The sequence below is a fragment of the Streptomyces sp. NPDC030143 genome, from assembly GCF_055573695.1.
On the sequence record NZ_JBVIAY010000001.1, the window covers coordinates 113,888 to 341,773 of the forward strand.

The window sequence follows — 227,886 nt, forward strand, 5'->3', positions numbered from 1 at the left end:
CGTCGGTGTCGCTCACGGCGTCCGTCAGCGACTTGACGAGTCCGTCGCCGGCGGCGCCGGACGGCACCAGCACGAGCCCGGGCTTCACGCAGAACTGGCCGACGCCCATCGTCATGGAGCCCGCGAGCCCCGTGCCGATGGTCTCGGCACGCTCGGCGGCGGCCGCCTCGGTCACCACGACCGGGTTGAGGGAGCCCAGCTCGCCGTGGAAGGGGATCGGCACGGGCCGGGCCGCCGCCGCGTCGAACAGGGCGCGCCCGCCCCGGATGGACCCGGTGAAGCCAGCGGCGGCGACCAGCGGGTGCTTGATCAGCTCGACGCCCGCCTCGAAGCCGTGCACCAGACCGACGACGGCCTTGTCGATGCCGTGCTCGGCGGCGGCGTCCCGCAGCACCTTGGCGACCAGCTCGGACAGCCCCGGGTGGTCGGGGTGCGACTTGACGACGACCGGGCAGCCCGCGGCCAGCGCGCTCGCGGTGTCGCCGCCCGCGACGGAGAAGGCGAAGGGGAAGTTGGAGGCCGAGTAGACGGCGACGACGCCCAGCGGCACCTTGTAGCGGCGCAGGTCCGGCACGGGCGGGGTCGCGGTGTCGTCGGGGTGGTTGACGACGACGTCGAGGAAGGCGCCCTCGTCGACGATGCCGGCGAACGCGCGCAGCTGGTAGCAGGTGCGGGCGAGCTCGCCGGTCAACCGGACCGGGCCGAGCGCGGTCTCCGCGTCGGCGACCTCGACGAGGTGGTCCCTGGCCTCCTGCAGCCGGTCGGCGGCGGTGCGCAGGAAGGCCGCGCGGACGGTCCGGTCGACGAGGGCCTCGCGCGTGGCGTGCGCGGCGCGGACGACGGAGTCCACCTCCTGGGCCGTGGCCTCCACCGCAACCTGTTCACGCTGCTTCCCGGTACGGGGGTCGACACTCCAGACTGGTGCTGCTGCCACCGCGGGTCCCTCCACGTGCTCTGGATCAGAGTCGTTCGATATACTGAACGCTGTCTCTCATGGTGAATACGCTGAGACTATAACCTCAGCTTCTCGTCGAACGAAGGGGTGGTCACAGCGATGTCGGCTGGTGAGACGGGGGGCGGGGCGCAGGTCAAGTCCGCCGTGCGGACGGTTGAACTGCTCGAGTACTTCGCCGGCCGCCCCGGCATGCACTCCCTGGCGTCGGTCCAGGAGGCCGTCGGTTATCCGAAGTCCAGCCTCTACATGCTGCTGCGCACCCTCGTGGAGCTGGGCTGGGTGGAGACCGACGCCACCGGCACGCGGTACGGCATCGGCGTGCGGGCCCTGCTGGTGGGCACCTCCTACATCGACGGGGACGAGGTGGTCGCGGCCGCCCGTCCGACGCTGGACCGGCTCTCCGACGACACCACCGAGACCATCCACCTGGCGCGGCTCGACGGCACGAACGTCGTCTACCTCGCCACCCGGCAGTCCCAGCACTACCTGCGGCCCTTCACCCGGGTCGGCCGCCGGCTCCCGGCGCACTCCACCTCCCTCGGCAAGGCGCTGCTGAGCACGTACTCCGACGAGCAGGTCCGCAAGATGCTGCCGGAGACCCTGCCCGCCCTGACCGAGCACACCATCATCGACCGCGAGAAGCTCATCGAGGAGCTGCACCAGGTGCGCGAGCAGGGCTTCGCCGTGGACCGCGAGGAGAACACCCTGGGCCTGCGCTGCTTCGGGGTGGCGATCCCGTACCGCACCCCCGCGCGGGACGCGATCAGCTGCTCGGTGCCGGTGGCCAGACTGACGCCGGCACACGAGCAGCTGGTGAAGGACGCGCTGTTCGACGCGCGTGACCGGCTGACCCTGGCGACCCGGAGGCTGTGAACGGTGCAGGTGGTACTCCGTGAGGTGCACGACAGCGACCTGCCGGTCTTCTACCGGCAGCTGAACGATCCCGAGGCGCTTTGGATGGCCGCGTTCACCCCGGAGGACCCGGATGACCGGGACGCCTTCGAGGCGCACTGGGCAAAGGTCCGCGCCTCCTCCGCCGTCGTGCGGACCATCCTGGCCGACGGCGACGTCGTCGGGAACGCCGCGGTCTACGGCGAGCCCGGCGAACGGGAGGTCACCTACTGGGTGGACCGCGCGTACTGGGGGCGGGGAATCGCCACGGCCGCGCTGCTGGCACTGCTGGCCGAGGTGCCCGAACGCCCGCTGTACGCGCGGGCGGCGGCGGACAACACCGGCTCGCTGCGCGTCCTTCACAAGTGCGGGTTCCGGGCGAGCGCGCGGGCCACGGGGTACGCGCACGCGCGCGGCCGGGAGATCGACGAGGTCGTGCTGCACCTGGAGGCTTGAAAGGGCCGTAGATGAACGAACGATGAGAAATCCGGGCGGAGGGAACGATACGCCCGGGCCGGCTCGTCTTCCGGACGTCATGAACAAGACGATCAGGCGCGCCTCGGTCTTCGCGCTGCTGCTGGTGTTCGCCCTGCTGGTCAGGGCGACCTGGGTGCAGTTCTACGAAGGCCGGGCACTCGCGGACGACAAGGACAACCGGCGCAACGCGATCCGGACGTACGCGCAGCCGCTCGGGAACATCATCGTGGCCGGTCGGGCGGTCACCGGCTCGGCCCGGACCCGGGGCAGCGACCTCGAGTACCGGCGCACGTACACCGACGGCCCGCTCTACGCGGCGGTGACGGGTTACGCCTCGCAGTCCTACGCCCCCACCCAGCTGGAGGGCATCTACCAGGACCTGCTCAACGGCACGGACAGCAGGCTCACGACGGTGATGGACACGGTCACCGGCGAGCGGGCGACCCCGGGCGACGTGATCACGACGATCGACCCGGACGTGCAGCGGGCGGCGTACGACGCGCTCGGCGACAAGAAGGGCGCGGCGGTCGCGATCGATCCGGCCACCGGCAGGATCCTCGCGATGGTGTCGACCCCGTCGTACGACCCGTCCTCGCTGACCGACGCCGACACCGCGGGTGCGGCCTGGGCGAAGCTGACCGCGGACCCCGACAAGCCGCTCACCAACCGCGCGCTGCGCCAGCCGCTGCCGCCGGGCTCGACGTTCAAGCTGGTCGTGGCGGCGGCCGCGCTGGAGGACGGGCTGTACTCCTCGGTGGACGAGGCGACCGACAGCCCCAACCCGTACACCCTGCCCGGCACCAGGACCGTGCTGCGCAACGAGAGCGCGTCCGCGCCCTGCGAGAACGCCACGATCCGGGTGGCGTTGCAGTACTCCTGCAACAACGTCTTCGCTCACATGGCCGTGCAGCTCGGACAGGACAGGGTGCGGGCGACGGCCGACAGGTTCGGCTTCGACGACGCGTCGCAGGACGTGCCGGTGCGGGCCTACACCAGCGTGTACCCGTCGGACATGGACCAGTCGCAGACCGCCCTCACCGGCATCGGCCAGTTCGACGTGACCGCGACCCCGCTCCAGATGGCCATGGTCTCGGCCGCCCTGGCCAACGGCGGCAGGCTCGTCTCGCCGCACATGGTCTCGCAGATCACCGACGGCGGCGGCGACGTCCTGGCGGACTACGACGACGGGGCGTCCACCTCACAGGTCGTCAGCTCCCGCACCGCCGAACAGTTGCGGTCGGCGATGCGGACGGTGGTCGAGGAGGGCACGGGGACGAACGCGCGAATCGCCGGGGTCACCGTGGGCGGCAAGACCGGTACCGCGCAGCACGGTGAGAACAACAGCGAGACGCCGTATGCCTGGTTCACCTCCTACGGCGAGGCCGACGGGAAGAAGGTCGCCGTGGCGGTGGTGGTGGAACAGTCCGACGCGGAGCGTTCGGAGGTCAGCGGCAACGGGCTGGCCGCGCCGGTCGCCCGGGCGATGACGGAGGCTGCGCTGAAGCGCTGAGACGACGGGGCGGCTCCGGTGCGGAGCCGCCCCCCCAGGTCACTTGACGCCGAGGACCTGCTCGATCGGGTCGATCGCGAAGTACACCACGAACAGTGCCGAGGCCCCCCACAGCAGCCAGTGGACGTCCTTCGCCCGGCCCAGGACCGTCTTGATGACGACGTAGGCGAGGAAGCCGGCGCCGATGCCGTTGGTGATGGAGTAGGTGAACGGCATCACGGCGATCGTCAGGAACGCGGGAACGGCGATCTCGTAGCGGTCCCAGTCGATGTTCTTGACCTGGGTCATCATCAGGAAGCCCACGGCGACCAGCGCGGGCGCCGCCGCCTGGAGCGGGACGATGGTCAGCAGCGGGGTGAGGAACAGGGCGAGGGCGAACAGGCCGCCGGTGACCAGGTTGGAGAAGCCGGTGCGCGCGCCCTCGCCGACGCCGGCCGCCGACTCGATGTAGGAGGTCGCGGAGGACGACGAGGCCGCGCCGCCCGCGACCGCCGCCGCGCCGTCGATGAGCAGCACGCGGCCGAGGTCGGGCACCTTGCCCTCGTCGTCGAGCAGGTTCGCCTCGGCGCTGATGCCGACGACCGTGCCCATGGTGTCGAAGAAGTCGGACAGGACCAGGGTGAAGACGAGCAGGACGACGGTGACGGCGGTGGTCTCGCCGAACGCGCCGAACAGGCTGAAGTGGCCGAGGAGTCCGAAGTCGGGGCTGTCGACGACCTTGTCGGGCCACGCGGGGGTGGTCAGGCCCCAGGAGGTGATGTCCGCGGCCGAGTCGATGACGATCGCGAGCAGTGTCATCGTCACGATGCTGATGAGGATGGCGCCCTTGACCTTGCGGGCGAGCAGCCCGACGGTCAGCAGCACGCCCAGGCAGAAGACGAGCACGGGCCAGCCCGTGAGGGTGCCGGTGCCGCCGAGCTGAACGGGCACGGTGGTGTGCGCGGCGTCGGGGATGCGGCTGACGAATCCCGCGTCGACGAAGCCGATGAAGGCGATGAACAGGCCGATGCCGACGCTGATCGCCTGCTTCAGCTGCTGCGGGATGGCGTGCATGACGGCCTCGCGCAGACCGGTCACCACGAGGACGCAGATGAGCAGGCCCTCCAGCACGACGAGGCCCATCGCGTCGTCCCAGCTCATCAGCGGGGCTATCTGGAAGGCGACGACGGCGTTGAGGCCGAGGCCCGCGGCGAGCGCGAGGGGCAGGTTGCCGCCCACGCCCATGATGATCGTCATGACGGCGGCCACCAGCGCGGTGGCGGTGGTGAGTTGGACCGGGTCGAGGGACTCGCCGAACTTGTCCTTGGCGCTGCCCAGGATGAGGGGATTCAGGACAAGGATGTAGGCCATGGTGAAGAACGTGGCGAAGCCGCCGCGTATCTCCCGGCCGAAGGTGGACCCCCGTTCGGAGATCCGGAAGAACCGGTCGACGCTGTTCACCCCTGTGGGCGCGGCGGTGGGGCGGTCGGCCGCCTTCTGTGGTTCGAACATGGCGGACACTCCTCGTGACCTGGGCGATCAAGGTGCGGATGCTGGCTGGATTGTTCCCCTGTCGAACCCGCTTCAGGTTTTCACCGTGTTACGGAATCGGGGGTCGCTCCGCCGTACGGCGATCGAACCCCCGTACCAGACCGGGCTGTCGATCACTGCTACGCTTCCCGATCTCGTCCCGACCACCTCCTCGGGACATTCCCATGTCATTCACGTGACACGCACAGGCACCCCGGCCGGGTGCCCGGAGTCGCACCGAGAAGAGGTCACCCGTGGGCACAGTCGTCGACGACGCCGCCTCCGTGGAGTTCCATGCCTTCTTCGAGCGCCACTACGCCGAACTGTCCCGTCTGGCCCACCTGTTGACGGGTGAGGCGGACGCCGCCGACGATCTGGCGGCGGACGCGCTGCTGGCGCTGTGGCACCGCTGGGACCGCGTGCGCGCGGCCGACCACCCGGTGGCCTACGCGCGGGGCGTCGTCGCCAACCTGGCCCGCACCCGCATCCGCAGCGCCGTCCGTGAACGCCGCCGGATCTCCCTGTTCTGGTCGCAGCGCGAGGAGAAGACGGAGAACCCCGACGTGGCGGGCGTGGTGGACGTCCAGTCGGCGCTGCGTAGACTCCCCTTCCGCAAACGGGCCTGTGTGGTGCTCCGGCACGCCTTCGACCTCTCGGAGAAGGACACCGCGCTGGCCCTGGGAATCTCGGTGGGTACGGTGAAGAGCCAGACCTCCAAGGGAATGGCCGAGTTGCAGAGGCTGCTCGGCGCCAAAGGAGCCCCGCAGAAGGTGCACGCCGTGATGGCGGCGCGCACCGGTCACGCCGGAGGAAGGGACCGATGACGATGCAGCGGGACGTGCACGACGAGCTGCGCGCCCGGCTGCACGAGGCGGCCGGGGCGCACCAGCCCGACCGCGCGCGCATCCTGGCCCGGGTCGAGCGGGGCATGGCGGGCGGGAACCGCCGCGACCACCGGGCGACCCGCGCGCCCCTGTGGGGCTGGGCGCGGGTCGTGAGCGCGACGGCCGCGGTCGCGGGCATGCTCGCGGTCGGCGGTTACGCGGTGGCGTCCGCGGTGAAGGACGACCCCCCGCAGAAGCAGACGGTCGGCGTGTCGCCGTCGCCGGTCGAGTCCCCGCGGGCCACGAGCCGTCCCCCGGCCCCGCCGACGACGGCCGCGTCGGGCGGCGGTGACGCGGAGTCGGTCGAGCCGGACCCGACCCCGACGAGGACCGTCGAGTCGTCGCCGTCGCAGCCCGCCGGGCAGCTGCCCGCCGCGGACGGCCCGCTGTGGTCGGACGGTTCGGTGGACCCGCACAGCAACGACTTCTGGGCGCAGAGCAACATCACGCTCAAGACGTCCGCTCAACTGTCCGCACTGACCGTGCAGTTGCGGGTCGCGCAGACCGGCGGGGTGTCCTCGACGGGCGCCTGGCGCTCACTGCCGGAGGACGACTTCACGTTCACGGTCGCCGAGGAGGACGGCTTCCTGGTCTACACCTGGGTGCTCAAGGAGGGCCGCGCGGTCCCCGCGGGCGAGTGGGTGTTCGCCGGGCAGTACGACCACGACCGCGGCGGCCGGGACGCCAAGGACGACCGCTACGCGGTCGCCGGCGGGGCGGACGGCGAGGAGCACGCCGTGGGCGGCGACTTCGCGGCCCGCGGCGAGGAGCGCGGCTCGTAGAGCCGTGAGGTTCCGGACGGTCCAGTGGGAGACCACGATCGACCGGCTGGGGTTCGCCGCGGACGGCACGATCGAGCCGGTGGTGCCGACACTGGAGGGGCATCCGGCCGGTCGCGCGCCAGCAGTCCTACCAGGGGGTGTTTCGAAAGTCCTGTGGGTGCTGGGCGGGACTTTCGCAACACCCCCTGGAGCGCCTGGTCAGGCGGTGCGTCCCAGGCGGGCACAGTGCAAGGGCCCCTCAGTCCATCGTCGCGCCGATGGACGTGCTGCCCGTGGTCAGGAACGTGGTCACGGGCAGCGCGCCGCCCGAACGGCGGGCGCCGTACGTGCTGGAGGCGTCCGTGGAGCGGAAGGCGGGCGTGGAGATGCCGGAGTCCCAGTTGTTGCCGGACGACACCACCGACGCTCCCCTGCTCGCCAGGCCGCTGCCGTTGCTCACGGCGAGGTTCTTGCCGAGCCGGGCCGCGCCGGTGGCGAAGTAGTAGCCCCACTTGGCGTTCTTGTAGGCGGTGGTGCGGTTGATGACGATCGCGCCCCTGTTGGAGTTCTCGGTGAAGCCGTTGCCCGCGTTGTCCCAGGCGGCCGAGTTGTTGACGACGTGCGCGACGACCTCGCCGTCGCCTCCCAGCTTGTAGCCGTTGCCGTCGCCCGCGAACGCGGAGTCGCCCCAGCGGTTCCTGCCGTTGCCCATGGCCCAGGTGTGGTCGATGGTCACGGGTGAGGAGAAGGACCAGAAGTCGAGACCGTCGTCGGAGTTGTTGTAGAGGCGGGCCCCGGTGACCAGGTTGCCCGTACCCGAACCGAACTTGATGGCCAGGCCGTCGGCGTTCTCGCCGTGGTTGGCCCGGTCGTAGTGCCCGTAGGAGTCGAGGTTGCGGACGGTGTTGCCGACCGTCCCGTCCCCGGTGAGGGTGAAGCCCGAGTCGCCGCCGTTGATGGTCTTGACGTTGTTCCAGTTCGTGCCCCTGCAGGACTGGCAGACGACCGCGCTGTCCGGGGAGTTCTGGAAGGTGAGACCCGAGACGTTCCAGTAGTCGGCGCTGAGCTTGAGGATCCAGGCGCCGTCGGGGAGGTTCGACCCGTCGATCCTGACGGTCTCCGAACCGTACGCGGTGAGCGTGACCGGAGCGGACGAGGTGCCGTCGGCGGTCGACTGGAGGGTGGCCGTCGGGTAGTAGGTGCCGCCGCGCACCTGGATCACGGTGCCGGGGGTGGCGTTCCTCAGGGCGTTGGACAGGTCGGTGGAGGTGCTGACGACCACGGTCGCCGCCTGGGCCTGGGTGGGGAGGACGGCCAGGCCGGCGCCGAGGGCGAGGGTCGCGCCCAGGGTCAGAGCGGTACGACGAGACATGGGGTGCGGGTCCTTTGCGTCGTGGGGGTGGGGAGGGGGATCACAGGACGCGGTCCAGCCAGGTGAAGACCTCGTCCTGCATGCGGTCGGTGAAGACGTGGCCGAGGTCGGGCCACACCTTCGTCACCAGCCGCTCCTCGGCGTGGCGGGAGCGCCAGACGGCGCGCAGTCTCTCGTGGGCCGCGCGGACGCCGTCGGCGGGGAACAGCGGATCGAGGCCGCCGTTGAAGAAGAGCATCGGCCTGGGGGCGGCGATGCTCGCCACGTCGGGGAAGTCCAGGAACCGGGGAAGGCCCGGGTGGAGCATGTGGTACGACGACTGCCCGCGCAGCGTGTTGTTGCCGGGCACCATCATCTCCTTCAGGCCGGTCATCCAGCAGACGGCGGCCGCGGCGGCGAGGTCGTCGCTGAGCGCGGCGGTCTGCCAGGCGCGGAAGGCGCCCATGGAGAACCCGAGGGCCGCGACCCGCCGCCGGTCGACCCGGTCGAGCCGGGCGAGGAAGCCGGCGGCCCGTGCGTCCTCGCGGGCCATGAGTCCGGCCAGGGAGGAGCCCAGGTTGAAGAAGTTGCCGGCCAGCGCCTGCTGCTGCTCGTAGGTGAGCGGTCCACGGTCGCCCCAGCCCAGGGCGTCCACGGCGAGCACGGCATACCCCCGCCGGGCCAGTTCGTCGCCGACGAACCGTCCGCTGAAGTACGTCTCCGTCCAGCCCTGGGCGGAGTCCAGGCGGGCGGCGTCGTACCAGGGCCGGACCAGCTTCTCCTTGCCGATGTCGAACCTGGCCCCGTGGTCGTGCAGCAGGAGCACCGCCGGGAACGGGCCGCTGCCGTGCGGGGTGAGCAGTGCGGCTGGCGCAGGGCCAGGAAGCCGTGCGGGTTGGCACGGGCCGTGGCGGGGGCGAAGACCATGCCCTTGGGTGTGAAGGTCACGTCCCGTCGGAGCGTGTGGAAGTGGCAGGCGTCGAAGACGGCCGTGGCCCGCCCGAAGACGAAGTCGACGTCGCCCTCGAGGTAGCAGTGGCGGTAGTACTGCCGGTCGAAGGCCTCCAGCGCGGTCGTGTCCGCGAACAGGGTGTCCTGGTGGGCCAGCAGGCGCACGTTCTCGAATCGCGACCGGTCTCCCGTCACGTACGCGGCGACCGCCTGCGTCCCCGTGATGTCGGGGTGGTCGGCGCGCAGCCAGTCGTTGGCCAGTGTCAGGTCGCGGACGGTCAGGCCGGGGGCCGCCGAGGTGAAGGTGGCGGAGCCGGCCGTGCCGTAGGTGCCCGAGCCGTCGGGCTTCGGCGTGCCGTTGGCGTTGTCGAAGACGATGACGGCGGCGCGGGGGTCGCGGACGGCTCCCCGCAGCGTCAACTCGGCTTTGTCGGCGTGGACCTTGACGACCTCGCGGTACGTCCCCGGATGCACGACGATCGTCCAGCCCGGACCGGTCACCGCGTCGACGGCCGCCTGGAGACAGTCACCGGGGCGGACGTGCAGGACGCGGCGGCCGTGGGCGAGAGCGGGCGAGGCGCCGAGGGCTGCCGGACCGCCGGCGGCGAGGCCGGCGAGGAGGGTGCGCCTGCGCAGCATGGTCAGCACTCCTTCCAGGGGGCCCAGTCGCCGAGGTAGGTGACCCGGCCGGCCGAACCGGCCTGCTCGTCGGTCAGCTGCGGCCGGTTCTCCACGACGGTGATCCCGGCGCCCGGCCCGGTGTTGCGGTACTCGGCGAACCGCATCGACTGCCAGGGGAAGGAGTCGGACATGTCGGTGTAGGGCGCGACCGCGTCGATGCCGGGCCCGAGGTGGGTGTCGCGGACGGTGAGCGACGGGCGGGCGGTGGTGTCGGAGCTGGGCACCCAGGGTCGGGCCAGCTTGTAGAACGCGTCGGGAGCTTCGCTGGACACCCGGCTCCTGGTCACCAGGTACCCCAGCGGGTTGGCGCCCGCCGTGGAGGGCGCGAAGACGAAGCCGTAGGGGGCGGACGTGAGGTCGGTGCGGTTCAGGGTGCGGAAGTGGCAGTGCTCGAAGACCGCGGTGGCCCGGCCGAAGACGAAGTCGACGTCGCCCTCGACGTAGCAGCGGGAGAAGTACTGGCGGGCGAAGACGGCCAGGGCCGTGGAGTCGGCGTACAGGGTGTCCTGGTGGCCGAGGAAGCGGCAGCGGTGGAAGGCGGACCGGTCGCCCTGGACCTTGATGGCGACGGCCTGGGTGCCGTTGATGTCGGGGTGGTCGGCGCGCAGCCAGTCGTTGGCGAAGGTGATCCAGCGGGCGGTGAAGCCGGCCGCCTGCACGGTCGTGGTGGCCGATCCGGTGGTGCCGTAGGTTCCGCCGCCGGGCTTGGGGGTGCCGGCCGCGTTGTCGTACACGATCACGACGTCACGGGGGTTCTCCGAGGCACCGATCCAGGTCGCCTCGGTGCGGGTGGCGTCGACGGCGACGGTCTCCCGGTAGGTGCCCGGTGCGATGACCAGGGTCCAGCCGCTGCCGCCGGCGGCGGCGACGGCTGCCCGGACGGAGTGGTGGTCGCCGCGGCCGAGCGGGTCGACGTACAGCGTCTTCGCGTTCAGGCGGGCGGCCGGTGAACCGTACCGGCCGAACGGGCGCTGTCGGCCCCCGGCCCGCGCGGGGGCGGTTGCGAGGGCGAGTGCGGCGCCCGCCCCGGCGCTCGCTGCGAGGAATCCCCTGCGGGAGAGGGGACGGTGGGGCTGCGAGAGCATGCGGCTGCTCCTTCGCGGTGCGGCTCGTGCGGGGTGATGGGGGCCGGGCCGGGCGCACCTCGTGGCGTGCGCCGGGCCCGGCCGGTTCTCGGGGCGTCAGCAGATGCGGCCGGCGCCCGCGCGGTGGTCGACGATCCCGGGGACGGCCCTGGCCGGGTCGATCTTGGTCCGCAGGGTCGGCGTCCAGCCGGCGCCCGACCGGAGGGTCTCCTCGGGGATCTCCGCGTTGTGCACGGCGATCAGGTCGGTCCTCTTGCCGTTGACGTAGTTGTCCGCGGCGGTGACCGGGGCCTCCATCCACTTCTTCAGGATCTTCGCCGGGCTGACCCCCTGCGCCAGCGTGAAGGAGTTGTGCTCGGCGACGAGCTGGGACTCCTTGCCGATGCCGAAGCTGTAGACGTAGCCCTGGCCGGCCACGAAGTGGTTGTTGTACGCGTCGACCTGTCCGAAGCGGACACGCGGGGCGCGCTCGATGACGTTCCGGAACAGGTTGTGGTGGAGCGTCACCTTGAGCTTGCCCCGGTCACCGGCGGCCGTCGACTCGCTGTCACTGTTGCCGATCATGAGCGTCTTGTCGTGGTCGGCGAAGACGTTCCAGGAGGCGGTGACGTAGTCGGATCCCCGGACGATGTCCAGTTCACCGTCGTGCTGCTGGTACAGGGCGCCGAAGTACGTCGGTGCCTCGCTGTCGGGATGGCTTCCGTCGGTGAAGGTGTTGTGGTCCATCCAGACATGGGTGGAGCCGTAGACGACGGCGGTGTCGTACTCGGAGTTCCAGGCGCCCGTGGAGGTGTCGGTCGGGTCCCACTGCGGGAAGCAGTCGACGGGGCTCTCGAAGGCGAGGTTGCGGACGATGACGTTGTCGACGCCCCTGATCTGGAGGCTGGCGCCCTTGAAGCCAGCGTTCTTCCCGACGCCGATGATGGTGGTGTTGGCGGGCACGCTTGCCTTGATGGCCTTGTCCTGGTTGTCGGCGGAAGCGCGGCGCAGCCCCTCGGGGCTGTCGGCGGGCTCACCGCTGAGGTCCTTGTCCAGCCCCCACGTCTCGGGCGCGTACTTCTTCAGGTAGGCCTCGAAGTCGTACCCGGGTGCGGCGAAGGCGTCACACCCCTCGGCGACCGCGTCGACGGTCCCCTTCACTTTGATGATCTTCGGCGCGCTGCCGCCCGCGGCGAGGGCGGCCTTGAACTGGGCCCAGGTGGTCACGGTGTACACGTGCTCGGCGTCGGCGGCGGCACCGCCGGTGGTCCCGGTGCCGTACGACCCCCATCCGTCGTTCGCCCCGAGTGTCTGCCGGGCGAGATCGCGGGAGTCGGCCGCCTGGGCGGCGGTACCGGTGAGGGACAGCACCAGCGCGGTGCAGCCGGCGAGAGCGGCGACCCTCATAGTCATGTCATGCCCATGCCATCTATGTGCCTGCATGGTGCGGATCTCCTTTCTCCAGGGACGGGAGTGTTACGCGGTGGCCTTCGGCCAGGTGATCCAGGACTCGGGAATCGTGTCGTCCAGCCGGCGCACCTCGCTCGGCGCGAGCACCCGCGTACGCAGCAGCTCCCGCGCGACGAGCCGTGCCACGGCGATCGCGCCGGGCGGGTTGAAGTGCGTGTTGTCCTGCTCGGTCGCGGTCCAGTTGAAGTACTTCTTCGTCTCCTCGACCCCCAGCCTCTGCCACAGCGCGATCGACAGCGCCTGGATGTCGAGCAGCGCCACCCGCTCCTCCTCGGCGAGCGCCCGCATCGCCGCCGGGTAGTCGCCGTGGGTCGGCCGAGCCTTGCCGGTAGCGTCGAACTTGCGCCGCTCGACGGAGGTGGCGAGCACGGGCCGCGCCCCGCGCGCCCGGGCCCCGGCTATGTATCTGCGCAGGTGGCTCTGGTACGTCGTCCACGGCTCGGTGTAACGGGACGGGTCCTCGACCTTCTCGTCGTTGTGCCCGAACTGGATGAGAAGGACGTCTCCGGACCTGATCACGGAGAGGATCGCGTCGAGGCGGCCCTCGTCGATGAAGCTCTTGGAGCTGCGCCCGTTCACGGCACGGTTCGCGACCAGCTGGTCCCGCTGGAGGAAGAACGGGAGCGCCATGCCCCACCCCGTCTCCGGGGCCGCGTCGGCGTACTTCTGGGCGGCGGTGGAATCACCGGCGATGTAGAGGGTCCGGGTGCGGCGAGCGGCGGCCTGACCGGTACCGGTGGCGGTGAACGTGAGAGGAACGGCCGCGAGGGCGGCAGCGGTGACTTGCCTTCGGCTCATGGGCACAACGGTTGCCTTTCGACGTGGGCATGGGGGAACGGCCGTGCGGCCCCGGACGGCCCGCGGCCTGCGGATCACGGACCGTCACGGGGCGGAACCAGCGAACGGAACTAGCCCTTCTGCTGCTTCCACTCCTCCTGAGCCTCGTTCAACTGGTCGGCGAGCGTGTCCAGGAAGTCCTTCGGGCTCATCTTTCCGAGCAGCACCTTCTGGAAGTTCGGCTCGTTGTCGGCCTTGGAGATCGAGTTCCAGTCGGGCAGGTAGTACGGCAGCTGCACGATCGTGGTCGACCCGTCGCTCAGAGCCTGGGCAGCCAGCTTGGTGGGCTCGGCCTTCGAGATCCACGCGTCCTTCGCGGCCTCCGTGTTGGAGGGCACCGCCCCGGCCGACTCGTTCCACTTGGAGTTGGACTCGTGCGAGGCGGCGAACTCGATGAACTTCCAGGCGGCGTCCTTGTTCTTGGAGCTCTTGAACAGGCCCAGACCGTCGACCGGGTTGGAGACCTGCACGCGCTTGCCGTCCGGACCGGTGGGCTGCGGGATACCGCGGAACTTGTCGGTACCGAACGCCTTCACGTGGTCCTGGTAGGAGCCCAGGTTGTGGTTGAGCATCCCGATCGTGCCGGAGTCCCACTGCGCGACCATCTTGGTGAAGTCGTTGTTGAGGTCGGCGGCCGGCGTGTACTTCTTGTACAGAGCGACGTACTTCTTCAGCGCCTCGACGTTCTTCGGGTCGTTGACCGTGGTCTTCTTGCCGTCGGAGTCCCAGAAGGACGTGATGCCGGACTGCCCGTACATCGCGTCCAGCGCCTGTGCGATGGAGCCCGCGCCGCCGCGGATGGTGTAGCCGAACTCGTTCTTCTCGGCGTTGGTGAGCTTCTCGGCGGCGGCGTAGAACTTCTCCCACGTGGTGGGCGCGTCCAGGTTCGCCTTCTTGAACAGGTCGGTGCGGTAGTAGAGGGTGCCGTTGTTCGCCGAGGTCGGGATCGAGTACAGCGCGTCGCCGCCCCCGGCGGACTTCAGCGACTCGATCATGGACTCGTTGAGCTTGCCCTTCAGCGAGGACTTGCCGAGGCGGTCGTCCAGGGGCTCCAGCACGTTCTGGGCGGCGAACCCGGCGGCCATCGCCGCACCGACACCGCCGACATCGGGCAGACCGCCGCCCTGGATGGCGGTGTCGACCTTGGACTGGTACTCGGTGGAGGCGATCCCGACGTACTCGACCTTGACGTCCGGGTTCGCCTTCTGGAAGTCGGCGATGATCTGCTTCCAGATGTCCGTGCGGACACCGCCGTTGTTGTCCCAGAAGACGATCTTGCCCTTGCCGCTGCCCTCGGATCCCTTGTCCCCGCCGGCGCCGCTGCCGTCGTCACCGCAGGCGGTGGCGGTCAGGGCGAGGACGGAGCCCAGGGCGACGGCGGTGGCCGCGCGCCTGCTTCTGCGGATGCTGCTCTTCATTGGTCGGCTCTCTCTTGTGTGCAGACGGAACATGAAGTTCGTGGGGGTCAGTGGCGGGTGTGGGGGGCCCAGTTGTCGTTGCCCTTGAGGTAGTCGGCGACGGTGTGCGTCCTCGCGTCCTCGTCGCTCATCTGCGGCCGGTCCTGGGTGACAGCGGCCCCCGGCCCGTAGTTCTGGTACTCCGTCAGGCGCGCGTCCTTCCACGAGAAGCCACTCATGTCGGTCCAGGGAGAGGCCTTGATCGCGGCGGGCAGCTCGGTGTCCCGGATCAGCACCTGGGCGATCGCGTCCGGCTGTCCGCCGGGGTGCCAGGGCCGTCCCAGGTGGAAGGACCCGGCCGGTGCGTCACTCACGATCCTCGAGCACGTGATCAGGAACCCGTACGGGTTGTCCTTCCAGGTCGAAGCGGCCGTCACCCAGCCGTTGTTGGTGTCCGAACCCCGGCTCAGCGCCCGGATCACCGAATGCTCGATCACCGTGGTCGCGCGCCCGTAGATGAAGTCGACATCGCCCTCGATGTACGAGTCGCGGATGTAGACACGGCTGGGGACGGTGAGCTTGGGGCTGTCGGTCATCAGGGTGTCCTGGTTGCCCAGGAAGGCGGTGTTCTCGAAGACGATCCGGTCACCCGTCGTCTTCATCGCCAGCGCCTGCTCGCCCTTCAGCTCGTACGCGGCCTCGTCGAAGTCGTTGCTGAAGGTGAGGTTGCGGGCCGTGACGTCGTTCGCGGCGATCCGTACGGTCGCGCTCCCGGTGGAGCCGCCGTACTCAGCGGGCGTGTCGTAGACGATGACGGTGTCGGAGCGATCGTGTCCAGTGCCCTGCAGCACGATATTCGGCTTGCTCGCGGGGACGAACACCTTCGCGCGGTAGGTCCCGGGCGCGACCGCGATCGTCACGGGAACGTCGTTGCCGTCGGGCACGGCGTCCACCGCGGCCTGCACGGTCGCGTAGTCACCCGGAACGCGCAGCGTGACCGCATCACCGATCCGTTGTTGCGGGCCGGAGAAGCGCTTCACCAGCGCGGGCACCGCGGCAGCCGGGTCGAGCCGGTAGTCGTAGAACTCCCGCGGGTCGAAGGCGGCACCCCACTCGTCGTGCCGTCCGCTCGTGTGCCTCAGGATCGACCCGCGCTGCACCAGCTCCGCTGTGGCGTCGGCCTGGTAGGGGTGCTGGACACGGTCGTAGTAACTGTTCTCGATGACCATCTTCGTGCGGCCCCGCGACCAGTTCCCGTACGTCCACACCGGGTCCCTGTCGGCCACCTGGGCCGACAGGTAGTTGTTGTAGAGGTGGGCGTACGCGCAGTTGTCGGCCGACGGATTGCGCTGCTTCGTCCCGGAGAACCAGTTGTGGTCGATGGTGATCTGCGTCTTGACGTTGCTCGTCCAGCCGATCCCGAGCGCCTTGTTGTGGTTGCTGAACCGGTTGTAGGAGACCGTGACGTACTCGCTGTCCTTGCGGATGTCGAGCAGCCCGTCGCCCATGTGCGTGAAGCGGTTGTGGTCGATCCAGACATGGTCGACGGAGTCCATCTGGATGGCGTCGAAGTCGGTCGTCTTGCCGTCCCAGTCGCCCTCGACGTAGGAGTCGCGGATCGTCAGGTTGCGGATGATGACGTTGTGCGTGCCGGGGTTGAGGTGCAGCTCGCCGTGGACGATCTCGCCGGTGTCGCCGACACCGATGACGGTCTTGTTCGAGGCCACGACGATGTCCGAGCCGAAGGGTTCCACGGCGATCGAGCCCTTGACCCGGATGACGTACGGCTCCTCGGCGGCCGCGTACTCGGCCAGCGAGGCCTGGTCGGTGACCGTGACGACCTTGCCGCCGGCCCCGCCCGTGGTGCCCCCGGCCAGTGAGGCGAAGCCGTGGGCCCGGTCGGTCCAGCGGGCGGCCGCCGGTGCGGCCACCCCGGCGGGGGCGGGTTCGGCGGCCCCCGCCTCCCCGATCGCGCCCAGTCCCAGGGCGGCGACCAGGCCCGCTACCGCGGCGAGGGCGACACCCGGTACGGGCAAGCGCTTGCTATGGAAGTGCGTCATTGCGGCTCCCGACAGGCGTAAAGGCCGTGAAGGCTCTACAGGTCGATGATTCGGAATCGAGTGAACGATGCGGCGCCCGCGTGTCCCGGCCCGACGGGCGCGAGGGCGAAGAGGCCGAGCAGGGCGCCGACCCAGCGCCAGGGGGTGGCGGCGAACACGGGACCGGACGGGCCGGCGCCCTCGCCGAGGTCGTAGGAGAAGCGGCAGCGGGCTCCGGCGCCGATCTCGATGCGCAGCTTCGCCCGTCCCTCGGGCGCGAGGCGGGGATGGGCGGCGTCGCGCTCCCTCTCGGCGACCGACTCGGCGAACCGGTGCACGAGGTGGACCGTGCCGTCGGCCCCGCGTTGCAGTCCGATCCAGCTGAACGCGTCCCCGAGGATCGCGAGCCCTGCCCGCGCCCCCGGCTCCTCGCTGTGCAGGCGCAGGTCCACCTCGACGGCGGACGGCGTGCCGGGCAGCCGCTGGGTCAGGACGTTCGGCAGGGTGCGCAGGTCGTGCGCGTCGGGTGTGCGGACGCAGGTCAGGCGCAGGCCGTCGCCGGAGTGCCGGGTGGCCCAGCCGTCCTGCGGGTTGGCCGTCCAGCTCCACTGCCGGCCGAAGCGTCCGCCGGGGAAGTCGTCGTCGGTGGCGGGCGCGGCCTGCGGCTGCGGCGGCAGGTCGGGCCGGCGGTGTTCCAGGACGGGGGCGCCGTCGTCGCCGAGCACCGGCCAGCCGTCCGCGCCCCATCGCATCGGCTGGAGGTGGACCACCCGGCCGTAGGCGCCGCGCTGCTGGAAGTGCAGGAACCAGTCCTCGCCGGACGGGGTGCGCACCCAGCCGCCCTGGTGGGGGCCGTTGACGTCGGTGCCCTTCTGCTCCAGGACGATCCGTTCCTCGTAGGGGCCGAAGAAGTCCCGGGCGCGGAAGGCGCCCTGCCAGCCGGTCTCCACTCCCCCGGCGGGCGCGAGGATCCAGAACCAGCCGTCGTGCCGGTAGAGCTTGGGCCCTTCGAGGGTGAACCAGCCGGGGATGCGGTCGCCGTCGACGATCAGCTTGCCCTCGTCGAGCAGGGAGGTCGCGTCGGGGTGCATCCGGTGGCCGGTGAGGCGGTTCTTGACACCGGAACGGGACTTGGCCCAGGCGTGCACCAGGTAGGCCTCGCCGCTCTCCTCGTCCCACAGCGGGCAGGGGTCGATCAGCCCCTGGCCCTCCTTCAGCAGGTGCGGCCGGGTCCAGGGGCCCCGGACGCCGGGGGCGTTGATCTGGAAGATGCCCTGGTCGGGGTCGCCCCAGAAGATCCAGAAGCGGTCGTCGTGGTGGCGCAGGGACGGGGCCCAGACGCCGCAGTCGTGCCGCGGCCGGGCGAACTCGCCCGCCGGTTCCAGGCGTTCCAGGGCGTGGCCGACCAGGGTCCAGTTGACCAGGTCGCGCGAGTGCAGCAGCGGCAGGCCGGGGGCGCGGCCGAAGCTGGAGGCGGTGAGGTAGAAGTCGTCGCCGACGCGCACGACGTCCGGATCGGACCAGTCGGCGTCCAGGACCGGGTTGCGGTACGTCGTCACTGGCTGACCGCCTTCCGCACCAGGGCCGACGCCTCGCCGCCGGTCAGCCGGCCGTCGGCGACGACGGTGACGATCCGGCGGACGGCGGTGCCGCCGGGGGCGATCGGCAGGCGTTCCTCGGACGCCAGCGAGGATCCGACGCCGGGGTACTCGGCGGTGCGGACGAACCACGGGTCGCGGCGGGTGGTGTCGGTGGCGCCCGCGAGGACGAGCGTCCAGTCGGCGCCCCGCAGGGCGAGCCAGTCGGCGCGCCGGCCGTGGACCTCGGCCTCGCCCTCGGCGGTGGCCGTGAACGCCTCGGGCGGCGTGTCCTCCTTGCGGGCGCGCCAGAAGAACCCGCCGTAGGCGGCGCCGGGGCGTCCGTTGGTGGCGGGGCTGCCGATGGTCAGCCCGCCGGCGGTGACGTTGGTGAGGGAGAAGGTGAAGTCCAACGCCCAGGCGGTGTCGGTCAGTGCGGTGGCCGCGACGGTGCGCCGCTCGCGCAGCAGCTCGGCTCCTGCGGCCACCCAGCGCAGCTCCTCCACGAACCCGTCGGGGTCGCACAGCTGGAAGCCGGTGTGCCGCTGGGCGCCGTGGTTGTCGAGATCGGTCGGCCCCCGGTCGCGGACGAAGGTGCGCCCGCCCCAGAAGTTGTGCCCCTCGACGTCGGGAACGGCGACACCGACGCCGAGGTGGTGGAGGTGGTCGGCGGGGCGCAGTTCGGTGACCGCCGTGCCGGCCAGGGTGGTGACGGGATGCAGGTAGGGGCGCGGGGAGAGCCGGGCGGGCAGCTCGGGCCGGGTGACGTAACGGCCGACCGGGCGGCCCGCGACGCGCAGGACGACCGGTGCGTCGGATGCCGTCATCAGGTGCTCACCTCTTTCGGATGCGCGGTCGGGGACGCCCAGGGGACGCCCAGTTCGGAGAAGAGGACCAGGGAGTCGGCGGCGGCCGCGACCAGTCCGTCGACGCCGGGCACCACCCGGCGGTCCTCGTCGGGCAGCAGCCGCCAGGCCTCCTCCGGGAGCCGCACCGGGTCGGGGGCGACGCGGATCGCCTCGACGACCCGCATGAACGCCTCGGTCACGGCCGGCGGCACCAGCAGGTCGGCGCCGTCGGTGAGGTGGTCGACGAGGTTCTCCAGCAGGTCGGTGCGGCCGTACTCGAACTCCTCGGGGCCGTGGTCGGCGCGCTGGAGCAGGACGCGGTCCTGCTTGTACCAGAAGGTGATCCGGCCCCGGCTGCCGTGGACGAGGACGTACGGCTCGTCGGGGTCCTCGGCGCACAGGGTCGCGGCGACCACGACCGGGCGGTCGTCGACGGTGGTGACGCGGACGCAGGAGGTGTCGTCGGACTCGATGGCGTTGGCGCGGGCCAGTTCGGTCTCGATGCCGGCGACGTCCTCCGCGCGGGTGACGCCGGCCAGCGCGAGGGCGGTGGCGACGGCGTGGGCGAGGGGGTTGGTGAGCGCGCCGTCGACCACGTCGACGCCGTTCAGCCGCCGTTTGCCCGCCCAGGGCGCGCGCCGGTAGTACGCCTGGGCGCGCGCCCAGGCCCCGGCCCCGCCGACCCCGATGACCTCGCCGATCGCCCGGTCGGCGATCAGCCGGCGGATCGCGGGCACGGCGTGCGAGCCCAGCGACTGGAAGCCGATCTGGCAGGCCACGCCCGCCTGGGCCACCCCGTCCGCCATCCGGCGGAACTCCGCGTACGAGGGCGCCGGCGGCTTCTCCAGCAGCAGGTGCACGCCCCTGCGGGCCGCGGTCAGCGCCAGGTCGGTGTGGGTGGGGATGGGGGTGCAGACGACGGCGATCCGGGCGCCGGTGGCGTCCAGCAGCGCCCCGAAGTCGGCGGACTGCAAGGGCGCGCCGAGGCCGTCGGGGATCTCGTCCGGGGTGAGCGGGGTCAGCTCGCAGATGCCCGCGAGCCGGACGATGCCCTTGTCCTGGAGCCGTCGGATGTTGTCCAGGTGCCAGCGGCCGTGGCCGCGTGCGCCCGCGAGGACGACGGGTACGGTCATGGGAGCCTCCCTGCGCCCGCGCCGCGGGCCACCGCACGGTCGGCCGTCTCGGCGCTGTCGATCTTTGTGTGCAGGGTAGGGGTCCAGCCGACGTCCGCCGTGAGATCGCGCTCGCTGCCCGAGTTGTAGGCGTTGTGGATGGCGAGGAGATCGACCGGATAGCCGTTGAAGAGGGTGCCGCTCTGGTGCAGGGCGGTGCCGTTCCAGCTCTTGACCAGGTCGGCGGCCTCGACGTGGCCGGGGGTGTGGAAGGCGTTGTTCTCGGCGTACAGGGCGGACTCGGTCGACACGCCGAGCGAGTAGCGGTAGTCGTGGGCGTCCTCGGGGACGACGTACCGGTTGTTGTAGAGGTGCACCTGTCCGAAGCGGACCCGGGGTGCGCGCTGGACGACCGACTCGAACAGGTTGTGGTGCAGGGTGACCCGCAGTCTGCCGCGGTCGCCGGTGGCGGTGTCGCCGTTGCCGATGAGCATCGCCTTGTCGTGGTCGGCGAAGCGGCTCCAGGAGACGGTGACGAGGTCCGAGCCGTTGGTGATGTCCAGCAGGCCGTCGTGGCGCAGGTGGTTGCGGCCGAAGAGGGTGGGTTCGGCGGCGTCCGGGTGGCCCTTGTCGCTCGCGGTGACATGGTCGATCCAGACGTGCGTCGCGCCCGTCAGCCAGATGGCGTCGTACGCCGTCTTCCAGTCGCCGAGGCCGCCGGTGTTGGGCTGCCAGACGGGGAAGCAGTCGTAGGCGTCGCGCAGGTCGAGGTTGCGCAGGATGACGTTGTCCGCGTTCCTGACCTGGAGGGCGGCGCCCTTGAGGACGGCTCCCTTGCCGAGCCCGACGACGGTGGTGTTGGAGCCCACGGTCAGCACGACCCGTTCGGCCTGGCGGGCGGCGGAGGCCCGGCGGGCCTCCTCCTGCGGGCCGCCGGGTCCGGCGGAGCCCCAGGTGCGGGGGTCGTAGGCGGCGAGGTACTTCTTCAGGTCGTAGCCGTCGGTGGCGTAGTCGGCGCAGTCCAGGTGGTCGCCGTCGTCGTCGGTGTTGGCGTCGATCGTCCCGGCGATCCGGATGATCTTCGGGGTGTCGCTGCCGCCGTCGAGGGCCCGGACCAGTCCGGCGCGGTCGGTGACCGTGTACACGTGGGCGTCGTCGGCGGAGGCGCCGCCCGTGGTGCCGGCGCCGTACGACGCCCAGCCGTCGTTCGGGGCGAGGGTCTCCCGGCCGATGTCGCGGGCCTCGGCGTGGGCGGGGACGCACAACAGCCCCAGCAGCGCGCCGACGACGGTGACCTGACGGAGTCTCATCCCTTCACCGCCCCCGCGCTGAAGCCCGTGATCAGCCACTTCTGGATGAAGGCGAAGACGATCACCACGGGGACGGCCGCGATGATGCCGCCGGCCGCGAGCGCGCCGAGGTCGACGCTGTCCGCGCTCATCAGGGTGTTGAGGCCGACCGGGATCGTCTGCTTGTCCTGGTTGTTCAGGAACATCAGGGCGAACAGGAAGTGGTTCCAGGAGTGGACGAAGGCGAAGGAGCCGACGGCGATCAGACCGGGCCGCAGCAGCGGAAGGACGACGATCCGGAAGGCCGTCATGCGGTTGCAGCCGTCGACCCAGGCGGCCTCCTCCAGGGAGTACGGCACGTTCTTGATGAAGTTGCTGATCAGAATGATCGACAGGGGCAGCTGGAAGACGGTCTCCGCGAGGATGACGCTGCCCAGCGAGTTGATCATCTGGAGCTCGGCGAAGATCTCGAACAGCGGGACCAGGAGCAGCGCGCCCGGCACGAACTGGGAGCACAGCAGGGCCAGCATGAAGCCCTGCTTGATCTTGAAGTCGAAGCGGGCGAGGGCGTAGCCACCGGCCAGCGCGACCAGCGTCGTCATCACCAGGGTGACGACGCCGACGAGCAGGCTGTTCTGGAAGTAGGTGCCGAAGCTCCGCTCCGTCCACACCTTCTCGAAGTGGTCGAAGGTGACCGGCCAGGGCACGAGCGAGGTCGAGCCGGCCGGGCGCAGCGCGAAGAGCAGGATCCAGTAGAAGGGGATCAGCGTGAAGACGAGGTAGATCGACAGGGGCAGGTAGATCTGCCAGCGCGGGACCTCGTCCCAGGAGCGCTGCTTGCCGTGCGGGCGCCGCTCGGGCGCGGCGGGGGCGCTCACGGGCGTGGGCGCCACCTCGGTGGCCTCCTTGGTGATCACTTGGCCTCACTTCCGAACTTGCTCAGCCGCAGGTAGACCATCGAGCAGAAGAGCAGGATCACGAACGCGACCGTGGTGAGGGCCGACGCGTAACCGAAGTTGTGGGACTCGACGGAGGTGTTGGCGATGTAGAGCGGGAGGGTCGTGGTCTCTCCCGCCGGACCGCCGCCGGTCAGGGTGTAGAGCAGGTCGACGTTGTTGAACTCCCACACCGCGCGCAGCAGCGTGGACAGGATGATCGCGTCCTTCAGGTGGGGCAGGGTGATGTGCCAGAACTGCTTGACGCGGCTGGCCCCGTCGACCTCGGCGGCCTCGTACAGGTCCTTCGAGACGGACTGGAGGTCGGCGAGGATGAGGATCGCGAAGAAGGGGACGCCGCGCCACAGGTCGGCGACGATCGCCGCCGGGAACACGGTGGAGGTGTCCGACAGCCAGCTGGTGCCGTAGGAGCCGATGCCCACGTCGGCGAGGTAACGGGTGATGCCCGTCTGGGAGTTGTAGAGCAGCACCCAGATCGCGGAGGTCAGCACGCCGGAGACGGCCCACGGGGAGAAGACCAGGGCGCGTCCCAGCGCCCGGCCCACGAAGGTCTGGTTGACGATCAGCGCGAGCGCGAGGCCGAAGAGCAGTTGCAGCCCGACCTCGACGAAGACCCACTTGGCGCTGAAGGTCAGGGTGTCCCAGAACACCGGGTCGTCGGTGAAGGCGTGGACGAAGTTGTCGAAGCCCGCGTAGCCGTTGCGCCACGGCTTGGTGGGGTTGTAGTTCTGCAGGCTGTAGTAGAAGACGCTGATCACCGGGTAGGCGATGAAGCCCAGCATGAGCAGGGCCGCCGGGGCGATCAGCAGGTACGGCAGTCTGCGCGGCGTGGCGGAGGCACGGCGCCGCCGGGGTGGCGCGGGCGGTTTCGCCACGGCTGCGGCTTGGGCCATGACTGTTCTCCGTTTCTGGTACGTCGTCGTACGTCGTGCTTGCGGCGTCGTGCTTGCGTCGTACTCGCGTCGTGCTTGCGTCTGCTTGCCGACGTCGTGTGGGAAGCGCTTTCTCCCTGTGCAGGGGTGTGCCAGGTCGTGCGGGGGCGGTGCGCGGTCGTGCCGGTGCGGTGCGGTCGTGCCGGTGCGCGGTCGTGCCGGTGCGGTGCGGTCGTGCCGGTGCGGTTCAGCCCGCGTACGGGTCCTGCACCGTGCCCGGGCGGGCCAGGAACTCGAAGTCGCAGCCGGTGTCGGCCTGGGTGATCTGTTCGTTGTAGAGCGCGCCGTATCCGCGGTCGTAGCGCACCGTCGGCGGCGTCCAGGCGGCCCGGCGGCGCTCCAGCTCCTCGTCGTCCACGTCGAGGTGCAGCGTGCGGGCGTCGACGTCGAGGGTGATGGTGTCGCCGGTCCTGACCAGGGCCAGCGGTCCGCCGACGTACGACTCGGGCGCCACGTGCAGCACGCACGCGCCGTAGCTCGTGCCGCTCATGCGGGCGTCGGAGATCCGGACCATGTCCCGCACGCCCTGCTTGAGCAGGTGGTCGGGGATCGGCAGCATGCCGTACTCGGGCATGCCGGGGCCGCCCTTCGGTCCGGCGTTGCGCAGCACCAGCACGCTGTCGGCGGTGATGCCCAGCTCCGGGTCGTTGATGGTCCGCTGCATCGTCCGGTAGTCGTCGAAGACGACCGCGGGCCCGGTGTGCTTGAGCAGGTGCTGCTCGGCGGCGATGTGCTTGATGACGGCGCCGTCCGGGCAGAGGTTGCCGCGCAGGACGGCGACCCCGCCCTCGCCCGCGACCGGGTTGTCGCGCGGGCGGATGACGTCGTCGTGGTGCACCCGGGCGTCGGCGATCTGCTCGCGCAGGGTGTCGTGGGCGATCGTCGGGCGGTCCAGGTGGAGCAGGTCCGGGATCCGGGAGAGGAAGCCGGGCAGGCCGCCCGCGAAGTGGAAGTCCTCCATCAGGTACCGCTCGCCGCCGGGGCGGACGTTGGCGAGGACGGGGACCGTGCGGGCGATGCGGTCGAAGTCGTCGAGGGTGAGGCGGACGCCGGCGCGGCCGGCCATGGCGATCAGGTGGATGACGGCGTTGGTGGAGCCGCCGAGGCCGAGGACGGTGGTGACGGCGTCCTCGAAGGCCTCGGGGGTGAGGATGTCCGACAGCGTCCGGCCCTTGTGGACCTGTTCGACGATCCTCATGCCGGCTGCGGCAGCCATCCGGTCGTGTCCGGAGTCCACGGCGGGGATGCTCGACGCCCCCGGGACCGTCACCCCGAGCACCTCGGCCGCCGCCGTCAGCGTGGACGCCGTGCCCATCGTCATGCAGTGGCCGGGCGAGCGGGCGAGACCGTTCTCGAGCTCGGCCATCTCGCAGTCGCCGATGAGGCCGGCCCGCTTGTCGTCCCAGTACTTCCACATGTCGGTGCCGGAGCCGAGGACCTCGTTGCGCCAGTGACCGGGCAGCATGGGGCCGGCGGGCACGAACACGGTCGGCAGGTCGACGCTCGCGGCGCCCATCAGCAGGGCGGGCGTGGTCTTGTCGCAGCCGCCCATCAGGACGGCGCCGTCGACGGGGTAGGAGCGCAGCAGCTCCTCCGTCTCCATCGACAGCATGTTGCGGTAGAGCATCGGGGTCGGCTTCTGGAAGGTCTCGCTGAGCGTGGAGACCGGGAACTCCAGCGGGAAGCCGCCCGCCTGCCACACCCCGCGCTTGACCGCCTGGGCGCGGTCGCGCAGGTGGACGTGGCAGGGGTTGATGTCCGACCAGGTGTTGAGGATCGCGATGACGGGCTTGCCGAGGTGCTCCTCGGGCAGATAGCCGAGCTGGCGGGTGCGGGCGCGGTGGCTGAAGGTGCGCAGCCCCTCGGTGCCGTACCACTGGTGGCTGCGGAGTTCCTCGGGGCGCTTCCTGACGGGCTCGGTCATATGGACCACCCGGCGGCGATGGCGGCGACCTCGGCGCGTTCGGCCTCGGGCAGGTGCCGGCTCGGGGGACGGACCTCGCGGCGGCACAGGCCGAGGGAGGCGAGGGCCTCCTTGACGACGGTGACGTTGTCGGCGGAGCCGTGGGCGGCCCGCAGTTCCTCGAAACGGCGGATCTGCTCCCAGACCTTCATCGCGGCCGGGTAGTCGCCGGAACGCAGCGCCTCGATCATGTTCAGCGAGACGGCCGGGGCGACGTTCACCAGTCCCGAGGTGAAGCCGGTGGCGCCCGCGGAGAAATAGGAGGGGGCGTAGGGCTCGGCGAGGCCGGCGACCCAGACGAACCGCTCCAGCCCGGCATCGCGGGCGAAGGCGGCGAAGCGGGAGGCGTCCGGGACGGCGTACTTCACGCCGATCACGTTGGGGCAGTCGTCGGCGAGTTCGGCGAGGCGGACGCCGGACAGCTGTGCGTTGCGGATGTAGGGCACCACGCCCAGTTCGGGCACGGACTCGGCGATGGCCCGGTGGTAGTCGACCCAGCCGCTCTGCGAGACGTAGGGGTGGACGGGCTGGTGGACCATCACCATCTGGGCGCCGGCGTCGCGGGCGTGGCGGGCCGAGGCGACGGCGGTGGGGACGTCGTGACCGACCCCCACGAGGATCGCTGAACGATCCCCCGCCTCGTCGATCGTCAGCTCCGTCACGAGTCTGCGCTCCTCGGGGGTGAGGGCGTAGAACTCCCCCGTGTTGCCGTTCGGCGTGAGCGTGGTGATCCCACCGTCGAGCAGACGGCGCAGCAGGGCCCGGTGGGCTTCCCGGTCGACGGAGCCGTCCTCGGCGAAGGGGGTCACCGGGATGGCCACGACATCGGCCAGGGCCGCACGTTGGGTCTCGAACGCCACGCTGCTCATTCCTGACCTTCCTGTCCCGGCGCCGTGTCCCCGGCCTCGGGGAAGGCGCGCTGCACGAACGACGCGATGTGGGCGTGGAGGGCGCGTGCCGCGCCGTCGGCGTCCCCGGCCAGGGCGAGCCGCAGGATGTCGCGGTGCTCGCCGGCCTCCCGCTCCCAGGAGGGCGAGGCGGCCCAGGCGACGGCGGAGACCAGGGCGGCCTGGTCGCGGACCTCGTCGAGCATCCGGCCGAGCAGCGGGTTGCCGCACGGCAGGTACAGGGCACGGTGGAACTCACGGTTGGCCAGGGAGCGTTCCGCGGTGTCGGTGGCCTCGTCCGCCCTGGTGAGCGCGGCGCGGGCGGCGTCGAGGGAAGCTCCTCGGCGGACGGCCCGCTTCAGCGCCTCGGGTTCCAGCAGCAGTCGGACGTCGTAGACCTCGCGTGCCATGTCCGCGTCCACCATGCGCACCGTGACGCCCTTGTACTGGCTCATGACGACCAGCCCGGTGCCGGCCAGGGTCTTGAGCGCCTCGCGCACCGGAGTCTTGGAGACCCCGAACTGCGCGGCCAGCTCGGTCTCGACCAGGGCCTGACCGGGCGTCAACCGCCCGGTGAGGATCCGGCGTTTGATCTCCTCCAGCACGTACTGCGTGCGGGACGGGATCGGCGTGGGCACAGAGGTCATGCGCGCCTCTCGGTGTCGCGTATCTGATCTCGCGTATCGCGTCTCATATATGACGTACGAAGTACGACGCGTCGAACGTAGGAGTGGCCCCGTGTTTCGTCAATGCTTCTGGCAAAGGAAGTTGAGGTTGCGCCGGAAGTGGGCTCAGAGCTCCGTGGTGCTGCCCTCGACCGCCGCGGCGGCCCGTTCCACCGCCGCCTCCCTGGTCAGCGTGGGTCCCACCCGGGTGACGGCCGGCTCGCGCACCCGGGCCGCCCGGGCGGTCCTCCCGGCGTCCTGGGGCGCCAGGTGCACCTGTTCGCCTTCGCGATGCCGGTCGATGTCCGCCTCGCACAGGAACGGGTCGTCGCCGAGGGCGAGTTCGGTGAGCGCGGCGCACGGGCCGTTGTCCCCGGCGTGCGCGAGCACACCCCCCTGGCACTCGGCACGCAGCCCGTGGGCCTCGGTGTCGTGCACCACCGCGCGGGAGGTGAGCCGCAGGTTCCAGTGCCGGACGGCGGGGCCGTCGTACAGGGGGCGGAACTCCAGGACGTCGCTGCGGAACCGTACGTCCGCACGGCCGAGGAAGCCGGCCGGACGGCGAACGCAGTCGGCCGGCGCGTACACCGGGACGGGCACCGGCGGGATGAGGCCGCCGACGGCGAACGCGTAGGCGGCGGCGAGCAGACCGGCGCCGTGGTCGGCGTGCAGTGGGGAGAGCCGGATCGCCGTCGGCCGCCGTGGGTCCGTGTGCCGCTGCAACTCGGCGAACGTCCCCGTGCCCGCGTCCACCCACACCGCGGCGTCGCCGCCGCGCAGCGGGTAGCCGGAACAGGGGCGGCCCGGACCCGGGTGCGGGGAGGCGGTACCGGGGACGGTCCGGCCGAGGGGCTAGGTGGGGAGCGCACGGTCCGCACTCCCCCGCGCGCCGTGATCGGGTCCGTCCACGTCGTGCTCGTCGGGTCGGCTACGGCGTCCAGCCCGGGTCGCGCCCGGTCAGCCCTGCCACGCGGTCGAGCAGCGGGGCGTCCTGCGGGACGGGGACGAAGGGACCGAAGATCCCGTCCGCGCTGTCGGGTTCCTCGGCGGCCGCCCTCAGGAACGCGTGGGACGCCTCCAGTGCCGCCGGGTCGGGCACGTACTCCTGCCCGGTGGCCCGCGCCAGGTCCCATCCGTGGACGACCAGCTCGTCGACGGCCACGGCGCCCGCGACCGCACCGGGCAGATCGATGCCACCCGCTCGGGTCATGCCGGTCCAGGCGGCGGGGTCCCGCCACGCTTCGGCGAGTTCGCCGAGCACCTCGGGCAGCTCCTCGCGCCAGCCCGGGCCGATGTCCGGCACGGCGGCGTCCGGGGCGGTGTCGGTGGTGGGGCCGAGGTGCTTGCGCCCGGCGTCACGGAAGGCGACGGCGAGGCCCGCCAGATGCCCGAGCAGGTTGCGCACGGCGTACTCCGGGCAGGGGGTGCGGTCCGCGAGCTGCTCGTCGCGCACCCCTGCGGCGAGGCGCGCCACGATCCGGGTCTGCGGGCCGAGGTCGATCGTGGTGCTCATGTCGGTCATGCGGGGTTGACCGGCCGCGGGCCGCGAACTCATCGGTCCGTAGGGCAAGTGCCCGATGTCCGGCCGGGTGCCTCAGGACCACGATGACCGGACATGACGACGAAGACGACGACAACGGCGACGTCGCGGACGACGCGATGGTCCGCGGTCCGTGTCCTGCGCGACCGCGACGCGGCGCTGTACCTCGCGGCCCTGCTGCTCTCCGGGTTCGGGACCTCCGCGCTGTGGCTGGCCTGCGGGGTGTGGGTCAAGGACCTCACCGGCTCGGACGGGCTGGCCGCGCTGTGCGCGTTCGCCCTGTGGGCGCCGACGGCGGCCGGCCCCGCGCTGGGCGCGCTCGCCGACCGCGTGCGCCGCAAGCCTCTGCTCATCGGGCTCGACCTGTTCCTGGCGGCCCTGCTGCCCGCCCTCCTCGCCGTCCGCTCCCCGGACGGCCTGTGGCTGCTGTTCACGGTGCTGCTGGTCTACGGCGCGGTGTCCGTCGTCCACGAGGCGGCCACGTCGGCGCTGGTGGCCGGTGCCGTCGCCCTCGATCTGCTGGGCGACTTCAACGGCCTGCGCACCACGGCCGTCGAGGGCATGAAACTGCTGGCCCCGCTGGCGGGTGCCGGTGTCTACGCGGCGTACGGCGGGCCGGGCGTGGCCGTGCTGGACGCGGTGACCTTCCTGGGCGCGGCACTGCTGTACGCGTGCGTGCGGGTGCGTGAGGACCGCCCCGAGGCGCCGACGACCGGCTGGCGGGAGCGGACGGCGCAGGGCGCCCGGCACCTGTGGCGAAACCCGCGGCTGCGGCCCCTGGTCCTGGCCGGCGGTACGACGATGCTGTTCGCGGGCGTCAACGGCGCGCTGATCCACGCCGTCGTCGAGGGCCTCGGCCACTCCCCCGCGTACACCGGCGTGCTCTACGCCGTGCAGGGCGCCGGCTCGGTCGCGGTCGGGCTGCTGGGCGGTGCCGGTCTGCGCCGACTGGGCGAGCGGCGGTTCGCGGCGGCCGGCATCGCGCTGACCGGGGCGGCGGTGGCGCTGCGGGCGGTGCCGTCCGACGCGGTGGCCCTGGTGTGCAGCGCGGCGATCGGCGCCGGGCTGCCCTGTGTGCTGATCGCCGCGCTCACCGCCGTCCAGCGGGAGACACCCGACCGGCTGCTCGGCCGGGCCGCCGCCACCGCCCACACCGTGATGTTCGCGCCGAACGCGGTGGGGCTGGCCGTGGGGGCGGCCCTGGTCGAACCGGTCGGCCACCGGCTGCTGCTGGCCGTGCTGGGAGCGGCGCAGCTCGCGACGCTGGCTCAGAGCGCGCTGAGCCCCTTGCGCACGGCCTCCAGGTCTGCGTCCGACGCCAACCCGGCGTGATACAGCCGGATCTCCGTGGCCCCGAGCTCCCGGGCGCGGGCCGCGTCGGCCGCGAGCGTGCCGGGGCTGCCTCCCATGCCGGAGACGACGGTGAGGTTGGCGGCGATCACGGCCTGCGGGCGGCGCTGTTCGGCGAAGGGGGTGAGCAGGCCGGGGCCGCCCGCGCAGGGGACGACGACGCCGTCCGCGACGCTCAGGATGTGGGCGGGGTCGACGCCGGGGTTGGCTCCGACGCGGTGGGTCACCGGGTCGGCGTGCAGCAGGATGCGGAAGCCGTCCGGCGCCGCCCCCCGGACGGCGGTGACGGCGGCCTCCTGGAGCGTGCGGGCGGTCGCGTCGCGCCACGCGCGCGTGATCGCCGCCGTCTCCTGCCCGAGCAGCTTCTCGACGCCCGCCCAGCCCTCGTCGTCGGGCGCGCCCTGCCACAGCGGCTCCAGCGCGCTCCGGACGGCGGCCGCCAGCTCGTCGGCGTCCAGGCCGTGGGCGCCGTAGCCCTCCCGGCAGGCCGGGCAGAAGCAGAGGGCCATCAGGTACTGCCCGGCCTCGCCCAGGCCGACCCCCGCGGTCTTGTCGTGGGCGTGCAGGTGCTGCAGGCCGTACCAGCCGAGGGACTCCAGTTCGGTGCCGCGCGCCCCGGGCCGTACGGCGGCCTCGACGGCGAGGTCGACGAGGTACGCGCGCGTGGCGGGCTGGGCGATGCACGGCGCCCACGGGTAGCGGTCGCCGTAGGCGTTGACGACGGAGGTGCCGGGGTGTTCGGCGCCCAGGCGGGAGTTGTGCGCGAGGACCACCCAGGTGTGCACCTCCAGGCCGGCCCGCGCCAGCGCGGCGGCGGCCTCGCCCCAGGCGTCGCCCGGGGCCCAGTCGCCGGCCGGGTGCGGGCGCAGGGTGCGGCCCTCCCAGCGCCGGCCGGTGGGGTAGAGCACGGCGGCGTACTCGGCGGTGACGATCCGGTGGCGGGGGTGGCGCGGGGTGAGGGCGCGGGTGGAGTGGTAGGCGGAGGCGAGGGTCGCCTGGTTCACCCCGAGCGCGGCGATGCGGGCCGGGGCCTCCGGATCCCCGTTGACGTCCCAGGGGTAGACGAATGTCGACGCCTTCACTTGTCCTCCGTCGTGTCCTCTTCGAGCAGCGCGTATCCGCGCTCGACGATCTGAGCGAGCTGCTTGACATGGTCCTCGCTCGGCTCGTGCAGCGGGGGCCGGACCTCCCCCACGTCCAGCCCGCGCAGCCGGACTCCGGCCTTCACCAGGGAGACGGCGTAGCCGCGGCCCTGGGCGCGCAGCTCGACGAACGGGTGGTAGAAGCCGTCCAGCAGGCGGTGGGCGGTGGCGGTGTCGCCGGTGGTGAGCGCGCGGTGGAAGGCGAGGGCGATCTCGGGGGCGAAGCAGAAGACGGCCGAGGAGTAGAGCGTGACGCCGATGCCGTGATAGGCGAGCTGGGTCTGTTCGGCGGTGGGCAGGCCGTTGAAGTAGAGGAAGTCGCCCGGCACCTCGGTGCGCACGGCGCTGACGATCCGCTGCACGAGGCCGAGGTCGCCGAGGCCGTCCTTGAGCCCGACGACGCCCTCGGTGCGGGCCAGCGCGACGGCGGTGTCCGGGGTCAGGACGACGTTGTCACGCTGGTAGACGATGACCGGGAGCGGCGTCGCGGCGGCCACCTCCCGGTAGTGGCGCAGCAGTCCCTCCTGGCCGGCGACGACGAGGTAGGGCGGCAGCGCGAGCAGTCCGTCCGCGCCGGCCGCGTGCGCGAGGCGCGCGTAGCGCACGGCGAGCGCGGTGCCGTAGCCGGCGCCCGCGACGACCGGCACGCGGCCGGCCGTCTCCTCGACGGCGGCCCGTACGCACCGCTCGAACTCCTCCGGGGTGAGCGCGTGGAACTCCCCGGTGCCGCAGCAGGCGAAGACGGCGGCCGCGCCCGCGTCGACACCCCGGCGGACGTGCGCGCGGTAGGTGTCGAGGTCGAGGTCGCCGTCCGGGCCGAAGGCGGTGACCGGGAAGAACAGCGGTCCGCTGGGGACGCGGAGGCGTGCGGCGAGCGGGGCGGACGTCACGGACTCTCCCTGGGGCGACGGCGCGTGCATTATTCTGATCACTGTCCACATTTCTGAACGAATCTCACCCTAGGGAGCCGATCAGGCCCGGTCAAGCACCCCAACGGCCGATCAGGAGGGGACTTATCGACTCCGCGCGCCCCTTGACGGAGCACACGAGAGATCCCTAGCGTGTCCACGCATGTGAATGACGTCCACACATACGGCCGTGAGATCCAAGGAGACCCCGGGATGCCCGCACCGCGCACCGTCCTGCTCACCGGCGCCGCCGGAGGGCTCGGCACCCTGATGCGGGACCTGCTCCCGGGCTACGGCTACACGCTGCGCCTGCTCGACCTGCGTCCCGTCGAGGGCGAACCGGACGCGATCGTCGCCGACCTCGCGGACCGGGACGCCGTACGGGAGGCCGTGCGGGGCGTCGACGCGATCATCCACCTCGCGGGCATCTCCCTGGAAGCCCCCTTCGAGAAGATCCTCCGGGCGAACATCGAGGGCACCTACCACCTGTACGAGGCGGCCCGCGAGGAGGGCGTCGGGCGCGTCGTCTTCGCCTCCTCCAACCACGCGGTGGGCTTCACCCCCCGCCCCGGGGGCGACGACCCGCTGATCCCCGTCGACACCCCGCGCCGCCCCGACACCTTCTACGGCCTGTCGAAGTCCTTCGGCGAGGACCTCGCCCAGTTCTACTGGGACAAGCACGGCCTGGAGACGGTCTCGGTGCGCATCGGCTCCTGCTTCCCCGAGCCGACCAGCGTGCGGATGCTGTCGCTGTGGATGAGCCCCGCCGACGGAGCCCGCCTGTTCCACGCGGCCCTGACCGCCGAGGAGGTCGGCCACACCGTCGTCTACGGCTCCTCCGCCAACACCCGCCTGTGGTGGGACCTGACCAGCGCACGGGCCCTCGGCTACGAACCGCGGGACGACTCCGAGCCGTACGCCGAGAAGCTCGTCGCCGAGCAGGGCGAGCTGGACCCGGAGAACATCGCGCACGCCCACCTCGGCGGCCATTTCGTCAGCGACCCGCCGATCTGGCCGTACTGATCCCCGGACGCCCGCGGAGACGCCCGCCGTCGCGCCGGCCGCCGTCGCGTCCGCCGCACCGCCACCGCCCTTCCCGTCACCGGCCGCAGGGCGGTCCCGCACCGCTTCGAGCGTGCGGCGGAGCCGTTCGCGGTGCAGCACCGCGAGGGGGCGACGCTCAGCCGAAGCGGCCCGAGAGCGGGGTCCCGGCCCCGTGCGTCCTCATCGGCGACCGCGTCCCGCCGGAGCGCTGCCCGGGCGTCCGGGCAGTTCCGTGCGGGGCCGGCCGGAGGATCGCCGTGCTGCCGCGAGGGACGTGCCGTGGAGCGTTCGGGCGATCGGACCGCAGGTAAGGGAACGGCAAAACGCCGCCGCTCGTTCACCCGGCATGACAGCTATGACCCCCGGCTCGAACATCCCCCTCCCCGTCACCCGCGTGGCGGTGGACGTCGCCGCCCCCGTGCGGCTCGACGTTTCGGGCCTGCTGCTCACCGCCGACGGCAAGGTGCGCTCCGACGACGACTTCATCTTCTACAACCAGCCGAGCGGCCCGGGTGTGACGTACCGCTCCGGCGGCGGCGCGTCCCCCGACGCGATCACGGTCGACACCTCCGCGCTCCCCCCGGGCATCGAGAAGATCGTGGTCACCGCGAGCCCGGACGCCGCGGGCCAGACCTTCCGGGGCGTCGAACCGACGGCCACGATCCGCAACGCGGACGACAACACCGTCCTGGCGACCTTCACGCCTCCGCAGCTCGGCGACGAGACGGCGCTGGTCGTCGTGGAGATCTACCTGCGCAACGGCGCGTGGAAGGCCCGCGCCGTGGGTCAGGGCTACGCCGACGGCCTGGCCGGCATCGCCACCGACTTCGGCGTCACGGTCGAGGAGCCCGCCGCGGCCGCCCCCGCCGCCCCACCGCAGCCGGCCGCCCCGCCCGCGCCGCCCGCCGCGCCGGTCGCCGTGCAGCCGCCGGCCCCGGCCGCTCCCCCGGCCCCGCCGGCGCCCGCCCCCGGCACTGGGAAGATCAACCTCGACAAGGGGCGCGTCAGCCTCCAGAAGAACCAGACCGTGTCCCTCATGAAGGGCGGCCGCCCGCTGCTCTCGCAGGTCAAGATGGGCCTGGGCTGGGAGCCGGCGTACCGCGGCAAGGACATCGACCTGGACGCCTCGGTCATCGCCTACGGCCCGCAGCGCAACCACATCGACAGCTGCTACTTCGGCAAGCTGACCATCGTCAACGGCGCGATCCGGCACTCCGGTGACAACCTCACCGGCGAGGGCGGCGGCGACGACGAGGTGATCACCGTCGACCTGGGCCGTCTCCCGCAGGACGTGTCCGGTCTGGTCTTCACGGTCAACTCCTTCTCCGGCCAGAAGTTCACGGAGGTCGCCAAGGCCTACTGCCGCCTGCTGGACGCCTCGACCGGCGAGGAGCTGGTCCGCTTCGACCTGACCGGCGCCGAGCCGCAGACCGGCGTGATGATGGCGAAGCTGATCCGGCAGTTCTCCGGCGAGTGGGAGATGACGGCCATGGGCCAGTTCGTGAAGGCCCGCACGGTCCGCAACATGGTGAAGCCCGCGGCCCAGGCGCTCTGACCCGACCGGTACGCGCCCAGGGTGCCCCCACGACGGGGGCACCCGGCGTCCGACCCGTCCGCCGACAGTCCGACGGCGAGCTGCGCGCCGTCTGCGCGCCGCGAGGCCGAAGCAGGCAGCACGCGGTCTGCGGGCCGCAGGGTCGAGACCCGCCGGGTCCGGCCTGCGCTCCGCGAGGCCGGGGCGAGCAGCGCGCGGTCTCCGTGCCACGAGGTCGGGGCGACCGGCGTTCGGTCCGCGCGCCGCAGGATCGGGGCGAGCTGCGTCCCGTTGCGCCCGCGAGGCCGGGGCGAGCTGCGCGCGGTCTGTGCCCGCGGGCCGGGTGACCGGCGCTGTGGCTGGGCGCCGCGAGACAGGGCCGAGCTGTCGTCAGTCCGTGGCCCTCGGGCGCAGGCCCTCCGTCAGCAGCGCCAGGTAGCGGCGGATGTGCGTGCCCTCTCCGTCGGCCAGCTCCGACGCCGTGGCGATGCCGTGCGCCAGCCGCAGCACCTCGACCGGCTCGACGTCCCGCCGCAGCGACCCCTCCCGCTGTGCCGCCTCCACCAGGGCGGCCGACGCCTGTTTGAGGACGGTGCCGCACTCCGTGACCGCCATCGGACCGGTGTCCATGACGGCCGAGCCCATCAGCGCCTTCAGACCCCGCACCTGGATCGTCGTCACGCAGACCTCGTCGAGCCACGCCCCCAGCGCCTCGCCCGGCGGCAGTTCCCCGGCGAGCTCACCGGCCCGCGCCGCGAGCGCCTCGATCCGGCCGACGTGCACGGCCTCCAGCAGCGCGTGCCGGTTCGGGAAGTGCCGGTAGAGCGTGCCGGAGCCGACCCCCGCCCGTTTGGCGATGTCGTCGAGGGAGGCGTTCTCCCCATGCTCCGCGAAGGCGTCCGCCGCCGCGCTCAGCAGCCGCTCGTAGTTGCGCCGAGCGTCCGCACGCATGGGCCTGACCTGCGCCATCCAGATACTCCTCGCGAGCCGGGGACACCCTCCGTATGGTACCGAGCGCGCACCGGGTGGCCGCGGGCTAGAACAGCGCGCTGTAGGCGTTCAGCGCCGGCTGCCCGCCGAGGTGGGCGTAGAGCACGGTGGAGTCGCGTGCGATCTCGCCGCGTGCGACCAGGTCGACGAGCCCGGCCATCGACTTGCCCTCGTAGACCGGGTCGGTGATCATGCCCTCGGTCCGCGCGGCGAGCCGCATCGCCTCCAGGGTGGCCTCGTCGGGGACGCCGTAGACACCGGCGTGGTAGCGCTCGTCCAGTTCGACGTCCGCCTCGGTCAGCTCCCGCCCCACCCCGATGAGCCGGCCGGTGCGGTCGGCGATGCGGGCGATCTGCGCCCGGGTCTCGGCGGGCCTGGCCGAGGCGTCGATCCCGATCACCCGCCGGGGCCGCCCGCCCGCCTCCTCGAGCGCCGCGAACCCCGCGACCATGCCGGCCTGGGTCGACCCGGTGACCGAGCAGACGATCACGGTGTCGAAGAAGACGCCCGCCTGCCGTTCCTGCTCGGCGACCTCGTACGCCCACCCGGCGAAGCCGAGGCCGCCCAGCGGATGGTCGGAGGCGCCGGCCGGAATGGCGTACGGCTTGCCGCCCGCCTCCTCGACCTCCCTGAGCGCCTGCTCCCAGCTCTCCTTGAAGCCGATCCCGAAGCCCGCGCGCACCAGCCGTACGTCGGCCCCGGCGAGCCGGCTGAGCAGGATGTTGCCGACCTTGTCGTACACGGGGTCGGGCCACTGCACCCAGCTCTCCTGCACCAGGACGCAACGGAGCCCGGCCCGGGCGGCGACGGCGGCGACCTGCCGGGTGTGGTTGGACTGCACTCCGCCGATCGACACGAGCGTGTCGCAGCCCTGGGCGAGCGCGTCGGCGACCAGGTACTCCAGCTTGCGCGTCTTGTTCCCGCCGTAGGCGACACCGGAGTTGCAGTCCTCGCGCTTGGCCCACAGCGAGGCGCCGCCGAGGTGTTCCGTCAGGCGGTGCAGCGGGTGCACGGGCGAGGGACCGAAGAGGAGGGGGTAACGCTCGTGGGAGGAGAGGGCCATGGAGCCTCCTTGGCTCAGTCGGTGTCGGCCAGGTCGGCGAGGGTGCGCCAGATCTCGGCGGTGACCCGGACCGCCTCGTCCGCGTCGCCGTCGGCGCACGCCCGGATCAGCCGGTCGTGCAGCCCGGCCGAGCGGCAGGTGCCGCCCTCGCCGAAGCGCCGCCGTTCCAGCCGCCGGATGAGGGGGGTGTAGCGGGCGACGGTCGCGGCGGCGGCGCGGTTGCCGCTGACCCGGACCAGGACGTCGTGCAGTGCGTCGTCGGCACGCAGGGCGGCGTCCACGTCCCCGCTGCTCACGGCGGCGGCGAACCGTTCGTTGGCCGCGCGCATCGCCTCGACGTCCGCGGCGAAGAGCCGGGGCACGGCGACCCGGGTGACCAGCTCGTGCATGGCCCCGACGACGGCCGCCGCGTCGCGCACGTCGGCGGCGACGACCGGGGTGACCCGGGTGTAGCTCTGCGGTTTGCTCTCCAGCAGCCCTTCGTCCACCAGTCGCGAGAAGGCCTCCCGCACCGGCGCCCGGGACAGCCCGAGCCGCTCGGCAAGATCGGCGTCGCGCACCACCGTGCCGGGCGCGATGTCCCCGACGACGATGGCGTCCCGGATGGCCGCGTAGGCGCGGTCCCTGAGGAGGGTGCGGGGCACCGGTCGAAGAGGTTCCATAACTGACATGTTAGATGTCAATGACAGGCCGAACAAGGGCCCGCACGCGCACCGCGTGCGGGCCCCACGGTGGTTCAGCGGCGCTTCTGCCGCTTCCACGGCCCGGTGACGGCGAGCATGATGCCCGGGGTCTGGATGCTGGCGTACAGGGTCCGCCCGTCGGGTGAGAAGGTGACGCCGGCGAACTCGCTGTACTCCGGCTCCTCCTCGGTGCCGATGTTGAGTTCGTTGCGGGCTATGGGGTAGGTGCGGCCGCTGTCGGTGGCGCCGAACAGATGCTGGACGCCCTCGCCGTCCTCGGCGATGACCAGACCGCCGTAAGGGGAGACGGTGATGTTGTCGGGGCCGTCGAAGGCACCGTCGGCGGACGGGTCGGGGTTGACCCCGAGGAGGACCTTCAGCGTCAGCGTCCGCCGCTTCGGGTCGTAGAACCAGACCTGGCCGTCGTGCTGTTCGGGGCTCTCGTCACGGGCGTACGAGGAGACGACGTAGGCGCCGCCGTCGGCCCACCACATGCCCTCGAGCTTGCGGGCGCGGGTGATCTCGCCGGCGCCGAACTGCTTGCGCACATCGACCGTCCTGCCGTCGCGGTCGGGGACGTCGATCCAGTCGACGCCGTACACCGTGCCGGTCTTCGTGGCGCGGGAGAGGTCGTCGACGAACTGGCCGCCGGAGTCGAAGCACTTGGGCGCCTGCAGGACGCCGGCGTCGTCGGCGAGGGTGCGCAGCCTGCCGCGGCCGTGTTCGAAGCCCTGCGGCGGGACCCAGCGGTAGAGGAGGCCGTTGGGGCCCGCGGCGTCCTCGGTGAGGTAGGCGTGGCCGCGCTTGGGGTCGATGACGACGGCCTCGTGGTCGTAGCGGCCGAAGAACTTCAGCGGCTTGGGGTCGCGGTTGGCGCGCCGGTCGCAGGGGTCGACCTCGAAGACGTAGCCGTGGTCCTTGGTCATGCCGTTCCTGCCGGCCCGGTCGGAGTTCTCCTCGCAGGTCAGCCAGGTGCCCCAGGAGGTGCGGCCGCCGGCGCAGTTGGTGGAGGTGCCGGCGATGCCGACCCACTCGGCGACCCGTCCGTCGGGGCGGACCTCGACGACGGTGCAGCCGCCGGCGGCGGCCGGGTCGTAGACGAGGCCCTCGATGAGCGGCACCGGGTGCGCCCACTTGGCGCGCGGGCCCTTCAGTTCGTGGTTGTTGACGAGGAGGGTGGTGCCGCGCGGGCCGTCGAAGGCGGCCGTGCCGTCGTGGTTGGAAGGGGTGAACTCGCCGGACTCCAGCCGGGTCTTCCCGCTGTAGGTGATGATCTCGTAGCTGAAGCCGGCGGGGAGGGCGAGGATGCCCCGGGGGTCGGGAAGCAGCGGGCCGTAGCCGACTCCGGTGTGCGCGGCCGTCGACTCCCGCTGCTCGCTCCCGGCGTCGTCGATGTCCGTGGAGGCGAGGGCGTTCGGTGCGGTGGCGAGGGCGCCGACGCTGCCCGCCAGCGCGACACCGGCACCGGTGATCGCGGAGGTTCTGGCGAAGTCCCTGCGGGTGAGCGACATGGTGTCTCCTGAGACGGTGGGTATGCCGTGGAGGGTGGCGGACCTCGGTCGGCGACACCGTCCCGCCCATGTCTGAACGGGACCTGAACGCTGGGCTGCTGCCGGGGCCCCGCTTGCGTGAACCCGTGCCCCGCCCGCGGGCGCCCTCAGAGCTCCGAACAGAAGGGGAGCCCGGCGCGCGACGCCCGGCACGCACGCTCGCCGCGTCGCCGAAAGCCCCTGGTGGCGGAGCTACCAGGGGCAACGCGGCGAGCTGCGGTACCAGGCCGCGCGGCCCGGGCGGGCACGGTACAAGGCCCCCTCAGCCGCCCTGTTGCGAGCGCGCCTTGAACGCGGCCTTGCGGGCCTCCTTGGCGACCTTCTTGTCGGGGTGCAGGCGGCCCATCGCCTCCAGGACGTCGGCGGTGGCCGGGTGTTCCACGCGCCAGGCCGCCGCGAAGAAGCCGCCGTGCTGCCGGGCGAGTCCCTCGACGAGGGCCTGGAGCTCCTCCGAGTTGCCCTCGGCGGCGAGCTGCGCGGCCACCGTGTCGATCGTGAGCCAGAAGACCATGTCCTCGGAGGGGGCGGGGACGTCGGGGGCGCCCAGCTCGGTCAGCCAGACGCGGGCCAGGCCGCCGAGTTCGGGGTCGTCGAGGACCTCCCGCACCGCCGGTTCGGCCTGCGCGCCCACGAGGGAGAGGGCCTGCTGGCAGCGCAGCCGGCGCAGGGGCGCGCCCGGGTCGGAGCCACGGGCGGCGGAGAGCAACTCCCGTGCCGCGGCGACGGGTTCGCGGCGGTCCAGCCACTGCTCGGTCTCGGCGCGGGCGGCGCGCGGACCGTAGGAGGCGCTGCCGTCGAGGAGGACGTCGGCGCCCTTGTCGGAGAGGTCGCCGACGGCGGGGGCCTCGAAGCCGGCCTCCAGCAGCCGGGCCCGGAGACCGTACCGGCCGAGCGGGGTGAGGTGGACCATGCCGTAGCGGGAGACGTCGGTCTCGTCGACGGACGCGGCGGGTTCCTCGTCGGGGTCGGTCATGAGGGCCTCGTCGACGGGCCGGTAGTCGACCAGTCCGATCGGCTCCAGGATGCGGAACTGGTCGTCGAGGCGCATCATCGCGTCGGAGACCTGCTCCAGGACGTCGTTGCTGGGCTCGCCCATGCCGCCGGGGACGATCATGGAGGCGGCGAGCGCGGGCAGCGGCACGGGGCCGTCGCCGGGGCCGTCCTCGCCGGCGGTGAGCAGGTACAGGTTGCCGAGGACGCCGTCGAGGAAGGCCGCCTCGCCCTCGGGGTCCCAGTCGAGCCGGGAGAAGTCGACCTCGCCGCCCTCGTCGAGGGCGTCGACCAGGTCGTCGAGGTCGGGCACGCTCGCGTCGGCGAGGACCGCCTCCAGGGCGGAGAGCCACACACCGAGGACGTCGTGCGGGGAGCCGCCGGTGAGCAGGGACAGTTCCTCGCCGGCGGTGACGGTGCCGGCCTCCTCGTCGAGGATCTCGACCAGTCCGGCGTCCAGGGCGACCCGCCAGGCCTCGCTCGCGTGGGCGGCGGCCTCGTCACCGGTGAGCTCCAGCAGCTCGGCGGCGGCGGGCAGTTGCTCCTCGACCAGCCCGCCCCCGGCGTCCACACGGGTGTCGGGCCCGGCCCAGCGGGCGAGCCGCACGGCGCGGGAGAGCAACGGCGTGGACAGCGCGTCGCGCGCCAGCTCCGCTTCGGGGTGCAGCCGTACGGGCGGCAGGGGGGAGCTGTCTGACATCGGCTGGTTCTCCTAGGACGCGTCGTGCCACTCAGTCGCTCAGCCTAGACGGATTTCCACCCATGCCGCCCGGTTCATCTCCCGGTCAGGATCCGTACATGGCCGAAACCTTGACAACTGGGCGGAGCAGGCTGGAGATTGACGCGCGTAGAAGTTGGGCGGACAGGTGTTCACCGTTCCTGCCGCGCACGCCGTCCGTCCCACGCCTCACCCTCGTCCCGGCGCTCACGCACGTCCCCGGAGGGAATCCGTTGCCCAGCAGGTCTTCCGCGCGCCTCGCCGCGCTCACCGTCGCCGCCGTCTGCTCCGCCGCGTCCACCGTCGTCATCGCCTCGCCCGCGCACGCCGACTCGGTGCGCATCCACGACATCCAGGGCACGACCCGGATCTCGCCGTACGCCGGCCGGCAGGTCACGGACGTGACCGGAATCGTCACCGGCGTGCGCGCCTACGGCTCCTCCAGAGGTTTCTGGATGCAGGATCCGAACCCGGACGCGAACCCGGCCACCAGCGAGGGCGTCTTCGTCTTCACCAGCTCCGTCCCGAAGGTCGCCGTCGGTGACGCCGTCACCGTCACCGGCACGGTCTCGGAGTTCGTCCCGGGCGGCACCTCGTCCGGCAACCAGGCGCTGACCGAGATCGTGCGCCCGACGGTGGCCGTCGTCTCCGGCGGCAACCCGGTCCCGGCGGCGACGGTCGTCGACGCGCGGTCGGTCCCGGCGGCGTACGCTCCGGCGGGCGACGCGGCCGCGAACAACTCGATCAACGGCCTCACCCTTGAGCCCCGCACCTACGCCCTGGACTTCTACGAGTCCCTGGAGGGCATGAACGTCCAGGTCTCCGACGCCCGCGTGGTCGGCGCCACCGACCCGTTCACCGAGTTGTGGGTCACGGTGAAGCCGTGGGAGAACCGCACCCCGCGCGGCGGCACGCTGTACGGCTCGTACGCCTCCCAGAACACCGGCCGGCTCCAGATCCAGTCGCTCGGCGCGGCCGCGGACTTCCCGAAGGCGAACGTCGGCGACCGGCTCACCGGCACCACCGCGGGCCCGCTGGACTACAACCAGTTCGGCGGCTACACCCTCGTCGCCCACCGGATCGGCACCCTGGAGAGCGCCGGTCTGGAGCGGGAGACCACCCGGAAGCAGACGAACGGCGAGCTGGCGGTCGCGACCTACAACGTCGAGAACCTCGACCCGTCCGACGCCACGTTCGACGCGCACGCCGCCGCGATCGTGCAGCACCTGCAGTCGCCCGACATCGTGTCCCTGGAGGAGATCCAGGACGACAACGGCGCGACGAACGACGGCACGGTCACCGCCGGCCGGACCGTCACCCGGCTGATCGACGCGATCGTCGCGGCGGGCGGCCCGAGGTACGACTGGCGCTCGATCGACCCGGCGAACAACGCCGACGGCGGTGAGCCGGGCGGCAACATCCGCCAGGTGTTCCTCTTCAACCCGGAGCGCGTCTCCTTCACCGACCGCTCGGGCGGCGACGCCACGACCGCAGCCGGTGTCACCCAGGAGCGAGGCAAGGCGGCCCTGACGGTCTCCCCCGGCCGGATCGCCCCGGCCGACGCGGCCTGGAAGTCCAGCCGCAAGCCACTGGTCGGCGAGTTCGTCTTCCGCGGCCGCACGGTCTTCGTGATCGCCAACCACTTCAACTCCAAGGGCGGCGACCAGGGACTGACCGCGCAGTACCAGCCGGTGGCGCGCAGCTCGGAGGCACAGCGCCACCAGCAGGCCGCGCTGGTGAACGCCTTCGTCAAGGACGTCCTCGACGTCCAGAAGAACGCGGACGTCGTCGCGCTCGGCGATATCAACGACTTCGAGTTCTCCGACACCGCGAAGATCCTCGAGGGCGACGGCGCGCTGTGGTCGGCGATCAAGTCACTGCCCCGGAGCGAGCGTTACTCCTACGTCTACCAGGGCAACAGCCAGGTCCTGGACCAGATCCTGGTCAGCCCGTCGATCCGGCGCGGCTGCGGCCTCGAGTACGACAGCGTGCACATCAACGCGGAGTTCAACGACCAGATCAGCGACCACGACCCGCAGGTGCTGCGCTTCCGCCCGTAGCCCACACCCGGGAGCCCGTAGCCCGGAGCCCGTACCCGGGAGCCCGGAGCCCGGGTCCGGGAGCCGTGGCCCGGAGTCCGGAGCCGTGGCCCGGGCACGGACGAGGGCCCGGCCCCCATGTGGTGGGGTGCCGGGCCCTGCCGCGCTCCCGCCGCCTAGCGGCGCGAGCGGTGCCGGCCGAGGATGCCCGCCGCGACCAGGGCCGTGCCGGCCACCGCGACGAGCAGCACCGGGCCGGGGTGCTGGCGGACGAACCGCACCGGGCCGCGCAGGGGCGCGGGAGCCTCCTGCTCGGCGGTACGGCCGACGCGGGACGCGGTGTCCTGCACCCCGTGGCCGACCTCGGCGGCCTTGTCCTGGAGCGCGTGGCCCGCTCCCGTGGCCCGGCCCTGGACGGTGTGGCCGACACGGCTCGCCTTCTCCTGGACCGTGTGGCCCGCCTGGGCGGCGGTGCTGCGCAGCTGGACGGTCATCGCGCCGGCCCGATCCCTGAGGTCCGCCGCACGGGCCCGGGCCCGTCCGGCGATGTCGGTCTTCATCGCCAGCTCCTCGACGGTGCTGCCGAGTTGGTTCCTGGTCTCGGCTATCTGCCGACGCAGCTCCGCGCTGCCGTCCGCCCCTGTCCTGTCGGTCATCGGTGCGCCCTTTCCCTGATCTCCTCGACGTCGGCCCTGACGCTGCCGAGCGTCTCCTCGGGGGTGGGGGGTGCGGCCCGGCGCAACTGGCCGCGGCCGGTCACGGCGAGCACGGCGGCGATCGCGAACAGCACCCCCGTCACGATGAGCGCCGCGGCCCACACGGGCAGCGCCAGCGAGAGTGCGGCGACGCCCGTGCCGGCGAGGGCGAGCAGACCGGCGTACGCGAACGCGCCCGCCGCTCCGAGCATCCCGCCTCCGCGTCCCGCGCGCCGTCCCTTCTCCGCCAGCTCCACCTTGGCGAGGGCCATCTCCTGCCGTACGAGCCGGGAGAGCTGTTCGGTCGCCTGGCCGACGAGCTCGCCGACCGTGTGGTGCCCGTCGTGGACGGGCCGGGTGTCCATGGTCCCGGTCACGGTGTTCCGCCTCCTCTCGGTTCCGGAGACACCCGGGTACCCCTGCGGGCCGCCGCTACCCCGCCCACCTCGCCGACGGGTCCGGGCCCGCGCCCCCCTCCCCCGCCTCGCAGCATCACTTAGCGATATCGCGTAGCAAATTTAAGTGGAGCTTCACGGTGGTCCTGCCGAGACTGCTCCCATGACGACACCAGGCCCTGCCACGCCGCCCTTCGGCCGCGCGCTCTGCGCGATGATCACGCCCTTCACCGCGTCGGGGGCCCTCGACCTCGACGGCGCGCAGCGGCTCGCCGAACGGCTGGTGGCGCGGGGCTGCGACGGCCTCGTGCTGTCCGGCACGACGGGCGAGTCGCCGACCACGACGGACGCGGAGAAGGCCGCGCTGGTCACGGCGGTCCGCGAGGCGGTGGGCGAACGGGCGTCGGTGGTGGCGGGCGTGGGCACCTTCGACACACGGCACACCGTCGAGCTGTCCCTGGCGGCCGAGAAGGCGGGCGCGGACGGGCTGCTGCTGGTCAGCCCCTACTACAGCAGGCCGCCGCAGGACGCCCTGGAGGCGCACTTCCGGGAGATCGCGGACGCGTCCGGACTGCCCGTGATGCTGTACGACATCCCGGGCCGCACCGGGACCCGCATCGAGCCGGACACGCTCGTCCGGCTCGCCGGGCATCCCCGGATCGTCGCGGTCAAGGACTGCTCGTACGACTTCCTCGGCGCCCAGAAGGTGCTCTCCCGCACGGGCCTCGCGTACTACGCGGGCTGTGACGAGCACAATCTCGCCCTGCGCGCGGTGGGCGGCGCCGGGTACGTCAGCACGGTCGCCAACGTCGTCCCGGACCGGATGCGGGCGGTCCTGGACGCCTTCGACGCGGGCGACACCGGTGAGGCCGCCCGCCTCCAGCAGCGCGCGACGCCGCTCATCGAGGCGATGATGTCGGCGGGCCTGCCCGGCACGGTCACCGCCAAGTCCCTCCTCGCCGGGCTCGGTCTGCCCGCCGGCCCGGTCCGTGCTCCGCTGCGTCCCGCCGGCCCCGGGGCCGCCGGGGCGCTGCGAGCGGTGTACGACGACCTGGTGGCCGCCTGAGACGACCCCGCCGGGCGGCGGGAAACGGTTCGGGGCCCCTGCCGCGGGTGTGCGGCAGGGGCCCCGAACCGTGCTCGGCACGGTCAGCTCCAGGTGTACCCGTCGCCCAGGAGCAGCACGTGCTCCAGCACGTCCTCCATCGGGTCGTCCACCTGTCCGACGTTGACCAGCCCGATCCGTGGGCCGTTGTGCGACGAGGTGTTGGTCTCGTCGGCGTGCGCGGTGCCTGCCGACAGCCCTCCCAGCGCCGCCAGGGTCAGCGCCCCGGCAGCCCACCGCGCCACGGACTGCGTCCGTTCGTTCCTCATCGCTCGGCACCTCGTTCGTCGTTTCGGCTTCTTTTCGGACACTGCGTCCACCGGTTCATCTGCCGAAACCGGGCGAAGGTCACGCCGAGCAACTCGTACGAGGTCAGTTGTGGCTGTGCAGGATCTCGTTGAGGCCGCCCCACACCGCGTTGTTTGGGCGGGCTTCGACCGTGCCGGTGACCGAGTTGCGGCGGAAGAGGATGTTCGAGGCGCCGGAGAGCTCGCGGGCCTTGACGATCTGACCGTCGGGCATCGTCACGCGGGTGCCCGCGGTGACGTAGAGACCGGCCTCGACCACGCACTCGTCGCCGAGGGCGATGCCGACGCCCGCCTCGGCGCCGATGAGGCAGCGCTCGCCGATGGAGATGATCACGTTGCCGCCGCCGGAGAGCGTGCCCATCGTGGAGGCGCCGCCGCCAATGTCGGTGCCGTCGCCGACGACGACGCCCGCGGAGACGCGGCCCTCGACCATCGAGGTGCCGAGCGTGCCGGCGTTGAAGTTCACGAAGCCCTCGTGCATGACGGTCGTGCCCTCGCCGAGGTGCGCGCCGAGGCGGACCCGGTCGGCGTCGGCGATGCGGACGCCCTTGGGGGCCACGTAGTCCGTCATGCGCGGGAACTTGTCGATCGACGTCACCTGGAGGTGCAGGCCCTCGGCGCGGGCGTTGAGGCGGACCTTCTCGACGTCGTCGACGGCGACCGGGCCGAGGGAGGTCCAGGCGACGTTGGCGAGCAGACCGAAGACGCCGTCCAGGCTCTGGCCGTGCGGCCTGACCAGCCGGTGGGAGAGCAGGTGCAGACGCAGGTAGACGTCGTGCGTGTCGATCGGCTTGTCGTCGAGGGAGGCGATGACCGTGCGGACCGCGACCACCTCGACGCCGCGGCGGGCGTCCGGGCCGATCGCCTTGGCGGCACCCTCGCCGAGCAGTTCCACGGCCTTCTCGGCGGACAGGCGCTCGGTGCCGGACGGGCCGGGCTCGGCGACGAGCTCGGGCGCGGGGAACCAGGTGTCGAGAATCGTGCCGTCGGCGGCGACGGTGGCGAGGCCGGCGGCCGCGGCGCCGGTGGTGCGAGGAGCGGTGGTGTCGGTCATGGGGGAAACCTAACCGGCGCGGGGCCACGGAGGCCAACCAACGGGACGCCGTCTCAGGTGGCGGTCGCCCCCCGGCCACCCGGACCTCTCCGGTGGCCGCCCCCGAAGCTTTCCGGCGCCGGTCCCCCGGCGCCCCCGCGCCGGACGCCCACCGGCGCCGCTGGGCCGCCCGGCACACGGGCGCACCTCCGCAGCGACGCCCCCCGACGGCTTCCCCACCCCGCGGAAGCTCACAGCACGAGGCCCCTGGCCCGCGCGCACGGGCACCGCGGCAGCCGTGTCCACGACGGACCCCGTCCCCCGGGCCACGAACGCCACCCCGGCGGTCACGGCACGAGCGGACCGCCCGCGCCGACGCCCTCCGGGACCGGCCCCCGCCCCGGCGCACCGGCCCGGCGCCATCCGGCACCGCGCCCCCCGGCCCGCCGACCACCGACCGCCGACCACCGGAACGGTGACCCCGCCCCACCGCCGCGACGACCCGTCGGCGCCGGGCGGTCAGCGGGACGGCCGGACGAGTCGGTCGAGCATCTCCCGGGCGCGGGCCTCGTCGTAGGGGGTGTCCGTCAGGAGCACCTGGAGGCAGATGCCGTCCATCAGCGCCACCAACGCGTGGGCGGTGGCCGGGTCCGTGTGCCGGGCGAGGATGTCGACGAGGCACTCCACCCACTCGGCCGCGACGGGCCGCAGGGCCGGCCTGCGCAGGGCGGCCAGGTACAGCTCGTACTCGAGTTCCACGCCGTCGCGGTCGCCCGACAGCCAGTCGCCCAGCAGGGCGGCCAGTTCGGCGGGGAGGTCGGCGTGCGGGTCCCGCAGCCCGGCGCGCCGTTCGATCGCCTGAGCGAAACCCTCGTTGGCCTGGCAGAGGGCGGCGACCATCAGGTCGTCGAGGGTGGCGAAGTGGTACGTCGTGGAGCCGAGCGGCACATCCGCCTCGGCCGCCACCGAACGGTGGCTCAGGCCGGCCAGGCCCTTCGCCCCCACGACGCGGATCGCCGCGTCGATGATCCGCTGCCGGCGCTCGGGGTCGTAGCGGCGGGGCATCAGTGCGCGCCCCCCAGGTTCAGCACCACGACCCCGCCGACGATCAGCGCGATCCCGGCGATCCTCGTGAAGGTCAGCGCCTCGCCGAAGAGGACGAGCCCGAGGACGGCGATCGAGGCGGTGCCCACTCCGGCCCAGATCGCGTAGGCCGTGCCGATGCCCACCGACTTGAGCGTCTGGGCGAGCAGGGCGAAGGAGACGACGTACCCCACGGCTGTCAGCAGCGACGGCCAGAACCTGCTGAAGCCCTCGCTGTACTTCATCGCGGTGGTCGCCGCCACCTCGGCGGCGATGGCGCCGGCCAGCGTCAGGTATCCCATATGTACAAGCGTACACATCGATGCGTACACGTGTACACATCCAGGCGCGAGGAAGCGCTTGCGGGCGGCTGAAACCGTTATGGAAACCGCTCACTCAAACAGCTACTCGCGAGTCACAGCTTCCACTACTGTTTCACCGTTCACACACCGGGCCATCGCACCCGCGGCTGCCGACAGGGGCGCCGCTGAAGGAACAGCGCATGCCAGACAACAAGTCCCGGCCTCCCCAGGACCGTCCCTGGGAGAACGGCTGGGCCCCGGACACCTCCCGGGCCCCCGGAACCCGTCGCCTGTGGCTCGCCGGAGCCCTCGCCGTGGCCACCGTCGTCGCCTGCGTGACGGCGATCGCCGTCAGCGGAAAGCCTGATGACGAGGCGTCAGCCCCACGTGAGGGTCGGACCACGTCCGACAAGGAGACCTCGTCGGGGCTGATCTCCTTCGCCTCGCCCTCGGCGAGCGGCGCCTCCCCCGCGCATCCCGCCGCAAGCGGCAGCCCGTCGCCCTCGGCGTCGGCCTCGGCGTCCGCCTCGCCGCGGCCGCAGGGCAGCGCCTCACCGCGCCCCTCCACGACGGCGTCCGCCCCGGCGGCGACGCCGACGAGGGGCGCGTCCGAACCGAGGCCCGCCGTCGTGCGGCGGTCCGTGCAGTCGGTCAACTACCCCGACCGCTACTGGCACCTGAGCAACGGTTACGTCCGGCTCGACGCGATCGGCTCCGGGTCCGAGCAACGGGAGGACTCCACCTTCACGCTGGTCAAGGGCCTCGCCGACCCGTCCTGCCACTCCTTCGTCACCTCGGACGGCACCTACCTGCGCCACCGCAGTTTCGTCCTGGTCAAGCAGAGCGACGACGGATCGTCCCTGTTCGAGCAGGACGCCACCTTCTGCGCCCGCGCGCTGTCCCACTCCGGCGCGGTCGCCCTGGAGTCGGTGAACTACCCGGGCTGCTTCCTCCGCCACGAGCGCTTCCAGCTGAAGCTCGAACGCTACGAGTACAGCGGCCAGTTCCACGCCGACTCGGCGTTCCGGCTGGTGGAAGGGCTCGGCTGAGGGGTCCGTGCACCATGAGCGCCTGATCGGGCCGCGCGGCCCGGGCGGGCACAGTGCAAGGACCCCCGATCCCCCGGCGTACGGGAACGGCGGAAGGGGCGGCACCCATGAGGGTGCCGCCCCTTCCGCGAGGTCGGTGAAGCTCAGACGTTGAATCCGAGCGCCCGCAGCTGCTCGCGCCCGTCGTCCGTGATCTTGTCCGGGCCCCACGGCGGCATCCAGACCCAGTTGATGCGCAGCTCGCTGACGAGGCCGTCCGTGGCGGACTTGGCCTGGTCCTCGATGACGTCCGTCAGCGGGCAGGCCGCCGACGTCAGGGTCATGTCGATCGTCGCGATGTTCGCGTCGTCGATGTGGATGCCGTAGATCAGGCCCAGGTTGACGACGTCGATGCCCAGCTCGGGGTCGACGACGTCGTACAGGGCCTCGCGGACCTCCTCCTCGGAGGCCGGCTTCATCTCCACGGTCTCGCTCATGCCGTCTTCCTTTCGGCGTCGGCGCCCAGCGCCTGGGCCGTCGCGTCCTTCCACGCCATCCAGCTCAGGAGGGCGCACTTGACCCGGGCCGGGTACTTGGAGACACCGGCGAACGCGACCGCGTCCTCCAGCACCTCCTCCATCGCGTCGTCCGGCTCGATCCGGCCCTTGGACTGCATCAGCTCCAGGAAGGTCTCCTGGATCCGCTGCGCCTCGGACAGGTCCTTGCCGACGAGCAGTTCGTTCAGCACGGACGCGCTCGCCTGGCTGATCGAGCAGCCCTGGCCCTCGTACGAGACGTCCTGGATCGTCGTGCCGTCGTACCTGACGCGCAGCGTGATCTCGTCGCCGCAGGTGGGGTTGACGTGGTGCACCTCGGCGTCGCCATCACGCAGACCACGCCCGTGCGGGTTCTTGTAGTGGTCCAGGATGACTTCCTGGTACATCGAGTCCAGCTTCACGGTTCAGCACGCCCCTCAGCCGAAGAAGTTCCGTACGTGCTCCAGGCCCTCGACCAGCGCGTCGATCTCGGCGGGCGTGGAGTACAGATAGAACGACGCTCGTGTGGTCGCGGGAATTCCGTAGCGCAGGCAGACGGGACGGGCGCAGTGGTGACCGACCCGGACCGCGATGCCCTGCTCGTCCAGCACCTGGCCCACGTCGTGCGGGTGGATGTCGCCGAGCGTGAAGGAGATCGCGGCGCCCCGGTCCTCGGCCGTGCTCGGGCCGATGATCCGCAGGTCCGGGACCTCGGTCAGCTTCCTCACCGCGTACTCGGTGAGCGCGTGCTCGTGGGCGAGGATCTTGTCCATGCCGATCGAGGACAGGTAGTCGACGGCCGCTCCCAGCCCGACCGCCTGGGCGATCGGCGGGGTGCCCGCCTCGAACTTGTGGGGCGCCGGGGCGTAGGTCGAGGAGTGCATCGAGACGGTCTCGATCATCTCGCCGCCGCCGAGGAACGGAGGCAGGTCCTCCAGCAGCTCCTGGCGTCCCCACAGGACGCCGATGCCGGTCGGGCCGCACATCTTGTGGCCGGTGAAGGCCACGAAGTCGGCCTGGAGGGCCTGGACGTCCAGCGGCATGTGCGGGGCGGCCTGCGAGGCGTCGATCAGGACCAGGGCCCCGACCTCCTGCGCCCGGCGCACTATCGCCTCGACCGGGTTGACCGTGCCCAGGATGTTCGACACGAGCACGAAGGAGACGATCTTCGTCTTCTCCGTGATGACCTCGTCGATGGTGGACAGGTCGAGCCGGCCGTCGTCGGTCAGGCCGAACCACTTCAGCTTCGCGCCGGTGCGCTGCGACAGCAGCTGCCACGGGACGATGTTGGAGTGGTGCTCCATCTCCGTGATGACGATCTCGGTCTCGCGGTCCACCCGGTACGGCTCGTCGGCCCAGCCGAGCATGTTCGCCACGAGGTTGAGCGACTCGGAGGCGTTCTTCGTGAAGATCACCTCGTCGCGGCTCGGCGCGTTGATGAACGCGGCGACCTTGTCGCGCGCGCCCTCGTACAGCGCCGTGGCCTCCTCGGCGAGCACATGGACGCCACGGTGGACGTTGGCGTTGTGCTGCTCGTAGTACTCGGAGAGCACGTCGAGCACCTGGCGCGGCGTCTGCGAGGTCGCCGCGTTGTCCAGGTACACGAGCTTCCTGCCGTCGTGGATCACGCGATCCAGGATCGGGAAGTCCTTGCGGAGCGCCTCGGTGTCGAGGAGGCCCGGCAGCTGTGTCACGCGGATGCGCCACCCTTCACGTATGCCTCGTAGCCCTCGTTCTCCAGCTTGTCCGCGAGCTCGGCGCCGCCGGACTCGACGATGCGGCCGCCGGAGAAGACGTGGACGTGGTCGGGCTTGATGTAGCGCAGGATGCGCGTGTAGTGCGTGATCAGCAGGGTGCCGACCTCGCCGGTCCCGCGGACGCGGTTGACGCCCTCGGAGACGATGCGGAGGGCGTCGACGTCGAGACCGGAGTCGGTCTCGTCGAGGATCGCGACCTTCGGCTTGAGCAGTTCGAGCTGGAGGATCTCGTGGCGCTTCTTCTCACCGCCGGAGAAGCCCTCGTTGACGTTGCGCTCGGCGAAGGACGGGTCCATGTTGAGGCGCTCCATGGCCTCCTTGACCTCCTTCACCCAGGTGCGCAGCTTCGGGGCCTCGCCGCGGATGGCGGTGGCGGAGGTGCGCAGGAAGTTGGAGACGGAGACGCCGGGGACCTCGACCGGGTACTGCATCGCGAGGAACAGGCCCGCGCGGGCGCGCTCGTCGACGGACATCTCCAGGACGTCCTCGCCGTCGAGGGTGACGGTGCCGCCGGTGATCGTGTACTTCGGGTGACCCGCGAGCGAGTAGGCGAGGGTCGACTTGCCCGAGCCGTTGGGGCCCATGATGGCGTGCGTCTCGCCCTGCTTCACGGTCAGGTCGACGCCCTTGAGGATCTCCTTCGTGGCGTTGTCGGCCTCGACGGTGACGTGCAGGTCTCGGATTTCAAGCGTTGCCATGGTGGCCTCAGGACTCCTGGGTGAGGGAGACGAGCACGTCGTCCCCTTCGATCTTGACGGGGTATACGGGGACGGGGCGCGTGGCGGGGAGGCCGGACGGCTTGCCGGTGCGGAGGTCGAACGCGGAGCCGTGCAGCCAGCACTCGATCTGGCAGTCCTCCACCTCGCCCTCGGAGAGCGAGACGTTCGCGTGGGAGCAGATGTCGTGGATGGCGAACACCTCACCCTCGGTCCGCACGACCGAGACCGGCGTGCCGTCGAGTTCCACCCGCTTCGGGGTGTCCTCCTCCAGCTCGCTCAGCCCACAGGCCCGAACGAATCGGGCGCGGTCGAAGGACGTCATGCGACCGACGCCTCCAGCTCCTCTTCGATCTTGGTGAGGAGGCGCTCCTCGATGTCCTCGACGCCGATCTGCTGGACCAGTTCGGCGAAGAAGCCGCGGACCACCAGGCGACGGGCCTCGTACTCCGGGATGCCGCGCGCCATGAGGTAGAAGAGCTGCTCGTCGTCGAAGCGGCCGGTCGCCGAGGCGTGGCCGGCGCCGACGATCTCGCCGGTCTCGATCTCCAGGTTGGGTACGGAGTCGACCCGGGCGCCGTCGGTCAGAACCAGGTTGCGGTTCATCTCGTAGGTGTCCGTGCCCTCGGCACTGGCCTCGATCAGCACGTCGCCGACCCACACGGCGTGCGCCTCGTCGCCCTGGAGCGCGCCCTTGTAGGCGACGTTCGACTTGCAGTGCGGGGTGTTGTGGTCGACGAGGAGACGGTGCTCCTGGTGCTGGCCGGCGTCGGTGAAGTACAGGCCGAACAGCTCGGCCTCGCCGCCGGTGCCGGCGTACGCGACGCGCGGGTGCAGCCGTACGAGGTCGCCGCCGAAGGTGACCACGAACGACTTGAAGGTGGCGTCCCGGCCGATCAGCGCGTTGTGCTGCCCCACGTGCACGGCCTTGTCGTCCCAGTCCTGGACCGAGACGACGGTCAGCTTGGCGCCGTCCCCCAGGATGTAGTCGACATTGGCGGCGAGCACGGCGTCACCGGTGTGGTCGATGACGACGACGGCCTCGGCGAAGGCCTTCAGCTCGACGACCTGGTGGCCGTAGGCGACCCCGCCCTGGCCCTGCACCGCGATGCGGATCGGCTCGGTGAGGACCGCGTCCTTGGGGACCGTGATCACGCCGGCCTTCTCGAACGCGGAGTACGCCTGGGCGGCGACGCGGTCCACGGGGGTGCCCGCCCTGCCGAGGCGCGCGTCGTCACGGCCGACGGTCTCGACGATGACGCCCTCGGGGGCCTCGATGTCGACCTTCACGCCGTCGCCGGTGGCGACCGCGGTGCCGTCGTGCAGCCCGCGCAGGCGCTCCAGCGGGGTGAACCGCCACTCCTCCTCGCGGCCGTGGGGGACCGGGAAGTCCGCCACGTCGAAGGAGGGCGGCGCGCTCATGCGTGTGGCGACGGTCGACTCGGCGGCCACCGCGATCTGGCCGGCGGTCGTGCTGCCCACCGGTGGGCGTCCCCCCGCTTGAGCGGATTCGAAAGTGGGGGCGTTCTGAGCCTCAGCCATGGCTGTCGGTCTGCTCTCTTCCTACGTCGGTTGTGATCCTCGGCCCGCCCGAGAGGGCGGGCCGTCAGCTGCCGGTACGGGCCGCGGTGTCAGCCGACCGCGCCTTCCATCTGCAGCTCGATCAGCCGGTTGAGCTCGAGGGCGTACTCCATCGGCAGTTCCTTGGCGATGGGCTCGACGAAGCCGCGCACGATCATGGCCATCGCCTCGAACTCGCTCAGGCCACGGCTCATCAGGTAGAAGAGCTGGTCCTCGGAGACCTTGGAGACGGTCGCCTCGTGCCCCATGGACACGTCGTCCTCGCGGACGTCCACGTACGGGTACGTGTCGGAGCGGGAGATGGTGTCCACGAGCAGCGCGTCGCACAGCACGTTGGACTTCGAGCCGTGGGCACCCTCGCCGATCTCCACCAGACCACGGTAGGAGGTGCGGCCGCCACCGCGGGCGACGGACTTCGACACGATGTTGGACGAGGTGTTCGGCGCCATGTGGACCATCTTGGAGCCGGCGTCCTGGTGCTGGCCCTCGCCCGCGAAGGCGATGGAGAGGGTCTCGCCCTTGGCGTGCTCGCCCATGAGGTAGACGGCCGGGTACTTCATCGTCACCTTGGAGCCGATGTTGCCGTCGATCCACTCCATGGTCGCGCCCTCGTAGGCGACGGCGCGCTTGGTGACCAGGTTGTAGACGTTGTTCGACCAGTTCTGGATGGTCGTGTAGCGGCAGCGGGCGTTCTTCTTGACGATGATCTCGACGACCGCGGAGTGCAGCGAGTCCGACTTGTAGATCGGGGCGGTACAGCCCTCGACGTAGTGCACGTAGGCGCCCTCGTCGACGATGATCAGGGTCCGCTCGAACTGGCCCATGTTCTCCGTGTTGATGCGGAAGTAGGCCTGGAGCGGGATCTCGACGTGCACGCCCTTCGGCACGTAGATGAAGGAGCCGCCGGACCACACGGCGGTGTTCAGCGCGGCGAACTTGTTGTCACCGGCCGGAATGACGGTCCCGAAGTACTCCTTGAAGAGCTCCGGGTGCTCCTTCAGGGCGGTGTCGGTGTCGAGGAAGATGACGCCCTGCTCCTCCAGGTCCTCGCGGATCTGGTGGTAGACGACCTCGGACTCGTACTGGGCCGCGACACCGGCGACGAGGCGCTGCTTCTCCGCCTCCGGGATGCCGAGCTTGTCGTACGTGTTCTTGATGTCCTCGGGCAGGTCCTCCCAGGACTCCGCCTGCTTCTCCGTGGAGCGCACGAAGTACTTGATGTTGTCGAAGTCGATGCCCGAGAGGTCGGAGCCCCAGTTCGGCATGGGCTTCTTCTCGAAGAGCTTGAGGCCCTTCAGGCGCAGCTTGGTCATCCACTCCGGCTCGGACTTCTTCCCGGAGATGTCCTTGACGACGTCCTCGTTCAGACCTCGCCTGGCGGAGGCACCGGCCACGTCGGAGTCGGCCCAGCCGTATTCGTACTTGCCCAGACCCTCGAGTTCGGGGTGGGCAGTCTCCGTGGGGAGCGTCATGCGGGGTTCCTCCCGGCCGTGCTTGCAGGTGCGTGATGAGTGGTGTGGGAAATCTTGGGGATGAACGTCGTGCAGACGCCGTCGCCGTGCGCGATGGTCGCCAGTCGCTGGACGTGCGTTCCGAGCAGTTGGGAGAAGATCTCGGTCTCCGCCTCGCAGAGCTGCGGGAACTTCTCCGCTACGTGAGCGACGGGGCAGTGGTGCTGGCAGAGCTGCTCGCCCATGTGCGGGAGGGGCGCACTGCGCGCGGTAGCAGCGTACCCGTCGGCACTCAGGGCCTTGGCCAGGGCTTCGGTGCGCTGTTCGGGGGCGGCGGCCTCGATCGCCTCGCGGTACGCGGCGGCCTGTTCGGCGATCCGCGCGCGCGCGAAGGCGACGACGGCCTCGTCCCCGCCGAACCGCTCCTGTATCCAGCGCAGGGCGTCCGCGGCGAGCTCGTCGTAGGACTGGTCGAAGGCGTCCCGGCCGCAGTCGGTGAGGGCGAACACCTTCGCGGGGCGTCCGCGGGTGCGCGCTCCGTAGACCCGCTGCTCGCGTGCCTCCACGACGTCGTCGGCGACCAGCGCGTCAAGGTGCCGGCGCACGGCGGCCTGGGTCAGCCCCAGCCGTCCGGCCAGCTCGGCGACGGTCGACGGCCCGTGGTCCAGGATGGACCGCGCGACCCGGTTGCGCGTCGAACGATCCGAGCGCATCCCAGCCGCGAGCTCCTCCTGAGGGGCCCCCGCGGGGGTCACCCGAGCCTCGCCGACGTTTTTCACAACGCCATTGTTGCGTAATTCTTCGGAGGCAGGCAAGCCGCGTACACGCCACCTGGCGGTGCCCTGCGTCACTTAGGCATACCTAATCTGACCTGCGGAAACGATCTTCGACGGGGCGGACGGGCAGGTCAGCGACCGGCGAGCGCGGGGGCCGGCGGGCCGGTACGGCACTCGCGACGATGGCCGGATCCTCCACCCGCCGACCGGAGGTCCCGCGCACCTACCTAGACTCTGGAGCCATGCGAACTGAGCCTGTCGTCCGGGTCCAGGCCCTGGTGAAGCGGTACGGCACGACGACCGCGGTCAACGGCCTCGACCTGGCGGCCCGGGCGGGCGTCACCGCCGTCCTCGGTCCGAACGGCGCCGGCAAGACGACGACGGTCGAGACCTGCGAGGGGTACCGCAAGCCGGACTCCGGCACCGTCCGCGTCCTCGGGCTCGACCCGGTGAGACAGGCCCGTGAGCTGCACCCCCGGATCGGGGTGATGCTCCAGTCGGGCGGCGTGTACTCGGGTGCGCGCGCCGACGAGATGCTGCGGCACGTGGCGAAGCTGCACGCGCGTCCGCTCGACGTCGACGCGCTGATCGAGCGGCTCGGACTCGGCTCCTGCGGCCGGACGACGTACCGCCGGCTCTCCGGCGGGCAGCAGCAGCGGCTCGCGCTGGCGATGGCCGTCGTGGGCCGTCCGGAACTGGTCTTCCTGGACGAGCCGACCGCCGGCCTCGACCCGCAGGCCCGCCGCGCCACCTGGGACCTGGTCCGCGACCTGCGTGCCGACGGCGTCTCGGTCATCCTGACCACCCACCACATGGACGAGGCCGAGCAGCTCGCCGACGACGTCGCGATCATCGACGACGGCCGGGTCATCGCCCAGGGCTCCCCCGACGAGCTGTGCCGCGGCGGCGCCGAGAACACGCTCCGCTTCACCGGCCGCCCGGGCCTGGACGTGGGCTCCCTGCTCAAGGCCCTGCCCGCCGACAGCTCCGCCGCCGAGCTGACCCCGGGCTCGTACCGGGTGAACGGCAAGATCGACCCGCAGCTGCTGGCGACCGTCACGTCGTGGTGCGCGCAGCACGGGGTGATGCCCGACCGGATCTCGGTGGAGCGGCACACCCTCGAAGACGTCTTCCTCGAGCTGACCGGCAAGGAGCTGCGCTCGTGACCGCCACCGGCACCTACACACCGAAGCCGGGGGCCGCCCCGCTCCCCCGCATGATCGCGGCCCAGGCGGCGCTGGAGACGAAGATGCTCCTGCGCAACGGTGAGCAGCTGCTGCTCACCGTGGTGATCCCGACACTGCTGCTGGTGCTGTTCAGCTCGGTGGACATCGTCGACACGGGCGCCGGCGAGGCGGTGGACTTCCTCGCCCCCGGTGTCCTCGCGCTCGCGGTGATGTCCACGGCTTTCACCGGCCAGGCCATCGCGACGGGCTTCGAGCGCCGCTACGGCGTGCTGAAGCGGCTCGCCTCCTCCCCGCTGCCCCGCTGGGGCCTGATGGCGGCGAAGACCGTGTCCGTGCTGGTCACCGAGGTCCTCCAGGTGATCCTGCTGACCGCGATCGCCTTCGCGCTGGGCTGGGACCCGCACGGCAACCCCCTCGTCGTCCTGCTCCTGCTCGTCCTCGGCACGGCGGCCTTCTCCGGCCTCGGCCTGCTGATGGCGGGCACCCTGAAGGCGGAGGCGACCCTGGCCGCCGCCAACCTGGTCTTCCTGCTGCTGCTCGTGGGCGGCGGAGTGATCGTCCCGCTGGAGAAGTTCCCCCCGGCCGCCCAGGACGTCCTCGGGCTGCTGCCGATCTCGGCTCTCTCCGACGGGCTGCGGGAGGTGCTCCGGCACGGGGCGGGGATGCCGTGGGGCGATCTGGGGATCCTGGCCGTCTGGGCGGTGGCGGGCCTGGCCGCGGCCGGCCGGTTCTTCCGCTGGGAATGAGCCGGCGCCCCCCTCGTGAAAGCGTGCACAAGCAGCCCCCTACGATGGAACGCGTGCCAAACGTGACCCGCGCCGACGCCCTGGCGGCCGTGCGCAACCCGCTCGCCTTCATCGCCGCACGCTGGACCCCGACTGCCCGGACGGTTCAGCGGGCGGCCCTCGTCTCGCTCGTCATGTCGGTGGTCATCGTGGTCACCGGCGGCGCGGTGCGGCTCACCGGCTCCGGACTCGGCTGCCCGACCTGGCCCAAGTGCACCGACGACTCGCTCACCGCGACGAGCGAGATGGGTCTGCACGGCGCCATCGAGTTCGGCAACCGCATGCTGACGTACGTGCTGTGCGCCGCGGTCGGCTGGGCGATCATCGCCGCCCGCTCCGAGAAGCCGTACCGGCGCGGTCTGACCCGGCTGGGCTGGGCGCAGTTCTGGGTCGTGATGAGCAACGCCGTCCTCGGCGGCATCGTCGTCCTCGTCGGCCTCAACCCCTACACGGTCGCCGCGCACTTCGTGGCGACGTCGGCGCTGATCGCCATCGCCACGGTGATGTGGCAGCGCACCCGGGAGGGTGACGCGGCACCCCGCGCCCTGGTCGGCCGGTCGGTGCAGCAGCTGGTGTGGTGCCTGGTCGGCGCCACCGTCCTGCTGATCCTCGTCGGTACGGTCGTGACCGGCGCGGGCCCGCACGCGGGCGACTCCAGCGAGGTCGAGCGGATGCCGTTCGACTGGGAGACGGTCAGCAAGGTGCACGCCGTGCTGGCCTGGATCGTGGTGTCGCTGACGTTCGCCCTGTGGTTCGTCCTCAAGGCGGTCGAGGCGCCGAAGGCCCCGCTGCACCGCACCCGCGACCTGTTCCTGATCCTGCTGGCCCAGGGCGTGCTCGGTTACGTCCAGTACTTCACGGACCTGCCCGAGCTGCTGGTCGGACTGCACATGCTCGGCTCGGCCCTGGTGTGGATCGCGGTGCTGCGGGTGCCGCTGGCGCTGCGCGAGCGCCCGCGGACGACGGTCGGTCCGCCGGGGTCCACCCCTCAGGAGCGGGACGCCACGAGCGCGTCGATCGCCGGCCCGAGGTAGCCCCGCGTCAGCTCCGCCCTGCGCGCCGTCCACTCTTCGGTGGGCGGCGCCGCGGCGCTCCCGTACCGCCGTGCCCTGATGTCCTCGACCACCTCGACGGGCGCGCCGAGACCGGGCAGCAGGTCCAGCGCCTCGCGCTTGGAGATCAGCCGGCCGTCGGCGACGGTGACGACGGCGCGGGCGTGGGTGACCATCGCGAGGTCGACCCAGACGGTCCGCGTCCAGTGGCCCGCCCGGTCCAGCTCCCGCCGCCAGAAGTCCCGCTGGTCGCGCACCACGAAGTCGGCGAGCTCCCGGTCCGTCACCGGTGGCAGCAGGGCCCTCGGCGGCTCCCCGAGCAGCACCCTGCCGAAGGTGTGCAGCTCGCGCCGGGTGACCGGGGTGACCGTCCGCCGGAACAGGCGCTCGTGCGCCCAGGTGAGGTGCCGCCGGTCCGGGTCGGCCGCCGTTGCGGGCGTGAGGTAGCTGCAGTGCAGCAGGCCGGCAAGCGGTGCCTCGCGCAGCCGTGCGTGCGCCCGGGCCACCCGCCACACGGTCCGCGCGGTGACCGGCCCTTCCAGGACGGCGATCAGGTCCAGGTCGCTGCGCCCCTCCTGGTAGTCGCCCCCGCCGAGCGAGCCGTGCCCCCAGACGGCGAGGAGCCTCGGCGCCGAAGCCCCGCAGCCCCCCGGCCCTGCGGACGTGTCGATCGCGTCGGTCAGTTCGGACAGGAATCGGTCGAGCAGGGCATCGGTCCGGTTCATGCGGCCAGCCTGTCCCCTCAGCCGAGCCCGTACACCCGGCGCGCGTTCTCGGCCGCCACCAGTGACGCGACCCGCTGCGCGTCCGTGAGCGACCACGCGCCCTCGGCCACCCAGGCGCCCAGCACCCGCCCCAGGGCCTCGCGGAACAGTCGCGCGCCCACCACGTGCAGCTCGGGCAGCCCCCGGGCACCGCTGGAGAAGAGGATCTTGCCGAACGGGGCGAGTTCCAGGACCTCCGCGAGGACCGTCGCGGCGCGGGCTCCGGTCCGCGCGAGTGCGGCACCGCAGTCGGTGTAGACGTGCGGGAAGACGCCGGCGAGGTGGGCGGCGTGGCGGTGGTAGGGGTAGCCGTGCAGCAGGACCAGGTCGGTACCGAGACCGGCCGTCGCGCGGACGAAGTCCGTGAGCAGGGCCGGGTCCGTACGGTCGACGCGCAGGCCCGGCTCACCGAGTCCGGCGTGCAGTTGCAGGGGCAGCCCGGAGGCGACGGCGTTCCACAGCAGGTGCCGCAGCAGTACCGGGTCGGTCAGCTCCCCGCCGACCCGCCGCCCGGCCAGCCAGCGCCCGGCGGCGCCGCGCACCTCTCCCGGCCCCGGCGGCTCGGGCGCGAGCGCCGGTCCGTGCCGGACTCCGGCGACCGAGGTGAAGGCCACGGCGTGCGCGGCGGCGGCGTGCACCGCCTCGGCGAGGTTGGCGAGGAAGGACTCGACGGTGCCGGAGGTGTCGGCGACCTGCTCGGCGAGGAGTTCCAGGCGCACGATCTCCCGGGCCTTCGCGGCGCCCGCGGCGGCGAGCTCATCGGGCCCGGTGAGGTCACCGGGCGGGCCGGTGTCGACGAGGTAGGTCGTGATGCCGCTGCCGCGCAGCAGCCGGCGGCCCGACTCCAGGACGCCGAGTTCGCGTCGCCGGGCGAGGTAGCGGGCGGGCGGGCAGTGCGGCTCCAGTCCGAGCAGCGGCGGGCACCAGCGGCGCACGGCGAAGCCGGTCTGGGTGTCGAAGAGGGTGGTGCCCGCGGCGGGCGGGCCCTCGGTGCGGGCCAACTGGGCCTCGAAGGTGCCGAGGCCCAGCTCCGTTCTCAGGACGCCGTGGCAGTACTGGTCCACCAGGGACGGCGTTTCGATCATCCGGGACTCCCGCGGCTGGACCCTGTGTCTCCTACGGGGGCCTAACGGGTGAACCGGGTGTCAGGTGTTGCTCAGGTGTTGCGCGGACCGCCCACCTGGATACCGGCCATGCGCGTCCACTCGTAGGGGCCGGTCCGCACCTTGGCCGCGAACTCGCCGTCGAAGGCCTCGTGGGCGGTGATCCCGGCCTTCTCCACGGCCTTCTCGGCGATCTCGACCGAGGGCGCCACGAGGTCGCCCCAGCCGCCGTCCTCGCCGACGAGCACGATGCGGGCACCGCGTTCCCCGATGTACGCGACCTGGCCCTCGGCCCCGCCGTGCGCCGCGGCGAAGGTGCTGATCTGCTGGGCGAGCCGGGCCACCGTGCGTCCGGCCTTCGCGTCAACCTGCTGCGTGTCTGCCATGGCCAGGATGCTACCGACGGGTAGAACGAACGGCGACGGCCGGGGTGCGTGGCCTTGACCACGCGCCCCGGCCGTACCGGCACCTCGTGGGCGGACCTACCTCAGGAAGGGGTCCACCGCGACCGCCACGAACAGCAGCGACACATAGGTGATGGACCAGTGGAAGAGGCGCATCTCCTTCAGCTTCGCGCCCGTCGTCTCCGCCTTGGCGCGGTTCTGCAGGGCGTGCGCCTCCCACAGCCACCAGCCGCCCGCCGCCAGCGCGACCGTCGTGTAGAACCAGCCGGTGTAGTCGAGCAGGGTCAGCAGCAGCGAGACGGCGACCATCACCCAGCTGTAGATCACGATCTGCCTGGCGACGACCTTGTTGGAGGCGATGACCGGCAGCATCGGCACGCCCACGCGCGCGTAGTCGTCCCTGACCTTCATGGACAGTGGCCAGTAGTGCGGCGGCGTCCAGAAGAAGATGACCGCGAACAGGACGACCGGGGCCCAGGACAGCGAGTTCGTCACGGCGGACCAGCCGATCAGCACCGGCATGCAGCCGGCGATCCCGCCCCACACGATGTTCTGCGAGGTACGGCGCTTGAGGATCATCGTGTAGACGACGACATAGAAGAGGAGCGCGCCGAGGGAGAGCCAGGCGGACAGCCAGTTGACGGTCAGACCGAACAGCAGGGTCGACACGACCGCCAGGGTGACGCCGAAGGCGAGGCACTCGCGCGGGCTGACCATGCCGGTGACCAGCGGACGCTGCGAGGTGCGGTCCATCAGCGCGTCGATGTCGCGGTCGATGTACATGTTCAGGGCGTTCGCGCCGCCCGCGGAGAGGTAGCCGCCGACGGAGGTGAGCAGCACCAGCCCCAGGTCCGGCACACCCTGCTGCGCCAAGAACATCACCGGCACCGTGGTGATCAGCAGCAGCTCGATGATCCGCGGCTTGGTCAGCGCCACGAACGCCTTGACGCGGGCCCCCACCGGCCGCCGACTCGGGCTCTGGCTCGTCCCGATAACCCCCGCTGGACGGGATTCAACGGCCGTCACGCACACCCCTGACAGAGACATCCCAGCGAACCCCGGGTGTGAAGTCCCGGTAAAGGCTCGCGCGTACCACGCCACTGTAGACGTTGCCCATACCTCGTCCTTCGCGGGGGTGGGGTCGTGTTGACGCGGCCCGCGCGGGGGGCGCTCGGAGGTGCTCCGCGGGGCCCGCCCGGGGCCCCTCCGACGGCCCGCTCATCGGTCGTATTCGGGCTCGATTGAGCAGTCATATGAGCGGCCCCGTATTCATGTGCCTAATGCGGTTCCGGCCAGCCGGGAGGCGGACGCCGGGGAGTCCCGGCAGTCTGGAACGACTCGAAAAGACGCACGTCCTGACGGGGGTAGGCTCGGCAGCGGCCGGTGGGCACCCAGTGCACCGGCAACCGGTGGGCGAGCGCCCGAAGCAGCCGGTATTCGACATGTGGAGAGGAGCCCTGACCCAGGGTGAGCACCAAGCCGACCACCACAGAATTCGAGTGGACCGATCTGGACCAGCGGGCCGTGGACACCGCCCGCGTCCTGGCCGCCGACGCCGTACAGAAGGTCGGCAACGGCCATCCCGGTACGGCGATGAGCCTGGCGCCCGCCGCCTACACCCTCTTCCAGAAGGTGATGCGGCACGACCCGGCGGACGCCGACTGGGTCGGACGCGACCGCTTCGTGCTGTCCGCGGGCCACTCGTCCCTGACCCTGTACACCCAGCTGTACCTGGCCGGCTTCGGCCTGGAGCTGGACGACCTGAAGTCGTTCCGCACGTGGGGTTCGAAGACCCCCGGTCACCCCGAGTACGGCCACACCGTGGGCGTGGAGACGACGACCGGCCCGCTCGGGCAGGGCGTCGCCAACGCCGTGGGCATGGCGATGGCCGCCCGCTACGAGCGCGGTCTGTTCGACCCGGAGGCCCCGGCCGGCGAGTCGCCCTTCGACCACTTCGTGTACTGCATCGCCGGTGACGGCTGTCTCCAGGAGGGCATCTCCGCCGAGGCGTCCTCGCTGGCCGGCCACCAGAAGCTCGGGAACCTGGTCCTGCTCTGGGACGACAACCACATCTCGATCGAGGGCGACACCGAGACCGCGGTCTCCGAGGACACCGTCAAGCGCTACGAGGCCTACGGCTGGCACGTGCAGCGCGTGGCACCGAAGCCGGACGGCGACCTGGACCCGCACGCCCTGTACACCGCGATCGAGGCGGCGAAGAAGGTGACGGACCGGCCGTCCTTCATCGCGATGCGCTCGATCATCGCCTGGCCCGCCCCGAACGCGCAGAACACCGAGGCCGCGCACGGCTCGGCGCTGGGCGACGAGGAGGTCGCGGCCACCAAGCGCGTCCTCGGCTTCGACCCGGAGCAGACCTTCGAGGTGGCCGACGAGGTCATCGCCCACACCCGCGGGGCACTGGAGCGCGGCGCCGAGGCGAAGGCCGAGTGGGAGAAGTCGCTCCAGCAGTGGCGCGACAACAACCCCGAGCGCGCCGCCGAGTTCGACCGGATCGCCGCGGGCGAGCTGCCGGCCGGCTGGGAGGAGAAGCTCCCGGTCTTCGAGCCCGGCAAGGGCGTCGCCACGCGCGCCGCGTCCGGCAAGGTGCTCCAGGCGCTCGGCGCGGTCATCCCCGAACTGTGGGGCGGCTCGGCCGACCTGGCCGGCTCGAACAACACGACGATCGACAAGACGTCGTCGTTCCTCCCCGCCGACAACCCGCTGCCCGAGGCGAACCCCTACGGCCGCACGGTCCACTTCGGCATCCGCGAGCACTCCATGGCCGCGGAGATGAACGGCATCGCCCTGCACGGCAACACCCGCATCTACGGCGGCACGTTCCTCGTCTTCTCCGACTACATGCGCAACGCGGTGCGCCTGTCGGCCCTGATGCACCTGCCGGTGACGTACGTGTGGACGCACGACTCCATCGGCCTCGGCGAGGACGGCCCCACCCACCAGCCGGTCGAGCACCTGGCCTCGCTGCGCGCCATCCCGGGCCTGAACGTGGTCCGCCCGGCCGACGCCAACGAGACCGCGATCGCCTGGCGCGAGATTCTCAGGCGCTGGACCAAGGAGTTCGGCAAGGGCCAGCCGCACGGACTGGCGCTGACCCGCCAGGGTGTGCCGACGTACGCGCCCGACGAGAACGCGGCCAAGGGCGGTTACGTCCTGTTCGAGGCCGAGGGCGGCGAGGCGCAGGTCATCCTGATCGCCACGGGTTCCGAGGTGCACGTGGCCGTCGAGGCGCGCGAACAGCTCCAGGCCGACGGGGTGCCGACGCGCGTCGTGTCCATGCCGTCGGTGGAGTGGTTCGAGCAGCAGGACCAGGGGTACCGGGACAGCGTGCTGCCGCCGAACGTGAAGGCCCGGGTCGCGGTCGAGGCGGGCATCGGCCTGACCTGGCACAAGTACGTCGGGGACGCCGGACGCATCGTCTCCCTGGAGCACTTCGGTGCTTCGGCCGACGGCAAGGTGCTCTTCCACGAGTACGGCTTCACCGCCGAGAACGTGGCCGCCCAGGCGCGGGAATCCCTCGCGGCCACCCAGCGCTGACGCTCACATACGACACGTAGGAGATGTAATTCCATGACAGACGCACTCAAGCGCCTCTCCGAGGAAGGCGTGGCGATCTGGCTGGACGACCTGTCGCGCAAGCGGATCACGTCCGGCAACCTCGCCGAGCTGATCGACCAGCAGCACGTCGTGGGCGTCACCACCAACCCGTCGATCTTCCAGAAGGCGATCTCGCAGGGCGACGGCTACGACCAGCAGCTGTCCGACCTCGCCGCCCGCAAGGTCACCGTCGAAGAGGCCATCCGCATGATCACGACGGCGGACGTCCGTGACGCCGCCGACATCCTGCGCCCGGTCTTCGACGCCACGGGCGGCCAGGACGGCCGGGTGTCGATCGAGGTCGACCCGCGTCTCGCCCACCACACCAAGGCGACGGTCGCCGAGGCCAAGCAGCTGGCGTGGCTGGTCGACCGCCCCAACACGCTGATCAAGATCCCGGCCACCCGGGCGGGCCTGCCTGCCATCACCGAGGTCATCGGCAACGGCATCAGCGTCAACGTCACCCTGATCTTCTCCCTCGAGCGCTACCGCGAGGTCATGGACGCCTACCTGTCCGGCCTCGAGAAGGCGAAGGAGAAGGGGCTGGACCTCTCCCTGATCCACTCCGTGGCCTCCTTCTTCGTGTCCCGCGTGGACACCGAGATCGACAAGCGGATCGACGCGCTCGGTACCGACGAGGCCAAGGCCGCCCGCGGCAAGGCCGGCGTCGCCAACGCGCGCCTGGCCTACCAGGCGTACGAGGAGGTGTTCGCCTCCGACCGCTGGAGCGCGCTGGAGAAGGCGGGCGCCAACAAGCAGCGTCCGCTGTGGGCCTCCACCGGTGTGAAGGACCCGGCGTACAAGGACACGCTGTACGTGGTGGACCTGGTGGCGCCGAACACGGTGAACACCATGCCGGAGGCGACGCTGTTCGCCACCGAGGACCACGGGGAGGTCACCGGCGACACCGTGACCGGCACCTACGAGCAGGCCCGCGCCGACCTCGACGCGGTGGAGAAGCTCGGGATCTCCTACGACGACGTCGTGCAGCTGCTGGAGGACGAGGGCGTCGAGAAGTTCGAGGCGTCCTGGAACGACCTGCTCAAGTCGACCGAGGCGGAGCTGGAGCGCCTCGCCCCTTCGGAGGGCTGAACCTTTGTCGAGCAGCAACCCGCTGCGTGACCCCGCAGACCGACGGCTCCCGCGCATCGCGGGGCCGTCGGGCCTGGTCATCTTCGGCGTCACGGGCGATTTGTCACGAAAGAAGTTGATGCCCGCGGTGTACGACCTCGCGAACCGGGGTCTGCTGCCGCCGGGGTTCTCGCTGATCGGGTTCGCCCGCCGCGAGTGGGCCCACGAGGACTTCGCCCAGGAGGTCCACGACGCGGTCAAGGAGCACGCCCGCACCCCCTTCCGCGAGGAGGTCTGGCAGCAGCTCATCCAGGGCATGCGCTTCGTGCAGGGCACCTTCGACGACGACGACGCCTTCGAGCGGCTGCGCTCGACCATCGAGGAACTGGACAAGGCACAGGGCACGGGCGGCAACTTCGCCTTCTACCTGTCGGTTCCGCCGTCGGCCTTCCCGGTGGTCATCCAGCAGCTGAAGAAGCACGGGCTGGCCGACCAGACGAAGGACTCCTGGCGGCGCGCGGTCATCGAGAAGCCCTTCGGCCACAACCTGGAGTCGGCCGAGGAACTCAACTCGATCGTCCACGAGGTCTTCGCCCCGGACCAGGTCTTCCGCATCGACCACTACCTGGGCAAGGAGACCGTCCAGAACATCCTGGCGCTGCGCTTCGCCAACACGATGTTCGAACCGATCTGGAACCGGTCCTTCGTGGACCATGTGCAGATCACCATGGCCGAGGACATCGGCATCGGCGGCCGTGCGGGGTACTACGACGGCATCGGCGCGGCCCGTGACGTCATCCAGAACCACCTGCTCCAGCTGATGGCGCTCACCGCGATGGAGGAGCCCGCCTCCTTCGACGCGGACGCGCTCGCCGCGGAGAAGACCAAGGTGCTGGGCGCCGTGCGGCTGCCCAGGGACCTGGGCCGCGACACCGTGCGCGGCCAGTACGCGTCGGGCTGGCAGGGCGGCGAGAAGGCGGTCGGGTACCTCCAGGAGGAGGGCATCGACCCGAAGTCCAAGACCGACACCTACGCGGCGATCAAGCTGGAGATCGACAACCGCCGCTGGGCGGGCGTCCCCTTCTACCTGCGCACCGGCAAGCGCCTCGGCCGGCGCGTCACCGAGATCGCGGTCGTCTTCCAGCGGGCCCCGCACTCCCCCTTCGACCACACGGCGACGGAGGAACTCGGCAAGAACGCCATCGTCGTCCGCGTCCAGCCCGACGAGGGCGTGACCGTCCGCTTCGGCTCCAAGGTGCCCGGCACCTCGATGGAGATCCGGGACGTGTCCATGGACTTCGCCTACGGCGAGTCGTTCACGGAGTCCTCCCCCGAGGCCTACGAGCGGCTGATCCTGGACGTCCTGCTGGGCGACTCGAACCTCTTCCCGCGCACCGAGGAGGTCGAGCTGTCCTGGAAGATCCTCGACCCCATCGAGGAGTACTGGGACGCGAACGGCAAGCCCGCGCAGTACCCGGCCGGCACCTGGGGGCCCGTCGAGGCGGACGAGATGCTCGAACGAGACGGACGGAGCTGGCGCCGGCCATGAAGATAGACCTCACGGACACCACGGCCAGCAAGATCAACAAGGCGTTGGTGCAGGGCCGGCGGGCGATCGGCACGCCGGCCGTGGGCATGGTCCTCACGCTGGTCATCGTCACGGACGAGGAGAACGCCTACGACGCCCTCAAGGCCGCCAGCGACGCGTCGCACGAGCACCCCTCGCGCACGCTCGTGGTCATCAGGCGTGTCTCCCGCTCCCCCCGCGACCGCACCCAGTCCCGCCTGGACGCCGAGGTCCGGGTGGGCGCGGACGCGGGCACCGGCGAGACGGTCATCCTGCGGCTGTACGGCGAGGTCGTCGACCACGCCCAGTCGGTGGTGCTGCCCCTGCTGCTGCCCGACGCGCCCGTCGTCGTGTGGTGGCCGGTCGACGCGCCGCTCGACCCGGCCAAGGACCCGCTGGGCGCCCTGGCGCAGCGCCGCGTCACCGACACCTACGCCGCCGAGCAGCCGGTGCGGGACCTGATGGCCCGCTCCGACGCCTACACGCCGGGCGACACGGACCTGTCGTGGACCCGCATCACGCCCTGGCGTTCGATGCTGGCCGCGGCCCTGGACCAGGTCACCTGCCGGGTGGAGTCGGTCGAGGTGGAGGGCGAGGAGTTCAACCCGAGCTGCGAGCTGCTGGCGATGTGGCTCGGCGACCGTCTGGGCGTGCCCGTGCAGCGCTCGCTGTCCGGCGGGCCGGGCCTGACGGCCGTGCGCATGTCCACCGACTGCGGCGCGATCGTGCTGGACCGGGCCGACGGTTCGCTGGCGACGCTGTCCATCGAGGGCCAGCCCGATCGTGCGGTGGCGCTCAAGCGCCGCGACACGGCCGAGCTGATCGCGGAGGAGCTGCGGCGGCTGGACCCGGACGACACGTACGCCTCGGCGCTGCGGTTCGGGGTGGAGCGGCTCACCGCGGCTCCGGCTGCGGACACCGCAGCCGCGGAGGGCGCCGCGGCCGACGAGCCGGCCGCGGTGGAGACGCCGGTCGAGGAGGCCGCGAAGGCTCCCGCCCAGCAGGCGGCCAAGAAGACCGCGCGCAGGTCCCCGGCCAAGAAGGCGGCGGCGAAGTGAGCACCCCGCAGCTGGTCGTGCACCACGACAAGGAACTGATGGCGCAGGCCGCCGCGGCCCGCCTCATCACGAAGATCGTGGACGCGCAGGCCTCGCGGGGGCACGCCTCCGTGGTCCTCACCGGCGGCCGCAACGGCAACGGTCTGCTCGCCGCGCTGGCCGCCGCGCCGGCCCGGGACGCCGTCGACTGGGGCCGGATCGACCTGTGGTGGGGCGACGAGCGGTTCCTGCCCGAGGGCGATCCGGAGCGCAACGTCACCCAGGCCCGCGAGGCGCTGCTCGACACCGTCCCCGTGGACCCGAAGCGCGTGCACGCCATGCCCGCGTCGGACGGTCCGCACGGCTCCGACGTGGAGGCCGCCGCGGAGGCGTACGCGGAGGAGCTGGCCCGTGCGGCCGGTCCCGAGAACCACGGCGCCGTGCCCACGTTCGACGTCCTGATGCTGGGCGTCGGTCCGGACACCCACGTGGCCTCGCTCTTCCCCGAGCTGCCGGCCGTGCGGGAGACCGAGCGCACGGTGGTCGGGGTGCACGGCGCGCCCAAGCCGCCGCCGACCCGGGTCACCCTCACCCTGCCGGCGATCCGGGCGGCCCGCGAGGTGTGGCTGCTCGCTGCCGGTGAGGACAAGGCGCAGGCGGCGGCCATCGCCCTGTCGGGTGCGGGCGAGATCCAGGCTCCGGCGGCCGGTGCCCGCGGTCGTGCCCGCACGCTGTGGCTGCTGGACGCGGCGGCGGCCTCCGGGCTTCCGCGGTCGCTGTACCCGCAGGCGTCGCCCTAAGGGGTCCTCAGAGCTCCGAAAGGAAAAGGGGACGCCGCGAGCGGGCTCCCCCCTTTTTGTTCGGAGCTCTGAGACGGGTGGGGGCGGTGGCCGTTGCGGCCCGCCGCCCCCACCCGCCGGGTCACTTCACCGATCCCGCCATCACCCCCTGCACGAAGTGCCGCTGGAAGGCGAAGAACACCACGACCGGCACGATCAGCGACAGGAACGCGCCCGGCGCCAGGACGTCGATGTTGCTGCCGAACTGCCGTATCTGCGACTGGAGTTCCACGGTCAGCGGTTGTGCGGAGCTGTCGGCGAACAACAGCGCCACCAGCATGTCGTTCCAGACCCACAGGAACTGGAAGATGGCCAGGCTGGCGATCGCCGGCCGTCCCACCGGCAGGACCAGCCGGGTGAAGATCCGCCACTCGCTGCCGCCGTCCATGCGCGCCGCCTCCAGCATCTCCTTCGGCATCTCGGCGAAGTAGTTGCGCAGCAGGAACACCGCGAACGGCAGCCCGTACGCGACGTGGAAGAGCACCACGCCCGGAATCGTCCCGAACAGCCCCAGCTGTCCGAAGAGTTTGGCCACCGGCAGCAGGCCGATCTGCACGGGCACCACCAGCAGCGCCACCACGACCAGGAAGACGGCGTCGCGGCCGGGGAAGTCCAGCCAGGCGAAGGCGTATCCGGCGAGGGCCGCGAGGATCACGACCAGCACGGTCGTCGGCACCGAGATCAGGACGGTGTTCCAGAGCGCCCGGGTGATCCCGGTGTTCCCCAGCAGCGCGGAGTAGTTGTCGAAGGACAGCTGCCCGGGTGCGGTGAACACAGTCCACCAGCCGCCCTTCGCGGTGTCCTCGGCGGACCGCAGCGAGGACAGGAACAGTCCGGCCAGCGGTGTCATCCACACCAGCCCGACGACCACGAGGAAGGCCTGGACGGCTCCGTTGCCCAGCCCGCGCCTGACGGCGTTCATCGCTGACTCCTTCGGAAGCGGCGGACGTTGAAGACCATCGCGGGGACGACCAGCAGCAGGAGCAGGACGCCGAGCGCGCTGCCGAGGCCCTGGTTGTTGCCTCCGCCGAACGACACCAGCCACATCTGCGTAGCGAGCACGGTCGCGTCCTCCTGCACCGGTCCGGGCGCGATGATGTAGACGAGGTCGAAGACCTTCATCACGTTGATCACCAGGGTCACGAAGACCACGGTCAGGACGGGTGCCAGCAGCGGCACCGTGATCCGCCGGAAGATCTGCCACTCGTTGGCGCCGTCCATCCGCGCCGCTTCCAGCGCGTCCCGGGGCAGTGCCGTGAGCCCCGCACCGATCAGCACCATCGCGAAGCCGGTCCAGATCCACAGGTACGCCCCGATGACCGCCGGCGTGACCAGGGCCGGTCCGAGCCAGGAGATGCCGTCGTAGGGCGGGGCGAAGTTCGACGCGGGCAGCTCGACGGCGTAGGCGCCGTCGGCCAGGTCCTGGAAGCGGAAGGAGCCGTCGGACGCGGTGGTGGCCGTGGCGACCGTGCGCCCGTCGCGCACCGCCTCGACCGTCATCTCCGGCAGTCCGCTCTCGCGCGGGTCGACCTCGCCCTGCCGCCCTCCCCCGCCGGGCGTGAAGTCCAGGTAGACGACTCCGCGCAGCTCGTCGGGGGCGCTCTGGCGTCCGGCCGCCGGGTACGCCGGCCGGGCCCCCGCGGGCAGGTCGGCGGGCGCCACCCCGACCAGGCCGAGGGTCACCGCGTCACCGGGCGCCGCGGTCGTGGACGTCCGGTAGGAGCCGTCGGCCGCCCGGGTGAGGCCCTGGCCGTCGCGGGCCCTGGCGCCGGGGTAGGAGGAGGTGCCGGCGAAGGCGTCGTGGACGAAGACCGCTGCCGCGTTGAGGACACCCTTGTCCGGGTCCTCGTCGTAGGCGAGGCGGAAGATGATGCCGGCGGCGAGGAAGGACACGGCCATCGGCATGAACAGCAGCAGTTTGAAGGCGGTGGCCCAGCGGATCTTCTCCACCAGCACGGCGAGGATCAGGCCGAGGCCGGTCAGCAGCGCCGGCGCCACGACCACCCAGATCGCGGTGTTGCGGATGGCCTTGACCGTCGCCGGGTCGCGGAACATCTCGGTGTAGTTGTCACCGCCCACGAACCGGGTGCCGGAGGCGTCGAAGAGGCTGCGGCCGACGGAGAACAGCACGGGGTAGACGACGAGCGCGCCCAGCAGGAGCAGCGCGGGGAAGGCGAACAGCAGGGCGACGGCCCGGCCCCGGCGCCGGGTGCGCCGGGTGGGTGCGGCGCCGGGGGCGGCCGGCGGACTCGTCTCTTTCACCAGGGTCGAGGTCATGATCAGTTCCGGTACGCCTTGGCCGCCGCGTCCTCCAGCCGGGCCGCGGTCCCCTTGGGGTCGGACGGGTCGCGCAGGAAGTCCTGGAGGAGCTTCCACTCTCCCGCGCCCTTGGTGCCGCCGAAGGCCGCCGGTGCCTGGTCGGACATGTCGAAGCGGACGGAGTCCCCGGCCGCGACGAGGGACTCGGCGGTCGCGCGGGTGACGTCGTCGCCGTACGCGGTGAGGTCGAGGTTCTTGTTCGGGGACAGGAAGCCGCCCGCCTCGGCCCACACGGCCGCGGCCTCCGGGGTCGCCAGGTACTCCACGAGGGCCTGGGCGGCCTTCTGGTTCTTGCCGTCCTTCAGCACGACGGCCGCGTCACCGCCGCTGACCACCGGCGCCTCGCCCTTGCCGACGGCCGGGAAGGGGAAGAAGTTCGCGTCCTTGCCGACCGTCCTCGCGAACTGGTCCTTGGCGACGCCGGCCACGAAGTCGCCCTCGTAGACCATGCCCGCCTCGGGCTTCGGTCCGAACACCTTCTCCACCGAGCCGGGGAAGTCGGTGTTCAGGGCTCCCTTCCGGCCGCCCGCGATCAGCTGCTTGTCCTTGAACAGGGCGCCGAGCGTGGTGAGCGCCTCGACCACGCTCGCGTCGGTCCACTTCAGCCGGTGGGCGGCGAGGGCGTCGTACTTCTCGGGGCCGGCCTGGGAGAGGTAGACGTTCTCGAACCAGTCGGTGAGGGTCCAGCCGTCCTGTCCGGCGACCGCGAAGGCGGCGAGCCCGGATTCGGAGACGGTCCGCCCGGCCTTCAGCATCTCGTCGTATGTGGTCGGCGGCTTGACGCCGGCCTGGGTGAGGGCGTCGGGGCTGTACCAGACCGTCGACTTGTGGGCGGCCTTGAAGTACATGCCGTAGAGGGTGCCGTCGACACTGCCGTAGTTCTTCCAGACCGGCGCGTAGCCGGCGGTCACGGACTGCTGGGTCCTGGCGGACAGCGGGGTGAGCCAGCCGTTCCGCGCGAACTGCTTGAGCACGCCGACCTGCGGGACCATCACGACGTCGGGGGCGTTGCCGCCCTCGATCTTGCTGCCGACGACGGTGGAGACGTTGTCCCCCGTGGACACGAACCGCGTCGTGGCGCCGGTCTTCTCGCTGAACGCGTCCAGCACCTTCTGGAAGTTCTTCTGCTCGCTGCCGGACCAGACACCGGCCACGGTGACCGTCTGGCCGCCGAGCGCCTTGTCGCCGCCGCCGGCGGAGACCGGGCCGCCACCGCCGCAGGCGGTCGCGCCGAACGCCAGGGCGAGGGCGGTGCAGCTGGTGAGCAGGGGGGTACGTCGTCGCATCATCGTTGATGTCCCTTCGGGGAGCGGGCGTTGACGGAGGTGCAGGGGTTCAGAGGTCGTTGATCCACCAGGCGGCCGTCGAGCCGGGCAGGACGCCGGCCGGGCAGGGACCGCTGGACAGCAGGGGGGTGCCGGGGACCGGCGCGGGTGTGGGCGCGGTGCCGAAGTTGACGGCGCACACGAGGTCGTCGCCGCGGACGAACGCGAGGACGCCGGGCGGGGTCTCCAGCCAGCGCAGCGACCCCTCGCCCAACTGGGGCAGGGCGGACCGCAGTTGGAGGCCGTCGCGGTACAGGTGCCAGAAGGAGCGGGTGTCGGCGAGGGCCCGGTCGGTGGCGTGCTCGGCGAACCACTCCGGTTGCGGCAGCCAGGGTTTGGCGCCCTCGGCGCCGGAGGTGAAGCCGAACGGGGACGCCTGCCCGGACCACGGCAGCGGCACCCGGCAGCCGTCGCGGATGCGGGCCCGGCTGCCCGTGCGACGGAAGATGGGGTCGGTGAGCACGTCGTCGGGCAGGTCGACGACTTCGGGGAGGCCGAGCTCCTCACCCTGGTAGATGTACGCGGCTCCGGGCAGCGCCAGCATCAGCAGGGCGGCGGCGCGGGCGCGGGCGGTCCCCAGGCCGCTGCTCCCGGTCGCGGGTTCACCGTAGCGGGTGACGGTGCGGACCTGGTCGTGGTTGTTGAGGACCCAGGTGACGGTGGAGCCCGTCCCGGCGATGTCCTGCATGGCCTCGGAGATGACCTTGCGGAAGGCGTCGGCGCTCCAGGGGGCGCCGAGCAGGTCGAAGAAGAAGGCCTGGTGCAGCTCGTCCGGGCGGACGTACAGGGCGTGCTCGCGGGCAGTGGGGACCGAGACCTCGCCGACCAGCAGCCGCTCGCGGCCGTCACGGGCGGCGTACTCGTCGCACACCGCGCGCCAGTGGCGCCACACGTCGTGCACCTCGGGCCGGTTCCAGGCGAGCGGGTTGACGGAGTCGCGGGTGCGGGCGTCGGCCTCGGGGTCCGGGGAATCGGGCAGCTCCGGGTGCTTGAAGAGGCCGGCGGCGACGTCGATGCGGAAGCCGTCGATGCCCCGGTCGAGCCAGAAGCGGAGCACCCGGTCGAACTCGGCGCCGACCTCGGGGGTGCGCCAGTTCCAGTCGGGCTGCTCGGGCGCGAACATGTGCAGGTACCACTGGCCGGGCCGCCCGTCCGCCTCGGTCACCCGGCTCCAGGCGGGGCCGCCGAACATGGAGTGCCAGTTGTTGGGCGGTTCGGCGCCGTCGGGGCCGCGGCCGTCGGCGAAGTGGAAGCGGGCGCGGGCCGCGCTGCCGGGAGCGGAGGCGAGCGCCTCGTGGAACCACGGGTGCTCGCTGGAGCAGTGGTTGGGGACGATGTCCAGGAGCACATTGACGCCGAGTCGCCGGGCGGCCGCCGTCAGCAGGTCGAACTCGGCGAGATCGCCGAAGAGCGGGTCGACGTCGCAGTAGTCGGAGACGTCGTAGCCGTGGTCGTGCTGCGGGGACGGGTAGAAGGGGCTCAGCCAGATCCCGTCCACGCCCAGCTTCTTCAGGTACGGCAGTCCGGCCCGTACTCCGGCGAGGTCGCCGATGCCGTCACCGGTGCTGTCCAGGAAGCTGCGGACGTACACCTGGTAGATCACCGCGTCGCGCCACCAGTGGTGCCTGTTCAACCCATTGACCTGTCTCTGCGAGGGAGGCTGTTATGCATGCATGTTAGGTAGGGGTGTCGCGAGGGTGTCAATGAACTGGACGGAAGCTACCGGGGAGTCGGCCCGCGAAATGCGGACTTATCAGGCCAAGAAGGGCCGAGTTGAGATAGCGCCGTTACCTAACAAGTAACTAGCGGTCGGTGATGGTGTCGAGTTCACGCGCCAGTCGGCGCACCGCGGCCTCGGGCGACTCGCGCCCGGTCATCGCGTCGTGCACGACGGCCTGCACCACCAGGCTGACCTGGTCGTAGCGCGGGCTCTTGGGGCGTGGCGCGGCCGCGAGCACGCTCGCGCGCAGCGTCGGCAGGTACGGGAACCGCCGCACCAGCTCGGGGTCCTCGTAGAGCGCCGCGCGCACGGGCGGCAGCGCGCCGCGCGTGAGGACCTGCCGCTGCACGGGCTCGCTGGTGAGGTACGCGATCAGACGCGCGGCGGAGTCGGGGTGCCGCGCGTGTGCGCTGACGGCGAGGTTGGAGCCGCCGAGGACGCTCGTCCCGGGCCCGTCCGGCCCGGGCAGCGGTACGGCGCCGACCCTCCCGGCGACGGACGAGCCCGCGGCGGAGGCGGCGACGTACGCGTACGGCCAGTTGCGCAGGAACAGCAGTCCGCCGTCCTGGAAGGCCTGCTTGGACTCCTCCTCCTTGTACGCCAGCGCCGCCCTGGGGATCCACCCCTGCCGCACGCCGCGTGCGAGGAAGCCGATGCCCTCACGGGCCGCCGCGGAGTTCACGGTCACGCGCGCGCCCTCGTCCCCGAGGATGGTGCCGCCCGCCGAGTAGACGGCCTCGGCGGCGTTGACGGTGAGGCCCTCGTACGGCAGGAACTGGCCGGCGTACCCCTGGAGTCCGTGCCGCGGCGCGATGGTCCGGGCCGCGTGTTCCAGCTCGGCCCAGGTGCGCGGCGGCGGGACGCCCTCCTCGGCGAGGACGTCCTCGCGGTAGAGGAGCAGACCGGCGTTGGTGACGTAGGGGACCGCGTACAGCCGTCCGTCGTAGGTCGCCGTGTCGACGACCGGCGGCAGGAAGGCGTCCAGCGGGAAGCGGTCGCGGGGCAGCGGCCGGATCCAGCCGGCGGCCGCGAACTCCGAGGTCCAGTTGACGTCGATGTTGAGGACGTCGAACCGGCCGCGGCCCCCGCCGCGCAGGTCGGTCGTCATCTGCGCATGGGTCTCGTCGGCGGAGTCCGGAAGCTCGACGAGGGTGACCCGCTCGCCGGGGTGCGTGCGGTTCCAGCCCTCCAGGAGGGATCCGAGATAGCCGGTGAGGTCGCCGGCGGTGGCCAGCGTGAGGGGTCCCCGGGCCGCCGCCCGCTCGTCCGCCCGGGCCCCCGAGGCCACGTAGCCTGTCAGGATCACGACGAGAACGAGGAGGCCCCTACCGGCGGCGTGGATCCACCGCATAGGTTCCTCCTTGCACACCGGCTCCGGGCACCGTCGTCCGGAGTCAGAGGCCATGTATACCTGTTAGGTATGGGCGATACTAGGGCCTGGAGCACATTACGAGGACAGGGAGGACAGCTCGCGTGCGCCTGCCCCTCCTGGCACTCCTCGCCCGTGGTCCGGCCCACGGCTACGAGCTCAAGCACGACCTTGAGCAACTGCTGGGCTCCGCGTACCCTCAGCCGAACGTCGGCCAGATCTACGTCACCCTCGGCCGTCTCGAGAAGCAGGGACTGATCGAGGGTGAGGACGTCGAGCAGTCGAGCCGGCCCAACAAGAAGGTCTACCACCTCACCGACACCGGGCGGGAGGAACTGCGGGCCTGGTTCGCGGAGCCCGAGGACGAGCCGCGGGTACGGGACGAGTTCTTCATGAAACTGGCCCTCGCCCCGCAGACCGGTCTCGCGGACCAGATCGCCCTCATCAACAAGCAGCGGCGCCAGTACCTCACGACCATGCGCACCCTGTCGAAACTGGCCGCCGCGGAGAACCGCGACAACCGCATCGCCCACCTGCTGATCGAGGGCGCGATGCTGCACCTGCAGGCCGACCTCGACTGGCTGGAACGGTGCCAGGAAGAGCTGGAGGAGCTGGAGTGAGCGACGGTCCCGCTCCCGTGCTGCGCGCCGAGGGCCTGGTCAAGACCCATCACGGGGAGGGCGCGCCGGCGCACGCCGTGCGCGGGGTCGACCTGTGCGTACGGCGCGGCGAGTTCGTGGCGATCACCGGTCCGTCCGGCGCCGGGAAGTCGACGCTGCTGCATCTGCTCGGCGGGCTCCAGCGGCCCGACGAAGGAAGCATCTGGCTGGACGGCGAGCGCACGGACGGCTACAGCGAGGCGCGCTGGGCGGTGGAGCGCCGCAGGCGCATCGGCATCGTCTTCCAGTTCTTCAACCTGGTGTCGAACCTGTCGGTCGCCGACAACGTGGAGCTGCCCGCGCTGCTCGCCGGGGTCTCCCCCCGCCGGGCGCGCGCCGAGCGGGAGGACCTGCTGGCCGAGCTGGGACTGGCGGGCAAGGAGCGCAGCATGCCGGGCGAGCTGTCCGGCGGTGAGCAGCAGCGGGTCGCGCTGGCCCGGGCCCTGGTCAACCATCCGCCGGTGCTGCTGGCCGACGAACCCGCGGGCAGCCTGGACAGCAGGGGCACCCGCGAGGTGATGCGGCTGCTGACCCGCTTCCACGGACGCGGCCAGACGATCGTGCTGGTCACCCATGACGCCCGGCTCGCCAGCGCCGCGGACCGGGTGATCTCCTTCTTCGACGGACGGATCGCCGACGACGCGGACCTGGACGGCGCCCCGTCGCGCGGGACCGGGGTGGCCGGCGTGCTGGAGCTCGGGGACCGTCATGCGGGTTGACCGGCCGCTCCCCCACGGCCGGCTCGCCGCGCGTGAGCGGAGAGGCTGAGCCGTGCGAGCCACCCTGCGCTGGGCGCACTCCGATCTGCGCACGCACCGCGGCGAGGCGCTGTTCCTCGTGCTCGCCACCGCGGGCATCGTCGTCTCGCTGCTGCTGGCCACGGCGCTGTTCGGCTACGCCACCAACCCCTGGCAGCGGATCTTCACCCAGACGCGCGGCGCCCACGTGTGGATCCACACCGGCCCGTCCGCCGACGCGGGCAGACTCACGACCCTGGACGGCGTCGAGTCCGTCGCCGGCCCCTATCCCGTCGCCTCCACCACCCTCACCTCCCGCGGCACCCGCGCCGCCGTCGAACTGCGCGGCACGCCCGAACGACCCACCACGGGCCGCCCGCTGATCACCTCCGGCCGCTGGCTGGACCCCGCGGCCCCCGACGGTGTGGTGCTGGAGGGCCGCCTCGCCCGCGCCCTGCTGACCGGCCCCGGCGACACCCTCACCCTGCCCGGCACCGCACGGCGACTGACCGTCCTCGGGGTCGCCGACAGCGCCGAACCACGCTTCCGCCCGGGTGAACACCCCGGGCTGGTCTGGGCCCTCCCCTCCGCCGTGCCGGACCCGGGCGGCCAGGTGACCGGACTGCGTCTGACCGACCCCGGCGACACGGACTACGCCGTCCAGCGCGCCGTCACCGTGCTGGGCGCGGGCGCGGTCAGCGAGGTGTCCACCTGGCAGCAGGCGCGCGCCGAGGCACAGGGGGACAACCGGCTGCTCGGGAAGGTGCTCGGCCTGTTCGGCCTGGGAGCGCTGGTGGCCGCCGGACTCGCCGTGCACGGGGCGATCGGCACCCGGATCCGGGGCCATCTGCGGGACATCTCGGTGCTGAAGGCGATCGGTTTCACCCCCGGCCAGGTCGTCCGGGTCTTCCTGCTCCAGCACATCGCCTACGCGCTGCTCGGCGCGCTGGCCGCGGCGGCGCTGACCCCGGCGCTGGGCAGCCGGATCCCGGGGCGGCTCGGGGACGCGGTCGGGGTGTGGCAGGGACTGCCGGGGCATGCCGTGGCGCTGCTCGTGGTGCCGGTGGGGGCGGTGCTGTTCATCGGTGCGACCACCGGGCTGGCCGCCTGGCGTGCGGGGCGAGTGCCTCCCGTGCCCGTGCCGCGGCCCGCCGCCCCGGCCGGCGGACGGCTCTCGGGCCCGGCGCGCCGGGCCCTCGGGCTGCGGCTGCCGCCCGCCGTGGTCCTGGGCTGCCACAAGGCGTTCGCCCGTCGGCTGCGGTCCCTGGCGACGGTGGCCCGGCTCGCGCTGCCGCTGCTGCTGATCGTGGTGGCGATGAGCGCCTGGACGACCATCGACCGCTTCCACAGCAGTCCCGAGCAGACCGGCCTGCCGACCTCGCTCACGGTCCGCGCGGACCCCGGTCGGTCCGACCGGGAGACCCGCGCCCTGCTGGAGAACGACCCGCAGGTCACCACCGCCTACCCGGGCGTGGAGGTGGCCGCGCTGGTCCCGGGCCAGACCGCCACGATCGCCCTGCGCGGTCTCGGCACCCGCCAGGACCCCTACCCGTACACCCTTGCCGAGGGCCGTGCCGCGGACGGCCGTGACGAGGCGGTGGCCGGACAGGGCCTGCTCGACCTGCTGGACGTCCGGGTCGGCGACTGGGTGCGCATGACCGTCGGCGACCAGCCGCAGATCCTGCACATCGTGGGCCGCAGCATCGAGCCCGAGAACGCCGGCCGGGTCATCTCCACCTCCCTGGACACCCTCCGCGAGAACGACCCGGGGCTCGGTCCCACGCTGTACCACCTGCGGCTGGGCCCCGGCGCCGACCCGCACACGGTCGCCGGCCGGCTGACCGCTGCCGGGCAGGGCCGTCTCGACGTGCACGCCGTGACGAACCCGGCCGACGGGCTCTCCCCGCTGCGCGGGGTCGTCGTGGGGCTGATCGCCGTCCTGGCCCTCATCGGGCTCATCGAGCTGCTGACGGCGATCGGCGGCACCGTGCGCGAGGGGGAACGGGACGTGCTGGCGCTCAGGGCCGTCGGCCTGTCTCCGCGGCAGATCACCGCGATCACCGTCACGGCCACCGGCTGCACCGCGCTGGCGGCGGTCGTCGTCGGCACGGCCCTCGGCACGCCCCTCGCGCACTGGCTGATCGACGCCCAGGGCAGGTCGAGCGGCATCGGCGCCGGTGTCGCGCGGGGCCCGTCCGCCACGCACCTGCTGCTGTTCGGCGCCGCCGCGGTCCTGGGCGCGACGGCCCTCGCCGCGGTACCGGCGGCCCGCGCCGCCCGCCGCCGTCTCGCCGACACGCTGAGCGCGGTGGCCTGACGGTCGCCCTCACACGTCGCGGACCCGGGCGGGACGGGGCCGGCCGTGCGCCCCGTCCCGCCGAGGCGGTCACCGCCGGCCGCGCAGCTCCCGGTAGCGGGCGACCAGCGCCCGGGTGGAGGCGTCCAGGCCGGGCACCTCCGCGCCTTCGGTCAGGGCGGGCTCGACGCGCTTGGCGAGGACCTTGCCCAGTTCGACGCCCCACTGGTCGAAGGAGTCGATGTTCCACACCGCGCCCTGGACGAACACCTTGTGCTCGTACAGCGCGACGAGCTGGCCGAGGACCGAGGGGGTCAGCTCGCGGGCGAGGATCGTGGTCGTGGGGTGGTTCCCCTTGAACGTCTTGTGCGCCACCAGCTCCTCCGGGACACCCTCGGCGCGCACCTCGTCCGGCGTCTTGCCGAAGGCCAGCGCCTGGGTCTGGGCGAAGAAGTTGGCCATCAACAGGTCGTGCTGTGCGGCGAGTTCGTCACCGAGCTCGGCGACCGGCTCGACGAATCCGATGAAGTCCGCCGGGATCAGCCTGGTGCCCTGGTGGATCAGCTGGTAGTAGGCGTGCTGCCCGTTGGTGCCCGGCGTGCCCCAGACGATCGGCCCGGTCTGCCAGTCGACCTCCCTGCCGTCCCGGCCGACGTACTTGCCGTTGGACTCCATGTCGAGCTGCTGGAGGTAGGCGGCGAACTTGGACAGGTAGTGGCTGTAGGGCAGCACCGCGTGCGACTGGGCGTCGTGGAAGTTGCCGTACCAGATGCCCAGCAGGCCGAGCAGCAGCGGGGCGTTGGCCTCGGCGGGGGCGGTGCGGAAGTGCTCGTCGACCAGGCGGAAGCCGTCGAGCATCTCGCGGAAGCGGTCCGGGCCGATGGCGATCATCAGGGAGAGGCCGATCGCCGAGTCGTAGGAGTAACGGCCGCCGACCCAGTCCCAGAACTCGAACATGTTGGCCGTGTCGATGCCGAAGCCGGCGACCTTCTCGGCGTTGGTCGACAGGGCCACGAAGTGCCGGGCGACGGCGGACTCGTCACCGAGGGCGGCCAGCAGCCAACTGCGGGCCGAGGTGGCGTTGGTGATGGTCTCGATGGTCGTGAACGTCTTGGACGCGATGATGAACAGCGTCTCGGCCGGGTCCAGGTCCCGGGTCGCCTCGTGCAGGTCGGCGCCGTCCACGTTGGACACGAAGCGGACGGTCAGCTCGCGGTCGGTGAAACTGCGCAGCACCTCGTAGGCCATCGCCGGGCCGAGGTCGGAGCCGCCGATGCCGATGTTCACCACGTTCTTGATCCGCTTGCCGGTGTGACCGGTCCAGGCGCCGGAGCGGACCCGGTCGGCGAAGTCGGCCATCTTGTCGAGGACGGCGTGCACCGCCGGGACCACGTTCTCCCCGTCGACCTCGATCACCGCGTCGCGCGGGGCGCGCAGGGCGGTGTGCAGCACCGCCCGGTTCTCGGTGGTGTTGATCTTCTCACCGCGGAACATGGCGTCCCGCAGGCCGAAGACGTCGGCGGCGGCGGCCAGCTCGCGCAGCAGCCGCAGCGTCTCGTCGGTGACGAGGTGCTTGGAGTAGTCGATGTGCAGGTCGCCGACCCGCACCGTGTACCCGTCGGCGCGCCCGGGGCCTGCGGCGAACAGCTCCCGCAGCCCCACCTCGCCCATCTCCTCGCGATGCTTGGCCAGAGCGGTCCACTCGGGCGTCCGGTTGAGCCTCGTACGGGCGTCTGCGTTCATGTCGGACCCGACCCTCTTTCCTCACCTGTCCGTGCTGCGCACCTTGTCCGCTGCCGGTCCCAACCTAGTTGATCAGCGCGTGCCGTGAGCCGACGCGGGATCCTCCCGCGGTGCGACAACGGATACGTCCGCCCGGCCCGCCGGTATCAACGCCACCACGGCCGCGGCGAAGAGCAGGGCCGCGAGCAGCGCGGGCGCGTTCGGCCCGAAGGCTCGCGCCGCGGCGCCGCCGAGCAGGGCGCCGAGCGGGGCGCCCGAGGTGGAGGCCGTGCGGAAGGCGGCGGAGATGCGGCCCACCATGGCCGCGGAGCTGCGTTGCTGCATCAGCGTGACCTGGTTGACGTTCCACACCATGTTCATGATGCCGAACAGCAGCATGCCCGCGAGCAGCGCGCCGAGGTGGCGGACGGCGCCCATGAGCAGCAGCGACGCCGTCTGGAGGGCCCCGCCGAGTATCAGGGCGCGGGCCCGCCCGGTGCGGCGGGCGATCCGCTGGGCGACGAACCCGCCGGCCAGGCTGCCGACGGCGTACGCCGTCATGGCGGCGGCGAACCCGGAGTCGCCCGCGTGCAGCCAGCGCGTCACGTGCAGCACGAGGGTGGCGATGAGGGCGCCCATGCCGATGTTGCACAGCAGGGTTCCCAGGCAGACCGGCCGCAGCACGCGGTCGCGCCACAGGGCGCGCAGCCCCTCGGCGATCTCCGCCCGCAGGGTGCTGCCCGCGGGCCGCGGCACCCGCGCGGGCGGGCGGATCCGCAGGGACGCCACCAGGGCGGCGGCCAGCAGATAGGTGGCCGCGTCGGCCGCGAACGGCAGGAAGGCGCCGAAGCCGATCAGCAGCGGCACGACCGGGCCGGCGAGCAGTCCCCCGGCGAGCTGCTGGCCGGTCATCAGCCGGGCGTTGGCGCCGCCGAGAGCCGCAGGGTCGACGAGGGAGGGCAGCAGGGCGGTGGCGGCGTTGTCGAAGAGGGTCTGCAGGGTGGTCAGGGCGAACGCGAGGGCGAGCAGCAGCGGGATCGAGGCGTGGCCGAGGGCCACGGCGAGGGCGAACGCACCCACGAGCAGTCCGCGAACGGTGTCCACCGCCCACATCGCGCGCCGCTGGTCGACCCGGTCCGCGACGGCCCCGCCGAGCAGACCGAACAGCAGCCAGGGGAGGTAGGCGCAGGCGGTCACGGAGGCGATGACCACCGGGTCGTGGGTGAGCTGCACGGCGAGCAGGGGCATCGCGGTCGTCCGCAACGCGTCCCCGAAGCGCGAGATGACGGCGGCACTCCACAGGCGCCCGAAACCGCCGCGCCACGCGGGCGCGCTCGCACCGCCCACTGCTTCGACCGCCGTCACAACTCCCCCTCGGTTCGCCGGTCCAGCGCCGCGCCGAACGCGACGAGTGACCCTGCCAGAACCGTAGGGGACGCCACTGACAATCGGTCCGGCGGCAGCCGGCCGGTGGGCGTGACAGAACCGGCCAGGCGCCCGAGGGCACCTGGCCGGTCCTCAACTCCTAGATCTCGCCCCGCAGTTTGGCGAGCGCCTCGGCGAGGATCGCCTCGCCGTCCGCGTCGCTGCGCCGCTCCCGCACGTAGGCGAGGTGCGTCTTGTAGGGCTCGGTGCGCGGCGGGTCCGGCGGGTTGTCCCGGTCCTGTCCGGCAGGGAAGCCGCAGCGCGGGCAGTCCCAGGTGTCGGGTACCTGCGCGTCGCTGGCGAAGCTGGGCTGCGTCTCATGCCCGTTGGAGCACCAGAAGGAGATGCGCAGACGCGGCGCGGACTCGCCGCGCTCGGCCTCGCCCATCGGCCCCGCCCCGACCCGGCTTCCTCGGATCGCGTTGCCACTTGCCACGGTCGTAACTCCCTGCGTGATGGTGCCGCAAAGCGAGTCGGCGTTTCGCTTCGCTGCGAGCGCCTCAGTCTACGTAAGGCCCAACGCGCGTCCAGTGGTACGAGTTACAGCCTCCGTACACAGACGCACGCCCCATGATAGGCCGCGCTCAGCTGCGCGTACCGAACATGGGGCGTTACGTACGGGATTGTCTGTGCTTGGAGATCGTTCAGCTGTTCGTCTTCATCAGGATGCCGAGGACGACGATGCACGCGAACCACAGCAGGCCGATCACCAGGGTGATGCGGTCGAGGTTGCGCTCGGCGACCGAGGAGCCGCCGACGGAGGACTGCATGCCGCCACCGAACATGTCGGAGAGGCCGCCGCCCTTCCCCTTGTGCATCAGCACCAGCAGCATCAGCAGCAGGCTGAAGACGATCAGGGCGATCGAGAACCCCATAACCACGGCTGGACCAACTTCCTCGGATTCTGGTGGACGACGGGGCCCAGCAGAAGCTGCTGGACCCCGCAAGAGTACGACGGATCGCGTCTACCGCATACTCGCAGCTCGGATCACTGGTCGCGGAAGCGCACGATCTTGACGAACTCGTCGGCGTCCAGCGAGGCACCGCCCACGAGCGCGCCGTCGATGTCGGCCTGGGCCATGATCTCGGCGACGTTGCCCGCCTTGACGGAGCCGCCGTACTGGATGCGGACCTTGTCGGCCAGCTCCTGGCTGTACAGCTCGGCGATGCGGCCCCGGATGGCGGCGCAGACCTCCTGGGCGTCCTCGGCGCCGCACACCTTGCCGGTGCCGATGGCCCACACGGGCTCGTAGGCGATCACGATCGTCTCGGCCTGCTCGGCCGGGAGGTCCTTCAGACCGCCGTCGACCTGGGCGAGGGTGTGGCCGACGTGGTTGCCCGCCTCGCGGACCTCCAGCTCCTCGCCGACGCACAGGATCGGGGTCAGGCCGTGCTTGTAGGCGGCCTTGACCTTGGCGTTGACCAGTTCGTCGGTCTCGGCGTGGTACTGGCGGCGCTCGGAGTGGCCGATCGCCACGTACGTGCACTTCAGCTTGGCCAGCATCGGCCCGGAGATCTCGCCGGTGTAGGCACCGCCGTCGTGCGCCGAGATGTCCTGGGCGCCGTACTTGATCCTGAGCTTGTCGCCGTCGACCAGGGTCTGTACGGAGCGCAGGTCGGTGAAGGGCGGCAGGACGGCGACCTCGACGGCCTCGTAGTCCTTGTCCGCGAGGGCGAAGGCGAGCTTCTGGACGTGGGCGATGGCCTCGAGGTGGTTGAGGTTCATCTTCCAGTTGCCCGCCATCAGCGGCGTGCGCGTGCTCATAAGGGGTCAGTCCTCCAGTGCGGCGAGGCCGGGGAGCGTCTTGCCCTCGAGGTACTCGAGGGAGGCGCCACCGCCGGTCGAGATGTGGCCGAATGCGTCCTCGTCGAAGCCCAGGAGGCGGACGGCGGCGGCGGAGTCGCCACCGCCGACGACCGTGAAGGCCGGGGAGTCGAGGAGGGACTGGGCGACCGCCTTGGTGCCCTCGGCGTAGTCGGGGTGCTCGAAGACGCCCATGGGGCCGTTCCAGAAGACGGTGGCGGCGTCGGCGAGCTTCGAGGCGTACAGCTTGCGGGTCTGCGGACCGATGTCCAGACCCTCCTGGTCGGCGGGGATGGCGTCCGCGGCGACGGTGGTGGGGTGGGTCGGGGCCTTCGTCTTCAGGTCCGGGAACTCCGTCGAGACGAGCACGTCGACGGGGAGGACCAGCTCGACGCCGGTCTTCTCGGCGCGCTCGATGTACTCGGTGACGGTCGGGATCTGGTCCTCCTGGAGGAGGGAGATGCCGACCTCGTACCCCTTGGCCTTGAGGAAGGTGTAGGCCATGCCGCCGCCGATGAGCAGGCGGTCGGCCTTGCCGAGCAGCTCGTCGATGACGGCGAGCTTGTCGGAGACCTTGGCGCCGCCGAGCGCGACGACGTACGGGCGGGTGACGTCATCGGTCAGCTTCCTCAGGACGCCGACCTCGGTGGCGATGAGGTGGCCGGCGTAGTGCGGCAGGCGGGCCGGGAGGTCGAAGACCGAGGCGTGCTTGCGGTGCACCGCCCCGAAGCCGTCGCCGACGTAGACGTCCGCGAGTTCGGCGAGCCGGTCGGCGAAGGCGCCGCGCTCGGCGTCGTCCTTGCTCGTCTCGCCCGCGTTGAAGCGGAGGTTCTCGATGACGGCGACCTGGCCGTCGGTGAGGGCGGCGACCGTCGACCGCGCGGAGTCGCCGACCGTGTCCGTCGCGAAGGCGACGGCGGTGCCGAGCAGTTCGCCGAGGCGCGCGGCGGCCGGGGCGAGGGAGAACGCCGGCTCGGGGGCGCCCTTGGGGCGGCCCAGGTGCGAGGCGACGACCACCTTGGCGCCCGCGTCCGCGAGGGCCTTCACGGTCGGCAGTACGGCGCGGATGCGGCCGTCGTCGGTGATGGTGTCGCCGTCCAGCGGCACGTTGAGGTCGGCGCGGACGAAGACGCGCCGGCCGGCCACGCCTTCGGAGAGGAGTTCGTCGATCGTCTTCATGAAAAAGGGCTCCCGGGAGGGCTGGTGGTACTCCGTGATCGTAGAGAGGGCCGATCCGTACGTGAGTCAGGGCCCGGGCAGCGCGTCCGTGCGCTGCCCGGGCCCTGCTCTCACATCGAGGTGCCTGCTCCGAGGGTCAGAGCTGGCCGCCGACGAAGACCGTCAGGTCGACGAGGCGGTTGGAGTAGCCCCACTCGTTGTCGTACCAGCCGATGACCTTCACGCTCTTGCCCTCCTGGACCATGGTCAGGGAGGAGTCGAAGGTGCAGGACGCCGGGGCGTTGACGATGTCGGAGGAGACGATCGGGTCCTCGGTGTACTCCAGGATGCCCTTCAGCTCGCCCTCGGCCGCCTTCTGGAAGGCGGCGTTGACCTCTTCCTTGGTGACCTCGCGGCCGAGTTCCAGCACCAGGTCGGTGACCGAGCCGGTGGGGACCGGGACGCGCATCGCGATGCCGTCGAGCTTGCCCTTGAGCTGCGGCAGCACCAGGGCGGTGGCCTTCGCGGCACCGGTCGTCGTCGGGATGATGTTCTCGGCGGCGGCGCGGGCGCGGCGCAGGTCCTTGTGCGGGAAGTCCAGGATGCGCTGGTCGTTGGTGTACGCGTGGACGGTCGTCATCAGACCCTTGACGATGCCGAAGTTCTCGTCGAGGACCTTGGCCATCGGCGCCACACAGTTGGTGGTGCAGGAGGCGTTGGAGATGACGTGGTGGTTGGCGGCGTCGTACGTGTCCTGGTTGACGCCCATCACGATGGTGACGTCCTCGTCCGTGGCCGGCGCCGAGATGATGACCTTCTTGGCGCCGCCGGCGAGGTGCTTCTCGGCGTCGGCCTTCTTGGTGAAGATGCCGGTGGACTCGATGACGATGTCGACGCCCAGCTCGCCCCACGGGATGTCGGCGGGGTTGCGCTCGGAGAGGACCTTGATGGTCCTGCCGTCGACGGTGATGGTGTCGGCGGTGTGCGACACCTCCTGCTTCAGACGGCCCAGGATGGTGTCGTACTTGAGCAGGTGGGCAGTGGTCGCGGTGTCACCCAGGTCGTTGACAGCCACGATCTCGATGTCAGCACCCTGCTCCAGCAGCGCGCGGAAGTAGTTACGACCGATGCGGCCAAAGCCGTTGATGCCTACGCGGATCGTCACGAACCGATCTCCTCGTTGGTACGCCGGCCATGCGGTGCCGGCGAGCTCTATTTGGGATGTCCCCGACCACCCCCGACCCTACCTCCCCGAGGGCCCCGAGGTGACATCCAGACGTTCCATACACGGCAGGGCGGTCCGTACCCGTCGGTAGGGGTACGGACCGCCCTGGCCGGAGGGCCCGATCACGCGACGCGGTCACGGTGCGTGGAGCACTGGTGACCTCGGCGTGTCACTTCTCGAGTGAGGCGAGTGCCTTTCCGATGAGCGCCGCGCGGTCGGCGGCGCCGGTGAGGTGCTCCAGACCGAAGCCCAGCAGCACGGTGTCGTCCGTCGTGATCGCTCCGTAGGTCTGGAAGAGCGCTCCGGTGCGCGCCCAGTCCTTGACGACGGAGGGGCTGCCGGCCGGCGGGCCGGGCACGCCCCAGGCGCCGAGCGACGTCTCGAAGCCCTCGGTCTCGACGGCGTCGCCGCCGATGACGACGGAGGCGTTGTCGGCGAGGACGCCGCGGCCGCCGGTGCCGGGATCGCTGATGTAGCTGAGGGACAGCTCCACCTTCTTGCCCGCGTAGGCGGACAGGTCGAAGGAGACGTCCTGCCAGCCGGCCGAGGCCCCGGTGAAGCTGTTCCAGGAGCCGCTGGTCCCGGTGGGCGCGCAGGCTCCGCCCGAGAGGGTCAGGTACCGCTCGAGCGCCGGGTGCGCCTGGAGGAGGTAGCCGGCCTCGCACTCGGCGGGTACGGCGGTGCCGGTGGCGCCGCCGGCCTCCGGCAGCGTGGTCCAGTCGTCGGCCCCCGCGGTGTGCGCCTCCAGGACGGCGTGGTCGTAGCCCTCCTCGGTGCTCCACAGCAGGCGGGTGCGCAGCGTCGGCTTCTCGGACGCGCTCACCGAGGTGAGGTCGACGGTGCGGGTGAGCCGGTTCCAGGCGTAGTCGGTGTGCGTGACGGCGGCCATGGACGTGCCCTCGTACGGCCCGAACGGGTTGACGGTGCCGGGGTAGCGGCCCGCGCCGGCACCGGCGAACTGCGGGAACGTCGCCGGGGGCAGGGTCTCGGAGGTGACGCTGTAGGAGCCCGCCTGGTTCAGCGGGTTGCCGGACGCCGCGCCCAGCGCCCCGCCGGAACCGGCGAGCGCGCCCGTGCCCTCGAAGGAGGTCGCGCCGGGCAGGGAGGTCCGGGTGTAGGCGCCCAGGTAGTACTGGCTGAAGTCGTTGGACGGGGTGCCGTCGCCGAGGTCGACGTTGCCGCCGGCGAGCTCGCCCGCCTCGATCAGCTTGCCGCCCTCGTTGAGGTAGGCGCGCAGGGCGAGCTGGGTCGGGTTGCCGGGCACGCTCGCGCCGGTGTAGTGGACGACCGTGCCGAAGTGGCCGAGCACGCCGAGCGCGTCGGGCACGCCCTGGGTGGCGACGTCCCAGACGGCGGCCCTGCGGCCGTTGGCCTTCAGCGCGTCGACATAGGTCTGCGCCTGCGTGGCGGCGGCTGGGCCCTCCTCCGCGACGACCAGGGTGTCGGCCCGGGGCCGTTCGGCGACGGTGTAGGTGAAGTGCTCGCTGGAGACCTTCTTGCCGCTCCGGGTCTCGGCGGTGAACCACACCTCGACCTTGTCTCCCGGTTCGCCGTGCTCGACCTCGGCCCGGTACTCGTCGAAGTGGAGGTTGTCCTCGCCGCCGTAGGTCTCGCCGCCCTTCCAGGGCCGCAGCGTCTCGTCGTGGGTCCGGCCTCCGTTGACGCGGTACTTCAGCTCCTTGTCGCGCAGCGCCTTGCGGGCGACGACGGAGACCTCCTGGTCGGCGCCGCGGGAGTAGGAGGTGGCAAATTTGGCCGGGGTGAAGTCGGCGGCGGTCAGGCCGACCGCGGACTTCGGCTGGTCGGGACGGGCGGCGCTCTCGGCGACGGAGAGCGCGAACGGGATGTTCTTCTCGAACTCCTGCTGGATCAGCTTCTCGTCGTCCGGGAAGTTGAAGACCGACTGGCAGTCGGCCGCGTTCCACTGGTCGTCCGGGGAGAGGTTGGAGACCGTCTGGCAGGTCGACATCTCGGGGGTGAACATCGCCGTGCCGTTGACATTGGCCGCGTGGCCGTCCGCCTCGCCGTTGGTGGTGTACAGCTCCGAGGAGACCTGCGGGTGGTAGCCGGGGATCGCCGAGTTCTCCGGGGTGCCGGCGAGCGCCTCGTAGACGACGTCGTCCGGGCTTTCCGTGGCGACCTGCCAGCCGACGCCGTAGAGGAGGAGTTCCGCGGCGGAGTGGTAGTTGATGCCGTACTCGAAGCCGATGCGCTTCTCGAAGGCGTCCAGCGCCTTGGTCTCGGGCTCGGAGTTGGGGCCGGCGCCGCGGTAGGTCTGGCTGGTGGGGTGGGGTGACGAGCCCTCGTCGTCGTAGCCCCACTTGTAGGCGAAGTTGCGGTTGAGGTCGACGCCGTCGCCGGTGGAGATCACACCGTCGGCGTTGACGTCCCGCAGGTTCTTGCGCCACAGGCGGTTGTCGGTGTCCTCGAAGGTGTAGTCGTAGCCGTCGGGGTTGGCCGACAGGACGAACCACAGCTCGGTGGTGTCGACGACCTTCCTGACGCGCTTGTCCGTCCTGTAGGTGTCCAGGTAGTGGTGGAGCAGCCGCCGGGTCATCTCCGGGGTGATCCACTCGCGCGCGTGCTGGTTGGACAGGTACAGCACGGAGGGCTTGGAGCCGTCCTTGGACTTCTTCGCGTTCTTGGTGAGCTTGAGGGCGAGGATGTCCTGGCCCTTGATCGTCCTGCCGATGGAGACGACCTTGGTGAGGCCGGGGTTCTGCTGCGCGGTGCGGAGGATCTCCTCCTTCAGTCCGCCCTTGCCGCTGTAGGGACGGAACACGCCGTCGGCGGCGGCCTCGACGCGGTTCTCGGCCTTGGCCGACAGGGTGTGCTCGGTGAGCGGGACGCCCTGCTTCTCCAGCTTCCTCGCCTGGTCGTCGGTGAGGTACACCTCGACGGTGGCGGTGCCCCGTTCGGGCGCCTGCTCACTGAGCTCGTGACCGTCCTGACCGGCCGCCAGCAGCAGGGGTACCTGCTGCTTGGTGACTTCCGCGCGGAAGACCTTGACCTCGTCCGCGTCGGACTTCTCGGGTGAACTTCCCGGCTGGGCCTGGGCGATGGGTGCGAGGCTCGCTCCGCCGAGCAGGAGCGCGCCGACAGCGAGGATCGATCTCGCTCTACGTCTCATGAACCCCCCTAGCGTGGGTCCGCCACAGCAGCGAACAGATGCCAGGCTCATGTCACTTCATGATCGAGTCAAGGGGGCGTCAACCGGGGTCAAGCGGGGGCCGAGCACGGGAAAGGCCCTGGGGTGAAGGGGGTTGGTGATGAAGACGGGGGGTGGGCGCTTCTGGGCGCAGGGTAACGGTCTGCGGGCTGGGCGAGTTCGCGGGCTGGGTGACGGTCTGTGGGCGGGTGTCTGATCTGTGGGCTGGGTGACTGTTCCGGGCGGGTGAGGAACCGTCGGCGCTGATGGAATGCGGGCGGGTGACGAACTGTCGGCGGGGTGACTGGCCTGTGGGCCGACCGGTCTGGGGGCCGACGAACCGTCGGCGGGGTGACGGGGCTGCGGGCGAGGTGGCAGCTCGGAGACGGGCGGGTCTGCTGGGGAGGCCGATGCTCTGCGGGCGGGCCGACGCTCTGAGCACGGGCCGACAGCCTGAGGGCAGGCCCACCTCCTGAGCACGGACAGGCTCTCCGAGCGCGGGCCGACGGTCGACCCGGCGCCGTGTGGTGTCGGGGAGTGACCGTCGGTCCGGCGTGCCGGCTGTCGTTCCGGAGGAGTGCCCGGCTGTCCGTGCGGCTGACGCGGCGGGCCGCGGACGGCGCCGCCAGTCCGGCCCGGGGACCGCTCGTCCGGCGCGGCGCTCGTCCAGCGCGGCGCTCCGATGCCGGGGATCGGCGTGGCGGATCGGCGCGCCGACGCGAGAGACCGGCACGCTGGCGCGGCAACACCGCGCACCGGCGGATCGCCCGCCCGCACAACGCCGGGGCAGCCCCGCAGGGCCCGTCAGCCGACGAGGTTGTCCGCCAGCTCCTCGCTGAGGTTGGCCTCCGTGCCCGGGATGCCGAGGTCGGAGGCGCGCTTGTCGGCCATCGCCAGCAGGCGGCGGATCCGGCCGGCCACCGCGTCCTTGGTCAGCGGCGGGTCGGCGAGCGCCCCCAGCTCCTCCAGGGAGGCCTGCTTGTGCTCCATGCGCAGCCGGCCGGCGGCGGCGAGGTGCTCGGGGACCTCGTCGCCGAGGATCTCCAGGGCGCGCTGGACCCGCGCTCCGGCGGCGACGGCGGCACGGGCGGAGCGCCGCAGGTTCGCGTCGTCGAAGTTGGCGAGGCGGTTCGCCGTGGCGCGCACCTCGCGGCGCATCCGGCGCTCCTCCCAGGCGAGCACCGACTCGTGGGCGCCCAGCCGGGTGAGCAGCGCGCCGATGGCGTCGCCGTCGCGGACCACCACCCGGTCCACGCCCCGCACCTCGCGGGCCTTCGCCGCGATGGACAGCCGGCGGGCCGCGCCGACCAGCGCGAGCGCCGCCTCGGGGCCGGGGCAGGTGACCTCCAGGGAGGAGGACCGGCCGGGCTCGGTGAGCGAGCCGTGCGCCAGGAAGGCCCCGCGCCAGGCCGCCTCCGCGTCACAGGTGGCCCCGGAGACGACCTGAGGGGGCAGACCCCTGATCGGCCGGCCCCGTCCGTCGACCAATCCGGTCTGGCGGGCCAGCTGGTCACCGCCCGCGACCACGCGCACGACGTAGCGCGAGCCGCGGCGCAGACCACCGGGCGCCATCACGATCAGCTCCGAGCTGTGACCGAAGATCTCCAGGACGTCCCGCTTGAGCCGGCGGGCCGCCATCGCGGTGTCCAGCTCCGCCTCGATCACGATGCGCCCGCTCACCAGGTGAAGGCCGCCGGCGAACCGCAGGATGGCGGAGACCTCCGCCTTTCTGCAGCAGGTCCGGGTGACGGGAAGCCGAGAGATCTCGTCCTTCACCGCTGCCGTCATCGCCATGGGCCGATCCTTCCATGCATCCGAAAAATACGGTCGTACGCGGCGGCCAGCAGCTCCGGATCATGCCGAGAAGTCCCGTCCGGCCGGGCCACCGGCGCCAGCTCCACCGCGGCTCCGAACCGCTTGGCGGCGTCGGTCAGCGAGTCGCGGTCGGGCACGGCGGCCTCGTCGGCCAGCACCACGTCCAGGGCGAGTTTAGGGGCGTGTCGTCCCAAAACCTCCAAATGACGCTGCGGGGAGAAGCCCTCGGTTTCTCCCGGCTGCGGGGCGAGGTTGAGGGAGAGCACCCGGCGCGCCTTCGTCTCCGTGAGGGCGTCCAGCAGCTCCGGCACGAGCAGGTGCGGGATCACCGAGGAGAACCAGGAGCCGGGGCCCAGCACCACCCAGTCCGCGTCCAGGACGGCCGCCACGGCCTCCGGGACGGCCGGCGGGTCGTGCGGTACGAGGTGCACGGACTGCACCTCGCCGGGCGTCAGCGCGACGGTCGCCTGGCCGCGCACGGTGTCGACGTCCTCGGGCCGTTCCGGGTCGTGTCCCTTGACCAGCGCCTGGAGCTCCAGCGGCACGGCCGACATGGGCAGCACGCGTCCCTGCGCGCCCAGCAGCTTGCCGACCAGGTCGAGGGCCTGGACGTGGTCGCCGAGCTGCTCCCACAGGGCGACGATGAGCAGGTTGCCGACCGCGTGCCCGTTGATCTCGCCCTGCGACTGGAAGCGGTGCTGGATGACCCGGGCCCAGGTCTGGCCCCAGTCGTCGTCGCCGCACAGCGCGGCCAGCGCCTTGCGCAGGTCGCCGGGCGGCAGCACGCCCAGCTCGTCGCGCAGACGACCGCTGGAGCCGCCGTCGTCGGCGACGGTGACGACGCCGGTGAGGTCGCCGGTGATCCGGCGCAGCGCGGTGAGCGACGCCGACAGGCCCATGCCGCCGCCGAGCGCGACGACCTTGGGCTGGGTGCCGCGGCGGCGCGACCTGCCGCCCCGGGCCTCGGCCGGCCGGCCCGCACGCCCCTCGGGCGCCATCTTGCGCAGCCGGCCCAGCCGCGGTGTACGTCCTGTCATTCCCGTCCCATGTCCCGGTGTACGACCACCGTCTCCACGCCCTCGGCCGCGAGGCGCGCGGCGAGCTTCTCCGACATCGCGACCGAACGGTGCTTGCCGCCCGTACAGCCGACCGCGACGGTCACATAGCGCTTGCCCTCCCGGCGGTAGCCCGCGGCGATCAGCTGGAGCAGCTCGGCGTACCGGTCGAGGAACTCCTTCGCGCCGGGCTGGTTGAGGACGTAGGTCGAGACCTCCTCGTTCAGACCCGTGTAGGGGCGCAGCTCCGGCACCCAGTGCGGGTTGGGCAGGAAGCGCATGTCCACGACCAGGTCGGCGTCGACCGGGAGGCCGTACTTGAAGCCGAAGGACATGACGGTGGCCCGCAGCTCGGGCTCCTCCTCGCCGGCGAACTGGGCGTCCATCTTGGCGCGCAGTTCGTGCACGTTGAGGCTGGAGGTGTCGATCACCAGGTCGGCGTCGCCGCGCAGCTCGCGCAGCAGTTCGCGTTCGGCGGCGATACCGTCGACGATGCGGCCGTCGCCCTGGAGGGGGTGCGGACGCCGCACGGACTCGAAGCGGCGCACCAGGGCGTCGTCGGAGGACTCCAGGAAGACGATGCGCCGGGTGACGTTCCTGGACGCCAGGTCGGCGAGGGACTCGCGGAGGTTGTCGAAGAAGCGCCGTCCGCGGACGTCGACGACGACCGCGATCCGCGCCACGTTGCCCTGCGAGCGGGCGCCGAGCTCCACCATGGTGGGGATCAGCGCGGGTGGCAGGTTGTCGACGACGAACCAGCCGAGGTCCTCCAGACACTTTGCGGCGGTCGAGCGACCCGCCCCGGACATGCCGGAGATGATCACCAGCTCGGGGATGGCCGCCTCGGGGATCCCGGGCGGCGTGACGTCCGTACTCACCTGTGCTCCGTCTTCGTGACGCGGGTCGTGCTCGGTGCTGGGGGGGCCTGTGGGGTGCTGGGTGGGATTCTCGCCGGTCTCCCCGGGCGTCGGCCGGGGCGCCGCCGCGGGCGCCGGGCCGGACTGTGCCGTGGGCGCCTGGTCTCGTTCGGCTGTGTGCTGTGCGTCGTGCTCGGTCATGTCTCCTGCCCCCGTCGTTCTTCCGGGTGTCCCGCGATGACGGGTTCCCCGGGGGAGCCCGCCGTCGCGTCGGGCTCCTCCTCATCCATGATCTCTCCGGTCGCCGTGTTCACGGCGGGCACGGGCGGGGCCGTCCGGGCGAGGGCCACGGCGATCGTCTCGGCCGTCTTGCGACCTATGCCGGGAACCTCGCAGATCTGCTCGATCGTCGCGGACCGCAGCTTCTTCAGCGAGCCGAAGTGCTTGATGAGCGCCTGTTTGCGGGCGTCGCCGAGGCCCGGCACCTCGTCCAGGGGGCTGGCACGCAGCCGCTTGGCGCGCTTGGTGCGCTGGTAGGTGATCGCGAAGCGGTGTGCCTCGTCACGGACGCGCTGGAGCAGGTAGAGGCCTTCGCTGGTGCGGGGCAGGACGACCGGGTCGTCGTCGTCCGGCACCCAGACCTCCTCCAGGCGCTTGGCCAGGCCGCAGACGGCGATGTCGTCGATTCCCAGTTCGTCCAGGGCCCGGCGGGCGGCCGCGACCTGCGGCTGTCCGCCGTCGACGACGACGAGCTGCGGCGGGTAGGCGAACCGCTTGGGGCGGCCGTCGTCCTCGGTGAGGGTGCTCGCGGGGGCCTCGGGGAGGGTGCCGTCACGCGCTCCGGAGAGGTTTCCGTCGGTGGCGCCGGGCGCGCCGTCGGTCCACTCCCCCGTCCTCTCCTTCTCGGCGAGGTAGCGCCGGAAGCGGCGGGTGATCACCTCGTGCATGGAGCGGACGTCGTCCTGGCCCTCGAAGCCCTTGATCTGGAAGCGCCGGTACTCGCTCTTGCGGGCCAGGCCGTCCTCGAAGACGACCATGGACGCGACGACGTCGTCGCCCTGGAGGTGTGAGATGTCGTAGCACTCGATGCGCAGCGGGGCGCTGTCCAGTTCGAGGGCGTCGGCGATCTCCTCCAGTGCGCGCGAGCGCGTGGTCAGGTCGGAGGCGCGCCTGGTCTTGTGCAGGACGAGCGCCTGCTGGGCGTTGCGTTCGACGGTCTTCATCAGGGCCCGTTTGTCGCCGCGCTGCGGGATGCGCAGCGAGACGCCCGAGCCGCGGCGGGCGGTGAGCCAGTCCTGGACCGGCTCCACCGGGTCGGGCAGGGCGGGGACCAGGACCTCCTTGGGCACGGCGTCCCCGGTCTCCTCGCCGTAGAGCTGCTGGAGGGCGTGTTCCACGAGGGCGCCGGTGGTGATCTCCTCCACCTTGTCGGTGACCCAGCCGCGCTGGCCGCGCACGCGTCCGCCGCGGACGTGGAAGATCTGGACGGCCGCCTCCAGCTCGTCCTCGGCGACCGCGATCAGGTCGGCGTCGGTGGCGTCCGCGAGCACGACCGCGTTCTTCTCCATGGCCTTCTTCAGGGCCTCGATGTCGTCGCGCAGGCGGGCGGCCCGCTCGTACTCCATCTCCTCGGCCGCCTCCATCATCTGCTTCTCCAGGCGGCGCAGGTAGGTGCCGGTGCGGCCGGTCATGAAGTCGCAGAACTCGTCGGCCAGGTCGCGGTGGTCCTCGGCGGAGATCCGGTCGACGCAGGGTGCCGAGCACTTGCCGATGTAGCCGAGCAGGCAGGGCCGGCCGGTGCGGGCGGCGTTCTTGAAGACGCCGGCGGAGCAGGTGCGCACGGGGAAGACCCGCAGCAGCAGGTCGACCGTGTCGCGGATCGCCCACGCGTGCGCGTACGGCCCGAAGTAGCGCACACCCTTCTTCTTGTGGCCGCGCATCACCTGCACCCGCGGATAGTCCTCGTTCATCGTCACCGCGAGGTACGGGTAGCTCTTGTCGTCGCGGTACTTGACGTTGAACCGGGGGTCGTACTCCTTGATCCAGGAGTACTCCAGCTGGAGGGCCTCGACCTCCGTGGACACCACCGTCCACTCCACGGACGCGGCCGTGGTGACCATCGTGCGGGTGCGCGGGTGCAGTCCCGCCAGGTCCTGGAAGTAGTTGGCCAGGCGCTGGCGCAGGCTCTTCGCCTTTCCGACGTAGATCACCCGGCGGTGCTCGTCACGGAACCTGTAGACCCCGGGCGAGTCCGGGACCTGACCCGGCTTGGGGCGGTAGCTGGAGGGGTCGGCCATGTGTCACACCCTACTGGCGCGCAGTGACACTCCGGCGAGGGCTGTGGACAACCGCGGGAGTGTCCGAGGTGCCCTTCCGGCTGCCCTCTCCGCCCCGACGCGAGGGGCCCGGGCCCGGCCGGTCAGCCCCGTCGCGGGGGTCCCGGCCCGGCCGGCCGCGTGGCGCCTTCCGGCCTCAGGTGTTGTCGGGACTTGGTCGACACGCTTCAATGCGGGGGAACTCGGGGCCCTGAGGGTCCCCCTACGGATGTGAAGGCGCCATGGGCGCCACCGGGGGGACCCGGTGGCGCCGCGCGAACGGTCCGACCAGCCGTCGTGAGCATTCACAGAAAGGCCTCTGCATGCCGCAGGCCCCTCAGCACGCGGACGCCGCCACCGACATCGCCGTCGCCGCAGACCTGGACGCGGCCCTGCGAGGCGGTCCCTTCCACGTCGCCCTGCGCGCGGCGATCGCCGCGCGCGGGCTGCCCCTGCAGCGCGTCCAGCACCACCTGTCGCGCCACGGGGTGAGAGTCGGCGTGACCAGCCTGAGCTACTGGCAGCAGGGCGCCCGGCGCCCGCAGCGCCCCGAGTCGCTGCGGGCCGTCCGGGCGCTGGAGGAGATTCTGCACCTGCCCGACGAGTCGCTGATCCGGCTGCTGACGGCGGACGACGCCGAGGCGGCCGAGGGGCGGCCGACGGGCCGCTCCTACCGCTCGTTCCTGGAGGCCTCGGACGCCCTGGAGCGGCTGTTGCTCGAACTCCAGTGCCCTCCCGACGACGGGCTGCACACCCTCGGTCACCACGAACGCGTCCGCGTCGGCGCGCGACGCGAGCTCCTGGGGCGGGAGTCCCAGCACATCGTGCGCGCCCACCGCGACGGCGTCGACCGCTTCGTCGCCGTCCACCACGGCGACCCCGGGTGCGCGCCGGAGCGGATGACGGTGCACGCCCTGGAGAACTGCCGCGCGGGCCGCGTCCGCCGGCACCACGACACCGGTGTGCTCGTGGCCGAGTTCCTCTTCGACACCCGCCTGCGGGCCGGTGACACGTTCCTCTTCCGCTACGGCTTCGAGGACGGCACCGCCGACGCCACCCGCGAGTACGTCCGCGGTTTCGGGGCGCCGGGCGGGCAGTACGCCCTGCAGATCAGCTTCGACGAGCACGCCCTCCCGGTCCGCTGCCACCGCTTCACCCAGCACTCGGCGGCCGCACCGCGCAGCGGCCACCAGGAACTGGCCCTCAGCCGACGCCACCGGTCGGTCCACCTCGTCGAGCCGCGGGTGCGCTCGGGGAGGGTGGGGATCGGGTGGGACTGGGAGTGACGGGGGCTGCCTGGGCGGACCGGCCGCGGCGGGTCCGTCCCGCGCCGGACGGCCACGGCCGAACACGCCGGATCAGGCGCCCGGGCCCGCGGCGGTCCATCCGCCGGATCAGACGGCGCCCGGGCCTGCGACGATCCGGCCGTTCTCGGCCCTGACCGGCAGCGCGTTCAACGGCTCGGTCGCCGGTCCCCTCAGCACCTCGCCGATCGTGGCGTCGAACTCACTGCCGTGGCAGGGACAGATCAACGTCGTCCCGTCGAGCTTGTTGACCGGGCACCCCGCGTGCGTGCAGATCGAGCGGTACGGGCACCCCGCGTGCGTGCAGATCGAGCTGTACGCCTTCAGAGGGTGGGCGCGGGACCCGGTGACGTAAGCGCTTGCGCAAACGTCTACGTGCCGTCCGTGGTGCGATAACTTCCCGCCTGAAGAACCGCCACGGCCGAGGAGGGGACGGAAGATGCCGACCATGGCCGACGTCGCCCGGCACGCCGGTGTCTCCCTCGCGACCGTCTCGCACGTCCTCAACGACACGCGGCGGGTGCTGCCCCACACCCGTCAGGGCCGTCCTCGACGCCATGGACGAGCTCGGCTGCCCGCCCAACACCCTCGCCCGCTCCCTGGTGACCTCGCGCACCCGCTCCCCCGGCCTCGCCGTGTCGGCGATCAGCAGCCCCTCCTCCACCGAGATCCTCCAGGGCTTCGAGGCCGCGGCCCTCGCGCAGGGCTACAGCCTGTTGATCACCGATCCGCACCACGACCGCGTGCACGAGCGCAAGGTCGTCCGGCTGCTGCGCGAACGCCGCGCGGACGGCCTGATCACCGCCCCGTCCGCCGACCCCCGCGGACTTCTCGCCCACCTCGCCCGCAACCCGTGCCGACGTCGAACGCCTCGCCGCCCCCACCGGCCCGCCCGGACCGTGCGGCTCCCCTGCGCGTTCGTCCACCGCACGTCCTGCGGCTGCCCGGACCGGCGGCCCCACACCGGGGGGCCGGAGCGGTCCGAGCCGCCCGCGCGCCACGAGCAGTCCCGACAGTCCCAGCAGTCCGAGCACCGTGAGAAAGGAAGCGCCCCGTGATCGTCGTCGCCGGTGAGGCCCTGATCGATCTGGTACCGCAGGGCACGGGTGCCCTGGCGGGGCTGAAGCCGGCCCTGGGCGGCGGCCCCTACAACACGGCCGTGGCCCTCGGCCGTCTCGGCTCCCCCACCGCCTTCTGCTCCCGCGTCTCCCACGACGCCTTCGGCGAGGCCCTGCTGGACGGACTGCGGGACGCGGGCGTGGACGTCTCGGCCGTCCAGCGCGGCACCGAGCCCACCACGCTCGCCGTCGCCACGGTCGACGCGAGCGGCTCGGCCGCCTACTCCTTCTACGTCGAGGGCACCGCCGACCGCCTCTTCACGGTCCCGGCCGCCCTGCCCCCCGATACCCGGGCGGTCTCCTTCGGCACCTGCTCGCTGGTCCTGGAGCCGGGTGCGAGCGCCTACGAGGAGCTGTTGCGCACCGCCGCCGCCCAGGGGGTGTTCACCACGCTCGACCCGAACATCCGGCCGGGGCTGATCCCCGACGCCGACGCCTACCGGGCGCGTTTCAAGAGCTGGCTGCCATCGGTGTCGCTCCTCAAGCTCTCCGAAGAGGACGCCCTGTGGCTGGGCGGCACCCCGCACGAGTGGCTGTCCGCGGGTCCCTCGGTGGTCGTGATCACGCACGGCGGTGACGGTCTGACCGCCTACACCCGGGACGGCGGCGCATACCCGGCCGCGGGCGAGAAGGTCGACGTCGTGGACACCATCGGCGCCGGCGACACCGTGAACGCGGCACTGCTGCACGGCCTGGCGATGCGGGACGCCCTGTCCCCGGCGGCGCTGGAGTCGCTGGGCCGCGAGGGCTGGGAGCGGCTGCTGCGGTTCGCGGCCCGTGCGGCGGCGATCACCTGTTCCCGGGCGGGCGCCGAACCTCCGTTCGCCTTCGAACTTGGCGCGATCTAGCGGGTGGCGACGGGCGGTCGGCAGGGGCGGCCCCGCTCCGGCAAGCCGGTCGTCCTCGACGAGCAGGTCCCCCGCCGAGCGGTTCTCGCCGAGCAGATCCTTCGCCGAGCGGGTTCTCGGTGGGCACGTCTCTCGCCGACCGGGTTCCCTACGACCAGGCCCCTCGCCGAGCGGGTTCTCGCCGGGCGGGTGTGACGGACGGCGCCCCGCGGGATTCCCGCGGGGCGCCGTGCTGGTTCGTCTTCTCCCTCGGCCGTCGGCTCAGGCCTTGCGGGCCCGCGTCGTCTTCTTCGCGGTGGCCTTCTTCGTCGCGGCTGCCGTGTCGGTCGCCTTGTGGGTCGCCTTGTCGTCGGCGGACGTCCGGGCGGTCGCCGACTTCCTCGCCGTCGACCTGGCCGCGACCGTCTTCTTGGCGGCCGTCCTGCGCGGGGCCTTCACCGGTGCCGCGTCGCTGATGCGGTCGGCGCCGAGGATCTCGCGCAGGAACTTGCCGGTGTGGCTGGCGGGTACGCCCGCGACCTCCTCCGGTGTGCCCTCGGCGACGACGAGACCGCCGCCCGCGCCGCCCTCGGGGCCCATGTCGACCACCCAGTCGGCCGTCTTGATCACATCGAGGTTGTGCTCGATGACGATGACCGTGTTGCCCTTGTCGACCAGGCCGGAGAGCACCTTCAGCAGCTTGCTGATGTCCTCGAAGTGCAGGCCCGTGGTCGGCTCGTCCAGGACGTAGACCGTGCGACCGGTGGAGCGGCGCTGCAACTCGCTGGCGAGCTTGACGCGCTGGGCCTCGCCGCCGGACAGGGTGGTCGCGGACTGGCCGAGCCGGACGTAGCCGAGACCCACGTCGTTCAGCGTCTTCAGGTGCCGGGAGATCGCGGGGACCGCCTCGAAGAAGTGCATCGCCTCCTCGATCGGCATGTTCAGCACGTCGGCGATGGACTTGCCCTTGTAGTGGACCTCCAGGGTCTCCCGGTTGTAGCGGGCGCCGTGGCAGACCTCGCACGGGACGTAGACGTCCGGGAGGAAGTTCATCTCGATCTTGATCGTGCCGTCGCCCGAGCAGTTCTCGCAGCGGCCGCCCTTGACGTTGAAGGAGAAGCGGCCGGGCTGGTAGCCGCGGACCTTGGCCTCGGTCGTCTCGGCGAACAGCTTGCGGACGTGGTCGAAGACGCCGGTGTACGTCGCCGGGTTCGACCGGGGGGTGCGGCCGATCGGCGACTGGTCGACGTGCACGACCTTGTCGACGAGATCGTCGCCGTCCACGCGCGTGTGCCGCCCGGGCACGTTCCTCGCGCCGTTCAGTTCGCGGGCCAGGTGCGTGTACAGGATGTCGTTGACCAGCGTCGACTTGCCGGAGCCGGACACGCCGGTGACGGCGGTGAAGACCCCCAGCGGGAACGAGACGTCGATGTCCTGGAGGTTGTTCTCCCGGGCGCCGTGCACCGTGAGCTGCCGGGACGGGTCCAGCGGGCGCCGGATGTCGGGCAGCGGGATGGCCTTCTTGCCCGACAGGTACTGGCCGGTCTGCGACTCGGCGTTGGCGAGCAGTTCCTTCAGGGAGCCGCTGTGGACGACCTTGCCGCCGTGCTCGCCGGCGCCGGGGCCGATGTCGACGACCCAGTCGGCGACCTTGATGGTGTCCTCGTCGTGCTCGACGACGATGAGCGTGTTGCCCATGTCGCGCAACCGCACGAGGGTCTCGATCAGCCGGTGGTTGTCGCGCTGGTGCAGGCCGATGGACGGCTCGTCGAGGACGTAGAGGACGCCGACGAGACCGGAGCCGATCTGGGTGGCCAGGCGGATGCGCTGGGCCTCGCCGCCGGAGAGCGTGCCGGCCGCGCGGTTGAGCGAGAGGTAGTCCAGGCCGACGTCGACCAGGAACCGCAGCCGCTCGTTGACCTCCTTCAGGACGCGCTCGGCGATCTTCTTGTCGCGGGCGCTCAGCTTGAGCTCGCCCAGGAAGTCCGCGCAGTCGCTGATGGACATGGCGGAGACCTCGGCGATGGACTTCTCCATGATCGTCACCGCGAGGACGATCGGCTTCAGGCGGGTGCCCTCACACGTGGGGCAGGGCACCTCACGCATGTAGCCCTCGAAGCGCTCGCGGCTGGCGTCGCTCTCGGCCTCGCCGTGCCGGCGCTTGACGAACGGGACGGCGCCCTCGAAGGGCGTCGTGTACACGCGCTCGCGTCCGTAGCGGTTGCGGTAACGGACCTCGATCTGGGTCTTGTGGCCGTACATCAGGGCCTTTTTGGCGCGCTGCGGCAGACCCGCGAAGGGGATGTCCGTCCGGAATCCCAGCGCGTCCGCGAGGGCACCGATCAGGCGGCCGAAGTAGTCCTTGGTGTGGCCGTGCGACCAGGGGTGGATGGCGCCCTCGTCGAGGGACTTGTCCTCGTCGGGCACGATCAGCTCGGGGTCGACCTCCATGCGCGTGCCGATGCCGGTGCACTCGGGGCAGGCGCCGAAGGGCGAGTTGAAGGAGAAGGAGCGGGGCTCGAGCTCCTCGAAGGAGAGGTCGTCGTACGGGCAGTAAAGGTGCTCGGAGTACATGCGCTCGCGCTCGGGGTCGTCCTCGGGGAGGTCGACGAAGTCGAGCACGACCATGCCGCCGGACAGGCCGAGGGCGGTCTCCACGGAGTCGGTGAGCCGGCGCTTGGCGGACTCCTTCACCGTGAGGCGGTCGACGACCACCTCGATGGTGTGCTTCTCCTGCTTCTTCAGCGTGGGCGGGCTGGACAGCTGGATCGTCTCGCCGTCCACGCGCGCGCGGGAGTAGCCCTTGGTCTGGAGGTCGGCGAAGAGGTCGACGAACTCGCCCTTGCGCTCGCGCACCAGCGGCGACAGCACCTGGAAGCGGCTCCCCTCCGGCAGCTCCAGGACCCGGTCGACGATGGCCTGCGGCGACTGGCGCGAGATGGGACGGCCGCACTCGGGACAGTGCGGCTTGCCGATGCGCGCGAAGAGCAGACGCAGGTAGTCGTAGACCTCGGTGATGGTGCCGACCGTGGAGCGCGGGTTGCGCGAGGTCGACTTCTGGTCGATCGAGACCGCCGGGGAGAGGCCCTCGATGAAGTCGACGTCGGGCTTGTCCATCTGGCCGAGGAACTGGCGGGCGTACGAGGAGAGCGACTCCACGTAGCGCCGCTGGCCCTCGGCGAAGATGGTGTCGAAGGCCAGCGAGGACTTGCCCGACCCCGACAGGCCCGTGAAGACGATGAGCGAGTCGCGCGGCAGGTCGAGCGAGACATTCTTGAGGTTGTGCTCGCGCGCGCCACGGACGATGAGACGGTCGGCCACGCCGGTCCGCACCTTTCTTGAGAGAAGTGACAGGGGCGGGGCCCCCGTCGTTCCCAGACTAGGGGGAGCCACTGACAACGCCGGTCGGCATTCACCGGTTCACAACAATCCCCGGCCATCCAGCATGCCCGACGCCGCCACCGACCATATAGCACGTGCTTTCGATTTGCGGCCGCGGTTCCGCCACCTTCACCCGAAGGGGTGGCGGGACTAGGGTCAGTACCATGACTGATCACGCTCATGACCTGGTGTCTGTACGCGAGGCGACCGACCGGCTGCTCACCGCGGTCGGCAAACTGGACGACGCGTCGACGGCCGAGCCGTCCCGCCTTCCCGGCTGGAGCCGCGGTCATGTCCTCGCCCACGTGGCGCGCAACGCCGACGCCCTGGTGAACGTCCTCGAGGGCCGGCCCATGTACGCCGACGCGACGGTCCGGGACGCCGACATCGAGCGGGACGCCCCGCGCCCCCTGGACGTGCAGCTCGCGGACGTGCGCGAGAGCGCGGCCCGCTTCCAGGAGGCCGGTGCGGCGCCCGCGGACTGGTCGCGCACGGTGGCCCTGCGCAACGGGGTCACCGACTCGGCGTCCCGGGTGCCGTTCCGGCGGTGGGTGGAGGTCGAACTGCACCACGTGGACCTCGGCATCGGCTACGAGCTGGAGGATCTTCCGGAGGAGTTCACCGAGCGGGAGATCGAGTTCCTCGCTGAGCGCTTCACCGGTCACCCGGACGTGCCGCCCACCCGCCTCACGGACGGCACGCGCGCGTGGGCCACCGGCAGGGCGGCCGACGCCCCCGAGGTGACCGTGACGGGCACCCCGGCCGACCTCCTCGGCTGGCTCGCCGGACGGCGCGACGGATCGGCGCTGACCGTCGCCGGCGGGCCGCTCCCGGCGCTGCCCCCGCTGTAGGGGTCCTTGCACTCCGCCCGCCTCGGCCGCGCGACCTGATCAGGCGCTCATGGTGCAAGGCCGCTATAGGCTGCCGTCATGACGTACAGCGGAGAGGTGCGGGTCGGCGGGCCGGCCGACGTGCACGAGCTGAAGGACCTGATGATCACCAAGATCGCGGTGGGTCCGATGGACAACAACGCCTATCTGCTGCGCTGCCGGGCCACGGACGAGCAACTGCTGATCGACGCGGCCAACGACGCGGAGACCCTGCTCGGCATGATCGGGGACGACGGCATCGCGTCCGTCGTCACCACCCACCGGCACGGCGACCACTGGCAGGCGCTCGCCGAGGTCGTGGCGGCCACGCGCGCGCGTACGTACGCCGGACGGGACGACGCCGAGGGCATCCCCGTGCCGACCGACGTCCCGCTCGACGACGGGGACGTCGTGCGGGTGGGCCGCGTGAAGCTCACCGCGCGCCATCTGGTCGGACACACACCCGGCTCGATCGCCCTCGTCTACGACGACCCGCACGGACATCCGCACGTGTTCACGGGCGACTGTCTCTTCCCGGGGGGTCCTGGTCGGACAACACGTCCGGAGGAGTTCAACTCCCTGATGGGCGGCCTGGAGACCAAGCTGTTCGACGTCCTTTCGGACGAGACCTGGATCTATCCCGGCCACGGCAACGACACCACCATCGGCACGGAGCGGCCCCACCTTGCGGAGTGGCGCGCACGAGGCTGGTAACCGTCCAACGCCGACCGCCCCTGTTTCGAAACCGAAGCGGGGGCGGTCGCGCGTTCAGGCCCGTTCCGCGCTCGGGAGGGTCATGCCCCACGGACGGTGGCCTCCAGAGCACCGTCACCGACGCCGGCAGCAGTGACCGCCATGACCAGGGGGACTGTTGCATGGGCTGCGGTCTGCCGGGCCGGGTTCACCTGGCAGGCAGCGGAACCTCCTACTTCTCCGCAATCCATCCCTTCGGCTCCCAGCCGTACTGCGGGCCCGAAACACCCGCACGCAGCTGGAGGCCGCGCTCAAGCGGGCTGCGACCGCCGCTGTCACCTCACGGCCCTTGGCCTCCGGGCCGCCCCGGAGAAGAGCCCCGGGGCGGCCCGGAGGCCGAGGACGGTGAGGTGTTCCGGCAGAGGATCCGCGTGGCCGTGGACCGTGGACCACGCCCGCGCCCTGCACGTCTCGCGCCGCCGGGGCTCCTGCCCGACGCGCCTGGCGGGCGATCCGGCGGACGCGTCCCCGGCGATCCAGTGGACGCCCCGCCGGCGATCTAGCGGGTGGACCCGGTGTGCTCCCGCACAGTCACCGCCTCGCTCGCCGTCGTCCCGGCCCCCGGCTCGGCGCTCTTCCTCGCGAACCCGCGCCGGCCCGGCAGGACCGCGAGGACGATCAGTGTTCCGGCGGCCATGATGACCCCGCCGATGAGGCTGGTCTGGGCGACTCCGTGGGCGAAGGCCTGGTGGACGGCGTCCACGGCGGCCTGGGCCTGCTGGGGCCCGGCGGAGGGATCCTGCGCGACCCGCTCCGCGACGGCCAGGCCGGCGCCGACCGAGTCCTTGGCGGTCTCCATCGCCTCCGCCGGGAGCCGGTTGCCCACCAGGTCGGTCAGCTCGTCCCGGTAGGCCGTGCCCAGCAGCGAGCCCAGTACCGCGATGCCCAGCGCCCCGCCCAGCTCCAGCGCGGTGTCGTTGACACCGCCGCCGACGCCCAGCTCGGACTCGGGGAAGGAGCCCATGATCGTGTCGGTCGCCGGGGAGATGCTCAGTCCGAGCGCGAGGCCCAGCATCATCAGCGGCGCCAGGAAGTCCCCGTACGTCGCCCCCTTGTCGATCTGGGTGAGCAGGAACATGCCCGCCGTGCCGACGGCCAAGCCGGTCACGACCATCACCTTCGCCCCCAGCTTCGGGGTGAGTATCCCGGTCACCGCGGACCCGAGGAACACCGCACCGCCCAGCGGCAGCAGCCGTACGCCCGTGTCCAGGGCGCCGTAGCCGAGGACGAACTGCAGGAACTGCGTCGAGTAGTAGATCACGGCGAACATACCGAAGAAGAAGAACATCACCGCGAGCATCGAGCCGGTGAAGGGCCGCAGCGCGAACTTTCGGACGTCCAGCATCGGGTGCGGGTGCCGCAGCTCCCAGGCGACGAAGGCGACCAGACCGGCACCGGCGACCACGGCGGCGGTGACGGGGCCGACGCCCCAGCCGGAGTGCGGGCCCTCGATGGCGGCGTAGATCAGAGAGCCGACGGAGACGATCGACAGCAGACCTCCGACGTAGTCGATCCGGCCCATGCCCTCCGCCTTGGACGGCGGTACCAGGGCGAGCGCGCCGAACACGGCGAGGACGGCGATCGGCACGTTGATCAGGAAGGTCGAGCCCCAGGCGTGGTCCTCGAGCAGCCAGCCGGAGACCAGCGGGCCGACGGCTACCGCCACCCCGGAGGTCGCGGCCCAGGCGGTGATGGCCTTGGCCCGCTCGCTCCGGGGGAAGGTCGCGACCACCAAGGACAGCGTGGCCGGCATCACGACCGCGGCACCGACACCCATGATCGCGCGGGCCGCGATGACCAGCGAGGTCTCGTCGACCAGGCTCCCCATCACCGAACCGCCCGCGAAGATCAACAGCCCCAGCACCAGCGCGCCGCGCCGGCTGTACTTGTCGCCGATCGCGCCCAGCACCAGCATCAGCGCCGCGTACGGAACGGTGTAGCTGTCGACGACCCACTGCAGATCACTGCTGCTCAGGCCCAGGTCGGTGGTCATGTCGGGGGCGGCGACGATCAGCGAGGTGTTCGCCATCACCGTGATCAGCAGGCTCAGACACAGCACGAGTAGCGCCCACCAGCGCCGCGCGTAAGGCCCGGCCATTTTCTCCACGGGGGTGTTCACAAGGAAGGACATCAATAGCTCCTGAGGGGGACGGGGCGGACGAGCGGAATCACTTGATTGCCCATGAGGCGAGCGGGCGACGGGCTGAAATCTCAGACTTCAAGATCACCCTGTGGCGCCTTGTGGGCTGGCCTCGGCGATCCCCTGGAGGGCCGCGTCGGTGTCCGCGATGGCCAGCATCCTGTTGATGTCGGCGCCGGCCAGTGCGCCGGCCGCTGCGGAGGCCCCGACCTGGGCGACCGGATCGGTGGCGTTGCCGGCCACCCACACACCCGGCACCTCGGTGGCGCCGGCGATGCCGGAGACGAAACCGCGGCCCATGTTGTTCGGGAGGTCCTGCACCGGCAGGCCCAGACCTTCCAGACCCCGGGTGCGGGCCTGCATCTGCGGGCCGACCGCGAGGACGCGGCGGGCCACGACCTGGCCGTCGGCCAGGCGCACCCCGGCGAGGGCACCGTCCTCGTCGTTGACGACCTCGGTGACCGGGGTGTCGATGACGCGGATGCCGCGGGCGGCGAAGCGGGCGCGGCTGTCCTCGTCCAGGTCGGTGCCGTGGGTGAAGTAGGTCAGGTCCTCGGTCAGCTGACGGAAGAGAAGCGCGTGGCCGATGGAGGCCTGGCCGGTGGCGAGGATGCCGATGGGCTCGTCGCGCACCTCCCAGCCGTGGCAGTACGGGCAGTGCACCACACTGTGCCCCCAGTGCTCGGCGAGCCCGGGCACCTGTGGCAGTACATCCGTGAGGCCGGTGGCCACCAGGATGCGGCGGGCGGTGATGCTGCGGCCGTCGGCCAGGGTGACGGTGAACCGCAGGTCCCCGTCCGCCGACGGGGCGGCGGACTCGGCCGAGACCACCTCGCCGAACACGACGCGTCCGCCGTACTGGCGCACCTGCTCCCGGCCCCGTCGAAAGATTTCGGGCGGCGGGGTGCCGTCCAGGGCGATGAGGCCGTGCAGGGCCTTGGCGGGCGCGTTGCGCGGGGAGCCGCTGTCAATCACGACGACCGAGCGGCGGGAGCGGGCGAGGATCAGTGCACCGTTCAGGCCCGCGGCGCCCCCGCCGATCACCACCGCGTCGACGGTCCCCTCGGCCAGTGCGTCGCTCGCGTACGGAGGAGTCGCCACAGCGATGGCCTCCTGCTTTTCCTTGTCAGTCATGGTTCGGTCGGCCCTTCGAGTTCTGGGTGGTTGGAGGGGGTCAGCTGTTCAGGAAGCCGAGGATGTGGTCGGCGACCGTCTTGGGCTGTTCGAGGTGCAGGAAGTGCCCCGCGCCGAGGACAGCCCGTGGTTCGTGATGCACAGATCCAGTCCGGCGATGAAACTCGCCGTCGCCACGATCGCGAGGATCGGACCGGGCCTTGCCCGCCTGGAAGGCGTCGCCATGCTGGGCGGCGCGGAGGAGTGCAGAGGCATGGGCTGCTCTCCATCGCGCCAGGCGTACACGCACCCTGTCCGGTGCGCCCAGGATGGTTGTGTACTGAACAGTCCGAAACCTAGGTAGTTCTGTACTGAGTTGTCAAGAACGGCAGGTCGGCTTTACCTTCTATGTATGGCGAGACCACGAAGCTTCGACCGCGACCACGTCCTCCATGCGGCCGAGCGGCAGTTCCGCGCCTCGGGCTACAACGGCACGAGCGTCGACGACATCAGCGCCGCCACCGGCCTGGGCCGCGGCAGCCTCTATGCCGCGTTCGACGGCAAGCACGGCGTGCTGCTGGAGGCGATGGCCAGCTACTTCGCCCGGCTGGGGCAGTTTGCGCCGAAGGCGCTCGCCGGACCGGACGAGAGCGCCCTGGAACGACTGCACGGGTACTTGCTCCGCGCCGTCCACGGGGTGCCACTCGCCGCCGACGTACCCCCCGCCCCTGACCGGGCGGCGGCGGCCTGCTTCGCCGCCAAGATGGCCCTGGAGATCGGCGCCTCCGACGCCGAGGTGGAACGCCTGGCCAACGACTGCTTCTCCGTGGTCGCCACGGCGGTGGCCGAGTGCGTGCGAGCGGCACAGCGCAACGGCGACATCGACCCCGACGCGGATCCCGACGACCTCGCCTACCTTCTGCTGACCATCATCCGCGGGACCGATGTCGTAGGCGCGTACGGCCACAGTCCCGCCCGCCTGACCTCGATTGCGGAGAGCGCGTTCGCCTTGCTGCCTCGCCCGCGCCACCACTGAGAAGGGCACGGCCGGCCTCGTTGCACAGGCATCTGATGCGGTCGGCCCACTTCGACGCCGCGGAGACACGGCCCGTAGGTCTACGCGCCGCCGTGACCTCGTGTGTTGGCACGTGCTGCGGCGTTCCCGGGGGGCGTGGGCAACACGCGCAAGGACCCCGACGCCTTCGCCGGCCTCATCCACGACGTCGAGACGAAGATCTTCGCCGTGCTCCCGGACGAGACCTGGGTCTATCCGGGCCCCGGCGACGACACCACACTGGGCGCCGAACGACCGCACCTGCCGGAGTGGCATGCGCGCGGGTGGTGAACCAGGGGGCGCACGGGCGGTCGCGCGCCCCGTGTGAATGATGTGCACGCACTGGCGTTCCACGCGGGCTCCCCGCCCGCGTTGTTGCGCGGTCAACTGATGGCAGCCCCGCGCGGGATGACGGCTCCCGCTCGGCAACGGGCCGCCGGCCGCCGTTCCCCGCCCTCGGCCGGCGGCCCGGGCGAGCCTCTTCCGGCCGCGTTCACACGCCCGCAACACCCGTTCCCACCATGCGGACAGACCATGGTGTGACCTCGACAAACGCGGCGTTCGCTGCCACTCTCCCGCCATGCGCCCTGCCCCTCGTGTCCTGCGCCGCGCCGTCGCCGGCGTCGCCGTTGCCCTCCTCGCCACCGCCGTCGGCTGTGCTCCGCAGCCGGAGGAGAAGGCGGCCTCCGCTCCGTCCGGTTCGACCGGGAACGCATGCGCCGAGGGCGCGTTGCCCACCAAGACCGCCGGCAAGCTGACGATCGCCACCGACACGCCCGCGTACGAGCCGTGGTTCAAGGACGACAAGCCCGCCGGCGGCCAGGGCTTCGAGTCGGCCGTGGCGTACGCCGTCGCCGAGCAACTCGGCTACGACAAGGGCGCCGTGGTCTGGCAGAGCGTGCCGTTCAACAAGGCCTTCGCCCCCGGGGAGAAGACCTTCGACTTCGACATCAACCAGGTGTCGATCAGTGACGAGCGCAAGAAGGCCGTCGACTTCTCGTCGGGCTACTACGACGTGCGCCAGGCGGTCATCGCGCTGAAGGGGTCGAAGGCCGCGCGCGCCACCGGCATCGCGGACCTCAGGGGTCTCAAGCTGGGCGCCCAGGTGGGCACGACGAGCCTGGACTACATCGACGACGTGGTGAAGCCGACGACGGCCGCGGCCGTCTACGCGAAGAACGACCAGGCCAAGTCGGCGCTGCGGAACGGCCAGGTGGACGCCATCGTCACCGACCTGCCGACCGCGTTCTACATCACGGCCGCCGAGGTGACGGACGCCGAGATCGTCGGACAGTTCGAGAACCAGGGCGGGGCTCCGGAGCAGTTCGGGCTCGTCCTCGACAAGGGCAGCGCGCTCACCGCGTGCGTGACGAGCGCCGTGGACACCCTCCGCGCCAACGGCACCCTGGCCGAGCTCGAGCAGCGGTGGCTGTCCGACGCCGTCGACGCGCCGGTGCTCAAGTGACGGTCGTCAAGCAGGAGTCCGGCCCGGAGGGCGCGGACGACAGGGGCGACGCGTCCGGGGCCGGGACGGGCGGCGGGGACGACGGGTACGTCCCCTCGCAGCGGCGGCTGGACCGCGAGCGTTTCAGGCGCAGGCGGGCCCGCCGCGCCACGGCGATCGCCGCGCTCTCGACGCTGGTCACCGGTGCCGTCCTCTACCTGGTCGTCGTCGGCGCGCCCGGCTGGCCGCGCACCAAGGAGACGTTCTTCGACGGGCAGTACGCGCGCGAGGCGTTGCCCAAGGTCCTGGAAGGCCTCTGGCTGAACGTCCGGCTGCTGCTCGTGTGCGGTGCCGCCGTCCTGGTCCTCGGCATGCTCATCGCCGTGGCCCGCACCCTGCGCGGCCCGGTGTTCTTCCCCCTGCGGGTGCTGGCGGCGGCGTACACGGACTTCTTCCGGGGACTGCCGCTGATCATCAACCTGATGATCGTGGTGCTGGGCGTCCCGGCACTGCGGCTCCAGGGCGTGACCGTGGACCCGGTACTCCTCGGCGGGACGGCGCTGACGCTGACGTACTCGGCGTACGTCGCCGAGGTGTTCCGCGCCGGCATCGAGTCCGTGCACCCCTCGCAGCGCGCGGCTGCCCGCTCACTGGGCCTGAGCAACCGGCAGGCGCTGCGGTACGTCGTGCTGCCGCAGGCGGTGCGCCGCCAGGTGCCACCACTGCTGAACGACCTGGTGTCCCTGCAGAAGGACACGGGTCTGGTGTCGATCGGCGGTGCGATCGACGCCGTGCGCGCCGCGGACATCATCGTGGGCCGCAGCCTCAACTACACGCCCTACGTCGTCGCGGGGCTCGTCTTCGTGGCACTGACGATCCCGATGACGCGGTTCACGGACTGGGTGACGGCCCGGATGGACCGTCAGCGCGCCCAGGGAGGAACGACATGAGCGACACGCCCGCCTCCCCCGGCGGCTCCCCCGTCCTGCGGATGGAGTCGGTCCGCAAGACGTTCGGCGGCTCGGTCGTCCTGCGGGACGTCGACCTGGACGTCGCCCCGCACACCGTGACCGCGCTGATCGGCGCCTCCGGCTCCGGCAAGTCGACGCTGCTGCGCTGCGCCAACCTGCTCGAGGACATCGACGACGGCGCGATCTGGCTGGACGGCGAGGAGATCACCGACCCGAGCGTCGACCAGGACGCGGTACGGCGCCGGATCGGCGTGGTGTTCCAGGCGTACAACCTGTTTCCGCACATGACCGTGCTGCAGAACGTCACGCTGGCCCCGCGCCGTGTGCACGGCGTCACCCGCGCGGAGGCCGAGGAACGCGCCCACGAGCTGCTGGAGCGGCTCGGGCTCGGCGGAAAGGCGGGCGAGTACCCCGACCGGCTCAGCGGCGGCCAGCAGCAGCGGGTCGCCATCGTGCGCGCTCTCGCCGTGCGCCCCCGGCTGCTGCTGCTCGACGAGATCACCGCGGCCCTCGACCCCGAGCTGGTCGGCGAGGTCCTGAACGTGGTCCGCGACCTCAAGGACGACGGCATGACCATGGTGCTGGCCACGCACGAGATGGGTTTCGCCCGCGAGGTCGCCGACCAGGTCTGCTTCCTGGACGCAGGGGTGGTGCTGGAGCGGGGCACGGCCGCGCAGGTCTTCGGCGACCCGCGGGAGGAACGCACCCAGCGCTTCCTGCGACGGATCGTGGAGGCCGGCCGCCTGTGAGGGGCGGGCCCCTGAACGGCGTCCGTCTGCACGGGGCGTGCTCCCGGAGGCCGACCGTCATGTCGGTAAGGGGCGGCTTTCAGGGATGGCGGTCCTTACGCGCGCGGACTCACGCGTCGGCCTTCCCCGTGCCCGCCAGCGCGGCGACACGCTCGACCCCGAACACGTACCCCTGCACCCCGCAGCCCGCGATGACGCCGTCGGCGCGCAGGGAGACGTACGAGTGGTGCCGGAACGCCTCCCGCCGATGGATGTTGGACACGTGGACCTCGATCACCGGCAGCCCGTCGCAGGTGTTGAGCGCGTCCAGGATCGCGACCGACGTGTGCGAGTAGGCGCCCGGGTTGATCACGATCCCGCAGTGGTTCAGGCGTGCCTCGTGGATCCAGTCGACCAGTACTCCCTCGTGGTTGGACTGCCGGAAGTCCACCGTGCCGCCGTGCGCGGCCGCGGCCGCGGCACACATCGTCTCGACGTCGGCGAGCGTGTCGGATCCGTAGATCTCCGGCTGGCGCTGCCCCAGAAGGTTCAGGTTGGGGCCGTTGAGCATCATGATCGGGGCGTGGGCCAGGGTGCGGGGCACGGTTCCTCCGGTCCGTTCGGCGGTGAGCGGTCCGTCGGGGACCGCCGCTCGGGACCCGGTTTATCACGGTGAAACCGCAGCGCAGGAGGCCGTACCCTCCGGGCATGACGACGCCTTCGTACCCTCCCAAGCCCTCGCCCGGTGACCGCGTGGCCGTCATCTCGCCCGCGAGCGGGCTGCCCGAGCTCTTCCCGCGCCCCTTCGACCTCGGCCTGGAGCGGCTGCGCGAGGAGTTCGGCCTCATACCGGTCGAGTACCCGACGACGCGGAAGCTGGGCGCGACGCCGCAGCAGCGGGCGGACGACCTCCACGCGGCCTTCGCCGACCCGGACGTCACGGCGGTTTTCGCCTCGATCGGCGGTGACGACCAGATCACCGTCCTGCCGCTGCTGGACCGGGAGTTGATCCGCGCCCACCCGAAGCCCTTCTTCGGCACGAGCGACAACACGAACCTGCTGGCCTACCTCTACAACACCGGCATCGTCGGCTACCACGGCGGGAGCGTGATGGTCGAGCTCGGACGTCCGGGAGCCATGAACCCGCTCACCCTGGAGTCCCTGCGGGCCGCGCTGTTCACCTCGGGCGCCTACGCGCTGCGGCCCGCCGAGCGCTGGAACGACGTGGACCGCGACTGGGCGGACCCGGCGACGTTCGAGGCTGAGCCGCAGACCCGGCCCGGCACCGGCTGGACCTGGCGGAACGCCGACCGCGTGGTGGAGGGCCGCGGTTGGGGCGGCAACCTGGAGATCCTGTCCTGGCTGCTGATGGCCGACCGGGAGATCTCACCGGACCTGTCCGTGTACGACGGCGGAGTGCTGTTCCTGGAGACCTCGGAGGAGCTGCCGAGCGCCACGGAGGTCTTCCGGATCCTGCGCAACATGGGCGAGCGCGGACTCCTCCACCGTTTCCCGGCGCTGCTGATGGCCCGCCCCAAGAGCTGGTCCTTCGAGCACCCCCACAGCCCCGAGGACGCCGCACGGTACGCCGCCGAACAGCGCGAGGCGGTGGAGCGCGCGCTGCGGGCGTACGCCCCCGACACCCTGGCCGTCTTCGACGTCGACTTCGGTCACACGGACCCCCAGCTCGTCCTGCCCTACGGCGGGACGATCCGCGTCGACGGCCCGGGGCGGGGCATCACCGTCACGTACTGAGCCCGACGGCCCCGGCGCGGCACGACCGCCCGTAACCCGGCGCCGAGATGGCTGGTTGACGCTTCATGCACGACGTACGCACCGCGCAGGCGCCCTCCATGCCACGGCTCGCGGCCGCCTCGCTCGCCGGCACGGCCATCGAGTTCTACGACTTCTTCGTCTACGGCACCGCGGCCGCACTGGTTCTGGGGCCGCTGTTCTTCCCCACGTTCTCCCCCCTGACAGGGACACTGGCCGCCTTCGGCACGTTCGGCGTGGGCTTCGTCGCACGACCGCTCGGCTCGATGCTCTTCGGGCACGTCGGGGACCGGCGCGGACGCCGGCCGGTCCTCGTCGCCTCCCTGCTGCTGACCGGGGCCTCGACGGTCGCGGTCGGCTGCGTTCCGACGTACGACACGATCGGAGTGGCCGCGCCCGTGCTGCTGCTCGTGCTGCGCTTCCTGCAGGGGCTGGGGCTCGGCGGGGAGTGGGGCGGGGCGGTGCTGCTGACCACCGAGCACGCTCCCGCCGACCGGCGTGGGCTGTGGTCGAGCTTCCCGCAGGTCGGACCGGCGGTGGGCTTCGTGCTGGCCAACGGGGCGATGCTGGTGCTGTCCGCGACGCTCACCGAGGCGCAGTTCGCGCAGTGGGGGTGGCGGGTGCCGTTCTGGGCGGCGGGGGTGCTGGCACTGCTCGGGCTGTGGCTCAGGTCGTCGCTGCCCGAGAGCCCGCGGTTTCTGGAGATCGGCGACCACGCGCGCGTGCCGCTCGCCGAGGTGGTGCGCGCGCACTGGCGGCTCGTCCTGCTGACTGCGGGCGCCCTCGCCGTGGGGTACGCGATCTTCTACGCGGTGACGACGTGGTCCCTGGCCTACGCGACCGAGCGGCTGGGGGTGAGCCGTACCGTGATGCTGGCCTGCATCATGGCCGCGGTGGTGGTGAAGGGAGCGCTGACGCCCCTCGCCGCCCTCCTCGGCGACCGTTACGGCCGACGCCCGCTCTGCCTGGTGGGGTGCTCGGCGGCGGCCCTGTGGATGTTCCCGATGGTCGCCCTCCTCGCGACCGGTGAGCCGCTGCCGATGTTCCTGGGGTTCCTGGGGGCGCTCGTCTCGTTCGTCACGATGTTCGCGGTGATCGCCGCGTACCTGCCGGAACTGTACGAGCCGCGGGTGCGCTGCACCGGCGCGGCGGTCGGCTACAACCTGGGGGGCGTGGCGGGCGGCGCTGTGACGCCGATCGCGGCGACGGCCTTCGCGGAACAGGGCGGCCGCGTCCCCTGGGCCGTCGGCGCCTACCTGACCGCTGTCGCACTCCTCAGCCTCGGCTGCTTCGCCCTGCTGCCGGAGACACTGCCGGCACGGGCGGCGGGGAGGGAGGAGCCGGGAGTGGAGGCGGGGGCGACCAAGGCGGGCGCGGAGGAGGCGGCTGCGAAGGAAACGGGTGCGGGTGCGGCCACGGGGTGACTCGGCTGGTGTCCGACGGCGCAGGCGGGGTGACGACGCAGGCGGCAGCGTGAGGATCGGGATGACGGCGGGAGGCGGCGGAGGCGGCAGCGTGACTACGCAGGCGGCAGCGTGAGGATCGGGGCGACGGCGGGAGGCGGCGGAGGCCGCGACCTCCCTACGGGTTGATCGCCAGCTCCAGGTACGCCGCGAACAGCACCAGGTGCACCCCTCCCTGGAGCGGTGTGGCCCTGCCCGGTACGACCGTGAGGGAACTGACCACGACCGTCAGGGCGAGCAGCACCGTGTGGGTCGCTCCGAGACCGAGGACGAGCGGTCCGGACAGCCACACGGAGGCCAGGGCGACGGCCGGGATGGTCAGTCCGATGCTGGCCATCGCTGAGCCGAGGGCGAGGTTGAGGCTGGTCTGTACCCGGTCGCGGCGGGCGGAGCGCAGCGCGGCGATGGTCTCGGGGAGGAGCACGAGGAGCGCGATGATCACGCCCACGACGGCGTGGTGCAGTCCTGCCGCCTCCACCCCGGACTCGATCGTGGGCGAGACGCCCTTGGCCAGGCCGACCACCCCCACCAGGGCCATGCCGAGCAGCGCGAGGCTGATCAGTGCGGTCCGGGCGGTCGGGGTGCCGGCGTGGTCGTCGGTGGAGATCACCTCCCCCTGGCGGCTGACGGGCAGGAAGTAGTCACGGTGCCGGACGGTCTGGGTCGCCACGAACAGGCCGTACAGGATCAGCGAGGACAGTGCGGCGAAGGTGAGCTGGACCGCCGAGAACTCCGGTCCCGGTCTGCTCGTGGTGAAGGTCGGCAGGACCAGGCTGAGCGTGGCCAGGGTGGCTACGGTCGCCAGGGCGGCGCCGGTGCCCTCCGGGTTGAAGATCGCCGTGCCGTGGCGCAGCGACGCGACGAGGAGACACAGGCCGACGATGCCGTTGCAGGTGATCATCACGGCGGCGAAGACCGTGTCCCTGGCCAGGGTCGAGCTCTTGTCGCCGCCGTCCGCCATCAGGGTGACGATGAGGGCGACCTCGATGATGGTCACGGCGACCGCGAGCACCAGGGAGCCGAAGGGTTCACCGACCCGGTGCGCGACGACCTCCGCGTGGTGCACGGCGGCCAGGACCGCTCCCGCGAGGACCACGGTGAGCAGGGCGACGACGGCGACGGGCAGATCACGGCCCCAGGTCAGGACCAGCAGCACGACCGCGAGCGCCGGCACGAGGGACGTCCACCGGGTCATGACCGGCCTGAGCCGAGCGATCATGCAGTGATCGTCGCAGAGCGGTACGGGCTTCGCATTCCGGCTCGGTCGGCCCCGCCCGCCCGAGAGGGCGGGGCGTGCCGCGAGGGATCGGGGCGTGCGTGCCGGAGTGTGCCGGAACCCGTCGGGTCATGCCGGAAGCGGTGGCCGGCCGTCGCCGGGCACCGCTTCTCGGGGTTGTCCGTCCCTCGCCCGGGGTCAGACGTCGATGCTGTCCTTCGAGGCGCCTTCGCCCTCGGTGTGCGCCGCCTCGGCCTCCGCCTGCTTCCTGGAGGCCCGCAGGCTGGTGATCGTGGTGACGATCAGGACGGAGCAGATGACTCCGAGCGAGACCGGGATGGTGATCTCGGGGACATGCACCCCGGACTCGTGCAGCGCGTGCAGCACCAGCTTGACGCCGATGAAGCCCAGGATGATCGACAGGCCGTAGCTGAGGTGGACCAGCTTCTTGAGCAGACCGCCGATGAGGAAGTACAGCTGGCGCAGACCCATCAGCGCGAACGCGTTGGCCGTGAAGACGATGTACGGGTCCTGCGTGAGGCCGAAGATCGCGGGGATGGAGTCGAGCGCGAAGAGCACGTCGGTGGTGCCGATCGCGAGCATGACGACCAGCATCGGGGTCATGACCCGCTTGCCGTTCTGCTCGATCCACAGCTTGGTGCCGTGATAGCGGTCGGCCACGCCGAAGCGGCGCTCGGCCGCCTTGAGCAGCTTGTTCTCCTCGAACTCCTCGTCCTCCTCGTCGGCCCGGGCCTCCTGGATGAGCTTCCAGGCGGTCCAGATCAGGAAGGCGCCGAAGAGGTAGAACACCCAGGAGAAGCTGGCGAGGATCGCTGCGCCAGCGGCGATGAAGATCGCCCGCAGGACGAGGGCTATGAGCACCCCGATGAGCAGAACCCGCTGCTGGTACTGCGACGGGACTGCGAACTTGGCCATGATCAGGACGAAGACGAAGAGGTTGTCGACGCTCAGCGACTTCTCGGTGATGAAGCCTGCGAAGAACTCACCGGCGGGCTGGCCGCCGCCGAAGAAGAGCAGCCCCAGCCCGAAGAGGGCGGCGAGAACGATCCAGACGACCGTCCAGATGCCGGCTTCCTTGATGGACACGTCGTGCGGTTTGCGGCCGATGAAGAAGTCGACCGCGATGAGGGCGGCAAGGCCCACAACGGTAAGGACCCACAGGCCCACGGAAACATCCACTGCGCCTCCGGCAGTACGTAACGGCAGGTGATCAGCGTGGTCGCGCTGCCGGAGGTCTCTTCCACCCCGGGTCCCGGCGCGCGCTGGCGCGTGGAACCACACGGGCCGACGCCCCGGGATCTGGCCTGATCCGTATTGACGGGTACGCCGCAGCAGATAGGGAGTACTCCCCTCCGTGCGAAAAACAGTACCCCAATCACCAAGGAAAGGTAAAGTGAATGGCAAAAGAAGGATCAAAATGCCTGGTCAGAGCGGCTTTACGTCCGCTTGGTCAAGGCCGTGGCACGGTCACCGAGGCCCTGCGCGGCGGGCCGCGGCGACCTGGCCGAGGACCTGCTGGAGGACCTGGCTGCCCGGTGGCACGAGGGCCGGCTCGTACGTCCAGGCGTGCCCGACCCAGGGGTCGGCGAGGTGGTCGTCGGCGACCGGTGTCAGCCGCATCAGGCCTCGCCACAGCGGATCCAGCAACGGACCGTAACCGGCGGCGTCCTCGCGATCGGCGACCATCATCAGGTGGACGCCCACGGCCGGTCCCTCGTCGGCGAGGTAGCGCAGCTGGTTCACGGCCCGGTCGTCGAAGCCGTGCGGGAAGTCGTTGACGACGAGGAGCTGTTGGGAGGTGTCGAAGCCGGGCGGGAGAGCGTCGGCCGCACCGCCGCGCACCGCCATCTGCACCAGGTCCACCCGCTGGGTGAGCCGGGCCAGGACCTCCGCAACCCCGGCCGCGCCGACGGCCGGCGGGGCCGCCAGCACACCGCTCTGCACCAGCGGGGCGAGCGCCTGTGCGCCCGAGCCCGCCGGGTCGATGACGTGCACGGTGAACTCGTTTGCCGGATGCACCGCCAGCAGGCGGGCCGTGTGGGCGACGGCCGCGTCGAGCGCGAGGCGCCGCAGCTCGTGGGAGTCGGTGAACGAGCCGTCGGAGGAGCCCGCCCGACCGCTGTCGATCCACAGACCGCGCTCGAGCGGGAGACGGATCAGCATAGGGATGCGCAGCCGGTCGGTCTCGGGCAGGTGGAGGTCGCCCAGGCGCAGCGCCATGGGCATCTCCATGGGCACGCGGTAGGCGTGCCACACCGGGTTGTCCCAGCGCGCGTACGCCGGCGGCAGGGCGGGCTCGACGACGTCGGCCTCGGCGGCCAGCTGGGCGATGTCACGGTCGAGGACCTGCCGGGCCTGGTCGACGAGCCGGCTGTGCTTGGCGCGTGCCGTCTCCCGGGCGGCGTCGCCCTGGCCGCCGATGCGGCTGCGCGGGTCGGACAGGACGTCGTCGAGTTCCCTCTCCATGCGGGTGTCGGCGAAGTCGACGGCGCTGCGGTAGGCGGCCGCGGTGCGGGCCAGGTCCTCGAACATGCCCCAGACCTGGTTGTAGAGGCGCTCCTCCATGGACCATCCGGTCGCGTCGCCCGCGACGGGACGGGCGGGCTGCCCGGGCTGCGCCGGGGGCGCGGTGGGCGGGGGCGGCGGAGGGGTGTTCTGCCGACGGGGGTGGCTGTAGTCAATGGGGCCGCCGGCGGTGGGCGCGGACGGCGGTGTCGGTGACGTGACCGACGGGTCCGTGGGCGCGGTACCGCCGGCGAAGCCCGCGGCGGGATCCGGGTAGCCCTGCGGCGTCTGCGGGCCGGCACCGCCCTGGGTCGCCCCGAACGGGCCTGCGGTGCCCTGGGCGCCGCCCTGGCCGCCGTAGGGGGAGCCGCTCTGGTCGGGGCCGAGTGCGGAGGCGGTCGTCCGGCGTGAGCGGCCGCCGTCGGCCGGGTGCGGCGGCGGGGCGGACACGGAGCGGGCCACGCCCTGGGCCACCGCCTCGTTGATGCGGGCCGCAAGCTGCTGCGACTGGGGCAGGCCCTGGTCGGTGAGGAGTTCGGCAAGGCCTCCGGCGTAGCCCTGGCCGATGGCGCGCACTTTCCAGACGCCCTGGCGCCGGTACAGCTCCAGGGCGACGACGGCAGACTCGGCGTCCAGGCCGGTGATGGTGTAGCTGGCGATCTCGGTGCCGTCGAGGCCGGTGACGGCGACGAAGGGGGCGGCGAGGGAACCGAAACTGACCGGTCCCCCGACACCCGTGGGCAGGGCGAGCAGGACGCTGACACGGTGCACGTCCTCGCCGACGGCGTCCAGGTCGACCGCGAGCCGGTGGTCGGCGGCCGCCTGCCGGGAGACCTCGAGTCCGGGCAGGGTGGGTGCGCCCGGGTGCGCCACCCACTCCACACCGGGGAGCGTGCCGTTCTCGTCGCCGAGAGTCGCCCCGGCGACGACCGGCTTGCCGGCCGAGACCCTGATCTCGAGGCGGGCCTGGGACAGCGGGTGGTTCTGCCCCCGCACCAGCTCGGCCGTCATCGCCTGTCGTCCCCCTGCGTCGCGTGTGGTGTTGTCGTGTCCCGCTCGCCCCGGCCGGTTACAGCGCCGGCAGGATGGCGGGCATCAGGTCCTGGAAGGTGCGGCCGTTGGCCGGGGTGCCGAGGGCCGTCATGTTCCAGCCCGAGCCCACCCGGTGCACCTTCGCCATGATCTGGGCCGTGTAGGCGCCGCCGCCCGCGAGCGTGTAGCGCGCGAGCTCCTGGCCGTTGGTCTCGTCGACCAGGCGGCAGAACGCGTTCTGCACCTCCTGGAAGGTCTGGCCCGTGAAGGAGTTCACGGTGAAGACGATCTGGTCGATGTGGACCGGGACGCGCGCCAGGTCGACGAGGATCGCCTCGTCGTCGCCGCCCTGGCCGACACCGCCGACCAGGTTGTCACCGGTGTGACGGACGGAGCCGTCGTCGCTCACCAGGTGACGGAAGAAGACGACGTCGACCGGCTGCTTGTCCGCGAACAGGACGGCGGAGGCGTCGAGGTCGATCTCCCGGGTGCGGGAGCCGAACAGGCCGCGCCGGGGGGCCGCCTGCCAGCCGAGACCCATGCGCACCGCGGTCAGGCTGCCCCCGTCGTTCTTCTGCAGACTGATGGCCTGACCCTTGGTCATGTTGACGGTCACGCGCTGATTCCCCTCTCGAGCTGTCCCCTGTTGCCGCGGACCCGCGGTTGTCGAAAACCCTACGCAAGGGCACTGACAGTGCCGTACCCAGGACCGCACTTTGTGTCGTTCTTGCAACACAGTGCGTACGACGGCCGGTCCGCGGCGCCGCGTCAGGCGAGACCGGCCTCCCTCATCTGACGCAGTTCCTTCTTCATCTCCGAGACCTCGTCGCGCAGTCGGGCAGCGACCTCGAACTGGAGGTCCGCCGCGGCGGCCCGCATGCGCTCCGTCATCTCCTCGATCTGTTCGGCGAGGTCGGCGGCGGGGCGGTCGGTCGGGACCGTCTCCTTCGTCTTCCCCCTGGCGGACTTGGCGGACTTCGCGCCCACGGCCGCCTTGCCGCCCAGGGAGGGCACCGGAGCCTTGGTGCCCCGGCCGTCCTTCTTCGCGCGGTAGCCCGAGCCGAGCAACTGCTCGGTGTCGACGTCCTCGCGGGCGATCTGCGCGACGATGTCGTTGATCTTCTTGCGCAGCGGCTGCGGGTCGATGCCGTTCGCCGTGTTGTAGGCGATCTGCTTCTCGCGGCGGCGGTTGGTCTCATCGATCGCCCGCTCCATGCCGGGGGTGATCTTGTCGGCGTACATGTGGACCTGACCCGAGACGTTGCGCGCCGCGCGGCCGATGGTCTGGATCAGCGAGGTGCCGGAGCGCAGGAAGCCCTCCTTGTCGGCGTCGAGGATCGCCACCAGGGAGACCTCGGGCAGGTCGAGGCCCTCACGCAGGAGGTTGATGCCGACGAGGACGTCGAACTCGCCGGCGCGCAGTTCACGCAGCAGCTCGATGCGGCGCAGCGTGTCGACGTCGCTGTGCAGGTAGCGGACCTGGATGCCGAGCTCCAGGAAGTAGTCGGTGAGGTCCTCCGCCATCTTCTTGGTCAGCGTGGTGACCAGGACGCGCTCGTCCTTCTCGACGCGCGTGCGGATCTCGTGCACCAGGTCGTCGATCTGGCCCTCGGTGGGCTTGACCACGACCTCGGGATCGACGAGGCCGGTGGGGCGGATGATCTGCTCCACGACCCCGTCGCCCCGCGAGAGTTCGTACTTGCCGGGCGTCGCCGACAGATAGACGGTCTGCCCGATGCGCTCCTGGAACTCCTCCCACTTCAAGGGGCGGTTGTCCAGGGCGGAGGGCAGGCGGAAGCCGTGGTCGACGAGGGTGCGCTTGCGGGAGGCGTCGCCTTCGTACATGGCGCCGATCTGCGGGACGGTGACGTGGGACTCGTCGATGACGAGGAGGAAGTCGTCGGGGAAGTAGTCGAGCAGGGTGTTGGGCGGGGAGCCGGGCGCGCGGCCGTCGAAGTGCATCGAGTAGTTCTCGACGCCGGAGCAGGATCCGATCTGGCGGAGCATCTCGATGTCGTACGTCGTGCGCATCCGCAGACGCTGGGCCTCCAGGAGCTTGCCCTGCTTCTCCAGCTCGGCGAGGCGCTCGCCCAGCTCCTTCTCGATGTCGTTGACGGCCCGCTCCAGGCGCTCGGGGCCGGCGACGTAGTGGGAGGCCGGGAAGACGTAAAGCTGTTCGTCGTCGCTGATGATCTCGCCGGTGAGCGGGTGGAGCGTGGACAGGGCCTCGATCTCGTCGCCGAACATCTCGATGCGGACGGCGAGCTCCTCGTAGACCGGGAAGATCTCGATGGTGTCGCCGCGGACACGGAAGGTGCCGCGCGTGAAGGCCATGTCGTTGCGCGTGTACTGGATGTCGACGAAGCGGCGCAGCAGCTGGTCCCGGTCGGTCTCCTCGCCGACCTTGAGCGGGACCATGCGGTCCACGTACTCCTGCGGGGTGCCGAGGCCGTAGATGCAGGAGACGGAGGCGACCACGACGACGTCGCGGCGGGTGAGCAGCGAGTTGGTCGCGGAGTGGCGCAGACGCTCCACCTCCTCGTTGATCGAGGAGTCCTTCTCGATGTAGGTGTCCGACTGCGGGACGTACGCCTCGGGCTGGTAGTAGTCGTAGTACGAGACGAAGTACTCCACCGCGTTGTTCGGCAGCAGCTCGCGGAACTCGTTCGCCAGCTGGGCGGCCAGCGTCTTGTTCGGCGCCATCACGAGGGTGGGGCGCTGGAGCTTCTCGATCATCCACGCCGTGGTGGCGGACTTGCCGGTGCCGGTCGCGCCGAGGAGGACGACGTCCTTCTCACCGGCCTCGACGCGCCGGGCCAGCTCGGCGATGGCCGCCGGCTGGTCGCCGCTGGGCTGGTAGGGGCTGACGACCTCGAAGGGCGCCACCGTGCGTTCGATCTGGGAAACGGGCCGCATGCCATCCACCGTACGACCCCCCACTGACAACGGGGTCCGATCAGCGGTTCTGCGGTGTCCTGGGTTCGTCGTGGGTCACCTTCCGCCGCGTGCGCAGTTGGAGGCGGCGGTCGGAGTGGTCGGTGTGGGTGTGGGCCGGGACGCCGGGTTTGTGCTCGACGCGGGTCCGGTCGGGCCTGCCCATGACCATCAGCGGGTCGAACAGCACCACGACGCCCGCGAGGCAGAGGAAGGCGAAGGGGCCGATCAGCATCGGGGCGAGGAGGCTCGCGGGCGAGTCGCCCGGGGTCGGGTCGCTCCCGGTGTGCAGGTGGACGCTGAGCGCGGCCATGCCCGTGTAGTGCATGCCGGTGACGGCCAGCCCCATGACGAGGCTCGCGCCCACGCTCCACAGGAAGCCCCTGACCTGCCCGGCGGCCCACAGGGCGGCGGTGGCGGCGGCCATGGCTATCGCGACGGAGGCGCCGACGGTGAACGTGTTGTACTCGAGTTCACCGTTGAACCGCATCCCGGCCATGCCCAGGTAGTGCATCGACGCGATGCCCAGACCGGTGAGGGTGCCCCCGGTGAACAGCGCGGTGCCGGTCGCGCCCCGGTAGCCGACGATGAAGATCCCGACGCCCACCATGACGATGGCGACGCCGAGGCTGGCGTAGGTCGTCGGCTTGTCGTAGTGGATCGGCGCCCCGGCGACCGTGAAGCCCATCATCGCGATGAAGTGCATGGTCCATATGCCGGAGCCGATGGCCACGGAGCCCAGGGCGAGCCATCCGGGGCGCCAGGTGTGGGCGACGCGCAGGGCTCTGGTCGTGCAGCGCAGGCCGAGCGCACCGCCGAGACAGGCCATGAGGTAGGCCACCAGCGGTGTGACGAGTCCGTAGCTGAATCCGTCGACCGTGCCTTGCATGCGCGGCTGCCCTTCCGCCCTGTTGCTGGAACTCCCCGAACGCGCCCCTTCCCAGGACCGCGAGCGGTCAGGGTCGACGCAGAAAGTATGACTCCCGCCGGATTGGTCGAACGATTTTCCGGCAAAGAAACACGCTCTTGCCCCACATGTGCGGTCGAGGTGAGCGGGTCCGGCCGGGTCCTTTCATTCTGTGGCCATCCTGCACTCCCCCGTCGTTTGACTCTCTGCTGCCAGAGTTGGGCGGTGAGTGATCATCCGACGGGAGGAGTACGCATGCACGCGCGCGCAGTCGCCACCACGACCACCACGCTCCTGGGCGCCGTCGCCTTACTCCTCCCCGTCCAGGAGGTGCGGGCGAGTACCGGTCCGCAGCCCTCGGTGATCGCCCACCGGGGCGCCTCCGCCCGCGCCCCCGAGAACACGCTGGCCGCCGTGGACGCCGCGGCCCGCCTGGGCGTCGCCTGGGTGGAGAACGACGTCCAGCGCACCAGGGACGGTGAGCTGGTGGTGATCCACGACGACAGTCTCCGGCGTACGACCGACGTCGAGGAGGTCTTCCCGGAACGGGCCCCGTGGAAGGTGAAGGACTTCACCGCGGCGGAGATCGCGACGCTCGACGCGGGTGGCTGGTTCGGCTCCGCGTACGCGGGCGCGCGCGTGCCGACCCTGACGGAGTACGTCCGCCGTGTCGAACATCACCACCAGAAGCTGCTCCTGGAGATCAAGCACCCCCAGCTGTACCCCGGCATCGAGCAGGAGACGCTGAAGGTGCTGAGCAACGAGGGCTGGCTCGACCGGGGGCATGTCGGCCACCGGCTCGTCGTGCAGAGCTTCAGCGCCGCCAGTCTGCGGGCCGTCCACGCCCTTCGGCCGGCGGTCAGGACCGGCATGCTGGGCACGCCGTCGGTGGCGGAGCTGCCCGAGTACGCGGGCTTCGCCGATCTGATCAATCCGGCGTACGGGTCGCTCTCCGCCGAGTACGTCTCCGCCGTGCACGCGGTCACGGGACCGCACGGCAGGCGGCTGGAGGTGTTCGCCTGGACGGTCGACGACGCCGACGACGCCCGCACCGTCGCCGGGTACGGCGTCGACGGCATCATCACCAACAGGCCCGACGTCGTGCGGCGGGCCCTGTCCCGGCCCTGACGCTCCCGCGCCCCGGGGGCCGTCCGACGCCTGCGGGGCGCGTTGTCGGTGGCAGGCCGTACGGTGGGCGCATGGACAGCCATGGGCAGTACGGGCAGCAGGTCGTATGGGCCGTCGTCGCCACCGACATCGGTCCGCTGCTGCTGGCCGCGACCCGCGAGGGTCTGGTCAACGTCGTGTTCCACGCCGACGAGACGGTACGGGAGAAGGCCCTCGGCCGTCTCGAGGAGCGGCTGGGGACGGAGCCGGTCGAGGCGCCCGGCTCCCCGCTGCTGGCGGAGGCGATACGTCAGGTCGAGGCCTACTTCGCCGGCGGGCGGCGCGGCTTCGAGCTGCCCCTGGACTGGTCGCTGATCTCCGGGTTCAACCGGCAGGTGCTGCGCGAGCTCGCCTCCGGCGTCCCGTACGGGGCGGTCGTCGGCTACGGCGATCTGGCCAGGAGGGTCGGCCAGCCGGGCGCCGCGCAGGCCGTGGGGGTGGCGATGGGTGCCAATCCCCTGCCGGTGGTGGTGCCCTGCCATCGGGTCGTGGAGAGCGACGGGGGGATCGGCGGGTTCGGAGGCGGACTGGAGGCCAAGCGCAAGCTACTGGCCCTGGAGGGCGTCCTGCCCGAACCGCTGTTCTGAGCCGACGGTCCGCGGCCTGGGCAGGACGAACGGCAGGGGGGAGACTGCGCCGATGACCACCACTTCCACACGCGGACGCACGCTGCGACGGAACCCCGGCCGGGACCGGTGTACGCCGTGACCTCCGTCGAGAGGGCCGTCCCGCCACTGACCGCCGACGCCCTGGCCGCCCTGCGGCGCCGTACGACCGCGGTGCTGGTCGCGAGCCAGATCCTCGGCGGCCTCGGTGTCGCGACGGGAATCGCGCTGGCCGCGGTCCTGGCCCGGCAGGTCAGCGGCACCGAGGCGCTGTCGGGGCTGGCGCCCACGGCCACCGTCGCCGGGACGGCCGTGCTGTCGATGCCGATGGCCGCCCTCATGACCGCGCGCGGGCGCCGGCCGGGGCTGGTGCTGGCCTATCTCGTGGGCGCCCTGGGCGCCGGGATCGTCGTCGTGGCCGCGCGGGTGGGCAGCTTTCCGCTGCTGCTGTGCGGGATGGCCGCGTTCGGGGCGGCGTCGTCGGCGAATCTTCAGGCGCGGTTCGCGGCCGCCGACCTGGCCGAGCCGCAGCGGCGGGCCCGGGCCATCTCGCACGTCGTGTGGGCCACGACGCTGGGCGCGGTCCTGGGGCCGAACATCGCCGCGCCCGCCGGCCGCAGCGTCGCCGGTCTGGGGATCCCCGAAGCGGCCGGCCCGTTCCTGTGGACGGCGGGGATCTTCCTGGTATCGGCGGTCGTCGTGGGTGTGCTGTTGCGTCCCGACCCACTGCTGACGGCTCGTGCGCTCGCGCCCGAGGACGAGCGGTCGGCCGAGGCCCGTTCCCTGCGCGCCGGGTTCGCAGCGATCGCTGCCTCGCCCCTCGCGCGGCTGGCTCTGGTGACGGTGGCCGTCTCGCACACGGCGATGGTCTCCGTCATGTCGATGACACCGGTCGACCTCGCGCACCACGGGGCGGGCATCGATCTGATCGGGCTGGTCATCAGTGTGCACATCGCGGGCATGTACGCGTTCGCGCCGCTGATGGGACGGCTGGCGGACCGGGTGGGACGGCTGTCGGTGACAGGGCTCGCGGCGGGACTGCTGGCCGTCGCGCTGTTCCTGGCCGGGACGGCGGGCGACCGCCACGGGCAGACCGCGCTGGGGTTGTTCGTGCTGGGTCTGGGCTGGTCGGCCGGGCTGGTGTCCGGATCCGCCCTGCTGACGGACGCGGTGCCGCAGGCCGCGCGGGCCGCCGCGCAGGGACTGTCCGACCTGACGATGAACGCGTCGGCGGGGATCGGCGGGGCGGTCGCGGGTCTCGTCGTCGCCCGCGCGGGCTATCCGTGGCTGAATCTCGCGGCGGCGGGTCTGCTCCTGCCGCTGGCGGGCCTCGTGCTGTTCACCCGGGGCGGGGCCGGCCGGAGCCCGCGCGGCGACGACTGAGCGAGGCGGGTTCCCCGTCCGGCTGCCGGCCGTGTCGGCTCAAGGTCCTTGCACTGTGCCCGCCCGGGCCGGGCGGCCCGGTGCCGTGCGTCGCAAGGCGCCGGACCACGCGGCCTGATCAGGCGCTCATCGTGCAAGTCCTCAGTCGTAGTGCCGTGCCTCGACGACGTTGCCGTCCGGGTCGCGGAAGTAGAAGCTGCGGGTGGCCTTGCCGCGGGCGCCGAAGGAGCCGTGCGCGATGTCCGAGACGGGCACGCCGTCCTCTTCCAGGCGGGTGACGAGCGCGTCGAAGCGGGCCTCGGACAGGGCCAGGCAGACGTGGTTCACCGGATGCCCTGCGCTCTCCGCCGCGCCGGGCAGCATCTTCATGCGCTCCGCCATGGCCAGCGGCATGAGGTCGAGGAGCGTCTCGTCGTTGACGCGGACGGAGGGGAACGGCTCCTCGTCGGCGGCGAACTCCGGGACCCTGACGGGCTCCAGTCCGACGGTCCGCTCGTAGAAGCGCGCCGCGGCGAGGGGGTCGCGCACCCACAGGACGACGTGGTCGAGACGTGTCGTGTTGTCGGTCATGCGTTCCAGGCTGGTGTCGTCCCCCACAGACCGCAAGGGTTTGGCCCGGCGCGCCGCCCGCCAGAGATGGAGGGGAGACCGACGGACAGGAGGCGGGCGCGTGGTGCTGGTGGTGTCGGAAGAGGTGCGGGAGGCGGTCGACGCGCGTCGGCCCGTGGTGGCGTTGGAGTCCACGATCATCGCTCACGGGCTGCCGCGCCCGCGCAACCTCCAGGTGGCGCGGGAGCTCGAGGCGGTCGTCCGCGAGGAGGGCGCCGTACCGGCGACGATCGCCGTCCTGGACGGGCGGCCGCACGTCGGGCTGGACAAGGGGCAGGTGGAGCGGATCGCCAACGACGACGGGATCCGCAAGCTGGGCCATCGCGACCTGCCGCTCGCGGTCGCCTCGGGCGCGAGCGGGGCGACCACGGTGTCGGCGACCGCGCTGCTGGCGGCGCGGGCCGGGGTGCGGGTGTTCGCGACGGGCGGACTCGGCGGGGTGCACCGGGAGTGGACGGTGACCCAGGACGAGTCGGCCGACCTGGGGTTGCTGGCCCGCACCCGGATCACGGTGGTGTGCGCGGGGGTGAAGTCGATCCTGGACGTGCCGGCGACCCTGCAACGGCTGGAGACGCTGGGGGTCGCCGTGGCCGGGTACGGCACCGACCGCTTCCCCGGCTTCTACCTGTCCGACTCGGGTCATCCGGTGGACTGGACGGTGGACAGCCCGGGACAGGTGGCGGACGTGATGCGGGCACAGGACGGGCTGGGCGTGCCGGAGTCGGCGCTGATCGTCGCCAACCCCGTGCCCGAGGACGAGCAGTTGGATCCCGACCTGCACGCGCGTGTGCTCGCCGACGCGCTGCACGCGTGCGAGGCGGAGGGCGTGACCGGCCAGGCGGTGACGCCGTTCCTGCTCGACTACCTGGTCCGGCACACCGACGGCGCGTCCCTGAGCGCCAACCTGGCGGCGGTGCGCGGCAACGTACGGCTGGCGGGGCGGATCGCCGCGGCGTGGGCGGGGGCGTGACATGACACAGGGGGCGGGGCCGGTCGCGGGTGCGGCCCTGCTGGTCGTGGGGGACGTCGTGACGGACGTCGTCGCGCGGCATCACGGGCCGCCGGCCGCGGGGACGGACACGACGGCCGTGATCCGGACCCTGCCGGGCGGGGCGGGCGCCAACGTGGCCTGCTGGGCGGCGCACCGAGGGTGTGCGGACGTACGGATGCTCGGCCGGGTGGGCGCGGACGGGGCGGCCTGGCACGAACGGGAGCTGCTCGCCTGCGGGGTGCGGCCCCGGCTCGTCGTCGATCCTGAGGCGGCCACGGGGACGGTGATCTGTCTGGTGGACGCGGGAGCCTCGGCCGAGCGGACGTTCCTCACCGACAGCGGAGCGTCGCTGCGGCTCGGACCGGACGACTGGTCGGACAGCCTGCTCGACGGCGTGGCCCGGCTGCACCTCTCGGGTTACCTGCTGTTCTCGGCGTCGGGGCGTGCGCTGGTGCGGACGGCGTTGGCGGCGGCCCGCGCGCGGGGGGTGGCGGTGAGCCTCGACCCGGCGTCGGCGGGTTTCCTGGCGGAGCTGGGCGTCGGTCGTTTCCTCACACTCGTCCGGGGGGTGGAGGTGCTGCTGCCCAGCCGTGACGAGGCGTGTCTGCTGACGGGGCTGCGCGACGGGGCGGCCGCGGCGGCGGAGCTGAGCCGCCGCGTTCCGCTGGTGGTGGCCAAACAGGGTGCGGACGGCGCGCTGGTGGCGCGGAGGGGATCCGTGCTGGCCCGGGTACCGGCCGTCCCGGCGACGCCCCGCGACACCACGGGCGCCGGGGACGCGTTCACCGGTGCGTTCCTCGCCGCCCTCCTCGCCGGCGCCGGCCCCGAGGATGCGGCGGCCGAGGGGTGCGCGGCGGGAGCGCGGGCGGTGGAGCGGGTGGGCGGCAGGCCGCCCGCGCGCGGCGAGGACGGCGCGCCGACGGTGGGCACGGCGCACACGGGCTGAGCGGAGCGGGGGAGCGCCTAGGGGTGTTTCGAAAGTCCTGTGCGGTGCCCACGGTGTCCGGTGCGTGCTCTCGGCGTGCCGGACGCAAGCGCTCGTACTGGATGTACTCGGGCTTTCGGCCGGTGCGGCGAGAGGGCGTGCCGGGCGCCGCGGGTGCTGTGCGGGATTGTCGAAACACCCCTAACCCTTGCGTCCCCACGCCGAGATCATCGGTGCCGTGGCCAGGTCCATGCTGCCGGAGGCGACGTTGGTGAGATGGCGGTCGACCTCCTCGTCGGTCGCGAGGCCGGCGGCGACGAGATCGGCGCGGATCTGACGGACCGTCGCGGATTCCAGGGCGGCGCAGGCGGGCGAGGTGAGCGGGAAGTGGGCGTCGGCCTCGACACGGCGCAGCCCGGCCTCTCGGAGCAGACGGGGCAGCCTGCGGCCGTAGGAGAGGTCTGCGCCCCGGTCGGTGAGGAGCGAGCGGAACCCGTGCCGCAGCCGGTTGGCGAGTTGCTGCTCGGGACCGTGCTCGTCGGGGCAGACCAGGGGTTGCAGGGCGGGGTCGGCGTCCTCGACGAGGAGCCGGCCACCGGGGCGCAGCGCCTTGATCATCGAGTGCAACGCCCGCTCCCGTTCCGGTACGTGAACGAGGACGAGCCGGGCGTGCACCAGGTCGAAGCCCTCGCCCGGCGGTTCCTCGGCACCGACGTCGTGGACGCGCACCTCGACCGGCGGGCGGGCGGCCGGACGCAGCAGGGTGGTGTCGATGTCGGTGGCGACGACCTTCCCGGTGGGGCCGACCTTCTTGGCCAGCCAGGACAGCACGGAGGTGCCGCCCGCGCCGACCTCCCAGCAGCGCCAGCCGGGTCCGACGCCGAGCCCTTCGAGGTGCCGGAACGTCGTGGGGTCGAAGAGCGTGGCGAAGGCCTCGAAGCGTTCTCCCGCCTCGGTCTGTCGGTTGTCGAGGAGATACCCGTCGGTTCGCGTCATACGGCGATCATCCCAGTTGTCGGGGTTGTCCACGGTTGTCGACGCGGCCGGAGTGCCTTGGCCGGAGGCGGTCGGCGGGGCGGTCCACGGCCGGGCCCGAAGGGATGGGACCGCGCGGCGTGGGCAGACCCACATCAGGCCGTCCGCAGGCGGGAACAAAGCGGAACGTCCCGTTTCCACAGGCTGACCCGGCTCCTGCCCGGGCCTGGCAGACTGGCTCGCCAGGGCGTCGGAACGCGCCACGAGGAGACCCACACGAGGAGATGCAGATGACCATGGCGGGGAATCTGCGGAAGGTCACCGGCCTGGACAGGGTCGGCGGACTGCGCAGGGTGGCACGGCTGGCGCGTCGGCGGACGCGGGTCGACCTCAGCCACCCGGCGCGCTCACCGCTGGGTTCCTCGGTGGTGAACTGCGTGACGTACCGGGACGGCACGCGCGCCCCGGTCGGCAGCGATCTCGTCGACACGGTGGAGCGGGTGCGCAAGAGCGGCCACGGTTTCGTCTGGCTCGGTCTCCACGAGCCGACGAACGAGGAGTTCGCGGGGATCGCCGAGCTCTTCGACCTGCATCCGCTGGCGGTCGAGGATGCGGTCGAGGCCCATCAGCGCCCGAAGGTGGAGCGCTACGGCGAGACGCTGTTCGCGGTGTTCAAGACGGTCTGTTACGTCGAGCACGAGCAGCTGACGGCGACCAGCGAGGTGGTCAACACCGGCGAGATCATGGTCTTCGTCGGCCGGGACTTCGTCGTCACGGTCCGGCACGGACGGCACGGCTCGCTCGGACCGTTGCGCGAGGAGCTGGAGTCCGATCCCGAGCAGCTCGCGAAGGGACCGTCGGCGGTGCTGCACGCGCTCGCGGACCATGTGGTCGACGACTACCTCAATGTCATCGACTCCGTGCAGGCGGACATCGACCAGGTCGAGACGGACGTCTTCGCGGAGAACGGCGCGCGGGCCGACCCGGGGCGCATCTACCAGCTCAAGCGTGAACTGCTGGAACTGAAGCGGGCGGTGGTGCCGCTCGGGCGCCCGCTGCGTGAGCTCGCCGACCGGCCGGCGCGGGTGGTCGACCCGGAGATACAGGCCTACTTCCGCGACGTCTCCGACCACCTGACCCGGGCCACCGAGCAGATCGCCGCCTTCGACGAACTGCTCAACTCGATCCTCCAGGCACACCTGGCCCAGGTCACGGTCGCGCAGAACGAGGACATGCGGAAGATCACGGCCTGGGCCGCGATGATCGCAGTGCCGACGATGGTCTGCGGGATGTACGGCATGAACTTCCGCCACATGCCGGAGCTGCACTGGAGGTTCGGCTACCCGCTGATCCTCGGCGTGATATCCCTCGCCTGTCTGGTCCTGTACCGCGGTTTCCGGCGCAACGGCTGGCTGTGAGCGGCCGGCGTCAGTCCCGGGCGGGACCGGTCCGGGCGTAGACGCTCTCGACCCAGGAGGCCATCTGGTCCTCGGGGAGGTGCTGGGCGAGGTCGGCCTCGCTGATCATGCCCACCAGGCGCTTGTTCTCGATGACGGGCAGCCGGCGGATCTGGTGCTCCTGCATCTCGTGGATCACGTCGCTGACGTCGGCGCCGGCGTCGATCCAGCGCGGTGTGCCCTGGGCCATCTGTCCGGCGGTGACCTCGGAGGGGTCGTGGCCCATGGCGACGCAGCCCACGACGATGTCCCGGTCGGTGAGGATGCCGCAGAGCCGCTCGTTCTCGTCGCTGATGGGCAGGGCTCCGACGTTGAGCTCGCGCATCAGCTGGGCGGCCCGGTCGAGGGTCTCGTGGGCGGGGATCCACTGGGCTCCCCGGTGCATGATGTCTCCGGCGGTGGTCATGGTGTCCTCCCGGTGCCGGACGGCGGCCGGCGCGACATGGATCACGCCACTGTCCCGGCGCCCTGCGCTCTCGTGTTCCGGCGCCCTCAATTCTCCCGGCGCCGTCCGGCACCCGCACCTTCGCGGGCAGGGCAGGGCCGGCTGGGCCGGGCCGACGAACCGGGCCGGTGGGGCGGCGGACCGGGTGAGGTCGCCGGGCCGGGTGAGGTCCCCGGACCGGGTGAGGTCGCCGGGCCGGGTGAGGTCGCCGGGCCGGGTGAGGCCCCCGGACCGGGAGCGGTTCCGTGGAGCGTGGGCTCAGACCGAGAAGCCCACGACCTTCCGCGGCACCACGCGGATGATCACCCGGACCTCGTCGTCCTTCTCGCCGGGCGGGTCGATGCCGAGGTACTTGTGGGAAAGGTCGTACGGCAGCTTCTTATCCTCGTCCGGGAGGATCTCGGCGGTGCCGCGGATCTCGACCGAGGTGTAGGGGTCGGCGAGGTCGAAGACCGACAGGCTGATCCGGGGATCGCGACGGAGGTTGCGCACCTTCTGGCGCCCGTCGGTGGAGGAGAAGAGGACGGTGTCGCCCTCGCGTTTGATCCAGACGACGGAGTTCTGCGGGGCGCCGTCGGGGCCGAGGGTGGCGACGGAGGCGAAGTTCTTGCCGTCGAGCAGGGCACGGACCGAGGGGGCGAGGGAGACGGAGGTGCGGGAAGAGATCGGCATACCGACAGACTAGTTATATGCACGTGCATTGAACAGTGGGGAGCGGGAAAAGATCCACCGGGCCAACCGGTTTGGTGGAAGCGGCCGTTCGCTGCCTGTCAGGCAGGCGAATCGGCCCTTCGCCACCGGCAGAGCAGGCGGATCGGCCCTGCGCCATCGACCCGGCCGGGGTGATCAGCCGTTCCATGCCGGATGGCGGGGGTCGTCCGAGCGAACGAGGACGTCCGCCGTCGCCGCGGGGTCGGTCTCCTGCGCGTAACGCTCGAAGGCGGGCAGCGTCCAGTGGTCGGCCTCGGGGGTGCGGCGGCGCAGGGCGGGCGGGGAGAGCAGGACGTGAACGGTCAGGTCGAAGGGGAACCAGTGCCGCAGGAGGAGGGGGCCGTGCAGCAACAGGAAGCCGCCGGGCGGGAGATGGACGTAGGGGCTGCGGGTGGCCCGGTCGGCGGCCGGGTCCCAGAGGTCCGGCAGGATCCGGCCGTCACCGTCAGGGTCCAGCGGGCCGAAGACCTCGCGCCACAGGGCGTTGGTGTCGAACCAGCCGCTGTAGTACGCCTCCACGTCGTGGTGGCCGTACTCCAGGCGGAGGGAGGCGGGCCGCAGGAAGCCGTGCGCGTCGACGACGCGGGAGGGGCGGCCGCGCACGCGCAGCGCCTCGGCGACGCGTTCGGCGAGGTCGCCGGGGCGGGCCGCCGGGGCGCCGTCGAAGGCGATGCGCGGCCAGGGGCTGCCGTCGTCCGGCTTCAGGGCGAGAAGCCGGTCGGCGAGGAGGTCGCCGAGCCGTTCCCAGGTGATCGCTTCGAGTCGCACACGGCCCATGATGCGTCAGGCACCGGGCCGGACGCGTCGCGCGGGACGCGCCTGCCCGCGCCGTCGTCGTGGACGCGGCGGGCGTCGAGCAGCCACAGGAGCACGCGGCGGGCTCTGGCACGTCCGCGGGAAGCGGGGCCGCGTCCCGGGGCGTCGGCCGGGTGTGTTCGCCGGGCGGTGGGCCGCACACGGCGGGGCCGCGCATCGAACGTCCTCGTTCCGGGGCGAGCAGGTGCCCGAGGAGTGCCCGCGCTGTGGTGCGCGGATCTCGCGCCGACCGTGGAGGGAGTGGGGACGCCTGCGCTCCGCCCTCCTCCGGGTGCCGGTGTCCACACCCTATGGACCGCGGACGGGCCGGGCGGCGACGGTGGAACGGCGGTTGCGGGCGGCTCGCGGGAGGGGGACGGGACGGCGTGCCGTCGGGCCCGGCGGGAATGAAGCCCCTATGGCCACCCCCGTGACCCCTGCCCCGCTGTCGTCGCCGCCCCCGCTGTCGCCGTCGCCGCCATCGGCGTCGTCAGCGCCACCGCCGCCGTCGCTCTCGCCCTCGCGCGCCGGGCTTCTCGTCGTTCAGCCGCAGCGCCGTCGGCACTGCGCGGCGTGCCGTCGCGGGCCGCAGCCGATGGTGGTGCTGGAGGACGGGGCGCCCCGCTGTCTCGACTGCGCCGACCTCGGGCACCTGGTGTTCCTGCCGCGCGGTGACACGGCGTTGACGCGCAGGTCGCGGGAGGAGAGCGCGCTCTCGGTGGTGGTGGTCCGGTTCAACCGGCGCAAGGGGCGTTACGAGCGGCAGGGCGTCCTGGTCGAGGAGGCGGGCCTGGCCCGGGCCGAGGCGCGGTGCCTCGCCGACGCCGAGGCGAGACGGCGGCGCCGGGCCCGGGACGCGCGGCGGCGGGCGGCACAGGACCTGCGGTTCACGCAGGCCTTCGCGGCGGAGATCGGCCGTCTGTTCCCCGGTTGTCCGGCGGACCGGGCGCAGGCCATCGCCGTCCACGCCTCGGTGCGGGGCAGCGGGCGGGTGGGGCGCAGCGCCGCCGGGCGGGCGTTGACGGAGGGGGCGGTCGTCTCCGCGGTCGTGGCGTCCGTACGGCATCTGGACACGCCGTACGACCGTCTGCTGATGAGCGGAGTGCCCCGGCACGAGGCGCGGCGGCGGATCGCGGGGGAGGCGGAGGGGCTGCTGCGGGGGTGGCGGGAGGCGGGAGGGGGCGGCGGCACGTCGGCGGACGGGACCGCCGCGGATGTCGCCTGAGGCCCCTCGCCTCCTCGGCACCGCCCTGGACGTCCCCGCACGGGCCGGCGGGTCTCGCGCATGGTCGTCGTGCGGGCAGCGGGTTCTCATGTGAGATGACGGAACGGACGGACCGTGGTGGGCAGGGTCCTCGCTCGACGGGTGGAAGTCGTGGTTGACATGATCGATGGGCCGTACCTGGTGCTCGTGGTGCTCGGCGCCGTCGCGACGGGGCTCGTGGCCGGCGTCTTCTGCGCCTTCTCGGTGCTGGTCATGCGGGGGCTCGCCGCGCTGCCGCCCGCGCAGGGGGTCGCCGCGATGAACGCGATCAACTCCGCGGCCATGACACCGGGTTTCATGATCCTCTTCCTCGGGGCGACGGCGTTGTGCGCGGTGATCGCCGTGGTGACGTTCGTGCTGTGGCCGGACGACGGGACGGTGCAGCTGCTGGTGGGCAGCGCGCTGTATCTGTTCGGGGCGTTCGGAGTGACCGTGGTGGCGAACGTGCCGCGCAACGAGGCGCTGATGAAGCTGGAGGCGGGCACTGCGGAGGCCGTCACGTACTGGCCGACGTATGTGCGGGAGTGGACCGCGTGGAACCACGTCCGCACGGCCACCTCGGCGGCCGCGACGGTGGCGTACATGCTGGCCCTCGTCTGACCCTCGCGCCGGCGCCCGCCTTCGCCGTGCGCCCCCGGAGGGCGTCCCCGCCGCCGATCTCGCCCGCCTTCGCCGTGCGCCCCCCGGGGGGGGTCCCCCGGAGGGCGTCCCCGCCGCCGATCTCGACGCCGCCTCCGGCGCAACCCCTGGGGTCGTTTCCGACGCCACCCACGGGGGCTTCCCGACGCCGTTGTCGGGGCCATGCCCCACGCCACTCCCGGGGTCGCTCCCGGGCGCCACCCGAGGGCGTTCCCGACGCCACCCCCAGGGTGATTACCGACGCCGCCCCCGGGGTTTTCCCGACGCCGCTTTCGGAGCCGTTCCCGATGCGGCCGCCAGGGCCGTTCCCAACCCTGCGGGCGCCCCCCAGGGGACGTATCGTGACCGGAAGAGTGCCGCCCGATGACGCTCGGCCGTCCCACGCGTACGCAAGGAAGACGCCATGGCCGATCCCAAGGGATTCATGACCACGCCACGCCGCGACTGGCCCCGTCGGCCGGTCGAGGAGCGGGTCCGGGACTGGGACGAGGTGTACGTCCCGGGGGCCCTGCTGCCGATCATCAGCAAGCAGGCCGACCGCTGCATGGACTGCGGCATTCCCTTCTGCCACGACGCCTGCCCGCTCGGCAACCTGATCCCCGAGTGGAACGACCTGGTGTCGCGGGAGGACTGGCGGGCGGCGAGCGACCGGCTGCACGCGACGAACAACTTCCCCGAGTTCACGGGACGGTTGTGTCCGGCGCCCTGCGAGGCGGGGTGCGTGCTCGCCATCAACCAGCCCGCCGTCACCATCAAGAACGTCGAGGTGGCGATCGCCGACCGGGCCTGGACGGAGGGATTCACCCCGGCCCGGCCGCCGGACCGGCTGTCCGGGCGGACCGTGGCGGTGATCGGCTCCGGGCCCACCGGTCTGGCCGCGGCCCAGCAGCTGACCCGGGCCGGGCACACGGTCGCCGTGTACGAGAAGGACGACCGGATCGGCGGGCTGATGCGGTACGGCATCCCCGCGTTCAAGATGGAGAAGCACCATCTGGAACGGCGGATCGAGCAGATGCGGGCCGAGGGGACCAAGTTCCGTACGTCGACGCAGGTCGGGCGGGATGTCATGGCCGACGACCTGCGGGCGCGCTACGACGCAGTGGTGATCGCCACCGGGGCCACCGCGTGGCGTGAACTGCACGTGCCGGGGCGGGAGTTGACCGGCATCCACCAAGCGATGGAGTACCTGCCGCTGGCCAATCGGGTGGGCGAGGGCGACCTGGAGGCCTCGCCGCTTTCCGCCGCCGGACGGCACGTCGTGATCGTCGGCGGCGGCGACACCGGGGCTGACTGCCTCGGCACGGCGGTGCGCGAGGGCGCCGCGTCCGTCACCCAGCTGGACATCTACGCCCAGCCGGGCGCGGAGCGCGACGAGGACACCGACCCCTGGCCGACGTACCCGAAGACCTACCGGCTGTCGGCCGCGCACGAGGAGGCGCGCGACCTGGAGACCGCGCCGGCGGCGGACGCCGACGCGCGCCTGTTCGCGGCGTCCACGCTCCGCTTCACCGGCGACGAGAACGGACACGTCCGCTCGCTGCATCTCGTGGAGGTCGACGAGCGACGCCGGCCCGTGGAGGGCACCGGCCGGGAGCTCCCCGCCGACCTCGTGCTGCTCGCCCTCGGCTTCTCCGGGCCCGACCGGGAGGACGGGCTCGTCGAGCAACTGGGGCTCGCGCTGGACCCGCGCGGCACGCTCGCGCGCGACGCGGACTTCGCCACGAACGTGCCGGGGGTGTTCGCCGCCGGGGACGCGGCGCGCGGGCAGTCGCTGATCGTGTGGGCGATCGCGGAGGGCCGGGCGGTGGCGGCGGCCGTCGACCGTCATCTGACGGGGAGTTCACGGCTTCCGGCGCCGATATCGCCGTACGACCGGCCCATGACCGTGTGAGGACGCGGGCCGCGGACGGACCGGGTCGCCGGTGATCGTGGGTATGCGGGCCCGGCGGCTCGGCGCTCCGGCCAACAAGGGGAGGCCGAGCGGCTGGCGGCGTCTGGTGCGTGCGATCGCAGGGCGCCGGAAAGCTCCTCGCAGCGGAGCTACCAGTGGCTCCCGGCAACACGGCGAGCATGCGTGCGTGCCAGGCGTCGCGAGCCGGGCTCCCCTCGGGCCGGTTCAGCGGCGCTCGTCCGTGCCCGCCACCTTGGCCGTCGCCAGGGCCACCCGGTTCCAGGTGTTGATCGTGCAGATCAGGGCGAGCACCTGGGCGAGTTCGGCGTCGTCGAAGCGGGCCGCGGCCTCGGCGTAGACGTCGTCCGGAACCCCACCGTCGGCCACCAGCGTGACCGCCTCCGTGAGCGCGAGGGCGGCTTGCTCCTTCTCGGTGAAGAACTGCCGGGCTTCTCGCCAGACGGCGACCATGTGCAGGCGGTCCTCGCTCTCGCCGGCCTTGCGGGCGTCGTTGGTGTGCATGTGGAGGCAGTACGCGCAGTGGTTGAGATGGGAGGCGCGGATCTGGATCAGCTCGACGAGGGCCGGGTCCAGACCCTCACGGGCGGCGGCGTCCAAGCCGACGAGGGCGCGGAAGGCCTTGCGCGCCGAGCCGGCGAAGTCGAGGCGGGTGCGGGCTGCCTCGGCGGCGGCGATCGCGGCGGAGGGGTCGGGGGCGCCGGCACCGACGGCCGCGGCCCCGGCGGCGCCGGTGCCGGTCTCCTGGGCGGCCACCGAGCCGTCGGTGTGCGGGGCGGTGCCGTCGGTGTGCGGGTTCGTGGCGATCGTGTTCGTCGTCATGTCCTCCACGCTAAGAGTTGGATAGACCGCCGGTAGGGTGCATTTCCATGGTGGAATCGTGGGTCAATTCGGCGGAGCGGATCGGTGCCGACCTGCACCTGGAGCTGTCCGGACCGGGTGGGCGGCGGGCGGCGCTGATCCGGGCGCTGCGGGAGGCCGTGCGCAGTGGGCGGCTCGCTCCGGGCACCCGGCTGCCGCCGTACCGTTCACTCGCGGCGGACCTCGGCGTGGCCCGCAACATGGTCGCGGACGCCTACGCGGAACTGGTCGCCGAGGGGTGGTTGACGGCGCGTCAGGGTTCCGGCACCCGGGTCGCCGACCGGGCCGCACCGCTGCACGGCGTCGCACGCGTACCGAAGAAGGCGCCGCCGCACGCGCGTGGCCCACGGCACGACCTGCGGCAGGGCACCCCGGACGCGTCGGCGTTCCCCCGTGCGGCCTGGCTGGCGTCCTACCGCAGGGCTCTGCACCAGGCCTCCAACGACGTGTTCGGGCCCGGCGATCCGGCCGGCCGCCGGGAACTGCGCGAGGCCCTCGCCGAGTACCTCGCCCGCGCGCGGGGCGTCCGGACCGCGCCGGAGCGCATCGTCGTCTGCTCCGGTTTCGCGCACGCGCTGCGCCTGCTGTTCGGGCAGGGCGCCGGCGGGGTGCTGCGCGGTCCGCTCGCCGTGGAGGCGTACGGGCTGGACTTCCACCGGGAGTTGCTGACGACGGCCGGCGTGCGGACCGTGCCGCTCGCGCTCGACGGGGACGGGGCGCGCGTGGAACTGCTGGAGCTCGAGCGCGCGGTGCTGCTCACGCCCGCGCACCAGTTCCCGACCGGCGGCCCGCTGCACGCCACGCGCCGGGCCGCCGTGATCGACTGGGCCCGCGCACGCGGCGCGGTGGTGCTGGAGGACGACTACGACGGCGAGTTCCGCTACGACCGCAGACCCGTCGGCGCCGTCCAGGGCCTCGACCCCGAGCGGGTGATCCACATCGGCTCGGTGAGCAAGAGCCTCTCCCCCGCGCTGCGGCTGGGCTGGATCGTGCTGCCGGAGCGGTACGTGGACGGCGTCCTGGCCGCCAAGGGCGAGCGGGAGGCCTGGGCGAGCGTCCTGGACCAGCTGGCCCTCGCCGATTTCCTCACCAGCGGGTCCTACGACCGTCACGTGCGGCGTATGCGGCAGCGGTACCGCAGACGCCGGGACCGTCTGGTCGCGGCGCTCGCCGAGCACGCGCCGCACGTCGAGGTCACCGGGATCGCGGCCGGCCTGCACGCGGTGCTGCGCCTGCCACCGGGCACCGAGCGCTCCACGGTCAAGGCGGCCGCCTGGCAGGGCGTCGCCCTGGACGGCCTGTCCTCCTTCCGGCACCCGGAGGCGGGCCAGGGGGACCGGGCGCCGGAGGACGGCCTGGTCGTCGGGTACGCGACACCGTCGGAACACGCCTACGCGGCGGCCGTGGACGCCCTGTGCGGCGTCCTGCCACCGCACGCGTGACGGCACCCGCCCGCCTCGACCCGTGACGGGACGGGACGGCGGCCGGCGAGCGCTCCCCGGGCGAAGCAGCGCCCCCAGCCCTCGCTCCGCGCCACTCTCCACAATTCATCCGATCTCGGACGAAATGTGGCTTACGGGCTACATGGATGAGAAGTGCGGTGGGACCATCGGAGCAGGAGGTGCGCCGTGGTCGCGTCCGGACCATGCGTCCGGCCGGCGGCGGCCCGCCCCATCCTTCGTTCCGCCGTCAGGCGCAGGGCCATCCCAGCGCGTCCCTCCTGTTGGCGGCCGGTCCTGGAGGGTGTTGCATGACGACGCTCTACGAACGTCACGGAGAAGGAGCCCGCGACACAGAGAACCCGCAGGGCGCGCCGACCCCTGGTTCGGTGAAGGTCCGGGGCTCGGTCGAGGCCCACGGCCCCGGTGAGGCCCGCGGCCCGCGCGAGGGCCCCATCCCGGACGAGGCCCACGGCCCGAACGAGGCCCGCGGCCCGGTCACCGCCCACACCCCGAGCACGGATCACAGCCCGAGCGAGGCCGACGGTTCGAACGAGGCACTCGGCCCGAGCAAGGCCCACGGCCCGGACGAGGCCCACGGCCCGGGCCGGGCCCGAGGTGCGGCCGTCGTCACGCTGGAACAGCCCGGTGCCGTGCTCCCCCTGTCGGCCGGGTCCAAGGCCGCGAACCTCGCCCGCGCGGCCCGGGCCGGACTGCCGGTCCTCCCCGGTTTCGTGATCCCGCACGGCGGGGGTGGCGACACGGTCGCCCTGCGGCGCGCCTGGGACGAGCTCTCCGACGGCGGCACCCGCCCGCTCGTCGTGCGGTCCTCGTCGCCGCAGGAGGACACGGACGAGTCGTCGCAGGCGGGACGGTTCGTCTCGGTGCTGGACGTGCGCGGCTGGCGGGCCTTTCGTGTGGCCGTGCGGACCGTGCTGGACTCGGCGCGCCGGCCCGACGGGTCCACGGCGCCCATGGCGGTGCTGGTCCAGCCGCTGCTCACGGCCCGTGTCGGCGGGGTGCTGTTCGGGGCCGACCCCGTTGCGGGGCGGGCCGACCGGATGCTGGTGAGCGCGGTGCGCGGCGGGCCGGACAGCCTGGTCAGCGGGGAGCGGTCCGGGACCCACTACTGGCTGGGCGCCCACGGGCGACTGGTGCGGACGGAGCCCGGCGAGACACCGGCCCCCGGCAGTGCGTCGATGCCCGGCGACGGCGCCGAGACCGCGGACACCCCCGGATCCGCCGCCCCACGCGGGCCCACGGGACCCGTGCCCGACCGGCTGCTCACCCGCGGCGAGCTGGCGCGGCTGGCACGGCTCGCGCGGCGGGCGCGGAAGGTCTTCGGCGGGCCGCAGGACATCGAGTTCGGGTTCGACGCCGAGGGACGGCTGTGGCTGTTCCAGAGCCGGCCGATCACGGCGATGGCGACGCGTCCGGAGCACGGGGCGCGGCTGCTCGGGCCCGGTCCGGTCGCGGAGACGCTGCCGGAGCAGTTGGCGCCGCTGGAGGAGGACCTGTGGGTGGCGCCCATGACCCGGGGGCTGGCCGCCGCGCTCGACATCGGCGGGACCGCGCCGCGCCGGCTCCTGCGGACGGTGCCGGCGGTCACGACGGTCGACGGGCGCCCGGCCGCCGACCTGCGGCTGCTCGGCGCGGTCGCGCCGCGGCACCGGTGGCTCGCGCTGCTCAACCCCGCGCCGGGGGCACGCCGGCTCGCCGCGGCCTGGCGGGTGGGGCGACTGGGCCCGGCGTTGCCCGGCCTGGCGACGGACCTCGTCGCGGACGTCGACCGGCATCTCACCGAGGTGCCCCCGCCGTCCCGGCTGGCCGCCCCCGACCTGGCCGCCGAGTTGCGCTGGGCCCGGGAGGTGCTGGTGTCCCTGCACGCCCAGGAGGCCCTCGCGGGTGCCCTGCTGCCCGAGCCCGCGAAGAACCGCACGGCGGCCGGCACGGCCCTGGCCACACTCGCCCGGGCCCACCCCGGCGCCGGCCCGCCGACGCCCGAGGACACCCACACGTCGCCGTCCTACGACACTCCGACACACCACGACGCCCGGCTCCGCGACGGCACCCGGCTCCCCGGCGCCGGCCCGCCGACGCCCGACACCACCCACACGTCCCCGTCCTACAACACTCCGACCCCCGACGGCGCCCACGCGGACCCGGCCGTGTCCGCCGACCGTCTGGTCGCCGCGAACCCGGTGCTCCTGGCTCTGACCGCACCGAGCCTGCGGAGGCGAGGGCTCCTCCCCGGAACACTCCAGGCGAGCCGTGCCGACGCCCGGCGCCTCGACGGGACCGCCCGTGACCGTGGGCCGGCCGGCCCGGCGCCGCACACCGCTGCGGACCTCTCCGCGCCGGACGTGCCCACCGCGGACGTCCCCACCCCGGACGTCTCCACCCCGGGCGTCTCCCCCACGGACATCCCCACCTCGGACGTCTCCACCACGGACGTCTCCACGACGGACATCTCCACCCCGGACATCTCCGCCGCGGACGTCTCCGCCCTCGCTCCTCGCGAAGCTCTCCGCCTCCGTATCCGCTGGGTTCAGGAATTGCAGGTGCGGCTGGTGCGGGAGGCGGCTTGGCGGTGGGGGCTCGATGCGGACCGCGTCGGACTGTTGCGCTGGCGTGAGCTGGCCGCCGCCCTCGACGGCGGGACGCTGCCCGCCGATCTCCACGCGCGCGTGCCGCGGCCCGCCTCGGCCCCGCTGCCGGCCGCGTTCCGACTGGCGCGGGGCGGGGTCGTCGTCGCCGAGCGCGGCGACGACCGGGGCGACGGCGGGCGGGGCGTGTCCGGCGGGCGGGCGGTCGGGACCGTCTGGGACGGGACCGGGTCCCGTCCGAAGGACCCCGTGCTCGTCGTGCGCACCCTGAACCCGGCGCTCGCCCCGCTGCTGCCCGGTCTCGCCGCCCTGGTCGCGCAGACGGGCAGCCCGCTCTCCCATCTGGCGGTCCTGGCGCGCGAGTACCGGCTCCCAGCGGTCGTCGGCGCCACGGACGCCGTACGCCGCTACCCGCCCGGCTCTCGGCTCGCCGTCGACGGAACCAGCGGTGAGCTGCTTCCCGGGGGCGCGTGATGAGGAGGATCGCGTACGTCTTCGGTGGCCTGGCCGCCGCCGGGGCGGGCACGTATCTGATCGTCTACCTCTACCGGTGGCAGTGGCAGCGGGCGTTGCTGTGCGGCGTGCTTCTCCTGGTGGTCGAGGTGATGCTGTTCGCGGTGGTGACGCTGGGGCGGCTGTCCCGGATCGAAGAGCGGCTGCGCGACACCGACCGGCGGCAGCGGGAGAGCGAGGCGCGGCAGGCGGACGTCCTGGCACGGCTGCGACAGCCCGCGGCGGAACGCGAGGAGGCCCGCTTCCGATGGCTGGAGGAGCCGGCGGACCGCTCGTACGTGTTCGTACCGGTCCTCATGGTCACCGGCGTGCTGCTGTCGGGGCTGGCCTGGGTGGTGCAGCGGGTCGCGTCGACCACGGCGGCACCGGCCGAACGGAGGCTGGCCGGGCGGCTGGCGATCCTCGGTGCCCCCGGCCCCCACCGGCCCCACGGCCCGGACGGCCTCCACGGCCCCCACGACGGTGACGACGACCTGGACGACCGGCCGCTGCTGGGACCCCGCACCCGCCCCTCCCCGCGCCGCACCGCGCGCCTGGTCGCCGTCACCGTCGTCGCCGCCGCTCTGCTCGCCGCGCTGGTCGCGGGCCTCGCGGAGCTGACGCAGACCCGGGAGGAGCGGGCGAACCGGAACGCGGTGACCTCCGTGATCCTCCAGGTCGCCCTGCGGGGCACGGACATGACCGCCGAGCGCCGGTCGCTGGCCGCCCAGCAGGTCTGGGAGCGCTGCCGGGACTCCACGTCGATGCCCCTGCGACACGCGGCCCTCGGCGATCTGGGGGACGGCCTGTACGCCGGCGTCGTTCGGCCGGCGCTGACCGAGAACGACCGGTTGCGGCTGCGCGGTTGCCTGGAGGACGCGACCCTCGAACGCGCCCACCTCACGGTCGTCGGCATCGGCGACGCGGAAGCCGGCGCAGGCTGACGCCGACGCCCTACGGCCGACACCGGTCAGCAGTCAACCGGCATCCGTCAGCCCGACCGGCATCCGTCAGCCCGACCGGCATGCGTCAGCCCGACCGGCATGCGTCGGCCGACAACCGACCGTCGGCGTACGCCGCAGGTATCCCACCGTCGGCACCCGCCAGACGCTCAGAAACGACCAAAGGTTCGCATAAACGTGCGTACACGGACAAGACGGCAAGGGTAATCGCCAGTTACCATTCCAAAACGCCCTCGCCCACTAGTCCCCCGAGTCGCTCATGGCTGTCCTCGCCGCCCCTTTGCCCACCCCTGCCCCCATCACGCCCCGACGCACCCGCCCCCGGCAGGCGGTGCGCATCCTCGTCGCACTGGTCATCGGCTACCTCGTCCTGTGGGCGGTCGGAGCCGGCGGCATCCTCGCCACGTCGTACCTGGTCCGGGAGGAGACCGCGGCACCGGCGGGCACCCGGACGGTACAGGGCATCCACCACTTCCAGCCCGTGGACGCCGAGGGACGGCTGTGGCGCGGCGCCGCCCCCTCCCCGGCCGGGTACCGGGCCCTGGCGGGCATGGGCTTCACCACGGTCGTCGACCTGCGCGCCGAGAACCTGAGCGCGACCCAGATCGCCGGACCGACGAAGGCGGGGCTGGACCTCGTCCGGCTGCCCATCCGGGACGGGCAGACGCCGAAGCCGGAGCAGGTGCAGCGGCTCTTCGACGCCGTCGCGGCGGCGCCCGGGAAGGTGTTCGTGCACTGCGGAGCCGGAGTCGGACGTACCGGCACGATGGCGGCCGCCTACCTGGTGAAGACCGGGGAGCAGTCGTCGTCGGCGGCGGTCCGGCGCAACCTCGCGGTGGGACCGCCGTCGATCGAGCAGATCTACTACGGGCTGCACCTCAGCCGGACCGAGGCCGAGCAGCCGCCGCTGCCGGTGGTCGCCGTGAGCCGCCTCGTGGACGCCCCCCGGCGGATGTGGTCCTGGCTGTAGGACGCCCCCGACGGCCTCATACCGGCCGCCACCCGGACGACCCCGGAGCCGACCCGCACGACGACCTCACACCCCCCATCCCGGCCGCCCCTAGGCGACCCGCACGACAGCCTCACACCGGGCCGCCTCAGGACAGCCCCGGAGCCGACCCGCAGGCACGCGACCTCAGCGTTTCCGCCCCACCGCCCCGTACCCGGGAATGACACCGTCGTCCTGGCCGGGCACCGGGTCGCCGAGTTCGGGGTGCCACTCGGGCACCACCGCGACGCCGGGCTCGACCAGGTCGACGCCGTCGAAGAAGCGGGCGAACTCCCCGCGGGAGCGCAGGGCCAGGGTGACACCCGCCGCCCTGAGCTTCTCCGTGGCCGCCGCGGACTCCTCCGGGGTGAAGTCCGCGGTGGCGTGGGTCATCACCAGGTAGCTGCCCGAGGGAAGCTCCGCCAGCAGTCGGTCGACCAGTTCGTGCGCGCCGTCCTCGTCGGGGACGAAGTGCAGCAGCGCGATCAGCGACAGGGCCACCGGCCGGTCGAGGTCCAGGATCTTCCTGGCGCCCTCGATGATGCCGGCCGGATCGCGGACGTCCGCCTGGAGGTACTCCGTGACGCCCTCGGGCGTACTGCGCAGCAGGGCCGCCGCGTGGGCCAGCACGATCGGGTCGTTGTCGCAGTAGACCACCCGCGCGTCGGGCGCGATCCGCTGGGCGACCTGGTGCAGGTTCGGCTCGGTCGGGATGCCCGTGCCGATGTCGAGGAACTGCCGTACGCCGTTCTTGGCCAGCCAGCGGGTCGCCCGGTGCATGAAGGCGCGGTTGACCCGTGCCATCACCGGAACCCGCGGGTCCAGGGCGAGCATCTGCCGGCCCATCGCCTCGTCGACGGGGTAGTTGTCCTTGCCGCCGAGGTACCAGTCGTACATCCGCGCCGGGTGGGGTCTGCTGGTGTCGATCTCCACGGGAGGGGTCGGGTCCTGCCCGGTCATGAGGCACTCCGTAAGACGCAATGGGTAATCAAGTCATTACCAGTACAAGGAAGTCGAGAGGAAAGTCGCATTCGTCGAACGCAGAGAAAGCCAATTCACGTCACGACAGCAGGAAGTCCGCCTCCCCCGCCTTCGCGCCCTCGATGAAGGCCGTCATCTCGTCGGTGGTGTAGATGAGCGCAGGACCGTCCGGGTCGGTGGACTGGCGGACGGCGATCCGGCCGTCGGCGAGCTTCATCGCCTCCAGGCAGTTGCCTCCGTTGCCGCCGCTCCACGGCTTGTGCCAGCCTTCGCTGCCCAAGTCCCGCGCGGGCATGCCGTTGTAAACCCGTTTGCGCGGCTTGATGCGATCCATTCACAGCTCCTTGCGGAGATCCCGGAGGATCTCCTTCGTGCGATGTGCAGTAGCGGCCTGCGCCGCCATGCGGTCCATGACCTCGAGATGGGTCGCCACCTCGGTGCGGGCGTCGAGATAGACGGCGCCGGTCAGGTACTCGCTGTAGACCATGTCCGGAAGCTCCGGCATGGCGAATCGGAACAGCACGAAGGGCCCGTACGTGCCGGGGTGCGGCCCCGAGGAGAACGGGGCGACCTGCAGCGTCACGTTGGGCAGCTTCGTTGCCTCGAGCAGTTTGTCGATCTGTCCGCGCATCACCTCCGGGCCGCCCACCGGGCGGCGCAGCACCGTCTCGTCCATGACGACCCACAGCCGGGGCGCCTCCTGACGGGTCAGCAGTTCCTGGCGTTGCATGCGCAGGGCGACGAGGCGCTCGACGTCCTCCGGCCTGGTCTGGCCGATGGCGCCGGACCTCAGGACGCCGCGGGCGTAGTCCTCGGTCTGGAGCAGACCGGGGACGAAGTGGGGCTCGTACTGGCGGATCAGGGCGGCGGCGCCCTCGAGACTGACGTGCATCGAGAACCAGCCGGGCAGGACGTCGTGGAAACGCTGCCACCAGCCGGGCCGGTTGGCCTCCTCGGCCAGCTGGACGAAGCCCTCGGCCTCCTCGTCGCCCACCCCGTAGGCCTTCAGCAGCAGCTGGAGGTAGGGGATCTTGAGGGCGACCTCGGCCATCTCCATACGGCGCACCGTGGCGGGTGCGACGCGCAGGATGCGGGCAGCCTCCTCGCGCTTGAGCCCGGCGCGTTCCCGCAGGTCCAGCAGGCGCCGGCCGAGGACGACCTGCCCCACCGTCGGCGCGGACCGCGGTTCGCTCACGCTCCACCTCCACGAAGAGCCCACCCGGCGGGCCGGTCGGCCCGGCCCACCGGTTCACAAAGGAATCCGGTTGTCACGAAAGGAATCCCGACAGCCCTGCGGCGCCATTCGAAGATCCGTTGCGAAGGCCTGTACGAATGAGTACGGATCTCCGGTGATCCCAACTGGCGCCGCTCGACATGCTGTTGCGAGCAGTGTGCCACGCCCCTCCACCGCGTCACACAGCACTCTGCATTTTTCAGAGTGACACTTGCCAAGTGTTCCCGGCGGGGCGATAGTGGCAAGCGTGATTCCGTCCGCACCCTTAGGAACAGACGCCGCCGCAGGCCACCCCCAGGGTCTCGGTGCCGCCGCGGGAGCAGGCCCTGACCAGGCCGTTTCCGAGCGCCGGTTCCGATTCGAACTGGCCGCCCATCCGGGCTCCCCCGCGCAGGCTAGACGCCTGACACGGGCCCGGCTGTCCGGCTGGTCGGTGTGCGAGGACGCCTGCGACACGGCCGAGCTGGTCATATCCGAGCTGGTCACCAACGCCATCGTGCACACCGCGAGCGGCGTCGTCGTCTGCGAACTGGTGGACGGCGACGACCTGGTGCGCATAGCCGTGCGTGACGAGGGCTGCGCCCCCGGTGAGCCGCAGCCCTCGCCCCAGCGCCCCGAGGAGGAGCACGGGCGGGGGCTCTTCCTCGTCGACGCCCTCTGTCATTCCTGGGGCGCCCTGGAACAGGGCCCCGGGCTGCTGGTCTGGGCCGACCTGCCGCGCCACGGCGACACCGCGCCGACCGCGCCAGGCGGCATCACGAGCTCGGCCCCGCACCGCACCGCCTCCCCCGCGCTGCACGCCGTTCCGCGCGTCGAGCCCCACGACGCCCCGGCGGCCCCCCGCGACGACCTCGGCTGGGGCGCCCGCCCGAAGCCGGGGCCGGCCGACGGCGGTCCGGGCGAGGGCGACGGGAGCGGCGAGGACCACGCGGGCCTCGGACCGGCCGGACACAGCGCGGCCCGTCGGCCGCACCACCACCCGGCCTCGGTCCCCCTCCCCCGCGTGGCCCCGCAGTGGCACCGCAGGCCGGAGTTCGAGGGCCGTTCCCCCTCCGACCACCGTGCCGCCCCCCTGTCGGCCTCTCCGCACGAGCGGGACCGGGGCCGAGGTCCGGCGTGAGTGCCGTCTCCGGCCGGGGCACGGTACTGAGTCTCGAGACCCTGCTGCGGCTGCGGCGGGGGGCGGGCGGCGTCGACCGGCCGCCGCGCCGGCTCGCCGTGCCCGACGGGATGACCGCCCCGCTGGGCTGTGACGCCGTCGCCGTACCGGCGCGTCTGGGACCGCTGATCATGCCCCGGCTGCCCCGCGTGGGCTGTGTGTACGCCGACGAGACGCACTGGTGGTGGCTGGTGCCCGCCGACTCGGACTACGCACTGGAGTGGCCCGCGCCCGCGCACTACGCCGCGGGCGCGCTCGTCCCGGACGCCCCGCACACCCCCGACCTCGTCCACCGGCCGGACGGCACCGTTCCGTACACTCCGCCGATCCCCCTGTACCTCACGCTGTGCCGTCTCACGGGCACCCCGCCGACCTGGACCCGGCCGATCAGCGCGTAGGACGCCCGTCCGCCCACACTGCTCGGCGCCGCAAACGCCGTCCGTCCACGCCGTCCGTCCACACCGCACGGCGCGCGGAACGCCGTCGTCCACACTGCTCGGCGCGCGGAACGCCGTCCGTCCCCGCCGATCGCCAAGCGGATCCCCATCCGACACAGCTCACCGACCCGCCGGCCCCCGTCCGACACAGCTCACCGCCCCCGCCGGCCCCATCCACCACCGCTGATCGGCCGCGTCGACCCGCGCCCCCGACACCGCCGATCGGCCCCTCCCCCCGTCCGAGACGCCTGTCGGCACGCAGGACGCCGTCCGTACGCGCGGCGCGCACCCCCACGCGCGGCCGAACTCCCCGCGCACGCCCGCGCGCATCCCTCGCCCGGTGCTGCGCCCTGCCCTCCGGCAGCCCCTCCCGCGATAGTGGCCACTTGTCCACGATCGGGGGAGGTCACCGGTGGGAAAGGTGCCGACACCGCGGAAAGCGCCCAAGCGGCAACAGCGCGACGAGCGTGACGTCTCCGAGTCGGAGCGGCTGCTCTTCGGCGGGCCCCTCCGCTACGACATGGGCTGGAACCAGCACCGTGACGCCTTCCTGGAGCTGAACTTCCGGGCCATGGTGGCGCGGCTGCCCTCGCTGCTCTCCGCGAGCCTCCGGCTGGCCCGGCAGGCCGACCCGCGGGCCGCCCGGGTGGTGACGGCCGCGGAGGTGGGCCGGGGTGTGGCGCAGGCGATCAGCCTGCTCGCGGTCAACAGCGCGTTGACGCAACTGATCACCGGCGGCCGGATCGAGGACCGGTTGCGCGGTGCCGTGCCGGCGCTCGCCGTGATGGCCGCCGTCCTGCTGGTCGGAACACTGCTGCGAGCCGCGTCGACGTACGCCACCGGCCGTCTGGAGCCGAAGGTCGAGCGGGTCGCGACGGAGCTGTACCTGGAGCGGGCGGCGGCGGTCGAACTGGCCGCGATCGAGGACCACGCCTTCCACAAGCTGCTGGACACCGCGCAGTACGGCGCCCGCTCCGCCGGGCGGATGATCATGTACGGCACCCGGGTGGTGAACGCGCTGATCTCGCTCGTCGCGGCGGCCGGCGTGCTGACCGTGCTGCACCCCCTGCTGCTGCCGCTGCTGGTGACGATGACGCTGCCCAGCGCCTGGAGCGCCCTGACCAACGCCCGGCGCCGGTACGAGTCGTTCCACACCTGGGTGCAGCACGCGCGCGCGGGCCATCTCATCGGCAACCTCCTCACCGACCCGGGGGCGGCTCCGGAGATCCGGGTGCACGGCGTCGGGCCGTTCCTGCTGCGCCACTTCCGCGCGATGTCGGAGACGGCGGAGGCGGAGCAGGCCCGGCTGGCCCGGCTGGCGGCCCGCACCGGCCTGTTCGCCGCGGGCTGGACGGGCCTGGCGACGGTCGCGACGTACGCCACACTGGGCGGGCTGCTGCTCACGGAGACGATGGCCCTGGCGGTGGCGGGGACGGCCGTGATCGCGATCCGCAGCGGCTCGGCGAGTCTGAACACCCTCGTTCTGGAGATCAACCAGCTCCACGAGGAGGCCCTGTTCGTGGGCGATCTGCAACGCCTGTACGTCGAGGCCTCCGAGCGGGCGATCCCCGAGGGCGGAGCGGCCCTGCCGGAGGAGCCGCGGGAGATCCGCTTCGAGAACGTCACCTTCGGCTACCCGGGCGAGTCGGCCCGCCCCGCCCTCGACGACGTCACCCTCACCCTCCCCCTCGGCCGGATCATCGCGCTCGTCGGCGAGAACGGCTCCGGCAAGACCACCCTGGTGAAGCTGCTGGCGGGGCTGTACACACCGGACCGGGGGCGGATCCTGTGGGACGACGTGGACGCGGCGCAGGCGGACCGGCACCGGCTGGCCGAGCGCATCGCGATGGTGGCGCAGGACTTCAAACGGTGGCCGTTCACGGCCCGGGTCAACATCGCCGTCGGCCGTTCCTCCGCGCCGCTGACGGAGGAGCGGCTGGCCACGGCGATCGACGAGGCAGGCGCTCAGGAGGTGGTCGCGGACCTGCCGCGCGGTCTGGACACACTGCTGGCCCGTCAGTTCAGCGGCGGTCATGAGCTGTCCGGCGGCCAGTGGCAGCGGCTCGGCATCGCGCGGGCGGCCTACCGGCGCGGGCGCATCCTGATCGTGGACGAGCCGACGGCGGCCCTGGACGCCCGGGCCGAGCTGGAGGTCTTCGACAAGATCCGCGCGCTGGCGGACGGCGGACAGACGGTCGTCCTGATCACACACCGGCTGGCGTCGGTGCGCCACGCGGACCTGGTGCACGTCCTGGACCAGGGCCGGCTGGTGGAGTCCGGCACACCGCAGGAACTGCTGGCGGGCGGGGGCGTGTACGCGGAGCTGTACGCGCTCCAGGCGGAGCAGTTCACCGCGGGGGCGCCCACGCCGAGCGTCGGCTGACGGCTGACGGCTGACGGCTGACGGCTGACGGCTGACGGCTGACGGCTGACGGCTGACGGCTCAGTCCGTCACGGCGCCACCGCGGACGATCACCAGGAACGTGTCCGTCGCGAGGTCCATGACGACCTCGGCGGCCAGTCCCTCCATGCGTCGCGCGTGCGCGAACTCCTCCGCGGGCCACGACCCGCGCGGCCCGCCCGCGGAAAAGCGTTCGAGCACCGTTCGCCCGTTCATCATCTCGCACCTCCAGGAAGCATCGATTTGTAGGAGTTAACGCCTCCCGAGGGCCGATCGCCTCGCCCGGTTGCGGTACTGAGACATAGGTGACACACGACCGGCGCGGACGGTGACGGTCCGGTCACCGTGCGGACGGTTCCCACACGGTATGTGTCAGAAGTCGTACCCGGTGTGACAACGGACCGCCTCGTGGCGCTCTGCGCGAGAGGGCCGCCACCTCGAGGACGAGGTCGGCACGCCGACCGCCGATCCGCTCGCCCGGTCCGACGGCCCGGCCGCTCCGCAGGGTGGCGCGGGGCTACGGAGAGAACGGGAGGGCTACACCGCGACACGCGGTCCGGGTGCGTCGGCGCGTTCCTGGAGTGCGGCCAGCTCCGCCAGCAGTGCGGTGAGCTGCTCCCGGTGCCGGCGGCCCAGGCGGCCCGTGTCGTCGAGGTGGACGGCGCAGGCGGTGGTGGCGTCGACGAGGCGTTCGAGGAGGGCGGCGACCTCGTCGGTGCCCTCGGTGTGCCGGGCGAGGGCGGGCAGTTCGGCGGCGTTGACGGCGATGGTGGCGCGGGCCTCGGCGAGCGTGCGGTAGGCCTCGCGGCGCAGGGTCCAGCGGGCGGCGCGGTCGTCGGGGCCGTCGAGGACATGGGTGAGGTAGGCGTGCGCGGCGGCGGTGGCGGCGGCGAGCCGGGCGCGGACCTGACCGCCGTGCCGCCCCGGCATCGGCAGGTGTCCGACGACCAGGACGATCGCGCAGGCCAGCAGCGTCTCCGCGATCCGGCTGACGGAGGCCTGCGGCTCGCCGCCCACCATGACCAGGGCCAGCACGAGGACGGTGACGACGGCGGTCTGGGCGGCGAAGTGCCGTGTGGAGACGGGAATGAGCGCTCCGCACACGGCGACCAGCGCCACCAGCCCCTCCGGCCGGGGCAGGACGGCGGCGAACGCCACGAAGAGCAACGCCCCCAGGACGGTCCCGGCGGCCCGGCTCAGCACCCGCGACACCAGCGGCCCGAGGTCGGGCTTGACGAGGAAGACGGTGGTGGCGGGCAGCCAGTACCAGTGTGCGTGCTGTCCGTACCAGCGGGAGTGGTGCAGGGCCTGGGCGATGGCGACGCCGGCCCCGAAACAGAGCGCGACCCGTACGCCGTACTCGCGTCCGCCGGCCCCGAACGCGTGGCTCAGCAGGCGGCGGGCGCTGCGCGGGCGGGTGTGGAGGTCGCCTCCGTCGCCCTGGTCGAAGGCGTCGGCGGCGTGCAGCAAGGCGTCGTCGAGAGCCCGCAGCGCGGGCGCCGAGCGTGAGGGCGCGGGCAGCGGCCCGGTGGAGGCGTTGTCCCGCACGGCGGCGGCGAGGCGCCGGGGGCCCTCGGAGGCGCGGGCGGAGAGGGGTTCCCCGGCCCAGGCGAGCGCGGTCGCGGCTTCGGCGAGGGGCAGCGCGGCGGCGTACTGCGCGTGCAGCCGCCGTTCGGCCGAGGAACTGGCGTAGCGGCGCAGGCGGGGGCCGGTGAGGGCGTCCTGGGCGTGGTCGAGGGCGGCGGTGAGGGCGGCGCGCCGTGTGGTGGCCCGATCGGTGCCGACGGCGTCGAGGAGGCGGGCGACGGCGTCGTACACGCCGGCGACGGCGGCGCGCTCCCCGTCGAACCGGAAGTCGCCGGTCAGCGCGCCGGGCGTGGGCAGGGCGAGCCGCAGCAGGAGCAGCCAGCCGGCGCCGGCGAGGAAGGCGAGAGCGTGCAGCCACCCGCTGCCGGGCAGCGGCATCCCGGCGCCGACCGCCGCGGCGACGAGCAGTTGGGTCCCGGCCGCGGAGGCGACGGGCCCGATGGCACTCATCCCGCCGGCGAGGAGGCCGAGCCCGGTGAGGACGGCCGTCAGCGCGAGGGCGCCGATGTGGTCCCCGGCGTACGTCCCGACGAGCAGTCCGGTGGCCCCGGCGAGCGCGGGCGCCCCGAGCCGCTTGACGGAGGCGCGCCGGCTGCCGGGACGGTCGTTGGTCCCGGCGAGCATGGCGGCGATGGCGGCGACGACTCCGAGGGAGGTGCGCCCGGCGAGGACGGCGACCAGCAGGAGCGGCCCGGCCGCGAGCGCCCCGCGCACGACCGCGCTCCACGGGACCGGTCCGCGCTGGGCGCGCAGGGGGTGGGCGAGCCAGGGTGGCAGGGCGAGGGCGGCGCGGCGGGACACGGGGCTCCTGTCGTCTCGTCGAGGGCGGGGTGAGCCTTCGGGCGACGGCGGCCGGGGCTGGTGTCCTTCACGGTACGACGCGTTCGCGGAGGAGAAGGGGTCGGCTTGTTTCCGGGGTGTGACGATCCACGGCAGGGGCGTGTTCTTTATGAACGCAAAGCGGGGCCGAGGGCGTAGCCTGCCCCCGGCCCCAGTGATGCCGCCCATCTGGCACGCCGGCACGCTTGAGGACCCAGGTCAGCATGATGTCGTCGCGTCCTGCCTTTGGACCACCGCACATCGAGCTGTGCGGGCCGGACTTGAACCGGCATGTCGACGTCCGGGGGCCTGGGCCCGGTCGATCCGGCGATCGGCGGCGAATGCTGAGTCTGGAGCGAGAGTCTGAGATTGATCGCGGTCTGCCTCTGCCGGTTGGGCCACCGCGGCCGGTGTGCCGCGGGGAGGACTCGAACCTCCACCGGAACCGCTCAGTCACGACAAGCTTCAGCTTCAGCTTGCGCTCTTCGCGCACCCCGGTCGCTCAAACCGGGGAGTCTTCGAGGCTACCCGAACAGGTAGCCGAACACGGCGTCACCGACCCGCTGGTCGACGACGTCCACGCCGTTCGCCTCCTCCCGGGCGAACTTCACAGCCTGCTGCAGCTTCTCGACGCGGTCGAGGAGCTCGTTGACCCGCCGGGCCGGGAGGGCGCCGGAGAACTTCACGGTCGTCCAGTAGCCGACCGGAACGTCCTCGTAGTAGACCTCGACCTGGGCGGGGTGTTTGTCGGTGGCCTCCGCCTTGACGTGGTTGCGCGGCACCTTCTTGGTGCGCAGCGTGCGCACCGGCTCGGTCTTCCACGCGTCGGTGGAGGGGTCCTGTACCCAGGACTCGGAGGCGTCGAGCACGGGCAGCTTGCGCACGAAGGTGTTGAGGTCGACGAGCTGCTTCTCCAGGAACAGCAGGTAGGACACCGGGACGTCCGCGACGAGCACGCGTCCGTCCACCTTCACGTCGGCACACGCGCTGCGGTTGGCCCAGTCCTTGGTGGCGGTCACGTCGAACAGCCGGGTCAGGGTGGCGGCGGTCTCCCGCAGCACGTCCTCGGCCTTGACCTGGACCCGCGTCGACTCGGGCGGCAGCTGCTCGCCCTCCTCGTCCTTCGGCTGGTACGTCCGCGAGATGCCGGCCAGCAACGCGGGTTTCTGCAGCCCGTGATGAGCGGCCGTCAGGTCCTGGTGCGCCTTGGACTTGATGCCCTTCTCGACTGCGATGATCTGGTTGAGTTTCGCCACGGAAGGACCGTAGCAACGTCGACATCCGCCGTACCACGGATTATCGGCGGCCGGCGGATCCCCCGCCGGGGTCCGCGGCCGCTCGGACGGCGTCCGCGAAGAGCGCCCGGGCGCGGGCGAGGTGCTCGGCCACCGCACCGTGACCGCCGCTTCCGATGCCGGTGACGAACTCGTCGACGCCGCGCAGCCCGGCCCGCTCCAGCAGCCGTTTCTCGTTGGTGACCCACTCCCCGCGGGCCGCCAGCACCGCGTGCCCGGCCTGCGTTGCCGCGACGGCGAGGGCGCCGGCCGCCTCGGTACGCCGTCCGGCCGGTCCGTGGTGGGTCTCGGCGTAGGAGAGGGTGGCGCGGGCGGTGTCGTACCAGCGTGTGCGGGCAGCCTCGCGCAGCGCGCCCGGGTATGCGGCCGGCCGGGGCAGCTCGCCGTGCAGGACGCGGTTGACCGCCAGCTCGGCGACGACGAGGTAGCTCGGAATCCCCGCGAGGTGGAAGAGCAGCGGCTCCACGTGGAACCGCCCTTGCTCCGCCTCCGCCAGCTCGTGTTCGACGACGTCGAGGTCGCGGTAGTGCACGTCGACGCGCCGCCCGTCGATCGTCAGCCAGGCACCCCCGTTGAAGACGCCCCCGCCCCACCCGCCGATCTCGCAGACCTCGCCCTCCCAGCCCACGGCTCGCAGGTGGGCGGGGTCGAACGTACCCCGGTAGGAGACGGCGAGGTCCCAGTCGCTGTCGGGACGGTGCGTGCCCTCGGCGCGTGACCCGCCGAGGGCGACGGCACGGACGCCGGGCAGTGCGGCCAGGCGTGCGGTGACGCCGGGCAGGAAGTCGTCGTGCATGAGTCGGAGGGTGGTGGGAATCCACCGATCCGTCCAGCCGTTTTCCCTCCGCTGCGCCGCGTTGTCAGTGCCACGCGTTATCAATGAAATCGTCACTGAGTGTAATGACGACGGGGGAACGTGATGACGGCGCAGGAGTACGGCCATGACCAGGAGCACGGCGGGGAAGCGGCCCGCACCCACCTCTCGACCGCCGGTCTGCGTGCCCGGGGGTGGACCCCCGGGATGGTGCGCCGTCTGCTCGGGGAGGCCGATCTCCTGCGCCCCCATCCCGTCATCCGGTCGGCACCGCAGACCCGCCTCTACCGGATGGAGCGGGTCGAGGCCGCCGAGCGGAGCGAGGAGTTCCGGACAGCGTCGGCGGCTGCCGCCCGACGGTCCGCGGCGGCGCGGGCCGTCGCGCTGCGCAGGCGGCGGGAGATGCTGGCGCGGATCGCGGCGGAACCGCTCGACGTGCCCCGGCTCGCCCCGGACCGGCTGGCGGCGCTCGCCGTCGAGCACCGTCGACGCCAGGACGGGCGAGGGCGGCCGGGGCGGGCGCCGGAGCGGGAAACGGCTGGGGGCGCGGCCCTCGACACCGCCGGCTCCGCCGCCCTCGACCGTTGGATGGTCGACTACCTGTGCCACCGGCTGACCCGCCGCGCCGACGTCCTCGACGAGTTGCACGGCAGGGCGGGCCGGGCCGCGGCCGAGGAGTTGCTGCGGCGAAGGATCTACGCGGCCATCTCCGAGGCGTACCCCTCCCTTGCGCAGGAGTGCGAACGGCGGGTGCGCGAACGGCCGTGCGATCCACCAATCGGATGAACATCCGTCGGCCGCAGCGCGGTCGCCCTGCATCCGACCCTGCCCCCGCCCCGCCCCGCCCCGTCCAGGCGTTCAGGCCGTGGGTGGGCCCCACGTCCGCCGTTTGGGTACCGGTCGCGCGAAGCCGCCCGCCCTGCTCGTCCGCAGGCCCATGCCCACCAGGGCCTCGGCCAGCTTCACCGCCGCGCCGACGCCGTCGACGACGGGGACGCCCAGTTTCCCCTCCACCGCGCGTTGGAGCCCGGTCATTCCGGCGCAGCCCAGCACCAGCACCTCGGCGCCGGACTGCCGGGCCCGCTCGGCCGCGGCCAGGAAGGCCGCCTCCGTGCGGTCGGTGTCGCCGAGGTCCAGGACGCCGAGGCCGGTGCCGACGACGGCGGCGCAGTTGCGGCCGACGCCGGCCAGCTCCAGGCTGTCCTCGATCTGGCCGCAGGACCGCTCCAGGGTGGTGACGACGCCGTACCGCCGGCCGAGCAGACAGGCCAGGTGGGCCGCGGCCTCGGTGATGTCGACGACGGGTACGTCGACGAGTTCCCGTACGCCCTCGCGCCCGTGCTCCCCGAAGCCGGCCATGACGACGGCGTCGTAGGGCGGGCCGTCGTAGGTGCGCAGGGTGTCGAGGACGGCGGCCGCCGAGAGGTAGCTGTCGAGCCAGCCCTCGGCGGACTCGGGCCCCCAGGCGGGGGTCAGCCCGGTCACGGTGGTGCCCGGGCCGGCGGCGGCCCGGGCACCTCGCACGATCTCCGCGGTCATCTCCTGCGTGGTGTTGCAGTTGGTGACGACGATCCGCACGCTGCTCAGACCTCCAGGGGCTGCTCGGGGGCGGCCGCGGAGCCGGCCGTCCGCTCGTCGCGGTTCAGCAGGGCGTACAGGCCGGCGGCGAGCGCCGTCCCGATGAACCAGGAGTACGGGGCGACGTCGCTGAACGTGGTCACCAGCGCGAGGACCGCCGCGACGGCGGCCGAGGGCAGGAACGCCCACAGGGCCTTGGGGTTGACGCCGCTGCGGTAGTGGTAGCGGGAGCCGGGGCGGGCGTCGAAGAGCTCGTCGACGTCGACGCGACCGCGCTTGACCCAGTAGTAGTCGACCATGATCACGCCGAACAGCGGGCCGAGGAAGGCGCCGAGACCGCCGAGGAAGTAGTTGACGACCGTCGGGTTGGAGAACAGGTTCCAGGGGGTCACCACCAGCGCGGCGACCGTGCTGATCATGCCGCCGACCCTGAAGGTGATCTTCTGCGGCCAGACGTTGGCGAGGTCGTAGGCCGGGGAGACGAAGTTGGCGACGATGTTGACGCCCATGGTGGCGATGGCGAAGGTCAGGGCGGCCAGGACGAGCACCCAGGTGTTGCCGACCTTGGCGACGAGCTCCGCCGGGTCGGTGATGGCCTCGCCGAACACCTCCAGCGAACCGGCCGTGACGATCACCGAGACGACGACGAAGGCCGTGGAGTTGATCGGCAGGCCCCAGAAGTTGCCGCGCTTGACGGTGCGGTAGTCGGGAGCGAAGCGGGAGAAGTCGCAGAAGTTCAGCATCAGCGTGCCGTAGGTGGCGAGGATCAGTCCGATCGCGCCGAACCACTGCCGCCACTGCTCGCCCACCGAGACGGGGTGCGGGGTGGAGGTGAGGGAGATGGTCCAGCCGGCCTTGGCGAGGACCCAGACGGCCAGCGCGATCATCACGAGCCAGATCGCGGGGCCGCAGAAGTCCTGGAACTTGCGTACCGACTCCATGCCCTGGCTGATGATCAGCGCCTGGATCAGCCAGAGCGAGACGAAGGAGACCCAGCCGAGCGCGTCGAGCCCGAGGAAGGAGCTGTGCGTCCACGATTCCAGTCCCGGCCAGGCCGCGAGCAGCATCACGTTGACCGCGACCGAGGCGAGGTAGGTCTGGATGCCGTACCACATGATGGCGATCACGGCCCGGATCAAGGCGGGGATGTTGGCGCCCCAGACGCCGAAGCTGATGCGGCTGACGACGGGGAAGGGCACGCCGTGTCGCTGGCCTATCTTCCCCATCCAGTTCATGCCGATGTAGATGAGCACGAAGCCGACGAGGAGGGAGGTGAAGACCTGCCACACGTTCATGCCGAGGACCAGCAGGCCCGCCGCGAAGGTGTAGTTGCCGAGGTTGTGGACGTCGGACATCCACAGGGCGAACAGGTCGAACACCTTCCAGGTGCGCTTGCCCGCGGGCGCGAGGTCTTCGTTGGTGAGCCGGGGATCGGGGACGAAGGCGGGTGCGCCGGTGGCTTCGGCGCGGTCGGCGAGGGACACGGGGGCCTCCATGACGACGGGGAGAGGGGTGGAGGAGACAGGGAGAGGGGGAGAGCCGGGGGGGGGGGAGGGGCGGGGGCGCGAAGGCGAGGGGAGGGAGAGGGAGAGGGCGGAACGGGAGCGGTGGGGGGGGTGGGGCTGCGGTCTGCACGAACCGCTCGACGGCCTGTTTGGTATACCAAACTGCGGACATCGTGCCGTCGTCAAGCGTTCTGACCGATGTCCGTCCCGTTACGGCTGCGTAAAAGCCCCCTCGCGTCGGCGAAAATGGCTCCCATGAGCTCCCCGGCGAAGATCGAACCCCTCGGCGCGGTCCGCGAACGGGTCCTGGCGACCCTGCGGCAGGAGATCATCGCCGGCCGCCTTCGTCCCGGCGACCGGCTGGTGGAACGCGAGTTGGCGGAGCGGCTCGGTGTCTCCCGGGTTCCCGTCCGCGAAGCCATCCGCGCCCTGGTCGCCGAGGGGTTCGTCCTGTTCGAGACCCCGCGCAGGACGGTCGTACGGCGGCTCAGCCCGACCGACGTCAAGGAACTCTTCGAACTGCGCGAGGCGTTGGAGGTGTACGCGGCGGGACTGGCCGCGTCCCGGGCGACCCCCGAGGTGCTCGCCGAGCTGCGGGAGTTGCTGGACCAGGCGGCCGAGGCGACCCGGGCCGGGGACGCCGAGGCGATCACCGACGTCAACACCGGCTTCCACGACCTCATCCTCACCGCGGCAGGCAACAGCCTGCTGATCTCCGTCATGGAGCCGGTCGACGGCCGGCTGCGCTGGCTGACCCGGCAGAACGAGGAATGGCCCCAGCTCCTCACCGAGCACCGACAGTTGTACGAGGCGATCGCCTCCGGTGACCCCGACCGGGCCCGCGCCCAGGCACTGCGCCATGTGCAGGCCAACTACCGCTCCACGGTCCACCACCTGTTCGGGGACCTCTCCGACCCTCCTTCCGCGTAGACGCTGCCGCCCTTTCGCCCCAATAGCGGCTGCCGGCGGCCGGGTACCTCACCACCGGCCCGGCCGACCTCGCTCCAGGGCTCGGCATCGGCACCGGCCACGTGGTGTTCTGTGCGACGACACCACCGGTGAGTTCCGCCGGTACCGGTGGAGCGCCGACAGCACGCTCGTACGCCGCCGACCGGCGGCCGATGTCGGCGGCCCGCACTCCCCCACCGCCCGGGACCGGGCACCGGCCTCAGGGGGCTGACGGCGCTCAGCGCCGGGCGTACCGGTCCGTCGCCGCCACCAGCGCCTCCGCCACTCCCTCCGCGCCCACGTCGTGTCCCGCTCCGTCCACCAGGATCAACTCGCTGTCGGGCCAGGCGTGGTGGAGCCGCCAGACGGTGCCGAGGAGGTTGCCGAAGTCGAGGGCGCCCTGCACCATCGTGCCGGGGATCCCCTCCAGCAGGTGGGCGTCGCGCAGCACGACACCTTCCCCGCCCAGGAAGTGGCCGTTGCCGAAGTAGTGCGTGACGGTGCGGGCGAAGCCCATGCGGAACACCGGATCCTCGAACTCCGCCACGGACCGCGGCGGCGCGGGAATCGTCGCCGTCTCCCAGTCGGTCCACGCCCGCGCCGCCCGCTCCCGCACCGCGGGGTCGGGCGAGGCGAGCAGCCTCTGACAGGCAGCCGCGAGACTGCCGCCCCGCTCACCCTCCGGCACCTCGGCGAGGAACCGCTCGAACGCCTTCGGAAAGATCCGCCCCAGCCCCCTCGTCAAGAGCTCCACCTCGGCGTCGGACCCGGTCGCGACCCCGGTCAGCACCAGCTCGCTCACCACCCCGGATGCGTCTGCGCGTACCGCAGCCCCAGCACCGACCCCCACGACACCCCCCACACCAGCCACCGCCGGATCCTCAACCACCGGCGCAGCAGTTCCAGGTCGGCCAGGAGATGGGCCGTCGTGTTGACGCCCATGTCCGTGTCGTAGGCGCTCGCGTGCGGGGTGGAACGCCCGCAGCCGCGCTGGTCGAGCTGCACGATCCGGTACGCGGCGGGATCGAAGAGCCGCCGGAAGTACGGGGAGGACCCGGACCCCGGCCCGCCGTGCAGCACCAGCGCCGGCTTGCCGCGCGGGTTCCCGCAGGTCTCCCAGTACACCCGGTTGCCGTCACCTACCTCGAGCATCCCTCGGTCGTACGGCTCGCTCTGCGGATACAGGCCCATCACGGCACACTAGGCCCCTTCTGATGGATCTCCGTGGGAGAAGGAGCGGCGTCCGGTGCGTGCTCTCGGCGTGCGGCGCGGAAGTCCTCGTAGCGGCGCTACCTGGGCTTTCGCGCGGTGCGGCGAGAGTGCGTGCCGGGCGTCGCGACGCCGCGGAGATCCATCAGAAGGGCCTTAGCGCCCAGCCCCCTCCCGCTCGGCTCACTCGGCGGTCAGTCCCGCCACCTCCGCAGCCGTCCGCAGAACCTCCCGGAGCATCTCCGGGGTGAGCCGGCCGGTGAAGGTGTTGCGCTGGCTCACGTGGAAGCAGCCGAACAGGTCGACCCCCTCGAGCGACACCCGCGCTCCGTGCGCGAAGGCGGGCCGGGGGCGCGGCACAACCCATCCTGCCTCGGCGAACGCGGGCAGCGCCGCCTGCCACCCGAAGGCGCCGAGCACGACCACCGCGCGCAGGGTCGGCCGCAGCAGCCGCAGCTCCTGCACCAGCCAGGGCCGGCATGCGTCCCGCTCCTGCGGGGTGGGCTTGTTGGCGGGCGGCGCGCAGTGCACCGGTGCGGTGACCCGCACGCCGCGCAGGGCGAGACCGTCGTCACTGGAGACGGCGGTGGGCTGCGAGGCCAGCCCCACGTCGTACAGCGCCCGGTACAGCACGTCCCCGGAACGGTCACCGGTGAACATGCGGCCGGTACGGTTGCCGCCGTGCGCGGCCGGCGCCAGCCCCACGATCAGCAGCCGGGCGTCGGGCGGACCGAAGCCGGGCACCGGGCGCCCCCAGTACGTCCAGTCTGTGAACGCCGCCCGCTTGGTGCGGGCGACCTCCTCGCGCCAGGCCACCAGCCGGGGGCAGGCCCGGCAGCCGGCCACGCGCCGGTCGAGTTCGGCGAGGGCGTCCATGCCTCCACCGTAGGACGTCCGTCACGCGGAGCGCCGTACCAGCCTCAGCAGGTCCGTCGTGGACCCCCGCCGCGCCCACGCGATGAGCCCGAGCGGCACCAGCAGGATGAGCGGGGTCGCCGCGTTCTGCCCGTCGAAGACGACGACCTGGACGACGAACGCCCCCACCATCAGCGCGCCGAGTGCCACCGCCGCCACCGACTGCAGCACCGGCACCAACAGGGCGATCGCACCGGCCAGTTCGAGAACGCCGATGGTGTACATGCCCGCGCTGCCCCAGCCCATCTTCTCGAAGCCCTCGGACGCCGACGGGTGCGCGATCAGCTTGGGCAGCGCGCTCGCGATCCCGTAGAAGAGGGCGAGCAGCACCTGCACACAGCGCAGCGCGACCCGGGCCCGACGGCCTCGGACGGGCGCGGACGGGGGGGTCGGAGTCGGCACGGGAGCCGGAGTCGGCGGTGGCGGTGGAGAGGGCGGAAGCGGCGGTCTCGGACATGAGGGTCTCCCGGGAAATCGGTCCGTGGTGCTGTCGGAGAGGCAGACCGCCCCAGCCCCGCGAACTCATCGCCCACAACCGCCTCGCCACGAACCGTCCCGGCACGGACCGTCCGGCAGGAACCGCTCCGCCACGGGCCGTCTCAGCACGTGCCGCCCGGCCACGCAGCGCCTCGGCCCGGACCGCCGGCCCCCGGCGGCACTTCGGCACTGACCGCCCTCCGCGAACCGCCTCCGCCCGGACCGCCGGACCGCCTCGCCCCGACCCGCCTCGGCACGGACCGCCCGCCGCGAAACCGTTCCGACGCGGGCCGTCCCACTCCTCCCCGAGCCGTGACACCGCGTCGCCGGCCTACTCCCCCACGGCCACCGCCCGCACCCAGATCCGATCGGGCGTCAGGTACCGGTCCACTCTCAGCCCCGCTTCCGCCAACGCCTCCTCGAACTGTTCCGCGGTCAGCGGCCGGGCGCGGAACGTCTGCGTCCATATCGCGTCCGGGAACACGTACTCCGCGCGCACCGAGTGGACGCCGTCGCCCACCGGCTCCGACGACAGCATCCGCACGGTGAAGCCGCTGGGGTCGACGCGCTCGCGCGGCAGATCGGTGTGGTAGTCATCCCCCTCGCGCTGGAGCAACACGTACCCGCCCTCGGCGACATGCCGGGCGCAGGCGCGCAGCATGCCCCGCCGCACCTCGACGTCCCCGGTGTGCACGAGGAACGACGCGAGCATCACCACGTCGAACGTCTCGCCCCCCAGGTCGAGGTCCTCGATGCGGCTGAGTACCGTGCGCGCACCGCGGACGCGCTCCAGCATCTCGGCCGACTCGTCCACCGCCGTGACGGTGAAGCCCCGCTCCAGGAGGGCGTGGGTCATGCGGCCCACGCCGCTGCCCAGCTCCAGGATGTGCGCGCCGGCGGGCACCGCCGCCGAGATGACGTCCGGCTCGCCGTTCAACGGCAGGCGGCTGTAGAGCTCGACCGCGCAGCCGTCCGGGGTGATCGCACCGGGACCCGTTCCCTCGTATCCCTCTCGCATGTCAAGCCTCATGCCCGTCGAACGGACGCCGGCGACCGACCGTTCCGCACCCTCGACCGGTTCACCCGTTCGAGCGACAAAGTCATAAGGGAACGAGCGTTCGCTCAAACTTCGCCCCCCGGTCAGCCGAGGAGTACGTTGCAGAGGAGGAGTGGTGAGCCGGAATGCGTACGGGCAGTGAGCCGACGACGGCACGCAGCGCGCTGCGGGTCCGTCTCTGGCTGAGCGTCTGGGGAGGGGTCTGGGCGGTCTGCGGGACCGCCGCGTTCGCCGCCGCCGGCCGAACCGGCTGGGCCATCGCCTGCGGGGTGCTGTGGCTGGTCGTCACCGCCGACCTCGCCATGATCGTCCGGCACCTCCGGCAGGGCCCGCACTACCAACCGGGCCGCGACGTTCCGCCGTACGAGCCGCCGGAACGCCCCCACCGGTGACCACCACGCCCGGCGCGTCACCGATCAGGACGCGGCTGCGGACCGGAACCGCCTGGCGACTGGCCGCTCATGGCAGTGGCTGCTCGTGCCGACCGGATCGCCACCGGATCGAGGCGCTCAGGAGTCGAACCGCGCCGCCTTCAGGTACTGCGGGTTCGGGTCCAGTGCGGCGGCGAGACGGAAGTGACGCTTGGCCTGGTCGGCGCGCCCCTGCCGCTCGTAGGTGCGGGCGAGCGCGAAGTGCGCGAACGCGTTGTCCGGCTCGCGCTCCAGGACGATCGTGAACTCCAGCTCCGCGGGCCGCAGTTGCGCGGCGGCGAAGAAGGCACGCGCACGCAGCAGACGCGCCGCGGTGTTCTCGGGATGCGCGGCGATGACACCGTCGAGCAGCTTCACCGCGCCCCGCGGGTCCCGTGCGGCGAGCAGTTGCTCCGCGGCACGGAAGTCGATGACGTGCGTCTCGGGAGTACGTCCGGTCGAACCGCTGGTATCGGGCACGGAAAAATCCTTCCCTTGCTGGAAGCGTTCAACGCGCGCGGCCGCAGGCGCTATTCCCCCGAGGGCTCCCCCGCCCCACGGGCCCGTCGGGCCAGCTCCGCCCACACGTCCCGCACGCGTTGCTCCAGCTCCGCCAGCGGTACGTCGTTGTCGATCACGATGTCCGCGATCTCCCGGCGCTTCTCCCGGGTGGCCTGCGCCTCCATCCGCGCACGCGCGTCCTCCTCGGTCATGCCACGCAGCCGGACGAGCCGGTCCAGCTGGGTTTCGGGAGCGGCGTCGACGACCACGACGACGTCGTAGAGGGGTGCGAGGCCGTTCTCGGTGAGGAGGGGGACGTCGTGGACGACGACGGCGTCGTCGGGGGCGGCCGACTCCAGTTCCCGGGAGCGGGCGCCGACCAGCGGGTGCACGATGGCGTTGAGGACGGCGAGCTTGTCCGGGTCGGCGAAGACGATGGAGCCCAGACGCGGACGGTCCAGGCTGCCGTCCTCGGCGAGGACGCTGTCGCCGAAGGCCTCGACGACCGCCGTGAGGCCCGGCGTCCCGGGCGCCACGACCTCGCGGGCGATGCGGTCGGCGTCGATCAGGACGGCTCCGCACGCGACCAGCAGCCGCGACACCTCGCTCTTGCCGGCGCCGATCCCGCCGGTCAGGCCCACTGTCAGCATGAGCGGAAGCTTAGGCCCTGCCGGTGACGGCGCACCCGCCCGGGCGGGAAACCCGTCCCTCGCCGGGCTCGTCAGTCTCCCCCTCCCGCAGGGAGCGCGTCAGCCCTCCCCCTCCCGCTCCGCCAGGAACTTCTCGAACTCGCGCCCGATCTCGTCCGCCGACGGGATGTCCGCCGGCTCGGCGAGCATGTTGCCGCGGGTCTCGGCGCCCGCCGCGGCGTCGTACTGGTGCTCCAGGCCCTGGACCAGGGCGGTGAGCTCCTCGTCGCCCTCCTGGATCTGGCGGTCGATCTCGGTCTGGGTGCGGTGCGCCTCGGTGCGCAGGGAGTGCGCGATGCCGGGCAGGACCAGCCCGGTGGCGGCCGTGATGGCCTCCAGGACGGTCAGGGCAGCGTCCGGGTAGGCGGAGCGGGCGATGTAGTGGGGGACGTGCGCGGCGACACCCAGGACGTCGTGGCCGGCGTCCATGAGGCGGTACTCGACGAGGGCCTCGGCGCTGCCGGGGACCTGGGCCTCGTCGAAGGGGCTGCGGTGGACCGGGACGAGGTCCGTGCGGTTGCCGTGCGGGGTGATGCCCACCGGGCGGGTGTGCGGGACGCCCATGGGGATGCCGTGGAAGTTCACGGACAGGCGGACGCCGAGTCTCTCCACGATCTGTCGCACGGCGGCGGCGAAGCGCTCCCACTCCACGTCCGGCTCGGGGCCGGAGAGCAGCAGGAAGGGTGCGCCGGTGGCGTCCTGGACGAACCGCACCTCGATGGCCGGCTCCTCGTAGTCGGCCCACCGGTCGCGCTTGAAGGTCAGCAGCGGACGGCGGGCGCGGTAGTCCACCAGCCGGTCGTGGTCGAAGCGTGCCACGACCTGGTGGGGCAGCGCGTCGAGGAGCCTGTCGACGATCTGGTCGCCGGTTTCCCCCGCGTCGATGTATCCGTCGAAGTGGTAGAGCATGACAAGACCGGCCGACTCCTGGGCCAACGCCATGTCGACGACGGCCAGCCCCTTCGGCTCCCATGCGTACAAACCCTGCGGATCAAGCACTTGGACCGCTCCCCTCGTGTTCCCCCATCTCAACGAGCGTGGAGGCGCGGGCATTCCCACCCCCACGTCCTTGATCAGGTGACTTTCGAGGAAGCACGGCCCTGCACCCGGCGACAGCGACGGCCCGGGCGCGGTCCCGGTCAGCACCGAGGGGCACGGGCAGCACCGAGGGGCACGGGCAGCACAGAGGGGCACGGGCAGCACAGAGGGCCCGCACCTCGAAAGGTGCGGGCCCTCGGTGAAGCGGCTAAGCCTCAGCGGCTAGCTTCAGCTCTGGCCACCGGCCAGCTTCTCGCGCAGCGCGGCCAGCGCCTCGTCCGAGGCGAGCGCACCGGAGGTGTCCGCGCCCTCGGAGGAGTACGAGCCGCCACCGGACGCGGCCGGAGCCGCAGCCTCGCCACCCTCGGCCGCAGCAGCGGCGTCGGCCTCGCGGGACTTGATGACCTGCTGCTGGTGCTGCTCGAAGCGGTTCTGCGCCTCGGCGTACTGGCGCTCCCACTCCTCGCGCTGCTTCTCGTAGCCCTCGAGCCAGTCGTTGGTCTCGGGGTCGAAGCCCTCGGGGTAGATGTAGTTGCCCTGGTCGTCGTAGGACGCGGCCATGCCGTACAGGGTCGGGTCGAACTCGACCGAGGCCGGGTCGGTACCGAAGGACTCGTTGGCCTGCTTCAGCGAGAGGCTGATGCGACGACGCTCGAGGTCGATGTCGATGACCTTGACGAAGATCTCGTCGTTGACCTGGACGACCTGCTCCGGGATCTCCACGTGGCGCTCGGCCAGCTCGGAGATGTGGACCAGACCCTCGATGCCCTCGTCCACGCGGACGAACGCACCGAACGGAACCAGCTTCGTGACCTTGCCGGGCACGACCTGGCCGATCTGGTGGGTGCGGGCGAACTGCTGCCACGGGTCTTCCTGGGTCGCCTTCAGCGACAGGGAGACGCGCTCGCGGTCCATGTCGACGTCGAGGACCTCGACCGTGACCTCCTGGCCGACCTCGACGACCTCGGAGGGGTGGTCGATGTGCTTCCAGGACAGCTCGGAGACGTGGACCAGACCGTCGACGCCACCCAGGTCCACGAAGGCACCGAAGTTGACGATCGAGGAGACCACACCGGAGCGGACCTGACCCTTCTGCAGGGTCGTGAGGAACGTCTGGCGGACCTCGGACTGGGTCTGCTCCAGCCAGGCACGGCGGGACAGGACCACGTTGTTGCGGTTCTTGTCCAGCTCGATGATCTTGGCCTCGAGCTCCTTGCCCACGTAGGGCTGAAGGTCGCGGACGCGACGCATCTCGACCAGGGAGGCCGGGAGGAAGCCACGGAGGCCGATGTCGAGGATGAGACCACCCTTGACAACCTCGATGACGGTACCGGTGACGATCCCGTCCTCTTCCTTGATCTTCTCGATGGTGCCCCAGGCACGCTCGTACTGGGCGCGCTTCTTCGAGAGGATCAGGCGGCCTTCCTTGTCCTCCTTCTGGAGAACAAGGGCCTCGATCTCGTCACCGACGGCGACGACCTCGTTGGGGTCGACGTCGTGCTTGATCGAGAGCTCTCGGCTCGGGATGACGCCTTCGGTCTTGTAACCGATGTCGAGCAGGACCTCGTCCCGGTCGACCTTCACGATGACGCCGTCGACGATGTCGCCGTCGTTGAAGTACTTGATCGTCTCGTCGATCGCGGCGAGGAAAGCTTCCTCGTTACCGATGTCGTTGACCGCTACCTGCGGGGTGGTGGCGGTGGTCTCGGTGCTGCTCGTCATGTGGGAAAGGGCTCCGGTACGGACATTGAAGTCGTAGGTACTGCTTACGCCGGGAGCCCGTTTCGCTCTGCAGAAGCCGGACAGCCAAGGAAGCGCCCACCGAAACCGGTGATGGCGCCTCGACAACCGAGGGGACATACAACAGATGCGAGCGCAGCCTGCTACGTCTGAGGTGCGCAGGCCCGCAGCGCAACTTGTAGCATACGGGGGCAGCCGGGCAGGGTCAATGCGCGAAGGCGCACACCCGGGGCGGATCACCCCATTCCCGGCACACATCGTGTCCCTCGAGGCCCCACAGGCCGCGGGAAACCCCCCGGTGGACACCTGAGCGACACCGCCGGGGCGGGTTGGACGGAAGAGTACGACGAGGGAGCCGGTCATCCAAGAGCCCGTATCGCCCCGGCCGGACTTCGAGCCGGAGGCCACCCGCCGCGACGCCGGCGTCACGGAGAGCGCCCGCGCCAACCGTGGCTGGTGGGACCGCAACGCGGACGAGTACCAGATCGAGCACGGCACCTTCCTCGGCGACGACCGCTTCGTGTGGTGTCCCGAGGGTCTTGACGAGTTGGAGGCCGAGCTGCTCGGCCCGGCCGAGGACCTCAAGGGCAGGGACGTCCTGGAGATCGGCGCCGGGGCCGCCCAGTGCTCCCGCTGGCTGGCCGCCCAGGGGGCCCGTCCGGTCGCCCTGGACCTCTCCCACCGCCAGCTCCAGCACGCGCTGCGCATCGGCGGGTCGTTCCCCCTGGTGTGCGCCGACGCCGGCGCGCTGCCCTTCGCGGACGCCTCCTTCGACCTGGCGTGCTCGGCGTACGGGGCGCTGCCCTTCGTCGCCGACCCCGTACTGGTGCTGAAGGAGGTGCGCCGAGTGCTGCGCCCGGGCGGCCGCTTCGTGTTCTCGGTGACGCATCCGATCCGCTGGGCGTTCCCGGACGAGCCGGGACCCGAGGGCCTGTCGGTGGCGTCGTCCTACTTCGACCGCACGCCCTACGTCGAGCAGGACGAGGAGGGCCGCGCGGTGTACGTCGAGCACCATCGCACGCTCGGCGACCGCGTCCGCGACGTCGTGGCGGCGGACTTCCGGCTGGTGGACCTGGTCGAGCCGGAGTGGCCGTCCTGGAACACCTCGGAGTGGGGCGGCTGGTCGCCGCTGCGCGGCAACCTCGTCCCGGGCACGGCGATCTTCGTCTGCGAGCGGGACTAGCGGGCCCGGCAGGATCGCCGGCGGCCGTCCGCACCGCACGGGAGTGGGCGGCCACGTCCGCCGGCAGCGCGGTGCCGTCGGCACCCCCGCACTCCCTGCGCACGCGCGCGTGGCGGTGACCGGAGCCCACGCCGGCTTCGGCGCCGCAGCCGCACCTCTGCGCACGCACGCGTGGTGATGCCGGGACCGGGCAGCCCCGCTTCCTCACGCACGCGCACGATCGCGCACCCCTGCCGGCTCAGGCGGACGATCGCGCACCCCTGCTTCCTCAAGCACGCGGACGATCACGCACCCCGGTTTCCTCAGGCCTCCGCTCAAGCACCCCCTGCCGGCTCGTTCGCGCGATCACGCACCCCCTGCTTCTTCACGCGCGCGTGAAGCGTCTTCCCGGCGTACGACACTGGGGGCGTGATCCGTGACGACGCCCTGGACGCGCTGCCCGTGCGCACCGCCCTGCCCGCCCTGAACGACGCCCTGGACGGCCGCGGGACCGCCGTGCTGGCCGCGCCGCCCGGCACGGGCAAGACGACGCTGGTGCCGCTCGCGCTGGCGGGGCTGGTGGGCGGGGGACCGGCGCGCCGGGTGGTCGTGGCGGAGCCGCGGCGGATCGCGGCGCGGGCCGCGGCGCGGCGGATGGCGTGGCTGCTGGGCGAGAAGCCCGGGGCGAGCGTCGGGTACACCGTGCGCGGGGAGCGGGTCGTCGGGCGGCACGCGCGCGTGGAGGTCGTCACGACCGGTGTGCTGCTGCAACGGCTCCAGCGCGACCAGGAGCTGTCCGGCGTCGACGTGGTGGTGCTGGACGAGTGCCACGAACGGCATCTGGACGCGGACACGGCGGCCGCCTTCCTCTGGGACGTGCGCGAGACGCTGCGGCCGGAGCTGCGGCTGGTGGCCGCCTCGGCGACGACCGACACGCAGGGCTGGGCGCGGCTGCTGGGCGGGGCGCCCGTGGTGGAGGCGCGCGGCGCCTCGTACGGCGTCGACGTGGTCTGGGCGCCCCCGCCGCGTCCCGTACGGCCGCCGCACGGCATGTGGGTCGATCCGGCGCTGCTGGCGCACGTGGCGTCGGTGGTGCGGCGGGCGCTGGCCGAGCGGCCGGGGGACGTGCTGTGCTTCCTGCCCGGCGTCGGGGAGATCGCCCGGGTGGCGGGGCAGCTCGGCGACCTGGACGGCGTGGACGTGCTCCAGGTGCACGGGCGGGCGCCGGCGGCCGTGCAGGACGCGGTGCTGGCGCCCGCCGAGCGGCGCCGGGTGGTGCTGGCCACCTCGGTCGCGGAGTCGTCCCTGACGGTGCCCGGGGTGCGGGTGGTCGTCGACTCGGGGCTGGCGCGCGAGCCGCGGGTGGACCACGCGCGCGGGTTGAGCGCGCTGGCGACGGTGCGGGCCTCGCAGGCAGCCGGGCGGCAGCGGGCGGGGCGGGCCGGGCGTGAGGCGCCGGGCGTGGTGTACCGGTGCTGGACGGAGGCGGAGGACGCGCGTCTGCCGCGGTTCCCGGCCCCCGAGATCAAGGTGGCCGACCTGACCGCGTTCGCCCTGCAGGCGGCCTGCTGGGGCGACCCCGACGCCTCCGGGCTGGCGTTGCTGGACCCGCCGCCCGGCGGGGCGATGGCGGCGGCGCGGGCGCTGCTGACGGCGATCGGGGCGGTGGACGCCGACGGGCGGGCCACCGAGCGGGGTGCGCGGCTGGCCCGGCTGGGGCTGCACCCGCGGCTGGGGCGGGCGCTGCTGGACACCTCCGGCGAGGGGGCCGAGGTGGTGGCGCTGCTGAGCGAGGAGGCACCGCGCGGGTACGGGGACGACCTCGCCGCGGCGCTGCGGGCCGCGCGACGGGGCGGTGACGCCTATGCGGTGCGGTGGCGGGCGGAGGTGCGGCGGCTGCGGGCGCTCGTCGCGGCGGACGTCGCCGATCCGCCCGGTGACCGGGTCGTCGGGCTCGTCGCGGCTCTGGCGTTCCCCGAGCGGCTCGCCCGGGCCGACGGCGGCTCGTATCTCATGGCGTCCGGGACCCGCGCCGAACTCGGTGAGGGTTCCGCCCTGCGTGGCTCGCCCTGGCTCGCGGTCGCCGTCGCCGACCGGCCCGTGGGCAAGGGGCACGCGCGCGTGCAGCTCGCGGCGGTCGTGGACGAGGAGGTCGCCCGGCGTGCGGCGGCGCCGCTGCTCGACGCGCGCGAGGAGGTCCACTGGGCCGGCGGGGACGTCGTCGCGCGGCGGGTGGAGCGGCTGGGGGCGGTGGAGCTGGCGGCGCGTCCGTTGCGGGACGCCGACCCCGTGCGCGTACGGGAGGCGTTGCTCGAGGGGTTGCGGCAGGAGGGGCTCGGGGTGTTGCGCTGGTCGCCCGGCGCGGAGGTCCTGCGGCAGCGGCTGGCGTTCTTGCGTCTGCACCTCGGGGAGCCCTGGCCCGACGTGTCCGACGCGGGGCTGTACGCGCGCGTGGAGGACTGGTTGGAGCCGGAACTGGGCCGGGCGCGGCGGCGTGCCGATCTCGCGCGGATCGACGCCGGGCAGGCGCTCGGCCGGCTGCTGCCGTGGACCTCGGGCGAGGCGGCCCGGCTGGACGAGCTGGCGCCGGAGCGGATCACGGTGCCGAGCGGGTCCGGGATCCCGGTCGACTACGCCGACCCCGAGCGGCCGGTCCTCGCGGTGAAGCTCCAGGAGATGTTCGGGCTCCAGGAGTCGCCGCGCGTGGCGGGTGTGCCGTTGCTGGTGCACCTGCTGTCCCCGGCCGGGCGGCCGGCGGCGGTCACCGCCGATCTCGCCTCCTTCTGGAGGGACGGCTACCGGGGCGTGCGGGCGGAGCTGCGGGGCCGGTATCCGAAGCATCCGTGGCCGGAGGACCCGGCGGGCGCGGAGCCGACCCGGCACACCAACGCGCGGCTCAGGCGGTGACCGGTCGTGGTTCGGCCGGTTCGGTGGGCTCCGGGCCGGCCGGGCGGCGGCCGCGGGCCTCCAGCCACAGGGAGAGGGTCAGCAGCAGGGTGCCCAGGAGCAGGAAGCCCCACGGCAGCCAGGACGTCATCAGCAGGACCAGGGTGCGGTTCGACTTGACGAGGGCGACCGTGTGGTCGATGTAGTCCTCGCGCATCTTCACGTGTCCGGCGAAGGCCGTCACCTCGGCGCGGTCGCCGAGCAGGGTGCCGCCGCGCAGTTCCTCCCGGTGGATCTCCTCGCCGTAGACGGGGGCGCCGGTGAGCGGTTCGACCCAGAATCGGCGGACGGTGGTGTACCAGCGGGTGGTGCCGGTGGCGGCGACGGTCTCGGGGGTGATGCCCCGGACGGGCATGGTTCTGGGCATGGGGACCCGGGTCCAGGGGATGGTCTGCTCGAAGTAGTAGACCTCCACGCCCCGGAAGGTGCGGGTGCCGCGGTAGTGGATGGGGGCCGTGACGCGGGCCTGGGCGTCGAAGTACTCGTAGTCGCGTTTCTCGGTCAGGAAGGGCCACTTGAACTCCAGGCCGTCCCGGCGGACCGGGTCGCCGTCGACCGTCTCGCCGGTGGCGTGCACGGGTTCCTGGGTGTGGGCGTCGAAGATGTAGCGCTCGGGGACCTTGGAGACCATCTTCCCGTCGGGTCCCTGGACGTAGGACAGGCCGTCCCAGACGACGACGTCGCGTCCCGCCGTCTCCTCGATGCGCTCGGAGGCCTCCACGTTGCCCTTGAGGGTCTGCACGATGGTGACCTTGGGAACCTTGCGGGCGGTCATGGTGCCGTAGTCGAGGAGGGTGGCGTCGCGGGCCTCCAGGACCATGGTCTGGTAGGCGTCGGCCGGGACCTTCGCCAGGCGGGGGAAGGCGTACCAGCGCAGCAGCGGGGACAGCGCCGCGCAGAACACGGCGAGGGCGAGCAGGATCAGACTGGCCTTGCGGCGCATCTCGGCCTCCTGCCGGGGGTCACGGGTGTGCGGGCACCGTCGTCAGCAGCGGTTTCGGGGAGGTCCGGCCCGTGGGGGTGCCCAGGGCGGTGAGCGTGAGCACCAGGGCGAGCGCGACGGCGAGGCCGGTCGCGGCGGCGATCAGGGCGCGCATACGGGCCTCCCGGTGCGGTGCGGCGACCACGGTGAACTGATGATCCGTCAGGTCGGGCACCGTAGCAACGGGCGCGTGAGAAGGGAACACGTCGCACACGACGGCGGCGCCCCGCTCGGCCGGAGCGGGGCGCCGCCGTGGTGCGCGGGTGGGTTACGAGCCGGTCGTCGCCGACTCGGAGGGGCTCGTGGACGTGCTCGAGGGGCTCCCCGACGGGCTTTCGGAAGGGGTTCCGGAGGGGCTCTCCGACGGGTCCGGCGAGGAGGACGGGGCCTGAGTGACGGTCAGTTCGACGGTGAGCGTGGCTCCCCCCGCGGCGGTGATGCGCAGCAGGAACGTGCCGGCGGTGTCGTCGGCGTAGAGCTGGGGGAGCTTCAGCAGGCCGTTGCTGTCGGTCTCGAGGCCCGTCAGGGTGCGGACCGGGTTGCCGGCGGCGTCCTTGAAGTAGGGGCCCTTGTCGTTGGCGGTCGCGTCGCCGGCCGCCTTCACGAGGGTGGCGGTGGCCGCGACCCTGTCGGCGACGGCGCCCTTGTACGTCGCCCTGACCTCGACCGGGGCTGCGAACTGGCCGCCGGCGACGCAGGTCGGTGCGGTGGTGCCGGTGCGGGCGAGGGCGTCGGCGGCGCGTTCGGTGACGGTGGCCGTGTAGTCGAGGCCGCCGATCACGCGTCCGACGACGGTGGCGCGGACGGTGAAGGAGCCGGTCGCCTCGCCCGCCCGGAGAGCGGGGGCGACGGCGACGCCCTTGGCGTCGGTGACGACCGTGGCGACGTTCTCACCGCCGGCGAAGGCGGCGTCGGTGGAGCCGATGACGGTGAAGCGGATCCTGACCTTGGCGACGGCCTGTCCGGTGGCTGTCTCGGCGCGGGCGCTGACCCTCTCGGTGAACGCGTCGCCCGCCATGGCGGTGAGCTTCGTCGCGCCGGCGGCCTCGAGGTGGTCGACCGTCTCGGTCGGCGTCGGGGGCGGGGTGGTGGGCGTCGTCGGGCTGGTGGGCGTGGTCGGCTTCGACGGCGTGGTGGGCCCGGGCGGCGTCGACGGCTTGGACGGCGTGGTGGGCGTGGTGGGTGTCGTGGGTGTCGTCGGCGCGGTGGGCGTGGTGGGCCTCGACGAGGGGGAGGTGACGGTGCCGTCGTCGCTGCGGTCGGACGGCAGGGATCCGGTGCCGTCGGGGATCTCGTGCGTGCCCTTGCGGTAGTACTCCATCCACGACCGGACGGTGTTGTAGTACTCCGTGGAGTTGTTGTAGCTGAGGATCGCCCTGCGCAGCCCGGAGGAGGTCGCCATGTCCCAGCTGTTGCGGCACAGGTAGTGGGCGGCGGCGAGCGCGGCGTCGTAGATGTTGTTGGGGTTCTTCTTGCCGTCGCCGTTGCCGTCGCGGCCAGCCCAAGCCCAGGTGGAGGGGATGAACTGCATGGGGCCGACGGCGCGGTCGTACGTGGCGTCACCGTCGAAGGCGCCGTTGTCGGTGTCGCTGATGTGCGCGAAGCCGTTGCCGTTGAGGACCGGGCCGAGGATCGGCGAGAGGGTGGTGCCGTCGGCGGCGACGCGACCACCGCGGGCCTGGCCCGACTCGACCTTGCCGATCGCGGCGAGCAGCTGCCAGGGCAGGTGGCAGCCGGGCTTGGCGGAGGCGAGCGCGGCCTCGGCCTTCTTGTAGGCGTCCAGGACGGTGGCGGGGATGCCGGCCTCGGTGCTGCCGGTGCCGGTCGGCGTGGTGGCGGCGCTCTCGCTCGGCGCGGGGTGGGGGCTGTTGAGCGGCGGCAGGTCCGTGTAGTACGGCGAGTTGCCGGTGGCGCTGTCGCCGGTGCTGCCCGCGTCGGCGGACGGGGAGTCGGCGGAGGTCCGTCCGTCCTGGCTGCCTGCTGTGACGTCCGGGGCCTGGGAGGCGGCGAGGGCCGCCACGACCACCGCGGCCACGGTGGTGTTGACAGCTCCCTTGCGCAGCCTGGTGCCGAAATGCGCCGACATGAAGTGAACCCCTCCCGTGGACACTCGAGCGCCCGTTTTCGTCTTGTGTTGCCTGTGTTCTGTTCTGCTCGCCCTGTGGGGACGACCAACGCACCGCGAAGGTTGCACTCGTGGGCGGTTTGCGTCGTTCTGTTCGGTTGTTCGACCACTCCTTCGACACGGCGGCCTCAGCGACCCTACGACAACTTCTTTTGCACCGGCACCCGTTCGTACCCGCTATTCACCCGGTGGCCACGTACGGCCGGGCTCGGACTCCGTCCCGCATACTGGAGCCACCGTCGATCTTCGGGCCGCAGGCCCGGCAACGTCCGTCCCCGGGAGCCCGGTTGCCGTTCACCCTCAGCCATGCGGCAGCGGTGCTGCCCGCACTGCGCACCGACGGAACCGGCCGCGGACCGCTGGTGCCGGCCGCGCTCGTGGCCGGTTCCTTCGCTCCCGACATGACCTACTACGCGGCAAGTGTCCTGTCCGGGGCGATGGAGTTCGGTGACGTCACCCACTCCTTCGCGGGCGTGTTCACCGTCGACGTGCTCCTCGCCTGGGCGCTGGTGGGGCTGTGGCTGCTGGTGCGCGAGCCGCTCGTCGCACTGCTGCCCCGCGCCCGGCAGGGCCGCACGGCCGCCCTGACGCGCTGCGGGGCGCCCCGCGCGGCCGTCCGGCCGGCCGCGCTGCTGTGGTGGTACGTCTCCGCCGTGCTGGGCGCGCTGACCCATGTGGTGTGGGACGCGTTCACCCACCTCGACCGGTGGGGCATGCGGCTGTTCCCGGTGCTGGGCGAGGAGATCGCGGGCTCACCCCTGTACTGGTACCTCCAGTACGGAGGTTCCGCGGTGGCCGCGCTGGTGATCGTCGCGTTCCTCACGCGTGCGCTGCGTCGAGCGCCCGCCGGCGAGCCGGCCGGCGTGCCGGTGCTGTCCGCGCGGGACCGGTGCTGGGCCTCACTGCTGATCGGCGGCTGCGCCCTGGTCGCGGCCGTCCGGCGGGCGACGCGGTGGTGGGAGTACTGGGGCGCGCGGGCCGAGCCCTACGAGCTCATCCCGACCCTGTGCTTCGGCGCGGGCGCCGGCCTGGTCCTGGGGGTGCTGCTGTACGCCGTGGCGGTACGGGTGCGGCGCCCGGCGGCCCCGGCGGTCGGGCGGCGCGCGGACGAGGTGGGGGTGGGCGCGTCCTCGCGTGACGCCGGGTGAGGGAGAGTTCTCCCGCCCCCTCCACCGCCCGCTGATCGCCCCGCCCACCCGCTCCGCGCCCTGTCGGTCGACGAGCCGACGGGGCCCTGCTCCCCGGAGACCGGAGACGGGGCCCACCGCTCACGCCCGGCGGCCCGAGGCGGTCCGGTCCTCCCCCGGAGGGTCAGTGCGCCGCCGACTCCCAGTCCGCCCCCGCGCCCACCGAGACGTCCAGCGGGGCCCTGAGCCGGACGGCGGCGGTCATCTCGCGGCGGACCAGTTCCTCCGCGGCCGCACGCTCGCCCGGGGCGATCTCCAGGACGATCTCGTCGTGCACCTGGAGGAGCATGCGGGACCGCAGTCCTGCCGCCCGCAGGGCGTGGTCCACCTTGAGCATCGCGATCTTGACGATGTCGGCGGCGGTCCCCTGGATCGGCGCGTTCAGGGCCATCCGCTCGGCCGCCTCGCGACGCTGGCGGTTGTCGCTGTTGAGGTCGGGCAGGTAGCGGCGGCGACCGAAGAGGGTCGCCGTGTAGCCGGTCGCCCGGGCCTCGTCGACCGCGCGGCGCAGGTAGTCCCGGACACCGCCGAAGCGCTCGAAGTAGGCGTCCATCAGGGCACGCGCCTCGCCCGCCTCGATGTTCAGCTGCTGGGACAGCCCGAACGCCGACAGCCCGTAGGCCAGGCCGTACGACATCGCCTTGATCTTGCGGCGCATCTCGGCGTCCACCGCGGTGGGCTCGACGCCGAATACCTGGGAGGCCGCGGTGGTGTGCAGGTCCTCGCCGGAGGTGAACGCCCGGATCAGGCCCTCGTCCTCGGAGAGGTGGGCCATCACGCGCAGTTCGATCTGGCTGTAGTCGGCCGTCATCAGCGACTCGAAGCCCTCGCCGACGACGAAGCCGCGTCGGATGGCGCGGCCCTCGTCCGTGCGGACGGGGATGTTCTGCAGGTTCGGGTCCGTCGACGACAGACGGCCGGTCGCGGCGACCGTCTGGTTGAAGGTGGTGTGGATGCGGCCGTCGGCGGCGATCGTCTTGATCAGTCCCTCGACGGTGACGCGCAGCTTCGCCTGCTCGCGGTGGCGGAGCATGATGACCGGCAGTTCGTTGTCCGTCTGGGTGGCGAGCCAGGCCAGCGCGTCGGCGTCCGTGGTGTAGCCGGTCTTCGTCTTCTTGGTCCTGGGCAGTCCCAGCTCGCCGAAGAGGACCTCCTGGAGCTGCTTGGGCGAGCCCAGGTTGAACTCGTGCCCGGCGGCCTCGTGCGCCTCCTTCACCGCCTGCTGGACGGCTCCGGCGAACATCTGCTCCATGGCCTCCAGGTGGGGGCGGTCGGCCGCGATGCCGTGCCGCTCCATGCGGGCGAGGAGGGCGGAGGTGGGCAGCTCCATGTCCTGGAGGAGGTCCGCGGCGCCGACCTCCTCCAGCCGGCCCCGGAACGCCTCACCCAGGTCGAGGATCGCGCGGGCCTGCACCATCAGGGCCTCGGCCTCGGCTCCGTCGTCCGCGCCGAAGGCGAGCTGGCCGTCGGCCGCCGCGGCGGGGGCCAGCTCCCGGTGCAGGTACTCCAGGGACAGCGCGTCCAGATCGAAGGAGCGGCGGCCCGGCTTGACCAGGTAGGCGGCGAGCGCGGTGTCCATGGAGACACCGGCGACGCTCCAGCCGTGCTCGGCGAAGACGCGCATGGCGCCCTTGGCGTCGTGCAGCACCTTGGGGCGGTCCTCGGCGGCCAGCCAGTCCGCCCACGCGTTCTCGTCGCCCTCGTCCAGCTCCGACGGGTCGAACCAGGCCGCCGGCCCGCCGGCCGCGGCGAGGGCGACCTCGGCGACCGAGCCGGTGCCCAGCGCCCACGCGTCGACGGTGGCGACACCGAGCGGGCCCGTGCCGTGCTCGGCGAGCCAGCCGGTCAGCTCGCCCGCGCCGAGGACCGTGCCGTCCAGCTCCACGCCGGCCGCGACGACCGGTGCGGGGCCGGCCTCCTCGCCGCCGGGGTCGACGGCGAGCAGCCGCTCGCGCAGCGAGGGGTTCCTGATCTCCAAGGTGTCCAGGACCATCGCGACGGCCTTGCGGTCGTACGGCAGACGCTCCAGGTCGGTGACGGTCCTCGGCAGCTCGACGGTGCGGACCATCTCCGTCAGGCGGCGGTTGAGCTTGACGGACTCCAGGTGGTCGCGGAGGTTCTGCCCGGCCTTGCCCTTGACCTCCTCGACCCGCTCGACCAGCTCCGCGAACGAGCCGAACTGGTTGATCCACTTCGCGGCCGTCTTCTCGCCGACGCCGGGGATGCCGGGGAGGTTGTCGGAGGGGTCGCCGCGCAGCGCCGCGAAGTCGGGGTACTGGGCGGGCGTCAACCCGTACTTCTCGAACACCTTCTCCGGGGTGAAGCGGGTCAGCTCCGAGACGCCCTTGGTCGGGTAGAGCACGGTGGTGTGGTCGCTGACCAGCTGGAAGGAGTCGCGGTCGCCGGTGACGATCAGCACCTCGAAGCCCTCGGCCTCGGCCTGGGTGGCAAGCGTGGCGATGACGTCGTCGGCCTCGAAGCCGTCGACCGCGAACCGCTGGACGTGCATGGCGTCGAGCAGCTCGCCGATCAGCTCGACCTGGCCCTTGAACTCGTCGGGGGTCTTGGAGCGGTTCGCCTTGTACTCGGTGAACTCCTCGGAGCGCCAGGTCTTGCGGGAGACGTCGAAGGCCACCGCGAAGTGGGTGGGCGCCTCGTCACGCAGGGTGTTGGCGAGCATCGACGCGAAGCCGTAGATCGCGTTCGTCGGCTGGCCGGTCGCGGTCGTGAAGTTCTCCGCGGGCAGCGCGAAGAACGCGCGGTAGGCCAGCGAGTGCCCGTCCATGAGCATCAGGCGCGGGCGGTTGTCGCCGGGGGTCTGGTCGGTCGTCTTCGATGCTGTCTCTGCCACGTCCCCGATCCTGCCACGAGCCACTGACACTCGGATCCACGCGGCCACCGACCCGGCCCCGGCCCGCCCCCCGACCCCCCGCACCGCGCAGACCCGGCCCGGACCGGGGCCCTCACCCGGCAGGCACGGCTCGCTTACAGAGACCGGGGGCGAGCCTCCCGCACCTGCGGACACGGCGCGGACCGGCAACGCCCCGGCCGGGCGGACACGGCCCGGACCGGCCCCACGCCAGGCGGGCACAGCTCGCACCCGCCCCCCCGTCAGGCGGACACGGCCCGGACCCGGACCCGGTGCCGCCTCGCAAGCGCCGCCCGCGCAGCGGGCTCGTCGCGCGACGATGATCAGGGACTCCCACCGGGCGGACCCGGCCCGGAACCGACCCCCGCACCCGCAGGCGCGGCCCGGACCGGGGCCCCTCGTTCCGCGCGGACGAGGCCTCCGCACGACCGCCCGCCCCCGCTGTCGGTGTCGCGTGCGAGGATCGGAAGCAGAGGCACGCACAGACGTGTCACCCGCGTCAGCTAAGGAGAGCGCCGCGATGGCAACGAAGCCGCCCAAGGCCGACCCGGTCCAGGACGCGCCGCAGGTCGCCGAGCCGAAGCACGCGGCGGCCGGCCTGCCGGCCATCGGACACACGCTGCGGATCGCCCAGCAGCAGATGGGCGTGAAGCGCACCGCCCTGACCCTGCTGCGGGTGAACCAGAAGGACGGCTTCGACTGCCCGGGCTGCGCCTGGCCGGAGCCGGACCACCGGCACGCCGCGGAGTTCTGCGAGAACGGCGCGAAGGCGGTGGCGGAGGAGGCCACGCTGCGCCGGGTCACCCCGGAGTTCTTCGCCGCGCACCCGGTGGCGGACCTGGCGACCCGCAGCGGCTACTGGCTGGGACAGCAGGGCCGCCTGACGCACCCCATGTACCTCCCCGAGGGGGCGGACCGCTACGAGCCGGTCTCCTGGGAGCGCGCCTTCGACATCGTCGCCGAGGAGATGGCCGCCCTCGCCTCCCCCGACGAGGCGGTCTTCTACACCTCGGGCCGCACCAGCAACGAGGCCGCGTTCCTCTACCAGCTGTTCGCGCGCGAGCTCGGCACCAACAACCTGCCGGACTGCTCCAACATGTGCCACGAGTCCTCCGGCTCGGCCCTGTCGGAGACGATCGGCATCGGCAAGGGCAGCGTCCTGCTGGAGGACTTCTACAAGGCCGACCTGATCATCGTGGCCGGCCAGAACCCGGGCACCAACCATCCGCGCATGCTCTCGGCACTGGAGCGGGCGAAGGCGAACGGCGCGAAGGTCATCAGCGTCAACCCGCTGCCCGAGGCCGGCCTGGAGCGCTTCAAGAACCCCCAGACCGCCAAGGGGCTCGCCGCGGGCTCCGCGCTCACCGACCTGTTCCTGCAGATCCGCCTCGGCGGCGACCAGGCCCTCTTCCGGCTCCTCAACAAGCTGATCCTGCAGACGCGGGGCGCGGTCGACGAGGACTTCGTCCGCGACCACACCCACGGCTTCGAGGAGTTCGCCGAGACCGCGCGCGCCGCCGACTGGGACGAGACGCTCACCGCCACGGGCCTGTCCCGCACCGACATCGAGCGGGCCCTGGCCATGGTGCTGGCCTCCGAGCGCACCATCGTGTGCTGGGCGATGGGTCTGACCCAGCACAAGCACTCGGTGCCGACCATCCGCGAGGTGGTCAACTTCCTGCTGCTGCGCGGCAACATCGGCCGTCCGGGCGCGGGTGTGTGCCCGGTGCGCGGCCACTCCAACGTGCAGGGCGACCGCACCATGGGCATCTTCGAGCGCCCGGCCCCGGCCTTCCTGGACGCCCTGGAGAAGGAGTTCGGCTTCGCACCGCCGCGCGCGCACGGCTTCGACGTCGTACGGGCCATCCGCGCGCTGCGCGACGGCGAGGCGAAGGTGTTCTTCGCGATGGGCGGCAACTTCGTCTCCGCCTCCCCGGACACGGAGGTCACGGAGGCGGCCGTGCGGCGCGCCCGCCTGACGGTGCACGTGTCGACGAAGCTCAACCGCTCGCACGTCGTGACGGGCGCGCGTGCGCTGATCCTGCCGACGCTCGGCCGCACCGAGCGCGATCTGCAGGGCGCGGGCGAGCAGTTCGTGACCGTGGAGGACTCCATGGGCATGGTGCACGCCTCCCGGGGCCGTCTGGAGCCCGCGAGCGCGCACCTGCTGTCGGAGCCGGCGATCGTCTGCCGGCTGGCGCGCCGGGTGCTGGGCGAGGACAGCCGGGTGCCGTGGGAGGAGTTCGAGAAGGACTACGCCACGATCCGTGACCGCATCGCGCGCGTGATCCCCGGCTTCGAGGACTTCAACGCGCGCGTGGCCCGCCCGGGCGGCTTCACCCTCCCGCACGCACCGCGCGACGAGCGCCGCTTCCCCACCGCCACCGGCAAGGCCAACTTCACGGCGGCGCCGGTCGAGTACCCGCGGCTGCCCGCCGGGCGCCTGCTGCTGCAGACGCTGCGCTCGCACGACCAGTACAACACCACCGTCTACGGTCTGGACGACCGCTACCGGGGCATCAGGAACGGCCGCCGGGTGGTGCTGGTGAACGCCGAGGACGCGCGGGAGCTCGGCGTGGCCGACGGCTCGTACGTCGACCTCGTCGGCGAGTGGAGGGACGGCGTGGAGCGGCGGGCGCCCGGATTCCGGGTGGTGGTCTACCCGACGGCGCGGGGCTGCGCGGCCGCCTACTACCCGGAGACGAACGTTTTGGTGCCGCTGGACGCCACCGCGGACACCTCCAACACCCCGGCCAGCAAGTCCGTCGTGGTCCGTCTGGAACAATCGACGACCGACTGAGCGTTTGCTCAGCCGACGGACGTGGATCGACGAACGGAGCCGGGCCCCATGGGCGAGCAGCAGCACGTGAAGTTCCCGCAGGAGGTCATCGACGAGTACGCGGCGCTCGGCGTCGACCTCCCGGCCCTGTTCTCCGCCGGACACCTGGGCACCCGCATGGGTGTGCAGATCCTCGAGGCCTCCGTGGACCGGGTCGTGGGCACGATGCCGGTCGAGGGCAACACCCAGCCCTACGGCCTGCTGCACGGCGGGGCCTCGGCGGTGCTCGCGGAGACCCTCGGCTCGGTCGGGTCGATGCTGCACGGCGGCAGCTCCAAGATCGCCGTTGGCGTCGACCTCAACTGCACCCACCACCGCGGCGCCCGCTCCGGCCTGGTCACCGGCGTGGCCACGCCCGTGCACCGGGGCCGGTCGACGGCGACGTACGAGATCGTCATCAGCGACGAGGCGGGCCGCCGGGTGTGCACGGCGCGGCTGACGTGCCTGCTGCGGGACGTGCGGCCCGGCGACGAGGACCACGTGCCCACGACGGAGTGAGCCGCCCCTCGCGAGCGGGGACCCCGTTGCCCCGCGCCGCCGGGCGGCCTAGCGTCGGGGGATGGCAACGGGAGGAGCCCCTCGGCCGGGGGCGCGGCGGCTGCTCGGACTCGCGCTCGTGACCGCCGCGTTGACGACCGGCTGCGGCGGCGCCGACCCCGCGGAGGCACAGCGCACCACGGCGAGCGGCACCCCGTCGGCGAGCGCCACCCCGGCCGAGGTCCTGTGCGCCCGGATCGTCGCCCACTGGTCACGCGAGGTGCTCGACGGCACCACCTACGGGGACTACCAGTCGATGGGCCTGTCCAACGGGCAGTACGACATCCTGCGGTCGGTCGTGGACGCGGCGCGGGCTGCGAAGAGACGTCAGGGAGCCGAGGCGGCGGACCGGTTGATCGATCGTGAGGCACGCGAGGGCTGCGTCGACTGGTACCGCTCCGGCGGCCCGGGAAAGGGCCCGTGGCAGTGAGCGGCATCGGTCCCGTCGAGCCCGGCGAGGGCACGGGCACGTGGGGCCCCCCGGACGCGCCCGCCCCGGCCCCCGCCCGTGCGCGCAGCCGGCCCCTGCGCTTCTGCGACGCCCACCGCCGGGCCGTCCTCGCCCTCGTCGCAGCCACCGCCCTGCTGACGGCCGGGGGCGTCCTGTACGCCACCCGGCCCCGCGACCGCCAGGCCGACTCGCCCGAACCGCCGTTCCCCTCCCAGGTCGTGAACGTCGTCTACCTCGGCACCGCCGTCCCGCCGCCGGGTGCCCCGCCGCGGAGCTTCGCCTTCGAGGTGCTGCTCGGCGTCGACTCCGGTCCGCCGGTCACCGTGACACGGCTGACGCAGCCCTATGCCGGGCTTCACCTCACCTCGTCCCCCCGGCCCCCTTTCCGCACGAAGGCGGGTTCCGCCCGCAAGATCGCCGTAACGGCGCATGTGACCGAATGCGGAAAAGTGCCTGCGAACGCCGGACTCCCTTTCCTGGACGTAACTCTACGTAATAGCCACGCAATGGAAGAGCACAGCTACATCCTCGGTCCGCGGTACGCCGAGGACCTCTCCCACGCCCTACAAGTCGCCTGCAGCAACGAGTTCCGGTAATCACCAAAACACCTGAGACGCCTGAAACGACCCGGCCCCCTCCTGCGAATTCTCAGCATGCGGACAGGGCGAATCGGCTGGAATTCTGCCGTTCCACCCACTCAGTACCGCTCTGCATTACCTCGTGTCATAACAAGAGCGTCACAGCCTTGGTCAGACCCTCCTCCACGTTCCCTTCACCCGCTTAGAGTCACGGCCAGTCACCGCGCGGCCGGAAATCCTCTTCGGACCGGCGTTCGACTCGGCCTCTTCCACAGAGGGGAGGGCCGTGCCAGGGAAAGGACTGGATCGTGCGTCAACGTTCGTTCATCGCCATCACCGCCGCGCTGGCGGCAGGAGCACTCACCCTCACCGCCTGCGGCTCCCGCGGCGGCGACGGCGGCTCCGACTCCGAGGGCGGCGGCGGCACCACCGTGGTCATCGGCGTCGACGCCCCGCTCACCGGCGACCTGTCCGCGCTTGGCCTCGGCATCAAGAACTCGGCCGACCTCGCGGCCAAGACCGCCAACAAGCAGAAGCTCGTCGACGGCGTCACCTTCAAGGTCGAGGCGCTCGACGACCAGGCCCAGCCCTCCGCCGGCCAGCAGAACGCCACCAAGTTCGTCGCCAACAAGGACGTCCTCGGCGTCGTCGGCCCCCTCAACTCCTCCGTCGCCGAATCCATGCAGAAGGTCTTCGACGACGCCAAGCTGGTCCAGGTCTCCCCGGCCAACACCAACCCGGCGCTGACCCAGGGCACCGACTGGCAGAACAGCAAGAAGCGCACCTACAAGTCGTACTTCCGCACCGCGACCACCGACGCCGTCCAGGGCCCGTTCGCCGCGCAGTACGTCTTCAACGACGCCAAGAAGAAGAAGGTCTTCGTCATCGACGACAAGAAGACCTACGGCGCCGGCCTCGCCGCCACCTTCACCGCGGAGTTCAAGAAGCTCGGCGGCCAGGTCGTGGGCACCCAGCACATCGACCCCACCACCAAGGACTTCTCCGCGGTCGCCACCCAGGTCAAGAGCTCCGGCGCCGACGTCGTCTACTACGGCGGCGAATACCCCCAGGCCGGCCCGCTCAGCAAGCAGATCAAGGCCGCCGGCGCCAAGATCCCCGTCGTCGGCGGTGACGGCATCTTCGACCCGACCTACATCGAACTGGCCGGCACCGACGCCACCGGCGACCTCGCCACCTCCGTCGGCGCCCCCGTCGAGGAACTCGCCTCCGCCAAGGACTTCGTCGCCAACTACAAGGCCGGAGGCTACAAGGAGGCCTACGGCGCCTACGGCGGCTACTCCTACGACTCCGCCTGGGCGGTCATCGAAGCCGTCAAGAAGGTCGTCGACGCCAACGACGGCAAGCTCCCCGACGACGCCCGCGCCAAGGTCACCGAGGCCATGCAGGGTGTCTCCTTCGACGGTGTGACCGGCAAGGTCTCCTTCGACGAGTTCGGTGACGCCACCAACAAGCAGCTCACCGTCTACGCCGTCAAGAACGGTGCCTGGGCCGCCGTCAAGTCCGGCACCTACACCGGCTGACCCCCACACCCGCACCACACACGAGCCGCGCGGGGCGCTGTTCCACTGGCGCCCCGCGCGCACTCGCATCCGGCCACATCCGTCGAACTATCCGAACCGTCTCGGAGGACATGCGGTGAACGAACTGCCGCAGCAGCTGGTCAACGGCCTGCTACTGGGATCCATGTACGGGCTGGTCGCCATCGGCTACACAATGGTCTATGGCATCGTCCAGCTCATCAACTTCGCCCACGGCGAGATCTTCATGACCGGTGCCTTCGGCGCCATCACGGTCTACCTGTACATCCTGCCGGACGGCACCACCATGTGGATCGCCCTGCCCCTCATGCTCATAGGGGCCATGCTGGTCTCCGTCACGGTCGCCGTGGGAGCGGAACGGTTCGCCTACCGGCCACTGCGCAACGCCCCCCGCCTCGCTCCCCTCATCACCGCCATCGGCCTCTCCCTCGCCCTCCAGCAGGCCGTATGGGCCTGGTACCCCGACGCCACCGAAGCCATCCGGTTCCCCCACCTCCCCGGCGGCCCCTACGAAATCGGCAGCGTCACCATCCAGACCGGCGACATCTTCCTCTTCATCGCCGCCCCCCTCAGCATGGCCATCCTCGGCTACTTCGTCATGAAGACCCGCACCGGACGCGGCATGCAGGCCACCGCCCAGGACCCCGACACCGCCAAGCTCATGGGCGTCAACACCGACCGCATCATCGTCATCGCCTTCGCCCTCGGCGCCGTCTTCGCCGCCGTCGGAGCCGTCGCCTACGGACTGCGCTACGGCCAGATCGACTTCACCATGGGCTTCATCCTCGGCCTCAAAGCCTTCACCGCCGCCGTCCTCGGCGGCATCGGCAACATCTACGGAGCCATGATCGGCGGCGTCGTCCTCGGCATCGCCGAAACCCTCGCCACCGCCTACATCGACGAGATCCCCGGCATGCAGCAGCTCGGCGGCCAGTCCTGGGCCAACGTCTGGGCCTTCGTACTCCTCATCCTCGTGCTCCTGTTCAGGCCCCAGGGCCTCCTCGGCGAGCGCGTCGCAGACAGGGCGTGAGAACCACGATGACCACACAGATCACCTCCACCGACGCGCCCAGTACGCCCCCCACGCCGAGCGTCACCAAGGGCATCGTCCCCCTCCCGGAGAACATCGCCCGCGCCACCGCCACCGCCGGCGGCGCGCTCACCGTCGTCTCCGCCTTCCTCGCCTGGACCTGGACCTCCGCCTTCCCCGGCGACCTCACCGTCTACGGCTACCCCGGCGGCCTCCAGTGGCTCGTCCTCATAGGCGGCGCCCTCACCACCCTCCTCGGCCTCGCCTCCTACGGCACCAAAGGCCTGAGCTGGCTCGTCCCCGCCGGCGCCGACGCCGCACTCAAACTCGCCGCCCTCGCCGCGTTCACCACCGCCTGGTACACCGTCATCGCCATCAGCGTCGACCTCGGCGGCCTCGTCAACCTCGAACCCGGCGGCTACATCGTCGCCCTGGCCACCCTCGCCGCCCTCCTCGGCGCACTCGCACTGCCCTTCGAGTGGCCCGAACCCGACCCCATCGACCCCGACGACACCGGCTGGGAACACTTCAAGCACAACGCCGCCCACCGCTGGACCACCCTCAAGGCGGCCGTCGCCTCCGGAACCCCCCGCGCCGTACCCCCGCTCCCCGCCTACGCCGAGATCCTGATCATCACCGCGATCCTCGCCCTCGGCCTCACCGTCTTCACCTACGGCATCGGCACCGAGTACGACGAACTGTTCATCGGCTTCCTCATCACCGCCGGGTTCGGCTTCGCCGCCCTCAACAAGACCGGCCTCATCAACCAGGCCAGCCAGATCACCGCCCGCCACCAGAACATCACCATCTGCGGCGCCTTCGTCGCCGCCGCCCTCTTCCCCTTCACCCAGACCGACGACCAGTACGCGACCCTCGGCGTCTACATCCTCATCTTCGCCACCGTCGCCCTCGGACTGAACATCGTCGTCGGCCTCGCCGGCCTCCTCGACCTCGGCTACGTCGCCTTCCTCGGCGTCGGCGCCTACGCCGCCGCCCTCGTCTCCGGCTCCCCCAGCTCCCCCTTCGACGTCAAATTCCCCTTCTGGGCCGCCGTCCTCGTCGGAGCACTCGCCTCCCTCGTCTTCGGCGTCCTCATCGGCGCCCCCACCCTGCGCCTGCGCGGCGACTACCTCGCCATCGTCACCCTCGGCTTCGGCGAGATCTTCCGCATCGGCGTCAACAACCTCGACGGCACCTCCGGACCCGACGTCACCAACGGCTCCAACGGCATCTCCTCGATCCCGAACCTCGACATCCTCGGCTTCGACTTCGGCCTCGAACACACCATCGCCGGCTTCACCATCGGACGCTTCGCCAACTACTTCTTCCTGATGCTGCTCATCACGGCGATCGTCGTCCTCGTCTTCCGACGCAGCGGCGACTCCCGCATCGGCCGCGCCTGGGTCGCCATCCGCGAGGACGAGACCGCCGCACTCGCCATGGGCATCAACGGCTTCCGCGTCAAACTCATCGCCTTCGCCGTCGGCGCCTCCCTCGCCGGCCTCGCCGGAACCGTCCAGGCCCACGTCACGTACACCGTGACACCCGAGCAGTACCTCTTCGCCGGACCCATCCCGCCCAACTCCGCCTTCCTCCTCGCCGCGGTCGTCCTCGGCGGCATGGGCACCATCAGCGGACCCCTCATCGGCGCGGCCCTGCTCTTCCTCATCCCCAACAAGCTCCAGTTCATGGGCGAATACCAGCTCTTCGCCTTCGGACTCGCACTCATCCTCCTCATGCGCTTCCGCCCCGAAGGCCTCATCCCGAACCGGCGCCGCCAACTCGAATTCCACGAAGAGGCCGAAGCGCCCACAGTCCTGAGCAAGACGGGGGCCTGACCCACATGACCACCGACACCACCACCAAGGACACCGCCGTCGGCCAGACGGTCCTCGACGCCCGCGGCGTCACCATGCGCTTCGGCGGCCTCACCGCCGTACGCGACGTCAACCTCACCGTCAACAGCGGCGAGATCGTCGGCCTCATCGGCCCCAACGGCGCCGGCAAGACCACCTTCTTCAACTGCCTCACCGGCCTCTACATCCCCACCGAGGGCGAAGTCCGCTACAAGGGCACCGTCCTGCCGCCCAAATCCTTCAAGGTCACCGCCGCAGGCATCGCCCGCACCTTCCAGAACATCCGCCTGTTCGCCAACATGTCGGTCCTCGAGAACGTCCTCGTCGGCCGCCACACCCGCACCAAAGAAGGCTTCTGGTCCGCCGTCCTGCGCGGCCCCGGCTTCCACAAAGCCGAAGCCGCCTCCCGCGAACGCGCCATGGAACTCCTCGAGTTCGTCGGACTCGAGAAGAAGGCCGAACACCTCGCCCGCAACCTCCCCTACGGCGAACAGCGCAAACTGGAAATCGCCCGCGCACTCGCCAGCGAACCCGGCCTGCTCCTCCTCGACGAGCCCACCGCCGGCATGAACCCCCAGGAAACACGCACCACCGAGGAACTCGTCTTCGCCATCCGCGACAAGGGCATCGCCGTCCTCGTCATCGAGCACGACATGCGCTTCATCTTCAACCTCTGCGACCGCGTCGCCGTCCTCGTCCAGGGCCAGAAGCTCATCGAAGGCGACAGCGCCACCGTCCAGGGCGACGAACGCGTCATCGCCGCCTACCTCGGCGAACCCTTCGAAAACGCCCCCGGCGCAGAAGAAATCGCCGAAGTCGAGGCCGCCGAAGCGAACGCCGACACCACGACGGACGCCGCGCCCGGCAAGGAGAACGACCGATGACCGCACTGCTCGAAGTCGAAGACCTCAGGGTCGCCTACGGCAAGATCGAAGCCGTCAAAGGCATCTCCTTCAAGGTCGACGCCGGCGAAGTCGTCACCCTCATCGGCACCAACGGCGCCGGCAAGACCACCACCCTGCGCACCCTCTCCGGGCTGCTCAAGCCGGTCGGCGGCCAGATCAGGTTCAACGGCAAATCGCTGAAGAAGATCCCCGCCCACAACATCGTCTCGCTGGGACTGGCCCACTCCCCCGAAGGCCGCCACATCTTCCCCCGCATGACGATCGAGGACAACCTCCGCCTCGGCGCCTTCCTCCGCAGCGACAAGCCAGGCATCGACAAGGACATCCAGCGCGCCTACGACCTCTTCCCGATCCTCGGCGAACGCAGGAAGCAGGCCGCGGGAACACTGTCCGGCGGCGAACAGCAGATGCTCGCCATGGGCCGCGCCCTCATGTCCCAGCCCAAGCTGCTCATGCTCGACGAACCCTCCATGGGCCTCTCACCGATCATGATGCAGAAGATCATGGCCACGATCGCCGAACTGAAGTCCCAGGGCACGACGATCCTCCTCGTCGAACAGAACGCCCAGGCCGCCCTCTCCCTGGCCGACCACGGCCACGTCATGGAGATCGGCAAGATCGTCCTCTCCGGCACCGGCCAGCACCTGCTGCACGACGAGTCGGTCCGCAAGGCCTACCTCGGCGAGGACTGACCCCACCCCCGCCAACACAGAGGCCCGCACCCCCTCCCGGGGTGCGGGCCTCACCGCATACGCCGTCGGACCACTCAGCCCTTGGACGCCTTCTTCTCCTCCGCGTCCTGAATGACGGCCTCCGCCACCTGCTGCATCGACATCCGCCGGTCCATCGACGTCTTCTGGATCCAACGGAACGCCGCCGGCTCCGTCAGCCCGTACTCCGTCTGGAGGATCGACTTCGCCCGGTCCACCAGCTTCCGCGTCTCCAGACGCAGCGTAAGGTCCGCGACCTCCTTCTCCAGCTCCTTCAACTCCGTGAACCGCGAGACGGCCATCTCGATCGCCGGAACGACATCACTCTTGCTGAACGGCTTCACCAGGTACGCCATCGCCCCCGCGTCCCGCGCCCGCTCCACCAGATCACGCTGCGAGAACGCCGTCAGCATCAGCACCGGGGCGATCCGCTCCTCCGCGATCTTCTCGGCCGCGGAGATGCCGTCCAGCTTCGGCATCTTCACATCCAGGATGACGAGGTCCGGCTGGTGCTCGCGGGCCAGCTCGACCGCCTGCTCGCCGTCACCGGCCTCACCGACGACGGTGTAGCCCTCCTCCTCCAGCATCTCTTTGAGGTCGAGCCGGATCAGGGCCTCGTCCTCGGCGATGACGACACGGGTCGTCAGCGGAGGCACGTGCGACTTGTCGTCGTCGGGCGCGTCTACGGGCTGGGGCGACTCGGGGGCGGTCACGGGGAGCTCCTCGTTCAGGGCAGGGGTGCTGCTGACAAGAGCGTACCTAGCTGCGGTAAGGTGGGGGCACGGCGGGTGGCCGTCGACCTTTCTTTCAAAGGGAGCCCCGGTAGCCCAGCGGCAGAGGCAATGGTCTCAAACACCATCCAGCGTCGGTTCGAATCCGACTCGGGGCACTTTTCCTTGGTTTTCAAAGATCGCCGATAGAAGTGGATGCCCACGTTCTCGTGAACATCCACTTTTTTGCTGCGTGTCGCGGCGATCACTCTCGCATCGTGCTCGCATGTACGACATCAGCACACGTAAGCGAGCACTCGCCCTCGTGGCGCAGGGCCGGAGCCTGAACTCGGTGAGCCGCGAGACGGGCATCTCCCGTGCCGCCGTCCGCTCCTGGCAGCACCGGTTGGAGCCCTTGCCCCGCATCGCACCCGCGGCTCCAGGGCCACCCGCTGACGAGCGCGCGTACGCCTACCTTCTCGGGCTCTATCTGGGCGACGGCTGCATCAGTCCGCACCGTCGGAACGGTTACTACCTGAGGATCGCCTGCGCGGATGCGTGGCCCGGGCTCATCCGGCAGTGCCGCGAGGCCATCACCGGGGTGCGCCCGGGCATCGGCGTATACACCGTGCAGAAGCAGGGGTGTGTCATGGCGACCTCCTACTCCCGGCACTGGCCGACCCTCTTTCCCCAACACGGCCCCGGCAGGAAACACGAGCGCCGTATCGCGCTCGAATGCTGGCAGCAGGCCATCGTCGACGCCCACCCGTGGGAGTTCGTCCGGGGGCTCATCCATTCCGACGGATGCCGCATCACCAACTGGACGACGCGCACGGCCGGGGGCGAGCGCAAACGCTACGAATACCCGCGGTACTTCTTCACCAACACATCCGAGGACATCCGCCGCCTTTACACCGACACCCTCGACAAGCTGGGCGTCGAGTGGACGTACTGCACCCGCAACGGGATCCCGTTCAACATCTCCGTGGCCCGCAGAGCCTCCGTCGCCCTTCTCGACACCCATGTGGGCCCCAAGTGCTGACCCCTACGCGTCGTCCTCCCCGATGTGGTGCACCCGCACCATGTTCGTCGACCCCGACACGCCGGGCGGGGAGCCGGCCGTGATGACCACGACGTCTCCTTTGCGGCAACGGCCGTACCTCAGCAGGAGTTCGTCCACCTGGGCGACCATCGCGTCCGTGGAGCCGGCCTGCGGGCCGAGGAAGGTTTCGACGCCCCAGGTCGCGCTCAGCCGGGAGCGGGTCGCCGGCTCCGGGGTGAAGGCCAGCAGGGGAATGGGCGAGCGGTAGCGGGAGAGGCGGCGGGCGGTGTCGCCCGACTGGGTGAAGGCGACGAGGAACCGGGCGCCGAGGAAGTCGCCGATCTCGGCCGCCGCCCGGGCGACCGCGCCGCCCTGGGTGCGGGGCTTGTTGTTCTCCGTGAGGGGTGGGAGGCCCTTGGCGAGGATGTCCTCCTCCGCCGCTGCCACGATCTTGGACATGGTGCGGACGGCCTGGCCGGGGTACTTGCCGACGCTGGTCTCGCCCGACAGCATCACCGCGTCCGTGCCGTCGATGACGGCGTTGGCCACGTCGGAGGCCTCGGCCCGGGTGGGGCGGGAGTTCTCGATCATGGAGTCGAGCATCTGGGTGGCGACGATGACGGGCTTGGCGTTGCGTTTGGCGAGCTTGATCGCGCGTTTCTGGACGATGGGGACCTGTTCGAGGGGCATCTCCACGCCGAGGTCGCCGCGGGCGACCATGATGCCGTCGAAGGCGGCGACGATGTCGTCGATCGCCTCGACCGCCTGCGGTTTCTCGACCTTGGCGATGACGGGGAGGCGTCGTCCCTCCTCGTCCATGATGCGGTGGACGTCCACGATGTCGCGGCCGCTGCGGACGAAGGAGAGGGCGACGACGTCGAAGCCGGTGCGCAGCGCCCAGCGCAGGTCGTCCTCGTCCTTCTTGGAGAGAGCGGGGACGGAGACGGCCACGCCGGGGAGGTTCAGTCCCTTGTGGTCGGAGATGACGCCGCCTTCCACCACTCGGGTGTGGACGCGGGGGCCGTCGACGGAGGTGACCTGGAGGCAGACCTTGCCGTCGTCGACGAGGATGCGTTCGCCGTCGGTGACGTCGTCGGCGAGGCCGGCGTAGGTGGTGCCGCAGGTGTGGCGGTCGCCTTCGACTCCTTCTTCGACGGTGATGGTGAAGGTGTCTCCGCGTTCGAGGAGTACGGGGCCTTCGGAGAAATGGCCGAGCCGGATCTTCGGTCCTTGAAGGTCGGCGAGGATTCCGACGCTGCGGCCGGTTTCGTCGGATGCCTTTCGGACGCGGTGGTAGCGCTCCTCGTGCTCGGCGTGGGTGCCGTGACTGAGGTTGAATCGGGCGACGTCCATTCCGGCGTCGACCAGGGCTTTGATCTGGTCGTACGCGTCGGTGGCGGGGCCCAGTGTGCAGACGATCTTGGCTCGGCGCATGGTTCGAGCCTAGGGCTTACCGGCGGGTAGGGAATTGGTGGGGCGTGTCCGCTCAACGACCTTTGCGTGAAGCCTGGTTGACAAGTGTTGAATTGTACGGCGGGGTGCTCTGATGGGCATGCGTGGCTTCTTTTCAGATTGCCCGATCGGGTGAATTCACGGATGTGGGGGGGCATGGCGAGGTGCACGGGCGGTCTCGATGGGGGACGGCGGCGCCGGGGTGCGCGCCGGGGGTGGGGTCACCGCTGTCGGCGGGGCGGGGGTGCCGGGGTGAGGTGGCGCGGGGCGGGGTGTCGGTGGGGTCGTACGCCCTGGTCTGGTGGGTCTTACCCGGTTATGGGGATGGGGTTGCTTCGGTGAGGTCACCAGATCGAAACCTCCGGGGCCTGTTGTGTTCCGTCATGCCCGGGTCAGAATCTACGCGCGTTATCTACGCGCGTCGTTATCGGGTGGCCGAGGAGAGCAAGACATGCCGTTGAATCGCCGGAAGTTCCTGAAGAAGTCCGCTGCGACCGGGGCGGGGGTGGCGATCGCGGGGGCGGCTGCGGCTCCGGCGGCGCAGGCCGCGGAGGCGGCGAAGCCCGCGAAGCCGGCGAAGCGGTACGCGTTCACCGTGATGGGCACGACGGACCTGCACGGCAACGTCTTCAACTGGGACTACTTCACGGACAAGGAGTTCGACGACAAGGCGCACAACGACGTCGGCCTCGCGAAGATCTCCACGCTGGTGGACCGGATCCGCGGGGAGAAGGGCCGTCGGAACACGCTGCTCATCGACGCGGGTGACACGATCCAGGGCACGCAGCTGTCGTACTACTACGCGAAGGTGGACCCGATCACCGCCCAGGGTGGTCCGGTGCATCCGATGGCGCAGGCGATGAACGCGATCGGGTACGACGCGGCGGCGCTGGGCAATCACGAGTTCAACTACGGCATTCCGGTGCTGCGGAAGTTCGAGGAGCAGTGTCGTTTCCCGCTGCTGGGTGCCAACGCGCTGGACGCGAAGACGCTGCGGCCGGCGTTCGCGCCGTACAGCATGCACCGGCTGTGCACGCCGTTCGGCCGGGACGTGAAGGTGGCGGTGCTGGGTCTGACGAACCCGGGGATCGCGATCTGGGACAAGGCGAACGTGCAGGGGAAGATGACGTTCCCGGGTCTGGAGGAGCAGGCGGCGAAGTGGGTGCCGAAGCTGCGGGCGATGGGTGCGGACGTCGTCATCGTGTCGGCGCACAGCGGTTCGTCGGGGACGTCGTCGTACGGTGACCAGCTGCCGTACATCGAGAACGCGGCGGGGCTCGTGGCCGAGCAGGTGCCGGGGATCGACGCGATCCTCGTGGGGCACGCGCACACGGAGATCCCCGAGTACTTCGTCGCCAACAAGGAGACGGGCAAGCGGGTCGTGCTGTCGGAGCCGCTGAAGTGGGGGCAGCGGCTGACGCTGTTCGACTTCGAGCTGGTGTGGGAGAGGGGCCGTTGGACGGTCGAGAAGGTGGGGGCGAAGGTCCTGAACTCCAACACGGTGGAGGAGGACCCGAAGATCGTGAAGCTGCTGGGTGACGAGCACGAGAAGGTCGTGGCGTACGTCAACCAGGTCATCGGTACGAACACGGTGGAGATGACGTCGGTTGAGGCACCGTACAAGGATGTGCCGATCATCGATCTGATCAACCACATCCAGGCCGACACGGTGAGGCAGGCGCTGGCTGGGACGGAGTACGCGGCGCTGCCGGTGCTGTCGCAGGCGGCGGCGTTCTCGCGCAGTGCGGTGATCCCGGCGGGTGAGGTGACGATCCGGGACGTGGCGGGTCTGTACGTGTTCGAGAACACGCTGGAGGCCCGTCTGATGACGGGTGCGCAGATGAAGGCGTATCTGGAGTTCTCGGCGAACTACTTCGTGCAGACGGCGCCGGACGCGGTGGTGGATCCGGCGAAGCTGACGAACGCGAACGGTACGCCGGACTACAACTACGACGCGGTGGGTGGTCTGACGTACGAGATCGACATCGCCAGGGCGCCCGGGTCGCGGGTGACGAACGTGCGGTTCGAGGGGGCGCCGCTCGCGGACGACAAGCAGTTCGTGTTCGCGGTGAACAACTACCGGGCGAACGGTGGGGGCAACTTCCCGCATGTCGCGGCGGCGAAGCTGCTGTGGTCGAACTCGGACGAGATCCGCAACACGATGATCTCGTGGGTGAAGGCGAAGGGTGCGATCGACCCGGCTGAGTTCGCTTCGGTGGACTGGAAGCTGACGCGGAACGGTGTGCCGGTGTTCTAGTTCCGGGTGGGTGGGGACGGTGGGAGGTTTCTCCCGCCGTCCCTTCGTCGTGTCAGCGGTGTTCGGTGAGGGGGGTGAGGGTGTGCCCGGGGCGGCGGGCCGTGGGCAGGTGGGGAGGCTGGGGGTCGAGGCCGAAGGTGGTGAAGGCGGTGCGGGTGGGCAGGGGGTAGGTCTCCTTGCCCGTGACGGTGTTGAGGATGGTGGCGCTGCGCCAGGCGGCGAGGCCGAGGTCGGGGGCTCCGACGCCGTGGGTGTGGCGTTCGGCGTTCTGGACGTAGAGGTGGCAGCCGGTGGCGGTGATGGAGGGGTCGAGGACGAGCCGGAAGTGTTCGTCGACGCGGGGGCGTTCGCGGTTGTCGCGTCGCAGATAGGGGTCGAGTCCGGCGAGGAGTCGGTCGAGGGGGCGTTCGCGGTGGCCGGTGGCGAGGACGACGGCGTCGGTGATGAGGCGGCTGCGGGTGTTCTGCCGGGTGTGTTCGAGATGGAGTTCGATCTTGGTGGTGGCGATGCGGCCGGCGGTGCGGACGCGGACGCCGGGGGTGAGGACGGCGTCGGGCCAGCCGCCGTGCAGGGTGCGGCGGTAGAGCTCGTCGTGGATGGCGGCGAGGGTGCCGGCGTCGACGGCCTTGTGGAGTTGCCATTGGGCGGCGACGAGGTGGTCGCGGGTGGGTTCGGGCAGGCCGTGGAAGTAGCGGGTGTAGTCGGGGGTGAAGTGTTCGAGGCCGAGTTTGCTGTACTCCATGGGGGCGAAGGCCTCGGTGCGGCCGATCCAGTGGAGGCGTTCGCGGCCGGCGGGGCGGTGGCGGAGGAGGTCGAGGAAGACTTCGGCGCCGGACTGTCCGGAGCCGACGACGGTGACGTGGTCGGCGGTGAGGAGGTCGGGGCGGTGGTCGAGGTAGTCGCAGGCGTGGACGACGGGGACACCGGGTGCGTCGACGAGGGGGCGCAGGGGATCGGGGACGTACGGTTCGGTGCCGATGCCGAGGACGATGTTGCGGGTGTGGGTGCGGCCGAGGGTCTGGGTTTCGCCGTTGTCGTCGAGTCGGGTGAAGTCCACTTCGAAGACGTCGCGTTCGTGGTTCCAGCGGACGGCGTCGACCTGGTGGTGGAAGTGGAGTCCGGGGAGGTTGTCGGCGACCCAGCGGCAGTAGGCGTCGTATTCGGTGCGGTGGATGTGGAAGCGTTCGGCGACGTAGAAGGGGAAGAGGCGGTCGCGGGTCCTGAGGTGGTTGAGGAAGGACCAGGGGCTGGTGGGGTCGGCGAGGGTGACGAGGTCGGCGAGGTAGGGGACCTGGATACGGGCGTCGTCGAGGAGGAGGCCGGGGTGCCAGTGGAAGGCGGGGCGTTGCTCGTAGAAGACGGCGTCGAGTTCGGTGAGGGGTTGGGCGAGGGCGGCGAGGGAGAGGTTGCTGGGGCCGATGCCGATGCCGACGAGGTCGCGGGGGGTGTCGGGGTCGGGGGGTGTGTTCATGCGGGGGTGTTTCCTTCTACCAGGGCGAGGAGGGCGGCCAGGTCGTGGGGCTGGGTGTGGGGGTTGAGCAGGGTGGTCTTGAGCCAGAGCCGGCCGTCGAGGCGGGCGCGGCCGAGGACGGCGCGGCCGTCGGTGAGGAGTCGGCGGCGCAGGGCGGCGACGGTGTCGTCGGTGGCGTCCGTGGGGCGGAAGAGGACGGTGGTGAGGGTGGGGCGGTCGTAGAGCTCGAGGCGGGGGTGCTGGTCGACGAGGTCGGCGAGGTGGTGGGCGTGGGCGCAGACCTGGTCGACGAGGGTGGCGAGGCCGGTGCGGCCGAGGGTTTTGAGGGTGACGGCGATCTTGAGGATGTCGGGGCGTCGGGTGGTGCGCAGGGAGCGGCCGAGGAGGTCGGGCAGTCCGGCGTCGGTGTCGTCGTCGGCGTTGAGGTAGTCGGTGTGGGGGGTGAGGGCGTGGAGGTCGTGGGGGTCGCGGACGGCGAGGAGCCCGGCGGCGACGGGTTGCCAGCCGAGTTTGTGCAGGTCGAGGGTGACGGTGTGGGCGGCGTCGAGGCCGGTGAGGCGGGCGCGGTGCGGGGTGCTGAAGAGGAGGGGGCCCGCGTAGGCGGCGTCGATGTGGAGGCGTGCGTGGTGGGCGGTGCAGCGGGCGGCGATGTCGGGGAGGGGGTCGATGAGTCCGGCGTCGGTGGTGCCGGCGGTGGCGGCGACGACGAAGGGGCCGGTCAGGCGGGTGAGGGCGTCGTCGAGGGCGACGGGGTCGAGGGTGCCGGCGGGGGTGGGGACGACGACGGGGTCGGGCAGTCCGAGGAGCCAGGCGGCGCGGGGCAGGGAATGGTGGGCGTTGGCGCCGTGGAGGAGGCGGATGCCGGGACCGTGGCGTTCGCGGGCGAGGAGGAGGGCGAGGTGGTTGGAGTCGGTGCCTCCGGTGGTGACGAGGGCGTCGGTCATGCCGGCTTCGCGGGCGAGGGCGTGGGTGACGAGGGCTTCCAGTGCGGAGGCGGCGGGGGCTTGGTCCCAGGAGTCGAGGGAGGGGTTGAGGGCGGACACGGCGAGGTCGGCGGCGGTGGCGACGGCGAGGGGCGGGCAGTGCAGGTGGGCGGCGCACAGGGGGTGTGCGGGGTCGGCGGCGCCTTCGGCGAGGGCGTGGACGAGGGTGTGCAGGGCGTCGGGGTCGCCGTGGTCGGGGAGGACGTCGCCGACGGCGTGGCGTACGCGTGCGGCGACGGCGTCGGGGCCGCCGGGGGGCAGTGGTCCGCCGCGGGCGCGTCGGCCGCTGTCGAGGGCGGCGAGCACGGTGTCGAGCAACGGCCGCAGGGCGTCGGGGCCGTCGGGGCCCGAGGCGAGGGGCGGGGTGCTCATGGGGCTCCTCCGGGGCACGGGGCGAAGGAGTCCAGCTTGTAGCGGCGGGGTGCGGGCGGGTGCGGAAAGCGCCCGGATGGAACTCGAAAGTGGGAGGTGGGGAGGGAGGTTCGGGGGTGTGGTGTCCGGGGGGCCGCGGGCGTGGGGGCGGGCTCGGGGACGCCGGGTGAGCGCATCACGGCACAGCCGACTCGGGGCGGCGGCGCCGGGCCGGCATCGGGCGTGGGGGCGGGCTCGGGGACGCGGGCTGGGAGGCGGCCGGGAGAAGGTACGGCCTCCGGGGCGGCCCGGAGAGGGTGCTGGGCTGACAGCGGGCGTGGGGGCGGGCTTCAGGGCGGCCGGGTGAGCGCATCACGGCACAGCCGACTCCGGGCGGCGGTGCCGGGCCGGCATCGGGCGTGGGGGCGGGCTCGGGGACGCCGGCTGGGAGGCGGCCGGGCGGGCCCCGGGGCGGCCGGTCGGAGGGTGCGGGCCCCGGGGCGGCCGGTCGGAGGGTGCGGGCCGCGGGGGCCGCGCCCTCCGGTCGGGGGCCGGGTCCTTACTCGCCCCGTACCTTCAACGCCCGGGCCAGGTCGTCGAGTTGGTCGGCGAGTTTGCGGCGCAGGGCCGGGGTGGGGTCGCTGTCACGCAGGCAGGTCTCGCCGAGGGTGAGGTTCTCCGTGTCGACGGCGTGGGCGGGGAAGGCCCAGCGGCCGGCGGCCTCAGCGATGGCGGGGCCGCGGCGGGCGGCGAGGGCGACGACGTCCTCGTAGAAGCGGGGGACGTAGGGGCGTACCAGGTCGGCCTGTTCGGGCTGCCAGAAGCCCTGGGCGGTGGCGGTGAAGAGGTAGTTGGAGAGGTCGTCGCCGTCGAACAGGGCGGCCCAGGCGGTGCGTTTGGCCTCGGGGTCGGGCAGGGCGGCGCGGCAGCGGGCGGCGCCTTCCTGGCCGGTGGCGGAGGGGTCGCGGTCGAGTTCGGCGGCGATGGCGGCTTCGTCGACGGCGCCGAGGACGGCGAGCCGGCCGAGGACGCGCCAGCGCAGGTCGGGGTCGAGTTCGGGGCCGCCGGGCACGGTGCCGTCGGCGAGCCAGGCAGCGATGGTCTCGGGGTGGGCGGCGACGTCGATGAAGTGACGTACGGCGATGAGGCGCAGGTCGGGGTGGTCGCCGTCCTCGGTGCGGCGGATGAGGTCGCGGCACAGGGAGGTCAGGGTGGCCAGGGCGGCGGGGCGTTCGTCGGGGGTGACGTAGCGGTCGGCGATCTGGCCGGAGGCGAAGCCGAGGACGCCTTGGACGAGGGCGAGGTCGGTCTCGTGGGGGAGGTGGGTGCGGGCGGTCTCCAGGTAGGCGGAGGCGGGCAGTTCGCCGTCGCGGACGGCGTCGCGCAGGGCGTTCCAGACGACCGCGCGGGTGAGGGGTTCGGGCAGGCCGGACAGGCCGGTGCGGACGGTGGCGAAGGAGGCGGCGTCGAAGCGGACCTTGGCGTAGGTGAGGTCGCCGTCGTTGACGAGGAGCAGGGCGGGGCGCTTGCCGATGGGGCGCGGGGTGCTCTGCGGAACGTCGAGTTCGAGGTGTTCGCGCAGGGTGAGGCGGCCCTCGTCGGGGAGGTCCTGGTCGTACAGGCCGACGGTGACGCGGTGCGGGCGGCTGCCGGCGCGGTCGACGGTGAGGGCGCAGGTGCCGGCGTCGGTGGTGAGGGTGGGGGTGAGGGTGTCGACGCCGGTGGTGCGCAGCCAGGCGTCGGCCCAGGCGTGGACGTCGCGCTCGGTGCAGGAGGCGAGGGAGTCGATGAAGTCGGCGAGGGTGGCGTTGGCGAACTTGTGGCGGGCGAAGTGGGTGTTGATGCCGGCCAGGAAGTCCTTCTCACCGAGCCAGGCGACCAGCTGGCGCAGGGCGGAGGCGCCCTTGGCGTAGGAGATGCCGTCGAAGTTCAGGAGGGCGGAGGCGGTGTCCTCGACGTTCTCGGGGGCGACGGGGTGGGTGGAGGGCCGTTGGTCGGCGTCGTAGCCCCAGGCCTTGCGGACGACGCCGAACTCGGTCCAGGGGTCGGTGAAGCGGGTGGCCTCGGCGGTGGTGCGGTAGCCCATGTACTCGGCGAAGGACTCGTTCAGCCAGATGTCGTCCCACCAGCGCAGGGTGACGAGGTCGCCGAACCACATGTGGGCCATCTCGTGGGCGATGACCATGGCGCGGATCTGGCGTTCGGTGTCGGTGACGGCGGAGCGGTAGACGAAGTCGTCGCGGAAGGTGACCAGTCCGGGGTTCTCCATGGCGCCGGCGTTGAACTCGGGGACGAACGCCTGGTCGTAGGAGTCGAAGGGGTAGGGCTCCTCGAACTTCTCGTGGTAGCGGTCGAAGCACGCGCGGGTGATGTCGAGGATCTCCTCGGCGTCCGTGTCCAGGTGGGCGGCGAGGGAGCGGCGGCAGTGGATGCCGAAGGGCAGGCCGCGGTGCTCGGTGTGCACGGAGTACCAGGGGCCGGCGGCGACGGCGACGAGGTAGGTGGGGATCAGGGGGGTGGGGGCGGCTTTCCAGCGGCCGGCGCCGAGGTGTTCGGTGATGCCGTTGGCGAGGACGGTCCAGCCTTCGGGGGCGGTGACGGTGACGTCGAAGACGGCCTTGAGGTCGGGCTGGTCGAAGGCGGCGAAGACGCGCTGGACGTCGTCCATGAACATCTGGGTGTAGACGTAGGTCTCGCCGTCGGAGGGGTCGGTGAAGCGGTGCATGCCCTCGCCGGTGCGGGAGTAGCGCATGCTCGCGCTGATGCGCAGTTCGTGGGCGCCGGCGGTGAGGTTCTTCAGGGGCAGGCGGTTGTCGTCCAGGAGTTGCGGGTCGAGGGGCTCGCCGTCGAGGGTGACGGAGCGCAATTCGGCCGGCTTGAGCTCGACGAAGGTGTCCGCGCCCGTGCGCGCGGCGAATCGGATGACGGTCAGGGACTCGAAGGACTCGTCACCGGTGGTCAGGTCGAGCTCGATGGTGTAGCGGTGGACGTCGAGGAGCTGGGCACGGGTCTGCGCTTCGTCGCGCGTCAGTACGGACATGCAGGACATGCTGCCTGATGGCGCAGGCCGGGCACAGGGGCGGATCGGTACGCGCCGTTTGTCCCCGCTCACGCCGGAGGCTCCGCGGTTGTCGGCGGTGGGGTGTCCCGCGCGGGTCGGGGGCGGTGGCGGTCGGGGGCGGTGGCGGTCGGCGTCGCCCGGGTCGCGTTGCCGGCCGGTCTTCGCCGGGCCGAACGGCGGGGGCTGGGGCGCGCTCTGCGGAGTCCTTTGCGCTGTGAGTGCCTGATCAGGCCGCGTGGTCTGGCGCCTTACGATGCACAGCACCAGGCCGCGCGGCCCAGGCGGGCATGGTGCAAGGACCCCCTACGGGGATGTGGGTGCGGTGGCGTCGCGCTGGAGGGGGAGACGGGCGGGGGTGGCGGGGTCGTCGTCGGGTTTGTCGCGGTTGCCCGTGTGGTCCTTCAGTCGTGCCCGCAGGGCCCGTACCTCCTGTTCGAGGGCGAGGTGGCGTCGGTGGGCGTCGTGGAGGTAGCGGACCTTGGCGCGCAGGGCGATGGGGTCGACGGGTTTGGTGACGAGGTCGGCGACGCCCAGGCCGAAGGCGGCCGAGGTCAGTTCCTGGTCGGGGCCGAAGCCGGTGAGCAGCAGGACGGGGATGTGCTGGGTCTGTTCGAGGCGGCGCATGTAGCGCACGACGTCCAGCCGGTCGGTGCCGGGGGTGCGCACGTCGAGCAGGAGCAGGCCTACCTGGCCCCGCAGCACGTGCTTGAGCGCCTCGTCGTCGCTGGTGGCGCGGGCGAGGCGGTAGCCCAGCGGGGCCAGCGTGTTCTCCAGCGCGTACAGCGTGTCCTGGTGGTCGTCGACGATGAGGATCTTGGTTTCCGGCGGCATGACCCGACGTCCCTCCCGCGGTCGGAGCAACCAGCTTACGGCCGGACGTTGACGCGCCGTGCCCGGAAGCTGACGCGCGGTGCCCGCCGGCGTGCGCCCGGGTGTGACGCACGGGGCTGTCCGACGGTCGGCGGCGGTGCGCCCGCGGTGTCGTCGGCCGAGGTCAGCCGGGGGTGGGGGCCGAACCGTCGAGGGCGTCCTCGGCGATGCGCTCGTGGTGGCGGATCACCTCGGCGATGATGAAGTTGAGGAACTTCTCGGCGAACGCGGGGTCCAGCTTGGCGCTCTCGGCGAGGGTGCGCAGCCGGGCGATCTGCCGGGCCTCGCGGGCCTGGTCGGCGGCGGGCAGTCGGTGGCGGGCCTTGAGGTGGCCGACCTGCTGCGTGGCCTTGAAGCGTTCGGCGAGCATGTGGACGACGGCCGCGTCGATGTTGTCGATGCTGTCGCGCAGTCGGGCGAGTTCCGCGTGGACGGCGGGGTCGACTTCACCGGTTCCGGTGGTGCTGGTGGTCATGGGCGTTCACCCTAGTCGCCGTGTCCGTTCCGCTCGCGTCGGATCCTCGTACAGTGGAGACGGGTGCACGGCGTCTTGGGGGTACGGGCGTGGCGAACGGCGGACCGGTCGAGCACGGCTTCCCGCATCTGGAGACGGTGCGGGACGCCGTCACCGCGTTGTACAAGCGGTTGTCGTACGGCACGGTGCAGCAGTTCGCGACCAGTGTCGCCCCGGTCGACGTGGCGTTCTGCGACACCGACGACCTGCATCTGGGGGCGCAGCGGGTGGCGCGGGAGCTGGTGCGGCACTACCGGCTGCCGGATGCGCGGGTGATCATCGGTTTCCGTGAGATGGAGCAGGCGGCGAACGTCGAACTCGCGGCCGGTCCGGAGTACTTCATCGAGCTGAACGACCGGTTCCGCAGGCATCGGCGGGACATCGGCGCGGCGCTGGCGCACGAGATCATGCATGTCTTCCTGCACCGGTTGGACCTGTCGTTCCCGGGGACGCGCGCCAACGAGATCCTCACGGACACGGCGACGACGTATCTCGGGGCGGGCTGGCTGTTGCTCGACGCCTACCGGGAGGACGCGGCGTCCTCGCAGAAGCTGGGGTACCTGACGCCGGAGGAGTTCGGGTACGTGCTGGCCAAGCGGGCGCTGGTGTTCGGTGAGGATCCGTCGACGTGGTTCACCAGTGCGCAGGCGTACACGGCGTACGGGGTGGGCAGGGAGCGGGCGCTGCTCGACGAGCGGCAGCCGCCGCTGACGGCGGCGGGGTGGGCGGGGCGGCGCCGGTACGCCCGGGACCGGCGGCACGCCCAGGACCGGCAGGCGGTGTCCGCGCTGCGGGACGCGCCGTACGCGTTCGTGCCGGACGCGCGGGGTCCGCTGCGGGTGACGTTCGCGTGTCCGACGTGTCATCAGCGGATCGGGGTGCCGGTGCGGGGGCGGGTCCGCGTGCGGTGTGCGCTCTGCAGGAACGTGCTGGAGTGCGACACGTAGCGGGATGCGCGGTGTGCGGTGTGCGGTGTCCAGGAGCGTGCTGGGGTAGGCACGGAGCGGGGTGTGCGGTGTGCGGGGCCGTGCCGGTGCGTCACGGAGCGGGATGTGCGCCTGTGCGCTGTGCGGGGAGGTGCTGGAGGGCGTCACGTGGTGGGCCGTGCGGTGTCACGTTCCGTGGACGGCCCGCGGCGGCTCGGCCCGGGTCAGCAGTTCCCGTGCGGTCTCCCCCGCCTCCTGCGGGGTGCGGCGCGCCCCCGTGTCGGCGGTGGGGCCCGCGCGCCAGCCCTCCATGACGGTGATGCGGCCGCCCTCCGCCTCGAAGACGCGGCCGGTGACGCCCTGGCAGGCGCCGGAGCCGAGCCAGACGACGAGGGGGGAGACGTTCTCGGGGGCCATGGCGTCGAAGCCGGCGGCGGGGGCGGCCATGGCGTCGGCGAAGGTCCGTTCGGTCATGCGGGTGCGGGCGGCGGGGGCGACGGCGTTGACCTGGACGCCGTAGCGGGCGAGTTCGGCGGCGGCGACGAGGGTGAGGGCGACGATGCCGGCCTTGGCGGCGCTGTAGTTGACCTGTCCGACGGAGCCCAGCAGGCCCGCGCCGCTGCTGGTGTTGACGACGCGGGCCACGGGGGTGCGGCCCGCCTTGGCCTCGGCGCGCCAGTGCGCGGCGGCGTGCCGCAGCGGCAGGAAGTGGCCTTTGAGGTGGACGCGCACGACGGCGTCCCAGTCGTCCTCGTCGAGGTTGACGAGCATCCGGTCGCGCAGGAAGCCGGCGTTGTTGACGAGGGTGTCGAGGCGGCCGTACGTGTCCAGGGCGGCGGTCACGAGGGAGGCGGCGCCTTCGCCGGTGGCGATGTCGCCGGCGTGGGCGACGGCCTCGCCGCCGGCCGCGCGGATCTCGGCGGCGACCCGGGCGGCGGGGCTGTCGGGCCCGGGGCGGCCGTCGAGGCCGACGCCGAGGTCGTTGACGACGACGCGGGCGCCCTCGGCGGCGAACGCGAGGGCGTGGGCGCGGCCGAGGCCCCGGCCGGCGCCGGTGACGGCGACGACGCGCCGGGCACAGATTCCGCTCATCTCACTTCTCCCTGTCGGCGTTCTTCTTGTCGGCGTTCTCCCTGTCGACGTTCTCCTTCTCGACGTTCTCCTTCTCGACGTTCTCCTTGTCGGCGTTCTCCTTGTTGACGGTGGCCGCGTCCAGGAACGCGGGCCGTTCCCCTCCCCCGTGCACGAGCAGGCTCGCCCCGGTGATGTAGGCGGCGGCGTCCGAGGCGAGGAAGACGGCGGCGGCGCCGACGTCGGAGGGCTCGGCCAGCCGGCCGAGGGGGACGGTGCGGGAGACGGCGGCGACACCGTCGTCGTCGCCGTAGTGGAGGGCGGACCGCTCGGTGCGGACCATGCCGACGACCAGGGTGTTGACGCGGACGTCCGGGGCCCATTCGACGGCCATCGAGCGGGCGAGGTTCTCCAGGCCCGCCTTTGCCGCCCCGTAGGCGGCCGCGCCGGGCGAGGGGCGGCCTCCGCTGACGCTGCCGACCATCACGATCGAGCCCCGGGCGCGCCGCAGGTGCTCGTACGCGGCGAGGGACAGGGTCAGCGGTGCCAGGAGGTTCAGTTCGAGGACGCGCAGGTGCCGTTCGGCGTCCGCGTCGGCCAGTCTGCGGTACGGGGCGCCGCCCGCGTTGTTGACGAGGACGTCGAGGCGGGGCAGGCCGGTGAGGAAGTGCCGTACGGCGTCGGCGTCCCGTACGTCGAGCGGTGCGAAGCGGGTGCCGGGCAGGGGGGTCGGCGGAGGTCTGCGGGCGCAGACGACGACCTCGGCACCCGTCTCGGCGAAGGACCGGGCGATCCCGGCTCCGACACCACGGGTTCCTCCGGTGACGACCACGACCCTCCCGTTGGGCTCCATTCACCGCTACCCTTCACCTAACAAACGTTTGGTGGAAAGGTAGCTGATGCTTCCATGGGTGTCTCCACCTCGTCCCCGGAAAAGGGGATGTCCGTCGTCACCGTCGACGTTCCGCCGGTGAACGCGCTGCCGGTGGACGGCTGGTTCGCGCTGGCGGACGCCGTGCGCGCGGCGGGCCGGGATCCCGGGGTGCGGTGCGTGGTGCTGACCGCCGAGGGGCGGGGGTTCAACGCCGGCGTGGACATCAAGGAGCTCCAACGGCGCGGGGAGAGCGCGCTGGTCGGCGTCAACCGCGGGTGTGCGGAGGCCTTCTCGGCGGTGTACGACTGCGAGGTGCCCGTGGTCGCGGCGGTGCAGGGCTTCTGCCTGGGCGGCGGCGTCGGCCTGGTGGGCAACGCGGACGCGATCGTGGCCAGCGAAGACGCCGTGTTCGGTCTGCCCGAGCTGGACCGGGGCGCCCTGGGCGCGGCCACGCACCTGGCCCGGCTGGTCCCGCAGCACCTGATGCGCGCCCTGTACTACACCTCGCGCACGGTCACGGCTGCCGAGTTGCACGCGCACGGCTCGGTGTGGCGGGTGGTGCCGCGCCCCGCGCTGCGGGCGGCGGCGCTGGAGCTGGCCCGCGAGATCGCCGCCAAGGACGGGGAGTTGCTGCGCCTGGCCAAGGCCGCGCTGAACGGGATCGACCCGGTGGACGTCCGGCGCAGCTACCGCTTCGAGCAGGGCTTCACCTTCGAGGCGAGCGTCGGCGGGGTCGCCGGCCGCGTCCGCGACACCTTCGGCAGGGACGACGAGGAGGGCGGGTAGGTGAGGGACAAGACGATGTCCGCCGACGAGGTGGTGGCCCGGCTCAGGAGCGGGATGACCCTCGGCATCGGCGGCTGGGGTTCGCGCCGCAAGCCGATGGCCCTGGTGCGCGCGCTGCTGCGCTCGGACGTCACGGACCTGACGGTCGTCTCGTACGGCGGCCCGGACGTGGGCATGCTCGCCGCCGCCGGCCGGATCCGCAGGCTGGTCGCGGCCTTCGTCACGCTCGACTCGATCCCGCTCGAGCCGCACTACCGGGCGGCGCGCGAGCGCGGCGCGTTCGAACTGACGGAGATCGACGAGGCGATGTTCCTGTGCGGGCTGCGCGCGGCTGCCGACCGGCTGCCGTTCCTGCCGGTGCGCGCCGGGCTCGGCTCTGACGTGATGCGGGTCAACCCCCGCCTGCGCACGGTCCGTTCGCCCTACGACGACGGGGAGACGTTCGTCGCGATGCCCGCCCTGCGGCTGGACGCGGCCCTGGTGCACGTGAACCGCGCGGACCGGCGGGGCAACGGGCAGTACCTGGGCCCGGACCCCTACTTCGACGACCTGTTCTGCGCGGCGGCGGACGAGGCGTACGTGTCGTGCGAGCGGATCGTGGACACGGCCGAGCTGACGAAGGAGGCCGGCCCTCAGACGCTGCTGGTCAAGCGGCACACGGTGACCGGCGTGGTGGAGGCGCCGAGCGGCGCTCACTTCACCTCCTGCGCACCCGACTACGGCCGGGACGAGGCCTTCCAGAAGACCTACGCGGCCACTCCCTGGCCCGAGTTCGCGGCGCGGTACCTCGGTGGGGACGAGCAGGCCTACCGGTCGGCGGTCAGGGGGCGGGTGTGAGCGGGACGACCCGGGCGGAGTACTGCGTGATCGCCTGTGCCGAGGCCTGGCGGGGTGGGGGCGAGATCCTGGCCGCACCGATGGGTCTGGTCCCCTCGCTCGGCGCGCGGCTCGCCCGGCTCACCTTCGCACCGGAGCTGCTGCTCACCGACGGCGAGGCGCTGCTGGTCGGTCCGGACGGCACCGTCGAGGGCTGGCTGCCCTACCGGCAGCACCTGTCGCTGGTCGCCGGCGGGCGGCGCCACGTGATGATGGGCGCGAGCCAGCTCGACCGGTACGGCAACCAGAACATCTCCTGCGTCGGCGACTGGGCCAGGCCGACGCGGCAGCTGCTCGGGGTGCGCGGCGCTCCGGTCAACACCCTCAACAACCCGACGAGTTACTGGGTGCCCAAGCACTCGCGGCGGGTCTTCGTCGAGCAGGTCGACATGGTGTGCGGGGTGGGCTACGACCGGGCCGGTGACGCCCCCTTCCACCGGCTGGTGCGGGTGGTCACGAACCTCGGCGTCCTCGACTTCGCCACCCCGGACCGCTCGATGCGGCTGGCCGCTCTGCATCCGGGGGTCTCGGTGGCGGAGGTGAGGGAGGCCACCGGCTTCGGTCTGGCCGTCCCCGACGAGGTGCCGTACACCCGGGAACCGACGCGGGAGGAGCTGAGGCTGGTGCGCGAGGTGCTCGATCCACGGGGGGCCCGCGGCCGTGAGGTGCCGGCCTGATGGAGACCGCGCTCACCCGGCTGGTCGGGGTCCGCCACCCGATCGTGCAGACCGGGATGGGATGGGTGGCGGGGCCGCGCCTGGTGTCGGCGACGGCGAACGCGGGCGCGCTGGGCATCCTGGCCTCGGCGACGATGACCGTGGACGGGCTGCGCGAGGCGGTGCGGGAGGTCCGGTCCCGTACGTCGGCGCCCTTCGGAGTCAATCTGCGGGCCGACGCGGGCGACGCCGGGGACAGGGTCCGGGTGATCGTCGAGGAGGGTGTGCGGGTGGCGTCGTTCGCGCTGGCCCCCTCCCGGGAGCTGATCGCCGAACTGAAGGCGGCCGGGGTCGTCGTGATCCCCTCCGTGGGCGCCCGCCGGCACGCCGAGAAGGTCACCGCGTGGGGGGCGGACGCGGTGCTCGTGCAGGGCGGGGAGGGCGGCGGGCACACCGGCGAGGTGGCCACGAGCGTGCTGCTGCCGCAGGTGGTGGACGCCGTGGACGTCCCGGTCGTCGCGGCGGGCGGCTTCTTCGACGGGCGGGGCCTGGTCGCGGCCCTGGCCTACGGCGCGGCCGGCGTCGCCATGGGCACCCGGTTCCTGCTGACGTCGGACTCGACCGTGCCGGACGCGGTCAAGGCACGGTACCTGGCCGCGACGGTCCGGGACGTCGCGGTCACCCGGGCGGTGGACGGGCTGCCGCACCGCATGCTGCGCACGGAGCTGGTCGCCTCGCTGGAGCACGCCGGCCGCGTCCGGGCCCTGCTCCGGGCGGTCCGCGGGGCTGCGGGCCTGCGCCGGGTGTCCGGGCTGACCTGGCGTCGGATGGTCCGGGACGGCCTCGCCCTGAAACACGGCAAGGACCTCACCTGGAGCCAGACGCTCCTCGCCGCCAACACCCCGATGCTGCTGAGGTCCGCGATGGTGGACGGCCGCCCCGACCTCGGGGTGATGGCCTCCGGGCAGGTCGCCGGGGTGATCGACGACCTGCCGACCTGCGCCGAGCTGGTGGAGCGCATCATGCAGGAGGCCGAGGAGACCCGGACCCGACTGAGCGCCCTTCGATGACCACCTCCACCAGCTGAGCGCCCTGCGATGACCACCTCCCACCGGCCCGGCGGCAGCCGTTCGCCGACCACTCCCCGACACCACGGCTCAGAGCCGTTCGATCGCCACCTCCCACCGGCCCGGCGGCAGCCGTTCGCCGACCACCTCCCACCCGCCCGGCTGAGCGCTCTTCGGCGACCGCCCCGTCACAGCCGCTCGATGATCGTGACGTTCGCCTGGCCGCCGCCCTCGCACATGGTTTGCAGGCCGAACCGGCCTGCTGTGCGTTCCAGTTCGTGCAGCAGGGTCGTCATCAGTCGGGCGCCGGTCGCGCCGAGGGGGTGGCCGAGGGAGATGGCACCGCCGTTGACGTTGACCCGGGCGGGGTCGGCGCCGGTCTCCTTCAGCCAGGCCAGGACGACCGGCGCGAACGCCTCGTTGATCTCGACGAGGTCCATGTCGTCGATGGTCAGGCCGGTCTTCTTCAGGGCGTGGGCGGTCGCCGGGATGGGCGCGGTGAGCATCCGGACGGGGTCCTCGCCGCGGACGGAGAGGTGGTGGACGCGGGCCCGGGGCCGCAGCCCGTGCTCGCGCACCGCGTGCTCCGAGGCCAGCAGCAGCGCGGCGGCGCCGTCGGAGACCTGGGAGGAGACGGCCGCGGTGATGGTCCCGCCGTCGACGACGGGCCGCAGGGCGGCCATCTTCTCCAGGGTGGTGTCGCGGCGCGGCCCCTCGTCGACGGTGACCCGGCCGTGGGCCACGGTCTCCCGCTCGAAGCGCCCCTCGTCGATCGCCCGCAGCGCCCGCCGGTGCGAGCGCAGCGCGAACTCCTCCTGCTCGCGCCTGCTGATGCCCCACCGGGCGGCGATCATCTCGGCCCCGGCGAACTGGTTGACGGGCCGGTCCCCGTAGCGGGCCCGCCAGCCCTCGCTGCCCGCGAACGGGCCCTCGGTGAGGCCGAGCGGCTCGGCGGCCTGCCGGGTGGCGAAGGCGATCGGGATCTGCGACATGTTCTGCACCCCGCCCGCGACGACCAGGTCCTGGGTGCCGGACAGCACGGCCTGTGCGGCGAAGTGCACGGCCTGCTGCGAGGACCCGCACTGCCGGTCCACGGTCACCCCGGGCACCTCCTCGGGCAGGCCGGCCGCCAGCCAGCAGGTGCGGGCGATGTCCCCGGCCTGCGGTCCGACGGCGTCCAGGCAGCCGAAGACGACGTCCTCGACGGCGGCCGGGTCCACGCCGGCCCGCGCGAGAAGCTCCCTGAGCACGTGCGCGCCGAGGTCGGCCGGGTGCACCCCGGCGAGACCTCCCCCGCGTCGCCCCACGGGCGTGCGGACCGCTTCGACGATGTAGGCCTCGGCCATGGCGACTCCCCAGTGCGTCACATGCGTACGGCGATCCCGTCCAGCACCATCGACAGGTACTGCCGGGCGATCTCCTCCGGACTGTGCTGTCCGCCGGGCCGGTACCAGGAGGCGGCGACCCAGACGGTGTCGCGCACGAACCGGTAGGTCAGGCGGACGTCGAGGTCGGCCCGGAAGACCCGGTCGGCGACCCCGCGTTCCAGCGTGGACAGCCACGCCTTCTCGAACTTGCGCTGCGACTCGGCGAGGAACGCGAACCGTTCCTGCGCGACGAGCTGCCTGCTCTCCTTCTGGTAGATCGCGACGGCGGCCCGGTGCCGGTCGATCTCCCGGAACGACTCGGTGACCAGGGCCTGAAGCGTCTCGCGCGGTCCCAGACCGGCGCTCAGGACGGCGTCGTAGCCGTCCCAGAGCTCGTCGAGGAAGGTGCGCAGGATCTCCTCCAGCATCGACTCCTTGGAGTCGAAGTGGTAGTAGAGGCTGCCCGCGAGGATGCCCGCGTGGTCGGCGATCTTGCGGACGGTGGTGGCGTTGTAGCCCTGTTCGGCGAAGACCTCGGCCGCGGTGCTGAGGAGTTCGCCGCGGCGGGCGGGGGCCGCGGTCACCTGGGGCTTCTTCTTGGTCGGCACGGGCACATTGTCGCTCGTGGCCTCAGGCGCGCTGACTGCTGACCGGCACGACCTCGCCCGTCATGTACGACGCGTAGCCGGACGCCAGGAACACGATGACGTTGGCCACCTCCCAGGGCTCGGCATACCGTCCGAAGGCCTCCCGCTCGGTGAGTTCGCGCAGCAGCTCCGGGGTGGTCACCTTCACCAGGTGGGGGTGGAGGGCGAGGCTCGGCGCGACGGCGTTGACGCGGACGCCGTATCCCGCCGCCTCCACGGCCGCGCAGCGGGTCAGCGCCATCACGCCGGCCTTGGCGGCGGCGTAGTGGGCCTGTCCCGCCTGGGCGCGCCAGCCGACCACGGAGGCGTTGTTGACGATGACACCGCCCTCGGGCTGGTCACGGAAGCCGCGCAGGGCGGCCCGCGTGCAGCGGAAGGTGCCGTTCAGCGTCACGTCGAGCACGCGCGACCACTGTGCGTCGGTCATGTCGACGAGCGCGGACGTGCCGCCGAGTCCGGCGTTGTTGACGACGACGTCCAGTCGCCCGTGCGTCCGAACGGCCGCGTCGAACAGGGCCCGCACCTGCGTCTCGTCGGTGACGTCGCAGACGGCGGTGCCGACCGCGTCCCCGAAGTCCGCGGCGAGCGCGGCACCGTGCTCCTTCAGCCGCCGGGGGTGCGCGTCGCTGATCAGCACGCGCGCGCCCTCCTCCAGGAGGCGCCGTGCGGTCGCTCCGCCGATGCCGGCGCCCGCCGCCGCGGTGACGACGGCGGTGCGCCCGCTGAGCAGCCCGTGCCCGGACACGTAGGCCGGACTCTCGACGTCTGTCATGGCAGCAAGCTAACCTACCAAACACTTGTTAGGGAAGGAGGGGTGGCATTGGATCTCGCCTTCACGCCCGAGGACGAGGCCTTCCGCGCCGAGGCGCGCGAGTGGCTGCGGACGCATGTGCCGCGCGAGCCGCTCCCCTCGCTGGAGACCGGGGCGGGCTTCGCCGCCCATCGCGCCTGGGAGGCCGAGCTGGCCGCGGACCGCTGGTCGGCGGTCGACTGGCCGGCCGAGTACGGCGGCCGGGACGCGGGGCTGATCCGCTGGCTGGTCTTCGAGGAGGAGTACCACGCGGCCGGCGCCCCCGGGCGCGTCAACCAGAACGGCATCGCCCTGCTCGCCCCGACCCTGTTCCACCACGGCACCGCGGAGCAGCGGGCCCGCGTCCTGCCGCCGACGGCGCGCGGGGAGGTGGTGTGGGCGCAGGCCTGGTCGGAGCCCGAGGCCGGCTCCGACCTGGCGTCCCTGCGCTCGCGGGCCGTGCGCACGGACGGCGGCTGGCTGCTGTCGGGCCAGAAGACCTGGTCGTCCCGGGCGGCGTTCGCCGACCGCGCCTTCGGCCTGTTCCGCAGCGACCCCGACGCGCCGAAGCCCCACCAGGGCCTCACCTACCTCATGTTCGACCTGCGCGCGCCCGGCGTGACCGTCCGCCCGATCGCCCGTCTCGACGGCAGGCCCGCCTTCGCCGAGCTGTTCCTGGACGAGGTGTTCGTGCCGGACGAGGACGTGATCGGCGAGCCCGGCCGGGGCTGGCGGATCGCGATGGCGGCGACCGCCGACGAGCGCGGACTCACCCTGCGCTCCCCCGGCCGCTTCCTCGCGGGCGCCGAGCGGTTGCGGCAGCTGTGGCGGGACCGGGGCAGCCCGCGCTGGGCGCGGGACCGGGTCGCCGACGCGGTGGTCGGCGCCCGCGCCTACCAGCTGTTCACCTACGCGGCCGCCTGCCGGGTCCTCGACGGCGGGTCGCTCGGCGCGGAGTCCAGCCTGAACAAGGTGTTCTGGTCCGAGTACGACATCGCGCTGCACGAGACGGCCCTGGACCTGCTGGGCGCCGACGGCGAGGCGGCGGACACCGAGTGGTCGGAGCGGTACGTGTTCGCCCTGGCCGGCCCGATCTACGCCGGGACCAACGAGATCCAGCGCGACATCGTCGCCGAGCGCCTGCTCGGCCTGCCGAAGGGACGCCGCTGATGCGTTTCCTCCTCGACCCCGAACAGCGCGCGTTCGCCCGGTCGTTGGACGCGCTCCTGACGGCGGCCGACACCCCCGCGGTGATACGGCACTGGAGTCGCGGCGAGCACACCCGTGGCCGTGCGCTGTGGTCCCGGCTCGCGGACGCCGGTGTCTTCGCGCTGGCGGTGCCCGAGGAGTACGAGGGGCTGGGCGTGCGGCCCGTCGAGCTGGCCGTCGCCTTCGTCGTGCTGGGCCGCCACGCGGTGCCGGGGCCGCTGGTGGAGACGGTCGCGGCGGCCGCGCTGCTCGACGGCACCCCCCATGCCAAGGGGTTCCTGCCGGGGCTGGCGGCCGGCGAGGCGATGGCGACGGTGGCCCCGCCGGGCGGGTACGCCCTGGACGGCGACGCGGCGACCCACCGCTTCGCCCTGACCGCCGACGGTCTGCGCCGGTGCCCGGGCCACGACCCCGTCCGGCGCTCCCTCGACCCGGCGCGCCGCCTCACCCGTCTGCCCCCGGACGGCGAACTCCTCACCACGGCCCCTGTCCCGCCGCGCGCCCTCGCCCTCGTCCGGCTCGTCACCGCCGCCCAGGCCCTCGGTGTCGGTCTCGCCCTTCTCGACCGGACGGTCGCGTACGTGGGGCGGCGCACCCAGTTCGGCGTCCCCGTGGGCTCCTTCCAGGCGGTCGGGCACCGGCTGGCGGACGCGAAGACCGCTCTGGAGTTCGCCCGCCCGCTGGTCCTCGGTGCCGCCGTGACGCTGGCTCCCGCGGACGTCGCCGCCGCCAAGCTGTGCGCCGGCGAGGCGGCGTACACCACCGCCCGCGCCGCCCTCCAACTGCACGGCGCGATCGGCTACACGGCGGAGAACGACCTGTCCCTCTGGCTCACGAGGGCCCGCGCCCTGCGCACGGCGTGGGGCACCCCGGACGAGTGCCGCGCCGAGGTCCTCGCCCGGTCCGACGGCGGCGACGGGTGAGAGGACCGGCGGCGCGCCTCAGGCGCCGGGCCGTACGATCCCCTGGGCCCGCGCGGCCACCAGCCACTTGGGGAACTCGCCCACCAGCCGGTCGTACAGCTCCGCGTCGGACATCCGGCGCGGATCGGCACCGGCGTGGAAGAAGCCCGCGTTGTCGACGATCCGCCTGGCCGGCACGGCCAGGTCGTCGAGCTTGCGCAGGAAGTCGAACTGCTTGCTCCTCGCGTCGCCGAACCCGACGAACTGCCAGAACAGCGGCAGCTTGGCCGCCTTGCACAGGTACCGTTCCGCGGCGAGCTTGTTGATCGGGCCGCCGTCGGTCTGGAAGACGACCAGGGCCGGTTCGCGGGAGCCGCTGTCGAGGTAGTGGTCGATGACGGCGTCCATCGCCAGGTGGTAACTGGTCTTGCCCATGTGTCCCAGCCCGTCCACGATCCGCCGCACGCGGCCCTGGTGGTCGGCGAGGGCGATGTCGGTGACGGCGTCGACGTCGGTGGAGAAGAACACCACCGGCACCCGTCCGTCGTCGTCGAGGTGCGCCGACAGCCCCAGCACCCGGTCGGCGAGCGCCTGCACGCTGCCGTCCTGGTAGTACGGCTTCATCGATCCCGAGTAGTCGACCACCAGGTAGACGGCGGCCCGCAGCCCGTCCAGGCCGTGCTTCGTGAGCGAGACACCCGCGGTCTTGTACAGGTTGACCAGGGCGGGGGCGGTCTCCTGGACCTTGCTGAGACTGATCGCGACCATGCGCCCCACCTTCCCACACCAGGAAGGGGCGACGGCGCCTGCCCGGTCGTCCGGTCGGGGACAGTGGGGCAGGCGCCGTCAGTGTTCCGTACGCCGTTGTACGGGACGTTCTCGGTGGGCCGTCAGACCGTCAGCGCGCGGTCGGTCGGGCGGATCGGGGCCGGCAGTTCGCTGGTACCCGTCAGGAACCGGTCCACGCCGCGGGCGGCCGAGCGGCCCTCCGCGATCGCCCAGACGATGAGCGACTGGCCGCGGCCGGCGTCACCGGCGACGTACACACCGGGGACGTTGGTCTGGAAGTCGGCGTCGCGGGCGATGTTGCCGCGCTCGTCGAGCTCCAGGCCGAACTGCTCGACCAGACCGTTGTCCCGGTCGGTGCCGGTGAAGCCCATCGCGAGGGTGACCAGCTGGGCGGGGATCTTGCGCTCGGTGCCCGGCTTCGGGGTCAGCCTGCCGTCGACGAACTCCACCTCGGTGAGGTGCAGCCACTGGACGTTGCCGTCCTCGTCGCCCTCGAAGTGGGTGGTGGAGACGGAGTAGACCCGCTCGCCGCCCTCCTCGTGCGCGCTGGTGACCTTGTAGAGCATGGGGAAGGTCGGCCAGGGCTGGGCGACCGCGTTCCGCTCGTCGCCCGGGCGGGGCATGATCTCCAGCTGGGTGACGGAGGCCGCGCCCTGGCGGTGGGCGGTGCCCACGCAGTCCGCGCCGGTGTCGCCGCCGCCGATGACGACCACGTGCTTGCCCTCGGCGGTGACGGGGGGCGCCACGAAGTCGCCCTCCTGCACCTTGTTGGCCAGGGGCAGGTACTCCATCGCCTGGTAGACGCCCTTGAGCTCGCGGCCGGGGACCGGGAGGTCACGGGCGGTCGTCGCGCCGGCGGCGATGACGATCGCGTCGTAGCGCTTCTTCAGGTCGGTCGCCTTGAGGTCGCGGCCGATCTCGATGCCCGTGCGGAAGCGGGTGCCCTCCGCGCGCATCTGCTCGATACGGCGGTTGATGTGCCGCTTCTCCATCTTGAACTCGGGGATGCCGTAGCGGAGGAGGCCTCCGATGCGGTCCGCGCGCTCGTAGACGGCGACGGTGTGGCCCGCCCGCGTGAGCTGCTGGGCGGCGGCCAGGCCCGCCGGGCCCGAGCCGATGACCGCGACGGTCTTGCCGGACAGGCGTTCGGGCGCCTGCGGGGCGACGTCCCCGGTCTCCCACGCCTTGTCGATGATCGAGACCTCGACGTTCTTGATGGTGACCGGCGGCTGGTTGATGCCCAGCACGCACGCCGCCTCGCACGGGGCCGGGCACAGACGGCCCGTGAACTCCGGGAAGTTGTTCGTCGCGTGCAGACGCTCGGAGGCGGCCGCCCAGTCCTCGCGGTAGGCGTAGTCGTTCCACTCGGGGATCAGGTTCCCCAGCGGACAGCCGTTGTGGCAGAACGGGATGCCGCAGTCCATGCACCGGCTGGCCTGCTTGCTGATGATGGGCAGCAGCGAGCCGGGGACGTAGACCTCGTTCCAGTCCTTCAGACGCACCTCGACCGGACGGGACTTGGCGACCTCGCGGCCGTGGTTGAGAAAGCCCTTGGGATCAGCCATTGGTCGCCGCCTCCATCATCTTCTCGGTGATCTCGGTCTCGGAGAGACCGGCTCGCTCGGCGGCTTCCTTGGCGGCGAGCACTGCCTTGTACGTGCGGGGGATGATCTTGCTGAAGCGCTCCACGGACGCGTCCCAGTCGGCGAGCAGCTTCTCGGCGACGGTCGAGCCGGTCTCCTCGGCGTGGCGGCGCACCACGTCGTGCAGCCACTGCTTGTCCGCCTCGTCCAGCGCCTCGACCGCGTCGAGGTTGCCGACGTTGACGTTGTCGTGGTTCAGGTCGATCACGTAGGCGACGCCGCCGGACATGCCGGCCGCGAAGTTGCGGCCCGTCTCGCCGAGGACGACGGCGTGACCGCCGGTCATGTACTCGCAGCCGTGGTCGCCCACGCCCTCGGAGACGACCAGCGCGCCGGAGTTGCGGACGCAGAACCGCTCGCCCGTGCGGCCGCGCAGGAACAGCTCGCCGCCGGTCGCGCCGTAGGCGATGGTGTTGCCCGCGATCGTGGAGAACTCGGCGAGGTGGTCGGCGCCCCGGTCGGGACGGACGACCACCCGGCCGCCGGACAGGCCCTTGCCGACGTAGTCGTTGGCGTCGCCCTCCAGGCGCAGCGTGACACCGCGCGGCAGGAAGGCGCCGAAGGACTGGCCCGCGCTGCCGGTGAAGGTGACGTCGATGGTGTCGTCGGGCAGACCGGCCCCGCCGAACTTCTTCGTCACCTCGTGGCCGAGCATGGTGCCGACCGTGCGGTTGATGTTGCGGATGGAGACCTGGGCGCGCACCGGCTGGGCGTCGGTCGCCGTGTCGGCGGCCAGGGCGTCGGCGGCGAGCTTGATCAGCTCGTTGTCGAGCGCCTTCTCCAGGCCGTGGTCCTGCTCGATCAGCTGGTGGCGCACCGCGCCCTCGGGCAGCTCGGGCACGTGGAACAGCGGTGCCAGGTCCAGGCCCTGCGCCTTCCAGTGGTCGACGGCGCGCTCGACGTCGAGGACCTCGGCGTGGCCGACGGCCTCCTCGATCGAGCGGAAGCCGAGCTCGGCCAGCAGCTCGCGGACCTCCTGCGCGATGAACCGGAAGAAGTTCACCACGTATTCGGCCTTGCCGGAGAACCGGTCGCGCAGCGTCGGGTTCTGGGTGGCGATGCCGACCGGGCAGGTGTCCAGGTGGCAGACGCGCATCATGACGCAGCCGGAGACGACGAGCGGCGCGGTCGCGAAACCGAACTCCTCGGCGCCGAGCAGCGCGGCGATGACCACGTCACGGCCGGTCTTGAGCTGGCCGTCGGTCTGCACGACGATGCGGTCGCGCAGGCCGTTGAGCAGCAGCGTCTGCTGGGTCTCGGCGAGACCGAGCTCCCAGGGGCCGCCCGCGTGCTTGAGCGAGGTGAGCGGGGAGGCACCCGTGCCGCCGTCGTGGCCGGAGATGAGCACGACGTCCGCGTGCGCCTTCGACACACCCGCCGCGACGGTGCCGACGCCGACCTCGGAGACCAGCTTGACGTGGATGCGCGCCTGCGGGTTGGCGTTCTTCAGGTCGTGGATCAGCTGGGCCAGGTCCTCGATGGAGTAGATGTCGTGGTGCGGCGGCGGGGAGATGAGTCCCACGCCCGGCGTCGAGTGCCGGGTCTTGGCCACCCACGGGTACACCTTGTGGCCGGGCAGCTGGCCGCCCTCGCCGGGCTTGGCACCCTGGGCCATCTTGATCTGGATGTCGTCCGCGTTGACCAGGTACTCCGAGGTCACGCCGAAGCGGCCGGAGGCGACCTGCTTGATGGCGGACCGGCGCACCGGGTCGTACAGGCGCTCCGGGTCCTCGCCGCCCTCACCGGTGTTGGACTTGCCGCCCAGCTGGTTCATGGCGATGGCGAGGGTCTCGTGCGCCTCCTTGGAGATGGAGCCGTACGACATGGCGCCGGTGGAGAAGCGCTTGACGATCTCGCTGACCGGCTCGACCTCGTCGACGGGGATCGGCTGGCGGTCCCCGCTCTTGAAGCCGAACAGGCCGCGCAGCGTCATCAGGCGCTCGGACTGCTCGTTCACCCGGTCCGTGTACTTCTTGAAGATGTCGAAGCGGCCGGTGCGGGTGGAGTGCTGGAGGCGGAAGACCGTCTCCGGGTCGAACAGGTGCGGCTCGCCCTCGCGGCGCCACTGGTACTCGCCGCCTATGTCGAGGGCGCGGTGGGCGGGCGCGATGCCGGAGGCCGGGTACGCCTTGGCGTGGCGGGCGGCGACCTCCTGGGCGATGACGTCGATGCCGACGCCGCCGATCTTGGTGGCCGTGCCGTTGAAGTACTTCTCGACGAAGGCCTCGTCGAGGCCGACGGCCTCGAAGACCTGGGCGCCGCGGTAGGAGGCGACGGTCGAGATGCCCATCTTGGACATGACCTTCAGGACGCCCTTGCCGAGGGCGTAGATCAGGTTGCGGATGGCCTGCTCGGCCTCGATGTCCGACAGGAAGGTGCCCGCGCGCACCAGGTCCTCGACGGTCTCCATCGCCAGGTACGGGTTGACGGCGGCGGCGCCGAAGCCGATCAGCAGGGCGACGTGGTGGACCTCGCGGACGTCGCCGGCCTCGACGAGCAGACCCACCTGGGTGCGCTGCTTGGTGCGGATGAGGTGGTGGTGGACGGCCGCGGTGAGCAGCAGTGAGGGGATCGGCGCGTGCTCGGCGTCGGAGTGACGGTCCGACAGGACGATGAGGCGGGCGCCGTTGTCGATGGCCGCGTCGGCCTCGGCGCAGATCTCCTCGATGCGCGCGGCGAGGGCGTCGCCGCCGCCGTGCACCCGGTACAGGCCGGAGAGGGTCGCGGCCTTGAAGCCGGGCATGTCGCCGTCGGCGTTGATGTGGATGAGCTTGGCCAGCTCGTCGTTGTCGATCACCGGGAAGGGCAGGGTGACCGAACGGCAGGAGGCGGCGGTGGGCTCCAGCAGGTTGCCCTCGGGGCCCAGCGAGGAGCGCAGGGAGGTGACCAGTTCCTCGCGGATCGCGTCCAGCGGCGGGTTGGTGACCTGGGCGAACAGCTGGGTGAAGTAGTCGAAGAGCAGCCGCGGGCGCGAGGACAGCGCGGCGATCGGCGAGTCGGTGCCCATGGAGCCGATCGGCTCGGCGCCGGCCTTGGCCATCGGCGCCAGGATGACGCGCAGCTCCTCCTCGGTGTAGCCGAAGGTCTGCTGGCGGCGGGTGACCGAGGCGTGGGTGTGCACGATGTGCTCGCGCTCGGGCAGGTCGCCCAGTTCGATCTCACCGGCCTCGAGCCACTCGGCGTACGGCTTCTCGGCGGCGAGCTGCGCCTTGATCTCGTCGTCCTCGATGATGCGGTGCTCGGCGGTGTCGACGAGGAACATGCGGCCCGGCTGGAGGCGGCCCTTGCGGACGACCTTGGCGGGGTCGATGTCGAGGACGCCGACCTCGGAGCCGAGGACGACGAGGCCGTCGTCGGTGACCCAGTAGCGGCCGGGGCGCAGGCCGTTGCGGTCGAGCACGGCGCCGACCTGGGTGCCGTCGGTGAAGGTGACGCAGGCGGGGCCGTCCCAGGGCTCCATCATCGTGGAGTGGAACTGGTAGAAGGCGCGTCGGGCCGGGTCCATGGAGTCGTGGTTCTCCCACGCCTCCGGGATCATCATCAGCACGGCGTGCGGGAGCGAGCGTCCGCCGAGGTGCAGCAGTTCGAGCACCTCGTCGAAGGACGCCGAGTCGGAGGCGTCCGGCGTGCAGACGGGGAAGACGCGCTCCAGCTTGTCCTGCGGGCCGAACAGGTCGGAGACCAGCTGCGACTCACGGGCGCGCATCCAGTTGCGGTTGCCCTTGACGGTGTTGATCTCACCGTTGTGCGCGACGAACCGGTAGGGGTGCGCGAGCGGCCAGCTGGGGAAGGTGTTCGTGGAGAAGCGCGAGTGGACCAGGGCGACGGCCGAGGCGAAGCGGCGGTCGGACAGGTCGGGGAAGAACGGCTCGAGCTGGCCGGTGGTCAGCATGCCCTTGTGGACGATCGTCCGCGCCGACAGCGAGGGGAAGTAGACGCCGGCCTCGCGCTCGGCGCGCTTGCGCAGCACGAACGCGCGGCGGTCGAGGTCGATGCCCCGGCTCGCGCCGTCCCCGGACTCCGTCCGGGAGGGGCCCCCGGCGACGAAGATCTCCCGGAACACCGGCATCGTCGAGCGCGCGGTGGCGCCGAGGAGTCCGGGGGCGACGGGGACCTCGCGCCAGCCGAGGACGGTGAGGCCTTCCTCAGCGGCGATCGCCTCGATCTGTGAGACGGCCTCGTCGGCGGAGTCCTCCGGCAGGAAGGCGATGCCGACGGCGTAGGCACCGGCCTCGGGCAGGTCGAAGCCGGCCACCTCGCGGAAGAAGGCGTCGGGGACCTGGGTCAGGATGCCCGCGCCGTCGCCGGAGTCCGGCTCGGAGCCGGTGGCGCCGCGGTGCTCGAGGTTGCGCAGTACGGTCAGCGCCTGCTCGACCAGCGTGTGGCTCGCCTCGCCGGTGAGGTTGGCCACGAATCCCACGCCGCACGCGTCGTGTTCGTTGCGGGGGTCGTACATACCCTGCGCAGCAGGGCGAGCATCCATGAAAGACCAGTTCCGGCCATTCATGGAGTGCTGGGACGGCTGGCGCGGCGTACGCATCGGCTCTCCCGTCGTCGTCAAGTGGCATATGCAGATTGCCGAGGGACGACGTTGGCCCTCTGCGTGAGTGCAAAATTTCGTGCAGGTTACATGATGGAGCGGTTCTCGGGAACCGGATACTCCGTTCCAACATGCGGACGCCGTGCGGTCGCGGCGGGGGTACCGCGCACATGGCCGGAAAGTATGGGGGAGCCGAGCCGGACACCCTCGATCAGATCGGTGTCCGTCGGTCCGAGGCGGCGGAGCGGGCGTCTTCACCCACCCCGCGAGTGCGCCGCAGGCGTCATTGCCCACAGCGCTTACGGCTCATGCCCGTTGGTCATGCGGTCGAAACCAGTGAGTAACGGCTACTTATGCGGCCCCTCGCATAAGTAGCGGCCGAGTCATCCTACGGCGGTTCCGAACCAACTGCCCAGGGCGTACGTCACACCGGCCGCCGCACCTCCCAGGGCGAGCTGCCGCAGCCCGCTGTACCACCAGGTCCGCGCCGTCACCCGCGCCACGACCGCGCCGCACAGGAAGAGACCGAACAGCGCGAGCAGCACGGCGGGCCACAGGGAGGTCGCCCCGAGCAGGTACGGCAGGACGGGCAGCAGCGCACCCAGCGCGAAGGAGCCGAAGCTGGACACGGCGGCGACCAGCGGCGAGGGCAGGTCCCCGGGGTCGATGCCCAGTTCCTCGCGGGCGTGGATCTCCAGGGCCTGCTCGGGATCCGTGGACAGCTGCCGCGCCACCTCACGGGCCAGGTGCGGCTCGACCCCGCGCGCCTCGTAGAGCGCGGCGAGTTCGGCCTCCTCGTCCTTGGGGTGTCTGCGCAGCTCCCGGCGCTCGACGTCCAGCTCGGCCTCGACCAGCTCGCGCTGCGAGGCGACGGAGGTGTACTCGCCGGCGGCCATCGAGAAGGCCCCCGCGGCGAGACCCGCGAGGCCGGTGATGACGACGGTCTGCTGGCCGACGGAACCGCCCGCGACACCGGTCATCAGCGCGAGGTTGGAGACCAGGCCGTCCATCGCCCCGAACACGGCCGGGCGCAGCCAGCCGCCGTTGACGTCCCGGTGGGTGTGGTTGTCGCGGTGCGCCTCGTGCAGCGCCGCCTCGGTCTCGATGATGGCCATCGGGCTCCCCCAGAAAGCTTAGGCAAAGCTAAATCTTGGACTTGTTCCACTTTTCGACAACGCTCACCGTACGCCTCCTCATTCCGGGCCGCCAGCAAGGAAAGGCTCGGCTAACCTGCGGTTTTACCTCTCTTCGCTCATTCGTGTGCAGGGCCGCACAGATGTCGACCGGGTGACATGAGGGGCCGGGAGGCTCAGGTCAACCGCCGACGGTGGGACACATCCGCAGAGGGCTCCGCGCCCGTGCGGAACCCCCGGAGGAGAGGTGGGGTATGGCATCGATCGCCCGCATTCCCTCGGTCCCGGCGCCGGGGGACGCCGCCCTACTGCGCGAACGGGCCCGCGGCGCCCTGCTCGGTCTCGCCGTCGGAGACGCCCTCGGAGCACCGGCCGAGAACATGCGGCCCTCGGAGATCCGCGCCCGCTGGGGCCGGATCACCGGGTACGTCGCCGAGAAGCCGGCGGGCACGGACGACACGGAGTACGCGATCTTCTCCGGCCTGCTGCTCGCCCGGCACGGCTCCGCGCTCACCCCGGCGCACGTGGAGGCGGCCTGGCACCGGTGGATCGCCGACCGCGACGAGGGCCCCTTCCGCGGGGCCGGCTTCAGTGAGCGCGGCACGCTGGAGAACCTCCGCCGGGGCCTGGCCGCCCCCATCTCGGCCCAGCACCGGCACGCCTGGAGCGACGGTCTCGCGATGCGCGCGGCGCCCTTCGGCGTCTTCGCCGCGGGCCGCCCGGCCGAGGCGGCCCGTCTGGTGGCCGTCGACGGCTCGGTCAGCCACGACGGCGAGGGCATCTACGGCGGCCAGGCGGTCGCGGCGGGCGTGGCCGCGGCGATGGCCGGCGCCCCGACGATCGCCGTCGTCGCCTCCGCCCTGGCCGTCGTCCCCGAGGACTCCTGGACGGCCCGCTCCCTGCGCCGGGCCGTGGCCGTGGCCCACCGCGGCGAACGCGCGGTCCGCTCGGCCGTCGTCGTCGGCGGCTACCCGTGGACCGACCTGGCCCCCGAGGCGGTGGCCCTCGCCTTCGGCGCGTACGCGGCGGCCGACGGCGACTTCGCACAGGCGGTCCTCACGGCGGTGAACATGGGCCGCGACGCCGACACCACGGCGGCGGTGGCGGGCGCGCTGGCCGGCGCGACCCAGGGCGAGTCGGCCATCCCGGCGGAGTGGGCGGCGGCCATCGGCCCGGCGCGCGGCAGCTGCCTGCCGTCGATGGCGGGCCACCACGTCCTCGACGTGGCGGAGCTGCTGACACCGGGAGACGACGAGCACGACGGCCGCACCGCGCACGCCGCGCGCGACGAGACGGAGGTGCGCGGATGACCCCGCCGGCACCGTGGGACGGGCAAACCCCCGCACACCCGATCGAACCGCCCGCGACCGCCGACGGCGGGGAGACGGGCGGGGAGACGGGGGACGGCGCGGCCGTGAGCCTTGTGACCGAAGGCGGAACCGCGCCCGAGGGCCACACCGAAGCCGAGGACCGAACCCGAGCCGAAGAGCGAACCACGGCAGAAGGCCGTGCCCGATCCGCAGCCGAGGCGCGAATCGAGACCGAAGGCCGAGTCAAGGCCGAAGACCGCCACACGACCGCAGACCGCCTCACGACGACAGCCCGCCTCACGACCGCAGACCGCCTCACGACGACAGCCCGCCACACGACCGCAGACCGCACCCTGGCCGAGGCCGCCGAAGGTCGTACCGAGGCCGCACGGCCGGCCCCCCACCGGACGGCCCGCCGCATCGAGGGCCTCCTGCTGGGCCTGGCCGCGGGCGACGCCGCCGGCTGGCCCGCCGCCCGCCACCGCGCCGCCCGCATGCCGCAGTGGACCCGCCGCCTCACCCGCGAACTGGACACCTTCGCCGAGCACAACGCGACGACCACCCTGCCCGTCCCCATCGCCCTCAACCAGCCGCCCGAACCCCTCCGTCTCGGCCCCTCCGACGACGCCGAGTGGGCGGCGTTCGCCGCGGAGGCCGTCCTGCGGGCCGGCGATGACGGCGCCCTCGGCGACCTCAGCCGGGAACGCCGCACCCGCGCCGCCATCGACCTCACCTGGAACGCGCTGGCGAGCGAGGTCGCGGCGGCGGCCGACCGCGCCCCCGAGGTCGAGTCGGCCGTCCTGCCCCTGCGCGCCCGCATCTCCGTGCGGGCCGGCCTCGGCAACCTCGCCGCCGGCCTGCGCCCGCCCGCCACCGGCCACGACAACCCGCACTACTTCGACGACGCCGCCTGCGTCCGCGCCTGCGTGCTCGCCGTGGCCCACCCCGGCGACCCCCGACTCGCCGCCGAACTGGCCGAGTTCGACGCCCGCTACACCCAGGACGGCGACGGCGTCCACGGCGCCCGCGCGATGGCGGCGGCACTCGCCCTCGCCCTCGCCGGCGCGTCGACCGGGGCCTGCGTGACGGCGGCCCTCGCCGAACTCCCCGAGGCGACGGAGATCGGCCGCAACACCCGCCACGCGCTCACCCTCGCCCACCGGGCGGAGAGCGCCTTCGCACTGGTCCCGCTGCTGGAACACCAGATCGTCGACCACGTCTACAGCTACGGCATCGCCGCCGCCGAGACCGTGCCGGTCGCCCTGGCCCTGGCACTGGCCTCCGACGGCGCCATCGCCGAAGCCGTACCGGCGGCCGCCTGTCTGTCCCGGGTGGCCGACTCCGCCCCCGCGCTCGTGGGCGCCCTGACCGGCGCGCTGGGCGGCGGCGCCGCGATCCCGGCCGCCTGGCGCGACACCTGCCGCACCCTCTCCGGCTGCGCCCTGCCCCGCCTCACCGACACCGACCTGGTGGAACTCGCCGAACTCCTGGAAGCGGCACAACCGGCCCCACCAGGAGGATGATTCAGGGCATGACACCCAAATCGGATGCAGGCCGTGTCGGAACCCTGGAGGAACGCATCACCGGCGCCCTCGTCGGCGCGGCCGTCGGCGACGCCCTCGGCGGCCCCGTCGAGGGCTACTCCCCCGACCAGATCCTCCAGCGGCACGGCGGGCGCGTCACCGGCGTCGTCGGCCCCTGGAACGGCGACGACTGGCGCACCGCCCGCCCGATCGCCCCCTACCACAAGGGCGACGGACACGTCACCGACGACACGTTGATGACCCACGCCCTGGTCAGGGTCTACGCCACGGTCCGCGACCACCTGGACGCCCATGCGCTCGCCGAGCACCTGGTCCCCGACCTGATGACGACCCCGCGCTGGATCCCGGAGCTGGAGGCCGAGGCGCTCCCCCTCCAGCGCGTCTTCCTCGCCGAGAAGTGGCTGGTGGCCCGGCTCCACTACGGCCATGTCGACCCCCGCGAGGCGGGCGTCGGAAACATCGTCAACTGCGGCGCTGCGATGTACATGGCCCCGGCCGGCCTGGTCAACGCGGCCGATCCGGCGGCCGCGTACGCCGAGGCGGTCGACATCGCCGGCGCCCACCAGTCGTCCTACGGCCGGGAGGCGGCGGGCGTCCTCGCGGCGGCGGTGGCGGCCGCCTGCACCCCGGGGGCGACGCCGGACTCGGTGGTGACGGCGTGCCTGTCGCTGGCCAAGGACGGCACCCGGACGGCGATCGAGAAGGTCTGCGAAGAGGCCTCCCGTCACAGCGACTTCGAGTCGGCGCTGGTCCCGCTGCGGGAGGCGGTGGCCCCGTACGACACGGTGGGCCCCGACTACCGTCGGCCCTCGCTGGCCGCCCGCCGCCCCTCCCGCGTGCACGCCATCGAGGAACTGCCGGTGGCGCTCGGAATGCTGCTGGTCGCGGGCGGCGACTACCGGCACTGCGTCCTCGGCGCGGTGAACTACGGCCGCGACTGCGACTCGATCGCGACGATGGCGGGCGCGATCGCCGGCGCCCTGGGCTCCCCCGTCCCCGACGCGTGGTCGAAGCAGGTGGCGGAGGCCAGCCGCCTGGACCTGTGGGCACCGGCGACGGTCCTCGCCGCGGTGGCCCGGGAGGTCTTCGCGCGCGACGTCCGCCGCCGCAGGGCCCACGAGCAGGCGTTCAACGCGTTGGGAGGCAGGTGATGCTCCGCCTGACCTGGGTCCAGCCGGAGGACCTCGTCGGCCACGAGCTGCGCCAGGCGGCCCAGGACGGCCGGGAGCCCCGGGCGGTCGCCGCCCGCTGGCGAGCGGCGGGGGGCGCCGAGGCCCCGCAGCGCACCGGCGCCTCCGCGCACCGCGCCGGTCGTTATCTCCGCCGGCTCGCGGAGGACCTCCTGGACGAACTGGCCGACCTGCCCAGCACCTTGACGGAGGACGAGCCGACAGACCTGGACCTCATCCGTCGCCGCTGCGGACAGGCGTGGCCACACCGGGACGCCACCCCGTCGGCGGCGGCCCGCTCGCCCCGCCCCCCGGCCCCCGCCGCCCTGGAAGCAGCCTGGCTGGGCCGGGCCGTCGGCTGCCTCCTCGGCAAACCCGTGGAGAAGCTCCCCCTCACCGCCATCCGCCGGCTCGCCCGCTCCACCGGCAACTGGCCCCTCACCACCTGGTTCACCGCGAAGGGTGTCCCCGCGGCCCTCCTCGAAGCCCACCCGTGGAACCGCCGCTCGGCCTCCACCTCCCTCGCCGAGAACATCGACGGCATGCCCGAGGACGACGACCTCAACTACCCCCTGCTCAATCTGATCCTGCTGCGACGTCACGGCAGGTCCTTCACCACCACCGACGTGGCGACGACCTGGCTGGACGAACTCCCCGCGGGCCGCACCTTCACCGCCGAACGCCTCGCCTACCGCAATCTGCTCTGCGGCATCGAGCCCCCGCACACGGCCCGGCACCGCAACCCCTTCCGCGAATGGATCGGCGCCCTCATCCGCGCCGACGTCCACGGCTGGACCAACGCCGGCGACCCGGCCGCCGCGGCCGAGCAGGCCCACCGCGACGCCGCCCTCACCCACACCGCCAACGGCGTCTACGCGGCGATGTTCGCGGCGGCCACCATCGCCGCCGCGGCGACCGGCGAGCACGACGTCCACACCTGCCTCGCCGCCGGTCTCGCCGTCGTACCGCCCCGCTCCCGCCTCGCCCACGCCGTCCGCCACGCCCTCCGCCTGGCCCGCACCCACCAGGACTTCGACACGGTCGTGGACGAACTCCACGCCACCCACGACGCCACCTACCACTGGGTCCACGCGATCCCCAACACGGCCCTGATCGCCGCCGCCCTCACACACGCCGACGGCGACTTCACCGGCTCCGTCTGCCGTGCCGTGTCGGGCGGTTGGGACACCGACTCCAACGGCGCCACCGCCGGCAGCGTCGCCGGACTCCTTGCCGGCGACCCGGCCGCCCTCCCCGAGCGGTGGACGGCCCCCCTGAAGAACCGCCTCGCCGCCTCCGTCGCCGACTTCGACGGCACCGGCTTCGACACCCTCGCCCACCTCACCCACCGGGAGGCTGCACGCCCATGACCGACATCGTCGTGCTCGGCAGCACGAACATGGACCTCGTCGCCTACGTCGAGAAACCACCGCAGCGCGGGGAGACGGTTACAGGACGGGAGTTCCGCACGGTCCCCGGCGGCAAGGGCGCCAACCAGGCGATCGCGGCCGCCCACGCGGGTGCCGGCGTCTCGATGATCGGGGCCGTCGGCAACGACGCCTTCGGCTCCCGGCTGCGCTCCACCCTGGAGCACTCCGGTGTCGACACCGACCACCTGCGCACGGTCGAGGGCCCCTCCGGCACCGCCCACATCGTCGTCGACGACGAAGGCGGCAACGCGATCGTCGTCGTCCCCGGCGCGAACGGCACCGTCGACCACCTCGTCCCCGGCGACGAGGTCCTCATCGCCTCCGCCGACGCCCTGCTGCTCCAACTGGAGATCCCCCTCGCGGCGGTCGTCGCCGGCGCGCGCGCCGCCCGCTCCCACGGTGTCCGCACGATCCTCACCCCGGCCCCCGCCCAGCCCCTGCCGCCCCAACTGCTCGACGCCACCGACCTGTTGGTGCCCAACGAGCACGAGGCCGCAGCGCTCACCGGCCGCACCGACCCGCGCGAGGCCGCCCTCGCCCTCCTCGACAGCGTCCCCGAGGTCGTCGTCACGCTCGGCGCAGCCGGCAGTTTGTACGCGGCCCGCGGCGCCGAACCCCTCACCGTCCCCGCCCCGCACGTCACCGCCGTGGACTCCACCGGCGCGGGCGACACCTTCGTCGGCGCCCTCGCCGTGGCGCTCGGCGAGGAACGCACCGTGCGGGAGGCGCTGGCGTGGGCGGCCGCGGCCGCCGCGCTGTCCGTCCAGCGGCCCGGCGCGTCCGCGTCGATGCCGTACCGCTCCGAGATCGAGAAGCAGTACGCCTCATGAACGAGACGAACACCAGCCCGCTGACCGGCCTGCGCGTCCTCGACCTGGCCACCCTGTTCGCCGGCCCGCTCGCCGCCACCCTGCTGGGCGACTTCGGCGCGGAGGTCGTCAAGGTGGAGCACCCGGCGAAGCCCGACCCCTCCCGGGGCCACGGCCCGTCCAAGGACGGCGTCGGCCTGTGGTGGAAGCTCCTCGGCCGCAACAAGCGCACCATCACCCTCGACCTCTCCCGGCCCGGCGGCCGCGCCACCCTGCTGCGGCTCGCCGCCACCGCCGACGTGATCATCGAGAACTTCCGCCCCGGAACCCTGGAGAAGTGGGACCTCGGCTGGGAGGAACTGTCGGCGGCCAACCCGCGCCTGGTCCTCACCCGCGTCACCGCCTTCGGCCAGTTCGGCCCCTACGCCCACCGCCCCGGCTTCGGCACCCTCGCCGAGGCGATGAGCGGCTTCGCCGCGATCACCGGCGAACCGGACGCACCCCCGACCCTCCCGCCGTTCGGCCTCGCCGACTCCATCGCCGGCCTGGCCACGGCATACGCGGTGATGACGGCGCTCGCGGCCCGCGAACGCACCGGCGAGGGCCAGGTGGTCGACATGGCGATCATCGAGCCG

Annotated in this window: 191 protein-coding genes, 1 tRNA gene and 6 pseudogenes (2 of these 198 only partly in view); 81 read left to right on the forward strand and 117 right to left on the reverse strand. The window is 72.0% G+C overall.

Annotated features, from left to right (window positions below):
• Positions 1–934: the 5' portion of an aldehyde dehydrogenase (NADP(+)) gene (locus ACZ4YY_RS00495; protein WP_468281889.1), read on the reverse strand. The gene continues 596 nt to the left of window position 1, outside the view; 934 of the gene's 1,530 nt are visible here — the first part of the coding sequence; the start codon lies at positions 932–934; its stop codon lies beyond the left edge, outside the window.
• A gap of 120 nt (positions 935–1,054) precedes the next feature.
• Between ACZ4YY_RS00495 and ACZ4YY_RS00500 the strand changes: the two genes are divergently transcribed.
• From ACZ4YY_RS00500 to ACZ4YY_RS00510, 3 genes are all read left to right on the forward strand, one after another.
• Entirely contained in the window at positions 1,055–1,828 is a 774-nt protein-coding gene (locus ACZ4YY_RS00500; protein WP_468281891.1) for an IclR family transcriptional regulator, read from the forward strand.
• Positions 1,829–1,831: 3 nt separating this feature from the next.
• The gene (locus ACZ4YY_RS00505) at positions 1,832–2,302 is read left to right on the forward strand and encodes a GNAT family N-acetyltransferase (RefSeq protein WP_468281893.1); all 471 of its coding nucleotides are present in this window, start codon (positions 1,832–1,834) and stop codon (positions 2,300–2,302) included.
• Between the two features lie 79 nt (positions 2,303–2,381).
• Complete coding sequence (locus ACZ4YY_RS00510; RefSeq protein ID WP_468281895.1) at positions 2,382–3,833, forward strand: peptidoglycan D,D-transpeptidase FtsI family protein; 1,452 nt, start codon at positions 2,382–2,384, stop codon at positions 3,831–3,833.
• 39 nt (positions 3,834–3,872) lie between these two features.
• Here ACZ4YY_RS00510 and ACZ4YY_RS00515 read toward each other — a convergent pair whose 3' ends face one another.
• Positions 3,873–5,324, reverse strand: coding sequence for an NCS2 family permease (locus tag ACZ4YY_RS00515; RefSeq protein WP_468281897.1), 1,452 nt, complete (start codon positions 5,322–5,324; stop codon positions 3,873–3,875).
• A 272-nt stretch (positions 5,325–5,596) separates the two neighbouring features.
• On the opposite strand from ACZ4YY_RS00515, the gene ACZ4YY_RS00520 reads away from it, so the two are divergent.
• Both ACZ4YY_RS00520 and ACZ4YY_RS00525 read left to right on the forward strand, forming a co-directional pair.
• A complete protein-coding gene (locus ACZ4YY_RS00520) occupies positions 5,597–6,166 on the forward strand; it encodes a SigE family RNA polymerase sigma factor (protein WP_468281899.1) in 570 nt (189 codons plus the stop codon).
• Positions 6,163–7,008, forward strand: a complete 846-nt coding sequence (locus ACZ4YY_RS00525; protein ID WP_468281901.1) for a hypothetical protein — start codon at positions 6,163–6,165, stop codon at positions 7,006–7,008. Before ACZ4YY_RS00520 ends, ACZ4YY_RS00525 begins: the two co-directional genes overlap by 4 nt.
• Positions 7,009–7,246: 238 nt before the next feature.
• Here ACZ4YY_RS00525 and ACZ4YY_RS00530 read toward each other — a convergent pair whose 3' ends face one another.
• From ACZ4YY_RS00530 to ACZ4YY_RS00620, 19 genes and pseudogenes are all read right to left on the reverse strand, one after another.
• Entirely contained in the window at positions 7,247–8,359 is a 1,113-nt protein-coding gene (locus ACZ4YY_RS00530) for a right-handed parallel beta-helix repeat-containing protein (RefSeq protein ID WP_468281903.1), read from the reverse strand.
• Between the two features lie 40 nt (positions 8,360–8,399).
• Entirely contained in the window at positions 8,400–9,464 is a 1,065-nt protein-coding gene (locus tag ACZ4YY_RS00535; RefSeq protein WP_468283176.1) for a dienelactone hydrolase family protein, read from the reverse strand.
• Positions 9,353–9,928, reverse strand: a pseudogene (locus ACZ4YY_RS00540) (pectinesterase family protein); the annotation flags it as partial. The pseudogene ACZ4YY_RS00540 and the gene ACZ4YY_RS00535, both read right to left, overlap by 112 nt.
• A gap of 2 nt (positions 9,929–9,930) precedes the next feature.
• The gene (locus tag ACZ4YY_RS00545; RefSeq protein WP_468281905.1) at positions 9,931–11,055 is read right to left on the reverse strand and encodes a pectinesterase family protein; all 1,125 of its coding nucleotides are present in this window, start codon (positions 11,053–11,055) and stop codon (positions 9,931–9,933) included.
• Positions 11,056–11,151: 96 nt separating this feature from the next.
• On the reverse strand, positions 11,152–12,477 hold the full coding sequence (locus ACZ4YY_RS00550; protein ID WP_468281907.1) for a pectate lyase family protein: 1,326 nt from the start codon (positions 12,475–12,477) through the stop codon (positions 11,152–11,154).
• 33 nt (positions 12,478–12,510) lie between these two features.
• Positions 12,511–13,308: a rhamnogalacturonan acetylesterase gene (locus ACZ4YY_RS00555; RefSeq protein ID WP_468281909.1), complete on the reverse strand. Its 798-nt coding sequence runs from the start codon at positions 13,306–13,308 to the stop codon at positions 12,511–12,513.
• A 104-nt stretch (positions 13,309–13,412) separates the two neighbouring features.
• Positions 13,413–14,759, reverse strand: a complete 1,347-nt coding sequence (locus ACZ4YY_RS00560; RefSeq protein ID WP_468281911.1) for an ABC transporter substrate-binding protein — start codon at positions 14,757–14,759, stop codon at positions 13,413–13,415.
• Positions 14,760–14,806: 47 nt separating this feature from the next.
• Positions 14,807–16,798 carry a pectinesterase family protein gene (locus tag ACZ4YY_RS00565; RefSeq protein WP_468281913.1) on the reverse strand — a complete coding sequence of 664 codons (1,992 nt, stop codon included), beginning with the start codon at positions 16,796–16,798 and terminating at the stop codon, positions 14,807–14,809.
• 35 nt (positions 16,799–16,833) lie between these two features.
• Positions 16,834–18,336, reverse strand: a complete 1,503-nt coding sequence (locus ACZ4YY_RS00570) for a glycoside hydrolase family 43 protein (RefSeq protein WP_468281915.1) — start codon at positions 18,334–18,336, stop codon at positions 16,834–16,836.
• The gene (locus ACZ4YY_RS00575; protein WP_468281917.1) at positions 18,333–19,181 is read right to left on the reverse strand and encodes a DUF6807 domain-containing protein; all 849 of its coding nucleotides are present in this window, start codon (positions 19,179–19,181) and stop codon (positions 18,333–18,335) included. Before ACZ4YY_RS00575 ends, ACZ4YY_RS00570 begins: the two co-directional genes overlap by 4 nt.
• Positions 19,181–20,335, reverse strand: a complete 1,155-nt coding sequence (locus ACZ4YY_RS00580; protein WP_468281919.1) for a Gfo/Idh/MocA family protein — start codon at positions 20,333–20,335, stop codon at positions 19,181–19,183. The genes ACZ4YY_RS00575 and ACZ4YY_RS00580 overlap by 1 nt, the downstream gene beginning before the upstream one ends.
• Complete coding sequence (locus tag ACZ4YY_RS00585) at positions 20,332–21,624, reverse strand: pectate lyase family protein (RefSeq protein ID WP_468281921.1); 1,293 nt, start codon at positions 21,622–21,624, stop codon at positions 20,332–20,334. The genes ACZ4YY_RS00580 and ACZ4YY_RS00585 overlap by 4 nt, the downstream gene beginning before the upstream one ends.
• Positions 21,621–22,520, reverse strand: coding sequence for a carbohydrate ABC transporter permease (locus ACZ4YY_RS00590; protein ID WP_468281923.1), 900 nt, complete (start codon positions 22,518–22,520; stop codon positions 21,621–21,623). The genes ACZ4YY_RS00585 and ACZ4YY_RS00590 overlap by 4 nt, the downstream gene beginning before the upstream one ends.
• Positions 22,517–23,452 carry a carbohydrate ABC transporter permease gene (locus ACZ4YY_RS00595; RefSeq protein WP_468281925.1) on the reverse strand — a complete coding sequence of 312 codons (936 nt, stop codon included), beginning with the start codon at positions 23,450–23,452 and terminating at the stop codon, positions 22,517–22,519. Before ACZ4YY_RS00595 ends, ACZ4YY_RS00590 begins: the two co-directional genes overlap by 4 nt.
• Before the next feature lie 226 nt (positions 23,453–23,678).
• Complete coding sequence (araD, locus tag ACZ4YY_RS00600) at positions 23,679–25,415, reverse strand: L-arabinonate dehydratase (protein WP_468281927.1); 1,737 nt, start codon at positions 25,413–25,415, stop codon at positions 23,679–23,681.
• The gene (locus tag ACZ4YY_RS00605) at positions 25,412–26,323 is read right to left on the reverse strand and encodes a dihydrodipicolinate synthase family protein (RefSeq protein ID WP_468281929.1); all 912 of its coding nucleotides are present in this window, start codon (positions 26,321–26,323) and stop codon (positions 25,412–25,414) included. The genes araD and ACZ4YY_RS00605 overlap by 4 nt, the downstream gene beginning before the upstream one ends.
• Entirely contained in the window at positions 26,320–26,988 is a 669-nt protein-coding gene (locus ACZ4YY_RS00610; RefSeq protein WP_468281931.1) for a GntR family transcriptional regulator, read from the reverse strand. Before ACZ4YY_RS00610 ends, ACZ4YY_RS00605 begins: the two co-directional genes overlap by 4 nt.
• A gap of 144 nt (positions 26,989–27,132) precedes the next feature.
• Positions 27,133–27,759: an MBL fold metallo-hydrolase gene (locus tag ACZ4YY_RS00615; RefSeq protein WP_468281933.1), complete on the reverse strand. Its 627-nt coding sequence runs from the start codon at positions 27,757–27,759 to the stop codon at positions 27,133–27,135.
• 175 nt (positions 27,760–27,934) lie between these two features.
• Positions 27,935–28,528 (reverse strand): TIGR03086 family metal-binding protein, encoded by a 594-nt coding sequence (locus tag ACZ4YY_RS00620; protein WP_468281934.1) that lies wholly within the window; start codon positions 28,526–28,528, stop codon positions 27,935–27,937.
• A gap of 93 nt (positions 28,529–28,621) precedes the next feature.
• Here ACZ4YY_RS00620 and ACZ4YY_RS00625 point away from each other — a divergent pair, with 93 nt between their 5' ends.
• Positions 28,622–29,878 (forward strand): MFS transporter, encoded by a 1,257-nt coding sequence (locus ACZ4YY_RS00625; protein ID WP_468281936.1) that lies wholly within the window; start codon positions 28,622–28,624, stop codon positions 29,876–29,878.
• Here ACZ4YY_RS00625 and ACZ4YY_RS00630 read toward each other — a convergent pair.
• Both ACZ4YY_RS00630 and ACZ4YY_RS00635 read right to left on the reverse strand, forming a co-directional pair.
• Complete coding sequence (locus tag ACZ4YY_RS00630; protein ID WP_468281938.1) at positions 29,815–30,978, reverse strand: hypothetical protein; 1,164 nt, start codon at positions 30,976–30,978, stop codon at positions 29,815–29,817. The genes ACZ4YY_RS00625 and ACZ4YY_RS00630 overlap by 64 nt on opposite strands.
• Positions 30,975–31,928 (reverse strand): 5-dehydro-4-deoxyglucarate dehydratase, encoded by a 954-nt coding sequence (locus ACZ4YY_RS00635; RefSeq protein WP_468281940.1) that lies wholly within the window; start codon positions 31,926–31,928, stop codon positions 30,975–30,977. Before ACZ4YY_RS00635 ends, ACZ4YY_RS00630 begins: the two co-directional genes overlap by 4 nt.
• 231 nt (positions 31,929–32,159) lie before the next feature.
• On the opposite strand from ACZ4YY_RS00635, the gene ACZ4YY_RS00640 reads away from it, so the two are divergent.
• Together ACZ4YY_RS00640 and ACZ4YY_RS00645 are read left to right on the forward strand one after the other, a co-directional pair.
• The gene (locus ACZ4YY_RS00640) at positions 32,160–32,969 is read left to right on the forward strand and encodes an NAD-dependent epimerase/dehydratase family protein (protein ID WP_468281942.1); all 810 of its coding nucleotides are present in this window, start codon (positions 32,160–32,162) and stop codon (positions 32,967–32,969) included.
• Between the two features lie 376 nt (positions 32,970–33,345).
• Positions 33,346–34,545 (forward strand): TerD family protein, encoded by a 1,200-nt coding sequence (locus ACZ4YY_RS00645; RefSeq protein WP_468281944.1) that lies wholly within the window; start codon positions 33,346–33,348, stop codon positions 34,543–34,545.
• Positions 34,546–34,914: 369 nt separating this feature from the next.
• On the opposite strand, the gene ACZ4YY_RS00650 is transcribed toward ACZ4YY_RS00645, so the two are convergent.
• The 5 genes from ACZ4YY_RS00650 to ACZ4YY_RS00670 form a co-directional block, all read right to left on the reverse strand.
• Positions 34,915–35,493, reverse strand: a complete 579-nt coding sequence (locus tag ACZ4YY_RS00650) for a TetR/AcrR family transcriptional regulator (protein ID WP_468281946.1) — start codon at positions 35,491–35,493, stop codon at positions 34,915–34,917.
• A gap of 67 nt (positions 35,494–35,560) precedes the next feature.
• Positions 35,561–36,577 carry a 1-aminocyclopropane-1-carboxylate deaminase gene (locus tag ACZ4YY_RS00655; RefSeq protein ID WP_468281948.1) on the reverse strand — a complete coding sequence of 339 codons (1,017 nt, stop codon included), beginning with the start codon at positions 36,575–36,577 and terminating at the stop codon, positions 35,561–35,563.
• Positions 36,578–36,591: 14 nt separating this feature from the next.
• Complete coding sequence (locus ACZ4YY_RS00660) at positions 36,592–37,239, reverse strand: GntR family transcriptional regulator (RefSeq protein ID WP_468281950.1); 648 nt, start codon at positions 37,237–37,239, stop codon at positions 36,592–36,594.
• A gap of 74 nt (positions 37,240–37,313) precedes the next feature.
• A complete protein-coding gene (locus ACZ4YY_RS00665; RefSeq protein WP_468281952.1) occupies positions 37,314–38,771 on the reverse strand; it encodes an alkaline phosphatase PhoX in 1,458 nt (485 codons plus the stop codon).
• Between the two features lie 301 nt (positions 38,772–39,072).
• Positions 39,073–40,500, reverse strand: coding sequence for a hypothetical protein (locus ACZ4YY_RS00670; protein ID WP_468281954.1), 1,428 nt, complete (start codon positions 40,498–40,500; stop codon positions 39,073–39,075).
• Positions 40,501–40,751: 251 nt separating this feature from the next.
• Here ACZ4YY_RS00670 and ACZ4YY_RS00675 point away from each other — a divergent pair, with 251 nt between their 5' ends.
• Entirely contained in the window at positions 40,752–42,578 is a 1,827-nt protein-coding gene (locus ACZ4YY_RS00675) for an endonuclease/exonuclease/phosphatase family protein (RefSeq protein ID WP_468281956.1), read from the forward strand.
• A gap of 155 nt (positions 42,579–42,733) precedes the next feature.
• On the opposite strand, the gene ACZ4YY_RS00680 is transcribed toward ACZ4YY_RS00675, so the two are convergent.
• Positions 42,734–43,213 carry a DUF3618 domain-containing protein gene (locus ACZ4YY_RS00680; RefSeq protein WP_468281958.1) on the reverse strand — a complete coding sequence of 160 codons (480 nt, stop codon included), beginning with the start codon at positions 43,211–43,213 and terminating at the stop codon, positions 42,734–42,736.
• A complete protein-coding gene (locus ACZ4YY_RS00685; protein WP_468281960.1) occupies positions 43,210–43,629 on the reverse strand; it encodes a phage holin family protein in 420 nt (139 codons plus the stop codon). The genes ACZ4YY_RS00680 and ACZ4YY_RS00685 overlap by 4 nt, the downstream gene beginning before the upstream one ends.
• A 181-nt stretch (positions 43,630–43,810) precedes the next feature.
• On the opposite strand from ACZ4YY_RS00685, the gene dapA reads away from it, so the two are divergent.
• Positions 43,811–44,713 (forward strand): 4-hydroxy-tetrahydrodipicolinate synthase, encoded by a 903-nt coding sequence (gene dapA, locus ACZ4YY_RS00690; RefSeq protein ID WP_468281962.1) that lies wholly within the window; start codon positions 43,811–43,813, stop codon positions 44,711–44,713.
• A gap of 83 nt (positions 44,714–44,796) precedes the next feature.
• Here the strand turns inward: dapA and ACZ4YY_RS00695 are convergent, their stop codons facing one another.
• The 4 genes from ACZ4YY_RS00695 to ACZ4YY_RS00710 form a co-directional block, all read right to left on the reverse strand.
• Positions 44,797–45,021: a hypothetical protein gene (locus ACZ4YY_RS00695; protein WP_468281964.1), complete on the reverse strand. Its 225-nt coding sequence runs from the start codon at positions 45,019–45,021 to the stop codon at positions 44,797–44,799.
• A gap of 103 nt (positions 45,022–45,124) precedes the next feature.
• On the reverse strand, positions 45,125–46,114 hold the full coding sequence (gene dapD / locus ACZ4YY_RS00700; protein ID WP_468281966.1) for a 2,3,4,5-tetrahydropyridine-2,6-dicarboxylate N-succinyltransferase: 990 nt from the start codon (positions 46,112–46,114) through the stop codon (positions 45,125–45,127).
• A gap of 498 nt (positions 46,115–46,612) precedes the next feature.
• The gene (locus ACZ4YY_RS00705) at positions 46,613–47,158 is read right to left on the reverse strand and encodes a TetR/AcrR family transcriptional regulator (RefSeq protein ID WP_468281968.1); all 546 of its coding nucleotides are present in this window, start codon (positions 47,156–47,158) and stop codon (positions 46,613–46,615) included.
• Positions 47,158–47,478 carry a DMT family transporter gene (locus ACZ4YY_RS00710; protein ID WP_468281970.1) on the reverse strand — a complete coding sequence of 107 codons (321 nt, stop codon included), beginning with the start codon at positions 47,476–47,478 and terminating at the stop codon, positions 47,158–47,160. The genes ACZ4YY_RS00705 and ACZ4YY_RS00710 overlap by 1 nt, the downstream gene beginning before the upstream one ends.
• Positions 47,479–47,678: 200 nt before the next feature.
• On the opposite strand from ACZ4YY_RS00710, the gene ACZ4YY_RS00715 reads away from it, so the two are divergent.
• The gene (locus ACZ4YY_RS00715; protein WP_468281972.1) at positions 47,679–48,527 is read left to right on the forward strand and encodes an AbfB domain-containing protein; all 849 of its coding nucleotides are present in this window, start codon (positions 47,679–47,681) and stop codon (positions 48,525–48,527) included.
• Positions 48,528–48,670: 143 nt separating this feature from the next.
• On the opposite strand, the gene ACZ4YY_RS00720 is transcribed toward ACZ4YY_RS00715, so the two are convergent.
• The 8 genes from ACZ4YY_RS00720 to ACZ4YY_RS00755 form a co-directional block, all read right to left on the reverse strand.
• Positions 48,671–49,003, reverse strand: a complete 333-nt coding sequence (locus tag ACZ4YY_RS00720) for a metal-sulfur cluster assembly factor (protein ID WP_351613095.1) — start codon at positions 49,001–49,003, stop codon at positions 48,671–48,673.
• Positions 49,000–49,464, reverse strand: a complete 465-nt coding sequence (gene sufU, locus ACZ4YY_RS00725) for a Fe-S cluster assembly sulfur transfer protein SufU (RefSeq protein ID WP_468281974.1) — start codon at positions 49,462–49,464, stop codon at positions 49,000–49,002. Before sufU ends, ACZ4YY_RS00720 begins: the two co-directional genes overlap by 4 nt.
• A 15-nt stretch (positions 49,465–49,479) precedes the next feature.
• Positions 49,480–50,736, reverse strand: a complete 1,257-nt coding sequence (locus ACZ4YY_RS00730) for a cysteine desulfurase (protein WP_468281976.1) — start codon at positions 50,734–50,736, stop codon at positions 49,480–49,482.
• Positions 50,733–51,497, reverse strand: coding sequence for a Fe-S cluster assembly ATPase SufC (gene sufC, locus ACZ4YY_RS00735; protein WP_264931741.1), 765 nt, complete (start codon positions 51,495–51,497; stop codon positions 50,733–50,735). The genes ACZ4YY_RS00730 and sufC overlap by 4 nt, the downstream gene beginning before the upstream one ends.
• A gap of 7 nt (positions 51,498–51,504) precedes the next feature.
• Positions 51,505–51,840, reverse strand: a complete 336-nt coding sequence (locus tag ACZ4YY_RS00740; protein ID WP_468281978.1) for a non-heme iron oxygenase ferredoxin subunit — start codon at positions 51,838–51,840, stop codon at positions 51,505–51,507.
• Positions 51,837–53,057: a Fe-S cluster assembly protein SufD gene (gene sufD / locus ACZ4YY_RS00745; protein WP_468281980.1), complete on the reverse strand. Its 1,221-nt coding sequence runs from the start codon at positions 53,055–53,057 to the stop codon at positions 51,837–51,839. Before sufD ends, ACZ4YY_RS00740 begins: the two co-directional genes overlap by 4 nt.
• Positions 53,058–53,146: 89 nt before the next feature.
• On the reverse strand, positions 53,147–54,568 hold the full coding sequence (sufB, locus tag ACZ4YY_RS00750; protein ID WP_468281982.1) for a Fe-S cluster assembly protein SufB: 1,422 nt from the start codon (positions 54,566–54,568) through the stop codon (positions 53,147–53,149).
• Entirely contained in the window at positions 54,565–55,326 is a 762-nt protein-coding gene (locus tag ACZ4YY_RS00755) for a helix-turn-helix transcriptional regulator (RefSeq protein WP_468281984.1), read from the reverse strand. Before ACZ4YY_RS00755 ends, sufB begins: the two co-directional genes overlap by 4 nt.
• A gap of 239 nt (positions 55,327–55,565) precedes the next feature.
• On the opposite strand from ACZ4YY_RS00755, the gene ACZ4YY_RS00760 reads away from it, so the two are divergent.
• From ACZ4YY_RS00760 to ACZ4YY_RS00770, 3 genes are read left to right on the forward strand one after another with little or no spacing between them, the layout of a single operon-like run.
• Positions 55,566–56,489 carry an ABC transporter ATP-binding protein gene (locus ACZ4YY_RS00760; protein WP_468281986.1) on the forward strand — a complete coding sequence of 308 codons (924 nt, stop codon included), beginning with the start codon at positions 55,566–55,568 and terminating at the stop codon, positions 56,487–56,489.
• A 50-nt stretch (positions 56,490–56,539) separates the two neighbouring features.
• The gene (locus tag ACZ4YY_RS00765) at positions 56,540–57,256 is read left to right on the forward strand and encodes an ABC transporter permease (RefSeq protein WP_468283179.1); all 717 of its coding nucleotides are present in this window, start codon (positions 56,540–56,542) and stop codon (positions 57,254–57,256) included.
• 44 nt (positions 57,257–57,300) lie between these two features.
• Positions 57,301–58,329, forward strand: coding sequence for a COX15/CtaA family protein (locus ACZ4YY_RS00770; protein ID WP_468281988.1), 1,029 nt, complete (start codon positions 57,301–57,303; stop codon positions 58,327–58,329).
• On the opposite strand, the gene ACZ4YY_RS00775 is transcribed toward ACZ4YY_RS00770, so the two are convergent.
• From ACZ4YY_RS00775 to ACZ4YY_RS00790, 4 genes are all read right to left on the reverse strand, one after another.
• Positions 58,284–59,072 (reverse strand): nucleotidyltransferase, encoded by a 789-nt coding sequence (locus ACZ4YY_RS00775; protein WP_468281990.1) that lies wholly within the window; start codon positions 59,070–59,072, stop codon positions 58,284–58,286. The two genes, ACZ4YY_RS00770 and ACZ4YY_RS00775, sit on opposite strands and share 46 nt — an antisense overlap.
• A 17-nt stretch (positions 59,073–59,089) precedes the next feature.
• Positions 59,090–60,196 (reverse strand): amidohydrolase family protein, encoded by a 1,107-nt coding sequence (locus ACZ4YY_RS00780; RefSeq protein ID WP_468281992.1) that lies wholly within the window; start codon positions 60,194–60,196, stop codon positions 59,090–59,092.
• Between the two features lie 71 nt (positions 60,197–60,267).
• On the reverse strand, positions 60,268–60,600 hold the full coding sequence (locus tag ACZ4YY_RS00785) for a hypothetical protein (RefSeq protein ID WP_468281994.1): 333 nt from the start codon (positions 60,598–60,600) through the stop codon (positions 60,268–60,270).
• Between the two features lie 96 nt (positions 60,601–60,696).
• Positions 60,697–61,650 carry a heme o synthase gene (locus ACZ4YY_RS00790; protein WP_468283182.1) on the reverse strand — a complete coding sequence of 318 codons (954 nt, stop codon included), beginning with the start codon at positions 61,648–61,650 and terminating at the stop codon, positions 60,697–60,699.
• A gap of 435 nt (positions 61,651–62,085) precedes the next feature.
• On the opposite strand from ACZ4YY_RS00790, the gene tkt reads away from it, so the two are divergent.
• Genes tkt through pgl form a run of 5 tightly spaced genes read left to right on the forward strand, consistent with a single transcriptional unit; the run spans position 62,086 to position 68,708 of the window.
• Positions 62,086–64,173 carry a transketolase gene (gene tkt, locus ACZ4YY_RS00795; RefSeq protein ID WP_468281996.1) on the forward strand — a complete coding sequence of 696 codons (2,088 nt, stop codon included), beginning with the start codon at positions 62,086–62,088 and terminating at the stop codon, positions 64,171–64,173.
• A gap of 33 nt (positions 64,174–64,206) precedes the next feature.
• Positions 64,207–65,325: a transaldolase gene (tal, locus tag ACZ4YY_RS00800; protein WP_468281998.1), complete on the forward strand. Its 1,119-nt coding sequence runs from the start codon at positions 64,207–64,209 to the stop codon at positions 65,323–65,325.
• A 4-nt stretch (positions 65,326–65,329) separates the two neighbouring features.
• Complete coding sequence (gene zwf / locus ACZ4YY_RS00805) at positions 65,330–66,853, forward strand: glucose-6-phosphate dehydrogenase (RefSeq protein WP_468282000.1); 1,524 nt, start codon at positions 65,330–65,332, stop codon at positions 66,851–66,853.
• A complete protein-coding gene (gene opcA, locus ACZ4YY_RS00810; RefSeq protein WP_468282002.1) occupies positions 66,850–67,929 on the forward strand; it encodes a glucose-6-phosphate dehydrogenase assembly protein OpcA in 1,080 nt (359 codons plus the stop codon). The genes zwf and opcA overlap by 4 nt, the downstream gene beginning before the upstream one ends.
• Complete coding sequence (pgl, locus tag ACZ4YY_RS00815) at positions 67,926–68,708, forward strand: 6-phosphogluconolactonase (protein ID WP_468282004.1); 783 nt, start codon at positions 67,926–67,928, stop codon at positions 68,706–68,708. Before opcA ends, pgl begins: the two co-directional genes overlap by 4 nt.
• Before the next feature lie 121 nt (positions 68,709–68,829).
• On the opposite strand, the gene ACZ4YY_RS00820 is transcribed toward pgl, so the two are convergent.
• The 5 genes from ACZ4YY_RS00820 to ACZ4YY_RS00840 form a co-directional block, all read right to left on the reverse strand.
• Complete coding sequence (locus ACZ4YY_RS00820) at positions 68,830–69,669, reverse strand: carbohydrate ABC transporter permease (RefSeq protein ID WP_468282006.1); 840 nt, start codon at positions 69,667–69,669, stop codon at positions 68,830–68,832.
• Positions 69,666–71,024 (reverse strand): ABC transporter permease subunit, encoded by a 1,359-nt coding sequence (locus tag ACZ4YY_RS00825; protein WP_468282008.1) that lies wholly within the window; start codon positions 71,022–71,024, stop codon positions 69,666–69,668. Before ACZ4YY_RS00825 ends, ACZ4YY_RS00820 begins: the two co-directional genes overlap by 4 nt.
• A gap of 2 nt (positions 71,025–71,026) precedes the next feature.
• A complete protein-coding gene (locus ACZ4YY_RS00830) occupies positions 71,027–72,355 on the reverse strand; it encodes an ABC transporter substrate-binding protein (protein WP_468282010.1) in 1,329 nt (442 codons plus the stop codon).
• 46 nt (positions 72,356–72,401) lie between these two features.
• A complete protein-coding gene (locus ACZ4YY_RS00835; protein WP_468282012.1) occupies positions 72,402–74,024 on the reverse strand; it encodes a glycoside hydrolase family 13 protein in 1,623 nt (540 codons plus the stop codon).
• A 169-nt stretch (positions 74,025–74,193) separates the two neighbouring features.
• A complete protein-coding gene (locus tag ACZ4YY_RS00840) occupies positions 74,194–75,462 on the reverse strand; it encodes an ABC transporter substrate-binding protein (RefSeq protein ID WP_468282014.1) in 1,269 nt (422 codons plus the stop codon).
• Positions 75,463–75,584: 122 nt separating this feature from the next.
• Between ACZ4YY_RS00840 and ACZ4YY_RS00845 the strand changes: the two genes are divergently transcribed.
• From ACZ4YY_RS00845 to ACZ4YY_RS00855, 3 genes are read left to right on the forward strand one after another with little or no spacing between them, the layout of a single operon-like run.
• Positions 75,585–76,100 (forward strand): PadR family transcriptional regulator, encoded by a 516-nt coding sequence (locus ACZ4YY_RS00845; RefSeq protein ID WP_468282016.1) that lies wholly within the window; start codon positions 75,585–75,587, stop codon positions 76,098–76,100.
• Complete coding sequence (locus tag ACZ4YY_RS00850; RefSeq protein ID WP_468282018.1) at positions 76,097–76,858, forward strand: ABC transporter ATP-binding protein; 762 nt, start codon at positions 76,097–76,099, stop codon at positions 76,856–76,858. Before ACZ4YY_RS00845 ends, ACZ4YY_RS00850 begins: the two co-directional genes overlap by 4 nt.
• A gap of 52 nt (positions 76,859–76,910) precedes the next feature.
• Positions 76,911–79,193 carry an ABC transporter permease gene (locus ACZ4YY_RS00855; protein WP_468282020.1) on the forward strand — a complete coding sequence of 761 codons (2,283 nt, stop codon included), beginning with the start codon at positions 76,911–76,913 and terminating at the stop codon, positions 79,191–79,193.
• A gap of 69 nt (positions 79,194–79,262) precedes the next feature.
• Here ACZ4YY_RS00855 and pgi read toward each other — a convergent pair whose 3' ends face one another.
• The 12 genes from pgi to uvrC all read right to left on the reverse strand — a co-directional run bounded on the left by pgi (position 79,263) and on the right by uvrC (position 95,678).
• Positions 79,263–80,915: a glucose-6-phosphate isomerase gene (pgi, locus tag ACZ4YY_RS00860; RefSeq protein ID WP_468282022.1), complete on the reverse strand. Its 1,653-nt coding sequence runs from the start codon at positions 80,913–80,915 to the stop codon at positions 79,263–79,265.
• Positions 80,916–80,987: 72 nt separating this feature from the next.
• Positions 80,988–82,259, reverse strand: a complete 1,272-nt coding sequence (locus ACZ4YY_RS00865; RefSeq protein WP_468282024.1) for an MFS transporter — start codon at positions 82,257–82,259, stop codon at positions 80,988–80,990.
• Positions 82,260–82,419: 160 nt separating this feature from the next.
• Positions 82,420–82,755 carry an RNA polymerase-binding protein RbpA gene (locus ACZ4YY_RS00870; protein WP_003957010.1) on the reverse strand — a complete coding sequence of 112 codons (336 nt, stop codon included), beginning with the start codon at positions 82,753–82,755 and terminating at the stop codon, positions 82,420–82,422.
• A gap of 208 nt (positions 82,756–82,963) precedes the next feature.
• A complete protein-coding gene (gene secG / locus ACZ4YY_RS00875; RefSeq protein WP_467524820.1) occupies positions 82,964–83,194 on the reverse strand; it encodes a preprotein translocase subunit SecG in 231 nt (76 codons plus the stop codon).
• Positions 83,195–83,307: 113 nt separating this feature from the next.
• Positions 83,308–84,084: a triose-phosphate isomerase gene (gene tpiA / locus ACZ4YY_RS00880; RefSeq protein WP_468282026.1), complete on the reverse strand. Its 777-nt coding sequence runs from the start codon at positions 84,082–84,084 to the stop codon at positions 83,308–83,310.
• A gap of 6 nt (positions 84,085–84,090) precedes the next feature.
• Positions 84,091–85,302 (reverse strand): phosphoglycerate kinase, encoded by a 1,212-nt coding sequence (locus ACZ4YY_RS00885; RefSeq protein ID WP_468282028.1) that lies wholly within the window; start codon positions 85,300–85,302, stop codon positions 84,091–84,093.
• Between the two features lie 136 nt (positions 85,303–85,438).
• Positions 85,439–86,446 (reverse strand): type I glyceraldehyde-3-phosphate dehydrogenase, encoded by a 1,008-nt coding sequence (gene gap / locus ACZ4YY_RS00890; RefSeq protein ID WP_468282030.1) that lies wholly within the window; start codon positions 86,444–86,446, stop codon positions 85,439–85,441.
• 229 nt (positions 86,447–86,675) lie between these two features.
• Positions 86,676–89,636, reverse strand: coding sequence for a M14 family metallopeptidase (locus tag ACZ4YY_RS00895; RefSeq protein WP_468282032.1), 2,961 nt, complete (start codon positions 89,634–89,636; stop codon positions 86,676–86,678).
• An 822-nt stretch (positions 89,637–90,458) separates the two neighbouring features.
• Positions 90,459–91,448, reverse strand: a complete 990-nt coding sequence (whiA, locus tag ACZ4YY_RS00900) for a DNA-binding protein WhiA (RefSeq protein WP_468282034.1) — start codon at positions 91,446–91,448, stop codon at positions 90,459–90,461.
• Positions 91,439–92,506, reverse strand: a complete 1,068-nt coding sequence (locus ACZ4YY_RS00905; protein WP_468282036.1) for a gluconeogenesis factor YvcK family protein — start codon at positions 92,504–92,506, stop codon at positions 91,439–91,441. Before ACZ4YY_RS00905 ends, whiA begins: the two co-directional genes overlap by 10 nt.
• Positions 92,503–93,582, reverse strand: coding sequence for an RNase adapter RapZ (gene rapZ / locus ACZ4YY_RS00910; RefSeq protein ID WP_468282038.1), 1,080 nt, complete (start codon positions 93,580–93,582; stop codon positions 92,503–92,505). The genes ACZ4YY_RS00905 and rapZ overlap by 4 nt, the downstream gene beginning before the upstream one ends.
• On the reverse strand, positions 93,579–95,678 hold the full coding sequence (uvrC, locus tag ACZ4YY_RS00915; RefSeq protein ID WP_468282040.1) for an excinuclease ABC subunit UvrC: 2,100 nt from the start codon (positions 95,676–95,678) through the stop codon (positions 93,579–93,581). Before uvrC ends, rapZ begins: the two co-directional genes overlap by 4 nt.
• 341 nt (positions 95,679–96,019) lie before the next feature.
• Here uvrC and ACZ4YY_RS00920 point away from each other — a divergent pair, with 341 nt between their 5' ends.
• Entirely contained in the window at positions 96,020–96,982 is a 963-nt protein-coding gene (locus tag ACZ4YY_RS00920) for a hypothetical protein (protein ID WP_468282041.1), read from the forward strand.
• Between the two features lie 108 nt (positions 96,983–97,090).
• On the opposite strand, the pseudogene ACZ4YY_RS00925 reads toward ACZ4YY_RS00920, so the two are convergent.
• Positions 97,091–97,285, reverse strand: a pseudogene (locus ACZ4YY_RS00925) (QcrA and Rieske domain-containing protein); the annotation flags it as partial.
• A 154-nt stretch (positions 97,286–97,439) separates the two neighbouring features.
• On the opposite strand from ACZ4YY_RS00925, the pseudogene ACZ4YY_RS00930 reads away from it, so the two are divergent.
• Positions 97,440–97,851 (forward strand): annotated as a pseudogene (locus ACZ4YY_RS00930) (LacI family DNA-binding transcriptional regulator); the annotation flags it as partial.
• Between the two features lie 203 nt (positions 97,852–98,054).
• Positions 98,055–98,966, forward strand: a complete 912-nt coding sequence (locus tag ACZ4YY_RS00935; protein ID WP_468282043.1) for a carbohydrate kinase family protein — start codon at positions 98,055–98,057, stop codon at positions 98,964–98,966.
• Positions 98,967–99,227: 261 nt separating this feature from the next.
• On the opposite strand, the gene uvrA is transcribed toward ACZ4YY_RS00935, so the two are convergent.
• Entirely contained in the window at positions 99,228–102,266 is a 3,039-nt protein-coding gene (uvrA, locus tag ACZ4YY_RS00940) for an excinuclease ABC subunit UvrA (RefSeq protein ID WP_468282045.1), read from the reverse strand.
• A 224-nt stretch (positions 102,267–102,490) separates the two neighbouring features.
• Here uvrA and ACZ4YY_RS00945 point away from each other — a divergent pair, with 224 nt between their 5' ends.
• Positions 102,491–103,177 carry a maleylpyruvate isomerase family mycothiol-dependent enzyme gene (locus tag ACZ4YY_RS00945; protein WP_468282047.1) on the forward strand — a complete coding sequence of 229 codons (687 nt, stop codon included), beginning with the start codon at positions 102,491–102,493 and terminating at the stop codon, positions 103,175–103,177.
• Positions 103,178–103,255: 78 nt separating this feature from the next.
• A complete protein-coding gene (locus ACZ4YY_RS00950) occupies positions 103,256–103,909 on the forward strand; it encodes an MBL fold metallo-hydrolase (protein WP_468282049.1) in 654 nt (217 codons plus the stop codon).
• 538 nt (positions 103,910–104,447) lie between these two features.
• Here ACZ4YY_RS00950 and ACZ4YY_RS00955 read toward each other — a convergent pair.
• Both ACZ4YY_RS00955 and ACZ4YY_RS00960 read right to left on the reverse strand, forming a co-directional pair.
• Positions 104,448–106,079, reverse strand: a complete 1,632-nt coding sequence (locus ACZ4YY_RS00955) for an MFS transporter (RefSeq protein WP_468282051.1) — start codon at positions 106,077–106,079, stop codon at positions 104,448–104,450.
• Between the two features lie 93 nt (positions 106,080–106,172).
• Complete coding sequence (locus ACZ4YY_RS00960) at positions 106,173–107,222, reverse strand: NAD(P)/FAD-dependent oxidoreductase (RefSeq protein ID WP_468282053.1); 1,050 nt, start codon at positions 107,220–107,222, stop codon at positions 106,173–106,175.
• Positions 107,223–107,613: 391 nt separating this feature from the next.
• Here ACZ4YY_RS00960 and ACZ4YY_RS00965 point away from each other — a divergent pair, with 391 nt between their 5' ends.
• From ACZ4YY_RS00965 to ACZ4YY_RS00985, 5 genes and pseudogenes are all read left to right on the forward strand, one after another.
• Positions 107,614–108,237, forward strand: coding sequence for a TetR/AcrR family transcriptional regulator (locus tag ACZ4YY_RS00965; RefSeq protein ID WP_468282055.1), 624 nt, complete (start codon positions 107,614–107,616; stop codon positions 108,235–108,237).
• 120 nt (positions 108,238–108,357) lie between these two features.
• A pseudogene (locus ACZ4YY_RS00970) lies at positions 108,358–108,546 on the forward strand (MBL fold metallo-hydrolase); the annotation flags it as partial.
• A gap of 289 nt (positions 108,547–108,835) precedes the next feature.
• Complete coding sequence (locus ACZ4YY_RS00975) at positions 108,836–109,720, forward strand: ABC transporter substrate-binding protein (protein WP_468282057.1); 885 nt, start codon at positions 108,836–108,838, stop codon at positions 109,718–109,720.
• Positions 109,717–110,649, forward strand: a complete 933-nt coding sequence (locus tag ACZ4YY_RS00980) for an amino acid ABC transporter permease (RefSeq protein WP_468282059.1) — start codon at positions 109,717–109,719, stop codon at positions 110,647–110,649. Before ACZ4YY_RS00975 ends, ACZ4YY_RS00980 begins: the two co-directional genes overlap by 4 nt.
• Positions 110,646–111,419: an amino acid ABC transporter ATP-binding protein gene (locus ACZ4YY_RS00985; protein ID WP_468282061.1), complete on the forward strand. Its 774-nt coding sequence runs from the start codon at positions 110,646–110,648 to the stop codon at positions 111,417–111,419. The genes ACZ4YY_RS00980 and ACZ4YY_RS00985 overlap by 4 nt, the downstream gene beginning before the upstream one ends.
• Before the next feature lie 109 nt (positions 111,420–111,528).
• Here ACZ4YY_RS00985 and aroQ read toward each other — a convergent pair whose 3' ends face one another.
• Positions 111,529–112,002: a type II 3-dehydroquinate dehydratase gene (gene aroQ, locus ACZ4YY_RS00990; RefSeq protein ID WP_468282063.1), complete on the reverse strand. Its 474-nt coding sequence runs from the start codon at positions 112,000–112,002 to the stop codon at positions 111,529–111,531.
• Positions 112,003–112,106: 104 nt separating this feature from the next.
• On the opposite strand from aroQ, the gene ACZ4YY_RS00995 reads away from it, so the two are divergent.
• Positions 112,107–113,153, forward strand: a complete 1,047-nt coding sequence (locus tag ACZ4YY_RS00995) for a S66 family peptidase (protein WP_468282065.1) — start codon at positions 112,107–112,109, stop codon at positions 113,151–113,153.
• A gap of 98 nt (positions 113,154–113,251) precedes the next feature.
• Positions 113,252–114,595 carry an MFS transporter gene (locus ACZ4YY_RS01000; RefSeq protein WP_468283185.1) on the forward strand — a complete coding sequence of 448 codons (1,344 nt, stop codon included), beginning with the start codon at positions 113,252–113,254 and terminating at the stop codon, positions 114,593–114,595.
• Positions 114,596–114,752: 157 nt separating this feature from the next.
• Here ACZ4YY_RS01000 and ACZ4YY_RS01005 read toward each other — a convergent pair whose 3' ends face one another.
• From ACZ4YY_RS01005 to ACZ4YY_RS01030, 6 genes are all read right to left on the reverse strand, one after another.
• Entirely contained in the window at positions 114,753–115,853 is a 1,101-nt protein-coding gene (locus ACZ4YY_RS01005) for a calcium:cation antiporter (protein ID WP_468282067.1), read from the reverse strand.
• 195 nt (positions 115,854–116,048) lie between these two features.
• Complete coding sequence (locus ACZ4YY_RS01010; RefSeq protein ID WP_468282069.1) at positions 116,049–117,050, reverse strand: TerC/Alx family metal homeostasis membrane protein; 1,002 nt, start codon at positions 117,048–117,050, stop codon at positions 116,049–116,051.
• A 288-nt stretch (positions 117,051–117,338) separates the two neighbouring features.
• Positions 117,339–119,387: a TerD family protein gene (locus ACZ4YY_RS01015; RefSeq protein ID WP_468282071.1), complete on the reverse strand. Its 2,049-nt coding sequence runs from the start codon at positions 119,385–119,387 to the stop codon at positions 117,339–117,341.
• Positions 119,388–119,445: 58 nt separating this feature from the next.
• Positions 119,446–120,024, reverse strand: coding sequence for a TerD family protein (locus tag ACZ4YY_RS01020; RefSeq protein ID WP_069770149.1), 579 nt, complete (start codon positions 120,022–120,024; stop codon positions 119,446–119,448).
• 152 nt (positions 120,025–120,176) lie between these two features.
• Positions 120,177–122,324: an excinuclease ABC subunit UvrB gene (gene uvrB, locus ACZ4YY_RS01025; RefSeq protein WP_468282073.1), complete on the reverse strand. Its 2,148-nt coding sequence runs from the start codon at positions 122,322–122,324 to the stop codon at positions 120,177–120,179.
• A gap of 40 nt (positions 122,325–122,364) precedes the next feature.
• Positions 122,365–123,231 (reverse strand): MHYT domain-containing protein, encoded by an 867-nt coding sequence (locus ACZ4YY_RS01030; RefSeq protein WP_468282075.1) that lies wholly within the window; start codon positions 123,229–123,231, stop codon positions 122,365–122,367.
• Between the two features lie 273 nt (positions 123,232–123,504).
• Between ACZ4YY_RS01030 and ACZ4YY_RS01035 the strand changes: the two genes are divergently transcribed.
• The 3 genes from ACZ4YY_RS01035 (at position 123,505) to ACZ4YY_RS01045 (ending at position 126,404) form a co-directional block, all read left to right on the forward strand.
• A complete protein-coding gene (locus tag ACZ4YY_RS01035; protein WP_468282077.1) occupies positions 123,505–124,377 on the forward strand; it encodes a glycerophosphodiester phosphodiesterase in 873 nt (290 codons plus the stop codon).
• A 71-nt stretch (positions 124,378–124,448) separates the two neighbouring features.
• The gene (locus tag ACZ4YY_RS01040; protein WP_468282079.1) at positions 124,449–125,003 is read left to right on the forward strand and encodes a methylated-DNA--[protein]-cysteine S-methyltransferase; all 555 of its coding nucleotides are present in this window, start codon (positions 124,449–124,451) and stop codon (positions 125,001–125,003) included.
• Positions 125,004–125,120: 117 nt separating this feature from the next.
• Positions 125,121–126,404, forward strand: coding sequence for an MFS transporter (locus ACZ4YY_RS01045; RefSeq protein ID WP_468282081.1), 1,284 nt, complete (start codon positions 125,121–125,123; stop codon positions 126,402–126,404).
• 141 nt (positions 126,405–126,545) lie between these two features.
• Here the strand turns inward: ACZ4YY_RS01045 and ACZ4YY_RS01050 are convergent, their stop codons facing one another.
• Positions 126,546–126,974, reverse strand: coding sequence for a VOC family protein (locus tag ACZ4YY_RS01050; protein ID WP_468282083.1), 429 nt, complete (start codon positions 126,972–126,974; stop codon positions 126,546–126,548).
• A gap of 103 nt (positions 126,975–127,077) precedes the next feature.
• On the opposite strand from ACZ4YY_RS01050, the gene ACZ4YY_RS01055 reads away from it, so the two are divergent.
• Positions 127,078–127,983, forward strand: a complete 906-nt coding sequence (locus tag ACZ4YY_RS01055; protein ID WP_468283188.1) for a pseudouridine-5'-phosphate glycosidase — start codon at positions 127,078–127,080, stop codon at positions 127,981–127,983.
• A gap of 1 nt (position 127,984) precedes the next feature.
• Positions 127,985–128,950, forward strand: a complete 966-nt coding sequence (locus tag ACZ4YY_RS01060; RefSeq protein ID WP_468282085.1) for a carbohydrate kinase family protein — start codon at positions 127,985–127,987, stop codon at positions 128,948–128,950.
• A gap of 180 nt (positions 128,951–129,130) precedes the next feature.
• Here ACZ4YY_RS01060 and ACZ4YY_RS01065 read toward each other — a convergent pair whose 3' ends face one another.
• The gene (locus ACZ4YY_RS01065; protein ID WP_468282087.1) at positions 129,131–129,925 is read right to left on the reverse strand and encodes a methyltransferase; all 795 of its coding nucleotides are present in this window, start codon (positions 129,923–129,925) and stop codon (positions 129,131–129,133) included.
• A gap of 269 nt (positions 129,926–130,194) precedes the next feature.
• Here ACZ4YY_RS01065 and ACZ4YY_RS01070 point away from each other — a divergent pair, with 269 nt between their 5' ends.
• A complete protein-coding gene (locus tag ACZ4YY_RS01070) occupies positions 130,195–131,322 on the forward strand; it encodes a magnesium and cobalt transport protein CorA (protein WP_468282089.1) in 1,128 nt (375 codons plus the stop codon).
• Between the two features lie 10 nt (positions 131,323–131,332).
• Here ACZ4YY_RS01070 and ACZ4YY_RS01075 read toward each other — a convergent pair whose 3' ends face one another.
• The 3 genes from ACZ4YY_RS01075 to ACZ4YY_RS01085 form a co-directional block, all read right to left on the reverse strand.
• Entirely contained in the window at positions 131,333–131,767 is a 435-nt protein-coding gene (locus tag ACZ4YY_RS01075; RefSeq protein WP_468282091.1) for a CBS domain-containing protein, read from the reverse strand.
• Positions 131,768–132,064: 297 nt separating this feature from the next.
• Positions 132,065–132,478, reverse strand: coding sequence for a PPOX class F420-dependent oxidoreductase (locus ACZ4YY_RS01080; protein ID WP_468282093.1), 414 nt, complete (start codon positions 132,476–132,478; stop codon positions 132,065–132,067).
• Between the two features lie 174 nt (positions 132,479–132,652).
• Positions 132,653–133,294, reverse strand: coding sequence for a nucleoside/nucleotide kinase family protein (locus ACZ4YY_RS01085; RefSeq protein ID WP_468282095.1), 642 nt, complete (start codon positions 133,292–133,294; stop codon positions 132,653–132,655).
• Positions 133,295–133,730: 436 nt separating this feature from the next.
• On the opposite strand from ACZ4YY_RS01085, the gene ACZ4YY_RS01090 reads away from it, so the two are divergent.
• The 3 genes from ACZ4YY_RS01090 to ACZ4YY_RS01100 all read left to right on the forward strand — a co-directional run bounded on the left by ACZ4YY_RS01090 (position 133,731) and on the right by ACZ4YY_RS01100 (position 137,106).
• Positions 133,731–134,537 carry a DUF2293 domain-containing protein gene (locus ACZ4YY_RS01090; RefSeq protein ID WP_468282097.1) on the forward strand — a complete coding sequence of 269 codons (807 nt, stop codon included), beginning with the start codon at positions 133,731–133,733 and terminating at the stop codon, positions 134,535–134,537.
• Positions 134,538–134,696: 159 nt separating this feature from the next.
• A complete protein-coding gene (locus ACZ4YY_RS01095) occupies positions 134,697–135,176 on the forward strand; it encodes an anthrone oxygenase family protein (RefSeq protein WP_468282099.1) in 480 nt (159 codons plus the stop codon).
• A 442-nt stretch (positions 135,177–135,618) separates the two neighbouring features.
• Positions 135,619–137,106, forward strand: coding sequence for a glutamate synthase subunit beta (locus ACZ4YY_RS01100; RefSeq protein WP_468282101.1), 1,488 nt, complete (start codon positions 135,619–135,621; stop codon positions 137,104–137,106).
• 225 nt (positions 137,107–137,331) lie between these two features.
• Here the strand turns inward: ACZ4YY_RS01100 and ACZ4YY_RS01105 are convergent, their stop codons facing one another.
• Positions 137,332–137,946 carry a carboxymuconolactone decarboxylase family protein gene (locus ACZ4YY_RS01105; protein WP_468282103.1) on the reverse strand — a complete coding sequence of 205 codons (615 nt, stop codon included), beginning with the start codon at positions 137,944–137,946 and terminating at the stop codon, positions 137,332–137,334.
• A gap of 47 nt (positions 137,947–137,993) precedes the next feature.
• Between ACZ4YY_RS01105 and pdxR the strand changes: the two genes are divergently transcribed.
• From pdxR to ACZ4YY_RS01125, 4 genes are all read left to right on the forward strand, one after another.
• Complete coding sequence (gene pdxR, locus ACZ4YY_RS01110) at positions 137,994–139,427, forward strand: MocR-like pyridoxine biosynthesis transcription factor PdxR (protein ID WP_468282105.1); 1,434 nt, start codon at positions 137,994–137,996, stop codon at positions 139,425–139,427.
• A gap of 308 nt (positions 139,428–139,735) precedes the next feature.
• Positions 139,736–142,504 (forward strand): PEP/pyruvate-binding domain-containing protein, encoded by a 2,769-nt coding sequence (locus ACZ4YY_RS01115; protein WP_468282107.1) that lies wholly within the window; start codon positions 139,736–139,738, stop codon positions 142,502–142,504.
• The gene (locus tag ACZ4YY_RS01120) at positions 142,504–143,466 is read left to right on the forward strand and encodes a hypothetical protein (RefSeq protein ID WP_468282109.1); all 963 of its coding nucleotides are present in this window, start codon (positions 142,504–142,506) and stop codon (positions 143,464–143,466) included. The genes ACZ4YY_RS01115 and ACZ4YY_RS01120 overlap by 1 nt, the downstream gene beginning before the upstream one ends.
• 277 nt (positions 143,467–143,743) lie before the next feature.
• Entirely contained in the window at positions 143,744–144,454 is a 711-nt protein-coding gene (locus ACZ4YY_RS01125) for a protein-tyrosine phosphatase family protein (RefSeq protein WP_468282111.1), read from the forward strand.
• 165 nt (positions 144,455–144,619) lie between these two features.
• Here the strand turns inward: ACZ4YY_RS01125 and ACZ4YY_RS01130 are convergent, their stop codons facing one another.
• From ACZ4YY_RS01130 to ACZ4YY_RS01140, 3 genes are all read right to left on the reverse strand, one after another.
• The gene (locus ACZ4YY_RS01130; RefSeq protein WP_468282113.1) at positions 144,620–145,432 is read right to left on the reverse strand and encodes an SAM-dependent methyltransferase; all 813 of its coding nucleotides are present in this window, start codon (positions 145,430–145,432) and stop codon (positions 144,620–144,622) included.
• A 100-nt stretch (positions 145,433–145,532) separates the two neighbouring features.
• Positions 145,533–145,787, reverse strand: coding sequence for a DUF397 domain-containing protein (locus ACZ4YY_RS01135; protein WP_057580268.1), 255 nt, complete (start codon positions 145,785–145,787; stop codon positions 145,533–145,535).
• Positions 145,788–146,648, reverse strand: coding sequence for a helix-turn-helix domain-containing protein (locus tag ACZ4YY_RS01140; protein WP_468282115.1), 861 nt, complete (start codon positions 146,646–146,648; stop codon positions 145,788–145,790).
• 277 nt (positions 146,649–146,925) lie between these two features.
• Here ACZ4YY_RS01140 and ACZ4YY_RS01145 point away from each other — a divergent pair.
• The 3 genes and pseudogenes from ACZ4YY_RS01145 to ACZ4YY_RS01155 form a co-directional block, all read left to right on the forward strand.
• Positions 146,926–147,615: pseudogene (locus tag ACZ4YY_RS01145) on the forward strand (ATP-binding protein); the annotation flags it as partial.
• A gap of 188 nt (positions 147,616–147,803) precedes the next feature.
• The gene (locus tag ACZ4YY_RS01150; RefSeq protein WP_468282117.1) at positions 147,804–148,244 is read left to right on the forward strand and encodes a hypothetical protein; all 441 of its coding nucleotides are present in this window, start codon (positions 147,804–147,806) and stop codon (positions 148,242–148,244) included.
• Between the two features lie 559 nt (positions 148,245–148,803).
• Complete coding sequence (locus ACZ4YY_RS01155; RefSeq protein ID WP_468283191.1) at positions 148,804–150,666, forward strand: ABC transporter ATP-binding protein; 1,863 nt, start codon at positions 148,804–148,806, stop codon at positions 150,664–150,666.
• A 60-nt stretch (positions 150,667–150,726) separates the two neighbouring features.
• Here the strand turns inward: ACZ4YY_RS01155 and ACZ4YY_RS01160 are convergent, their stop codons facing one another.
• From ACZ4YY_RS01160 to ACZ4YY_RS01175, 4 genes are all read right to left on the reverse strand, one after another.
• Positions 150,727–150,900 carry a hypothetical protein gene (locus tag ACZ4YY_RS01160; RefSeq protein WP_468282119.1) on the reverse strand — a complete coding sequence of 58 codons (174 nt, stop codon included), beginning with the start codon at positions 150,898–150,900 and terminating at the stop codon, positions 150,727–150,729.
• Positions 150,901–151,221: 321 nt separating this feature from the next.
• Entirely contained in the window at positions 151,222–153,072 is a 1,851-nt protein-coding gene (locus tag ACZ4YY_RS01165; RefSeq protein ID WP_468282121.1) for an FUSC family protein, read from the reverse strand.
• A 542-nt stretch (positions 153,073–153,614) separates the two neighbouring features.
• Positions 153,615–154,346 (reverse strand): DUF7873 family protein, encoded by a 732-nt coding sequence (locus ACZ4YY_RS01170; RefSeq protein ID WP_468282123.1) that lies wholly within the window; start codon positions 154,344–154,346, stop codon positions 153,615–153,617.
• 40 nt (positions 154,347–154,386) lie between these two features.
• The gene (locus ACZ4YY_RS01175; RefSeq protein WP_468282125.1) at positions 154,387–155,181 is read right to left on the reverse strand and encodes a nucleotidyltransferase domain-containing protein; all 795 of its coding nucleotides are present in this window, start codon (positions 155,179–155,181) and stop codon (positions 154,387–154,389) included.
• 123 nt (positions 155,182–155,304) lie between these two features.
• Between ACZ4YY_RS01175 and ACZ4YY_RS01180 the strand changes: the two genes are divergently transcribed.
• Positions 155,305–155,985, forward strand: coding sequence for a hypothetical protein (locus ACZ4YY_RS01180; protein WP_468282127.1), 681 nt, complete (start codon positions 155,305–155,307; stop codon positions 155,983–155,985).
• 72 nt (positions 155,986–156,057) lie between these two features.
• On the opposite strand, the gene ACZ4YY_RS01185 is transcribed toward ACZ4YY_RS01180, so the two are convergent.
• Together ACZ4YY_RS01185 and ACZ4YY_RS01190 are read right to left on the reverse strand one after the other, a co-directional pair.
• Positions 156,058–156,777, reverse strand: coding sequence for an aspartate/glutamate racemase family protein (locus ACZ4YY_RS01185; protein WP_468282129.1), 720 nt, complete (start codon positions 156,775–156,777; stop codon positions 156,058–156,060).
• Positions 156,778–156,782: 5 nt separating this feature from the next.
• Positions 156,783–158,261, reverse strand: coding sequence for an NCS1 family nucleobase:cation symporter-1 (locus ACZ4YY_RS01190; protein WP_468282131.1), 1,479 nt, complete (start codon positions 158,259–158,261; stop codon positions 156,783–156,785).
• 267 nt (positions 158,262–158,528) lie between these two features.
• Here ACZ4YY_RS01190 and ACZ4YY_RS01195 point away from each other — a divergent pair, with 267 nt between their 5' ends.
• Positions 158,529–159,212, forward strand: coding sequence for a GntR family transcriptional regulator (locus ACZ4YY_RS01195; protein ID WP_468282132.1), 684 nt, complete (start codon positions 158,529–158,531; stop codon positions 159,210–159,212).
• A 256-nt stretch (positions 159,213–159,468) separates the two neighbouring features.
• On the opposite strand, the pseudogene pip reads toward ACZ4YY_RS01195, so the two are convergent.
• From pip to ACZ4YY_RS01215, 4 genes and pseudogenes are all read right to left on the reverse strand, one after another.
• Positions 159,469–160,421: pseudogene (pip, locus tag ACZ4YY_RS01200) on the reverse strand (prolyl aminopeptidase).
• Positions 160,422–160,622: 201 nt separating this feature from the next.
• On the reverse strand, positions 160,623–161,315 hold the full coding sequence (locus ACZ4YY_RS01205) for a uracil-DNA glycosylase (protein ID WP_468282134.1): 693 nt from the start codon (positions 161,313–161,315) through the stop codon (positions 160,623–160,625).
• Between the two features lie 21 nt (positions 161,316–161,336).
• Complete coding sequence (locus ACZ4YY_RS01210) at positions 161,337–161,756, reverse strand: DoxX family protein (RefSeq protein WP_468282136.1); 420 nt, start codon at positions 161,754–161,756, stop codon at positions 161,337–161,339.
• A gap of 406 nt (positions 161,757–162,162) precedes the next feature.
• Entirely contained in the window at positions 162,163–162,849 is a 687-nt protein-coding gene (locus tag ACZ4YY_RS01215) for a class I SAM-dependent methyltransferase (protein ID WP_468282138.1), read from the reverse strand.
• Positions 162,850–163,013: 164 nt separating this feature from the next.
• On the opposite strand from ACZ4YY_RS01215, the gene ACZ4YY_RS01220 reads away from it, so the two are divergent.
• Complete coding sequence (locus ACZ4YY_RS01220) at positions 163,014–163,280, forward strand: DUF6343 family protein (RefSeq protein ID WP_468282140.1); 267 nt, start codon at positions 163,014–163,016, stop codon at positions 163,278–163,280.
• Between the two features lie 117 nt (positions 163,281–163,397).
• Here ACZ4YY_RS01220 and ACZ4YY_RS01225 read toward each other — a convergent pair whose 3' ends face one another.
• The 4 genes from ACZ4YY_RS01225 to rpsA all read right to left on the reverse strand — a co-directional run bounded on the left by ACZ4YY_RS01225 (position 163,398) and on the right by rpsA (position 167,248).
• Positions 163,398–163,778: a tetratricopeptide repeat protein gene (locus ACZ4YY_RS01225; RefSeq protein WP_468282142.1), complete on the reverse strand. Its 381-nt coding sequence runs from the start codon at positions 163,776–163,778 to the stop codon at positions 163,398–163,400.
• A 50-nt stretch (positions 163,779–163,828) separates the two neighbouring features.
• Positions 163,829–164,449 carry a dephospho-CoA kinase gene (gene coaE, locus ACZ4YY_RS01230; protein WP_468282144.1) on the reverse strand — a complete coding sequence of 207 codons (621 nt, stop codon included), beginning with the start codon at positions 164,447–164,449 and terminating at the stop codon, positions 163,829–163,831.
• A gap of 99 nt (positions 164,450–164,548) precedes the next feature.
• Positions 164,549–165,487 (reverse strand): PAC2 family protein, encoded by a 939-nt coding sequence (locus tag ACZ4YY_RS01235; protein ID WP_468282146.1) that lies wholly within the window; start codon positions 165,485–165,487, stop codon positions 164,549–164,551.
• 267 nt (positions 165,488–165,754) lie between these two features.
• Positions 165,755–167,248, reverse strand: a complete 1,494-nt coding sequence (rpsA, locus tag ACZ4YY_RS01240) for a 30S ribosomal protein S1 (RefSeq protein WP_468282148.1) — start codon at positions 167,246–167,248, stop codon at positions 165,755–165,757.
• Between the two features lie 379 nt (positions 167,249–167,627).
• Between rpsA and ACZ4YY_RS01245 the strand changes: the two genes are divergently transcribed.
• Both ACZ4YY_RS01245 and hrpB read left to right on the forward strand, forming a co-directional pair.
• Positions 167,628–168,449: a class I SAM-dependent methyltransferase gene (locus ACZ4YY_RS01245; protein WP_468283194.1), complete on the forward strand. Its 822-nt coding sequence runs from the start codon at positions 167,628–167,630 to the stop codon at positions 168,447–168,449.
• A 408-nt stretch (positions 168,450–168,857) separates the two neighbouring features.
• Positions 168,858–171,335: an ATP-dependent helicase HrpB gene (gene hrpB, locus ACZ4YY_RS01250; RefSeq protein WP_468282150.1), complete on the forward strand. Its 2,478-nt coding sequence runs from the start codon at positions 168,858–168,860 to the stop codon at positions 171,333–171,335.
• Here hrpB and pgfA read toward each other — a convergent pair.
• The 3 genes from pgfA to ACZ4YY_RS01265 all read right to left on the reverse strand — a co-directional run bounded on the left by pgfA (position 171,325) and on the right by ACZ4YY_RS01265 (position 174,442).
• The gene (pgfA, locus tag ACZ4YY_RS01255; protein ID WP_468282152.1) at positions 171,325–172,317 is read right to left on the reverse strand and encodes a cell envelope lipid trafficking protein PgfA; all 993 of its coding nucleotides are present in this window, start codon (positions 172,315–172,317) and stop codon (positions 171,325–171,327) included. The genes hrpB and pgfA overlap by 11 nt on opposite strands.
• 19 nt (positions 172,318–172,336) lie before the next feature.
• Entirely contained in the window at positions 172,337–172,471 is a 135-nt protein-coding gene (locus ACZ4YY_RS01260; protein ID WP_264931533.1) for an SPW_0924 family protein, read from the reverse strand.
• A 153-nt stretch (positions 172,472–172,624) separates the two neighbouring features.
• Complete coding sequence (locus tag ACZ4YY_RS01265) at positions 172,625–174,442, reverse strand: lytic transglycosylase domain-containing protein (RefSeq protein ID WP_468282154.1); 1,818 nt, start codon at positions 174,440–174,442, stop codon at positions 172,625–172,627.
• A 326-nt stretch (positions 174,443–174,768) separates the two neighbouring features.
• Here ACZ4YY_RS01265 and ACZ4YY_RS01270 point away from each other — a divergent pair, with 326 nt between their 5' ends.
• On the forward strand, positions 174,769–175,629 hold the full coding sequence (locus tag ACZ4YY_RS01270; RefSeq protein ID WP_468282156.1) for a DUF4184 family protein: 861 nt from the start codon (positions 174,769–174,771) through the stop codon (positions 175,627–175,629).
• 163 nt (positions 175,630–175,792) lie between these two features.
• On the opposite strand, the gene polA is transcribed toward ACZ4YY_RS01270, so the two are convergent.
• Positions 175,793–178,519, reverse strand: a complete 2,727-nt coding sequence (gene polA, locus ACZ4YY_RS01275) for a DNA polymerase I (protein WP_468282158.1) — start codon at positions 178,517–178,519, stop codon at positions 175,793–175,795.
• 538 nt (positions 178,520–179,057) lie between these two features.
• Between polA and ACZ4YY_RS01280 the strand changes: the two genes are divergently transcribed.
• The 9 genes from ACZ4YY_RS01280 (at position 179,058) to ACZ4YY_RS01320 (ending at position 188,984) form a co-directional block, all read left to right on the forward strand.
• A complete protein-coding gene (locus ACZ4YY_RS01280; protein WP_468282160.1) occupies positions 179,058–181,337 on the forward strand; it encodes an FdhF/YdeP family oxidoreductase in 2,280 nt (759 codons plus the stop codon).
• 48 nt (positions 181,338–181,385) lie between these two features.
• A complete protein-coding gene (locus ACZ4YY_RS01285) occupies positions 181,386–181,874 on the forward strand; it encodes a hotdog fold thioesterase (RefSeq protein ID WP_468282162.1) in 489 nt (162 codons plus the stop codon).
• A 61-nt stretch (positions 181,875–181,935) separates the two neighbouring features.
• Complete coding sequence (locus tag ACZ4YY_RS01290) at positions 181,936–182,343, forward strand: hypothetical protein (protein WP_468282164.1); 408 nt, start codon at positions 181,936–181,938, stop codon at positions 182,341–182,343.
• Positions 182,340–182,960: a Tat pathway signal sequence domain protein gene (locus ACZ4YY_RS01295; RefSeq protein WP_468283197.1), complete on the forward strand. Its 621-nt coding sequence runs from the start codon at positions 182,340–182,342 to the stop codon at positions 182,958–182,960. Before ACZ4YY_RS01290 ends, ACZ4YY_RS01295 begins: the two co-directional genes overlap by 4 nt.
• 290 nt (positions 182,961–183,250) lie before the next feature.
• Positions 183,251–184,483, forward strand: a complete 1,233-nt coding sequence (locus ACZ4YY_RS01300; protein ID WP_468282166.1) for a branched-chain amino acid ABC transporter substrate-binding protein — start codon at positions 183,251–183,253, stop codon at positions 184,481–184,483.
• Positions 184,484–184,598: 115 nt separating this feature from the next.
• Entirely contained in the window at positions 184,599–185,531 is a 933-nt protein-coding gene (locus ACZ4YY_RS01305; RefSeq protein WP_468282168.1) for a branched-chain amino acid ABC transporter permease, read from the forward strand.
• A gap of 8 nt (positions 185,532–185,539) precedes the next feature.
• Positions 185,540–187,369 (forward strand): branched-chain amino acid ABC transporter permease, encoded by a 1,830-nt coding sequence (locus ACZ4YY_RS01310; protein WP_468282170.1) that lies wholly within the window; start codon positions 185,540–185,542, stop codon positions 187,367–187,369.
• Positions 187,370–187,374: 5 nt separating this feature from the next.
• On the forward strand, positions 187,375–188,271 hold the full coding sequence (locus ACZ4YY_RS01315) for an ABC transporter ATP-binding protein (protein WP_468282172.1): 897 nt from the start codon (positions 187,375–187,377) through the stop codon (positions 188,269–188,271).
• Positions 188,268–188,984, forward strand: a complete 717-nt coding sequence (locus ACZ4YY_RS01320) for an ABC transporter ATP-binding protein (protein WP_468282174.1) — start codon at positions 188,268–188,270, stop codon at positions 188,982–188,984. The genes ACZ4YY_RS01315 and ACZ4YY_RS01320 overlap by 4 nt, the downstream gene beginning before the upstream one ends.
• A gap of 74 nt (positions 188,985–189,058) precedes the next feature.
• On the opposite strand, the gene ACZ4YY_RS01325 is transcribed toward ACZ4YY_RS01320, so the two are convergent.
• Positions 189,059–189,715: an ANTAR domain-containing response regulator gene (locus ACZ4YY_RS01325; protein WP_468282176.1), complete on the reverse strand. Its 657-nt coding sequence runs from the start codon at positions 189,713–189,715 to the stop codon at positions 189,059–189,061.
• 103 nt (positions 189,716–189,818) lie between these two features.
• On the opposite strand from ACZ4YY_RS01325, the gene ACZ4YY_RS01330 reads away from it, so the two are divergent.
• Together ACZ4YY_RS01330 and ACZ4YY_RS01335 are read left to right on the forward strand one after the other, a co-directional pair.
• Positions 189,819–189,891, forward strand: a tRNA-Leu gene (locus ACZ4YY_RS01330).
• A gap of 107 nt (positions 189,892–189,998) precedes the next feature.
• Positions 189,999–190,754: a helix-turn-helix domain-containing protein gene (locus tag ACZ4YY_RS01335; RefSeq protein WP_468282178.1), complete on the forward strand. Its 756-nt coding sequence runs from the start codon at positions 189,999–190,001 to the stop codon at positions 190,752–190,754.
• A gap of 3 nt (positions 190,755–190,757) precedes the next feature.
• Here ACZ4YY_RS01335 and pyk read toward each other — a convergent pair whose 3' ends face one another.
• A complete protein-coding gene (pyk, locus tag ACZ4YY_RS01340; RefSeq protein WP_468282180.1) occupies positions 190,758–192,188 on the reverse strand; it encodes a pyruvate kinase in 1,431 nt (476 codons plus the stop codon).
• Between the two features lie 469 nt (positions 192,189–192,657).
• On the opposite strand from pyk, the gene ACZ4YY_RS01345 reads away from it, so the two are divergent.
• Positions 192,658–194,463 carry a bifunctional metallophosphatase/5'-nucleotidase gene (locus ACZ4YY_RS01345; protein ID WP_468282182.1) on the forward strand — a complete coding sequence of 602 codons (1,806 nt, stop codon included), beginning with the start codon at positions 192,658–192,660 and terminating at the stop codon, positions 194,461–194,463.
• 52 nt (positions 194,464–194,515) lie between these two features.
• On the opposite strand, the gene ACZ4YY_RS01350 is transcribed toward ACZ4YY_RS01345, so the two are convergent.
• From ACZ4YY_RS01350 to ACZ4YY_RS01370, 5 genes are all read right to left on the reverse strand, one after another.
• The gene (locus ACZ4YY_RS01350; RefSeq protein ID WP_468282184.1) at positions 194,516–195,934 is read right to left on the reverse strand and encodes a lysine N(6)-hydroxylase/L-ornithine N(5)-oxygenase family protein; all 1,419 of its coding nucleotides are present in this window, start codon (positions 195,932–195,934) and stop codon (positions 194,516–194,518) included.
• Positions 195,931–197,289, reverse strand: a complete 1,359-nt coding sequence (locus tag ACZ4YY_RS01355) for a pyridoxal phosphate-dependent decarboxylase family protein (protein ID WP_468282186.1) — start codon at positions 197,287–197,289, stop codon at positions 195,931–195,933. The genes ACZ4YY_RS01350 and ACZ4YY_RS01355 overlap by 4 nt, the downstream gene beginning before the upstream one ends.
• A gap of 538 nt (positions 197,290–197,827) precedes the next feature.
• On the reverse strand, positions 197,828–200,308 hold the full coding sequence (gene pepN, locus ACZ4YY_RS01360; protein WP_468282188.1) for an aminopeptidase N: 2,481 nt from the start codon (positions 200,306–200,308) through the stop codon (positions 197,828–197,830).
• A gap of 324 nt (positions 200,309–200,632) precedes the next feature.
• Positions 200,633–201,160, reverse strand: coding sequence for a response regulator (locus ACZ4YY_RS01365; protein ID WP_468282190.1), 528 nt, complete (start codon positions 201,158–201,160; stop codon positions 200,633–200,635).
• 163 nt (positions 201,161–201,323) lie between these two features.
• Positions 201,324–201,674 carry a chorismate mutase gene (locus ACZ4YY_RS01370; RefSeq protein ID WP_468282192.1) on the reverse strand — a complete coding sequence of 117 codons (351 nt, stop codon included), beginning with the start codon at positions 201,672–201,674 and terminating at the stop codon, positions 201,324–201,326.
• A gap of 89 nt (positions 201,675–201,763) precedes the next feature.
• Here ACZ4YY_RS01370 and ACZ4YY_RS01375 point away from each other — a divergent pair, with 89 nt between their 5' ends.
• Positions 201,764–202,660: a hypothetical protein gene (locus ACZ4YY_RS01375; RefSeq protein WP_468282194.1), complete on the forward strand. Its 897-nt coding sequence runs from the start codon at positions 201,764–201,766 to the stop codon at positions 202,658–202,660.
• Positions 202,661–202,825: 165 nt separating this feature from the next.
• On the opposite strand, the gene ACZ4YY_RS01380 is transcribed toward ACZ4YY_RS01375, so the two are convergent.
• Both ACZ4YY_RS01380 and ACZ4YY_RS01385 read right to left on the reverse strand, forming a co-directional pair.
• The gene (locus ACZ4YY_RS01380) at positions 202,826–203,731 is read right to left on the reverse strand and encodes an SDR family oxidoreductase (protein WP_468282196.1); all 906 of its coding nucleotides are present in this window, start codon (positions 203,729–203,731) and stop codon (positions 202,826–202,828) included.
• A 1-nt stretch (position 203,732) separates the two neighbouring features.
• Entirely contained in the window at positions 203,733–204,563 is an 831-nt protein-coding gene (locus tag ACZ4YY_RS01385; protein WP_468282198.1) for an SDR family oxidoreductase, read from the reverse strand.
• Positions 204,564–204,617: 54 nt separating this feature from the next.
• On the opposite strand from ACZ4YY_RS01385, the gene ACZ4YY_RS01390 reads away from it, so the two are divergent.
• From ACZ4YY_RS01390 to ACZ4YY_RS01405, 4 genes are read left to right on the forward strand one after another with little or no spacing between them, the layout of a single operon-like run.
• Positions 204,618–205,370 carry an enoyl-CoA hydratase family protein gene (locus ACZ4YY_RS01390; protein WP_468282200.1) on the forward strand — a complete coding sequence of 251 codons (753 nt, stop codon included), beginning with the start codon at positions 204,618–204,620 and terminating at the stop codon, positions 205,368–205,370.
• Positions 205,371–206,207: a CoA transferase subunit A gene (locus tag ACZ4YY_RS01395; RefSeq protein WP_468282203.1), complete on the forward strand. Its 837-nt coding sequence runs from the start codon at positions 205,371–205,373 to the stop codon at positions 206,205–206,207. It abuts the gene before it with no gap.
• Positions 206,204–206,923, forward strand: coding sequence for a CoA-transferase subunit beta (locus tag ACZ4YY_RS01400; RefSeq protein ID WP_468282206.1), 720 nt, complete (start codon positions 206,204–206,206; stop codon positions 206,921–206,923). Before ACZ4YY_RS01395 ends, ACZ4YY_RS01400 begins: the two co-directional genes overlap by 4 nt.
• Entirely contained in the window at positions 206,923–207,972 is a 1,050-nt protein-coding gene (locus ACZ4YY_RS01405) for an NAD(P)H-dependent flavin oxidoreductase (protein WP_468282209.1), read from the forward strand. Before ACZ4YY_RS01400 ends, ACZ4YY_RS01405 begins: the two co-directional genes overlap by 1 nt.
• A gap of 185 nt (positions 207,973–208,157) precedes the next feature.
• Here the strand turns inward: ACZ4YY_RS01405 and ACZ4YY_RS01410 are convergent, their stop codons facing one another.
• From ACZ4YY_RS01410 to ACZ4YY_RS01420, 3 genes are read right to left on the reverse strand one after another with little or no spacing between them, the layout of a single operon-like run.
• The gene (locus ACZ4YY_RS01410) at positions 208,158–209,315 is read right to left on the reverse strand and encodes an acetyl-CoA C-acetyltransferase (protein WP_468282212.1); all 1,158 of its coding nucleotides are present in this window, start codon (positions 209,313–209,315) and stop codon (positions 208,158–208,160) included.
• A 17-nt stretch (positions 209,316–209,332) separates the two neighbouring features.
• Positions 209,333–209,944 carry a TetR/AcrR family transcriptional regulator gene (locus tag ACZ4YY_RS01415; RefSeq protein ID WP_468282215.1) on the reverse strand — a complete coding sequence of 204 codons (612 nt, stop codon included), beginning with the start codon at positions 209,942–209,944 and terminating at the stop codon, positions 209,333–209,335.
• 22 nt (positions 209,945–209,966) lie between these two features.
• Entirely contained in the window at positions 209,967–210,755 is a 789-nt protein-coding gene (locus ACZ4YY_RS01420; protein WP_468282218.1) for an SDR family oxidoreductase, read from the reverse strand.
• A 48-nt stretch (positions 210,756–210,803) separates the two neighbouring features.
• On the opposite strand from ACZ4YY_RS01420, the gene ACZ4YY_RS01425 reads away from it, so the two are divergent.
• Both ACZ4YY_RS01425 and ACZ4YY_RS01430 read left to right on the forward strand, forming a co-directional pair.
• Positions 210,804–211,943 (forward strand): acyl-CoA dehydrogenase family protein, encoded by a 1,140-nt coding sequence (locus ACZ4YY_RS01425; RefSeq protein ID WP_468283200.1) that lies wholly within the window; start codon positions 210,804–210,806, stop codon positions 211,941–211,943.
• On the forward strand, positions 211,943–212,905 hold the full coding sequence (locus tag ACZ4YY_RS01430; RefSeq protein WP_468282221.1) for an acyl-CoA dehydrogenase family protein: 963 nt from the start codon (positions 211,943–211,945) through the stop codon (positions 212,903–212,905). Before ACZ4YY_RS01425 ends, ACZ4YY_RS01430 begins: the two co-directional genes overlap by 1 nt.
• Positions 212,906–212,923: 18 nt before the next feature.
• Here ACZ4YY_RS01430 and ACZ4YY_RS01435 read toward each other — a convergent pair whose 3' ends face one another.
• The 4 genes from ACZ4YY_RS01435 to ACZ4YY_RS01450 all read right to left on the reverse strand — a co-directional run bounded on the left by ACZ4YY_RS01435 (position 212,924) and on the right by ACZ4YY_RS01450 (position 220,971).
• Complete coding sequence (locus ACZ4YY_RS01435) at positions 212,924–213,652, reverse strand: vWA domain-containing protein (RefSeq protein ID WP_468282224.1); 729 nt, start codon at positions 213,650–213,652, stop codon at positions 212,924–212,926.
• A gap of 122 nt (positions 213,653–213,774) precedes the next feature.
• Positions 213,775–215,238, reverse strand: coding sequence for a glutamate synthase subunit beta (locus ACZ4YY_RS01440; RefSeq protein ID WP_468282227.1), 1,464 nt, complete (start codon positions 215,236–215,238; stop codon positions 213,775–213,777).
• On the reverse strand, positions 215,231–219,856 hold the full coding sequence (gene gltB / locus ACZ4YY_RS01445) for a glutamate synthase large subunit (protein WP_468282230.1): 4,626 nt from the start codon (positions 219,854–219,856) through the stop codon (positions 215,231–215,233). The genes ACZ4YY_RS01440 and gltB overlap by 8 nt, the downstream gene beginning before the upstream one ends.
• A 383-nt stretch (positions 219,857–220,239) precedes the next feature.
• Positions 220,240–220,971 carry a VIT1/CCC1 transporter family protein gene (locus ACZ4YY_RS01450; RefSeq protein ID WP_468282233.1) on the reverse strand — a complete coding sequence of 244 codons (732 nt, stop codon included), beginning with the start codon at positions 220,969–220,971 and terminating at the stop codon, positions 220,240–220,242.
• A gap of 272 nt (positions 220,972–221,243) precedes the next feature.
• On the opposite strand from ACZ4YY_RS01450, the gene ACZ4YY_RS01455 reads away from it, so the two are divergent.
• The 6 genes from ACZ4YY_RS01455 to ACZ4YY_RS01480 all read left to right on the forward strand — a co-directional run.
• Positions 221,244–222,299 carry an ADP-ribosylglycohydrolase family protein gene (locus ACZ4YY_RS01455; protein ID WP_468282235.1) on the forward strand — a complete coding sequence of 352 codons (1,056 nt, stop codon included), beginning with the start codon at positions 221,244–221,246 and terminating at the stop codon, positions 222,297–222,299.
• 353 nt (positions 222,300–222,652) lie between these two features.
• Positions 222,653–223,822 (forward strand): ADP-ribosylglycohydrolase family protein, encoded by a 1,170-nt coding sequence (locus tag ACZ4YY_RS01460; RefSeq protein ID WP_468283203.1) that lies wholly within the window; start codon positions 222,653–222,655, stop codon positions 223,820–223,822.
• Positions 223,823–223,830: 8 nt separating this feature from the next.
• Positions 223,831–224,994, forward strand: a complete 1,164-nt coding sequence (locus ACZ4YY_RS01465) for an ADP-ribosylglycohydrolase family protein (RefSeq protein ID WP_468282238.1) — start codon at positions 223,831–223,833, stop codon at positions 224,992–224,994.
• A complete protein-coding gene (locus ACZ4YY_RS01470; RefSeq protein WP_468282240.1) occupies positions 224,994–226,382 on the forward strand; it encodes an ADP-ribosylglycohydrolase family protein in 1,389 nt (462 codons plus the stop codon). Before ACZ4YY_RS01465 ends, ACZ4YY_RS01470 begins: the two co-directional genes overlap by 1 nt.
• The gene (gene rbsK / locus ACZ4YY_RS01475; protein WP_468282243.1) at positions 226,379–227,272 is read left to right on the forward strand and encodes a ribokinase; all 894 of its coding nucleotides are present in this window, start codon (positions 226,379–226,381) and stop codon (positions 227,270–227,272) included. Before ACZ4YY_RS01470 ends, rbsK begins: the two co-directional genes overlap by 4 nt.
• A protein-coding gene (locus tag ACZ4YY_RS01480; protein ID WP_468282246.1) for a CaiB/BaiF CoA transferase family protein crosses the window boundary here: on the forward strand, positions 227,269–227,886 show its 5' portion. Its footprint extends 582 nt past the window's final position; only the first 618 of its 1,200 coding nucleotides appear in the window; its start codon is at positions 227,269–227,271; its stop codon lies beyond the right edge, outside the window. Before rbsK ends, ACZ4YY_RS01480 begins: the two co-directional genes overlap by 4 nt.

Coding starts and splice junctions, on each gene's coding strand:
- ACZ4YY_RS00965 (WP_468282055.1), top strand. CDS start 107,614: ATGGCGAGACCACGAAGCTTCGACCGCGACCACGTCCTCCATGCGGCC.
- ACZ4YY_RS00780 (WP_468281992.1), bottom strand. CDS start 60,196: ATGATCGAAACGCCGTCCCTGGTGGACCAGTACTGCCACGGCGTCCTG.
- ACZ4YY_RS01385 (WP_468282198.1), bottom strand. CDS start 204,563: ATGGAGCCCAACGGGAGGGTCGTGGTCGTCACCGGAGGAACCCGTGGT.
- ACZ4YY_RS00640 (WP_468281942.1), top strand. CDS start 32,160: ATGCCCGCACCGCGCACCGTCCTGCTCACCGGCGCCGCCGGAGGGCTC.
- pgfA (WP_468282152.1), bottom strand. CDS start 172,317: ATGCGCCGCAAGGCCAGTCTGATCCTGCTCGCCCTCGCCGTGTTCTGC.
- ACZ4YY_RS01135 (WP_057580268.1), bottom strand. CDS start 145,787: ATGGATCGCATCAAGCCGCGCAAACGGGTTTACAACGGCATGCCCGCG.
- ACZ4YY_RS01450 (WP_468282233.1), bottom strand. CDS start 220,971: ATGGCCATCATCGAGACCGAGGCGGCGCTGCACGAGGCGCACCGCGAC.
- tpiA (WP_468282026.1), bottom strand. CDS start 84,084: ATGAGCACGCGCACGCCGCTGATGGCGGGCAACTGGAAGATGAACCTC.
- ACZ4YY_RS00920 (WP_468282041.1), top strand. CDS start 96,020: ATGCCGCAGGCCCCTCAGCACGCGGACGCCGCCACCGACATCGCCGTC.
- ACZ4YY_RS01470 (WP_468282240.1), top strand. CDS start 224,994: ATGCTCCGCCTGACCTGGGTCCAGCCGGAGGACCTCGTCGGCCACGAG.
- ACZ4YY_RS00620 (WP_468281934.1), bottom strand. CDS start 28,528: ATGACCGACATGAGCACCACGATCGACCTCGGCCCGCAGACCCGGATC.
- ACZ4YY_RS00840 (WP_468282014.1), bottom strand. CDS start 75,462: ATGCGGTGGATCCACGCCGCCGGTAGGGGCCTCCTCGTTCTCGTCGTG.
- ACZ4YY_RS01345 (WP_468282182.1), top strand. CDS start 192,658: ATGCCGTTGAATCGCCGGAAGTTCCTGAAGAAGTCCGCTGCGACCGGG.
- ACZ4YY_RS01410 (WP_468282212.1), bottom strand. CDS start 209,315: ATGGCCGAGGCCTACATCGTCGAAGCGGTCCGCACGCCCGTGGGGCGA.
- ACZ4YY_RS01095 (WP_468282099.1), top strand. CDS start 134,697: ATGATCGATGGGCCGTACCTGGTGCTCGTGGTGCTCGGCGCCGTCGCG.
- ACZ4YY_RS00995 (WP_468282065.1), top strand. CDS start 112,107: ATGACGACGCCTTCGTACCCTCCCAAGCCCTCGCCCGGTGACCGCGTG.
- ACZ4YY_RS00605 (WP_468281929.1), bottom strand. CDS start 26,323: ATGAGCAGCGTGGCGTTCGAGACCCAACGTGCGGCCCTGGCCGATGTC.
- ACZ4YY_RS01125 (WP_468282111.1), top strand. CDS start 143,744: ATGGCTGTCCTCGCCGCCCCTTTGCCCACCCCTGCCCCCATCACGCCC.
- ACZ4YY_RS00560 (WP_468281911.1), bottom strand. CDS start 14,759: ATGAAGAGCAGCATCCGCAGAAGCAGGCGCGCGGCCACCGCCGTCGCC.
- tal (WP_468281998.1), top strand. CDS start 64,207: ATGACAGACGCACTCAAGCGCCTCTCCGAGGAAGGCGTGGCGATCTGG.
- ACZ4YY_RS00500 (WP_468281891.1), top strand. CDS start 1,055: ATGTCGGCTGGTGAGACGGGGGGCGGGGCGCAGGTCAAGTCCGCCGTG.
- pdxR (WP_468282105.1), top strand. CDS start 137,994: ATGGTGGAATCGTGGGTCAATTCGGCGGAGCGGATCGGTGCCGACCTG.
- ACZ4YY_RS00585 (WP_468281921.1), bottom strand. CDS start 21,624: ATGAGACTCCGTCAGGTCACCGTCGTCGGCGCGCTGCTGGGGCTGTTG.
- ACZ4YY_RS00715 (WP_468281972.1), top strand. CDS start 47,679: ATGCCAGACAACAAGTCCCGGCCTCCCCAGGACCGTCCCTGGGAGAAC.
- ACZ4YY_RS01380 (WP_468282196.1), bottom strand. CDS start 203,731: ATGAGCGGAATCTGTGCCCGGCGCGTCGTCGCCGTCACCGGCGCCGGC.
- opcA (WP_468282002.1), top strand. CDS start 66,850: ATGAAGATAGACCTCACGGACACCACGGCCAGCAAGATCAACAAGGCG.
- ACZ4YY_RS01405 (WP_468282209.1), top strand. CDS start 206,923: ATGGAGACCGCGCTCACCCGGCTGGTCGGGGTCCGCCACCCGATCGTG.
- ACZ4YY_RS00770 (WP_468281988.1), top strand. CDS start 57,301: ATGGAACGCGTGCCAAACGTGACCCGCGCCGACGCCCTGGCGGCCGTG.
- ACZ4YY_RS00720 (WP_351613095.1), bottom strand. CDS start 49,003: ATGAGCGAGACCGTGGAGATGAAGCCGGCCTCCGAGGAGGAGGTCCGC.
- ACZ4YY_RS00645 (WP_468281944.1), top strand. CDS start 33,346: ATGACCCCCGGCTCGAACATCCCCCTCCCCGTCACCCGCGTGGCGGTG.
- ACZ4YY_RS01435 (WP_468282224.1), bottom strand. CDS start 213,652: ATGGTCGCGATCAGTCTCAGCAAGGTCCAGGAGACCGCCCCCGCCCTG.
- ACZ4YY_RS01205 (WP_468282134.1), bottom strand. CDS start 161,315: ATGGACGCCCTCGCCGAACTCGACCGGCGCGTGGCCGGCTGCCGGGCC.
- ACZ4YY_RS01465 (WP_468282238.1), top strand. CDS start 223,831: ATGACACCCAAATCGGATGCAGGCCGTGTCGGAACCCTGGAGGAACGC.
- rbsK (WP_468282243.1), top strand. CDS start 226,379: ATGACCGACATCGTCGTGCTCGGCAGCACGAACATGGACCTCGTCGCC.
- ACZ4YY_RS01290 (WP_468282164.1), top strand. CDS start 181,936: ATGGCAACGGGAGGAGCCCCTCGGCCGGGGGCGCGGCGGCTGCTCGGA.
- ACZ4YY_RS00885 (WP_468282028.1), bottom strand. CDS start 85,302: ATGAAGACGATCGACGAACTCCTCTCCGAAGGCGTGGCCGGCCGGCGC.
- ACZ4YY_RS00525 (WP_468281901.1), top strand. CDS start 6,163: ATGACGATGCAGCGGGACGTGCACGACGAGCTGCGCGCCCGGCTGCAC.
- ACZ4YY_RS00655 (WP_468281948.1), bottom strand. CDS start 36,577: ATGGCCCTCTCCTCCCACGAGCGTTACCCCCTCCTCTTCGGTCCCTCG.
- ACZ4YY_RS00625 (WP_468281936.1), top strand. CDS start 28,622: ATGACGACGAAGACGACGACAACGGCGACGTCGCGGACGACGCGATGG.
- ACZ4YY_RS01070 (WP_468282089.1), top strand. CDS start 130,195: ATGACCATGGCGGGGAATCTGCGGAAGGTCACCGGCCTGGACAGGGTC.
- ACZ4YY_RS00610 (WP_468281931.1), bottom strand. CDS start 26,988: ATGACCTCTGTGCCCACGCCGATCCCGTCCCGCACGCAGTACGTGCTG.
- ACZ4YY_RS01370 (WP_468282192.1), bottom strand. CDS start 201,674: ATGACCACCAGCACCACCGGAACCGGTGAAGTCGACCCCGCCGTCCAC.
- ACZ4YY_RS00680 (WP_468281958.1), bottom strand. CDS start 43,213: ATGACCGACAGGACAGGGGCGGACGGCAGCGCGGAGCTGCGTCGGCAG.
- uvrC (WP_468282040.1), bottom strand. CDS start 95,678: ATGGCCGACCCCTCCAGCTACCGCCCCAAGCCGGGTCAGGTCCCGGAC.
- ACZ4YY_RS01390 (WP_468282200.1), top strand. CDS start 204,618: ATGGGTGTCTCCACCTCGTCCCCGGAAAAGGGGATGTCCGTCGTCACC.
- ACZ4YY_RS01050 (WP_468282083.1), bottom strand. CDS start 126,974: ATGACCGACAACACGACACGTCTCGACCACGTCGTCCTGTGGGTGCGC.
- ACZ4YY_RS01430 (WP_468282221.1), top strand. CDS start 211,943: ATGCGTTTCCTCCTCGACCCCGAACAGCGCGCGTTCGCCCGGTCGTTG.
- ACZ4YY_RS01320 (WP_468282174.1), top strand. CDS start 188,268: ATGACCGCACTGCTCGAAGTCGAAGACCTCAGGGTCGCCTACGGCAAG.
- ACZ4YY_RS01075 (WP_468282091.1), bottom strand. CDS start 131,767: ATGACCACCGCCGGAGACATCATGCACCGGGGAGCCCAGTGGATCCCC.
- ACZ4YY_RS01060 (WP_468282085.1), top strand. CDS start 127,985: ATGACACAGGGGGCGGGGCCGGTCGCGGGTGCGGCCCTGCTGGTCGTG.
- ACZ4YY_RS00510 (WP_468281895.1), top strand. CDS start 2,382: ATGAACAAGACGATCAGGCGCGCCTCGGTCTTCGCGCTGCTGCTGGTG.
- ACZ4YY_RS01000 (WP_468283185.1), top strand. CDS start 113,252: ATGCCACGGCTCGCGGCCGCCTCGCTCGCCGGCACGGCCATCGAGTTC.
- ACZ4YY_RS01310 (WP_468282170.1), top strand. CDS start 185,540: ATGACCACACAGATCACCTCCACCGACGCGCCCAGTACGCCCCCCACG.
- ACZ4YY_RS00515 (WP_468281897.1), bottom strand. CDS start 5,324: ATGTTCGAACCACAGAAGGCGGCCGACCGCCCCACCGCCGCGCCCACA.
- ACZ4YY_RS00670 (WP_468281954.1), bottom strand. CDS start 40,500: ATGTCAGACAGCTCCCCCCTGCCGCCCGTACGGCTGCACCCCGAAGCG.
- secG (WP_467524820.1), bottom strand. CDS start 83,194: ATGGGGTTCTCGATCGCCCTGATCGTCTTCAGCCTGCTGCTGATGCTG.
- ACZ4YY_RS01085 (WP_468282095.1), bottom strand. CDS start 133,294: ATGGGCCGTGTGCGACTCGAAGCGATCACCTGGGAACGGCTCGGCGAC.
- ACZ4YY_RS01040 (WP_468282079.1), top strand. CDS start 124,449: ATGGACAGCCATGGGCAGTACGGGCAGCAGGTCGTATGGGCCGTCGTC.
- ACZ4YY_RS01155 (WP_468283191.1), top strand. CDS start 148,804: ATGGGCTGGAACCAGCACCGTGACGCCTTCCTGGAGCTGAACTTCCGG.
- ACZ4YY_RS00705 (WP_468281968.1), bottom strand. CDS start 47,158: ATGCCCCGCCGCTACGACCCCGAGCGCCGGCAGCGGATCATCGACGCG.
- ACZ4YY_RS01280 (WP_468282160.1), top strand. CDS start 179,058: ATGGCAACGAAGCCGCCCAAGGCCGACCCGGTCCAGGACGCGCCGCAG.
- ACZ4YY_RS01090 (WP_468282097.1), top strand. CDS start 133,731: ATGGCCACCCCCGTGACCCCTGCCCCGCTGTCGTCGCCGCCCCCGCTG.
- ACZ4YY_RS00740 (WP_468281978.1), bottom strand. CDS start 51,840: ATGACGTCCTTCGACCGCGCCCGATTCGTTCGGGCCTGTGGGCTGAGC.
- coaE (WP_468282144.1), bottom strand. CDS start 164,449: ATGCTGACAGTGGGCCTGACCGGCGGGATCGGCGCCGGCAAGAGCGAG.
- ACZ4YY_RS00825 (WP_468282008.1), bottom strand. CDS start 71,024: ATGACCTCGACCCTGGTGAAAGAGACGAGTCCGCCGGCCGCCCCCGGC.
- ACZ4YY_RS01355 (WP_468282186.1), bottom strand. CDS start 197,289: ATGAGCACCCCGCCCCTCGCCTCGGGCCCCGACGGCCCCGACGCCCTG.
- ACZ4YY_RS01265 (WP_468282154.1), bottom strand. CDS start 174,442: ATGTCGGCGCATTTCGGCACCAGGCTGCGCAAGGGAGCTGTCAACACC.
- sufD (WP_468281980.1), bottom strand. CDS start 53,057: ATGGCTGAGGCTCAGAACGCCCCCACTTTCGAATCCGCTCAAGCGGGG.
- ACZ4YY_RS00660 (WP_468281950.1), bottom strand. CDS start 37,239: ATGGAACCTCTTCGACCGGTGCCCCGCACCCTCCTCAGGGACCGCGCC.
- ACZ4YY_RS01065 (WP_468282087.1), bottom strand. CDS start 129,925: ATGACGCGAACCGACGGGTATCTCCTCGACAACCGACAGACCGAGGCG.
- ACZ4YY_RS01285 (WP_468282162.1), top strand. CDS start 181,386: ATGGGCGAGCAGCAGCACGTGAAGTTCCCGCAGGAGGTCATCGACGAG.
- ACZ4YY_RS00550 (WP_468281907.1), bottom strand. CDS start 12,477: ATGCAGGCACATAGATGGCATGGGCATGACATGACTATGAGGGTCGCC.
- ACZ4YY_RS00830 (WP_468282010.1), bottom strand. CDS start 72,355: ATGATGCGACGACGTACCCCCCTGCTCACCAGCTGCACCGCCCTCGCC.
- pyk (WP_468282180.1), bottom strand. CDS start 192,188: ATGCGCCGAGCCAAGATCGTCTGCACACTGGGCCCCGCCACCGACGCG.
- ACZ4YY_RS01220 (WP_468282140.1), top strand. CDS start 163,014: ATGCGTACGGGCAGTGAGCCGACGACGGCACGCAGCGCGCTGCGGGTC.
- ACZ4YY_RS00695 (WP_468281964.1), bottom strand. CDS start 45,021: ATGAGGAACGAACGGACGCAGTCCGTGGCGCGGTGGGCTGCCGGGGCG.
- ACZ4YY_RS00945 (WP_468282047.1), top strand. CDS start 102,491: ATGACTGATCACGCTCATGACCTGGTGTCTGTACGCGAGGCGACCGAC.
- ACZ4YY_RS00975 (WP_468282057.1), top strand. CDS start 108,836: ATGCGCCCTGCCCCTCGTGTCCTGCGCCGCGCCGTCGCCGGCGTCGCC.
- gltB (WP_468282230.1), bottom strand. CDS start 219,856: ATGCGTACGCCGCGCCAGCCGTCCCAGCACTCCATGAATGGCCGGAAC.
- ACZ4YY_RS01440 (WP_468282227.1), bottom strand. CDS start 215,238: ATGGCTGATCCCAAGGGCTTTCTCAACCACGGCCGCGAGGTCGCCAAG.
- dapD (WP_468281966.1), bottom strand. CDS start 46,114: ATGACCGACACCACCGCTCCTCGCACCACCGGCGCCGCGGCCGCCGGC.
- ACZ4YY_RS00595 (WP_468281925.1), bottom strand. CDS start 23,452: ATGGCCCAAGCCGCAGCCGTGGCGAAACCGCCCGCGCCACCCCGGCGG.
- ACZ4YY_RS01455 (WP_468282235.1), top strand. CDS start 221,244: ATGGCATCGATCGCCCGCATTCCCTCGGTCCCGGCGCCGGGGGACGCC.
- ACZ4YY_RS01080 (WP_468282093.1), bottom strand. CDS start 132,478: ATGCCGATCTCTTCCCGCACCTCCGTCTCCCTCGCCCCCTCGGTCCGT.
- ACZ4YY_RS01420 (WP_468282218.1), bottom strand. CDS start 210,755: ATGACAGACGTCGAGAGTCCGGCCTACGTGTCCGGGCACGGGCTGCTC.
- ACZ4YY_RS01105 (WP_468282103.1), bottom strand. CDS start 137,946: ATGACGACGAACACGATCGCCACGAACCCGCACACCGACGGCACCGCC.
- ACZ4YY_RS00820 (WP_468282006.1), bottom strand. CDS start 69,669: ATGAACGCCGTCAGGCGCGGGCTGGGCAACGGAGCCGTCCAGGCCTTC.
- ACZ4YY_RS01350 (WP_468282184.1), bottom strand. CDS start 195,934: ATGAACACACCCCCCGACCCCGACACCCCCCGCGACCTCGTCGGCATC.
- pepN (WP_468282188.1), bottom strand. CDS start 200,308: ATGTCCGTACTGACGCGCGACGAAGCGCAGACCCGTGCCCAGCTCCTC.
- ACZ4YY_RS00765 (WP_468283179.1), top strand. CDS start 56,540: ATGATCGCGGCCCAGGCGGCGCTGGAGACGAAGATGCTCCTGCGCAAC.
- ACZ4YY_RS00960 (WP_468282053.1), bottom strand. CDS start 107,222: ATGACTGACAAGGAAAAGCAGGAGGCCATCGCTGTGGCGACTCCTCCG.
- rpsA (WP_468282148.1), bottom strand. CDS start 167,248: ATGACGAGCAGCACCGAGACCACCGCCACCACCCCGCAGGTAGCGGTC.
- ACZ4YY_RS00895 (WP_468282032.1), bottom strand. CDS start 89,636: ATGAGACGTAGAGCGAGATCGATCCTCGCTGTCGGCGCGCTCCTGCTC.
- ACZ4YY_RS00565 (WP_468281913.1), bottom strand. CDS start 16,798: ATGACGCACTTCCATAGCAAGCGCTTGCCCGTACCGGGTGTCGCCCTC.
- ACZ4YY_RS00760 (WP_468281986.1), top strand. CDS start 55,566: ATGCGAACTGAGCCTGTCGTCCGGGTCCAGGCCCTGGTGAAGCGGTAC.
- ACZ4YY_RS01180 (WP_468282127.1), top strand. CDS start 155,305: ATGACGGCGCAGGAGTACGGCCATGACCAGGAGCACGGCGGGGAAGCG.
- ACZ4YY_RS01160 (WP_468282119.1), bottom strand. CDS start 150,900: ATGAACGGGCGAACGGTGCTCGAACGCTTTTCCGCGGGCGGGCCGCGC.
- ACZ4YY_RS00785 (WP_468281994.1), bottom strand. CDS start 60,600: ATGGCAGACACGCAGCAGGTTGACGCGAAGGCCGGACGCACGGTGGCC.
- sufC (WP_264931741.1), bottom strand. CDS start 51,497: ATGGCAACGCTTGAAATCCGAGACCTGCACGTCACCGTCGAGGCCGAC.
- ACZ4YY_RS01015 (WP_468282071.1), bottom strand. CDS start 119,387: ATGACGGCCGAGCTGGTGCGGGGGCAGAACCACCCGCTGTCCCAGGCC.
- whiA (WP_468282034.1), bottom strand. CDS start 91,448: ATGGCGATGACGGCAGCGGTGAAGGACGAGATCTCTCGGCTTCCCGTC.
- ACZ4YY_RS01195 (WP_468282132.1), top strand. CDS start 158,529: ATGGCTCCCATGAGCTCCCCGGCGAAGATCGAACCCCTCGGCGCGGTC.
- ACZ4YY_RS01215 (WP_468282138.1), bottom strand. CDS start 162,849: ATGCGAGAGGGATACGAGGGAACGGGTCCCGGTGCGATCACCCCGGAC.
- sufB (WP_468281982.1), bottom strand. CDS start 54,568: ATGACGCTCCCCACGGAGACTGCCCACCCCGAACTCGAGGGTCTGGGC.
- ACZ4YY_RS00985 (WP_468282061.1), top strand. CDS start 110,646: ATGAGCGACACGCCCGCCTCCCCCGGCGGCTCCCCCGTCCTGCGGATG.
- ACZ4YY_RS00580 (WP_468281919.1), bottom strand. CDS start 20,335: ATGACCGTACCCGTCGTCCTCGCGGGCGCACGCGGCCACGGCCGCTGG.
- rapZ (WP_468282038.1), bottom strand. CDS start 93,582: ATGACCGAGCACGACGCACAGCACACAGCCGAACGAGACCAGGCGCCC.
- ACZ4YY_RS00575 (WP_468281917.1), bottom strand. CDS start 19,181: ATGACGGCATCCGACGCACCGGTCGTCCTGCGCGTCGCGGGCCGCCCG.
- araD (WP_468281927.1), bottom strand. CDS start 25,415: ATGACCGAGCCCGTCAGGAAGCGCCCCGAGGAACTCCGCAGCCACCAG.
- ACZ4YY_RS00905 (WP_468282036.1), bottom strand. CDS start 92,506: ATGACAGGACGTACACCGCGGCTGGGCCGGCTGCGCAAGATGGCGCCC.
- dapA (WP_468281962.1), top strand. CDS start 43,811: ATGACGACACCAGGCCCTGCCACGCCGCCCTTCGGCCGCGCGCTCTGC.
- ACZ4YY_RS00710 (WP_468281970.1), bottom strand. CDS start 47,478: ATGGGATACCTGACGCTGGCCGGCGCCATCGCCGCCGAGGTGGCGGCG.
- ACZ4YY_RS00530 (WP_468281903.1), bottom strand. CDS start 8,359: ATGTCTCGTCGTACCGCTCTGACCCTGGGCGCGACCCTCGCCCTCGGC.
- ACZ4YY_RS01335 (WP_468282178.1), top strand. CDS start 189,999: ATGTACGACATCAGCACACGTAAGCGAGCACTCGCCCTCGTGGCGCAG.
- ACZ4YY_RS00950 (WP_468282049.1), top strand. CDS start 103,256: ATGACGTACAGCGGAGAGGTGCGGGTCGGCGGGCCGGCCGACGTGCAC.
- ACZ4YY_RS00650 (WP_468281946.1), bottom strand. CDS start 35,493: ATGGCGCAGGTCAGGCCCATGCGTGCGGACGCTCGGCGCAACTACGAG.
- ACZ4YY_RS00545 (WP_468281905.1), bottom strand. CDS start 11,055: ATGCTCTCGCAGCCCCACCGTCCCCTCTCCCGCAGGGGATTCCTCGCA.
- ACZ4YY_RS01260 (WP_264931533.1), bottom strand. CDS start 172,471: ATGCGCGCCCTGATCGCCGCCGCGACCGGCCTCGCCGTCGCGCTCGCC.
- ACZ4YY_RS01365 (WP_468282190.1), bottom strand. CDS start 201,160: ATGCCGCCGGAAACCAAGATCCTCATCGTCGACGACCACCAGGACACG.
- ACZ4YY_RS01175 (WP_468282125.1), bottom strand. CDS start 155,181: ATGCACGACGACTTCCTGCCCGGCGTCACCGCACGCCTGGCCGCACTG.
- ACZ4YY_RS01035 (WP_468282077.1), top strand. CDS start 123,505: ATGCACGCGCGCGCAGTCGCCACCACGACCACCACGCTCCTGGGCGCC.
- ACZ4YY_RS01120 (WP_468282109.1), top strand. CDS start 142,504: ATGAGGAGGATCGCGTACGTCTTCGGTGGCCTGGCCGCCGCCGGGGCG.
- ACZ4YY_RS00955 (WP_468282051.1), bottom strand. CDS start 106,079: ATGTCCTTCCTTGTGAACACCCCCGTGGAGAAAATGGCCGGGCCTTAC.
- uvrB (WP_468282073.1), bottom strand. CDS start 122,324: ATGCGGCCCGTTTCCCAGATCGAACGCACGGTGGCGCCCTTCGAGGTC.
- ACZ4YY_RS00665 (WP_468281952.1), bottom strand. CDS start 38,771: ATGTCGCTCACCCGCAGGGACTTCGCCAGAACCTCCGCGATCACCGGT.
- ACZ4YY_RS01100 (WP_468282101.1), top strand. CDS start 135,619: ATGGCCGATCCCAAGGGATTCATGACCACGCCACGCCGCGACTGGCCC.
- ACZ4YY_RS01005 (WP_468282067.1), bottom strand. CDS start 115,853: ATGATCGCTCGGCTCAGGCCGGTCATGACCCGGTGGACGTCCCTCGTG.
- ACZ4YY_RS00775 (WP_468281990.1), bottom strand. CDS start 59,072: ATGAACCGGACCGATGCCCTGCTCGACCGATTCCTGTCCGAACTGACC.
- ACZ4YY_RS01115 (WP_468282107.1), top strand. CDS start 139,736: ATGACGACGCTCTACGAACGTCACGGAGAAGGAGCCCGCGACACAGAG.
- pgi (WP_468282022.1), bottom strand. CDS start 80,915: ATGAACGCAGACGCCCGTACGAGGCTCAACCGGACGCCCGAGTGGACC.
- ACZ4YY_RS01130 (WP_468282113.1), bottom strand. CDS start 145,432: ATGACCGGGCAGGACCCGACCCCTCCCGTGGAGATCGACACCAGCAGA.
- ACZ4YY_RS01030 (WP_468282075.1), bottom strand. CDS start 123,231: ATGCAAGGCACGGTCGACGGATTCAGCTACGGACTCGTCACACCGCTG.
- ACZ4YY_RS01315 (WP_468282172.1), top strand. CDS start 187,375: ATGACCACCGACACCACCACCAAGGACACCGCCGTCGGCCAGACGGTC.